The organism is [Mycobacterium] fortunisiensis, from assembly GCF_019050325.1.
GTDB classification, from domain to species: domain Bacteria; phylum Actinomycetota; class Actinomycetes; order Mycobacteriales; family Mycobacteriaceae; genus Mycobacterium; species Mycobacterium fortunisiensis.
The window spans coordinates 56,221-281,546 of sequence record NZ_VOMB01000027.1 but is presented as its reverse complement, the minus strand read 5'-3'; the positions used below and the strand labels follow the sequence as shown (position 1 = coordinate 281,546).

Sequence of the window (225,326 nt, the reverse complement as noted above, 5' to 3'; positions counted from 1 at the left end):
TGGGGCAACGTTTTGCACGCTGCCCCACTTTGTCGTCCGGTGTCAGCGCCCGCTGTGGCGCACTGTGGTGTCGACCTTGGGCACCATCGGCTTGGGGTGGATCTGATCCAGCCAATCCAGGTGGTCCACACCCGAGGACACGGTGACGACGCTGGGCGCGGGGGCCTGCACGGGGCCGGCGGCCTGGGCTGTTCCGGCCAGGCCCAGAACGGCTGCGCTCAGTCCGCTGGCGGCGATGACGGCGAATCCGAACTTCTTCATTTCCTGCCTCCTGTGTTGTCCTATGTCTGTCTGAACCGGCTTGTCAGAGCAACAATTTCCACTGGCAGAAATTGATCGGCGCATGGCAGAAAGAAGTATGGTCCGGCACAATCCAGCGATGCCCGCCACGGTCAACGGTCAGGTTTCGCACTGGTTCGACGAATTGCCGGCCCCTCGGCCGGCCCTGCCGGGGGACCGGGACGCCGACGTGTGCATCGTCGGCGCCGGATACACCGGACTCTGGACCGCCTACTACCTCAAGCAGGCCGACCCGTCGTTGCGGATCACCGTGCTGGAGTCGCGCTTCGCCGGTTTCGGAGCCTCCGGCCGCAACGGCGGCTGGCTGTCCGGCCTGGCCCCCGGCGACCGGCACCGGATGGCGACGCGGCACGGCCGCGACGGGGTGCTGGCCTGGCAACGCGCGCTCAATGCCGCCGTCGACGAGGTGATCGCCGTGGCAGGCCGCGAAGGCATCGACGCCGGCGCCGTCAAGGGCGGCACCCTGGAGATCGCCCGCAATCCCGCTCAGGCGGCCCGGCTCACCGACGCGCTCGCGCAGGAGCGCTCATGGGGCGTCGAGGTCACTGAACTCACGAAAGAGCAAGCCGCCGAGCGGATTCGATTCGACGGGGTCATCGCGGCCTACCACAACCCGCATTGCGCACGGATTCAGCCGGCTCGGCTGGCCCGCGGCCTGGCCGATGCCGTCGAACGCCACGGCGTGACGATTCACGAGGAGACCCCCGTCACCGAGATCGCCGGTGCTGTCTCCTCTTCGCGCGAGCGCTCATCGGCGGCACGTGCCGTCACCGAGCGGGGCACGGTGCGTGCGCCGCTGGTGTTGCGGGCCACCGAGGGCTTTACCCCGGCACTGCCCGGCTTGCGCCGGACCTGGTTACCGATGAACAGCTCGATGATCGCGACTGCGCCGATCTCCGCTCCGCTGTGGGACGAAATCGGTTGGCGGGGTTGTGAAACCGTGGGGGACAGTGCACACGGATTCTTCTATGCGCAGCGCACCACCGACGACCGCATCGCGATCGGCGGACGCAGCGTCCCCTACCGGTACGGGTCACGCACCGACGTCGACGGGCAGGTTCCGACCCGGACCATCCAGCGGCTCACCGACGTACTGCATTCGATCCTGCCGCAGGTGCGCGGCGTGCCGATCGCCCATGGCTGGTGCGGAGTCTTGGCGGTGCCCCGCGACTGGCAGGCCGGTGTGGTTTTGGACCGGGCCAGCGGACTGGGTTGGGCCGGCGGCTACGTCGGCCACGGCGTGACCGCGACGAACCTGGCCGGGCGCACCCTGGCCGATCTGGCATTGGGACGTGACACCGCGATCACCGGGTTGCCGTGGGTCGGGCACCGGACGCGCAACTGGGAACCCGAGCCGCTGCGCTGGCTGGGGGTGCGCAGCCTGTATGCCGCTTACCAGGCCGCTGACCGGCACGAGGCCGGCGGGCGCCGGCGGACCTCGCCGATCGCCCGCCTCGCCGACATCGTCACCGGCAAACCGCACTAGATCCGGACGCGACGACCAGCCCCGGCTCGCCGAGCACTACGAACCACCGACCTGACCGGTGGGTATCACCCTTCGGCCCGCTCCTTCAGGCGCTGCAGGGTCAACCTGATGTGCTCGGCGTTGGCGCTGTCACGGTCGGAGACCCCGGTGGCCAGGCCGGCGACCTTCTTGAACCAGCCCGCGCGCCGGTCCCAGGTGGACTCGGTCACGGTGCAACCACCCTCGGCCGGGACGATGTCGTAGCGCCAGTGCGCGACGGGGAACACCAGGGACTTCACGTCGAAGGCGAACGTCTTGCCGGGCTCGGCGTCGGTGACGGTGCAGACGGTGCTCCAGGTCTTGGAGCCGTTGCGGTTGTGCCCCTTGAAAACTGAACCGGGGGTGGCGGAATTGCCTTTCTGCCACTCCATCGCGTGTGCCTCTTCGGCCAGCGAGGCCAGCGTGGACAGGTCGGTGATCAGCGCATACACCGCCGCCGGGTCGGCAGCGATGGACACGGTGGCTTTCAGGGGAGCAGTCATCGTCCGATCGTATTCGCCGGAAGAACAGCTCGACCAGAGGTGTTGAATGAGCTATGACCGAACGCCCAGTGCTGCAGCCCACCGCCGCACACCCGATCACCGTGACGCCCACCGGCAGCCACGTCACCGTGCGGGTCAATGGCGAGGTGGTGGCCGAAACCGACCGGGCCCTCACGCTGCAGGAGTCGACCTACCCGGCCGTCCAGTACATCCCACGCTCCGACGTCACGGCCGCCCTCACCCGCAGCGACACCACGACCTACTGCCCGTACAAGGGTGAAGCGAACTACTACCACGTCGGCGGGCTCGACGACGCGATCTGGACCTATGAACAGCCCTATCCGGCGGTCGCCGCGATCGCCGGACATCTGGCGTTCTACCCGGACAAGGCCGACATCGTCCTGGCCTAGCCTGGTGCGGTGCCCTCCACCAGCGTCGTGTTCGACGGTCCGGCCAGCCCGGACCTGACGCTGGCCCCGTTCCGGCGCGGCGGCGGCGATCCCTGCCATCGCGTGGCCGTCGACGGGGCGATCTGGCGCACCAGCGTGACCACCGGCGGTCCGGTGACCGCCCGGATCAGTAAATCTGGGCCCCACGTCGTGGACTGCGAGGCGTGGGGTCCCGGCGCTGCGGAGTTCCTCGACGGCTTCGCAGCACTGGTGGGCGCCGAAGACGATTCTTCCGACTTTCACCCCGTGGAACCGACGATTGCCGAGGCCCACCGTCGGGTACCGCACCTGCGCCTCGGCCGCAGCGGCCGGGTGCTGGAGGCGCTCGTGCCGGCAATCCTCGAACAGCGGGTCTCCGGGATGGATGCCTGGCGGGCCTGGCGGCGGTTGGTCACCGCCTATGGCGCCCCGGCGCCCGGACCGGCGCCGGCCGGCCTGCGGGTGGCGCCCACCGCCGAGGCGTGGCGCCGTATCCCGTCGTGGGAATTCCACCGGGCCAACGTGGATCCGGGCCGGGCCCGCACCATCGTCGCGTGTGCACAGCGGGCGGACGCTCTCGAGCGGCTCACCGCAGAACGTGCCGTGACGGGATTGCAGTCGCTGCCCGGCGTCGGCGCGTGGACGGTGGCCGAAACCGTGCAACGTGCCTACGGCGACGCCGACGCCCTCTCGGTGGGGGATTACCACCTGTCCACGGTGGTCGGCCGCAGCCTGCTCGGTCACCCCATCGACGACGACGCCATGCTGGAACTGCTCGAGCCGCTGCGCCCGCACCGCCAGCGCGCAGTGCGGCTGTTGGAAGCCAGTGGGCTGGCGCACAATCCGAGGTTCGGAGCGCGCCAGGCCATCCCGAACCTGCGGGCGCTCTGACCGATGATTGCCCGGCGCGTATGTCGGGTATCCGGGGTGGGACCGAATCCTGAACCCGAAAGGATCCGCAATGACTGCGTTCACCATTCCCGGCCTCACCGACAAGCAGGGCAGCGAGGTGGCCGCGCTGCTGCAGAAGCAGCTCAGCACGTACAACGACCTGCACCTGACCCTCAAACATGTCCACTGGAACGTCGTCGGTCCCAACTTCATCGGCGTGCACGAGATGATCGACCCGCAGGTGGAGCTGGTCCGGGGTTACGCCGACGAAGTCGCCGAACGTATTGCCGCACTGGGTAAATCGCCGAAGGGCACGCCGGGCGCAATTGTCTCCGACCGCTCCTGGGACGACTACTCCGTGGGGCGCGACAACGTGCAGGCCCACCTCGCAGCTCTCGACCTCGTCTACAACGGGGTGATCGAAGACACCCGCAAGGCGATCGACCGCCTGGAGAAACTCGATCTGGTGTCCCAGGACGTCCTCATCGACCACGCCGCCGAACTCGAGAAGTTCCAGTGGTTCGTGCGAGCGCACCTGGAGAGCGCGGGCGGAACGCTGGCCCACGAAGGTGCGCCGACCGAACGGGGCGCGGCCGGCAAGGCCCGCCGCAAGAGCGACTAGTCAGCGGCCGTCGGGCTGGTCCAGGGCGTCGTCACGCACGGGGCGCTCGGCGAGTTCCCCGGCGACACCGAACAGCAACGGGTAGGCCAAGCCCGCGACGGCGGCTCCGACCAGCGGGGCCAACCAGAAGGCCCACAGCTGGGCCGGGGCGCCGTCGCCGTTGAAGAACGCGACCGCCGTGGACCGCGCCGGGTTGACCGACGTATTGGAGATCGGGATCGCGACGAGGTGGATCAGGGTCAGGGTGAGACCGATCGCCAGCCCGGCGAAGCCCTTCGGGGCCCGGTCGTCGGTAGAACCGAGGATCACCAGCAGGAACACCGCGGTGAGGATCACCTCGGCCAGCAGCACCGCGGTCAGCGAATAGCCGCCCGGGGAGTGCTCGCCGAAACCGTTGGCGGCCATGTTGCCGGTGGCGTTCCAGCCTTCTTTGCCCGAGGCGATCACATAGATCACCAGGCCGGCCAGCAGACCGCCGAGCACCTGGGAAATCCAGTAGGGCACAAGGGCAGCCCATTCGACCCGGCGAGCCAGCGCGGCACCCAGTGTGACCGCCGGGTTGAAATGGCCGCCGGAAATGGTGCCGAAGGCGTACACGCCGGTCAACACCGTGAGGCCGAATGCGAGCGCGACCCCGAGAAAGCCGATCCCGACCGAGAACCCGCCGGAGACGAACTTCGCGGCGAACACCGCGCTACCGCAGCCGCCCAGCACCAGCCAGAACGTGCCGATGAACTCGGCTGCCAGGCGATGCGACATTTTTGACGTGGTCATGGCGAACTCCTCCGTAGATGTCGTTCATCGCAGAGGGTGGCACGCCGAGGCCGGTGTGCAGTGGCGGCGATGCCGAATTGATTGCAGAAGGAAATTTACGTTGTGGTCGATCACCGGTAGGCGGTGAGCCGGGCCAGCAGCGCCACCTTGCCGTCATCGCCGACGGCCTGCGCGTCGGCCACGCCGGAACTGCGGCCGGACCGCAGGACGCGGGCTTCGTACCGTGATTGCGTGCCGCCGCGGAACTGTCGCAGGTAGTTGACGCGGATCGAGGCCGTCCGCCACAGTGCCTCCTCAGCGCCGCCGAGGGCCGCCGAACCCACGAGTTCGAGTGCTGCGGCCGAGATCCCGCCGTGGACGATGCCGATGCTGTTGTTGACGACCGGGTCCGCCAGCTGACGCAGCACCACGGTGGCACCGCCGGTCTCGGCGACTGCTACGGACATCCGTTCGCGCAGCGTCGCAGGAGGTGTTCCCGCGGACGTGTCGGTGGGCCATTCGACCAGGTGGCCCGGGGTCTGGATATGGAAGGACCGCACCGTGGCCGTGCCCACCACGGTGTCCCCGTGACCGAGTTCGCACACCGCCAGCGACCCGGTGCCCTTCGGCCCGAACGGCCTGCCGGTGGCCACCACCGGCAGGTCCGGGGTGGCACCGATGAGCGCCATCGCGTCCGGGGTGAGCTCCACCGCCAGCTCGCTGGACACCGTCCATTCGGCCTTGGCGCGGCGGTAGTGATTGACCAGGCCGCCGACGTGATCGATCAGCATGGCCAGCGGCGCGACGGTGGGCAGCCCCGTCAACGGGTTGAGCAATCCGCCCACGGGGATCGAGGCCACGCAGCGATGCGGGCCCTCCTCGAGGGTCTGTACGCCCATCCGGCCCAGCGGTGTGTTCAGCGGATACTGCATAGCGGTCAACAGTTACGCCCATCACTATCGGTACATACCCACAAGGGGTATCTGGCCCGGCATCGGCCGGTCCCGGCGGTGGCCGACGACCCCCCCCGGGCGAAGCGCGGCCACGATGGCTCCGGTGCTGGTTCGCCTCCTTCGAGAACCGTTGGTGGACAGTGGATTATCGTCAGGAACCAGCGCAATCGCCGGTGCGGGTCCGGGCCCTGGAGTGGGGTGTAATGCGGCGGCTGCGCGGAGCGATATTGATGTCAGCAGCGACGTTTACGTCGGCCCCGAGGAGGTCGATTACCCAATTCTAAGAATCTGACTAGGCTTTCAGCAAATTTATATCAACCCTATAACAGCATTGTAACGAGCAGTTATTGGACATTTCAGCAAACATTATGCCCACGTAGGGCGGTAGTGCGACCGGGTGGAGCTCGCCTGGCCTTCCGGTTCGCATGGATGAAACCATAAGGCTTGCAACCGAATTCGGCGAGCGCGCGCGACGCCAGGAGGACGGCCCGGAAGTCGCCGCGCTAATATAGTTAGCCTTGGCTAAGTTGGCATCTGCCAGGGTTCTTGTCTTATCGTTTTCACCACTTATGGCGTGTGGGACATAGCCGTCGTCCAGTGCTGCACGGAGGCCACCCACGCCGAGCCGGCTTCTTCGTAGAAGCGTGTTGAAGGGCAAGGTGGGAATGGCGCCCAGCAAGGTCGGGCTGTACAACCCCGCATACGAGCATGATGCGTGTGGCGTGGCAATGGTGGCAGACATTCATGGTCGCCGCAGCCGAGACATCGTCGACAAGGCCATCACGGCCCTGGTGAACCTGGAGCACCGCGGTGCGCAGGGCGCCGAGCCGAACACCGGCGACGGTGCCGGCATTCTGCTGCAGGTCCCGGACTCCTTCCTGCGTGCGGTCGTCGATTTCGAACTCCCGGAGGCCGGCAGCTATGCCACCGGCATCGCCTTCCTGCCGCAGTCTTCGCGGGACGCGTCCGTCGCCGCCGAAGCCGTGGAGAAGATCGTCGAGGCCGAGGGCCTGCAGGTGCTCGGCTGGCGTGAGGTCCCGACCGACGACTCCTCGCTCGGTGCACTGGCCCGCGACGCCATGCCGACGTTCCGGCAGCTGTTCATCGCCGGGGCCTCGGGTATGGACCTGGAACGCAAGGCGTTCGTGGTGCGCAAACGGGCCGAGCACGAGCTGGGCACCAAGGGCCCGGGCCAGGATGGCCCCGGTCGCGAGACGGTGTATTTCCCAAGCCTTTCCGGTCAGACCTTCGTCTACAAGGGCATGCTGACCACCCCGCAGCTCAAGGCCTTCTACCTCGACCTGCAGGACGACCGGATGGAAAGTGCGCTGGGCATCGTGCACTCCCGGTTCTCCACCAACACATTCCCGTCGTGGCCGCTCGCGCACCCCTTCCGGCGGATCGCCCACAACGGCGAGATCAATACCGTCACCGGTAATGAGAACTGGATGCGCGCCCGTGAGGCGTTGATCCGCACCGACGTGTTCGGTGCGGACGGCATCGACAAGATCGTCCCGGTCTGCACCCCCGGTGCGTCGGACACCGCGCGCTTCGACGAGGTTCTCGAGCTGCTGCACCTCGGCGGCCGCAGCCTGCCGCACGCCGTGCTGATGATGATCCCGGAAGCCTGGGAACGGCACGAGTCCATGGACCCGGCCCGCCGGGCGTTTTACGAGTTCCACGATTCGCTCATGGAGCCGTGGGACGGCCCCGCCTCGGTGTGCTTCACCGACGGCACCGTCATCGGCGCCGTGCTGGACCGCAACGGCCTGCGTCCCTCCCGCATCTGGGTCACCGACGACGGCCTGGTGGTCATGGCCTCGGAGGCCGGCGTGCTGCCGCTCGACCCGTCCACCGTGGTGCAGAAGCTGCGCCTGCAGCCCGGCCGGATGTTCCTCGTGGACACCGCGCAGGGCCGCATCGTCTCCGACGAGGAGATCAAGGCCCAACTGGCCGGCGAGCAGCCCTACCAGGAATGGATCGAGCAGGGCCTGTTCCCGCTCGACGAACTGCCCCCGGGCGACTACGTACGGATGCCGCACCACCGCGTGGTGCTGCGCCAGCAGATCTTCGGCTACACCTACGAGGAACTCAGCCTGCTGGTGGCACCGATGGCGCGGACCGGCGCCGAGGCCCTCGGATCGATGGGCACCGATACCCCCATCGCCGTCCTGTCGGCCCGGCCCCGCATGCTGTTCGACTACTTCCAGCAGCTGTTCGCCCAGGTCACCAACCCGCCGCTGGACGCCATCCGCGAAGAGGTGGTGACCAGCCTGCAGGGCGTCATCGGACCCGAGGGCGACCTGCTCAACCCCGGGCCGGACTCCTGCCGCCAGATCGTGCTGCCGCAGCCCATCCTGCGCAACGCCGACCTGTCCAAGCTGATCTGCGTCGACCCCGATCACGAGGTCCGCGGCCACAAGCACGGCATGCGCGCCGCGGTGATCCGCTGCCTGTATCCGGTCAACCGGGGCGGCCAAGGCCTCAAAGAGGCGCTGGACAACGTGCGCGCCAAGGTCTCGGAGGCGATCCGCGAGGGCGCCCGCATCATCGTGCTGTCCGACCGCGAATCCAACGAGACCATGGCGCCGATCCCGTCGCTGCTGTCCGTGGCGGCCGTGCACCACCACCTGGTCCGCGAGCGCACCCGCACCAAGGTCGGCCTGGTGGTCGAGGCCGGTGACGCCCGCGAGGTGCACCACATGGCCATGCTGTGCGGCTTCGGCGCCGCCGCGATCAACCCGTACATGGCCTTCGAGTCGATCGAGGACATGGTGGACCGGGGTGTGATCTCCGGGATCAACAGTGATCAAGCCAAGGCCAACTACGTCAAGGCCGCGGGCAAGGGTGTGCTGAAGGTGATGTCCAAGATGGGCATCTCGACTTTGGCCTCCTACACCGGTGCGCAGCTGTTCCAGGCCATCGGCATCTCCCAGGAGGTGCTCGACCAGTACTTCACCGGGCTGAGCTGCCCGGTGGGCGGCATCGACCTCGACGACATCGCCGCCGACGTCGCCGCCCGCCACGCGCTGGCCTACCTGGACCGCCCCGACGAGCGCGCCCACCGCGAGCTCGAGGTCGGCGGCGAATACCAGTGGCGCCGCGAGGGCGAGTACCACCTGTTCAACCCGGACACGGTGTTCAAGCTCCAGCATTCGACCCGCACCGGGCAGTACTCGATCTTCAAGGAGTACACCGCGCTGGTCGACGACCAGAGCGAGCGGATGGCCTCCCTGCGCGGCCTGCTGAAGTTCCGCGACGGCATCCGCCAGCCGGTGCCGCTGGACGAGGTGGAGCCCGCGTCCGAGATTGTCAAGCGTTTCTCCACCGGTGCCATGAGCTACGGCTCGATCTCGGCCGAGGCGCACGAGACCCTGGCCATCGCCATGAACCGCCTCGGCGCCCGGTCGAACTCGGGTGAAGGCGGCGAAAGCGTCAACCGGTTCGACCGTGAAGAGAACGGCGACTGGCGCCGCAGCGCCATCAAGCAGGTGGCCTCCGGCCGATTCGGGGTTACCAGCCACTACCTGACCAACTGCTCTGATATTCAGATCAAGATGGCCCAGGGTGCGAAACCCGGTGAGGGTGGCCAGCTTCCGGGGCACAAGGTGTACCCGTGGGTGGCCGAGGTGCGGCACTCGACGCCGGGCGTCGGCCTGATCTCGCCGCCGCCGCACCACGACATCTACTCGATCGAGGATCTGGCGCAGCTGATCCACGACCTGAAGAACGCCAACCCGGGCGCCCGCGTGCACGTGAAGCTGGTGTCCGAGAACGGTGTCGGAACGGTTGCCGCCGGGGTGTCGAAGGCGCACGCCGATGTGGTGCTGATCTCAGGCCACGACGGCGGTACCGGTGCCACCCCGCTGACCTCGATGAAGCACGCCGGTGCGCCGTGGGAGCTGGGCCTGGCCGAGACGCAGCAGACCCTGCTGCTCAACGGCCTGCGGGACCGCATCGTGGTCCAGGTCGACGGCCAGCTCAAGACCGGCCGCGACGTGGTGGTCGCCGCGCTGTTGGGCGCCGAGGAATTCGGCTTCGCCACTGCGCCGCTGGTGGTTTCGGGCTGCATCATGATGCGCGTCTGCCACCTCGACACCTGCCCGGTGGGTGTGGCCACCCAGAACCCGGTGCTGCGGGAGCGGTTCAACGGCAAGCCCGAGTTCGTCGAGAACTTCTTCATGTTCATCGCCGAAGAAGTGCGGGAACTCATGGCGCAGTTGGGCTTCCGCACGATCAACGAGATGGTCGGTCAGGTCGGCGCACTGGACACCACCCAGGCTGCCGAGCACTGGAAGGCCCACAAGCTGGACCTCACGCCGGTGCTCTACGAGCCCGAGTCGGCGTTCATGAACCAGGATCTGTACTGCAGCTCGCGGCAGGACCACGGGCTGGACAAGGCACTGGATCAGCATCTGATCGTGCAAAGCCGCGAGGCGTTGGACGACGCTTCGCCGGTCAGATTCAAAACCAAGATCACCAACGTCAACCGCACGGTGGGCACCATGCTCGGCCACGAGGTCACCAAGGTCTATGGCGGGCAAGGACTTCCGGACGGCACGATCGATATCACGTTCGACGGCTCGGCCGGCAACAGTTTCGGCGCCTTCGTGCCCAAGGGCATCACGCTGCGGGTCTACGGCGATGCCAACGACTATGTCGGCAAGGGTCTGTCGGGCGGTCGGATCGTAGTCCGGCCCGCCGACGAGGCGCCGCAAGGCTTTGTCGCCGAGGACAACATCATCGCGGGCAACGTGGTGCTGTTCGGCGCCACCAGTGGTGAGGCGTTCCTGCGCGGCCAGGTCGGCGAGCGGTTCGCAGTCCGTAACTCCGGCGCCCACGCGGTGGTCGAGGGTGTCGGTGACCACGGCTGCGAGTACATGACCGGTGGCAAGGTCGTCATCCTCGGACCGACCGGCCGCAACTTCGCGGCGGGCATGTCCGGTGGGATGGCCTACGTCTACGACCCCGCCGGTGTGCTCCCGACGAACCTCAACACCGAAATGGTGGAACTCGAAGCGCTGGAGGAATCCGATGCCGAATGGCTCCGCGGCATCCTCGCCGCGCACGTCGATGCGACCGATTCGGCGGTGGGACAACGGGTCCTGTCTGATTGGGATGGCGAGTTGAAGCACTTTGTGAAGGTCATGCCGCGCGACTACAAGCGCGTGCTGGCCGCGATCGCCGAGGCGGAACGAGCCGGCGCAGACGAGAAGGCAGTGGGCGAGGCGATCATGGCGGCGGCAAATGGCTGATCCACGCGGTTTCCTCAAGCACACGTCCCGCGAGCTCCCGTCCCGGCGGCCGGTCCCACTGCGCCTGAAGGACTGGAAAGAGGTCTACGAAGACTTCCCGCACAGCACCCTGCAGGACCAGGCCTCACGCTGCATGGACTGCGGTATCCCGTTCTGCCACAACGGTTGCCCGCTGGGCAATCTCATCCCGGAGTGGAACGACCTGGTCTACAAGGACCGGTGGCGCGACGGGATCGAGCGGCTGCACGCCACCAACAACTTCCCGGAATTCACCGGGCGGCTGTGCCCCGCGCCGTGCGAGGCGTCCTGCGTCCTGGGCATCAACCAGGATCCGGTCACCATCAAGCAGGTCGAGGTCGAGCTCATCGACAACGCCTTCGACCAGGGCTGGGTCGTGCCGAAGATGCCCGATGTGCAGACCGGCAAGAAGGTCGCCATCGTCGGGTCCGGGCCGGCCGGATTGGCTGCCGCCCAACAGCTCACCCGCGCCGGCCACACCGTCACGGTGTTCGAGCGGGCCGATCGCATCGGTGGACTGCTGCGCTACGGCATCCCCGAGTTCAAGATGGAGAAGCGCCACATCGACCGGCGCCTGGAACAGATGGCGGCCGAAGGCACCCAGTTCCGGCCCGGCGTCAACGTCGGCGTCGATATCACCGTCGCGCAGCTGCGGCTGAACTACGACGCCGTGGTGCTGGCCGGCGGTGCCACCGCCTGGCGTGACCTGCCGATCCCGGGCCGCGAGCTCGACGGCATCCACCAGGCGATGGAATTCCTGCCCTGGGCCAACCGGGTTCAGCTCGGCGACGATGTCCTCGGCCCCGATGGCGAACCGCCGATCACCGCGAAGGGCAAGCACGTCATCATCATCGGTGGCGGCGACACCGGCGCGGACTGCCTGGGCACCTCGCACCGGCAGGGCGCGGCCAGCATCCACCAGTTCGAGATCATGCCGCGTCCGCCTGAGACCCGCGCAGACTCGACACCGTGGCCGACCTACCCCCTGATGTTCCGGGTGTCCTCGGCCCACGAAGAGGGCGGCGAGCGCGTGTTCTCGGTCAACACCGAGGAATTCACCGGCGAGAACGGTCATGTCACCGCCCTGCGGGCGCACGAGGTGAAGATGAACGCCGGCAAGTTCGAGAAGGTGGAAGGCACCGACTTCGAACTCAAGGCCGACCTGGTGCTGCTGGCGATGGGCTTTGTCGGTCCCGAGAAGGAAGGTCTGCTGAGCAATCTCGGTGTGGAGCTGACCGATCGTGGGAACGTCGCGCGCGACGACAACTTCCAGACTTCGGTGCCCGGCGTGTTCGTGGCCGGCGACATGGGCCGAGGCCAGTCGCTGATCGTCTGGGCCATCTCCGAAGGCCGGGCCGCCGCCGCCGGTGTGGACCGCTACCTAATGGGCAAGACCGCACTGCCGGCGGTGATCAAGCCGACCGCCGCGCCGCAGCGCTGATCAGACGGTGGGGACCGCTGGCGACGTGAAATGAGGTTGGATCTCATCGGTTCGTGGGGAGACCGCCTGGAGTCTCTGCAGGAGTCGGCCGAACGCATGCAGCGCTCGTGGCAGATGTTTCCTCAGGAGCCGGGCGTATACACGCCGTGGTCGTTGCAGCTGTACCCCGCAGGGGTGCTGCAGCTGCACCCAGTGCCCGCCAATGACCTCGGTGCGATCGTCGATGCGGTCAGGCTGGTAACCGAACGGATCAACGAGGGTCCTCGGACTGCGCCCGGGCAGTACCTGGAGTTCGCGCGGGAGCGGCTGGATTCGCCCGTCGTTGAGGCAGGGGGCCGGCTCTTCTCGTACAACGTGCGATGCGGATTCGAGGGCCCGCGTGCGCCCCGCAACCATTTGCTCTTTCAGCTCGACTCGGCTGTAAAGAGTCCCTCCGACGAGTACCCGGTGCTGCGCGGCTATCTCACTGCACTGGTGCGAGCGTGGGAGCCGGACCACATCTCGGTCTCCGCACTCGGATTTCTCAAAGCACAAAAGCACAAGACTCCGCAGGTACGAGTCGGTTGGATGACGTACATCCGTGACGACGTCCCGTTGGATATGTCCGCCGTGCCGGAGGACGTGCACATTGAGGTGGCTGACGGTGGTCGGTACCTGACGCTGTCGGGGACGCCGGAAGAGCCGTCCCTCGATCAGGCGTTGGCGATCCGTCGCGCGCTTGGTTATCCGGCACAACTCTGGTGGGTCAATGAGGCTGCGACGACGCGTCGTCTCGGGGACAGTGTTGATCGCTGTCCTGGCGGTGCTCGTCCACAACCACCTGGTGCCGTTCCAGACTGAGTTCTATGGGCTGACCGGCAACAATTTTGACTTGGACACGTATCGCGCCGCCGTGCACGGTTCCTGGGACGGCAGGAGCCTGTACCAGGAACCGGCGCTGCGCGGGGCCTGGTTCGTCTATCCGCCGTTCGCGACCCTCATCCTCGCGCCGTTCGCCTGGCTCGGATTCGACGTCGCGAAGTTTGCGCTGCTGGCCCTGTCGATCTGTCTTCTGGCATGCATCGCCTGGCGCATCCTGCGGTTGGCCGGTGTCCGTGCGGACCTACGTCTCGGCGTGATGAGCGCTGCGCTCGCGGTGATCGTCGTCGACGTCGAACCGGTGCAGGCCACGTTGTGGTGGGGCCAGATCAATGTCCTGCTCATGGCAATGGTGATGCTCGACCTGTTGCGACCCACCCCGGCCCGCGGTCGGGGAATCGCGCTGGGCCTGGCCGCCGGCATCAAGCTCACCCCGCTGGTGTTCCTGCCCTACCTGCTGGTGACCCGGCAGTGGCGGGCCTCGGCCACTGCCGCAATCACTTTCGTCGTCACTGTCGCGTGCACCTGGCCGTTGCTGCCGCGAGACAGCGCCTGGTTCTGGAGCCACCTCGGCGACACCACCCACATCAGCCGCCTCGATCATCTGGCGAACCAGTCGATCAACGGGTTTCTGGCCCGGTACTTCGCGCCGGACCCGCGGCCGGAGTGGCTGTGGATTGTGTTGAGCCTGCTGGCCGTCGCCGCCGGTCTTGCCCTTGCCACGTGGGCGCATCGACGCGGGGAACGCGCGCTGGCCGTGGTGCTGGTGGGCCTGACGGGTTGCGCGGCATCGCCGTTCAGTTGGGCGGCGCACTGGGTCTGGTTCGCGCCGGCGATCTTCTGGCTCGTCGCGAAAGCGGTGACGACACCAGATGGATGGGCCCGAGGCTGGGCTTATCGGGCCGCCGGCCTGCTCGCGTTGACCTTCATATGGACGCTCCACCGGCCCGGCCGTGAACACACCACGATGTACTTCACCGGGATGTACTGGAACTTCCTGGATCTGCGGCGGTCCTGGCTCGGACAATTCGCGAGCGGCTGGTATCCGCTGGTGTTCCTGTGTTTCGCGATCGGCGCGGCGGGCTGGTTGCGGCTGAGCACGATGCCCGGGCGCGGCCGGACAGACGATATCTCGATGTCGACCGACGACATCGAGGACTATCCGCCGGAGTTTCTCGACGAGGAGTTGGCCCGCGCCTAGCGAGCCGGTGCACTCCCAACGAGGCGAAACTTTGAGAAAACTTCTTAATTAGCTTTTGTGTCTTGCATCACAGGCAGTAAACCCGCTGGTTGACGCAAAAAAGTGATCTGTATCTCGAATAGCGCGACAAAGTCGCCACATAAGCAACTCTTGTCACACAAGAAACATCCGATCTTTGATCGGCGTGGCGGGGTGTAGTTTGCCGGAAGTTGGGTATCTAATGACGTGGTGAGAGGGCTGCGGTAACGTAGAGCTACGGATACAGCTACCAGGACGTCGCAGGAGTGATCACCGTGTACATCAATCCGATCAGTCGGTCGCGGATGGGTCGAATTGCCTGGTCTTTGTTCCGTCATCCCATGAAGAGCCGAGAGTTCCCGGCAAAGCACGAACGCCTGGTCACAGCAGACGAGTTACTCCGTTTCGGCGTCTGACAGGTAGCTCTCTCGGCACACAACGCCCTCGAACCAGCGCCCTGGCGCCGATCCGAGGGCGTAGCTGTATTCCGCGCCGAGCCGGACGTGCGCCGACAGCGTGATCTCCTTGGGATCCCGGCCGATATCGGCGCAATGCGCGGCCAGCACGTCACGCTTGCGGGCGAACTCCTCGGGCGGACCGCCGACGAAATTCCAGTGATCGGCGTACTTCGCGGTGATCCGCAAGGTGCGCTTCTCGCCGCTGCCGCCGATACAGAACGGGGGATGCGGCTGCTGCGGCCCCTTCGGTTCGTTGCGGGCATCCTTGAGTTGGTAGAACTTGCCGTCGAACGTCGTCGACTCCTGACTCAGCAGGCCCTTGAGAATCTCGCAGGCCTCCTCGAACCGGTCGAAGCGCTCCTTGACCGAGCCGAGTTCGATGCCATACGCGCCCGATTCCTCTTCGTTCCAGCCGGCGCCGATACCCAATTCCAGGCGGCCGTTGGAAATGATGTCCAGCGCCGAGGCCATGTTCGCCAGCACCGCGGGGTGCCGGTAGTGGATACCGGTGACGAGCACGCCGACCCGTAGCCGCTCGGTGGCCTGGGCCAGGGCGGTCAGCGTCGTCCAGCCCTCCAGACACGGGCCGGTCGGATCGGAGAAGATCGGATAGAAGTGATCGAACGTCCAGCCGGATTCGAAGGTGTCGATCTGGTCGGCCGCTTTCCAAATGGCAAGCATGTCGGCCCAAGTCGTGTTCTGCGGTGATGTTTTGAAGGCGAAGCGCACGCCATCACAAACTAGTCGCCGCGCCGGATTCATTCCCGGCAAATTCGGACGTCGTGATCGGTAGTGTCGGGCACATGAGCGAGTACGCAGTCACCGATCCGGCGACCGGCGACGTGGTCGCCACATATCCGACGTCCACCGACGCCGAGATCCAGGCGGCGATCGAGGCCGCCGCCAAAACCGGCCGCACCTGGTCGCGCACCTCCACCGTGGCCGAGCGGGCAGCCCTGATCGGCAATGTTGCCGCCCAGCACGAGCAACGCCGTGAACAACTGGCCGACGTCATCGTCCGGGAGATGGGCAAGCCGCGCGAAGAGGCGCTCGGCGAGGTCGACTTCAGCGCCGCCATCTACCAGTACTACGCCGACAACGCCGAGAGGTTCCTCGCCGACGAACCGATCACGCTGCTCGAAGGCGAGGGCAGCGCAGTGATCAGGCGCGGGCCCATCGGCGTCCTCCTGGGCATCATGCCCTGGAACTATCCGTACTACCAGGTGGCCCGGTTCGCCGGCCCAAACCTGGTCGTGGGCAACACAATTCTGCTCAAACACGCACCGCAGTGCCCCGAGTCCGCCGAGCTGCTGCAGCTGATGTTCCTGGAGGCCGGATTCCCGCAGGGCGCCTATATCGACATCCGCGCCACCAACGACCAAGTTGCCGACATCATCGCCGACCCGCGACTCGCGGCGGTCTCGCTGACCGGCTCCGAACGGGCCGGCGCGGCAGTGGCCGAGATCGCCGGGCGCAACCTCAAGAAATGCGTCCTCGAACTCGGCGGCTCCGATCCGTTCATCGTGCTCTCCAGTGACGATCTCGATCAGACCGTCCAGGCAGCCGTCGATGCCCGGATGGAGAACACCGGTCAGGCCTGTAACGCCGCCAAGCGCTTCATCGTCACCGAGAACATCTACGACGATTTTTTGACCAAATTCACCGAGAAACTGCTCGCCGCGGGCGACGGCATCTCGCCGTTGTCCTCGGCATTGGCCGCCGACCGGCTCGAGCGGCAAGTCGCCACCGCCGTTGAGCAGGGGGCGACGCTGACCTCGGCGGGTGAGCGCCGCGGTGCCTATTTCCCGCCGGGGGTGCTCACCGGGGTGACCGAGGACAACGACGTCTACCGCCAGGAATTGTTCGGCCCGGTGGCTATCGTCTACAAGGCCGGCTCCGAAGACGAGGCCGTCGCCATCGCCAACGACACCCCGTTCGGTCTGGGCTCGTTCGTGTTCACCACCGACGCCGAACAGGCCAAGCGGGTGGCCGACAAGATCGATGCCGGAATGGTTTTCGTCAACGTCGTCGGCGCCGACGGTGCGGAACTGCCGTTCGGCGGGGTGAAACGGTCCGGGTTCGGCCGCGAACTCGGCCGGTACGGCATCGAGGAGTTCGTGAACAAGAAGCTCATCCGCATCGGCGGGTGATCCGTGCACACTGGAGAGATGAGCGGCGTCCTGTACTTCGATGGCAACTGCGGCATGTGCACCCGCAGTGTCGACGCGCTGGTGCGCCGGCAGCGGACCGGCGAGCTGCAGATCGCCCCGTTTCAACGGCCCGGCACGGCCGAGCGACTCGGCGTGACTGCTGAACAACTCGCCGAAGCGGCCTGGTGGGCAGACTCCTCGGGAGAGGTGTACCGCGGTGCCGAAGCGATCAACGCCGCGCTGGCCGCTGGGATGGGTAGCCGGATTCCCTTGGCGGTGTACCGAATTCCCGGTATCCGTCAGTTGCAGGATGCGACCTACCGCTGGGTCGCCGGCCATCGGTACCGATTTCCGGGAACCACACCGCACTGCGCGGTGCGGCCCGCAGACTGCTGAGCCGTGCCATGGATCCGGTGACCGCCCTGCGCCAGATCGCCTACTACAAGGACCGCGCACGAGAAGACCCGCGCCGGGTGATGGCCTACCGTCATGCCGCCGACATCGTCGAAGGGCTCAGCGAGCAGCAGCGGGAGCGTCTTGGTGCGACCGACAGCTGGCAGTCGTTGCCGGGTATCGGACCGAAGACCGCCAAGGTGATCGCGCAGGCCTGGGCCGGTCGGGAGCCCGATTCGCTCGTCGAATTGCGGCAAACGGCAACCGATCTCGGTGGCGGAGAGATTCGTACCGCGCTGCGCGGTGACCTCCATGTGCACTCCAACTGGTCGGACGGCTCGGCCCCGATCGAGGAGATGATGCGCGCAGCCAGGGATCTGGGACACGAGTACTGCGCCCTGACCGACCATTCACCCCGGCTCAAGATCGCCAACGGACTGTCGCCCGAGCGGCTGCACGAGCAGCTCGACGTCATCGAAGCGATCCGCGAGACCGTGGCCCCACTGCGGATCCTCACCGGCATCGAGGTCGACATCCTCGAAGACGGCTCCCTGGATCAGGAACCCGAACTGCTGGAACGGCTCGACGTCGTGGTGGCCAGCGTGCACTCCAAGCTCGCCATGGACGCCCCGGCCATGACCCGACGCATGGTCAAGGCCGTCGAGAACCCGCACACCGACGTGCTCGGGCACTGCACGGGACGCCTGGTCACCGGTGGCCGTGGCCGGCGAGCCGAGTCCACATTCGACGCCGAGAAGGTCTTCACCGCCTGCCGGGACCACGGCACCGCCGTCGAGATCAACTCCCGGCCCGAGCGACGGGACCCACCGACCCGGCTGCTGCACCTGGCGATGGAGATCGGCTGCCTGTTCAGCATCGACACCGACGCGCACGCGCCCGGCCAACTGGATTTCCTCGGCTACGGCGCCCAGCGGGCGCTGGACGCCGATCTGCCGATTGATCGAATCGTCAACACCTGGACGGCCGAACAACTGCTGGAGTGGACCTCACGCGGCTGAGTTGAACGGATTGTGTTCGGCGATCAGCTTTTCCATCCGCGCCTCGTCGAGCCGAACCCGCACCGTGGTGGCCTCCTGCTGGTCACGGATCACTTTGGCCAGGGTGAACGAGCTGGTGACCAGGAACAGCACGGTCATCGCCAGAAAGAGCCGCTGCCACATGTCGAGAGGCAGGAACAAGACCCCGCCGAGCAGACCCAGAAAGCTCACCCCGAAGGCGATCCCGGCCTGCAGGAAGAAGGCGGCAGTGACTTTGGACGTGTCGTTGAATGCGCTCATGACCGAAAGCCTGTCCCAGTTCACGATCCGGCGGATGCGTGAGACTACTCAGATTAGACTCGCCCGATGCACGTGGAGCTCGGCATCGACACCGTCATCACCCTGCTGGCCGCCGGCCTGATCTTCCTGTTGGCGCTGGTGCTCGGGGTGTGGAAGTACCGGCAGATGGCGGTCAGCGAGAACCACCTGGCCCATCCCTACGTCGATATCGCCCACCGGGCGGCGTTGCTCTACTCCTTCGCCACACTGCTGGTCGCGGTGTTCGTCGAACTCAGCGCCTGGCCCACGTGGGTGAACCTCACGGCGGCGATGGTGCTGGTGTTCTTCTTCGTCATCGCCATCGCGGCCTACATCGAGCACGGGGCCAAACGGGACACCACCAACCAGTTCGAGCATCCGACCGGCGCCCTGCATGCCGGGATGGTCGCGTTGATCGTCGGCGAGATCGGCGGATTCGTCGTACTGCTGGCTGGATTCGTTGCCGCACAATTCCTTTGACAGGCGTCGTCAATACGGAAGCATCGGCACTTCCAGTCCGGGATCGCGGCCGACGAGCACGCCCCGGGTCAACATCGCATTGCCGAACCGCTGCCGCACCTCGTCGATCGCACCATCGATCGCCACCGGATCAGGCTGGGTCTCGAACGGCAACTCCAACTGCTGACTGCCCTGGTGGTCGATGTTCGACACCGCGAACCCGATCAGCGTCAGCCCCCGCTCGGCGATCAACGGGGCCGCCGTGGTCACCAGGGCGCGGGCCGCGGCCAGGATCGCGTCCGTCGACGCGGTGGCCCGGGGCAGCGTGTGAGAGCGCGTCGCCCGGCCGAAATCGTGGAAACGCAACCGCAATACGACGGTGCGCCCGGTGCGTCCGGCGGCCCGCATGCGGCGGGTGATGCGGTCGACGAGATTGACCACCACAGCATCCACCTCCGCGGCCGACATGGTGGTGCCGCGCCGTCCCAGGGCGCGTTGAGCGCCGACCGAACTGCGCCGCACCCCCGTCGTCACCCGGCGACGATCGATGTTGCGCGACAACGCATACAGCTGCCGCGCCATCGCGCCACCGACCATCGTGCCCAGCGCCGACTCGGACAACTCGGCCACATCGGCCACGGTCTCCACACCGTGCGCGTGCAGCTTCTCAGCCGTCTTGGCGCCCACACCCCACAACCTGCGCACCGGCAGCGGATGCAGAAACGCCAGCTCGCGATCGGGCGGTACCAGCAGCAGACCGTCCGGTTTGGCCACCTGACTGGCCACCTTGGCCAGGAACTTCGTCCGCGCGATGCCCACGGTGATGGGCAGCCCCACCTGCTCGCTGACCTGCTCGCGCAGCCGCCGGGCAATCTCCACCGGGGTGCCCGACACCCGGCCCAACCCGGACACGTCGAGAAACGCCTCGTCCACCGACAACGGTTCCACCACCGGCGTGGTGTCGTGAAAAACCTCGAACACGTGGTGGCTGGCTTCTGAATAGGCCGCCATCCGCGGCGGCACCACCAACGCCTGCGGGCACAGCACGCGGGCCTGGCCCCCGCTCATCGCGGTACGTACCCCGAACGCCTTGGCCTCGTAACTGGCCGCCAGCACCACGCCACCGCCGACGATCACCGGACGCCCGCGCAGCGCCGGATCGTCACGCTGCTCGACTGAGGCGTAGAACGAGTCGAGATCAGCGTGCAGGATCGCCGCGTGTGCGTGGGACACGAACATATGTTCGCATAGGCGACGGACGAGTTATCGGGAGTCGCCGTAGATGCTGGTCAGCCAGATGTGGGTGAGGGTGTCGACCACCTTGCCGGACTCGACCGCCGGCGGTTCGGCGGCGAGGGCGGCCATCATCGTCCGCTCGTTCATCAGGTTGAGCGAGGTCGCCAGATCCATGGCGGGGATGGTGTCCGGGGCGGCGCCGCGCTGACGCTCGGCGGTGATCAACGCGGCGGTCAGGGCGATCCATTTCTGCATCAACCCCGACCAGAAGGCGCGGAACTCCGGACTGCTGTTCAGCGCCTCGGTGCCCGCGCGCGCAGTCGCCGGATGCTCGCCGAACGAACTGAAAAAGATCTCGATGCCACGGCGGATCGCGCGTCGCGGATCGGTGGGCATGCTGTCCATCGCCCGGTCGAAACCGGTGTCGGCCCGCTTGATCAGTGGATCGATGAGCGAGAGCAGCACCGCTTCCTTGGATGGGAAGTAGAAGTAGAAGGTCGGCCGCGAGATTCCGGCGCCTTTGGCCAGGTCATCGACCGAAATATCGGCGAACTTCTTGGTCTCCAGCAGCTGCCTGGCGGTAGCGAGGATGGCGGCCTCACGATCGTCGCCCGAGGGGCGGGCGGCGCGGCGACCGCGCGGGGCGCGGGCCGTGCTGGAGGTGGTCACGACCTCAACCCTAACACCGTGTCGAGTTTCTCAACACACCGTTGACCGACTCAACACTGTGTTGATACCGTCGGTCCCATGACCGAACATTTCGATGTGGTGATCGTCGGCGCCGGCATCTCCGGCATCAGCACGGCCTGGCATCTGCAGGACCGCTGCCCGACGAAGAGTTACGTGATCCTGGAGCGCCGGGAGAACATCGGCGGTACCTGGGACCTGTTCAAGTACCCCGGCATCCGCTCGGACTCCGACATGTTCACCCTCGGCTTCCGGTTCAAGCCGTGGGAGTCCGCCAAGTCCATCGCCGACGGACAGTCGATCTGGAACTACATCAACGAGGCCGCTGACGAGAACGGCATCACCAATCACATCCGTACCGGCCACCGCGTGCTGTCGGTGGACTGGTCCGACGCCGACAACCGCTGGACCGTCAACGTCGAACACGACGGCGAAACCAAGCAGTTCACCGCGTCGTTCCTGTCGGTGTGCAGCGGCTACTACAACTACGACGAGGGCTACTCGCCGGAATTCCCGGGCGCGGCAGACTTCAAGGGGCAGATCATCCACCCGCAGCACTGGCCCGAGGACCTGGACTACGCCGGCAAGAAGATCGTCGTCATCGGGTCGGGCGCCACCGCGGTGACGCTGATCCCGTCGCTGGTGAACGAAGGCGCCGGCCACGTGACCATGCTGCAGCGCTCACCCACCTACATCGGGGCGCTGCCCCTGGAGGATCCGGTGGCGCTGCGGACCAACAAGTACCTGCCGAAGCACCTGGCACACTTCGTCAACCGGTGGAAGCAGATCGGCTACAGCACCGGGCAATACCAGGTCGCACGGAAGTTCCCGGCGGTGTTCAAGAAGGCGCTGCGGCAGATGGCCACCCGCCGGCTGCCCGAAGGCTTCGACTACGACAAGCACTTCAGCCCGCGTTACAACCCGTGGGACGAGCGAGTCTGCCTGGCGCCCAACGGTGATCTGTTCAAGGCCATCCGTTCGGGCAAGGCCGACGTCGTCACCGACACCATCGAGACCTTCACCGAAACCGGCATCAAGCTGACCTCGGGTGAGGAGTTGCAGGCCGACATCATCGTCACCGCAACGGGTCTGAACATGCAGCTGTTCGGCGGTGCCACCGCCAACCGCAACGGCGAGCCGATCGACCTGACCAAGTGCATGACCTACAAGGGCCTGATGCTCTCGGGCGTGCCGAACATGGCGATCACCTTCGGCTACACCAACGCGTCGTGGACGCTCAAGGCCGATCTGGTCTCCGAGTTCATCTGCCGCCTACTGAATTTCATGGACGCCAACGGCTTCGACCGCGTCGAGGCGCAGCACCCCGGCGATGCTGTCGACGAGCTGCCGTTCATGGACTTCACCCCCGGCTACTTCCGCCGCGCCATGGACAGCCTGCCCAAGTCGGGTTCGGAAGCACCGTGGAAGCTCAAGCAAAACTACTTCTTCGACATGCGCACCATCCGCTACGGCAAGGTCGACGAAGAGTCCCTGATGTTCACCAAACACCGCGCCGCTGTGACGGTGTAGTTTCCCCGCCCAACAGACGCAGAACTGCCCCTTTTCCCGCGAAAAGGGGCAGTTCCATGTCTGCTCGCGCTATGGGGTGACCACCACGATGCCGTCCTCGTCGGCGTAGGCGATCTCACCCGGGATGAACGTCACCCCACCGAAGCTGACCTCCACATCCCGCTCGCCCTCGCCGGTCTTGGTGCCCTTGCGCGGGTTGGTACCCAGGGCCTTGATTCCGACGTCGATGGTGCGCAGCGCGGCCGCGTCCCGCACCGCGCCGTGCACGATCACCCCGGACCAACCGTTGTCGGCAGCCAGCCCGGCGATGATGTCGCCCACCAGCGCCGTGTGCAGCGACCCGTCGCCGTCGACCACCAGCACCCCGCCATTACCCGGCGTGGACAGGATCGACTTGAGCAGCGCATTGTCCTGGAAGCAGCGGACCGTGGTGATCGGCCCGGCGAACATGGCCTTGCCGCCGTAGTTCTGTAGCTGCAGATCGCAGCTACGGACGTCGGGATAGATCTCGTCGACCAGATCAGCAGTGGCGCGCGGTTCGATACTCATCCAGCGATTATCGCAGCCGTCACCCGGCGGCGCTGGTCACGATGATGTCGTGCACGAACTGCGCCAGCCCTGGCTCGGCATCGTCGTAGTACAGGGCGAACCGCTCGTCCTCCACGTAGATGTTGGCCAAGCTGACGTGCATGTCGTCACTGCAGTCGTAGAACCGGGAAATGTTGGCCCGATGCCGGGCGGCCAGCGCATTGGCCTGCGCTGACCCTGGCCGAACCCCAGCCCGCTTGCCTTCGGCCAGGGCATCGAGCAGCGCGTCGTTCTCGGCTTTGAACTCGATCCAGTCCTGTTTGGTCATCTGCGCGGTGCGCTGCTGCGACTGCTTCCACTCCTCGGTGCCGGCCCAGCGGGACTCGACCTCCTCGGCATGCTCATCGAAAACTGCGCTGCCGAAGATCTCCACCTGCTCCTCGGCGGACAACTGAACTCCGCTGTTGTGGGCGCTCATCAATTCCTCCACTGCCTTGATGGTCTGCTGTAGCTGCTGTGCCTGCTCGCACAGCAGGTTGTGTTGGCGTCTCAGGTGGGCAAGCACATCGGCATCGGCGTCATCGAGGAGAGCGCGGATTTCGCCGAGGCGCAGCCCCACTGACCGGTACACCAGCACCAGGTGCAGCCGCTCGATGTCGACGTCGTTGTAGCCGCGGTAGCCTGCCGCTGTACGCACGCTGGGCATCACCAGACCGATGTGGTCGTAATGGTGCAGGGTTCGCACCGAGACACCTGTCAGTGCGGCGACCGCACCGACGGATCTCGCCGGGGAATTCGCGTGCATGAGGCCATCATTGACCCTGACGTCGCGTCAGGGTCAAGGCCGGGATCAGTCCTCCGAGGACCGCCGCCGGCTCAGCAACACCAGAAGCAGGGCGAGGACACCGACCGCGGCCGCAGCCACGAAGGGCACCCGGGACCCACTGTCGTCCAGCGGCGTCGGCGCCGGACCGGCCACCGGGTTGGTGGCCGAGGTCACCGTCGACTTGGCCTGAGCCGCAGCCTCCTTGGCCGCCGTCGCGACATCGGGCACCGGGGTGATAGGAGCCGGGGCCGGCTCGGCCGGAGGCTGGGCGACCGGCGGGGCAGGCTGGGCCTTTTTCGCTGGAGCCTTTTTCGCCGGGGCCTTCTTGGCGGCCTTGGCCGGTGCCTTCTTCGCCGCTGCCTTTTTCGCGGGGGCCTTCTTGGCCGCTGCCTTCTTGGCCGGCGGAGGACCGGGCTTGGGGGCCGGGGCAGCAGGCGGAGCGGGATCCGCACCGGCCGCTGACGCCTCGGGCTTGGCCGACTCGGCTGCGGGCTCAGGCTTCTCGGCGGGTTGATCCTGCTGCTCTGCCATCAGGCTGCTCCTTTGCAGTGCGGTGTTCCGCGTCAGCGCGGTCGGTGGGGGCCGGCAGTAAACCCATCATGCCAGCCCTCAGTGCCGGCGCCGGATCGCCCACCACGATCCCCCGCCCAGGAGCAGGGCAGCGACCAGCACGAACGGCCACACCGCGACGCCGTCGTCGGGTTGCGCGGGCGACGACGCGGCCGGGCCCGGGGTGCCCGTACCGGCGATGGTGAGCTCAAACGACCACGACCCGGACACCACGTGGCCGTCGGCCGAGGTCACCCGGTAGTTCACCGTGTAGGTACCGGCCGGCCCGAGCGGGCGGACAGCCACGCTGAGCACCGCACCGGAGACCTGCGGATCACCTTCGGACCACAGGTTGTTGTCCGGCCCGACGACCGTCATGGCGGCGAACGCCGGCTGTAGGGCCTCGTTGAAGGTGGCGCTCACCCGCTGCGGGGCGGTGCTCAGGGCCGAATTTTCGGCCGGATCGGTCGCGATCCGCACGGCGTGCGCCGAGGCCGCAGGCGCCGCGAGCAACGCCGAAGCCACCAGAAGCAGCCCGGTGAGGGCAACGGTCACGGCCCGGGTCACGGTCGGCGCCGGTTGGCCAGCGCCGCCACCACCGCAGCGGCCGCGACGATCAACGCCCCACCGGCGAGCCACCTGGCCGAGTTGTCGACGGTGCCGGCCGACGGAGCCACGGCAGGCGCGGCGGGCACTTCCGTGCCGTGCTCGGTGTGCCCGGGTTCGGGCGCCGTACCGGTCAGCGCCAGTTCCGGTGCGGGATGCTCGGGCTCAGAACCATCGGGTTCGGCGGGCTGATCCCAGCGGACCACAGTGCCGTCGGAATAGGTCTGGATGGCCGGGAAGCGCACCGTCGCGGCGTCCGGGAGCTTGACCGACACCCGGAACAGTGCGAACTGTTCGGGCGAGATCCCGACCCCGGGTGAGGCTGTCCATGTCACCGAGCGAACGGTGCCCGCCGCGACGTCGCGGTCGAGCTTCGCGGTCCAGCCCGGCATCACCTCGGTGCGGGCCGAAGCCACGTTGGGCAGGTTGACCGTCAATTGTGTTGTCAGCGCGCCGGTGTCGGATTCGCCGGGGACCCGGAAGGTCAGCACCGAGGTGGTGCCCGGCGCCGGATTATCGGCTTCGACATGGACATGGGCGGCGGCCGGAGCGGCACAGAACAACGCGGTGACCGCCATTGCGGCGGCGGTCGGCACGACACGGCCTCGCATCGCTCAGACCAGCCCCAGCCGCGCCATCAGGTCGGCGTCGATGCCGTCGAGCTGGGCGGCGATCGCCGCGTGCGCGCCACGCCGGCGGGCGGTCGGCATGTTTTCGGCGGCCGTGACCGCGGCCGCCAGATCGGTCAACCGATCGCCGATCGCGGCGACGAACTGCTTGGTCTCGGCGTCCTTGGAGTTCTTGTCGGCCAGCTGCCGCAGCGTCTGCTCGGCCCCGGAAATCCGTGCGGACAGCTCGGCGCCGTGGCCGGAGAACTGACCGAGCTGAGCCAGCGGCACGCCGAGCCGATCGGCACGACGTTCGTCCAACGCCCCGCGGGCGGCCGTCGCGGCCCGGTAGATCAACGGCACGAGGACCGGCGCCAGCAAACGTGTAACGGTCAGTACTCGACGGATCCGGGCCGGGGAGAGCAGCCGTCCCTCCCGGACAGCCTTCAGCTCGGTCTCGGCGACCTTGAGTGCCGTACGGTCGGCGTCTCGCTGTGCCCTGACCTGAGCTTTGAGGGCCCGCTGCGCGGCTTTTTGATCGGACTTGATCCGCCGCGACTCGTTCTTTGCGGTGAGCTTGGCTTCGAGCTTCGCCTTGGCCTTGATGGCGCGGGCTTCGGCGCGCCGGGTTGCGCGGCTTTTTCGTCGCGTGAACAGGCCCATTCCGGTTGCCTCCCGGTCAATTCGTCGTGTGTTCGTGGTCACCGCAGAACTGCTGCAGACCCACAGTATCGTCCGCTCGATTTGCTCCGCTGCGGCTCCCCGCGATCGGTGCCGGCAATCATCTCGGCTAGCAAATTTCAACTGAGTGTTTGTGCAAGAATCGAATTCGTCAACGAAGCCATTGGGCGGTGCGCGGAAGGATGGTGACAACGTGCGTTCGCGGTTGCGCGTCGCCGCCTCAACCGGTGTGGTGCTCTCGGGCCTGATCATCGCCGGTGCCGGCGGAGCGTTGGCGTTTGCCGAGCCCGATCAGGGTCGGGTCGCCACTGGTGACCGCCCCGGCGAGGGCGGATCCGGCCGGGGCGATCACGGCCCGTCGGGCCCGCACTGGTCACACCGGCACACCGACAAGCCCACCAAGCCCACCGGTCGGCCGACCAGGACCCGTGTCCCGGAGAGCCCGACGGGCACTCCGCAGCCCTCCGGTACGGCGACTGCGACCGCCACGGTCGAGCCGACCAGGACCACCGAGCCGACCAGGACCACCGAGCCGACCAAAACCACCGAGCCCACCAAAACCACCGAGCCCACCAAAACCACCGAGCCCACCAAGACCACCGAGCCCACCAACACCACCGAGCCGACCAAGACCACCGAGCCGCCGGCGACGACCGAGCCCCCACCGGCGGCACCGCTGTTCGGTGACGCCGCGGGCCCGGGCGCCGCGGGCGGGGGAGGCGGCGGTGGCGGTATCCCGGCGATGCTGAACGCGCCGCGAGTGCCGGACATGCGGTTGGCGGCGCAGGGGCAGTCACCGGAGGCAGCGGCGACACCACCGGCAGATCTGGCGGACGCACTCGGGGCGGCGCCTATCGGTGCGTCGGCAGCGACGCCGCTGGCCGTACCCATCGTGCCGCCGCTGGGGGCGCCCGACGGCCACGGACCGAATTTCGGTCCGCGACTGGGCCCCGAGGTCCAGCCCAGCACCAAATCGCAGGTGCAGTTCGGCCCCCCGATGGCCACGGGGCTCGACCTGGCGGCTCCGCCGGTCTCGTTCCGGTTGGGCTATACGGATTACCTGCGTACCGCCAGCACGAAGCAGATCGCGGCGATGGCGCTGCCCGGGGTCACCGGCATGATGGCCCTCACCGCTCTGGGCGGGCTCGTGGGTTACCGACAGGCCAAGGCGGGACGTACCGTCCCAATCGACGCAAGTCGGTTCATGCGTTAGCGGCTTCGTTGCGACAATCCAGGTAAGTGCAGTCGTCCAGGGCTAGGTGAAAGGAGTGGAGAGGGGACCATGTCTGCCAGTCGAAGCGTGACGCGTGCGGTCAACGAAGTTCTCGACCTCGCTCCTCGGCGGGGGGAAGTCACGTTGACCCGCCTCGTCGAAGCGGTGAGCCGGGATCGGGGAAGGCCGATCGAGCTGACCATGGCCGAACTTCCGCCCGGAGTCTGTGGCCAGTGGCGTCAATACGCCGACCATGACGTCTTCCTCATCCAGCAGGGGCTGCCGGCGTGGGACCGGACGTTGGCGCACGAACTCGGTCATCTCGTGCTGGGACATGAGGGCATCTCGATCGTCGACGCGGCCGCCGCATCGGCAGAGGTGGCCACCGACGATCTGATCAGCTACATGCTCAATCAACGGACGGGCTGCATGGGGCCCAACGGTGAGGACATCGAGCAGGAGGCCGAGGATTTCGCCGCCCTGCTGCTGTACCGCCTCGGCCGCCTACCGTCCGATCGATCCTCGATCGTCCAGGTCCGCCTCGGAGAGGCATTTGGTTGATCGTCTGGGTGATTGCCGGCCTGCTCGGCATGGCCACCGGTCTGCGCATCGGCTGGGCGCTGGTCAACAAACAATCCCTGGTGAGCTCCGCGATGATCCTGTCGTTGGGCAGCCTCGGTGTGGTGGCCGCGCTGAACTGGCAGCCGTTGGCACTGCTGCTCGACACGGTGCTGCACTGGCCCAACATTGCGGTCGGACTGAGCCAGGTTGCGCTGATCGGCTGTGCGGCAGGCAGTTGCGTCATGATCACCACCGCGGCCTCAGACCACTCGGCGACGATCACCTGGCGCATCGCGCTGATCCAGTACGGGATCGCCGGTGTCGTGGCCGTGGTGAGCCTGGTGATCTTCTTCCGGGCCGGCAGACAACCGGAGATGTCACCCGCCGAGTACCTCGAGCGTGACCTCGATGCCAACGGCACCTCGTGGTTGCTGCCACTGCTCTACGTGTTTCTGGCGCTGACGCTGGTCGCGTGGGCCGGCCTGCGTAACTCGAACCGCAGCCGACGAGGGCGCGCGCTGTTTCTCTTCACCGTCGGCATGGTGCTGATCGTCGGTGTGAGCGGCTACTTTCTGCTCAAGGCCGCCGGGCAGGCCCAGCCCGTGGGCGTCGGCGCCGCGGCGACGATGCTCGGCTGCGCGATGGTCATCGTCGCGGCGGGGTCGCTGCTACCGAGTGTCGAAGACTGGTTCGGCGCACAGAAAGAACTCCGGACCATCAAACCGCTTCTGGGGGAACTGGCCCGGCGCCAGCCCGACGTGGGTATCGGCGTGCGTCCCCGGGGGCCGCTGGTTTTCCGGGTGGCAGAACGGATGTCGCTGATCTCGGATGCGCTGTACTTGGAGGCGACTGCGGCCGACGCGCGTCGGCACGAGAGCGCCGGGTCCCGCGAATCAAGTGGCACAACACATTCCGATACCGAGCGGCCGCACGTCGGGCCCGAGGCGCAGGCCCGCGCGGTTGCGCAGTGGATCGACGACACCCGAGAAGGCGACGACGGTTCGGCGTTCCCGGGATTGGCATGGCTGAGCCAGCCCGAAACCTATTCGGACCGGGAATGGATCCTCGCGATCGCCGAGCAGTATCGGGATTTGGGCCCGACGGTTCAGCCGTCGAGATTTTCCCGGCGGCGCAGCTCGTCGACCTTCTGAACCAGGTCCTGCTGAGCCTCGGTGGACAGGCCGACGGTACGGGCGGCGATCCGGCGCACCCCTTCGTCACGCATGCTGGCCAGCCAGGTCAGTTCCTTGTCGAGCTTTTCGTAGTACTCGTCGTCGGTGAAGTAAGCCGGCTTGATCCGGAAGAAGTTGGCAAGTGCGGCCATGGTTGCCGCCGACGGGTTGGTCCGGTTGCCCGAACGAAGCTGCGACAGGTACGGAGCCGACATGGTGACACCCTCGGATTTGAGTGCGGCGATCACCTCGGCAGACGTGTGGGGTCCGCGCCCAGGCGGATAAACCGTGTCGAACAGGCGGTTCAGGCGGGCGGCGAACGTCTTGCTCATCGATTTGACCTCCACATGCATCAAGAGCGGTACGAATAGGCGGCGTATTTGCTGACTATGGTAGCGAGTGTTGTGACGACAACCAAGTGCAAACCGCATAAAAGTTAAACGGGCTTTGCGTTTTGGCGGCCCCTGCGGGGCATACCGGGGTCTTCGCCGCAGGGGTGCGGTCCGATTGCGGCGTCGGACAATGCAAAAGGTGACGGTTGCGTTGTATTGGGCGCGATGAGCTGCGCTCACGGGTGCGGGCGATCGTGATCGGCTTCTCGCCCGGCAACCGGCGCATCGCTGTGACTAGCGGAAACGGATATTTGCTAGGGCGCGGACCGGGTGTCGAGTCGGATTCTGTGCGGCGCCGTTGTCGGACGACGTGGAACACGTTACAGGTTGGCCGTAGGAATGCGCGTGAGTCCCCTCATGCGCGGTAGCCAGACCAAGCGTGGATCGATTCGACAGCCGATTCCAGCCGAGATTGCCGACGAGATAGGGCCGCAGGTTTACCCGGCGGCCCGGGACTGCCCCTGCTGTGAATGTCTGCACGGCCACGGTTGCGGTGGGCGGCCACGGCTATCTGGCGGCCACACTGCGACGACAACATCAGCGACATGCCATTGCGTCCGATGGCATCGGCTGTGGACATGGCGACCTTTCGGCACATCGCCGGTACGTGCCGCTCACGCGGCGGACTCACATGTGGTCGAAGGCCTCGCCCGCCACAGTGCATCCGTCGGCGGGCTGAACGCGCGTGCCGATGCGCCGGGTAGAGCTACCCTTCTTCGCTGATTTAGTGGACCCTAGCCCTTGTTCGGCGAACTCGCCAGGGTTACTACCGATTTTCGGTAGCCAGATTCTCCAGTTCGGAGAAGGTGTGCCGGTGATGGCACATTCAGGCCGCCAACAGCATCGCCAGGATCGCGGTGTCGGGGTGGCTGATCGGGTCCACCCCGACTCGGCTGACCATCGACGTCACGGTGCCGTCCGGTTCCGCTTCCACCCAGGCCGCGCGGTGTTCCAGGCCGAGGTGTGGAAGCCCGGGCAACAGTACGCAACCCGAGGCGGCACCGCTGCACTCCGGCAGGGACGGCGTGGTTTCCGAGGGCGGATGCAACATCAACAGGGCCGGCGGTTGGTGCTCGGCGAAATGCCCCGGCGGGACCGCGGATTCGCCGACCACGGGCCCCTCGGCGATCACCAGGCCGACGGTCCCCGGCTGTGGCTCATCCGGCAACTCTTCGCGGACACCGAAAATCGTTGTGGTGGAGAGCAGTCCGGGCAACGATGCGACCCGGACCGTGACCATCAGAAGCTGTGCCCATTCCTTGGTGGAGTCGGGCCATCGGCCCAAGACCACGAACCCTTTGAGCGCACCGCCGGAATGAAAGGGGGCGATCTCTATCGCCCGGCCGGACCCCGTCGCATCCATATCGCCTCCGGGACATCGGTTTTGGACCGTCAACGTCGGTTGACGCTCCGACACGTCTGTGGGTCGATCAGATCAGAATGCGGCAGCGGCGGGCTCCGTGCAAGGCGACACGGAAGCTGCGCCGATAACGAATCGGGCCCGGAAACGAGGGCGGGGCGTCACGCTGTGCGCGCGACGCCCCTTGATGAGCGATCAGGAACCGATCCAGCCCTCGAATCCGAGCGGGATCGAACTAGCCGAAGATCAGGCCGTTGGTTTTGGAGGTGGCCGCCGCGTACCGGTTCTGCACGTCCTCCCAGTTGACGACGTTCCAGAAGGCCTTGACGTAGTCGGCCTTGACGTTCTTGTACTGCAGGTAGAACGCGTGCTCCCACATGTCGACCTGCAGCAGCGGGATGATGCCCAGCGGCACGTTGGCCTGCTGGTCGTACAGCTGGAACGTCAGCAGCCGGTCACCGAGGCTGTCGTAACCCAGCACGGCCCAGCCCGAGCCCTGCAGCCCGTTGGCCGCGGCGGTGAACTGCGCCTGGAACTTGTCGAACGAACCGAACTGGTCGTCGATTGCCGAGGCGAGGTCGCCGGTGGGCTTGTCGCCCCCGTTGGGGGACAGGTTCTTCCACCAGATCGAGTGGTTCACGTGGCCGCCGAGGTGGAAGGCCAGGTTCTTCTCGTTGAGGAAGATGGCCGCGTGGTCGCCATTGGCCCGCGCTTCGTCGAGCTTGGCCACCGCGTCGTTGACGCCCTTGACGTACGCGGCGTGGTGCTTGCTGTGGTGGAGCTCGTTGATCTGTCCGGAGATGTGTGGTTCCAGCGCTCCGTAGTCGTAATCCAGGTCCGGCAGGGTGTATTCAGCCACGAGATTCCTTCCTCATTATCGATCGATGGAGCCCAACGCCCGACACGATCGTCAAGTTCGATCCTCGAGTTCGACACTCAAGATCATCGTCAACATTGCTCCATCCCAAGGCGCACCGCAAGGACGCGCGTGCCGTCCACACGTATACCCGATCCCTCGGCGGTCAGAACAAGACGATCACGGCAAGGACGCCGAGCAGCAGCAGCGCGATCACAGTGGCCCGAACGAAGGCCATCAACTGGTTACGGGTGTGCAGATACCCCGACGAGTGCCATTCGGGTTGGGGTAATGCGGATCCCGACCCCATCGGATGCGACGCCATCAGACACTCCTGACCTGCACGATCAATGTTTGCCCTCCAGTGAGTTCTGTCACAACAGCTGGTGTGACGCCGATCATAGACCCTGTAGATGGTCAGGTGAAAATCGGCCTCCGCGCCCACCGGTGAGACGCCCCGTCCGTTTGGAATCACCCTGATCGGCAATCCCCGGATCCACGCCGAGCGGCCGGGTTTAGCCGGGTGCTTAATTTCGCTCAGCGCAGTGGATGGTTGTTGATCGCTGCCGTGCACACCCCAGGGTTATCCACAGTGACGGACAGCGACTGCACAGCTATCCGCACATCGCGGACTTTTCCCCAGGTGCCCGGCTGTGGATGAACCTGTGGAAACTGTGGATAGCCGCCTGTTGCTGACCCGGGCACCCGGCCGCGCCGCCGCGTCGGGGCCGGGTGCGCCGGACGTGGTGGCCGTGCGAGCATTGACGACATGGACGATGTGGAAGTCGGGCAGGCAGACATCGCTGTGGTACCCGCCGAGTTCGACGGGCCCGTCGTGCTGCTCGACGTCCGCGAGGACGACGAATGGCAACGAGGTCACGTCGCCGGCGCACAGCACATTCCGATGGGCGACGTACCGGCCCGGATCGCCGAGATCGACCCCGATGCCGAGCTGTACGTCATCTGCCATGCGGGCGGACGCTCCCTGCGGGTGGCGAACTACCTGGCCCGCAACGGCTACACCCCGATCAATGTCGAGGGCGGCATGCTGGCCTGGGCCGGAGCCGGCCGTGCAGTGGTCACCGACTCCGGCCAGCCCGGCACCGTCTGACCGCGGCCACCCGTCGGGAGATCATGGCTAGGCTGGTCAGATGATCCAGGTGTGTTCGCAGTGCGGGACGCGCTGGAACGTGCGTGACCGGCAGCGGTCGTGGTGCCCCCGGTGCGGCGGCTCGCTGCTGGCGCCATCGGCGCCGCACTCGCAGTGGGGGCCGGCCCGGCCGTCGCCGTCTTCACCGGCGCAGCCGTCCGCACCCGCATCACGTACGACGCCGCAACTGGCCCCGGGCTACCGCTGGATCGCGGTGCGCCCCGGCCCACCGCCGCAACAGCGGCGCCGGCGCGGTCCGCTCGGGCCGACCCCGCGTTACCGCGTCATCCCCAGTTGGGGGCTGCACCAGCAATTCGAGCCGTCCGAGCCGGCAGCGGACGCCGCCGGTGCTCCATCCGGTGTCAGCGCGGTCCGCACCATGCTGGTCGTGGCCATGGTGGCGCTCGGGGTGGCGGCCTTCGCGCACGTGATCCGGTATGTGCTGCTGCTGATCAATCGCGGCATGCTGTTGCCGCCCCTGGTCGCGATCGCCGGGGTGATACTCGGACTGCTGGCCAGCCTGCTGGCGATCGTCGCCGTGGTGTTCACAGTGGTGGTGCTGGTCAACTGGCTGATCGCACGCCGGTCTGCCGGCTACGCCCGGCACGGCGAGGTGGACCCGCGCAGCAGCACCACCCTGTGGCTGGGTTGCTTGGTGCCTGGCGTGAACCTGGTGATGGCGCCGGTTTTCGTCTGGGAACTGGCCGCCCTCGAAGGCCGGCTGTCATTCCTGCGGCGCCCGATCGTGGTGTGGTGGATCGTCTGGGTGCTCAGCGGCGTGGTGGCGACCTGGTCGATGGCGACCACCGTCTACGCGACCTTCTTCAACCCGCTGCCACAGAACATCGCCGACAACACCGTGACCACGATCGTCGGCTACCTGCTGGCCCTGTGCGCGTTCCTGCTGGCCGCCAAGGTGTTCGCTGGTTTCGAAGGCAGCGCCACGACGGCCGTGCAGAGCGTCCACCGCTGGGTGGTCGTGGAGGAGCCCGAGGTGACCGCGACGTCGCAGAATGGTGAGGATTCGCCCGAATCCGCCGTTGCGGTTGAGACCGAAGGGCAGAACCCGGCAGCATAGCCGTATGGACACGGGTGACGGCGGAGCCGATGGGAAGGCGACACCGGAGCCTGGACATCCGTTCGTGGTCGCCCACCGCGGAGCCTCGGCCGACCGCCCCGAGCACACCCTTGCCGCCTACGACCTGGCCCTGCGCGAAGGTGCCGACGGGGTGGAATGCGATGTGCGGCTGACCCGCGACGGCCATCTGGTGTGTGTGCACGATCGCCGAGTGGATCGCACGTCGACCGGCACGGGTCTGGTCAGCGAGATGACGCTGGCCGAGTTACGCGAGTTGGACTACGGCTCGTGGCACGCCGGCGGGCACACCGCCGACACCGGGCTGCTGACCCTCGACGACCTCGTCGCACTGGTGCTGGACTGGAACCGACCGGTCAAGCTGTTCATCGAGACCAAACACCCGGTGCGCTACGGCGCGCTGGTGGAGAACAAGGTGCTGGCCCTGTTGCACCGGTACGGGATCGCTGCGCCGGCCTCGGCCGACCTGTCCCGCGCGGTCGTGATGTCCTTCTCGGCGGCAGCGGTGTGGCGGATCCGCCGGGCCGCCCCGATGCTGCCGACCGTGTTGCTCGGCGAGACCTCCCGGTACCTCGGTGGCAGCGCGGCCACCACGGTCGGGGCGACTGCTGTCGGGCCGTCCATCACCACCCTGCGCGAACACCCCGAGCTGGTCGACCGGGCCGCTGCCCAGGGGCGGGCGCTGTACTGCTGGACCGTCGACCATTACGAGGACGTCCAGTTCTGCCGCGATATCGGAGTGGGCTGGGTGGCCACGAACCATCCCGGCCGCACCAAGAGCTGGCTGCAGAACGGCCTGACCGGCGCCGGCCGGGACTGACGGTGCGCGGACCGAGAGTCTGCGGACTGCGGGCTAGAGGGCGCCGCCGGCGGCCTTCGGCGCCGCCGGGTCCACACCCGCCGCGCCGGACAGCTCCCGCGCGACGAAGTCCTCGATGTGGAACAGGTTGGCCCCGGCGCGGTCGGCGATACGCACCAGCGTCGCCATCGACGAGACCTCTTCGATCTGCTCCTTGAGGAACCACTGCATGAACTGCTCGCCGAGGTAATCACCCTCTTCGCGGGCCACACTGGCCAACCGGCTGATCTGCTCGGTGACGGTGCGCTCCTGGCTGAGCGCCAGTGCCAGCGCCTCGCGCGGCGTCTCGAAGCGGTTGCACACCGGATCCACACCGGGAATCTCGGCATCGATGTCGCGATCGAGGAGGTACTGAACCAGCATCATGGCGTGATTGCGCTCCTCGACCGCCTGCGCATAGAAGTGCTTGGCGAGCTGGGGCAAGTCGGCACCATCGAAATAAACAGCAATTGCAATGTATTGCTGAGATGCGGTGAACTCGCTGCGAATCTGGTCGGAGATAAGCGCGTGAAATTTCGTGTCGAGTTCACTGGTCGTGGTCATGATCCCGAGAATATAGCAGGTCACACCGCATTGTCATCGAAGGTGAACCTTAATGAGGTCAGCTTTACCTTAGTGGTGTGTCGTGCATTACGTTTTCTATTCAGAATTTGCTGACAATTGATTTAGCTTTGCCTACGCTCAAGCTGGCGGCGTTTCGATGACGTCGGTGGGGACTGCTGCGTCCTCGGCCAGCGCGGTGAACAAGCGTTCGGCGGCGTCGCTGTCCCACACCACCACGGCACCTGCGTCGCTGCCGGTGAACTCACCGATCGGCACCGTGGTGGTGATCAGGTCGTCGCCGTGCATGGCCCAGGCCAATCGGCCCAGATCCCAGACATGCGCATCCTGGTCGACGGCGACCGCACCGGTGGCCGCCCGGGCCATCGGCTGCCAGCGCAACGGGTTGGCCAGCACCTCGGGGCTGGTGGCCCGATGCAGCAGTGCCGACATGAACTCCCGCTGATGGATCATCCGGTCCAGGTCGGCGCGCGGGGTGGCGCGGGTGCGCACATAACCGAGCGCGCTGCGGCCGTCGAGTTCCTGGCATCCGGCCGGCAGGTCGATGCCGGCCAGCGGATCGCTGATCGGCTCGGCCGGGCACATCTGGACCCCACCCACGGCGTCGACCAGTGCGGCGAAGCCGTCGAAGCCGATCTCGGCGTAGTGATCGAGACGCAGGCCGGTCGCCTGCTCGACGGTCTGTGCCAGCAGCGGCGCCCCGCCCAGTGAGAACGCGGCATTCACCTTGTCCTCGCCGTAGCCGGGAATCGGTAGGTAGGAATCCCGGGGAATCGACACCATGGTGGGCGGGGTGCCCGAGCCGATCCCCGGGATGTGCACCAACAGGATGGTGTCGGTGCGACCGTTGCCGATGTCGCCGCCGGTGGCCAGGTCGGCCTGCTGTTCGGGGCTGAGGTGCTGGCGACTGTCCGAGCCGACAAGGAGCCAGGTGGTGCCGTGGGCCGCGGCGGGACGTTCGGGGTAGTCGGCCAGCGCGGGGATGCGTTGCAGCGAGGAATCGATCCACGCGCCGCCGCCGATGACGGCCAGGACGCCGATCATGAGCACCGCCAGCAGCAGCCGGCCCCAGGGGCGACGCCGCCGCGGCTTGCGTACCGGGTTGGGCGCCGGGGGGCGAGCGGCGGCCGGGGGAGCGGGCCGCCTGGGTGGCTGTGGTGGGTGCGGTGGCCTGGGTGGCTGTGGTGGCCGCGGTGGCTGTTGCCGGGGTGGCGGTGGTGGCGGTGGTGTCGGTGGATTGGGCGGCCAGGCCGGACGGTAGTTGGGGTCGCGCCGGATCACCTGGGACGGCTCGGGGCCGCGGCGGGGCGGTCCCGGACGCCGCGAGCGCGGGTCGGGGTGTCCGCGCGATGCGGTGAAGTCGTCCACAGCAGAAATGTACGTGCTGACGGCTTCATCGCAGCCAGTTGAGCTGATCGGCGAGCAGCGCGTAGCCGACGAACGCCACTGCGTCGATCAGGCCGTGCGCGATGATCAGGGGCCACAGGCGTCCGGTGCGCTGCCACGCGTAGCCGAACACCAGTCCCATCACGACATTGCCCAGCCCCGCGCTGTAGCCCTGATACAGGTGATAGGCGCCGCGCAGCAGGCTGGAGATGATCAGGGCCCGCCCGGGGCTGACGTCGAGCTGACGTAGCCGGGTGAGCAGGAACCCCACCACGATGATCTCTTCGGCCCAGCCGTTGGCGAACGCCACGCCGAGCAGCACCGGTATGCGCCACCAGGTGTCGTACAGTTCGGCGGGTTCCACGTCGGCGCTCAGCCCGAGCACCCGGGCCAGCAGGTAGAAGCCCAGGCCGGGAATGCCGATCAGCAGTGCCAAGCCGAGCCCGCCCAGTCCGTCGGCGCGCCACTGCGGGCGGGACAGGCCAATCGCGGCCGGGCCGAATCCGCTGCGCCACAACAGATACAGGGCCAGGGCGCCCCAGGCCAGAAGTTGCACGATGCCGGCCAGGTGCAGGCCGAGGTCGATCAGGTCAAACGGGGAGCGCTTCGGGTTGAGTGCGACGGTCTGGCCGGACAGGCCGAGCAGCACCGCCTCGATCAGGCGCAGGCCCGCGGTGTACGCGCTGAGCCCGAAGGTGACCGCCAGGACGACGGCGATCTCGATCTTGAGTGTGCGGCGCGGCGGATCGAGGTGCGCGTGGGGCTCGGACACCGAAGTCAGGTTAGCGGTGCGACGGCGCCGCGGCCGCTGTCACCCCATGCGCCGAAACCGCATTCCAGCAGGTTCTCACTCGCACTTTCCCTGCTGGAATGCCATTTCGGCGGAGGGAGTGATCGGCGGGTGTGCGGGTCAGATCTGCCGCGCGCGTAGGCCGTTGAGGAACGGGCAGCCCATGAGTACCCGGATGGCCTGGTTCAGTCCGGTGACGTCATCGACCGGTTTGGGGAACGGCAGCCGCACGTCGTGGTCACCGTTTTCGTTCTCGACGCGCAGTTGCACGCCGTAGCGGTCCAGGCCCAGCGGGCGCACCCGCCCTTGGCGCAGGGTGATGGGCAGCCGGGTGGCCAGGCGTTCCACCACGTCGCGGTGGGACGACTCCAGGTGCTGCAGCCAGCCGGATTCCATGGCGCAGAACGGATCGGGCCGGGCCTGCAGCAGAATCCCGAGGGCCACCGACTCGGCGCCGGTGGAATCGGCCACCACCACCGATTCGATCTCCAGGCGCATCAGGGTGTAGTTGTCCTCGTCGTGCTCGGAGTTCGGCTGGGGCTTGGAATTCACCTGCAGCAGAGCCGGATTCGGGTGCTCGGTGGCGACCAGATCGAGCAGTGCGGCCACCTCCGCGGACGGTACGTGCTGCAGACGCCCGCGGATCCAGACCAGCGAACGCACCGGCTCACGCAGCGGCAGCGGGGCGTAATCGGTCATCTCCAGCACGGCCTGCACGCCGGCTGAACCGGCGGCCAGTGTCATGCCGGCCAGCGGGCCGTTCTCGGGGACGGTGATCGCGAACGAGCCGTCGTCGAGCAGGTGGTGAACGGGCGAAGCGACCGGTTCGATGCCTTCGACAGCGATCATGGCGCCTCCGCCGCGTGCGCACGCGCTGCGGATCCGCTCAGCTGTGGTCGGTGTCGCTATCGCCATCTCGCCGCCTTCAAAACTAGGTGATACTGAGGTGAGGTAAGCCTAACTTAACTGGGTGGTGCGACGCGGGCAAGGCTTTCGGGGAAACTTCGCCCGGGGCCGCGACGCCGAACCGATAGTGTTGACACGTGCCGCGCATCGCCTACCTCGGGCCCGAGGGGACTTTCACCGAAGTGGCATTACTGCAGATGGTGGCCCACGGGTTGGTGCCCGGCCTGTCCTCGGCCGACGACCGCGCGCCCGGCTTCACCCCGGTCCTGGCCGACAGCACTCCCGGTTCCCTCGACGCCGTGCGCGATGGCCGAGCCGATTACGCCTGTGTGCCGATCGAGAACTCGATCGAAGGGTCGATACTGCCCACCCTGGACGGTCTGGCAGTGGGGAAACCACTGCAGATCTACGCCGAACTGACCCTCGACGTGGCGTTCACCATCGTGACCAGACCCGGCCACCACGGCCCGGTTCAGACGGTGGCGTCCTTCCCCGTCGCCACCGCACAGGTCCGCCACTGGCTGGCCGCCCACCTGCCCGACGCCGCCGTCGTGCCGGCCACCTCCAACGCCGCGGCCGCCCACGAGGTCGCCGAGGGCCGCGCCGATGCCGGGGTGAGCACACGGCTGGCCGCCGAGCGTTGCGGCCTGGACATCCTGGCCGCCGACGTGGTGGACGAGGCCAACGCCCGCACCCGCTTCGTCCTCGTCGGTCCGCCCGGCGCACCGCCGGCGGCCACCGGAGCCGACCGCACGTCGGTGGTGCTGCGCCTGCACAACACCCCCGGTGCGCTCGTCACGGCGATGACCGAGTTCGCGATCCGCGACATCGATCTGACCCGTATCGAATCCAGGCCCACCCGCACCGAACTCGGTACCTACATGTTCTTCCTGGACTGCGTGGGCCACATCGACGACGATTCGGTCGCCGAGGCACTCAAAGCGCTCTACCGACGTTGTACCGATGTGCGATATCTGGGTTCCTGGCCGACCGGAACGAGCGCGGGCGCATCCCCGCCGCGTTTGGACGAGGCCGCGCAGTGGTTGGCCGGTTTGCGTGCCGGAGACGACGGCTCATGAGCGGACGGTTGATTCTCGTCCGGCACGGGCAGTCGCACGGCAACGTCGCCCGACGGCTCGACACCGTGCCGCCCGGTGCCGAGCTGACCGACCTCGGCCACGAGCAGGCCCGACGGTTCGCCGGCTCGCTCGGACAGCGCCCGTCGATCCTGGCCCACTCGGTGGCCCGCCGAGCCGCCCAGACCGCCACCGGCATCGGCATGGAAACCGGTCTCGCCCCCTTCGAATTCGAAGGCGTGCACGAGGTTCAGGTCGGCGAGTTGGAAGACCGCAGCGACGACGCGGCCGTCGCCGAGTTCAACCGCATCTACCAACGCTGGCACGAGGGTGAACTCGACGTGCCGATGCCCGGCGGCGAGAGCGCCGAGGCGGTGCTGGCCCGCTACGTGCCGGTGCTCACCGAACTTCGGCTGCGCTACCTCGACGACCACGATTTCAACAGCGACATCGTGCTGGTCAGCCACGGCGCGGCCATCCGGTTGGTGGCCGCCGTGCTGGCCGGCGTGGACGGCAGCTTCGCCCTCGACCACCATCTGGGCAACACCGAATCGGTGGTGCTCGCACCGATCACCGAGGGGCGGTGGAGTTGCGTGCAATGGGCGACGCTGACCCCGCCGTTCTACCCGGAGCCCGAGGCGACGCCGGTGGCCGACGCAGTGACCTCCGAGACCGACCCGATGGGTTAGCCGTAGCGCCGGACCTCGAGCGCGACGTCACGTCCGCAGGGACAGCCCACCGACTCGCAGTCGAGGCTGAAGGTATGCGCAACTTCGGTGGTGGTGCAGCCGTCGTCAGTGCATTCCGTGCGGTACCGGACGTGGTGAATCAGGGTGCCGTGGCAATGCTCCAGCCCGGCTGCGCACTCCCGGCACTGGATCGTCATAGTCCCGTTGATAGCACTGCCGGCCGACAATCTGCGGTTGCCGCGCCCGGCCTGCTAACCCCACCCCAATTCGTGGAGCCGCTCGTCATCGATCCCGAAATGATGCGCAATCTCATGGATCACCGTGATCGCCACCTCGTCGACCACACCGGCCTCGCTGTCGCAGAAGTCCAGCAGCGCACCGCGGTAGATCGTGATGGTGTCCGGTAGCGAACCGGCATACCAGGAGTCACGCTCGGTCAGCGCCACGCCCCGGTACAGGCCGAGGATCTCGGGCTCGTCGGGATCGCGGTCTTCCACCAGGATCACCACGTTGTCGATCGCGGCGGCCAGCTGCGGCGGGATCAGATCGAGCGCGTCGGACACCAGCTCGTCGAATCGCTGCGAGCTCATCCGCACCGGCACGGCTCAGGGTCCCGGCGGCGCGGGGACCGGCTCACCCGGCGGCGGGCCGGCGGGCGGTGCCGCATCTCCCTCAGGGGCGGGCGCGGGAGCCTCCGGTGCCGGCGGCGCCGGGTTGTCACCGGCCTGCTCCGGTGCCGGGGCGGCCGTGGCGGCCTGCTGCTGTTGCTGCTGCGGGACGTGCTGGCTCTGGGTCTGCTGGCTGCTCGACGACGAGCCCGACGACCCGGATGAGCCCGACGAACTCGAACCGGAGGACCCGGATGAGCCCGACGACCCCGAGCCAGAGGAGCCCGACGAACCGGACCCCGACGAACCGGAGGACCCGGACGAGCCCGGCGACCCCGACGACGAGCTGTCGTCGACATCCGGCATCGGGATCGGGTCCATGTTGAGCCGCTCCTCCGGGATGTCCGGCGGTGCGACCGGGGGCTGTCCGTTGATCAGGAGCTCGCCCTTGGCGCTGTTGACCAGGGTGGACCAGCCGCCGTTGCCCAGGGTGGCGCCGATGCTGCACGACACCTGGCGACTGCCGGCCGACCAGCTGGGCAGTGAGATCGTGCTGTAGCTCAGCGCCAGGGTGGTGGTGCGCAACTGCACCGGCGCCAGATAGTCATCGGTCTGTGCGGTGCAGGCATCCTTGATGAAGCTGTCCTGATCGGCTTCGGGTGGCAGCCCGCCGGGGAACTTCTCGGCGAGGTTGACCGCACCGGTCACCTCCATGGCGTGCGGCGCGGCACAATCCACCGGGACGTCGGTGGGCTGATTGGTGGCCGGGTCGATACCCAGGCAGGTACCGGCGGCCCAGACCTTCGACTGGTCGATGTCGGCCACCCGGCCGGCGGCCTCCAATTGGCTGTCGCCGGGGCCGAGCAGCTGCAGGCCGCACAGCATCCGCCGCTCACCGGACTGCTTCCAGGCCTTCTCCCCGGACCACAGCAGACCGATGGTGAACTTGCCGTTGGGGTCATAGCGCGGCCCCAGGTAGTTGCGCACCGACGGGGTGCACTGCTCCTGGCTGATCTGCTTGATCCGGTCCACCGTCGGGGGCGGCGCCCCGGGGCCGTATTCGCTGCCCGGGAACGTGCGCATGTCCACTGCCTTGGCCACCTCGAAGCGGTGGTTGTCCTTGCAGTCCACGATGTGTGCCGCGTCCGGGTTGCGGCCGGGCCAGTTCAGGCAGTCGCCGCCCTTGACGTGATTGAAGGTGTCGTTGCCGCGCGGGCCCAGTGCGATTGCACCCGGTACGGAGCTGGCCCCCTCGCTGCGGGGCAGCGCCGTGATCAGGCCGGCGATCAGCAGCGCGCCCAGCGCGGTGAGCAGCAGCGCCCGCCGCGTCGACGCGGCGGCCAGGCTCTGCCACCACCGTTCCGGCGCGGGTTGCTCGTCGACCGGTTGGGTGAGCAGTTCCGGGGGCTCGTCGCTGTGCTCGGGTGCTTCCAACATCGCCCTCCATTGTGACAGGCGTGTCAGCCGCTGTGACAAGTGATGCGGTTGTAATGTTGCGTGGTTCTACTCGATGACGAACGCTGTCGCGGTGACGGTCACCTCATCCGACGACCTCAGATGTACGTCGCCGCATTCCGAAAAGTAGGGTTGCGCCGTGATCGACCTCAAGTTGCTGCGGGAGAATCCCGACCTCGTCCGCGCGTCGCAACGGGCTCGCGGGGAGGACCCGGGGCGCGTCGACGCGCTGCTGGAGTCCGACACGGCGCGCCGCACCGCGATCTCGGCAGCCGACAATCTGCGCGCCGAGCAGAAGGCCGCGAGCAAGCTCGTCGGCAAGGCGACACCCGAGGAACGCCCGGCCCTGCTGCAGCGGGCCAAGGACCTGGCCGAGCAGGTCAAAGCGGCCGAGGCCGCCCAGACCGAAGCCGAGAGCGCCTTCACCGCCGCGCACATGGCGATCGGCAACGTGATCATCGAAGGAGTTCCGGCCGGCGGCGAGGACGATTTCGTGGTCCTCGAAACGGTCGGTGAGCCCCGGGCCATCGACAACCCGAAAGACCACCTGGAGCTGGGCGAGGCGCTCGGGCTGATCGACATGGAACGCGGCGCCAAGGTGTCGGGTTCGCGGTTCTACTTCCTGACCGGCGCCGGTGCGCTGCTGCAACTGGGTCTGCTGCAGCTGGCCACCCAGGTGGCCGTGGAGAACGGCTTCACGCTGATGATCCCGCCGGTGCTGGTGCGCCCGGACGTCATGGCGGGCACCGGATTTCTCGGTGCACACGCCGACGAGATCTATCACCTTGAGGCTGACGACATGTACCTGGTCGGCACCTCGGAGGTGCCGCTGGCCGGCTATCACGCCAACGAGATCCTGGATCTGTCCGGCGGGCCGCGCCGGTACGCCGGGTGGTCGTCGTGTTTCCGGCGCGAGGCCGGCAGCTACGGCAAGGACACTCGCGGCATCATCCGGGTGCACCAGTTCGACAAGGTAGAGGGATTCGTCTACTGCAAGCCCGAGGATGCCGAGGCCGAGCACCAGAAGCTGCTGGGCTGGCAGCGCCAGATGCTGGCGGCCATCGACGTGCCCTACCGGGTGATCGATGTCGCCGCAGGCGATCTGGGCTCCTCGGCGGCGCGCAAGTACGACTGCGAGGCGTGGGTACCCACCCAGCAGACCTACCGGGAGCTGACCTCCACCTCGAACTGCACGACGTTCCAGGCTCGGCGGTTGTCCACCCGCTACCGGGACGAGAACGGAAAGCCGCAGATCGCGGCTACGCTCAACGGCACGTTGGCCACCACCCGCTGGTTGGTGGCGATCCTGGAAAACCATCAGCAGCCCGACGGTAGTGTGCGCGTACCGGACGCGCTGGTTCCCTTCGTCAGAACGGAAGTGCTTGAGCCATGATCGATATCGACCTTGAAGAAGTGCGTAACTGGTTCGGCTTCGGGGTGGCGGGGAACTTCGCGGGGCATCTCGAACAAGCCGGTGAGGCAGGGGATTTCGTCAAGGTGGTGACCGAAGGGTATGCGCCCAAGGGCATCTTCCCGTGGTATGCGCCCGGGCGGGACGATTTTCTCGGCGAGTTCCCGCTCTCCAGCGATGCGATCCTGCTGCCTGAGCCCGGTGAGGTGGACGGGCCGCTGAACCTGCAGATCGAGCCCGAGGTGGGGGTGGCCTGCCGGGTGGTGTGGAACGGCGACACCGTGGCGCGGCTGGAACCGTTCGCGCTGGGGGCCTTCAACGACTGCTCGATCCGCAGGCCGGGTGCGCCCAAGATCAGCTACAAGAAGAACTGGGGACCGGCCTCCAAAGGTGTTGCGCCGCAGTTCTTCGAGATCAGTGATCTGACGCCGGACGGTCCGACGGCCGATATGCGGCTGGTCTGCTATCTGCGCGAGGACGGTGGTCAGCAGCATGCCTACGGCGTCGACTCGCCGCTGGTCGGCTACTCCTATTACGGCGAGGTGCTGCTCGACTGGATCGTCGAACGGCTGGCCAACCAGAAGGGTTCGGCGGACACTCCGCTGGAGGACGTCGGCGCCCTGATGGTGGCCAGCGGGCACCCCGAGCACGTGTTGATCGGGATCGGTGCCACCCGCTACACCCCGCTGGGTGAATCCACCTATCTCAAGCCCGGCGACGAGGCCATCGTGCGGGTGTACGACAGCGCTTCGAGTGCGGCTTCGGAACTGCGGCAGGTGGTTTCGGCCCGCTGAGGACGGGGCGAACTAGCGTCCGAGCAGCTCGTCCAACCGGGCGACGAACTCGTCTGGCCGTACCGGGGTGAACGCCGGCTTGGGGTAGGTGCCGCGCACATCGAGGGTGATCAACGTTGACCGCAGCGGCCGGTGCACGTCCAGTGGCAGCCAGCGGCGCAGATCGCTGCTGCCCCACAGCCGGAAGCGCTGGGTAAAGAGCCCCAGCGGCGTGGCCCGGTAGCCCTTGATGTCGCGCAGCGGTATCACTTTCGAGGTTCCCGACGGGAAGTGGTAGCGGCGCAATGTGATCGCCTCGCGATCCAGCTGGATCAAGCCGTCGTCGTAGTACTGCCGCGGTGCGGTGGTCATGCCCGTGCGCACCGCAACTCGTGCCCCTTGGTGGTCAGGCACTTACCGTTCTCGAGGTTCCACTGCCAGCCGTGCAGATTGCAGGTGAGGGTATTACCTTCCACCACACCGAATTTCGAAAGGTCGGCCTTCAGATGCGGGCACCGGCGCTGGATCTCCCAGCCGTCCAGGGTGATCGAAGAGGAATCGTCGTGGGCTTCGGCGAACCAGCCGTCGGCGTAGGCGATGCGCTCATCGGTCAGGCATTTGAAGAACGTGTACAGGTACTCGTTGTAGCCGCCCACCCGCCACGCTTTGAACCGGGTGGACAGGAAGATGGTGTTGACCCAGTCCGGCTCGTTGTCGCGCAGCACGGTGCGCACCAACTCGGGACCGATGGCGAACCCGTAGCGGAACTTCTCGTCCGGGATCGGTTCGCGCACCAGGCGTTTCGGGAAGTCCAGCACCACGGTCTCGCTGTGCCCGGCGCCGGACAACCGTAGCTGTACCGGGTAACCGATGCCGTCGCAGATCTGATCGGTCTGCGCCATGATCGGCTCGAACAGGGCGCGCAGCGCAGGCAGCAGGGGTTCGCCGGCCGCCGGGGCCCAGGACGCTTTCTCCGCGGCCAGCACCGGGGCCATCCGCCGGGCGTAGTCCTCGATGTAGGCGGCCTTGCCGGTGGTGAAGATCGTTTCCGGATCCTCGACCGGGTGGGTCAGCGAATTGAGCTGTGAACCGGTGAAATCCGCGGTGCTGCCCGGGATCATCAGCAATCCGCCGTCGTGGCCGTGGCGGCGCATCTGATCCAGGAACACCACCTGGTCGGGGAAGATGTTCGCCGGGTCGCCGTGGTCGTCGTTGAGGTCGCGCAGCTCGGTATCCAGGAAGCACGGCGGCCCAGCCGAGGGGATCACCCACGTCGCCCCGACCTGCGCGATGTACTGCCGGCACCGATCCATCTGACGCTGGCGCTTCTGGATACCGAAGGCCTCCTTGGCCCGGGCCGGCATGTCGTAGACCATCGGGTACCAGATCGCCCCGGAGTACTGCAGCATGTGCACGTCGATCTGGCCGAAGTCGGCATGCAGCATGTCCAGGTCGACAGGCCGCGCGTCGTTCATATTGAAAACGGTGGTCTCACCGTCGTCGACCACCAGCCCCGAATCGCCGATCGGACCGTCGGCCGGGGCGCGCAAGGCGATGATCATCACATCGAGGTCCCCCTTGGGACCGCTGACGGTGTGCTTCACCGAATCGGTGGTCTCGAAGAACCGGTGGAATCCCAGCGCGGCCAGCTCGCGCTGCAGGTCGGGCACCGGGAAGTCGGGCAGCAACACCACGGCGTCCTTGTTGACGTGGCGGCGCAGGTTCTCCGGGTCGAAGTGGTCGGAGTGCAGGTGCGAGACGTAGAGGTAGTCGACGTTGCCGAGGGCGTCCCAATCCAACGTGCTGTTGTCCGGGAACGGGAACCACGAGGCGAAATAGGCGGGGTTGACCCAGGGATCGCACAGAATGCTGCCAGCCTTGGTCTCGATCAGGAAGCCGGCATGCCCGACGCTGGTGACCTGCACAAACAGCCTTTCGATGGAGTACTTCGATGCTCGCCCAGCCTAGCCCGAGTTGGGTGACGGGCCGCTACGGGCTGGGATTAGGCTGGCTACGTGGAACCGGTGTACGGGACAGTCATACAACTCGCTCGGCTGGCCTGGCGGCTGCAGGGGCTGAAGTTCACCGTGACCGGGGTGGAAAACCTCCCGGTCACCGGCGGTGCGGTGGTGGCCATCAACCACACCAGCTACTTCGACTTCACGTTCGCCGGGCTGCCCGCCTACCTGCAGAAGCGGGGCCGCAAGGTGCGGTTCATGGCAAAGCGGGAAGTCTTCGACAACAAGATCAGCGGACCGATCATGCGCAGCCTGCGCCACATCGAGGTGGATCGGGACAGCGGGGCGGCCTCGTTCGAGGCGGCGGTCGACTATCTCAAGGCGGGTGAGCTGGTCGGGGTGTACCCGGAGGCGACGATCAGTCGCAGCTTCGAGATCAAGGGCTTCAAGTCCGGCGCCGCCCGGATGGCGATCGAGGCCGGAGTGCCGATCGTGCCGCACATCGTCTGGGGTGCGCAGCGGATCTGGACCAAGGGCTACCCGAAGAAGCTTTACCGGCCCAAGGTGCCGATCTCGATCGCGGTGGGTGAGCCGATCCAGCCGACGCTGCCGGCAACCGAACTCACCGCGCTCCTGCACTCGCGGATGCAGCATCTGCTCACGCAGGTCCAGGACGCGTACGGGCCGTATCCGCCCGGCGAATACTGGGTGCCCCATCGGCTGGGTGGCTCGGCGCCGACGCTTGCCGAGGCCAACCGGATGGACGCCGAGGAGGCTGCCGCGAAGGCGGCCAGGCGGCCCGAGAGCGATCAAGCCGGACCCACCGGACCTTCCGAGCCCACCGGGTCCCCGGGGTAAGCGGCGTATGGAACCGGTTTTCCGAAGTTTGGAGGTTGCCGCCAGGCTCGCGGTCCGGGCCACCGGGACTCGAATCACGTTCCGCGGCTTGGACAATCTTCCCGCCGACGGTGGTGCGGTGGTGGCCATCAACCACACCGGCTATGTCGATTTTCTGCCGGCCGGGTTGGCCGCCACCGAGCGTGGCCGACGCATGCGGTTCATGATCAAGGCCGAGATGCAGCAGGTGAAGGTGGTCAACTACCTGATCAAACACACCGGCACCATCCCGGTGGACCGGCGTGCGGGCGCGGGCGCCTACGCCGCTGCGGTCGAGGCGCTGCGCGAGGGCGAGTTGGTCGGCGTGTACCCGGAGGCGACGATCAGTCGCAGCTTCGAGCTCAAGGACTTCAAGACGGGCGCGGCGCGCATGGCGCTGGACGCCGACGTGCCGATCGTGCCCCTGATCGTGTGGGGTGCGCACCGGATCTGGACCAAGGACCATCCGAAGAATTTGGGGCACAATAAGTTTCCGGTCACCGTCGCGGCGGGCCGGCCGATCGCCCCGGTCGCGCCGTCCTCGGCGCTCGATCAGCAGTTGCGGACCGAGATGAGCACACTGCTGGACCGGGTGCAGCGCGAGTACCCGGCCCCGCCGGGGCAGTACTGGATGCCGCACCGACTGGGTGGCACCGCGCCGACGCCGGCTGAGGCCAAGCGGCTCGATGAGGCGGAGTTGGCCGAGCGCGCGCGTAAGCGCGCCGAGCGTGAAGCGACGGGAAACAATCGATGAGCGACGAACGACCGCCGGTGCTGATCGCCACCGACGTGGATGGAACGCTGCTCGACGAGGACGAGAAGGTCTCGCCGCGCACCCGCGCGGCGGTACAGGCTGCCGTGGCGGCCGGTGCCACGTTCGTGCTGGCCACCGGGCGGCCACCGCGGTGGGTCGAACCGGTGGTGGAGGGGCTGGGGCTGGCGCCGATGGCGGTGTGCGCCAACGGTGCGGTGATCTACGACCCGGCCACCGATCGCATCGTGTCGGCCCGCACGCTCTCGGTCGAGATGCTCGGTGAGCTCGCCGAGATCGTCGCGCGGGTGATCCCCGGCGCCGGGCTGGCGGTGGAACGGGTCGGCGCGTCCGCGCACGATGCGGCCACCCCGCAGTTCGTCAGCTCGCCGGGCTATGAGCACGCCTGGCTGAACCCGGACAACACCGAGGTGTCGGTCGCGGACCTGCTCAGCGCCCCGGCGGTCAAGCTGCTGATCCGCAAGGCCGGTGCGCGCAGCGCCGACATGGCCGCCGAGCTGATCAAACATGTTGCATTGCAGGGTGATATCACCTATTCGACCAACAACGGCCTGATCGAGGTGGTGCCGCCGGGGGTCAGCAAGGCCACCGGCGTCGACGAGCTGGCCGCACCGCTCGGCCTCACCGCCGCCGATATCGTGACGTTCGGGGACATGCCGAACGACATACCGATGCTGAGCTGGGCCGGTCGGGGCGTGGCGATGGGCAATGCCCACCCCGAGGCCGTGGCCGCGGCCGACGAGATCACCCACACCAACGCCGAGGACGGCGTGGCCCGGGTGCTGGAACGCTGGTGGTCCTGACCGGGCCGGGTGCGCTCAGGTGATCGGGGTGAAGCGCTCCAGCTGAACCGGTTGTTCATCGGATGAGGGTGGGGGCAGTTTTACCGGCACGCCGTCGACAACGCGTGTGACGGTGCCGTTTTCGCGGTCGAAGTTCAGCGTGCCGTGCTGGAAGTTCTGCACCACCCACTGGGGCTCGGGAATCTCTGCGCTGGTGGGCAGGCCCAGCACGCCGCGCTCGAAGCCCAGGGTTCCCCACGCTTCGTAGATCGCGCCGGTCACCGGTTGGGCGCCGCTCTCGGCCGACCAGTACACCGCGCCGCGCTCGAACCGCGCGTAGCGGGAGCCGCCTTTGCCCGGGGTTTCCGGTGAGGTCGGGTTGCCCAGCAGGCCGGTGGCCCCGCCCAGGCCCTGCCAGCGGTTGTAGATGGCGCCGCCGCGCATCTGGTCGGCCAGGTCCTCGGGTCCCGGCGGGCGGTTGAACCGGGCGGCGATGTCGCGGATCCGGTCCATCAGGGCGTAGGCCGCATTGCCGGGGCAGTCGGTGATGCCGACGTCGCGGTGGGTGAAGATCGTCGGCAGGGTCGGGGTGGCCCCGCGGGGGAAGTGGGTGAACGATCCGCCTGCGGACGTCAGCGCCACGGTGCCGTGCGGGTCGATGTGGTCGAGGCCCAGCCGCCAGCCCAGCAGTCGTCCGGTGTTGCGCAGTTGGATCGGGGTGGGTGGTACCACGTCGAAATCGCCCAACATCGCCACGCCCCAGGTGTCGATGTTGAAGCCGCCGGTGTGCGAGCCCTCCACCGGTTTGTCCATCCCGCCGGCGCGGCCTTCGAAGACCTGGCCGTACTTGTCGACCATGGCGTTGTAGGCGATGTCGCACCAGCCGAGCTCACGGGTGTGGTACTCGTAGATCGACCGGATGATGCCTGCGGAATCCTCGGGCGCGTAGTCGTTGCTGCCGGCCGTGTGATGGACGATCCCGGCTCGGATGCCCCTGTCGTACACGGTGTTTCCGCATCGCATGGATTCGTCGGCGCCCCACTGTGCGCGGCTGATGATGGTCGGCGGTTGGCCGGGCGCGGTGACCGCGGCCGGCAGTGGTCCGACGTCGACGGGGGATTGCGGCGGGCTGATCAGCACCGCGGTGATGTTCTGACCGATGGGTGCCTCGACGTTGGCGGGCACGTAGCCGAGCGGGGGTTTGGGCTTGGCGGGGTCGGGCTTGGCGGTCTTCGCAGTCTTGCCCGGAGGGGCGGGGGCCTGCGGGGCGCGGGTGACGGCGATCTGCACGGTGGTGGTGCGGCCGACGAAGACCGGTTCGGTGCCGCGCGGGCCGGGGGTGTCGGCCCCGACGCCGTCGAGGTTCTCGGCGGCGTACCACGGTCCCCAGCTGCCGTCGTCCTGGCGGGCGCGTACCCGGGCGGAGGTGCCGCGCAGATCGGCGGAGGTCAGCGCAACCATCGAGAACGGGGTGTCCTGGTGGACCTCGCGGATGCTTTCGCCGGTGGTGAGGTTGTCCAGGGGTTGCTGGGTGAGTTGCGGCGCTGAAGCGGACGGGCCGTGTTGTTCGTCGGAGCCGGATTCTGAGATCGCCCAGGGCACGATGACCACCGTCGCCGCGAGCGCGGTGAACAGAAGCGATGGAGCGGTACGGCGGGACTGCACGGACTGATGTTACGTATGGGTCTGATGTTACGGATGATTCGACACGGCCCTCCGCGCCGGTTTTCCGCACAACGGCACCGCAGAGCCCGATGGCTTCTGCGGTGCCGTTCTTGTAACCGGGTCTGTACTTACGGGGCGGGCGGTGCGGGAGCGGGCACCGGTGCGGGTGCCGGCGGCTTCATCGCCTGCGTGATCGCCGGCATCACCATCCCCTTGAGCAGGTCGATGGCCTGGCCGGCGCCCAGCTGGTTGGCGGCGCTGGACAGATCGCCGAACAGCCCGCCGCCGCCGCTGGTGGCCGGCATCGCCGACAGCGACGGATCGGCGCCCAGTAGCGGATAGGTGCCTGCGCTGGGATCCATTCCGATCGGTGCCGAGATCGGCACCTCACCCGGAGCGGGCAGGCCACCGGACAGCGCTGGGTCGAGACCCACCGGCGAGGTGGTCAGGCCGGTGCTGTCCAGCCCCGCGGGGGAGGTGGTCAGTCCACCCGTCGCCGGTGGAGTGAGTGCCGGGTTGGTCAGCGATCCCGGGGTCGGCGGGGTGAGTGCGGGGTTGCTGAGCCCCGGATCGGTGAGCGACCCGGTGGCTCCCGGCAGCGCGCCTTCCGGCGCGGCGGTCAGGCCGTTGGGGCTGGTCAGCGCGGCGTCGGGGGAGGTGAGCCCCGGCGACGTGAGACCGGGCGAGGTCAGACCGGGTGAGGTCAGACCGGGTGAGGTCAGATCCGGTGAGGTGAGGCCTGGCGACGTGAGGCCCGGTGAGGTGAGGCCAGGTGACGTGAGGCCCGGTGAGGTGAGCCCCGGCGAAGTCAGGGTGGGTGACCCCAGCGTCGGCGTCGGGCTCGAGCCGGTCAGCAGGCCGGTCGGCATCGGCGGCAGGTTGATGCCGAACTGGGACAGGCCCTGCGAGAGAGCGGACATCAGCTCACCCGGCAGGTCGGTGACCAGTGCGGCCTGGGTGAACTCGCGCTCCTGGGGAGCGGGGGAAAGTTGCGACATGGCGACCAGGGCCACTGGACTTGCGACTGCCACTGCGGCGACTGCGCTCATGGCTGTCGAGAGCTTGCGTCGACGGCGGTTCGGCACGGAAGTCTCCTCAATATGTTTACTGCACAGGAACTGCATTTTGGATTGCGGGTAGTGCTCTCCACTTGCTCCGTCGGTGATCCGGACCGGTGGTCTGAAGCCCATGAGTACCAACGAGATCGATGGTACGGCTGTGACTAGTGGGTCTAGAGTGACGATATTGAATCGTGAGCGAATTGCGACCTGGGCCCTTTGTCGAATTCGGGGCACGGCGGCGCGGTCGGATACCCTGGCTGCCGATGACGTCCTTATCTCCCCGGGTCGCTACAGAGCAGTCCAGCGGCCATTTCGACTTGATTGTCGTCGGCTCCGGATTTTTCGGTCTGACGATCGCCGAACGCGTCGCGACGCAACTGGACAAACGTGTCCTTGTCATCGAGCGCCGCTCACACATCGGCGGCAACGCCTACTCCGAGGCTGAACCGCAGACCGGTATCGAGGTGCACAAGTACGGTGCCCACCTGTTCCACACCTCTAACCGGCGGGTGTGGGACTACGTGCGGCAGTTCACCGACTTCACCGGCTACCAGCACCGGGTCTTCGCGATGCACAACGGCCAGGCCTATCAGTTCCCGATGGGGCTGGGCCTGGTCTCGCAGTTCTTCGGCCGCTACTTCACCCCTGACGAGGCCCGGGCCCTGATCAAGGAACAGGCTTCAGAGATTGCCGGGCACGAGGCGGCCAACTTCGAAGAGAAGGCGATCTCACTGATCGGCCGGCCACTGTACGAGGCGTTCATGAAGCACTACACCGCCAAACAGTGGCAGACGGATCCGAAAGAGCTGCCCGCGGCCAACATCACCCGACTGCCGGTGCGCTACACCTTCGACAACCGCTACTTCAACGACACGTACGAGGGCCTGCCGGTCGACGGGTACACCGCCTGGCTGGAGAACATGGCCGCCGACGATCGCATCGAGGTCCGGTTGGACACCGACTGGTTCGACGTCCGGGACGAGCTCAGGGCGCAGTCCCCCGATGCCCCGGTGGTCTACACCGGGCCGCTGGACCGCTACTTCGACTATTCCGAGGGTCGGTTGGGCTGGCGCACACTGGATTTCGATCTGGAAGTGCTCGATACCGGTGACTTTCAGGGCACCCCGGTGATGAACTACAACGACGCCGACGTGGACTACACCCGGATCCACGAGTTCCGGCATTTCCACCCCGAGCGGGACTACCCGGCCGACAAGACGGTGATCATGCGGGAGTTCTCCCGGTTCGCCGGTGACGACGACGAGCCGTACTACCCGATCAACACCGAATCCGACCGCGCCCTGCTGGCCACCTACCGGGCCCGCGCCAAGGCCGAAACCGCCTCGGCGAAGGTACTTTTCGGGGGCCGGCTGGGCACCTACCAGTACCTGGACATGCACATGGCGATCGCCAGTGCGCTGAACATGTACGACAACACCCTGGCACCGCACCTGACTGACGGTGCGCCGCTGGTCACCGAACCCGAGAACGAAAGCAGCAAAGCATGAGTGACATCCCATCCGGCGCGCTCGACGCCGGTGAATCGCGGGCCGTCAGTCTGCTGGCCCGCGTCATCCTGCCGCGACCGGGCGAGCCGCTGGACGTCCGTAAGCTCTATCTCGTCGAAGACCCGACCAACGCCCGCCGGGCCCATGCGCCGACCCGCACCACGCTGGAGATCGGCACCGAATCGGGAATCTCCTTCGCCACGTACTTCAACGCCTTCCCGGCCAGTTACTGGCGGCGCTGGTCGACGCTGAAGTCAGTGGTGCTGCGCGTCGAACTGACCGGCACCGCCCGCGTCGACGTGTACCGCTCCAAGGCCACCGGCGCCCGGATCACCGTCGGTGGCGCGCCGGTGTCCAGCGGTGACTCCGCCGAACCGGCGAGCGTCGAATTCGAGATCGACCTGGCCCCCTTCGAAGACGGCGGCTGGATCTGGTTCGACATCACCAGCGACACCGCGGTGCGGGTGCACAGCGCCGGCTGGTACGCCCCGACGCCCGCCCCGGGCCGGGCCAACATCGCCGTCGGCATCCCGACCTTCAACCGGCCGGCGGACTGCGTCAACGCGCTGGCCGCGCTGACCTCGGATCCGTTGGTGGACGAGGTGATCAGCGCGGTCATCGTGTCCGACCAGGGCACCAGCAAGGCCAAGGACCATCCCGGTTTCGAGGCGGCCGCGGCCAGTCTGGGCTCGCGCCTGTCCATTCACAACCAGCCCAACCTCGGTGGGTCCGGCGGCTACAGCCGCGTGATGTACGAGGCGCTGAAGAACACCGACTGTGAGCAGATCCTGTTCATGGACGACGATATCCGCATCGAACCCGATTCGATCCTGCGGGCCCTGGCCATGAACCGGTTCGCCAAGGAGCCGATGCTGGTGGGCGGGCAGATGCTCAACCTGCAGGAGCCGTCGCACCTGCACATCATGGGCGAGATGGTGGACCGGTCGAACTTCATGTGGTCGGCCGCGCCCAATGCCGAATACGACCACGACTTCTCCAAGCATGCGCTCGACGACACCGAGTCCGACCGCAGCAAGCTGCTGCACCGCCGCATCGACGTCGACTTCAACGGCTGGTGGATGTGCATGATCCCGCGCCAGGTGGCCGAGGAGCTCGGGCAACCGCTGCCGCTGTTCATCAAGTGGGACGACGTGGAGTACGGGCTGCGCGCTGCCGAACACGGCTACCGCACGGTCACCCTGCCGGGTGCGGCGATCTGGCACATGGCCTGGAGTGACAAGGACGACGCGATCGACTGGCAGGCCTACTTCCACCTGCGCAACCGGTTGGTGATCTCCGCGATCCACTGGGACGGCGACGTCCGCGGGCTGCTTGCCAGCCACCTCAAGGCCACGTTGAAACACCTTCTGTGCCTTGAGTATTCGACGGTCGCCATCCAGAATCGGGCCATGGAGGACTTCCTGGCCGGACCGGAGCACATCTTCTCGATCCTCGAGTCGGCGCTGCCCGACATCCGCGCGATGCGCCAGCAGTTCCCCGACGCCGTGGTGCTGCCCGGCGCCACCGCGCTGCCGCCTGCCTCGGACCTCAAGCGCAGGAAGATCGGGGTCCCGGTGTCCAAGCCGGCGATCATCCTGAACCTCGCCCGCGGTGCCGTGCACCAACTGCGCCGGCACGATCCCGAAACCCATGTCCGGCCCCAGATCAATGTGGCCACCCAGGACGCCCGCTGGTTCTCGCTGTGCCGGGTCGACGGGGTCACCGTCACCACCGCCGACGGCCGCGGTGTGGTGTTCCGGCAGCGCGACCGGGCCAAGATGTTCGCACTGCTGCGCGCCTCGCTGCGCCAGCAGTTGCGTGTGGTCCGTCAGTTCGACCGGATGCGCAAGGTCTATCGTGAGGCGCTGCCGGTGCTGACCAGCACCCAGAAGTGGGAGACGGTGTTGCTGACCGAGTCGGCGGAGAACAACTGAGATGACCGATGCCCCGCGCGGCGAAGACGCCGTGTTGGTTGCCGTGCAGTCTGCCCTGGCCACCCGGCCCGGGGTACTGGCCGGTGCGCGTGCGCTGTCGCACTTCGGCGAACACAGTCTGGGGTGGCTCGCGGTGGGGGCCGCAGGTGCGCTGGCCCAGCCGGCCAAGCGCCGGTCGTGGATCGCGGTGGGCGTCGGCGCCTTTGCCGCCCACGCGGCCGCCGTACTGATCAAGCGGGTGGTGCGCCGTGAGCGCCCGCACCACCCGGACATCGCCGTGAACGTCGGCACGCCGAGCCGGCTGAGTTTCCCGTCGGCGCATGCCACCTCGACCGCCGCGGCCGCGGTACTGCTGGCCCGCACCACCGGCCTGCCGCTGCGGTCGGTGCTCGTGGTGCCGATGGCACTGTCGCGTCTGGTGCTGGGCGTGCACTATCCCACCGACGTGCTCACCGGCGTGGCCGTCGGGACGCTGGTGGGTTCTGTCGTCGGAAAAACTGCCGGTGTCGGGCCGAAGGAGACGGTGGCCAATGAGTGAGGAAGCGCAGCCGGAGGCCGGCCCGCCGAAAAATCTGGCCGTCGGCCTGGTCAAGGCGGTCCGTCCGCGCCAGTGGATCAAGAACCTGCTGGTGCTGGCGGCTCCGCTGGCCGCTGTCGGCAGCGGCATCGAGTACGACATCGGGGACCTCGCCTTCAAGGTGTCGATCGCGTTCGTGGCCTTCTGCCTGGCCGCGTCATCGATCTACCTGATCAACGACGCCCGCGATGTCGAGGCCGACCGGGCGCACCCGACGAAACGGTTCCGGCCCATCGCCGCGGGCGTGGTGCCTGAGTCGTTGGCTTACGTGTTGGCCATCGTGCTCGGGTTGGCCTCGCTGGGAATCTCGTGGCTGCTCACCCCGAACCTGGCTTTCGTGATGGCCGTCTACATCGCCATCCAATTGGCGTACTGCTTCGGTCTCAAACACCAGGCGGTGCTCGACATCTGCATCGTGTCCTCAGGGTTCCTGATCCGCGCGATCGCCGGTGGTGTGGCCGCCGATATCCCACTGTCCCAATGGTTCCTGCTGGTGATGGCGTTCGGCTCGCTGTTCATGGCGGCCGGAAAGCGGTTCGCCGAGCTGCAATTGGCCGAGCGCACCGGAGCCAAGATCCGCAAGTCGCTGGAGAGCTACACCAGCAGCTATCTGCGTTTCGTGTGGACGCTGTCGGCCACCGCGATGGTGCTCTGCTACGGCCTGTGGGCGTTCGACCGGGACCGTGCCAACGACATGATGGGGCTGAATGCCCAGGATGCCTCGTGGTACGCCGTCACGATGATTCCGTTCACCATCGCCATCCTCCGCTACGCGGTGGACATCGACGGTGGCATTGCCGGTGAGCCCGAGGAGATCGCGCTGAAAGACCGCGTGCTGCAGATCCTGTTCCTGGCGTGGATCGGAACCATCGGTGCGGCCATCTACTTCAGCTGACGGGTTGACGTTGCGCCGTCTGGCCGGTGGCGTCAGCGATCGGTTGGCGCGCTGGCCGGTCTTTCCGTATCACGCCTCGGTGCGGATCAGCCTGTGGTTGAGCGTGATTCTGGTGGCCGGGCTGTTCGGCTGGGGCGCCTGGCAGCGTCGCTGGATCGCCGACGACGGCTTGATCGTGCTGCGGACGGTGCGAAACCTGTTGGCCGGCAACGGTCCTGTCTTCAACGCGGGTGAGCGGGTGGAGGCCAACACCTCCACCGTGTGGACCTATCTGGTGACGTTGGGTGCCTGGCTCGGCGGCCCGGTCCGGATGGAGTACGTGGCCCTGGCGCTCGCGCTGACGCTCAGCGTGCTCGGCGTCGTCCTGATGATGCTCGGCACCGGGCGGCTCTACGCCCCGAGCCTGCAGGGACGCAGAGCGCTGCTGTTGCCCGCCGGCGCCCTGGTCTACATCGCCGTGCCGCCGGCCCGTGACTTCGCCACCTCGGGACTCGAAAACGGTTTGGTGCTGGGCTATCTGGGCCTGCTGTGGTGGATGATGGTGTGCTGGTCGCAGGCGCTGCGGGCGGCGCCGGCAGCCGCGCGGCGCGGGGTTCCCGCTGCGCCGAACCCGGTGTCCAGCAAGTACTTCGAGGGCGCACTGGCCACGGTGGCCGGGCTGAGCGTGCTGGTCCGCCCCGAGTTGGCGCTGATCGGCGGCGGTGCCCTGATCATGATGCTGATTGCGGCGCGGGGGTGGCGGCGGCGTGTGTTGATCGTGGTCGCCGGTGGTCTGCTCCCGGTCGCCTACCAGATCTTCCGGATGGGGTACTACGGGCTGATCGTCCCCGGCACCGCGGTGGCCAAGGACGCCTCGGGATCCAAGTGGTCGCAGGGCTTCACCTATCTGAGCAATTTCAACCAGCCCTACCTGCTGTGGGTGCCGGTGATGCTGCTCGCGGCGCTCGGCGCGGTCCTGCTGATCACCAGAACCCGGCCGTGGTGGGTGCGCCATCAGGTGCCGCGCGGCTACGGCTGGTTGGCCCGCACTGTGCAAAGTCCGGCTGCAGTCGTGCTTTTCATGCTCCTCAGTGGCTTGCTGCAGGGCATCTACTGGGTGCGCCAGGGCGGTGACTTCATGCACGGCCGGGTGCTGCTGACCCCGATGTTCTGCCTGCTGACCCCGGTCGCGGTGATCCCGGTGGTGCTGCCGGACGGCACGAAGTTCACCCGGGAGACGGGCTACCTGCTGGCCGCGGCCACCAGCGTGCTGTGGGCCGCGGTGATGGGTTGGTCGATCTGGGCCGCCAACTCGGAAGGTCTGGGTGCCGACGGCACCCGCGTCACCTACACCGGCATCGTCGACGAGCGCCGGTTCTACTCGCAGGCCACCGGCCATGCCCACCCCCTGACCGCCGCGGACTATCTGGACTATCCGCGCATGCGCGCGGTGCTCACCGCGATCAACAACACCCCCGACGGCGCGCTGCTGTTGCCGTCGGGCAATTACGACCAGTGGGACGTCGTCCCCGCCTATCCGCCGCCCCCGGATCTCACCCCGGCCCAGCGCCGCGCGCTGCAGACCCCGCACACCGTGTTCTTCACCAACATGGGGATGCTGGGCATGAACGTCGGACTCGACGTGCGGGTGATCGACCAGATCGGCCTGACCAATCCGCTGGCCACACATACCCAGCGGCTCACCGACGGGCGCATCGGCCACGACAAGAACCTGTTCCCGGATTGGGCGGTGGCCGAGGGGCCGTTCCTCAAGACCAAGGAGTGGATCCCGCGCTATCTGGACGAGGAATGGGTCAAGCAGGCCCAGGCCGCGCTGGAGTGCCCGGCGACCGAGGCCATGCTGAACTCGGTGCGCGGCGAGATGAGCCCGCGCCGGTTCCTGTCCAACCTGATGCACTCCTATGAGTTCACCAAGTACCGGATCGACCGGGTGCCGCTGTATGAACTGAAGCGCTGTGGCCTGCCGGTTCCTGAGCCTGAGCACCCGCCGTACACCGGGATGCCGGCCACCGGACCCTGACGGTTGTGCCGGCCGCCGGCCGTGGATTTTGTGTATTTGGTAACGCCCGGTGCGCCCGCACCGATACACAGACGAGCCTGTGCACAGATCTTGAACGGACGGTCGAGAAAACCGATGCTGACCCCTGACAGGGAGCTCTTCCGCACCTGGGAGTTCCCGCCACATCCGGCTGCCGGCAAATCCGGCTTGTCGTCGGTGATCAAGAGCGGCAAGGGCTTTCAGGGTGCCCGCAGTAGCGCGGGCGCCGGTGCGGACAGCGTGCGTTCCGCACCGGCGGGCAACCGCGCCCGGCGGTATCACAGGGCGCAGCTGACGGCCCTGAAACCAGACCTGGACGCCACCGTCAACGGTGCGGCGGCGGCCGGGGGCGACAACTGCTGCAGAGAAGCATCGCGCGTTCGTGTGGTTCACTACATGGGCACGTGAGCCGCTTACGTCGGTGTGTATCGATGTGCGGAATACGAAGATGAGATTCAGATAGGGAGCGGTATGAAGTTCGTTGGGAAGATGCGCGGCGCAGCGGCAGGTCTGTCGCGCCGGCTGACGGTTGCGGCCGCTGCTGCGGCCGTGCTGCCTGGCCTGGTGGGCGTCGTGGGCGGCTCGGCGACCGCTGGAGCCTGGTCTCGCCCCGGCCTGCCGGTGGAGTACCTGGACGTTCCGTCCGCAGCGATGGGACGCGACATCCGGGTGGAATTCCAGAGCGGCGGAGCGGGTGCCCCCGCGCTGTACATGCTCGACGGTATGCGCGCCCGTGAGGACAACAGCGGGTGGGACATCGAGCTGCCGACGTTCGAGTGGTTCCTGAACTCGGGTATCTCGGTCGTGATGCCCGTCGGCGGTCAGTCCAGCTTCTACACCGACTGGTACAAGCCGGCCTGTGGCAGCAAGGACGGTGGCTGCAAGACCTACAAGTGGGAGACCTTCCTGACGCAGGAGCTGCCCTCCTGGCTGGCGGCCAACCGCGACGTGAAGCCGACCGGCAGCGCCGTCGTCGGTCTGTCGATGGCCGGTTCGTCGGCACTGATCCTGGCCATGAACCACCCGGACCAGTTCATCTACGCGTCCTCGCTGTCGGGCACGTTGAACCCGTCCGAAGGCTGGTGGCCGATGCTGATCGGCATCTCGATGGGTGACGCCGGTGGCTACAAGGCCGACGACATGTGGGGCAAGACCGAGGATCCGAACAGCGCCTGGAAGGCCAACGATCCGACCGTGAACGTCGCCAAGATCGCCGCCAACGGCACCCGTCTGTGGGTGTACTGCGGTAACGGCAAGCCGGGTGAACTGGGCGGCGCCGACCTGCCCGCGAAGTTCCTCGAGGGCTTCGTGTGCCGCACCAACTCGACCTTCCAGGAGAAGTACATCGCGGCCGGTGGCAAGAATGCGGTGTTCAACTTCCCGCAGAGCGGTACGCACAACTGGGCGTACTGGGGCCAGCAGGTTCAGGCCATGAAACCTGATCTGCAGCGGGTTCTGGGCGCCACCCCGACCGCCTGAGCGGGCCGGGCGTAGCGACGCTGAGCAAGACACGGACGACGGCGGCGATCCTCACGGGATCGCCGCCGTCGGCCGTTTTGCGGGCGGGCGCGGGGAACACATTCGCGGCCCGGCTGTGAGGTCGATGTGATTCACTACAACGCGGGTTGCGTGTGCGGGGACACACATCTGTGGGGCACATGGTTACGGACTGCAGGCAGCAGGAGAGGGTGACGATGAGGCGTGCGTTGAATCTGATGCGGGCGATGCTGCTGGCCTTGCTGGCACCGGTCCTCGGTGCCGGCATGTGGACGGTGTCGGCGGTTTCGGCCGCCCCGGCCCGGGCCGAGGGTGTCGAGTACCTGATGGTCCCTTCGGCGGCGATGGGCCGCGACATCCCGGTGGCCTTCCAGGGTGGCGGTCCGCACGCGGTGTTCCTGCTCGACGCGTTCAACGCGGCCCCGGATGTCAGCAACTGGGTCAACGCCGGCCATGCGATGTCGACACTGGCCGGCCGCGGTATCTCGGTGGCCGCACCGGCCGGTGGGGCCTGGAGCCTGTACACCAACTGGGAGCAGGACGGCAGCAAGCAGTGGGAGACCTTCTTGTCCGCCGAGCTGCCGGACTGGCTGGCCGCCAACAAGGGCCTGGCCCCCGGCGGGCACGGGATCGTCGGTGCGTCACAGGGCGGCACCGCGGCGCTGACGCTGGCGGCGTTCCACCCCGACCGGTTCCATTTCGCCGGTTCGCTCTCGGGATTCCTGACGCCGTCGGCCACCACGATGAACGGTGCGATCACCGCCGGCCTGGCGAAGTTCGGCGGGGTGGACAGCTATGGCATGTGGGGAGCCCCACAGTTGGGCCGGTGGAAGTGGCACGACCCCGACGTGCACGTGCAGCTGCTGGCCGATGCCAACACCCGGCTGTGGGTCTACAGCCCGGGGACGCTGACGTGTAGCGATCCGCCCGCGATGATCGGCGTGTGCGATCAGGCGCAGGGCAGTAACCGGTCCTTCTACCAGCACTACCGGTCCGTCGGCGGCAGCAACGGCCACTTCGATCTGCCTGCCTCAGGTCAGCACGATTGGGGTAGCTGGGCTCCGCAGTTGGCTCAGATGTCGGGCGAACTGGTCGCCACCATCAAGTAGGCAGCGGGTCGGACACTGCTGATCTACTCTGCCGGAGCACCTTTCACCAGCCGGTACGGTGGAGGCGTGCAGCACTCGGTACGGTCGGCGGCCCTGGTGGCAGCGGTATCCGCTGCCTCGTTGCTGACGGCGTGCGATGCGGGCGGCGACATCATGGCGCCGCTGGCACTGCCCGGCTCGCAGATCAACCGTGCGCAACCGCAGGCGGTGTCGGCACAGCAGGGCAGCACCGGCGCCCTGGCCATCACCGCCCAGCAGCACACCTACCTCGACGAGCTCAGGGCGGTCGGGATCACCCCGTCCAGTGAGCTGCTGGCACTGTCGATCGGGTCGTATGTGTGCCAGGCCCACGCCGCCCGGCAGGACGACCAGGCGGTACGGGATCTGGTGCTGCCGCTGGTGCGCAGCGACGTGGCCGATGCCCATTCCGGTGCGGATCTGCCGACACCCGCCGAGATCGATGCCGCCGCCACCGACTACATCCGCATCGCCACCGAACACCTCTGCTAGCGCAGATCGTCAGCCTTCACGCGAGGAGCCCGAGTAACCCATGGCAAAAAACGCCGGCCGCAGGAAGCGTCACCGCATTCTGGCCCTGATCGCCGCTGCGGCGATGGCCCTCGTGGTGGTGCTTGTGGTGGCGATCGTGGTGATCATCGTGCGTCGGCCCGACACCCCGTCGGCCCCGCCGTCGGCGGAACCGCCGGCCGGTGTGCCGGGCCCCTCGACGCCGCGGAAGCCGCGCCCGGAGTTCCAGTCCGCGGACTGCCCCGACGTGATGATGGTCTCGATTCCGGGTACCTGGGAGTCATCGCCGCAGGACGACCCGTTCAACCCCACCCAGTTCCCGCTGTCGCTGATGACCAACATCAGCCGGCCGATGGGAGAGCAGTTCGGCAAGGACCGCCTCGAGGTCTACACCGTGCCCTACACCGCGCAGTTCCATAACCCGTTCTCCGCCGACGGTCAGATGTCCTACAACGACAGCCGTTCCGAGGGCACCCGCACCGCGGTCAAGGCGATGACGGAGATGAATGACCGGTGCCCGCTGACCAGCTATGTGATCGCCGGGTTCTCGCAGGGCGCGGTGATCGCCGGCGATCTGGCCAGTGACATCGGTAACGGCCGGGGCCCGGTGGACGAGGACCTGGTGCTGGGTGTGACGTTGATCGCCGACGGGCGACGCGAAATCGGTGTGGGGCAGGACATCGGCCCGAACCCGCCGGGTCAGGGAGCCGAGATCACTTTGCACGAACTGCCGGTGCTCTCCGAGATGGGGCTGACCATGACGGGGCCGCGCAAAGGCGGGTTCGGTGCGCTCGACGGCCGCACCAATCAGATCTGCGGCAAGGGTGACCTGATCTGTTCGGCTCCGGAGGAGGCGTTCTCGATCTTCAACCTGCCCAAGACCCTGGAGACGCTGACCGGCAGCGCGGCCGGGCCCGTGCACGCGCTGTACAACACCCCGCAGTTCTGGGTGGAGAACGGGATGACCGCGACGCAATGGACTCTGGCCTGGGCCAAGGACCTGGTGGAGAACGCGCCGCATCCCAAGCACGGATGACCTGAACGTATCCGGAACCCGGCTGCGCGCGCCGGATTTGGTCGGGACCGTCACGGTCCCTTAACATTAAGAGAAAAATAAGAGCTTCGCGCGTGCGTAGCGGGTTGGATAGTGCAGACGGCTGATCTGTGGGTATGGACCAGCGGGCCCGGTACGATCGTCCGGGTTTGGGTACGTACGGCCACCGAGTGGCTACGAGGCACCGCCTGTGACGTGCGACAACGCGACGAGTACGGCTCTGACAGGAGAGTTTTAAATGCCGTTCATCAATCCGTTCATCAAGGACGGTCAGATCAAGTTCCCTGACGGCGCCAGCATCGTCGAGCACGTCGAGCGTTGGGCCAGAGTTCGGGGTGACAAGCTGGCATACCGCTTCCTGGACTTCTCCACCGAACGCGACGGTGTGGCCCGCGACCTGACCTGGTCCCAGTTCAGTGCCCGCAACAAGGCGGTCGCTGCCCGGCTTCAGCAGGTCACCCAGGAAGGTGACCGTGTCGCCATCCTCTGCCCGCAGAACCTCGACTACCTCGTCGCCTTCTTCGGCACGCTCTACGCGGGTCGTATCGCGGTGCCGCTGTTCGACCCGTCCGAGCCCGGGCACGTCGGCCGCCTGCACGCGGTGCTGGACAACTGCCATCCGTCGGCGGTGCTGACCACCACTGACGCCGCCGAAGGCGTCCGTAAGTTCTTCCGCAGCCGTCCGGCCAACCAGCGTCCCCGCGTCATCGCGGTGGATGCGGTGCCCGACGACGTGGCCGCCACCTGGGCGCATCCGGAAGGCCCTGACGAGACCACCATCGCGTACCTGCAGTACACCTCGGGCTCGACCCGGATTCCGACCGGTGTGCAGATCACCCACCTGAACATGGCCACCAACATCGTGCAGATCGTCGAGGCGCTCGAAGGCGAGGAGGGCGACCGCGGTCTGTCCTGGCTGCCGTTCTTCCACGACATGGGTCTGGTCACCGCACTGCTGGCGCCGATGATCGGCCACTACTTCACCTTCATGACCCCGGCCGCGTTCGTGCGCCGGCCGGAGCGCTGGATCCGCGAACTGGCCCGCAAGGAAGGCGACACCGGCGGCACCATCTCGGTGGCCCCCAATTTCGCGTTCGACCACGCCGCCGCCCGCGGGGTGCCCAAGGATGGCGCGCCGCTCGACCTGTCCAACGTCAAAGCCGTGCTCAATGGCAGCGAGCCGATCTCAGCGGCCACCGTGCGCCGGTTCAACGAGGCATTCAACCCGTTCGGCTTTCCGCCCAAGGCGATCAAGCCGTCCTACGGCCTGGCCGAGGCCACGTTGATGGTGTCGACCACGCCGGCCGCCGAAGAGCCCAAGATCATCTACGTCGACCGCGATGAGCTGAACACCGGACGGATCGTCGAGGTGGACGGTGACTCGCCCAAGGCGGTCGCCCAGGCCTCGGCGGGCAAGGTCGGCGTCTCGGAGTGGGCCGTCATCGTCGACGCCGAGAGTGCGACCGAGCTGCCCGACGGCCAGGTCGGCGAGATCTGGATGAGCGGCCAGAACATGGGCACCGGTTATTGGGGCAAGCCCGAGGAGTCCGTCGCGACTTTCCAGAACGTCCTCAAGTCACGCACCAGCCCGTCACACGCCGAAGGCGCCGACGACGACGCCACCTGGGTGCGTACCGGCGACTACGGCGCCTTCTACGACGGCGACCTCTACATCACCGGCCGCGTCAAGGACCTGGTGATCATCGACGGCCGCAACCACTACCCGCAGGACCTGGAGTACTCGGCGCAGGAAGCCAGCAAGGCCTTGCGCACCGGTTACGTCGCGGCCTTCTCGGTGCCGGCCAACCAGCTGCCCGACGAGGTTTTCGAGAACGCCCACGCCGGCCTGCACCGCGATGATGACGACAGCTCCGAGCAGCTGGTCATCGTCGCGGAACGCGCACCCGGCTCCCACAAGCTCGAAGTTGGCCCGATCACGGACGATATCCGGGCCGCGATCGCGGTACGGCACGGCGTGACCGTGCGCGACGTGCTGCTGACTGCAGCCGGCGCGATCCCGCGTACCTCCAGCGGCAAGATCGGCCGCCGGGCCTGCCGCTCGGCGTATCTGGACGGGACGCTGCGGGCGGGGAAGATCCCCAACGCTTTCCCCGACGAGACCGACTGAGCTGAGCTGACCCACACCGCCGACTGCCGGCCGGTTGAGACAAAGGTGACCTGAATATGGATGAAACACAAAGCAATTCGAATCTTCCAGACGGCACCGAGCCCGCCGCGGCACCGGCGTCGCGACCGGATCTGACCGTTGCGGAGATGCGCGAGTGGCTGCGCAAGGCCGTGGCCAACGCCACGGGACAGTCGGCCGACGCGATCGACGAGACCACCCCGTTGATCGAACTGGGCCTGTCCTCGCGCGACGCGGTGGCGATGGCCAGCGACATCGAGGACCTCACCGGTGTCACGCTGACCGCCACGGTGCTGTTCCGTCACCCGACCATCGAGTCGCTGGCCACCGTGATCATCGAGGGTGAGCCCGAGCCGGAGAACACCGACGACGAGGATTGGTCGCGGGATGTGGCGGAGGAAGACAGCTACAACATCGCCATTGTCGGCGTCGCGACCCGTTTCCCGGGTGACCTGAACACACCCGAGGAGATGTGGGAGGCGCTGCTGGCCGGGAAGGACTGCATCACCGATCTGCCCGAGGGCCGGTGGGAGGAGTTCCTCGACGAGCCGCGGATCGCCGAGCGGGTGGCCAAGGCCCGCACTCGCGGCGGCTACCTGTCCGACATCAAGGGTTTCGACTCCGAGTTCTTCGCGCTGTCGAAGATGGAAGCCGACAACATCGACCCGCAGCAGCGGATGGCGCTGGAGCTGACCTGGGAGGCCCTGGAGCACGCCCGCATCCCGGCGTCGAGCTTGCGTGGCGCCAGTGTCGGTGTGTACGTGGGTAATTCGACCAACGATTACAGCTTCATGGCGATGAGCGACCCGTCGGTTGCGCACCCCTACGCCATTACCGGAACCGCGAGCTCGATCATCGCCAACCGGGTGTCGTACTTCTACGACTTCCGCGGCCCCTCGGTGGCGGTGGACACCGCGTGCTCCAGCTCGCTGGTGGCCGCTCACCAGGGTGTGCAGGCACTGCGCTCGGGTGAGGCTGACGTGGCGATCGTCGGCGGCGTCAACGCACTGATCACCCCGCTGGTGACGGTCGGTTTCGACGAGGTCGGCGGCGTGCTGGCCCCGGACGGCCGGATCAAGTCCTTCTCGTCGGACGCCGACGGCTACGCCCGCTCCGAGGGCGCCGGGATGCTGGTGCTCAAGCGGGTCTCCGACGCCCGCCGCGACGGCGACCAGATCCTGGCCGTCATCGCCGGCAGCGCGGTCAACCACGACGGCCGGTCCAACGGCCTGCTCGCCCCCAACCCCGATGCGCAGGAAGCGGTGCTGCGCAAGGCTTACAAGGACGCCGGGATCAATCCGCGGACCGTCGACTACGTCGAGGCGCACGGCACCGGCACCATCCTGGGTGACCCGATCGAGGCCGATGCGCTGGGCCGGGTAATCGGCCGTGGCCGCGACGCGGACAAGCCGGCCCTGCTGGGTGCCGTGAAATCCAATCTGGGACACCTGGAATCGGCGGCCGGTGCGGCCAGCCTGGCCAAGATGACGCTGGCGCTGGCCAACGACAAGCTGCCGCCGTCGATCAACTACGCCGGCCCGAACCCGTACATCGACTTCGACAAGGAACACCTCAAGGTCAACGACACGGTGTCGGAATGGCCGCGTTACAGCGGCCACGCTGTCGCCGGTGTGTCCGGATTCGGCTTCGGCGGCGCCAACGCGCACCTGGTGCTGCGTGAGGTGCTGCCGTCGGATCTCGTCGAGCCACAGCCGGAACCCGAAGCGGTCGAGGAGAAGCCGGCTGACGACGCCAACGCGGTGTACGTCGGCGGTGTGCGGATGGACGAATACGGCGAGTTCATTCACGACGAGGACGAGTCTGATTCTGGGGCGGGTGAGTACCCGGCGTACGACGAGGCCAACCATGAGCTGCCCGGCCTGACCGATGAGGCCAAGCGCCTGATCGAGGCGGCCCGCGAGGAACTGGCGGCCGCTGAAGCCGCCGAACCGACCAAGAAGATTGTCCCGCTTGCCATCTCGGCGTTCCTGACGTCGCGTAAGAAAGCCGCGGCGGCCGAGCTGGCGGACTGGATCGACAGCGAAGAGGGCCGGGCGTCCTCGCTCGAATCGATCGGACGCTCGCTGTCACGTCGCAACCACGGGCGCTCCCGCGCCGTCGTGCTGGCTCATGACCACGACGAGGCGATCAAGGGCCTGCGGGCCATCGCCGAGGGCAAACAGCATCCGAGTGTGATCACCGCCGACGGCCCGGTGACCAACGGTCCGGTGTGGGTGCTCGCCGGTTTCGGTGCGCAGCACCGCAAGATGGGCAAGAGCCTGTATCTGCGCGAGCCGGTGTTCGCCGAGTGGATCGACAAGGTCGACGCCCACATCCAGGACGAGCGCGGCTACTCGATCGTCGAGCTGATCCTCGACGATTCGATCGACTACACCAACGAGACCTGCGAATACCCCATCGAAGTGGTCCAGACGGTGATCTTCGCCATCCAAATCGCCCTCGGTGAGCTGCTCAAGCACCACGGTGCGAAACCTGGTGCGGTAGTGGGTCAATCGCTCGGCGAAGCGGCCGCCGCCTACTTCTCCGGAGGCCTGAGCCTGGCCGATGCCACCCGCACCATCTGCTCGCGTGCCCACCTGATGGGTGAGGGCGAGGCGATGCTGTTCGGCGAGTACATCCGGCTGATGGCGCTGGTCGAGTACTCGGCTGACGAGATCAAGACCGTGTTCGCCGACTACCCGGGCCTCGAGGTGTGCGTCTATGCCGCCCCGACCCAGACCGTCATCGGCGGCCCGCCCGAGCAGATCGACGCGATCATCGCCCGGGCCGAAGCCGAGGGCAAGTTCGCCCGCAAGCTCCAGACCAAGGGCGCCAGCCACACCCAGCAGATGGACCCGCTGCTCGGCGAATTGTCCGCCGAGATCCAGGGGATCGAACCGCATCCGCTGGCCACCGGCTACTTCTCGACGGTGCACGAGGGCAAGTTCATCCGGGCCGGGGCCGAGCCGATCCACGATGTGGAGTATTGGAAGAAGGGACTGCGACACAGCGTCTACTTCACCCACGGCATCCGCAACGCGGTGGACAACGGCCACACCACCTTCCTGGAACTCGCACCGAACCCGGTGGCGCTCATGCAGGTTGGGCTGACGACAGCTTCGGCGGGTCTTCACGATGCGCAGCTGATCGCGACCCTGGCCCGCAAGCAGGACGAGGTCGAGTCCATGGTCACGGCTATGGCGCACCTGTTCGTGCACGGCCACGACCTGGACATCCGGACACTGTTCCCGCGCAAGTCGACCGGCCTGGCCGGCGCGCTGGACTTCGCCAACATCCCGCCGACGAAGTTCAAGCGTAAGCAGCACTGGCTGGATGTGCACTTCACCGGCGACAGCTCGGCGGTGATGCCCGGCAACCATGTCGCCACACCGGACGGCAAACATGTCTGGGAGTTCGTCTCGAAGGGCGCCGCGGATCTGGCTGCCCTGGTGAAAGCCGCTGCCGCGCAGGTGCTTCCGGATGCCAGACTGACCGCGTCCGAGCAGCGCGCGGTGCCGGCCGAGGGATCGCGTCTGGTCACCACGCTGACCCGGCACCCGGGTGGTGCCTCGGTGCAGGTGCATGCCCGGATCGATGAGAGCTTCACCCTGGTCTACGACGCGATCGTGACCCGCGGTGGCGCGGCGACCGCGCTGCCGACCGCGGTGGGCGCCGGTGTTGTGGCAGAGCAGGTGGTGGTCGGCCAGGAACTGGTCGAAGTCGATGCTGAGCCTGATGTCGCCGCCGGGGCGGCTCCGGAGATCCTGACCGACAACCTCACGCAGGGCGCCAACCTCGGTGCCGGCTTTGCCAAGTGGTCGCCGGACTCCGGTGAGACCGTCGCGGACCGGCTCGGCACGATTGTCGGCGGCGCCATGGGCTACGAGCCCGAGGACCTGCCGTGGGAGGTGCCGCTGATCGAGCTGGGCCTGGATTCCCTGATGGCGGTGCGGATCAAGAACCGCGTCGAGTACGACTTCGACCTGCCGCCGATCCAGCTGACCGCGGTGCGCGACGCGAACCTCTACAACGTCGAGGAACTGATCAAGTACGCGATCGAGCATCGCGACGAGGTCGATCAGATCGCTGAATCGCAGAAGGGCAAGTCGGCCGAGGAGATCGCCGCCGAGCAGTCCGAGTTGTTGGGCGGTGCGTCTACGGTCGCCGAGCTGGAGGCGAAGCTGGCGGAGGCGAGCGCAGCGACGGGGGATGACGCGGAGGCGAGCGCAGCGACCGAGGGCCTGGAGATACCGCCGCCACCGACCGAGCCGGGTGGTCCGGCCGTTCCGCCGCCGCCATCGGATCCGTCGGGGCCCAGCAAGGCCACTGCGGCTGCGGCCGCTGCCAAGGTGCTGACCCAGGAGGCGGTCACCGAGGCGCTGGGCGCCGACGTGCCCCCGCGTGACGCCGCGGAGCGGGTCACCTTCGCCACCTGGGCCATCGTCACCGGCAAGTCGCCGGGCGGCATCTTCAACGAGCTGCCCTTCGTCGACGTCGAGACGGCGACCAAGCTGTCCGAGCGGCTCTCCGAGCGCGCCGAGGGCACCGTGACGGTCGATCAGGTCCGTGCGGCCAAGACCATCGAAGAGCTGTCCACGATCGTGCGCGATCAGCTGGAAGAGGGCGTGGTGGACGGATTCGTCCGGACCCTGCGTCCCGCCCCAGAAGGCTCCTCGAAAGTTCCGTTGTTCGTGTTCCATCCGGCCGGCGGATCGACGGTCGTCTACGAGCCGTTGCTGAAGCGGCTGCCGGCCGACACCCCGGTGTACGGCATCGAGCGGGTCGAGGGTTCGATCGAGGAGCGCGCGGCCGAATACGTGCCGAAGCTGCTGGAGATGCACAAGGGCCCGTTTGTTCTGGCCGGCTGGTCGCTGGGCGGGGCGCTGGCCTATGCCTGTGCGATCGGGCTGAAGCGCGCCGGCGCTGACGTCCGTTTTGTCGGGCTGATCGATCTCGCGCTCCCGGGTGAGCCGATCGACCAGAGCAAGGAGGGAATGCGGGCCCGCTGGGATCGCTACGCCCGCTTCGCCGAGCGCACCTTCAACGTCGAGGTACCCGCGATCCCGTACGAGGAGCTGGAGAAGCTCGACGACGAGGGTCAGGTGAAGTTCGTGCTGGACATCGTGGCGCAGAGCGGTGTGCAGATCCCCGGCGGCATCATCGAACATCAGCGCACGTCCTATCTGGACAACCGCGCGCTGGACACCATCGAGATCCAGCCCTACGACGGCCACGTCACCCTGTATCTGGCTGATCGGTACCACGATGACGCGATCGTGTTCGAGCCTGCATATGCCACCCGCAAGCCCGACGGCGGCTGGGGCGAGTACGTCAAGGATCTCGAGGTCGTGCCCATCGGGGGCGAACACATCCAGGCCATCGACGAGCCGTACATTGCCAAGGTCGGTGCTCACATGAGCGAGGCGATCAACCGTGTCGAAGCGGAAAGCGAGAGCAAGTGACGAACAAGACCACCGCTGAACTGCTGGCGGAGCTCCGCGAGAAGCTGGAAGTCGCCGCCGATCCGGGCGACGAGAAGGCCAAGGCCCGCCGGGACAAGAAGGGCATTCCGAGTGCCCGGGCCAGGATTCACGCGCTGCTCGATCCGGGCAGCTTCTTGGAGATCGGTGCGCTCGCGCGTACCCCCGGCGACCCCAACGCCTTCTTCGGCGACGGCGTCGTCACCGGCCACGGCACCATCGACGGTCGACCGGTCGGCGTGTTCAGCCACGATCAGACGGTGTTCCAGGGTTCGGTCGGTGAGATGTTCGGCCGCAAGGTGGCCAAGCTGATGGAGTGGGTGGCCATGGTGGGCTGCCCGATCATCGGGATCAACGACTCCGCGGGTGCCCGCATCCAGGACACCGCCACCTCACTGGCCTGGTATGCCGAACTCGGCCGCCGGCACGAGATGCTGCGTGGTCTGGTCCCGGAGATCTCGCTGATCTTCGGGAAATGCGCCGGCGGCGCGGTCTATTCGCCGATCCAGACCGACCTGCTGGTGGCGGTGCGCGACCAGGGCTACATGTTCATCACCGGCCCGGACGTGATCAAGGACGTCACCGGCGAGGACGTCACCTTCGACGAACTCGGTGGCGCCGACGTTCAGGCCCAGCGCGGCAACATCCACAAGGTGGTCGAGTCGGAGGCCGCGGCGTACCAGTACGTGCGCGACTACCTGAGCTTCCTGCCGTCCAACCACTTCGACGACGCGCCGATCATCAACCCGGGCCTGGAGCCGGAGATCACCCCGCACGATCTGGAACTGGATTCGATCGTGCCGGATGCCGACAACATGGCTTACGACATGCACGAGATCCTGCTGCGGATCTTCGACGACGGCGACGTGTTCGAGATCGCCGATCAGCGTTCTCCCGAGCTGATCACCGCGTTCGCCCGGGTTGACGGTCGCCCGGTGGGCGTGGTCGCCAACCAGCCGATGTTCATGTCGGGCGCCATCGGCAACGAGGCGTCGGACAAGGCGGCCGGCTTCATCCGGTTCTGCGATTCCTACAACCTGCCTTTGGTTTTCGTGGTGGACACCCCGGGCGCCATGCCGGGTGTGGCCGAGGAGACGGGCGGCATCATCAAGCGCGGCGGTCGGTTCTTCAACGCCATCGTCGAGGCGGACGTGCCGAAGGTGACGGTGATCATCCGCAAGGCCTACGGCGGTGGGTACGCGGTGATGGGTTCCAAGCAGCTGACAGCCGACCTGAACTACGCCTGGCCCACCGCGCGGATCGCGGTGATCGGCGCCGAAGGTGCGGCGCAGCTGCTGGTGAAACGGTTCCCGGACCCGACCGCCCCCGAGGTGCAGAAGATCCGCGCGGACTTCATCAAGGGCTACAACGACAACATGGCCACCCCGTGGATCGCGGCCGAACGCGGCTACATCGACGGCGTGATCCAGCCGCACGAGACCCGGCTGCTGCTGCGCAAGTCGCTGAAGCTGTTGCGCGACAAGCAGAACGGGCCCAAGGTCCAGCGCAAGCACGGCCTCCTGCCGCTGTAGCTCCGCCTCGGCACGGCGAGCGTGCGTGTCTGCTGCCCACCACTCCGTGCTGGGGCAGCATTCCACGCACGCTCGTCGCATTTCAGGGTGCGCCGCCTGCCGAACTTTGCGGTGAGCCGAAAGCGCACAGCCTTACTCACAAGCGTGTAATTCGCCGTCATGCCGCCTGAACAGTGGCTTGACCCCGGCTCCGGAAAACAATCCACAAGTTATCCACAGGCCGACGTCGTTGGCTGGGCTGTCCGCTCGCTAGGCTGGAACGCAAAGGGGGCCGCCTCATGAGCACAGCAGTCGTGGTGGGCAGTGGACCGAACGGGCTCGCGGCCGCCATCGTGTTGGCACGCGCGGGGCACGAGGTCACCGTCCTGGAGGCCGCTGACGAGATCGGCGGCGGGGTGCGCTCCGCGACGCTCGACGGGGTCGTGGTCGACCACTGCGCGGCGATCCACCCGATGGCGGTGGGCTCGGCGCTTCTGGCCGGTCTGGACCTGGAACGGCACGGATTACGTTGGCGCTGGCCGGAAATCGACTGTGCTCACCCCCTCGATGACGGCGCGGCCGGGCTGCTGTACCGCAGTGTCGAGCAGACGGCGGCCGGGCTCGGCCCGGACGGCTCGCGTTGGCGGGCTGTGTTCGCCGGTCCCGCAGCCCGTTTCGACTCGCTGGCCGACGACATCATGGGCCCGCTGCTGCAGATTCCCGAACATCCGTTGGCGCTGGCCCGGTTCGGGGCGCCGACCGTACTGCCGGCCGCGGTGCTGGCCAGGTTCTTCCGCACCCGCCAGGCGCGCGCGCTGTTCGGCGGCGTGGCCGCGCACACGTTCCGGCCGCTGCACTACCCGATGACCTCGGCGATCGGACTGGGCATCCTCACGGCCGGTCACCGGCACGGCTGGGCCGTCGCCGAAGGTGGGTCGCAGGCGATCACCGACGCCCTGGCCTCGGCGCTGACCGAGCTCGGCGGCAAGATCCACACCGGTGTCCGGGTCACCATGGCGGCCCAGGTGCCGCCCGCCGACATCACCATGTTCGACCTGGCCCCGACCGCTGTCGCCGGCATCCTCGGGGACCGGCTACCCCGGCGGACGGCACGCGCATATCGTCGCTTCCGTTACGGCCCAGGCGCGTTCAAGGTGGATTTCGCGGTCCGCGGCCCGGTGCCGTGGACGAACCCGGAGGTGGGCCGAGCCGGCACCGTGCATCTGGGCGGGGATTTCGACGAGATCGCGGCCACCGAACGCGAGATCCATGCCGGCCGGATGCCGCGGCGCCCCTTCGTGCTGGTGGGCCAGCAGTACCTGGCCGATCCAACCCGCTCGGCCGGTGAGGTCAATCCGATCTATGCGTACGCCCATGTGCCACATGGGTATACCGGTGACGCCACCGAGGCGATCGTCGCGCAGTTCGAGCGGTTCGCCCCCGGGTTCGCCGATCGGATCGTCGGCACCGCGGTGCGCTCGACCACCGAGCTGTCGGTGTACAACCCGAACTACGTCGGCGGCGATATCTGCACCGGCGCCAAGGACATTCGGCAACTGGCGTTCGGGCCACGGCCCACCTTGGCGCCCTACGACGTCGGGATACCGGGCATGTACATCTGCTCGGCCGCCACGCCGCCGGGACCGGGCGCGCACGGAATGTGTGGTGCCAACGCAGCCAACCGCGCGCTCGCGCGGCTGCGCCACCGCTGAGCGCCGCGCCGCTTTCCACACCAGGGCGGCGATTGTTGGGTCGCCACCGCCCTCAGGTAGAAACCGGCGTCACGCCACTGACGCTCGCGGTGCACAAGGGGGGGCAGGGTGCAAGCGGGGCACAGGGCAAGAGGGGCGCCGGCAAGCTAGGGCTTGATCCGGATCTTGCCCGGCTTGTAGAGCCCGGAGTGCGTTGCCGTCCCGAGTTCGACCTCGGCCGGAACCGCGTCGACGATCGTGTCGAACCTGCGCAGCGAACCCCAGTCACGGCCCCAGTCCTTGTTCAGATAGGTGGCCATCACATGCTGGCGCAGCAGCAGATCGCTGATGCCCAGCAGCCCGCCGTTGATACCGTCCTCCCAGGTGTCGGTGTCCTTCATCTTGGCGTTGTAGTCCGGGGTGATGCGGAACTTCGGCACCTCGGTGACGCCGTTGGCGTGCAGCATCGGCTGCTGGCACGGGAAGGCCATGCCGACCGCCCAGTCCAGCAGCACCGGCTGCTGTGAGCCGACGTATTCCTGCACGGTCTTGACCTCGGGCACCCGTGGCGGGGTGACCGCCACCCAGTCGCCGGGAGACAGCGACAGGTCCTCGGCGATGACCCGGACATACGTTGCGTCTGCCGGGATCTCGCTGCGGTCGAAGCGCAGGTTGCGCCAGGACGGAATCGGCCCCAGGTCGTAGGGCACCACCCGGCCGGCCGGAACCGGGGCGCCGTCGGGCCCGGTCCGTCCGTACTCCAGCTCGACGGTCTGCCCCTCGGTGCGGCCGTTGAAAATGCTGTTGCCGGTGATGGTTCCGGCCGCGGTGACGACCACCAGCGGGTGGGCGTCGTCGAGGGCGGGCAGCTGGTACCAGGCCGAGGCCAGCTTGCTCACCTGCTGCGCCGGGCCCTCGGCAAAGCTGCCGGCCAGCGGGACCCGGTTCGGGTCCAAGCCGTAGGGCAACGGCACCGTCGACCCGTTGATACCCGGATTCTTCAGCTCGACCGCCGCATTCCAGTCGGCATCGATGCCCGGCATCGGCACGGTGATCCGAATCGCTTCGGCGACAATGTGGTTCGGGACCCCGTTGGGGGTGAAACCGGTCGGTGCGGTACCACCCAACGGTCCCAGCGGGCCGTAGTCGCCGGGTACCGGCGAGAGGAAGCCGTCGTTGGTGTCGGGTTCCACCAGCACGTCGTCGGCCAGGCCGCAACCGCCGGCGAACGCCTGAATGTTCGACGAGGCGTTCGAGTAGGTGCCGGCTTGGCGTACCACGCCATAGATCATCGAGCCGACGAACACCACCACCATGAACCCGGCCGCCAGCGGAACCGGCGCCGCGGTCAGTCGGCGGGTCAACCCGCCCTCGGCGGCGGGCCGCAGGTGCAGCCAGTATGCCCACAGTGCGGCAATCACGAACAGCGCGAAGAAGATTGCGCTCACCGTGATCCCACCGATGTTGGGCTTGTCGTTGTTGAACGGCACACCGTAGCTGGACACGTACCACCAGCCGTTGGTACTGGCGAAGCACAGCGCGAGCACGAACAGGACCGCGGCGGTGAACGCCATCCGGTTACGCGCCGAGCGCAGTACCACCGGCGAGGCCAGCACCGTGGCCAAGGCGGCCATCGCGGCACCCACGGCGGCGAAGAGGCCGAAGTGGTGCACCCACTTGGTGGGGGCGAACTGCAGGAAGAAGATCGTGGCGAAGATGATGCCCATCAGCCGCCACGCGGGCCCGCGCGCGACACCGGGAACCCGCTTGCGCCGCAACATGATGAACATCGAGGCGAAGAGCGACAGCGCGGTGATGATGAAACCGAACCGGCGCGACAGCGAGCCGTCGACCGTCGGCAGGATCAGGTAGTAGTAGCGCAGGTTCTCGGTCCACCACTCCTGTGCCGGGCCGATCGCGGTGCGAATCCTGGTGGCCTCCAGCACGGTGGCGAACGTCTGGTCGGCGAACACCACGGTCAGGATCACCGTGCCCGCGGCCAGCAATGGCAGCACCAGCGGCCACACGCCGAGGGTGCGGCCGCGACGCACCAGGATGCGCAGCAATGGACGACCACCGGCCACCAGGGCGGCGACGGCGATCAGGCCGGTCGGCTGGATGCCGAGGGTGAACGCGGCCGAGATGATCGCCAGCGCAGCCGGTGTCAGTCGCCCGGAGATGATGGCCCGTTCGATCAGCACGTAGGTGACCAGGGCGCCGGTGGCGATCTGACCTTCGGGCCGCAGCCCGTTGTTGAACGGCATCCATGCCGCCAGCAGCACCAGGCCGGCGGCCCACAGTGCCGGCCTGGAGGCGATGACCGCGGGCCCGAGGCGCGGCAGCACCTCACGGGACAGCAAGAGCCAGCACACGATTCCGCACAGCAGGTCGGGGAGCCGCATCCAGATGCTCGAATCGCTGACGTGGGTCATCAGGGCGAGCAGGTTGTAGTACCAGCCGAACGGATCCTCGGGGCTGCCGAACCAGCGGAAGTAGTTCGACATGTAGCCGGCGTGGTCGGCCACCCGGGCCATCTGGAGCTGGTAGCCGTCGTCCGAGGAGTTCGCGCCGATGATGTGCCACAGCAGGAACCCGCCGACCACCACCACGTCGACCGCGCTGAAGGTGCGCCAGCGCGACGGGATCAGGTGGTGCATGCGCCGGCCGTCGAGCCGGTCCAGCCGCCACAACGCCAGCACCGCAACCACTGTGGCCGCGATGCCGAGCAGGATCGCCGCCAGTTTGAGCGCGGTCGGTTTGGAGGTGAACCGGGTGTCGATCGTGGCCGACAGGGAAAGTCCTTGCGGGGCAGGACCGGTCAGCTCGGTGAAGACGCCGACGATCTGGGGCCGCAGGTTCGGATCGGCGAACCCGGTGCGTTGCTCCTTGCCGTCCTTGTCGGTCAGCCCGACGAACGTGGCGAAGGTGCCGGCCTCCGAGGAGGTGATCTCGATGCGCTCGCAGGCTGCCGAGGCCGCCTTGGCCCGCGGCACACTGGCGATCACCACGTTGCGGTCGGTGATGTCGACGCGTTCGCTGTTGACGTTGACGAACAACGCGTTCAGCGCGGCCTGCCTGCCCTCCTTGGGGGCGGTGCCCAGCACCATGGCCCCGTCGGCCGGCACGGAACGGATCACCTCACACGGCACCGTCACCGTCATGCTGACCGGCGTCTGGCTGATCAGCGGCGCGGTGACGTTGCTCAACTGCCCCTGTTGGGGCCAGTTCAGCGTCGCGGTGGTCTGCACCACCGGCAGCAGCGGAGTGGCCACCGCGCAGATGAAGCCGATGAGCCCGGCGATCATCGCGACCCAGCGGGTCACCTTCACATTCCTGTCTGCGGTGACGTCGGCGATCATGGCAGGGCCCGGATCGGTCCGGGCCGGCTGAAGCCGAACACGCGCTGGGTGCCCTCATCGACGGTGGCGACGGGCGCCTGGCCCGGCGGAACCACCGGGTCGTATTTCTCGATCGAGCCCCAGTCCCGGTACCAGTCGTCGCGCAGGTACGTCGGGATGGTCGACGTACGCAGGAGCGCCTGGATGAAGAGGAAGGGGCCACCCTTCTGGGCGGACTGCCACATGTTCGACGACACCACCACTTGCTTGACGTTGGGAAGGATTCGGTATTCCGGCAGCTCGGCCACGCCGAGCCGTTCGGAGAAGGGGCGCTGGCAGGGGAAATTCGCGGCGGTCGCGATGTCCATCAGCACCGGGGTCTGCTTGCCGAGGAACTCTTGCGCGGTCTGCAGGGTGGGCACCCGCGGCGGGGTGAAGCCGAACCACTGATCGTCCGACAGGTTGGGGTCGTCGGCGACGATCCGCGCCACGTTGGCCTCCGGCGGTGCCCAGGCGAGCGGGAAACGCAGGTTGCGCCAGGCGTATTGGGCGAACACGTCGATCGGCTGGACGGCGTCCAGCGCCTGGAAGCTGCCGTCGGGGCGGTGCACGCCCCACTGCAGTTTCAGGGACTGGCCGTAGTGGAACTCGTGCTCTTCGTCGTAGTACCAGATGGCGCCGGCGGCGGCGACGGTCACCAGCGGCCGCTCAGGGGTGCGGGGCGGCAGCTGGTACCAGGCCGAGGTGGCCTTGGCGGCCACCGCATTCTCCTTGTAGCTGCCCATCACCGGGGTACGGGCGGGGTCCAGTCCGAACGGCAGGAACACCCGGGACCCGTTGACGCCTTCCGGTCCGTACCCGCCGCCGGTGCCTGCCGCGTAGGCGATGCCGACGTTGGGCTTGTTGGGTGAGCCATCGGAGTTCACCGTGCCCGGGTTGGCCACGACGGGCTTGGGCGGTTCCAGGGTGTCGCTGATGCCGTTGGGTTTGAAGCCGACGGGATCCGCGCCGCCCAGCGGGCCGTACTGGCCGTAGGTCTGACCGGGGACGGGTTGCAGCATGCCGGCGTTGGTGTCGGCCTCGACGAGCACGTCGTCGGCCATGGCGCAGCTGTCCGACGACAGCCCGGAGGTCAGCGCGGACACGTTGGCCTTGGCGGTGGTGTACACGGGATAGCGCTGGACGAAGCCCTTGGCCATCGACCCGACTTCGAGGACCACCATGATGATCGCCACCACCAGCAGCGGGGTGGAGGCCAGGACCCGGTTGCGGCGGGTGTTGGCCACCTCGGTGTGGCCGGCGTAGTCGATGCGGAAGTGCAGCCAACCGGCCAGCACCGCGGTGATGATGGCCAGCACCAGGAACATAGTGGTCACCGGATGCCCGGCGATGACGGGCTGGCGGTCGAACCAGGGCACCCCGTAGTTGCCGACGTAGAACCAGCCGTTGGTGCCGGAGGTGGCCCAGGCCAGCACGAACAGCAGGGCCGTGACGTAGAGGGCGAGGTTGCGTCGGCTGTGCAGGCCCACCAGGGCGAAGGCGAACGCCGTCACGGCGCCGAGCGCGCCGGCCAACCCGGCGAACGCGCCGAACTGCACGGCCCACTTGGTCGGGGTGAAGGTGAGCAGCAGCAGACCCGCCGCGGTGGTGCCCAGCAGCCGCCACACCGGGCCGCGGGCCAGGCCGGGCACCGTGACCTTGCGCAGCAGCACCGCGATCATGCCGAACAGACACACCAGCATGACCAGCACCGCGAACCGGCGGGTCAGCGAACTGTCCACCGAATCCTCGACGGTCAGGAAGTAGTAGCGCAGGAACTCCTGGTACCAGGAGATGGTCGGGCCGACGGTGTATTTGATCCGGGCCGATTCGGCGACGGTGGCCAGGGTCTGGTCACGGAACACCACGACGAACACCAGGGCGGCCGAGCCGGCCAGGGCGGCCAGGGCCGGCAGGGCGATGCGGCGGCTGCGGATGACGCCGACGACGGCGCGGGCTCCGATCAGCAGCGGCGCCAGGGCGATCAGACCCTGCGGGGCCAGCGTCACGCTGAGCGCCGCAACGATGATGGCCAGGCAGGTCGGCCACAGCCGGCGGGTGGCGATCGTGTTTTCGGTGAGCGCCCACACCGCGAGCACGCCGAACGCGATCAGTGGTTCGGGACGCAGGCCGTTGTTGAACGGCAGCCAGGCGGCCAGGAACACCGCGCCGGCGGTCCACATGGTGACGCGGTTGAGGGCGACGTGCCGGCCCAGCCGCGGCAGCACCCAGCGGCTCAGCAGCAGCCAGGTGCCGATGGCGGCCAAGGTGGCCGGCACCCGCATCCACACACTGGCCGTGCTGATCGCGGCGAACTGCGCGAGCACCGATTGGTACCAGTCGAACGGGGCCTCGCCGGCGCCGAAGTAGCGGAAGTAGTTGGCGGTGTAGCCGGCGTCGGCCGAGACCCGTGCGATGGTCAGGTTGTACCCGTCGTCCGACGAGATGGCGCCGATCATGTGCCACACCAGCAGGCCGCCGATGACGCCGATGTCGGCGATCCAGGTGGCCACCGGGACCTTCACGAACCGGCGCCAGGCGCCGCGAACGCGGTGCCCCCCGAGGCGGTCCAGCACGGCCATGGCCAAGATCGAGGCCACGACGCACACCACGCCGAGCGCCATCACCAGCAGCTTGAGCGGGGTGGGGGAGGTGATGAACCGGGTGTCGACGTCGACGCGGGCGGACAACCCCGGCTGCGGTGCCATCTTCAGGTCGGTGAACAGGCCGGCGACCTGGGGCTTCTTTTCCACGGCCCCGGTGCCGGTGGCACCCGGGATGCCGACGAAGTCGGCGCCCACACCGCCGACGTTGGCCCACAGGTGCAGCGCACTGCAGTCGCCCGCGGCGATCGCTGCCCGGGGAGCGACGGCGGCCACCGAGTCGCGGAACGCCACCACCACGGTCTCGGGGTTGGCCCGCACGAACAGTCCGTTGCGGCTGGCGTCGATGCCGGCCGCGGGGATGGTCGAGAACACCAGCCCACCCTGGGCGGGCAGCGTCGCGATCGCTGCGCACGGGATGGACACGTCGAGGCTCTGCGGGGCGCCCGAGACCAGGGGGGCGGTCACCGCGGTGACGTTCCCCTGGGCGTCGGTGGCCTGGGGCCACAGGATCGTCGCCGTGGTCTGTTTGACGGGCAGCAGCGGCACCAGGGCGCACAGCACCACACCCGCGATGCCTGCGATGACGGCGATCAGGCGTGCGATGCCCACAACACGGTCGGTTGGCTCATCGGAAGGCACGAGGCTCGATGTTATGCGACCCGGATGTGAGCGCCGGTTCCAACCGCCGAGTGGCCACTCATGTCACCGGGATTGTGGCGGCAACGTGACATGACCGGCCACTCGCGCGTGACGGTCCTAACTGTGCCGCAGTGGCGCCGGGCTCCACAGTCCGCTGCGGATCGCGGTGCCCAGGTCCAGTCGGGCCGCTTCGGCGTTCGGGTACCACGGCGTGAGCCGCTGCAGCGAGCCCCAGTCCCGGAACCAGTCGTCACGCAGGTAGGTGGGCACGCTCGACGGCCGCAGCAGCAGCTCGGAGATGCCCAGCGGGCCCCCGCCGAGGTAGTCCATCACCGGCGAGTTGGCCTCGGCGCCGAAGCGGTCCGGCAGGATCCGCCACTTGGGTACCTCGGTGACGCCGTACTGGTGGGCGAACGGCCGCTGGCAGGGGAACGCCAGGCCCACCAGCCAGTCGAGCAGCACCGGGTCGGATGAGCCGACCACTTCCTGCAGCGTCCGCAGCTCGGGGATGCGCGGCGGGGTCACGGCGATCCAGTGCTGGGGCGCCAGGTCGTCGTCGGAGGCCACCAACCGGATCTGGGTGGCCTCGCGCGGGATGGCCGCCAGCGGTGCCCGCAGGTTGCGCCAGGCCGGGGCGGCGCCGACGTCGGCGAATCCGACACCGCCGCCCGGCTTGTTCTCGGCGGCCTGCGCATCGGTGGCCCACTGCACCACGACCTCACCCGGATCGAAGCGGCCGGCGGCCGAGACCACGAGCAGCGGACCGGCCTTGTCGCGGTCGGGCAGTCGGTACCAGGCCGAGCGCATGATCGCGGGCTGCTGGGTGCCGGCCCGCCAGCTGCCGAGCACCGGGGTGGTGGCCGGATCGAGTCCGTAGGGCAGCCGGGCCCGGGAGCCGTTGACCCCGGCGGCCGCGGTGGTGCCACCCTCGGTGCCCACCTCGCTGCCGGTCACGGTGCCCGAATCGGTGTCGGCGAAGTTGCCGGCGCCGGGCTGTTCCATCACCGGGTCGGCCGAGACGTCCGACGGAATGCCGTTGGGGCCGAACCCTTGTGCGGTGACGGCGCCGAGCGCCTGGCCGGCCGGTTCGCTGATCGGGGCCAGCATGCCGGCGTTCGCGTTCTCCTCGACCATCACGTCGCTGGCCAGCCCGCAGGATTTGCCGGTGACCGCCTCCAGGTTCGACCGCCCGACCGACCAGGCCGGGTACTGGTCGATCATCGCCAGGGTCAGGGAGACCACCTCGAACATCACCAGCACCCATGCGGCGATGGCCAGCGGTGATTGCACGATCCGCTGCCAGCGGCGCTGTGGCCCGTCCGGGGACTGGTCGCGGCCGCTGAAGTGGAACCACGCCGCCAGCAGCAAGGCCAGTATCGACAGGCCGAGCAGGATGGTGGTGAACCCGAAGTGCCACTCGGGGAACGAGTTCGACCACGGTACGCCGAAGTTGGAGACGTACCACCAGCCGTTGACCGTGGCGAAGGACAGTGCCACCACGAACAGCACGAGGGCGGCGAACATCGACCGGTTGCGGCGGGACTTCATGGCCGCGGCGGTGACCGCGACGGCGGCCAGGGCGCCGAGGGAGCCGGCCAGCCCGGCGAACACACCGAAGTGGTGGGTCCACTTGGTGGGGGTGAACATCATGGCCAAAAACGAGATGATCGTGATGCCGATGATTCGTCGGCTCGGTCCGGCCGCGGTGCCCGGAATGCGTCCCTTGCGCAGCGTCATCGCCACCGACACCGCCAGCGCCACCAGCAGGGTGAGTACCGCGAACCGCCGCGCCACCGAACCGTCCGGGCTCGAGGTGAACAACCGTGAGTAGCGGATGTGCTCGTCGAACCAGGCCAGGCTGGGGCCGACGGTGGACTTGAACGTGCTGGCCTGGATCTCGCCGGCCAGGGTCTGATCGCGGAAGATCAGGATGATCGTCACGGTGCAGGCGGCCAGGATGGGGGCGATCAGGGCCAGATGCCCGAACCGTGAAGTATGCCGGGCCACAATGGTTTTCAGCGGGCCGACGGCGACCAGCAGGGCGCCGACGGCGGCGATGCCGGTCGGCCCGGAGAACAGTGTCAGCGCGCCGATGATGATGGCGATGGCCACCGGCAACATGCGGTTGGTGGCGACGCCGCGCTCCACCGAACACCAGGTCAGCAGGATGCCGACGGCGATGATCGGCTCGGGACGCAGACCGTTGTTCAGCGGCAGCCAGAACGCCAGGAACATGCCCGCCGCGGTCCAGGCCGCGGCCCGTGAGGTCTTGACCGCCCGTCCGAGCCGGGGCAGCACTTCGCGGCTGATCACCCACCAGCAGGCCAGCGCCATCAGCAGGGTGGGCAGCCGCATCCAGACGCTGTTGGTGGAGACGTGCGCCCACAGCGCCAGCAGGTCGTAATACCAGCCGAACGGCGCCTCCGGGGTGCCGAACCAGCGGTAGTAGTTGGCCATGTACCCGGCGTGCTCGGAGACCCGGGCCATGGTCAGGATGTAGCCGTCGTCCGAGGTGTTGGCTCCGACGAAGTGCCACCACACCAGGACTGCGGTGACCAGCCCGTCCAGCGGGGTCATCGACCACCAGCGCGGTGGCAGGAAGCGGCGGTGCCGGACGCCGTCGGCGGTGTCGAGGCGATGCAGGGCCCCCAGCGCGATGACGGTCATCGCCACCCCGATGACCATCGCCAGCAGTTTGAGCAGTGTCGGGGCACTGCTGTAGCGCGAGTCGATGGTGGCCGAGAAGGTCAGCCCCTCGGGGGCGGGCCCGGACAGATCGGTGAAGACGCCGACGATCTGCGGGCGGAAGTCGTAGCCGCCGCGTTCGCCGCGCAGCGGGGCGTCGGGGTCGTCGGTGTCGCCGGTGGCGGCCTGGGTGAGGCCGACGAACTCGCCGGTCACCTTGTCGGCCCGCGCGGTGAAGGTCAGGTACTGGCAGGCCGGGCTGAGCACGGCCGCCAGCGGGGCGCTGACCACCGGGGTGTTGCGCACGATGACCAGCAGGTCGTTGTTGACCCGTTCGATCAGCAGCCCACGGTCCACGGCCTTGGGTGCCTGCTTGGGCACTGTGGACAACAGCACGGTGCGGGCGCGGTTGTCGGGCCCGGCCAGTCCGGCGGCGGCCTGGCACGGCACCGTGATGGACAGGTCGGTGGCGACGTAACCGATCAGGGGCGCGTTGACGCTCTGCCAGGTGCCGTTCTGGGGCCAGTTCAGTTCGGCGGTGGTCTGCTTGACCGGTAGCAGCGGTGTTGCCACAGCCATCAGCACGCCGAGCAAACCGGCGACGATCGCGATGAACCGCGCGGTCCGGTGATTGCTGCGCGTGGTGCCCTGCGGTTCCGTCACGGGCTCTGATGCTATCGGCGTGTCTGTATCGGAGTTAGTGGCCATCCGGAGTGGGCTTTCTGATCGCCAGGACGAACGGACCGATGTCGGTCACCTCGAAACGTGGATCGTCGAACAGTGCCGCGTCGAGCGCCACGTGGTAGCGGCGCACGTTGGGCTGGTTGGGATAGACGTCGGAGGCCAGGCGCAGTGTGTAGGTGTCGTTCGCGCCGTGTCTCATCAAGAACACCGTCGGCGCCTTCCACGGCATCTCGTCGAGGGCCGTTACGAACTGGTCGGCCTCGGTGAGTGTGGCCCAGCCTTCGATGGCCTTGGCGCGTTTGTCGAACTCGGCCAGCGGGTTGGCGTAGTGCGAGGTCAAGCCCTGGAACCCGTAGTAGGGGTAGTAGGACAGGAAGCTGTAGTCGGCGGTCAGCACCACGGTTTGGTTGCGCGGCACGCCGGTGACCTCGGCGATCTTGGTGTCGATCTCGCGGTAGTAGCGCTCGGCCCCGGGGGCCCGGCGGTCGGCGCGCACCCCGGTGCCGTCGGTGTCGGTGTAGGCCACGTTGATGTCGGGGCGCAGCACGTCGGGGATGTCCTGGCTGAACGTGACGGCGCCGATGGCGCCGACGGCGGTGGCCGCGGCGACGACTCGGCGCGCGGTCTCCGGTTGACGGCGCCGCGCGATCGCCTGCGTCGCCTCGATGAACCCGAATGCGCCCGCGGTGGTGAGCAGCACGGTGAGTGTCGGCTGCAGGCGGAACGACAGCAGGGTGGTGCCGGCCAGGGTGGTCAGCATCGACAGCAGCGACCAGGCGTAGACGGCGAGCACCGCGATGGCCAGCGCGCCCGCGCGCGTCGAAGAGCGGGCGCGGACCACCAGCCACAGCGTGCCGAGCATGCACAGGGCCCCGAGCAGGGTGAAGCTCAACATCGGGAAGGTCAGCTGGGCGCCGGCGTCGGGCAGGTAGTGCTGGGCGGTGCCCTTCTCGGCGGGTTGCCCGCGCAGCGCGGCCAGCAGGTAGGGGCCCCAGGTGATCAGGGCGATCAGCCCGGAGATCACCGCGATGACGGCCAGCCGCAGCAGCGGGTCGATCCGGCGGCGGGCGACGGCGAGTACCGCTGCCATCAGCGCCAGCGTGAATGCGCAGTAGGCCAGCAGCAGGGTGTAGAACAGGGCGGCGAAGCCGAGGAAGATCCCGACGCCGATGACGGCGGCCCACCCTCCGTTTCTGCTCTTGCCCCGAAGACCCGACCAGGCCAGCACGAACACCGGTGGCAGCAGCACGGTGATGATGGCCGCATACGGCTCGGTGGAGGCGTAGGCCAGCATGGCCGCGGTACTGGCGGTGGTGACGATCAGGGCGTATTCGAACCGAATCATGGCTGCCCACAACACAAATGCCAGGGCAACCGCGATGGTGATCGAGACGATGGACCACGGCTTGAACATCTCCCAGGCCGGGGTGCCGGTGGCCGCGGCGATGCGCCCGCCCATCCAGAACCAGCCGGCCGGATAGAACGGCGGCAGCCCGAAGTAGGTCATGTCGTGCAGGCCGGGCGTATCGGCCAGCCGGGTCAGGTATTCGGTGCGGAACTGCTGGTCGACCGACACCCCGAACAGGTACAGCTTGGTGGCGCCCAGCGGCATCGCCAGGGTGACCACCGCGAACGCCGACAGGAAGATCAGACCGGCCAACCGGGCCAGGGTGCGCCGGCCCCGGCGCCAGATCAGGCCGGCGGCGAAGATTCCGGCCAGCGCGCCCACCTGACCCACCGTGGTGAGCGCGTGCAGCTGATTGGAGGTGTTGTATGCCGGCCACTCCACCTGAGCGATCGCTGCGATCGACACCCCGGCCACGGCCGAGGCGAGCAGCACCGCGATCACCATGTGGCCGGCCACCCTGGCCGGTGTGCCCTGCATCAGATGGGAAGCTTGCGGAAGATGGACCGCGGGATGTGCCGCAACACCATCATCACGTAGCGGAACGCGCCCGGCGCCCACACCAGCTCCTTGCCCTTGGCCGACGCGGTGACCGCGAGTTCGGCGACGTATTCCTTGTCGACGGTCAGCGGCGCTTCCTTGACGTGTGCGCTCATCCTGGTGCGCACCTGCCCGGGGCGGATCACCAGCACCTTCACGCCGTATTCGCGCAGCGCTTCGCCGAGGCCGAGGTAGAAGCCGTCGAGGCCGGCCTTGGTGGAGCCGTAGACGAAGTTGGACCGGCGGACCCGCTCACCGGCGGCCGAGCTCATCGCGATGATCTGGCCGTAGCCCTGGGCCCGCATCTTCTCGCCGAGCAGCACACCCACCGAAACTGCTGCGGTGTAATTGATCTCTGCGATCTGCACGGCCTTGCGCTGGTTCTGCCACAGCTCTTCGGCGTCGCCCAGCAGGCCGAACGCCACGATCGCGACGTCGATGTCTGCGGAGGCGAATGCCTTGTCGATCACGTCGGGGTGGCTGCCGGTGTCCACCGCGTCGAAGTCGATGACCTCCACCGCGCTGGCCCCGGCATCGCGCAGCTGGGTCACCGCGTCGTCGCGGCCCGGATCGCCGGGCAGGGCGGCCAGCACGATGCGCGCCGATGCGTTGCGCAGATAGCGCTCGCAGATCGCCAGTCCGATTTCCGACGTTCCGCCGAGCAGCAGAATCGTCTGGGGATTACCTACCGCGTCGAACACCATCTAGCGCAGCTCCAAGCCTCGGGGACATCGTGACGAGGGTACCGTGCGGGCTCCCGCTCGACGCCGAACGCCCAGGCCGGCCACCGGGCCGACCTGGGCGTCCAGGTGCATTACCTCAGGCGGTCAGATCGAACCGGTCGGCGTTCATCACCTTGGTCCACGCCGCGACGAAGTCCTTGACGAACTTCTCCTTGGAATCGTCCTCGGCGTAGAACTCGGTCAGCGCCCGTAGCTGCGAGTTCGAGCCGAACAGCAGATCGACCCGGCTGGCGGTGTACTTCGGTTCACCGCTGTTGAGATCCTTGCCGACGTAGGTGCCGTCGTCGGCCGACGAAGGCTCCCACTTGATGCCCATGTCGGTGAGGTTGACGAAGAAGTCGTTCGTCAGCTGCCCCGGCCGCTCGGTGAGGACCCCGAGCTTGGTGCCGCCATAGTTGGCCTCCACCGCCCGCAGCCCTCCGATCAGCACCGTCATCTCCGGCGCCGACAGTCCGAGCTGGTTGGCCCGGTCGATGAGTTGGTACTCGGTCGGCACCTCCAGGCCCTTGCCGGCATAGTTGCGGAAACCGTCGGCCTTGAGTTCCAGCCAGGCGAACGATTCGACATCGGTCTGGTCCTGGGTGGTGTCACCGCGGCCCGAGGCGAACGGCACCTCGATGTCGTGGCCGGCGGCCTTGGCCGCCTTCTCGACACCGACGTTGCCGGCCAGCACCACCAGGTCGGCGAAGGACACCTGCACGCCCGCGCTCGACTGGATCTCCTCGAGTGTGCGGATCACCTGGGCCAGCTCGTCGGGTTCGTTGGATTCCCAGCCCAGCTGCGGCTGCAGCCGGATCCGGCCGCCGTTGGCGCCGCCGCGCATGTCACTGGCCCGGAACGACGACGCTGCCTTCCACGCGGTCGAAACCAGTTGCGGCACCGTCAGGTCCGAGGCGGCGATGGCGGCCTTGAGGGTCGCCACGTCGGCATCGGACAGCGTCTTCCCAGCCGGGACGACGTCCTGCCAGAGCCAGGTCTCCTTGGGCGCCAGGGGCCCGAGGTAGCGGGTGACCGGACCGAGGTCGCGGTGCAGCAGCTTGAACCAGGCCTTGGCGTACTCCTCGCGGAGTTCCTCGGGGTGATCCAGCCAGCGCCGGGTGATCTCGCCGTAGATCGGGTCGAACCGCATCGACAGGTCGGTGGTCAGCATCGACGGGTGGGTCCGGCCCTTGAGGTCCGCGGTCGGCACCGAGTTGGCCCAGCCGTTGTCCTTGGGACGCCACTGGTTGGCGCCCGCGGGGCTCTTGAACAGCTCCCACTCGTTGCTGTAGAGGATCTCCAGGAAGCTGTTGTCCCACTTGGTCGGAGTGTGGGTCCAGGTCACCTCGAGACCGCTGGCCACCTTGTCGTTGGGGTTGCCGGTCTCGTTGGGGTTACGCCAGCCCAGACCCATGTTCTCCAGCGGGGCGGCCTCCGGCTCGGGTCCCAGGATCTCGGCATCGCCGTTGCCGTGGGTCTTGCCGAAGGTGTGTCCACCGCAGATCAGCGCGGCGGTCTCGACGTCGTTCATGGCCATCCGGCCGAAGGTCTCCCGGATGTCGATGGCCGCGGCCAGCGGATCCGGATTACCTTCGGGGCCTTCGGGGTTGACGTAGATCAGCCCCATGGTCGACGCGGCCAGCGGGTTCTCCAGCCGGCGCCGGTCACCGTCGGAGCCGGCGTAGCGTTCCCGGGTGCCCAGCCACTCGGCCTCGGCGCCCCAGTAGATGTCCTCTTCGGGCTCCCAGTAGTCCGGCCGGCCGAACGCGAAACCAGCTGACTTGAAGCCCATGTGCTCCTGCGCCCGGTTGCCGGCGTAGACGATCAGGTCGGACCAGGACAGCTTCTTGCCGTACTTCTTCTTGATCGGCCACAGCAACCGGCGGGCGTTGTCCAGCCCGACGTTGTCGGGCCAGCTGTTGGTCGGGGCGAAGCGCTGCTGGCCCCGACCGCCGCCACCACGGCCGTCCTGCACGCGGTAGGTGCCGGCGGCGTGCCACGACATGCGGACGAACAGCGGACCGTAATGGCCGAAGTCGGCCGGCCACCAGTCCTGTGCTGTGGTCATCAGCTCGTCGAAATCGCGTTGCAGCTCATCGAAGTCGATGGTCTGCACGGCTTCGCGATAGTCGAAGTCCGGGTCGTTGGGGTCGATGATGTCGGGGTTCTTCTGCAGGATCTTGAGGTTGACCGCGTCGGGCCACCAGTCGCGGTTGCTGCCACCTTCGACGGGCCGCCTGATCATCATCGGGCAACCGCTCTCGGCGGGTTCGGTCTGTGCTTCGCCGATCGGAGGGTGGGTTTCGGCTTCGGCCATGATAAATCCTTTCCGGGGCTGACGGGTTAAGGGTTATCTGCTTGTAGCAGTGGAACATTCGGGGCATATGCCCCAGTAGATGACCTCGGCTTCATCAATCTCGAAGCCGTGGTCTGCTGACGCGGCCAGGCACGGGGCAGACCCGACCGCGCAGTCCACATCGGCGATCGCGCCACACCTTCGGCACACGACGTGGTGGTGGTTGTCGCCCACGCGCGATTCGTACCGGGCGACCGAGCCCGACGGTTGGATGCGCCGCACCAGCTGGGCTGCGGTCAGTGCATGCAACGAGTCGTACACGGCCTGGTGTGACACCTCGGGCAGTTCCTCGCGTACCGCACGGATGATCGTGTCGGTATCGGCGTGCGGATGTGCGTGGACCGCGTTCAGTACCGCCACCCGGGGGCGGGTGACTCGCATGTCGGCCCTTCGCAGCATCTGCTGGAAGTCCGTGGTTGTCGCCACGAGACCGAGTCTCGCCCCTTTTCTGGAATTAGTCAAGAAAAAGTTTTGGGGGCGAAACCCGTTTGGTTTCAGGGGCTTTTCGCGGGCATACGCCCTGTTCGGCGGCTAGACGAGCGCCAGTCGGCGGGCCATGTCCGAGATGAACACGCCGTCCGGGTCGACCTTGCGGCGTACTGCGATCCACTCGTCGATCCGCGGATACATGGCGTGGAAGGTCTCGGCGGTGGTGCGGGAGTCCTTCGCGGTGTAGAGCCTGCCACCGAATTCCAACACACGATGGTCGAGTTGGGTGAGGAATTCGCTGAGTCCGGCCTTGATCGGGAAGTCGACGCAGATGTTCCAGCCGGCGATGGGGTAGCTCAGCGGGGCCTGGTTGCCGGGGCCGAACAGCTTGAACACGTTGAGGAACGACACGTGACCACTGGCCTGGATGGCGCGGATGATGTACCGGAACTCGTCGAGGGCTTCGGTGGGCACGACGATCTGATACTGGGTGAAACCCATCGTTCCGTACGCGCGGTTCCACTCGCCGACCATGTCGAGCGGGTGATAGAACTGCGTCAGGTTCTGCACCTTGTCGCGGTACGTCTTGCCCATCCGGTACCACAGTGCGGTCATCGGCCCGAAGGTCAGCCGATTGGCCAGACCGTTGGGGAAGATGTCGGGTGCCGTGAAGTACTGCGGCGCATCGAATTTCAGCGGATTCTTCTGCAGCTTGGGCGGCAATTGATCCAGCTTGGCCAGGGATCCGCGCGAGATCACGGCGCGTCCGAGCTTCGGTGGGCCACTCATTGCGTCGAACCAGGCGCTGGAGTAGGTGTAGTTGGCTTCACTGCCGTCGCTGTGGAAGGCGATGGTCTCGTCGCCCGTCTCGGTCACGTCGCCGTCGGCGATGAAGTACGCGGTCTCGGTGGGCGTCATGGCGATCGTGGCGCGCAGGATGATGCCGGTCAGGCCGTTGCCTCCGACGGTGGCCCAGAAGATGTCGGAGTTCTCGCCGTCGGGGGTCAGGTGCAGCACCTCGCCGCGCGCGGTCAGCAGATCCATCGACCGCACGTGATTGCCGAAGCTGCCGGCGCTGTGGTGGTTCTTGCCGTGAATGTCGCTGGCAATCGCTCCGCCGACGGTGACCTGCCGGGTACCGGGCAGCACGGGCACCCACAGGCCCTTGGGCAGGGCCGTGCGCAGCAGGTAGTCGAGGTCCACTCCGGCGTCGACGTCGGCCAGGTGGGTGTCGGCATCCATGGAGTGGATGACGTTGAGCTTGGTCATGTCGATGACGAGCCCGCCGCCGTTCTGGGCGTTGTCGCCGTAGGAGCGGCCCAGACCACGGGCGATCACGCCCCGGCCCTTCTGTTCGGCAGCCCGCGTGACGGCCTTGACGATCAACTCGGGATCGCTGGTAGAGAGCACCTGTGCCACGGTCGGTGCGGTCCGGCCCCAGCCTGTCAGGCGCTTGGGAGTGGTCGGCAGTTCGGTAGTCGACATCGTCAGAGAGGGTACCGCGCGCCCCGACGCGATCCTCGCTGTTGCGGTCGCGATTGGCCCACGATTCACAGCAACTACCCAGTTATGATGGGTGAAACGGGAGGTCAGGGGGCCCGGTTTGCAGCTCAGCGATATCGACTCATGGAACGTGGGGGCGTTGCAGTCCATCGCGTTCGAGTTGCGCGATGAGCTGACCACGATCGAGGGGGTCGCGACCGACCTGGAGCTGATCTCGCGCCTGCCGGGTTGCGTCGTTCGGCCGATCTGACAGACCTGCGGGACAAACTGCGTAACGCGGCCGATGTGTACGAACGTCAGGACCACGAAGCCGGTGGTGCGCTGGATAGTTCGGTGGGCGGGGTCGACTGAACCCCGAGAGTGACGCATAGGTCGTTGGCGCGCCCGCAGCACGACCTCTGCGTCACGTTCGCGCAGTTGCCGGCCGGGCGCTCAGTGCAGTTTGAAGATCACCGCGCGCTGCACGATGAAGTTGATCACCGTCGCGGTGCCCTGGGCGATGACGAAGGCCACCGGCACCGCCCACGACTGGTAATCGGCCAGGTGCAGCACGAGGTGGTTCAACCCCACCTGGACGGCGAAGGTGACCAGATAGAGCGCCCACACTGCGATGAACCGGGCCGTGCTCGGCGGGGCCTGGAAGGTCCAGCGCCGGTTGATGAGGTAGGCGGTGGTGGTTCCGGCGATGAAGCCGATCGTCTTGGCGACGTCGACCTGTAGTCCGAAGGCTTTGTAGAGCAGCACGTAGAGGCCGAAGTCGACGACTGCGGACAACCCTCCGGTCACGACGAACCGGAAAGCCTGGGTTTTGAGGTCGAGGGTCGGCGACATTACGGGCTCAGCCACCCAGGCAGCTTAGCGAGGGCATACCGTTCACTCGTGCTGCAGCTGGTCCTCAACTATCTCGGTATCGCGATGTTCGCGTCGTCGGGGGCGATGGTTGCGATCCGCAAGGGTTTCGACCTGTTCGGGATCGCGGCACTCGGGATATTGACCGGGGTGGGCGGCGGGGTGGTTCGTGACGTCTTTCTGGGGATCCATCCACCGACGTCGATTCAGCATTGGCCGAACATCACCGTGGCGGTGGTGGCGACGGCCGTGGCTACGTTGGCGGCACGGCACGTCATCCGGTTCAACCGCATCGTGCTGACGTTGGACGCGGTCGGCATGGGTTTCTTCGCCACCTCCGGCGCCGCGATCGCCGCCGATCGCGGCGCCAGTTGGTTTGCGGCGGTTCTGGTCGGCCTCACCACGGCGATCGGCGGCGGCATCATCCGCGACGTGCTGGTCCGGGAGATTCCGTTGCTGATGCGGCCGGACGATCTGTACGCGGTGCCGGCGTTGATCGGTGCGACGACGTATGCCGTCATCGACTATTTCGGGCCGCAGTGGGTGGGCCTGACGGTGGGCACCGTACTGGCCACGGTGCTGCGCCTGGCCGGCCTGGTGTTCGGGTGGCGGCTGCCCACCGGGCCGCAGGACCTGATCGTCGGCGATCCCTAGGGCGGCGGTCAACGCAGCGTGGCCGCCAGCACCCGGCGCAGTGCCTCGACGGCGGGGGCGAAGGCGTGCTCGGGCGGGGCCCCGAATCCGACGAGCACGCCGTCGGGGTCGGGTGTGTTCGGGCCGGCCAGGGGGTGGCGCATGATCGACAGCCCGTTCAGCGCGATCCCGGCGTCGCCGGCCCGGCGCAGCACCTCGGGTTCGGCGCCGTCGGGCAGGGTCAGCAGCATGTTCACCCCGGCCGCCAATCCGCCGATACCGATGTCGTGGTCGAATCCGGCCAGCGCGGTGACCAGGGCGTCCCGTCGGCGCCGGTAGCGGTTGCGCATCCGCCGGACGTGCCGGTCGTATCCGCCGCTGTGGATGAAGTCGGCCAGGGTCAGCGCGGTGAGGGCGTCGACGTGGTACTGCGCCCCGCCGGCCGCTGCCAGGACCGGGTCGATCAGGGCGTCGGGCAACACCATCCAGCCCACGCGCATCACCTGGGCCAGGCTCTTGCTGGCCGAGCCGAGGTAGACGACCCGTTCGGGGTCGAGTGCCTGGACGGCGCCGACCGGTTGGCGGTCGTAGCGGAACTCGCCGTCGTAGTCGTCGTCCACCACGTATCCGCCGGTGCGTTGGGCCCAGTCGATGACGGCGGCGCGCCGGCTCGGGTGCAGCGCCATTCCGAACGGGCTCTGATGCGCCGGGGTGAGCAGTACCGCCGGGGTGTCGAGCCGGTCCAGCTCACCGACCACGGCGCCGTGGTCGTCGAGGCTGATCGGCGTGGTCGGCACGCCGAGCGCGGCCAGTGCGTCGCGGAAGATGAACAGCCCGTGGGCTTCCACCGCGATGGGCCGCTGGGTGCCCAGCACTCGTCCCAGCAGATCGACGCCGTCGCGCACGCCTGCGCACACCACGATCGACTCCGGGGTGGTGCGGACGCCGCGGACCCGGCCCAGATACTCACTGAGGGCTTCCCGCAGCGGCAGCGGTCCGCGGGGGTCGCCCATCCGCAGCGCGGAGACCGGTGCGTCGGCGATGGCCCGGCGGGCCGACGTCAACCAGGCCGAGCGTGGAAACTCCGACACATCGGGGGAGCCGGGCATCAGGTTGTGTCTCGGCGCCGCGGTAACCCGGCGTGGGCGTGGTGCCGGTCGCGGGGCGGTGGTCCGCGCGACCCAGGTGCCCGCGCCCTGCCGCGACGCCAGCCAGCCCTCGGCGGCCAGTTCCGCATAGGCCTCGGCGACGGTGTTGCGGGCCAGGCCGAGGTCCGTGGCCAGGATGCGCGACGGCGGCAACCGCATATCGGTGCCCAGCTTGCCGCTGCGGATACCGTCGCGAAGTGCGGTGGACAGTTGTTCCCGGGCGGTGCGGCTGCCGGGTTCGATGCGGGCGCGTAGGTCGAGATGAAGGTCCCGGTCGGCCGAATTGGCCCATGAAGTCACGCCTAGATTGAACCATCTGGGCGGTATTTTCCTGTCTAGCGTTATGGGCATGACGCAGACACTCGAATCCGCGAAGACCGCCGACCGCCTCAAGATCTACAAAGCCTCGCCCGGGCTGTACGACGCGATGATGACGCTGTCGAACACCGCCGCCCGGGACCTCGAGCCGAGGATCGGCGAGCTGATCAAGATCCGTGCCTCGCAGTTGAACCGCTGCGCCTTCTGCCTCGACATGCACACCCATGACGCCCGCCAGAACGGGGAATCCGAGCAGCGGCTGTCCCTCATCGCGGCGTGGGAGGAAGCCGGCGACCTGTTCACCGAGCAGGAACAGGCGGCGCTGGCGCTGACGGAGGCCATCACCGATCTGAGCCACGGACCGGTCTCCGACGCGGTGTACGCCCGTGCGGCCGCGGCGTTCACCGAACGCGAGCTGGGTCAGGTGATCTCGATGGCCGTGACGATCAATGCCTGGAACCGGATCAATGCGGTGGTGAAGACGGCGCCGCCGCAGCGTTGACCACTCGTGGGTGCGTTCACAGCCGTTTGTCGTGTGATATCAGTCACAATTTGGAATATCCAGGGTGTGGCGGCGAATTGGTCTTCCGCGCTGCAGTTAACCCAGGAATCGACTGTGGCGTAATCGGACGTTAACACAGCAAGCGCAAACCCCGGGGCGGCAGGCCTTCTGGAAGGCGTCGACATCGACCGGGTGGGCAACGTTTCCGCTCATCGTGATTGTTCGATCAGGCTGCGGTGAGGGCGGAAAAATGCCTGCTCCGACGCTGCCGTCGGGTCGCGGTTCGGCTGCCGCGACCCGACGGGGCGCGAGACCGTTCCGGGGTGTTCACAGGTGGCTTCCAGGGAGCATGTGACGCACGTCAAGTGCTTTCTAGCAAACTTTTTGCGGCGAGTTGCCGCGCATATGACTGAAACGAGTACCCGTTGCCGCCCCGGTGACGCCCGGTTACGTTTTCTCCTGCCAATCATGAGCAAGGCGTGAGAACCGGGTGTGACGTCCCTTGAGAGGGCGGCGGGCCGTGGAGGGATCCCTAGGGCGGTGCTGGTTGGTGAAGAACGACATCGGATCACCGACATAGCTAGGGAGAACATGAAGGCATTCAGTCGCGCGCTGGTCGCGATGGTGACCGCGCTGGCCGGGATCTTTGCGGCCGTCTTTGTCGGCACGGCCACGTCTCATGCGGGTCTGGACAATGAGCTGAGCCTGGTTGACGGTCAGGATCGGACGCTGACCGTGCAGCAGTGGGACACCTTCCTCAATGGGGTGTTCCCGTTGGACCGCAACCGGCTCACGCGTGAGTGGTTTCATTCGGGCCGGGCCAAGTATCACGTCGAGGGGCCGGGTGCCGAGGATTTCGAGGGCACCTTGGAGTTGGGGTATCAGATCGGTTTCCCCTGGTCGCTGGGTGTGGGCATCAACTTCTCCTACACGACGCCCAACATCTTGATCGACGATGGTGACATCACCGGTCCGCCCTTCGGCCTGGAATCCGTCATCACGCCGAACCTGTTCCCGGGTGTGTCGATCAGTGCGGACCTGGGTAACGGCCCGGGTATCCAGGAAGTCGCGACCTTCTCGGTGGACGTGGCGGGCCCGGCCGGTGGGGTGGCGGTGTCCAACGCGCACGGCACGGTGACCGGTGCGGCCGGTGGGGTGCTGTTGCGTCCGTTCGCCCGGCTGATCGCCTCCACCGGTGACAGCGTCACCACCTACGGCGAGCCCTGGAACATGAACTAGGCATATGAACTAGGAACATGAACGTCCAGTCCATGAACTGACGTCGTGATCTTTTCGGTCGGCGCGTCCTGCTCTTCACCGAGCATGGGCGCGCCGACTGCTATTTCTGCAGGATCGCTGCGGTTAATGTGGCCCCATGACGCCGCAGAGCTCGATTTCGGTGCTCGGTGAGGACGAGTGTTGGCAATTGTTGTCCAGCGTGGCGCTGGGCCGCCTGGTCGCGACGATGGGCACCAGGCTGGAGATCTTCCCCGTCAACTTCATCGTGCAGCATCGCAGCGTGTTGTTCCGGACGGCCGAGGGCACGAAGTTGGTCAGCTCTCTGTTCAACGATCGGGTGCTGTTCGAGGCCGATGATCACAATGTTGTTGACGGGTGGAGCGTGATCGTACGCGGCGAACCGCACCTCTTGGAATCGCCGGCTGAGATCGCCGAGGCTGAAAGCGGCCATCTGCTGTCGTGGATCCCCACCGTCAAACGCCGCTACGTGCGCATCGCACCGAAGGAGATTTCCGGCCGCCGCTTTGTGTTCGGCTCGGCACCGGACGACGTCTGACGCATCGAGTCGCCTGACACCGGACGAGCCGAGGGAGATCTCGATCCTGATCTCCGCCGGCCCGGTCCGTCCGTGGTCAGTCGTCGGACTTGTGCTGCCTTGCCGCCTTGCCGTTGTCGGGTCCGGCCTGCTTGGTCGACTTGGAATTCCGCGTGAGCTTCTTGCCGAAGTCGGAGACGGGGCGTTGAGCGCGGTCGCGCTTGAGCTGACTCAGCGGCCCCGTCCGGAGCTTCGGTTTGGTGACCTTCTCGTTCTTCACCTCGACCGCACCCGCTGATGGGTGGTCATCGGATTCCTCACTGGCGGTGAGGGATTTCTCGGTGTCGGTGTCGGTGTCCGGGGCCGTCTCGGCGATCTTTTCGGTGCCGGTCGTGATGCTTGCCGAAATCTGTTGCTTTGCTTCCGGTTTCAGCGCGGCTCTGGACTCCGGTGCCGACGCGGCTTCCGGTGCGGTTTCCGGTGCGGCCGGTGGGTCGATGGTCGGCAGGGTCAGCTTTGTGAGCGGGTTACCCGTGCCATCCCACCCGACGGCCTTCGCGATCATCTGCGACAGGTTGATCAGGGCGCCCACCGGGCCGATCGCATGTCCCGGAATGTCGGTTGGAGTGCCGAAGAGGTCGAGGCCGAGGCCGACGGAGTTGAAGATCGACCCGCCGATGCCGGTGGGTTGAGATTCCGCGTCGTTCGGGTCGCCGCCGGTCGCGCCGGGGGTGAGCAGACCGCCGAACTCCAGGCTGAGCGAGGTGAGGCTGAAGAGACCCTCCGCCGGCAGGCTGTCTGAGATCAGGGCCGCCAGTGGGTCGAGGTTCAGCGTGGCGCCGTTCAAGAATCCGTCGGCGACGTTGGCCGGCGTCGCGAGCAGTGCCTGTAACGCCTCCTCGAAATCTGCTGCGCCCGTGACGGCTTGCACACTGCTGACCAGTGCGATGAGAGGGCTGACGACCGGTCCGGCCAAGCCGATGAGTACTCCGCTGGCCGGCGACGAGATGAAGCGGACGACCTCGGTGATGAGCGTGACGGTGCCCTCGTCGAGATCTGGCGCGAGAGCCGGTAGGACCAGCGGAATGAGTGTCGCCAACGCCGCGTGGAAGCCGTCGTTGCTCTCCAGCAGCATTGCCTGGACTTCGTCGGCGGGGAGATCGGCGGGTATCCCGAGGAACGTGGCCGCCTGGAACGCCTTATCCAGGTTGTCGCCGATGCCGGAAAGCACGTCTCCGATGCTGCCCGGGTCGTTGAGCAACCGATCCAGGTTGGCGACTTGGTTGACGATGACCTGCTGCAGTATCGGGGCGGGCGCCTCGAAGTAGGCGTCGGCGAGGCCGGTGAGATTCGTCGAGGTGTTGTTGAAAAGGTCCACCCACGGGCTGAGGGGGTTGACGGCGGCGGAGAGATCGACTGCAGCACTGGAGACTTGCGTGACGGTTGGCGGTGGTGCCACCGGGGTGACGGCGATGACGCCGGCCCCGACCAACGCGATCCCGGCGGTCGCGTACGGACGAAGTCTCATTTCCATGACGGTCTCCTTACGGTCGGGTTAATTACTCACGAACCGGACCGTAGCTGAGAAAAACCTGAAAAAAACATGAACAGGAAATCTTCCCCAAGGCAAATTTGACTAGGGAAACAGTTTCTTTGCGGGCGGGCGATCAGACCCAGTAGGGCACGCGCGCGCGATACTGCCGCATGGCGATCGCCGCCAGCCCCCAGCCGATCACCGTGAGCGCCAGCACCACCAGCCAGTGCCGCAGTTCCTGATCGGCGCCCAGCAGTGGGGCCCGCACGATGTCCAGATAGTGCAGCAGCGGGTTGATCTCGACGATCTTGGCCCACGATCCGGCGCCCTGCTGCTGCAGCGTCGACTCGTTCCAGATGATCGGCGTCATGAAGAACAGCAGCTGCACTATGGAGGCCAGCAGCGGACCGATGTCGCGGTACCGGGTCGCCAGGATGCCGAAACAGATTGACACCCATACACAATTCAGCACGATCAAGCCCAATGCCGGGAGGACGGCCAGGTCGGTCCACTTCCACGGTTTCGGATAGATGATCGCGATGACCACGAAGATCACGATGTTGTGGCCGAACAGGATCAACTGCCGCCACACCAGCCGGTAGACGTGTACCGACAGCGGCGTCGGAAGTTGTTTGATCAGACCTTCATTGGCGATGAAGACGTCGGCGCCCTCGAGGATCGAGGCGTTGATCAGGTTCCAGATGATGAGGCCGAGCGTGACGTAGGGCAGGTGTTCCTCGAGCGGAAGCTTGAACAGCTTCGAGTACAGCAGGCCCATCGCCACCGCGGTGGTGCCGGTGGCGATGGTGATCCAGAACGGACCGAGCACGCTGCGCCGGTAGCGCTGCTTGATGTCCTGCCAGCCCAGGTGGAGCCACAGTTCGCGCTTGCCGAAGCCCTCGGCGAGATCGCGCACCGCCCGGGTCATGGTCCTGGAGTCGGATGCCGCATCGGTGAACGTCATCTGCTGCTCCTTCGGAACTCTTCGCGTCTACCCAGTCGCCGCAAGCGAATCCACTCGCGCAAGCCCGCGGGGTCGCGGCGGGACACCAGAAAGTACCAGCCGAACCGCAACCACTCCTGTGGCAGCAGCTTGCGCAAACCCGGCTGCGACAGCAGGTAGCCACGGTTGCGATAGGTGAAGAAACGCTTCGTCTCGTCATCGGGATACTGCGTGTGCATCCGGCCGCCGAGGATCGGTTTGAACTCGTCGGTGCCACACGGGTGCAGATAGCTTGCGGTCAAACAGGTTCCGAAGGGCAGGCCGGAACGGACCAGCCGGCGGTGCAACTCGACCTCATCGCCGCGGACGAACAGCCGCAGGTCCGGAACGCCGACGGCCTCCACCGTCTCGGCCCGGAACAGGGCGCCGTTGAACAGCGACGCGATGCCGGGCAGCAGATCACCGGAAACAGCTGAGCCCTCGGTGCGTAGCTCGCTGACCAGCCGCCGCCACACCAGCCCGCGACGCAGGGGGAACGCCAGGCGCTCCGGATCGTCGAGGTTGCACACCATGGGCGACACCTCGGCCAGGCTGTACTGCTCGGCGCAGGCCAGCAGCGTGGCCAGCACCGTCGAATCGGCCGGGCGGCCGTCGTCGTCGGCCAGCCAGATCCAGTCGGCACCCAGCGCCAGCGCATGCAACACCCCGAGCGCGAAACCGCCTGCGCCGCCGAGGTTTCGGCGAGATCCGAGATACGTTGCCGGTACCGGCTGGCTCAGGACCAGCTCGCGTACCTCCTCGTCGTTGTCATTGTCGACGACGATCAGGTGATCGGGCTTGCGGTCCTGGTTGACCACCGCGGCCAGGGATGTGGCCAGCAGTTCGCGGCGGCGATGCGTCACGATCACCGCGACTACCGACTCAGGCGTCACGAGCGGTTTCCTCCAACACCTCACGCACGTGCCGCGCCGCGTCCTCACCCTCGTAGGCCCGCACGACCTCTTCGATCCCGCCCGTCATCTTGATGGTGCCGTGGTCGATCCACATCGCGGTCTTGCACAGCCGGGCCAGGAACTCGTTGGAATGGCTTGCGAACACCAGGATTCCGGACCGCTCCACCAGGCTCTGCAGCCGGGACTGGGCCTTCTTCAGGAATTCGGCGTCCACCGCGCCGATACCTTCGTCGAGCAGCAGGATCTCCGGGTCGATGCTGGTGACCACTCCCATCGCCAGGCGTACCCGCATACCGGTGGAATACGTGCGCAGCGGCATCGACAGGTACTCGCCGAGCTCGGTGAACTCGGCGATCTCGTCGACCTTGGCCAGCATCTGCTTGCGGGTCTGTCCGAGGAACAGGCCGCGGATGATGATGTTCTCGAACCCCGATATCTCCGGGTCCATCCCGACGCCCAGATCGAACACCGGGGCCACCCGGCCGCTGACCGTGGCCGAGCCGCGGGTGGGCTCGTAGATCCCCGAAAGCAGGCGCAGCAGTGTGGATTTGCCGGCGCCGTTGTGGCCGACCAGTCCGACCCGGTCGCCCATCTTCAGTGACATCGTGATGTCGCGGAGCGCTTCGATGACGACGACGTTGGACTCGTTTCGCCCGATGGCACCACCGGCCTTGCCCAGGAATGCCTTCTTCAACGAACGCGTCTTGGCGTCGAAGATCGGGAACTCCACCCACGCGTCACGCGTGCAGATGTACGGATCGCTCAAGAGTTGACCTACAGGTACTGGCCGGTGCCGGGGTGCGACGGGCCGCCGCGCGGACCACCTGGACCCTGCAGCCCGGGTGGAAGGGCGCCCTGGCGCATCTGCTCGAGCTGCGCGCGGGCAGCCATCTGCTGGGCGAACAGCGCGGTCTGGATGCCGTGGAACAGCCCTTCCAGCCAGCCGACCAGCTGAGCCTGGGCGACCCGCAACTCGGCATCCGAGGGCACCGCATCGTCGCTGAACGGCAGCGCCAACCGCTCCAGCTCCTCGCGCAGCTCGGGGGCCAGGCCGTCTTCGAGCTCGCGGACCGAGGTCTTGTGGATGTCGCGCAGCCGGTTGCGGCTGGCGTCGTCGAGCGGCGCCGCCTTCACCTCTTCCAGCAGCTGCTTGATCATCGTGCCGATGCGCATGACCTTGGCCGGTTGCTCGACGAGGTCGGTCAGCGACTTGTCGTCGGCGTCGGCATCGGTGTCACCCGCGGTGCTGGCCAGGATCTCGATGTTGTCGTCGTCAGGGTTGATGGTCATGACCTTCCCTTGGCTCTTCCGTGTCGCGTCAGTTCGTCGTCTTGGTCGCCGCATGTTCTCCGCGCCAGCGGTAGATGCGGTTCTCACCGTTGTCGTAGATCTTCTCCCACGACCGTGAGCTGTCTAGCGACACTAGTCCGTCGGGCATGACGAACCCTCGGACCACCGGTGTACTGGTGAGCACGTAGCGGATGCCGAGCGCTTCGACCGCCTCGGCAACCCTCGGATCGGTGTCGGCATCGTCTGCGTATGCCCAGAAAATGAACCGGTGATACCCGGGGCCCTGCTGCACCGGGTAGTCGTAGTGGGTCCATAGCGGGTGCAGTCCGGCGATGGCGTACATCCAGGCGGTGCCGTCGGTGTTGGCGTCGCCGATCAGGGTGGTGCGCGCGTCGGGCAGCTCGGCCAGGTGGGCAAACGCCTCCAGGTCCTTGCCGTCGATCATCACCGAGTCGTACTTCTCGCCGAACAGGAACTTGTGTCGCGGCAGGTAGTGCCAGGCCAGGCCGACGGTGGTGACCACCAGGACCACGGCGGCGCCGGCGCGGATCCACGCCGGGCGGGCGCCGGCCCGCCGCAGCAGGATGGCGCCGGCGAGAACCAGGGCACACAGCCCGATCGCGGCCATCGGTGCGTACAGCATCGTGACCACCGCCGACAGCCGGCGTGGGTCGCTGTAGAACAGGTCGCTGAACGTTCCGGTGAGCGCGCCGACCGGTCCGCCGAACGAGGCGCCGGAGTGCACGATCGACACGATCAGCAGCAGCCACACCGCCGGCAGCCACCAGGCCCGTTTGATCAGCAGGATCACCCCGCCGATGGCGGCCAGAGCGATCAGCGCGTACTGGATCGGGAAATCGTTGAGATGGCGGGTGTGCTGGACGACCGCGATGAACAGCGAGCGCTTACGGCCGAGGTGATTGGCGAAGGCGTGCCCGGCGATGATGTCGGCCTGGTCGGCCACGCTGAGGAACTGCGGAAGCATGATCAGCAGCGCGGGTATCGCCACGGCGGCCAGGGCCAGGAAGTCGGGCAGCCGCCCGCGTACCGGGCGCCACAGGCACTCCAGCAGCCACCATGCCGCCACCAGCAGCACGGTGATGATGCCGCCGGTGATGTGCACCGAGAAGACGCCGACGGTGGCCAGTACCGCCAACCCGATGCGGTCTCGGTGCGCCGGGGTCGAGACGATCAGCGCGAAGGCCGGGACGGCGAGCCCGTAGGCCACCAGGTTGGGCATCGCGGCCACATCGAACTCGACGTAGGGCACCGCAGTGAACGACGCCGACAGGGCGCCGGCGGTGGCCGAGACGGTGGCGGCGCGCAGCTCGCTGGTGTGCGGGCGAACGATCTTCCACGTCAGGACAGCGGCGCTGACCGGGAACAGCCACACCGCCGCGGCCACCGAACTCACGGTGTAGGCGGTGGTCGCGGCGGCGCCGGTGAGCTGGCAGTAGACGGCGGCCAGGGCGTGGAACGCCGACGGGTAATACAGCGCCTCCTGGGTTTCCACGTTGCGCAGCTCGCCCATGTGCGTGGGGGAGGCCTGGCCGGTGTCGAGGATGAACCGGATGGTGTTGGCATGCCACACCGAGTCCCAGTTGCTGGGGATGGACTGCCAGTGCACCAGCCCGGCCAGTGCGGCGGCGGCGATCAGTGCGGCGCCCAGCAGCACTCCGCCGGCCACGATCGCGGCCGCGCGCGCAACCATGCCCGATGCCTCGGCGTCGCGGTCACGGAAGTGCTCCAACACCTTCCGCAACGCCGCGGCGACCGCGCTCACCACGGCCACAGCAAACAGTGCGGTCCACGCATTCCAGGGTGCGCCGAGGGCTCCGAGCGGGACGATCGTCAGCGCGACGGTGCCGTAGGTCAAGGCTGGACCCACTGCGACAGCGGTCGGCAACGTCAGCCCGCCGGCTCTGGCTATCAGCGCCCCGGGGATCACCAGCAACAACAGTGCGATTAGCACTCCGAACCCGAAGCCCACTGGACTAGTATGGCTGCCCAGGGTGACCCGGTCCGAGCAGGTCTCGCCAAGCGCAAACGCGCGATCGGGCGCTCACCAAATCGTGTCGGTTTGTGATATCTGCGGACGCTCTAAGGTGGCTGGCATGGCATACGACGTCGCCCGGGTGCGTGGCTTGCATCCCTCGTTGGGCGATGGGTGGGTTCACTTCGATGCCCAGAACGGCATGTTGGTGCCCGATTCCGTCGCGACGACGGTTTCCACCGCCTTCCGCGGGTCGATGCCCACGGCTGTGGGCCCGCATCCATCGGCCCGCCGCAGCGCGGCGGTGCTCACCGCTGCCCGTCAAGCGGTCGCAGATCTGGTCAACGCCGACCCGCGGGGTGTGGTGCTGGGGCCGGACCGGGCCCAGCTGCTGACCTCGCTGGCCGAGGCGTCCTCGTCCCGTGTGGGGCTGGGCTACGAGGTGGTGGTCACCCGCCTGGACGACGAGGCCAACATCGCGCCGTGGTTGCGCGCGGCGAATCGCTATGGCGCCAAGGTGAAGTGGGCCGAGGTCGACATCGAGAACGGTGAGCTGCCGTCCTGGCAGTGGGAAGGGCTGATCGACAAGCCGACGCGCCTGGTGGCGATCGCTTCGGCGTCGTCGACCCTGGGAACCGTGACCGATCTGGGTGAGGTGACCAAGCTGACGCATGAGGTCGGCGGCATGGTCGTCGTCGATCACTCCGCCGCGGCCCCGTACCGGCTCATCGACATCAACGAGATCGAGGCCGACGTCGTGGCGCTCAACGCCGTGCCGTGGGGCGGGCCGCCGATCGGGGCCCTGGTGTTCCGCGATCCGTCGGTGATCGACTCGCTCAGTTCGGTGTCGTTGAACCCCCAGGCGACCGGTCCCGAACGCCTCGAAGTGGGCCTGCAGCAGTACGGCCTGCTCGGTGGTGTGGTGGCCAGCATCGAGTACCTGTCGAATCTCGACGAGTCGGCCACCGGTACGCGGCGCGAGCGGCTCGCGGTGTCGATGAAATCGGCCGGCGCATACCTGGACCGGCTGTTCGAGTACCTGGTTGCCTCGCTGCGCTCGTTGCCGTTGGTGATGGTGATCGGTAGGCCCGAGACGCGGATCCCGGTGCTCAGCTTCGCGGTGCGGGACGTCCCGGCCGAGCGGGTGGTGCAGCGGTTGGCTGACAACGGCATCCTGGCGATCTCGAATGCCAGTTCCCGGGTGCTCGACGTGATCGGGGTGAACGACATCGGCGGCGCGGTCACGGTCGGGTTGTCGCACTATTCGACGGGCGCCGAGGTCGATCAGCTGGTGCGGGCGCTGGCCTCGCTGGGCTGAGCCCGCCGCAGCCCTACTGGGGAACCGTCAGCACGATCTTTCCGGCCACCTCACCCGAGGCCAGCAGTTCGTGGGCGCGCTGGGCCTCTTGGATGGGCAGTTCGGCGCCGATGATCGGACGTACCCGTCCGTCGGCGATCATGGGCCAGACGTTGTCGCGGACGGCACGCACGATCTCGCCCTTGCCGCCCGGTCCGTCCACCGGGCGGGGGCGCAGTGACGTGGCGATCACGCCGGCGCGCTTGCCGAGCAGCGTGGCGATGTTCAGTTCGGCTTTGATGCCGCCCTGCATGCCGATGATCACCAATCGTCCGCCGATGGCCAGCGCGTCGACATTGCGGTCCAGGTAGGCGGCGCCCATGATGTCGAGAATCACGTCGGCTCCGGCGCCGTCGCTCTCGGCGCGAATCCGTTCGACGAAGTCCTCGTCGCGGTAGTTGATGGTGATGTCGGCGCCGAGTTCGCGGCACAGCGCGAGCTTCTCCGCTGATCCGGCGGTCACCGCGACCCGGGCGCCGAGCGCGTGGGTCACCTGGATGGCGTGGGTGCCGATGCCGCTGGCGCCGCCGTGCAACAACACCAGCCGGCCGGCCGTCAGACCGGCGGTCATGACGAGGTTGGACCACACCGTGGCGGCCACCTCGGGAAGTCCGGCAGCGTCGCGCAGAGCAACGCCATCAGGCAATGGCAGCACCTGAGCGGCGGGTACCGCGACGTATTCGGCGTACCCGCCGCCGGCGAGCAATGCACACACCGGTTGCCCAACTGACCAGTCGGTAACATCCGCGCCGACCGCTGCGACGGTGCCCGAAACCTCCAATCCGATCACCTCGCTGGCCCCTGGCGGGGGCGGATACTTGCCCGCCGCCTGGAGCAAGTCCGCGCGATTGACGCCCGCGGCATGCACCCGGATCAAAATCTCATTGTTTGCTGCGCTGATGTCAGCGACGTTTTCCCAGGTCAGACGGCCGTCGGCGGAGGCCACAATTGCATGCATTTGTTCAACGCTACAAGCCTGCTATTTTTCGCGCGCAGCAATACTGACGTCCCTTACGATTGCGGCCATGGCGGGGATGATTGCGGGGCGCACGGCGGGTGACATGCCGGGCCTGGACATCGCCGAGCAGAGGTCATGGCAGAACTACCTCGACTCGGCATTGCGAATGTATGCGACCTTGAACCGGTCGCTGGTGGATGCGCATCATCTGACGCTCAACGATGTGCGCCTGCTCGACATATTGGACAAGTCGCCGACGGGTTCGGCGCGCATGGGTGACTTGGCCGAACGGCTGATGTCCCTGCCGAGTCGGGTGACCCGGCAGATCCGGCGGTTGGAGGTACAGAACCTGGTGACCAGGGGTGCGAGCCCCGACGATGGTCGCGGGGTGGTCGCCACCATCACCGAGGACGGCCGGCGGGCCGTGCGTGAGGCGATGGTGACGTATGGGCAGGGGGTGCGCTCGCACTTCCTGGGCCGGCTCTCACGTCCGCAGATCGCGGCGATGGGCGAGAACTGCCGCCGGATCAGCGTGGCGCTGAAGAATGGATCGCCGCCCGCTCACATCGGTCGGGTGTGAAACCCGTACTCTTGTCGGCGGTGGCGTGGCAGAGCGGCCTAATGCACTCGCCTTGAAAGCGAGAGGCGGTTAAACCCGCCCGGGGGTTCAAATCCCTCCGCCACCGCCATAACCTGCGGATACGTCGTTCACCGAGCCCTGTGCCCGGAGTGGCGGACTCCGAAGGTGACACGACATGACACATGGGTCCGCGTATCGGTCCCGCTGAGCTGTCGGCGTGTCGTTCGTCGCGGCTGGTCTCACCGAATTTCTGAGGTGAGGTGTACGCATGAAGGTTCCCAGCTACGTCACGATCCGCGACTTCGAGTCCGGCCGACGGTACGAGGTCCGGCTGGAGGTGACCGGCGAGGACGGGGTGCGCCGCCAACGCCGTCGCCGGTTCCGCACGCTGAAAGAGGCGATCGACGCGCACGCCACCGTCACGGCGGAGCGCGCGGCAGGAACGTTCACCGCGCCCTCTGAGCTGACGGTGAAGGTCGCGTGCGAGCAGTGGCTGGGCGGCAAGCGCATCAAGCCGACAACCCACGCCGCGTACTCCGCCGCGCTCGCTCCGGTCATCGAGCGCTACGGCGACCGCCCGGTGCAGAAGATCGGCAAGGCCGACGTCGAGAAGCTGGTCGTCGAGCTGCGTGACGGCACCGGTCCACGCGGCGTGTGGGCGCGCAGTTCCATCAACCCCATGCTCGCGAGATGGCGGTCGGTGTGGAAGGACCTTGTGGCTCAAGGCATCCTGCCGCGCAACGTGATCGACTTGGTGGAGCCGCTGAGACGGCCGTCCGGCGCACCGGACCTCAAGCTCGACGACGCGCTGTCCGAGGCCGAGGTGGCGCAGCTCGTCGATGCTCACGCGGTGTCCGCCCCCGCGGCCGACGCGGACTGGAGGACGGTGCGCGACACCGAGCACGCGCGCCTTCGCGAACTCTTCGTGCATCTCGCGTTGCTCGGTCTACGGCGCGGTGAACTGGCTGGGCTGCGGTGGAGCTCGATCGACCTCGACGCCGAGACGCCGACGCTCGCGGTGCGCGCCACGAGAGTCTCCACGGCGCAGGGCGTGATCGAGCAGGACGATGCCAAGACGTTAAGCAGCGCAAGGGAACTCGACCTTCCGCCGTACCTGCTGCCGATCCTTCGCAGAGTCCGGCGGGAGCAGCGGGAGATGCGCCTCGCGGTCGGCGACATGTGGGAGGGACCGGCGGACGGCTACGTGATCGCGCACCCGTTCGGTCGGCCCGTCAGCCCGCGCGCGTTGAACGCCTGGTGGAACCGCTCGCTCAAGTTCGCTGGTGTCGCGCACCGTCGGCTCCACGCATCCAGGCACACGGCGGCGACGCTCCTGCACCTGCGCGGCGCACCCACGGCGACGATCGCGGCATGGCTCGGTCACGCAGACGGTGTGCTGGCGATGCGCACGTACGCACACACCAGTCGTGAGTCGTTGGCCTCGGCGGCGAAGCTGCTGTCGCCCAAGGCGATGGATCGCGCCACACCCGATGCAGCTCAAGAGGATTCGACATCCTCGACGGCATGAGCAGCTACTCCAACGTGGCCGACACCGAGTTCTTCCTCGCTGGACGTGACGCCGCCCGATACATGCGCGACGAAGGCGTGGCGGTCACCGCGGCCAACGCCGAGACGTGGTGCCCGCGCGGACTTCACGCGGCCGACGAAGCAGCGTGGCTCCGTGGTTGGCGATCGGTGCTGGCATGAGTACCGACTTCTTCACCGCCGGGTACCTCGCCGCGGGCGACCGTGCCACCGACGACCTGATCGGCCGCACCGATGACCCCGCCGAGGAGTCCGGGCGGTGGTGTCCGCCGCACCTGCACGGCCCCGACGCGGATGAGTGGCGGAGCGGGTTCGAGTCGTGGTGGGAGCCGCGGTGAGGTGACCGTGCCGGGACATGAAGCAGCCCCGCAACTTCTCGCGGGTGGCCCGGTTCGCCGCGACGCGGTCCCACTCGGCCTGGGGGAACGGGTTCGTCGGAGCCGGCGTGTCGACGACGGGAGTTGAATTCTGCGAAACCTGTGCGACCATGGGGTCGTACCTACTTCCGTTGTGAGCGGGGTGGCATTGAAAGTCCGGGTGTGTCCAGCACCCGGCTTTCGCCGTTTCTGGGGATGTTCGGGTCAGGTGGTGACGAGGGTGCCCACGGACACCGGGGCGGGCGCGTACCGACGTACCTCGGCGGAGACCTCCATGACCACGTCCGGCCACATCACCTCCAGCAGCGACATGACCGTCAGCGCGGCCGACACGTCTTCCCCGCAGCGGTAGCGGGCGCAGTTGACGAGTGCTGCCGAAACCTTCTCGTAGTCCAGGCCTTTCAGCTCCGCGGTCGTGCGCTCGCCGGCCAGGTTCACCACCGCGTACAGCTCGTCGCGGGTGAGGCCGAGCGGCGCCAGCACCTTCAGCGCCGCGCGCTGCCGGGCGCTCACCAGGTCCTCCGGGGTGCCGTTGCTGGTGGCGCCCTGCAACTGCTGCGTGGATTCGGCGCTCACCCGCATCGCGGTCGCGCCGACGGCGTCGCCCTTCTCCTCCCACTCGTCCGCGAACACGCGGCACTCCGCGGCGCAGTCGGTGAGCGGGGTGCTCATGTTGACGGTGGTGTCGTCCATGCGTTGTGCTCCTTCGTGTTTCGGTCCGGTCAGGCGAGGTGGATCGTCGCCGCCACCTGGTTGACGACCTCTTGGGACAGGATCCCCGCGGTGACCATCCGGCCCGAGGTGTCGGTCAGGTGGTCGAAGTACAGCTCGATGCCGTCCGTGGGGTCCTGCGCCTTGACGAACGCCGTGAACGCCTCCTGCTGCTTCTCGTCGGGGTCGTGGCCGATCAACTCGGCGCGGGCCATCGCGATCGCGGCCCGGCGGCAGACCGCGTTGCGGGCGTCGCGCCACCGCTCCTCGTCGATGCGAGCGGACAGGCGGGCGGCGTGCTGCTGCTCGGCGGGCAGCTTCATCAGCCCCTCCAGGTAGGACTCGGGGTGGTCCTCGGCCAGGACGTAGATGTCAGTCAGGGCCTCGATCGCCCGGTAGCTCGCGTCGGCGTCGAGCCAGGTGGGTTCGGTGCGCATGTCGTTGTGCTCCTTGAGATTTCGGATCAGGCGCCGACGAGGGTGCTGTCGAGGTACTCGTCCAGCCACCGGCGCCGCACGCGGTACTCGCCCTTCAGTCGCACCGCGCGCAGCCGATGGTCGCGGATCATGCGCCGCACCGTCTCGGTGCACAGGTCCAGTTCCTCGGCGATCGCGTCGGTGCGTAGGAACTCGTCGGGGTTGGGCTCGAAGACGGGGTTCGCGGGGACGGTCACGGTGTTCTCCTGTTCGCTCATGTAGTGCGGTATCTCCAGCTGTAGCACGGATTCTGGCAAAGTCCAGCCAGCCGACACCCCTGACCCACCCCATGCCAGTACTCGAAACTGGTTGCCGCGCAGCGAGATAACGCGACAGTTCTCCAAATTAGAGACAGACTCGCCCCGGACACGACTGTGCCACCGCCCGGATCGGGCAGGGGCACAGGTTGATTCAGCAGTCGGTCACCGCTGTGGCACCCTCGCCATCACCTCGGCGGCCTCCCGGTACAGCTTCGCGCGGTCAGTCTCACCGCGCTCCTCCCAGTACCTCGCCAGGTTCTCGTAGTTGGCGGACGACACGGAGCCCAACTCCGGTTGCCGATTCCGCTCCCGCCCGCACTCCGCGATCACGTCCGGCCACATCGCGGCCAGCACCCAGAGCACACGCCGGGACCGCGCGGGTGCGTACGGTTCGCCGCGGTCCCGCCACACCTCGTCGCAGGTGTCGCTCAGGACCTCACCGATCACCTCGCCGCCGTACGTGTCCACATCCGGGTTCCATCCCGACCGCATCGCCAGCATCACGTCATGCAGCTGGTCGGTGTCGGCTCCCAGGCGGCGGGCCACCCGGATCGCGGCGCGGGTACGGGCTTCTCGCATCTCGGTCTCGTCCATGCCCGCACCTGTACCCCCGCCGCGCCCGATCCGACGGCCGGGGCGCGTGAGATCAGCAGGGGCTCAAGGGGACCGGCGCCGGTACTCCGTCGGCGTCGTCCCGAACCAGCGTCTGCAGGCGCGGGTGAACACGCTGTGCTCGGCGTAGCCCAGCTGGCGCGACACCTGCGACACGGGCAAGTCGGTGCCGGTGAGCAGCCGGTGGGCCAGCTCGCGACGGGTCACGTCGACCAGTGCCGGGAAGGTGGTTCCCTCCGATACGAGGCGCCGCTGCAACGTCTTCGGGTGGATGCCGAACTGGCGGGCGACGAGCGCGGCGGACAGTTCCCCGGTGGGCAGCAGCTGGCGCACGACGCTGCGCACGGTGTCGGCGATATCCGATGTGCGCTGGCCGTGGGCCTCGGACAGGTAGGTCAGGGCGAGTCGGTGCGCGAGCGGATCGTGGTTGAGCGGTCGCTCCAAGTCCTCGGCGCGCAGGGTGAACCCTGCGACCGGCTCGTTGAAGTACGGCGTGCACCCGAAGTAGCTGCGGTACTCGGAGTCGGTGTCCAACGGCGGGTGCGGCAGGTGCACGACCACCGGACGGTAGGCGGTGCCCAGGAACAGGCGCAGTACCTGCAGGGTCAGACCGAGCGCCAGTTCGAGGGCCTGGGCCTGCGGAGGCGGCGGGCGCAGCAGGAAGCCGTACTCGAACCGCCGCAGCGCCGGATCGGCGTGGTCGGTGATACGCGCGGTGATCCCGGGGCTGTGGGAGTCCATGTAGGTGACCAGGACGTCGAGCGCCACGGCGACGGTGGCGGCGGTGCGGGCGGCCACCGCGACGGGGCCGAGGATGTCGATGCTCTGCTGCCGGCCGAGCTGTCGCCCGAAGTCCGGCACGTCCAGCGTCGTGGCTGCGGCCTCGACCGCGGTGATGGCGCTGCGTAGCGGGATGAACCGGTCGTCGTCACCTGCGTCTGCCGGATCGATGCCGGCCAGCGTCAGCAGTGCGTCCGGATCCCCTCCGTGGGCGGTGACGAGTGGCGCGAACCCGGTGAGTGACGACCCGCGGACCAGCTGCATGTCCAGCATCATCAAGAAGCTGTCCAGCAGAGTCAAGACGAACAGGTGCCAGATGGTGCAGAGTGGTTGCCCGGTCGGGGGACCACGACTTGTTGTGACCGGCCGATGGTGGCTGGGTCGCGGCGACGATCAACCACAGGAGACTCGTGAAGAAGCGCACCACCACACTGCTGGCGGCCGCGGCGTTGGTCGCCGCCCCGCTGGGCCTCGCACCGGTCATCACAGCGCCCACCGCGTCGGCCGACATCTGCGCCGGAGTGCATGGCCGCTTCGTCGGCGTCAGCGGCTGCGGTGCCCCCATCGCCCGCGGCGTCGAAGCGGGAGCAGCGATCGCGGCAGCCGACCACCCCTACGTCTGGGGCGAAGTCCCCTGCTACACCGTCGAAGGGGTGCCGTACTACACCCCGCCGGGACAGCCCTGCTGACGACCAGTGCGACGCGCAGACGGGTTGCGCACCGGTGAACCGAGATTTCGCACTGCGGCTGCGTGCGGCGATGACAACGACATGGAGGGTATGGAGTGAAGTTCTTGACGTGGGGCTTCGTGGTGGCGCTGATGGCCGCCACGGCGGGCTGCGGCGGCAAAACCGAAGGGCCGGAGAGTAATTCGGCGCCGACCCCGCAGCAGGTGCGTGAGATCGCCAAGGAGGCCTACACCTACGGCTACCCGATGGTGGACAACTACCGCATTCAGTACGCCTATTTCGCCGACAAGGCGAATCCGCAGTACAAGGGGCCGTGGAACCAGGCGCACAGCATCGCCCGGGTCTATACCCCCGCCGACACCACCATCCAGACGCCCAACTCCGACACTCCCTACACGATGCTGGGGGCGGATCTGCGGGCCGAACCACTGGTGCTGACGGTGCCGAAGATCGAAGAGAACCGCTATTTCTCGCTGCAGTTCGTCGACGGCTACACATACAACTTCGCCTACGTGGGCAGCCGCGCCACCGGCAACGGCGGCGGCAAGTACCTGCTGGCGGGGCCGAACTGGAACGGTGAGAAGCCCGAGGGTGTCAACGAAGTCATCCGGTCGGACACCGACTTCGCGCTGGTCATCTACCGCACCCAGCTGTTCGACCCCGCCGACATCGACAAGGTGAAGAAGATCCAGGACGGCTACACCGTCGAGCCGCTCTCGGCGTTCGAGCACAAGCCCGCCGCCACGGCCCCGGCGGTCGACTTCTACCCGCCGTTGTCGCCGGCGGATCAGAAGACCTCACCGGACTTCTTCAAGGTGCTCAACTTCGTATTGAAGTACGCGCCGGTGCTGCCCGACGAGAGGCAGTTGCGCGAGAAGTTCGCGACCATCGGCATCGGACCCGACGGCGACTTCAACCCGGCCACCATGAGCCCGGAGACCCTGCAGGCGGTCAAGGACGGGATGGCCGATGCGTGGGCCGAGCTGACCGCGTTCCAGAAGGGCAAGCTCGACACCGGTGCGGTGACCTCGGCTGATCTGTTCGGCACCCGCCAGGACATGAAGAACAACTACCTGTACCGCATGGCCGGTGCGGTCCTGGGCATTTACGGCAACACCGCAGCCGAGGCGATCTACCCGGTGATCGCCACCGACTCCACCGGTGCGCCGCTGACCGGAGCGGGCGGCAACCGCTACACCGTGCGGTTCGCTCCCGGACAGCTGCCGCCGGTCAACTCGTTCTGGTCGATGACCATGTACAAGATGCCGCAGAGCCTGCTGGTGGAGAATCCGATCAACCGGTACCTGATCAACTCACCGATGGAGCCCGGCCTGGTCCGCGACCCGGATGGCGGCATCACCATCGCGGTGCAGAACGAGTCTCCCGGCGCGGGCAAGGAAGCCAACTGGCTGCCTGCACCCGACGGTCCGTTCTCCATCATCCTGCGGCTGTACTGGCCCAAGGAGGAGGCGCTCAACGGTACCTGGAAGGCACCGCAGGCTGTGAAGGGCTGATCGTCGGCGTCGCGTAATCCCAACTGCTGCAGGGGCGGTCACCGATCGGGTGGCCGCCCCTGTTCAGTCCTCCGGCGGGGTCGCGCCCTCCGCCGCGTCGACGCCCAGCAGCACCACGGTGTTCCCGATCGGGTCGCTGACCCACCAGCCCTTGCCGTCCCGCGTCTTCTCCGGGAGCGCATACGCCCTGTCCATCAGCCGCTGCACCGCTGCGTCAGCGTCCCCACGCCACTCCAGCCTCGTGCCGGTGTGCGGCCGCTTCGTCGCCGGGTACAGCTCGACCACGAGACCCGTCTCGGCGACGGTCACGGCGTAGTGCTCCGGCCCCAAACCGTGCTGCTCGCGCACCGGCGCCGCGTCGAGCAGGGCACCGTAGAAGCGGGCAGCGAGTTCCAAACTCGGCTCCGGGACGTAGATCACCAACAGGGACAGTCTCATGGCTCCGGCTCCTCCCACGCCGGGCCGGGTTCCAGCGGACCGATCGCCTCGTAGTCGCCGGCCTCGATCGACCCGCTGAGGCCGGCGTAATACGCGCCGTCGCGTACCGGTTCCTCCGGTGTCGGTTCCTCCCAGGGCACGTCGGACTTGCCGTCCCAGCCGCGCGGGCGCAGGAACACGGTCGCGTCCGTCCCGTTGACATCGACCGCCGAGGTGCCGTCGTGCGCCACCTCGTAGCCCAGCGCCCGCAACCGATCCGCGGCGGCGGGGTCGCACACCACGGTCAAGTCGACGGCCGTGATCGCCTCCACCACGCGCGCCGTGCTCACCGTGACGGTCGGGCCGGCGACCGGAGTCACCCGCCACCGGCCGTCGCCCAGGTTCTCGACGGGGGTGTTGAAGATGGCGGACCAGAAGGCCGCGGTGCTGGCGCCGTCGTTGGAGACGAGGCGGATCTCGGTGATCACGCTTCCTCCTCCCGCGCCGCCGCGGTGAGTCCGCCGATCTGTACCCGCGCCCCGTCCCGTTCCGGCGTAACCACCATGCCCGCCGCGGAGAGCCGCTCCACCGTGGCCGTCAGGTCCGGCACCCGGAGTTCGATCAGCGCCGGGACCGCGGGTTCGCCGGGCGCGACTTCGATCACCGTGGTGCCGACGTTCACGAGGTGCGCCGTCACTTGGGTGCCGTCCAGTCGGGTGATGCGCATGGTGACTGGCTCGGTGTCGGTGATCGCGGCCAGGGCGGCGACGGTGTCTTCGACCTGATCGGGCTCGGTGAACAGCAGGACTCGGGAGACGGCGGTCATGCGGCGTCCGTCTCCGCGACGATCATCACCAGGTGCCGGCCACCGGGCGCGGGCACCTCGGAGTTCGCGGCGGTGATCACGACTGGAGCGTCGAACAGGCAGCTGAGGAACTCGGCCGTCGTGGCGATGTCGGCGGTGCTGGCACGGATGACGGGGCGGGTGTCGGCGGCGTTGCTCATGGGCGGATCGTGCCACGGCCGGGTGACATCCGGAACTCCGAAAGCTACAGCAGCTCAAGGCTTCTCACAGTTGCATGTTCGGCGAACCGCTGCGCCGCTGGTCCCGAGGGTGTTGCCGGGTTCGATGCACATGCAACGGATCCTGCATCGGAGAAATCGTTGGCGGGGTGTCGGTGGCGGCGTCCACACTGGCCCCATGCCGATCGAACCGCTGCCCGACTCCGTCCGTGACCGCCTCGCTCAGTTCCTCCGCGAGTGGGCCGCTCGGGTCCGCGGCGGCGGCTGGGACGACTACGAGAACGTCTTGTCCGCGGGCGAGGTCGCCGGTGTCCGTGCCGTGCTGAACGAACCCGGCGCCGTCGACGCCGCGGTTGAGCAGTGGGCGGCGACGCTGTGGGGGTTGGCGGGGGCGGAAGCTGACGCCGCGGCCGGCTACCCGCGCACCCGTTGGTGGCTGTCCGCGGTGATGCCGCACGACACCGCGCCGATCGACCTGACGCCTCCCACCGGCTGGCCGCCGATCGACCCGGGCGACGGCTGGGCCGGGATCCTCACCGATCTCCAGCACGACCTCGCAGAGATCGACCCGGGACTCGTTGTGCGGCAGGTGAAGCAGAAGTTCGGCACGCTCGAAGTGTGGGCGGAAGCGAGTGACCCCGCACTGGCCGACGCCGTGCACGAACGGATCACCGCGGCGCAGGAACTGTCGGCCCGCACCTGCGAACGGTGCGGCCAGTCGGGGCGTGTGCGACAGAAGCCATCCGGGTGGTACCAGGCACTCTGCGACGAACACGCAGCGGAAGCGGCGACCGAGACTGAGGAGGAGGAGCTTTGACCGAGGAGAACCCGCATATCGTCGAGGCGGAGCTGCGGCACGTCTGCGAGGTGTGCGGCCGGGACGAGATCCTCACGCCCGCAGAGGCGTACTCGGCAGGGTGGGACTACCCGCCGAAGATGGGAGCGTTCGGCATCATCAGCCCACGCACCTGCCCCACGTGCCCGATGTCCGGCACTGCGTGGGCGGCCCTCGAGTTGGACGGCTACACCGAGGACATGCTGAGCGACGCGCAGCGCGAAGTCGTGGCGCGGATCCTGGCCGAGCCGGCCTCGATCATGGTGGAGCAGCCGTGAACTCCATCCCCTGGACCGTCACCGCGGTGGAGCCCCGCGGCGGCACCGTGGTGCGGCTGACGTTCGCGGACGACACCGTGGCCGACTTCGACCTCGCGTACTTGCTGAACCGACCCGACACCGTCTTCGCCGCGTTCACCGCCGACATGATCCCCGCCGCGCAGCTGGTCGACGGGACCGTGGCTTGGGAGACCCCTTCCGGGACAGTGGACCTCGCCGCGGATGCCTTGTACGACCACACCCGCGGCGTCTGCCCTGGCGGCACCTGCGAGGGCTGGGAGCCGAGCATGACCCGACTGGTGCACGAGTAATCAGTCCGCCGACGCCTCGGCGATGAACCGCTCGATCTCGGTTGCCGCGACGAACGCGCGCGAACCGATCCGCACCCGCGCGATTCGCCCCTGACGAAGTAGCCGGTCCAGCGTGGCCTTGGACACCCGCAGCTGCTGCCGGGCCTCCGTCAAGGTGAGCAGCAGCGGCCCCTCGGCCTGGTCCGGTGCGGGAGACGGCTTCGGCGGTGCCGCGGCGGCCATCTCGGCCAGCACCTGTTCGCGGATCGCTGCGATCAGCGCGGACACCGCGGCGGCGACGGGATCAGGTGATGTCATACCCCGAAATCCTAAGACCGGCAACGGAGTTCACCGTTCCGGGTAAGGGTGCACGAGCATCTGTCGGCGGCAACCGAGACGGCATCACGGCGGTGCGCGACCGAGACGAACAAGGGGCGGCCACCGCGAAGGTGACCGCCCCGTTCCGTTCCTGCTCCGCGGCTACGCGGCCTCGCTGATGATCCGGTCCACCTCCGCGGCGGGGATCAGACGCCGGCGCCCGAGACGGACGGACCGCAGCTCCCCGGAGCGCAGCTGCGAGTAGATCAGCGACCGGCTCACCTTCAAGCGGTCTGCCGCCTCGTCGACGGTCAGCACTGTCGGCGGCGCCGGAGCGGGTGCGGGTTCGGACTGCGTCGCGGCCAGCACGGCGGCGATCGTGGCGGCCAGCGCGGCCGGGTCGGTGGTGCTCATGCTCCACATCCGATCACGGGTTTCCGGATCCGACGACTGATCTGTGCGACACGCCGACGCACCCCGGAGCGCACCGGAACACAGCCGCGCCGGAACGCGCGCCTGGAGGACGTGACATGACACAGAGGTGACACATGACGCGGAATCGAGCGCATCCATCCGTGCCCGAATCGGCTGGTCACAGAACCTCGACGGACCCCGCATCCGACCGAACACACAGGTGCCGCTAGCTTGAAAGCGAGAGGCGGTTAAACCCGCCCGGGGGTTCAAATCCCTCCGCCACCGCTCTGCTGCCAGAGTCGACGCTTGGACCGCGGGCGCGCCTTCAACCCGGCGTACCTCGCACTGCTCGGCCTGCGCCGGTGTGAACTCTCCGGCCTCCGGTGGTCGGCGGGCGACTTCGACGCCGAGACGGCCTCGACCCTGATTGCCCGCAGCATGGTGATGGATCTGGACCAGGTGTTCAGCTTTTGAACACCGGGCAGCGTCGGGCCAGGTGTTCACCCTTTGAACACCCCGCAGCTGGGCTCGGCCCAGGGTTTCCGTGGTGCCGCCAGGGCTGGAGCAAGAGCTGTTCTGGGCTGATGACATTGGGAGCGGCTGCGGACCGATACGTGGACCGACGACGTGATCGAACACACGCCTTCTGATCGTGGCATTTATGTTACGGTTTCTGTGTTCGTGGACCGCACAGCTGATACAGAGAGAGGGGAAGCCATGAACGAAGCATTCAACACGCTGCTCGAAGTCGAGGCCCGTGACCCCGAGTTCGCTCGTGCGTATGCCGCGGAGACCGCGCGAATCGAGGCGATCGACTCCATCATCAACGCGCTCGACGAAGCGCGAAGCACTGAGAACTTGAGCAAGGCGGCGCTGGCCAGGGCGATCGGCTCCAACGACAGCACTGTACGACGCCTGTTGTCGTCGGAGTCGGTGAACCCGACGCTCAGTACCATCGCGGAGGTCGCCGCGGCGCTGGGCCTGAAGGTCACGCTCACCCCTATGTCGGAGGATGAGCGCACCCGCATCACCGAGCCCATGCGGGCCTGCGCCTAGTTTGCGCTTATCGCTGCGCTGATGTCCTCAGGGGTGGCGAGTGACCGCGGGTTGCGCTTGCGGTACTCGTTGCCCAGGTCGCGAACCTCGGCGTAGCGGGAAGCCGGCAGGGTGGTCTGGTAGCGCTTCGCGGCCCCATGGATGACCACAAGCAGTGGCACTGTCTTCCCCTCGGCGGTGTAGTCGAGGACGCAGAACAGCCGGTAGTGCCACTTCCCATTCGGGGTGCCGGAGGTAACACGGGCCTCGAAGTAGCCGGTCATGTCGCCGTGCATCGCTTCCCACTGCCCCCCGCCGGCGAACCGCTTCGGCGGGGACTTGGCCACTGCGGCGAGGGTCGCGAGTAACCGGGCCCGGACGTTGACCGGGAACGTGAGTAGTGCGTCCAGGCCGGGAGCGGTCTGTGCCTCGTCGTCGTCGCGGTGCCGCTTGAAGAACTCCACCTCATGCGGAGTGTCGGACGGCAGGGGTTCTACCCGCGACAGCTTGCGACTCACGTTCTCATCTCATCACGGCGGTGTCAGATACCGGTTCGGACGACGGGATCGCGTCGGCTGGCACGCGAGGCCGCAGCGCGTCACGAGACCCGTTGCCGGACAGTTGACGGACCAGTGAGTCGGCCCGCCCCGTACCTGCCTCTCGCGTTCACGATCGATCCGTAGGACACGCTAAGACGACGCTCGGCATCACGCACAGCGACACCTCACAACGCCAGATCGAACGACTGCCGACGCATCGAACGAGGAAACACTGCAACTCCCCGAATCAGTGATTTTGCGTTGACCGTTCGAATCTGCCTCCGATCGGCAACCCAAGCGTGGCAAACCATGGAATCTGCACCAAAATGCAGCGGGGATTTTCGTCCAAGGTTAACCTACGGTCCCGTAACCTACGGTAGCGTAGGTTGTGGTCGAACGTGATGGGAGGACCCCGGAATGGACATCCAAGCCGAACTGCTCCACGAGCTGGAACCGGTTGTCGCGCAGAACCTCGATCGGCATCTGTCGATGGCGCGGGAGTGGTTCCCGCATGACTACGTTCCGTGGAGCCGGGGGCGTGATTACGCCTTCCTGGGCGGCGAGGACTGGCAGCCCGAGGATTCGCCGTTGGACCCGGTCGCCAAGGTGGCCCTGACCGTCAACCTGCTGACCGAGGACAACCTGCCGTCCTATCACCGGGAGATCGCGACGCGGTTCTCCCGCGACGGCGCCTGGGGTACCTGGGTCGGGCAGTGGACCGCCGAAGAGGGCCGCCACAGCATCGCGCTGCGCGATTATCTGGTGGTCACCCGTGGGGTGGATCCTGTTGTGCTGGAACGCCTTCGGATGGAGCACACAGTCGCCGGGTACGACTCGGGGGACAAGACGCCGCTGGCGGCGCTGGCCTACGTGTCGTTCCAGGAGCTGGCCACCCGGGTCTCACACCGCAACACCGGCCGGGCCTCGGGGTGTCCGGTGGCCGATCAGCTACTGGCCCGGATCGCGGCCGACGAGAACCTGCACATGGTGTTCTATCGCAATCTGATGGCCGCAGCGCTGGACATCGCACCCGATGCCGCGATGATGGCCATCCGTGATGAGGTGGTGAACTTCGCCATGCCCGGCCAGGGAATGACCGACTTCGCCAAGAACGCGATCACCATCGCCAAGGCCGGCATCTACGACCTGCGGGTACACCACGACGACGTGGTGCAGCCGGTCCTGCGGTTCTGGCGGGTCTTCGACCGGACTGATTTCGGGCCCGCCGGGGAGAAGGCTCGTGAGGAGCTCGCCGGGTTCCTCGAGCTGGTCGATGAGCGTGCCCGGTTCTACGAGCAGAAGCGCGAGCGCGTCGGGGCGGCTTCGTAACGCCACGTCGCTGCGACGTGGCGCAGATCACACAGCTCGGACGATTCACATCGGTCTGATCTCGGGTATCGAGGAAAGGTCGGTGCGGTAGGTCGCAGGGTCGTAACGAGTGTGGGTGGGTCGAAAATGAACCGGATTGGTCGTTGGTTGGGCGCAGTGGCATCGGCAGTGTTCGTGGCGGGCGGGTGTATCGCCGCAGCCGGTCAGGCTTCGGCGGATCCCTGTGCGGATGTGCAGGTGGTGTTCGCGCGGGGCACGTTCGAACCGCCGGGCGTGGGCGGTACCGGCCAGGCCTTCATCGATGCGTTGCGAGCCCGGACCGATGGCAAGTCTGTCGACGTCTACGGCGTGAATTACCCTGCGTCGCTTGACTTCGCGACCGCCGCCGACGGTGTGGCCGACGCGAGCAACAAGGTCCGGGCCACGGCCGCGGCCTGCCCGGACACCGACATCGTGCTGGGTGGCTTCTCGCAGGGTGCCGCGGTGGCCGCCTACATCACCGAGGACGAGGTGCCGCAGGGCTTCGCGTTGCCGCCGAGCATCACCGGCCCGCTTCCGGCAGAGGTGGCCGACCATGTGGCCGCGGTGGCGCTGTTCGGTAAGCCCTCGAGTGGCTTCCTGCAGATGATCTACACCGGTGCACCGCCCATCACGGTCGGATCCCGGTACGCCGGCAAGACGGATGACCTGTGCATCACGGAGGATCCGGTGTGTTCGCCGACCGGCAGCGACAACAATGCGCACAACTTGTACGTCGCCAACGGACTGACCGAGCAGGCCGCCGACTACGTGGCCGCGCGGCTGGATGGTCAGCAGCCGGACCAGAGTGTGGCTCAGACCGCCGGACAGTAGGAATCGGTCCGAGGCGCACACGCTATTGTTCGGTCACGTTGCCTTGGATAGGGGAGAGTCTGTGACGGAACAAGAGCCGCAATTGACGGTCGGCCAGAAGGCCAAGCTGTATCTGCAGGCCGCGGGTGCATTCGCGCGTAATCCGAAGGCTCTGGTGGCTCTTGTGAAGTACAAGCTCGCCGAGCGGAAGTCGGCCAAAGAAGCCGGCTGATCACACCTCGGGCAGTTGCCGCGCGATCTCACCGAGCTTCTCCACGCCACGTGCGATCTGGGATTCGGTGAGGTTGGCGTAGCCCAGGATCAGCCCGGGCGGCGCGGTATCGGGGTCGGCGTAGCACGGCGCCAATGGTTCGAGCCGGATCCGCCGGGCGGTGGCGCGGCGGATCAGCTCGTCGACCGGGAAACCGGCCGGGAACCGCACCGTGAGGTGCACCCCGGCTGCCGCGCCGAGAACTTCGGCCAGGGGCAGATGCCGTGACAGCGCGTCCAGCAGCGCGCGGCGCCGCGCCGGGTAGCGACGACGCATCTGGCGGAGGTGACGGTCGTAGCCGCCGGAGGTCAGAAACTGGCTGAACGCGATCTGGTCCATCACCGAACTACCGGTGTCGGCAAGGCCTTTCGCGATGCGGACCGGTTCGATCAGGTGATCGGGCACCACCATCCAGCCGATCCGCAGGCCGGGCGCCAAAGTTTTGCTGGTCGACCCGACGTAGACCACCTGGTCGGGTGCGACGCCTTGCAGCGCGCCGACCGGCGAACGGTCGTAGCGGTATTCGGCGTCGTAGTCGTCTTCGATGATCAGCCGTCCGGGTTGTTGCGCCCAGTGCAGGAGCGCGGTGCGCCGCGCCGGCGAGAGCACCACGCCGGTCGGTGACTGGTGGGCCGGGGTGGTCAGTATCGTGGTGGCGCCACTGGCTTCGAGTGCGGCGACGTCGATGCCGTCGCCGTCAACAGGGATGGGTGACGGCTCGATTCCGTTGTGTCGCAAAACCATTCGATGCGGCCAGAATCCGGGATCTTCCGTCGCCACGGAGTTGTCCAGGCATCGGGCCAGCAGGGCGATGGCCTGGGTGGCGCCGGAGCACAAGACGATGCGGCGCGGGTCGGCGACCACGCCGCGGGTGCGCCGCAGATAGTCGGCCACCGCGGTGCGGGTGGCCGCCAATCCGTGCGGCGCCACGTAGCCGAACGTGCTGGATTCGGTCTCGGCCAGGCCCTGCCGCATCGCCCGCAGCCAGGCCTGTCGCGGGAAGCTGGCGAGATCCGGTGAGCCCGGGGCGAAATCGATGTCAAAGCGGGCGCGGGTGGCATCTGTGCCGGCACGGCTCGGGGTGACGGGTGCGACGGCGGCGACGTGGGTGCCGCCGCCCTGGCGGGTGTGCAGGAATCCCTCGGCGGTGAGCTGACCGTAGGCCTCCACCACCAGCCGGCGCGACACCCCGAGGTCGGCGGCGAGCACCCGGGTGGCCGGCATGCGGGTGGCCGGGGCCAGGCGGCCGGAGCGGATCGCCTCGCGCAGGCCGTCGGCGAGTTGGCGGTGCAGGGGTTGGCTGCCACCACGGTCCAGTTCGACCAGCAGCTCCGGCCCCGAATTGGTACCCGAAGTTGCCATGAAATTGGAGCCTACTCGGAGACCATCGGCGGTCTACCGTGAAAGCCATGGCGACGACGGCCAAGACATCGGCCACGACGGCGGCCACGCAGACCCGCTCGCGGTATCCCGGCGTGGTTCTTGCGGTGTTCGGCGTCTACTCGGTGGCGTTGGGGCTGTTCATGCTGCTGGCGCCGGGTCCGTTCTACGACACGATCGGCGCGTTCGGCACCCGCAACGACCACTACATCTTCGACAACGCCTCCTTCGAGTTGCCGCTCGGACTGATGATGCTGGCTGCGTTTCAGTGGCCGAGTTGGCGAGTGCCGACCCTGGCGTTCGCCACCGCACACTGGGCGCTGCATTCGTTGAGCCATCTGATCGACACCGACCACGCCGCGGGCAACTGGGTCGGCTGGCTGGAGGCCGGCGGCCTGGTATTGACCACGGTGTTGCTGGCAATTGCGTTGCGTACCAGCATTTCCGATGACAAGACAGGAGAACCGTAGATGCGTGTCCTGGTGGCGGGGGCAACCAGTGTTCCGGGAATTCCGTTGCTGCGTGAGCTCAATGCGCGCGGCCACGAGGTGATCGGGGTGACCCGCTCGTCGAGCAAGACGCCCCAGATCTCGGCGGCGGGCGGCAAGCCCGTGGTGGCCGACGTCCTCGATGCCGGTCAGATCGACGCGGTGGTGGCCGAATTCGCCCCGGAGACCGTGGTGAGCCTGCTGACCACGCTGCCCAAACTGGGCCCCAAGCGGATGAAGGATTTCGAGCCGGCCAAAGAGCTGTGGAGCCGGGGTGCCGGCAATCTGGTGGCCGCCGCGCAACGGGCCGGGGTTCGTCGCGTCGTCGCCGAATCGGTGATCTTCGCCTACGGGTACGGACCCACCGGACCGGAGTTGATCGACGAGACCGACCCGTACCCCGGACCGCCGCCACGCGGCGGCGAACAGATGCTGGCGGCGTTGCGAGGGATGGAACGTGACGTGCTGACGTCCGGGGAGCGCAGCGGCACCGAGGGAATCGTGTTGCGTTACGGCGCTTTCTACGGCCCCGGCGTCACCCACGACGACCTGTTCCGGCGGCTGGCGAAATGGTGGGCGCTGCCGGCGATGACCGGCCCCGGGATCGTGTCCTGGGTGCACATCGACGACGTCGCCCGGGCTACCGCCGATGCGCTCGACAAGGGCCGCGGCGGCCAGATCTACAACATCGTCGACGACCGCCCGCAGTCGTTCGGTGACTACGTCCGGGAGCTGAACCGCACGCTGCATCGGCCGCCGCCGCTGCCGATCTCGCATCGACTGGTCGGACTGGTGGCCCCGTACCCGGCCACCGCATTCGGCACGGCTTGGCTGCCGCTGTCGAACGCGAAGGCCAAAGCCGAACTCGGCTGGACGCCTATTCCCCGGTGAACTGCGGCGGGCGCTTCTGGAACATCGCAGTGACCGCCTCGGCCAGATCCTTGGACGGCAGGAACGCCGAGTTCCACGCCGCCACATAACGCAGGCTCTCGGCCACCCTGGCCGTGCGCTGCTGGTCGAGTACATCCTTCACCCCGGCCACGGTCAGCGGCGGGTTGGCGGCGATCTCAGTGGCCGTGGCGTGTGCGGCGGCCAAGGAGGCGTCGGCGTCGTCGTAGACGTCGTTGACCAGACCGATGCGCGCGGCATGCGCTGCGTCCACGTCCTTACCCGTCAGCACCAGCTCACGCAGATGCCCGTCGGACAGGATCAGCGGCAGCCGGGCCAGGCTGCCCACGTCGGCGACGATGGCCAGCTTGGTCTCGCGCACCGAGAATTTCGCGTCGGCGCTGGCGTAGCGGATATCCACCGCGCTGACCAGATCCACCCCGCCGCCGATGCACCAGCCGTGGATCGAGGCGATGGTCGGGGTACGGCAGTCGGCGACGGCGGTGATGGCGCCCTGCATCTTCTGCAGCCGCTTGTGGAACCCGGCGCGGTCGGCCGCACCGGCATCCAGACCGGGCATCGCTGCGCCCATGGCCGGCAGGTCCAAACCGTAGCTGAAGTTCTTGCCGGAGCCGGTCAGCACGATCGCGCGCACGTCGGGGTCGTCGTCGAGAGTGCCGAACACGTCGGGCATCTCGGCCCAGAACGCCGGGCCCATCGCGTTGCCCTTGCCGGGACCCAGCAGCGTCACCCGGGCAACGTGGTCGGAGATTTCGACGGAGGCGGATTCGTAGGTGTCAGCCATCGGGTCTCTCCTAGACGCGTTGGAGGTAGAAGTACAGGTAGCGGCCGTCAACCACCGCGCCCTTGCCGTTCATGATGCCGACGACGGTGTGGTCGTCGACCACCTTGAAGTGGTCGTGCACCGGCGCGCCGTCGTAGACCATCGTCGCGGTCACCTCGCCGCGGAACTCCTCCAGCCACAGGCTGGCCTCGCCCTTCATCGCCTCGGTGTTGGAGAACTTGTTGCCCTCGGCGTCCAGGCAGACCAGTGGCTTGGCGTCGGCGGCCGAGTGGAACGTCTTGCCGAACCAGTTGAGCCGCTTCATGAAGCCGTTGGCCTTGTGCCCGGTCTGGAATTCGCCGCCCTTCCACTCACCGAGCATGAAGTCGATGCTGGCGGGCCGCAGCAGCGCCCAGAACGCGTCGAGTTCGGTGTCGGGGATCTGGCCGTCGCGGCTCACGAACCCGTCGAACGTACCGCGCGCATCGCTCACTTGGTTTCTCCTGTCCGAGTCCCGGCGTCACCCGCGATCCAGCTCTGGGCGAACTCCAGAAAGGCGTCGTTCTCGTGCGGGGCACCGATGGTGACCCGCACGCCGTCCTCACCGTACGGGCGCACGATGATGCGGCTGTCAGCGGCCCCGGCCACGAAGTCGAGGGTGCGTTCGGCGAGCGGCAGCCAGACGAAGTTCGCCTGCGAGGGCGGCAGCTCGTAGCCGGCCGCGCGCAGGGCGGCGCTGACCCGGCTGCGTTCGGCGACGACGGCGTCGGTGCGGGCCAACAACTCGTCGGCGGCCTCCAGGCTGGCGATGGCCGCGGCCTGGGACACGCTCGTCGCGCTGAACGGCACGTAGACCTTGCCGAGCGCGGTGACGATCTCGGGATCGGCGACGGCATAACCGACGCGCAGGCCGGCCAGCCCGTAGGCCTTCGAGAAGGTCCGCAGAACAACCACATTGGGGTGGGCGCGGACCAGCTCGAGGCTGTCGGGCAGCAGCCCGTCGCGGATGTACTCCACGTAGGCCTCGTCGAGCACGATCAGGATGTCGTCGGGGACGGCGGCCACGAACCGGGCCAGGGCCTCGGGGTCCACCACGGTGGACGTCGGGTTGTTCGGGTTGCAGACGAAGATCAGCCGGGTGCGGTCGGTGACCGCCGCGAGCATGGCGTCGAGATCGTGAGTCTGCTCACGCAGCGGGACCGGTACGCCCGTCGCCCCGGCGGTACGGATCTGCAGCGGATAGATCTCGAAACTGCGCCATCCGTACACGACTTCGTCGCCGACGCTGGATGTGATTTGTATCAACTGCTGGCACAGGCTGACCGAACCGCAGCCCACAGCGATCTGCTCGGGCGCGACGTCGACGTGCTTGGCCAGGTGTTCGCGCAGGTCACGGTAGCCGTTGTCGGGGTAGCGGTTGATGTTCTCGGTGGCCTGCAGGATGGCTTCCCGCACGCTCGGAAGGGGCGGAAACACGGTTTCATTGCTGGCGATCTTGATTGCGCCCGGAACTGTTTTGCCTGGTGCGTATGCCGGAAGGTCGGCCATTTCGGGACGCAAACGGATACTCACTTGGCCAGCATAGGGGAGGCTGTGTACTGTGTGCCCTCGGCGGTTTCGGGCAACAGGACGGAGTCCGGTACCCTCACAGAAGTTCAAAGGAGGCGTGCCAGAGCGGCCGAATGGGACTCACTGCTAATGAGTTGTCCCCCTTACCGGGGACCGGAGGTTCAAATCCTCTCGCCTCCGCCACGGTTGACTTGTCAACCGCACAACTGAATAGCGCAAGGCGCCCGTAGCTCAACGGATAGAGCATCTGACTACGGATCAGAAGGTTAGGGGTTCGAATCCCTTCGGGCGCACTCAAAGAAATCGAGGCGTGGTCTGCGGACCACGCCTCGATTTTTGTCTCTTGCTTTCATCGAGATCGACACCTGGGCTGTGATTCCCGCGGAACAACCACCCTGGCGTCGATTTCGGCGATCTCCGCCGGGCAGTCGGCAGCCAGGCCGGCCCGCTTACTCCGACCCGACGGCAGTCGCGATGTCGACGGCCATCTCCCGCAGCACGTCGTCGGTGACGAATTGCCGGGCGGTCTGGCGATTGAGCCGCAGCACGGAGACCAGGAGTTCGACGTGGCCGGCGACCTGGACCCGGGCCAGCTCCGGTGGCAGGTGCAGGCCGTGCAGGTCGGCCAGGAATCCACGCAGCACGGTGACCCGGTCGTTCATCCACGGTGACCGGCCGGTCACCAGGGTGGCCGAGGTCTTCAGCTGGCCGGCATAGCGACGGCGCCGGGGTCGTTCGAAGACGCCGTGGTGGGCTTGCCGCGGCCGATCGGCGGGACGGGTCCGGGCCCGGATACGGCCGTCACCCTGCGGTGTACCGCATCCGGTGAATGCCGCCGTGCGCATGACCCTGGCGGTCGCCATGGCGTGTCTGTGTCCCATTGATTCCCGTACCTGCCGACAAATGCTGTTTGCCAGTTAACTTTACGGGACGGTCTCAGCTCCAGCTCAGGTTCGGGCCGAGGCTCAGGTCCACAGCACCGCGATGGCGGCGGCGAGCAGGGGCAGCACGCCGGCCGCGACGAACAGCGGCAGCACGGGTTGACCGGTACGGCGTTGCCGTGCCCGGCCGATGCCCAGAACGGCGCCGAGCACGACGAGGATGACGAGCTTGGTGACGAGCTTCGGGTAGTTCAACTCGATGCCGGCCGGCCACGGCGCGGCCAGGGCCACGCCGGTCAGTAGCGACAGCGTGATGCCGTAGTCCATCACCCGGGTGATCTCGAAGCGGCGGGCCACGGCCTCGGCCACCCAGGCGCCGACCATCACCGCGAACCCGATCAGGTGGAGATAAACAACTACGTTGCGTAGTAGGTCCATGGGCGGAGTGTAAGCCCTGAGTGTGAGTCGGCGCGTGCCATTCCAGCTAGGGGTGGAACGTCACGCGCCGACACTGGCCACCCTAGCCCTCACGCAGGCTCGGCTTCCAGGTTTCCCGCACCCTGGTCACGTAGGCTGGCCGGGATGCGGCTGCTGCTGATCGCCGATACTCACGTGCCCATGCGCGCCAAGGATCTGCCGGCTCAGGTGTGGGACGAGGTGGACCGGGCCGATGTGGTGGTTCACGCCGGCGACTGGGTCGAGCCCGCCCTGCTCGACACCCTGGGTGCACGTGCGTCGCGCCTGATCGGCTGTTGGGGCAACAACGACGGGGCGGAGCTACGCCGACGGCTGCCGGAGCGGGCCGACGTGACACTGGACGGTCTGCGTTTCACGGTGGTCCACGAGACCGGCGCGGCCACGGGCCGTGAGGCGCGCGTGGCCAGGGACTACCCGGCAACCGACGTGCTGGTGTTCGGGCACAGTCACATCCCGTGGGACACCACTGCGAAAACCGGTCTGCGCCTGCTCAATCCGGGGTCGCCGACCGACCGCCGCCGGCAGCCGTACTGCACGTATATGACCGCGCGTATCTCTGCGGGCGTGTTGGCCGATGTCCGCCTGCACACGGTCCGGCGAGATGAACAACGCGCCACGTATCTAGATAAGAAGTGAAGATTTAGTACTTGTATTGACAAGTTGCGCCACCGCCGCCCACAGTGGGCGCATGAAACCCAGCTATGACGTGGTGGTGGTCGGCGCCGGCATCGTCGGCCTGGCGCACGCCTACCACGCGCATCGACGCGGGTTGCGGGTCGCCGTCGTCGACCACGCAGGCGGGGTCGTCGGGGCTTCGGTGCAGAACTTCGGTCATGTCTGCCTCACCGCGCAATCCGGGATTGCCGGGGACTATGCGCGGCGCGGCCGTCAGCACTGGCTGGACCTCTCACGCAGCGCGGGGTTCTGGTCGGCGCAGGCAGGCACGTTCTGTGTCGCGCGTCATGACGACGAACTGGCCGTGATGCGCGAATTCGCTGCCGTCCGCGGACCTGCCGAGGTGGAGTTGCTGAGCCGCGAGCAGGTCCTGGATCGGGTTCCGGTGGCGGCCGATCGGGTGACCGGCGGCATGTACCTGCCGAACGACCTGCAGGTCGATCCGCGCACCGCGGCTCCCGCCATTGCGCGCTGGCTGGCCACCGAGGGCGTCGACTTCCATTGGCGCACCGCGGCTTCCGGATTCGAGCCCGGCGTGGTGCACACCTCACGCGGTGCGGTGCGGGCCACGGCGACCTTCGTCACCGTCAACTACGACATCGACCGGCTCTTCCCGGCGTTGGCCGAGCGCGACGGCCTGCTGCGGTGTCGGCTGCACATGCTGCGGGCCCGGCTGCCCCTGCCTGCGGCACTGCCCGCACCGCTGTTCACCGGATGGTCGCTGGTGCGCTACTCGGGTTTCGCGGATCTGCCCACCACCTCCGCCGTCGCCGAGCGGTTGCGCGCCGAGTACCCCGACCACGTCGACATCGGCCTGCACCAGATGTACACCCCGCAGCCCGACGGCTCGCTGCTGATCGGTGACACCCACTACCACGACGTGTCCGCACCACCGTTTCAATCCGAAGAGGGATTCGAGGTGCTCCTCGACGAGACCCGAAAACTGTTCGGGATCAACGATATCCAGGTGTCCGAACGCTGGCAGGGGGTCTACTGCTCGGCTCCCGGTCAGGAATTCCTGATCGAGCAGCCCATCGAGGGCACCCACGTCGTCACCGTCACCACCGGTATCGGCATGACCACCGGCCTGGGCCTGGCCCTCGACAGCGTCGAGAACGCCCTGGGACCACTCGTCGCACAAGCCTGAACCACCCGAACGAAAGGGATGACTCCATGAGCGCCACGACAACCGAACCGATCACGCTCGTCGTGTTCGACATGGCCGGAACCACCGTGCAGGACAGCGGTCTGGTGCAGCAGTCGTTCTTGGCCGCCGACCGACACGCGGGCCTGTCGAAGACGGACGCTGATCGGGAGGAGATGCTGCGCTACGTCGACGACACCATGGGGCAGTCCAAGATCACCGTCTTCCGGCATCTGGCCCGCGGCGACGAGGGGAAGGCGCAGGCTGCCAACCAGGAATTCGAACGCTGCTATGCCCGCCTGGTGGCCGAGGGGAACTGCAGTCCCGTGCCCGGCGCCGAAGAGGTCATCGCCACGCTGCGGGCTGATGGCATCAAGACCGCGCTGACCACCGGGTTCGCCAAGGAAACGCAGACGGCGATCATCGAGGCGCTGGGCTGGCAGCACCTGGCCGACGCGGTGCTGTGCCCCACGGCGGGGGTGCGCGGGCGGCCGTACCCCGACATGGCGCTGACGGCACTGATGCAGACCGAAACCGATTCGGTGCGTTCGATGGTCGTGCTGGGCGACTCCGCCTCCGATGTCGTCAGTGGCCTGCGCGCGGGTGCCCGGGCCTCGGTCGGCGTGCTGACCGGGGCGCACGACCGGGCCCAACTGTCCGAAGCGGGTGCCACGCACATCCTCGACAGCGTGGCCGACCTTCCAACCCTGCTGGCCGAGCTGCAGTAGGCCGGGCCGCCACGGCTAGGGGTCGGGAAAACTGGTGCGGGCGTTGACGATACTGAACGTCACCAGGTCGGGCCGGTACCGGTCATCGGCGCATTCGAACACCACCCCGTTCTGATCCCGTGAGACGCGACGCTCACGCAACAGCGGACTGCCCGGCGCGATACCGAGATTCGCAGCGTCGTCGGCCCCGGCCGCCACCGCGTCGAGCACGTGCTCCATGGAATCGAAGTGCACGCCGCGACCGGCCAGGTACGCGGTCATCGAACCGGAATCGGTGTCGAACTCGAACAGCAGCGAGCCGACGGAGTCGATGAAGGTGCTGCGCTCCACCATGGCCGGCTCACCGTCGAGCAGCCGCACGCGCAGCACCTCGACCACGAAGTCCTCTGCCGTCAATCCCAGTGCCTCGGCCGCGGCCCCGGACGCCCGGCGGCGGGCCACTTCCAGAGTGCGGTTGCCGGCGGTGCGCCCGGCACGTTCGGCCCACTCGGTGAACGGGGTGAACGTATCCAGCCGCTGGGTGGCCTCGTGGCTGCGCACCACCGCGGGCTTGCCGCGCGAAACCCGGATCAGGCCCTCGTTCTTCAGCGTGGCCAGGGCCTGGCGCACCGGGCCGCGGGACACGTCGAACTCCGCGCACAACGCACTTTCGGTGGGCAGCGCCTGGCCGACGGCGTAGTCACGGCGCCTGATGCGCGCACGCAGTTCGGCCGCGACGTGTTCGTGGCGCGAACGGGGCCCGGCCATCGGCCTCACCTTCGTGGAAAGTTGTCATGACACGTTTGCCAACCTGGCCAGGTTACCGCCTCGGGCTCAGGGCAGGCCGCCATCGACGCGCAGGATCGAGCCGGTGGTGAAGCTGGACGCGTCCGACATCAGAAACAGTGCGGCGCCGACGATCTCGGGCGGATTGCCGGCCCGTTGCAGGGCCAGGTGGCCGAACGGGTCACCGGCCATGTCCCAGGCCTTGCTGACGTCGGTGAGAAAAGGTCCGGCCATCAGGGTGTTGACCCGCACGGTCGGGCCGAAGGCCTTGGCCAGCCCCTCGGTCATGGCGTTGAGGCCGGCCTTGGCCGCGGCGTAGGGCAGCATGTACTGATCGGGCCGCAGCGAGCCGGACGAGCTGACGTTGATGATCGCGCCGCCGCCGTCGGCCACCATGCGCTCACCGAGCAGGGCCGAAAGCCGAAACGGCCCTTTGAGATTCAGGTTGAACACGGCGTCGAAGAGTTTCTCGGTGACCGAGCCCAGCGATTCGTACAGTGGTGACATGCCGGCGTTGTTCACCAGCACGTCGACCTTGCCGAACCGCGCGTACACCGCGTCCACCAGGCCGTCGAGCTCATCCCACCGGCCCACGTGCACCGCATACGGCAGCGCGGCGCGACCGGTGGCCGCGGTGATCGCCTCGGCGGTGGCCACACACGAGTCCAGGTTGCGGCTGGCGATCACCACATCGGCCCCGCACCGCGCCGCCCCCATCGCGATCTCGGCGCCCAGCCCGCGGCTACCCCCGGTGACCAGCACCACCCGATCGGTCAGGTCGAACAACTCGTCGGCGTATCCCATGTACTGGACCCTCTCCGGTGATCAGGTACTGCGGCCCTATGGTGGCACGGTGCAACTGCTTCTGGTCCGACATGCTTTACCGCTGCGCAGCGAGCCGGGTCAAGGGTCCGACCCCGACCTGTCCGAGGCGGGCGTCGCGCAGGCGCAGCGGCTGCCGGCCGCGCTGTCCCGGTTTCCGGTCACCCGGCTGGTCAGCAGCCCGCAACGACGCGCCGTACAGACGGCGGGGCCGCTGTCGGAATCGCTCGGGCTGTCGGTCGAGGTCGACGAGCGGCTCGCCGAGTACGACCGCGACATGTCGCACTATGTGCCGATCGAGGACATCGCCAAGGAGAACCCCGAGGAGCTGGCCCGCCTCGCCGGCGGGCATCTGCCCAGCAGCGTGGACGAGGACGCGTTCCTGGCCAGGATCGCCGCCGCGGTCGAGGACCTGGTGGCCGCGGGCGACCATGACGAGACCGTCGCGGTGTTCAGCCACGGCGGGGTGATCAACGTGCTGCTGCACCAGATCCTGCAGACCCAGCGGCTGCTGTCGTTCCACGTGGACTACGCCTCGGTCACCCGGGTGCTGTCGTCACGGTCGGGCAGGCTGGCGGTGGCGTCGGTCAACAGCACCGAGCACGTGTGGGACCTGCTGCCGCGAAACGTCCGGTGGTAGGCCTGGTAAACAATGACCGTGACCAATCTGGAAGGGCTCGACCTCGTCGCCCTGGACCGGCATCTGCATTCCGAGGGCATCGCCCGCAGTGGTGAGCTCCGCGCCGAACTGATCGCCGGTGGCCGTTCCAACCTCACCTTCCTGGTGTTCGACGACGCATCCAAATGGGTGCTGCGGCGTCCGCCGCTGCATGGGCTGACGCCGTCGGCGCACGACATGGCTCGGGAGTACAAGGTGGTCGCGGCACTGGCCGACACCCCGGTCCCGGTGGCCCGCGCGGTGACGATGCGCAACGACGATTCGGTGCTGGGCGCCCCGTTCCAGATGGTCGAGCACGTCGAGGGCCGGGTGGTGCGCACCGCCGCAGAGCTCGAAGCACTCGGTGACCGACAGGTGATCGACGGTTGCGTCGACGCCCTGATCCAGGCGCTGGCCGATCTGCATGCCGTCGACCCGGCCGCGGTCGGCCTCGGTGACTTCGGCAAACCCGACGGTTACCTGGAACGGCAGGTCCGGCGCTGGGGTTCGCAGTGGGAGCATGTCCGGCTGCCCGACGACGCCCGCGACGACGATGTCCGCCGCTTGCATCAGGCGCTGGCCGAGGCGGTGCCGCCGCAGAGCGGAACGTCGATCGTGCACGGCGACTACCGCATCGACAACACGATCCTCGACGCCGCGGATGCCACGGTGGTCCGCGCGGTGCTGGACTGGGAGATGTCCACGCTCGGTGACCCGCTGTCGGACGCGGCCCTGATGTGCGTCTACCGCGATCCGATGTTCGGCTACGTGCATTCCGACGCGGCGTGGACCTCGGAGCTGCTGCCCACGGCCGACGAGCTGGCCAACCGCTATGCGAAGGTGTCCGGCCGCGAGTTGGCGCACTGGGAGTTCTACATGGCGCTGGCCAACTTCAAACTGGCCATCATCGCCGCCGGAATCGACTATCGCAGGCGCGAGGGAGCCGACGGTCCCGAACAGGTCGGCGAGGCGGTGGCCCCGCTGATCGCCGCGGGTCTGCGCGCCCTGGGCTGACGCTCAGCCGTGCTGGGCGGCCTTGAAGTTCTTCTTGGCCGCGCGGCGCAACTGGAAGATCCGGGCCGATCCGGCGGCGACGGTCAACAGGCCGCCGGCCACCGCGGCGCCCAGGATCGCCACGCCCGTCGGCAGTGACCAGTGCCAGCCCAGGAACGTCATCGGCACCGGTTCGGTGTTCTGCGCGATGAAGATCAGCAGCACGATCAGCACCAGGAAACCCAGGATCAGTGCTGACCACAGCGCACCGGCGCGGGTGAGTTTGGGCTCGCTGGCCTTGCCCGTCTTGGCGGGTGACTTGCCGGGCTCGGGCGGCTTGCCCGGGTCGGGCAACGGCCCGGCCGGGGGTGGAGCCGGTGTGGCCGCGGTGGGCTCAGGCAAATCGGGCGATGCAGGCGGATCGCTGGTCATGCTGCCATCTTCGCGCGCCGCGGCGCCAAAGCAAACCACCCTGAGCTAAAGCGCGGCGGCATGTCGGGTGCGGCACTAGGGTCTCAGGCAGGCTGAACACGCCGAAAGGACGTGCGAATGCGGTTGCGACGACCCGCGCGGACACTCCAGGCCGTACCGGTGCTGCTGGTGTCGCTACTGGTTCTGGTTTCTGGGTGCGGCAGTTCCAATCCGCTCGGCGGCGGCGAGATTTCCGGCGACCTCAAGACGATCACCGTCGGATCCGCCGACTTCCCGGAGTCCAAAATCATCGCCGAGATCTACGCGCAGGCACTGGAGGCCAATGACTTTCAGGTCAAAAGACAGTTCGGGATCGGCAGCCGGGAGACGTATGTGCCTGCCGTGCAGGACCACTCGATCGACCTGATCCCCGAATACACCGGAAATCTGTTGCAGTACTTCGATGCGGACGCTACTGCCACCACCTCGGACGAGGTGCTGATCGCCCTGTTCAAGGCGCTGCCGGGTGACTTGTCGATCCTGTCCCCATCGCTGGCCGAGGACAAGGACACCCTGGCCGTCACCGCCGAAACCGCGCAGCGCTGGAACCTGACGACCATCGCTGATCTGGCCGCGCATTCGGCTGAGGTGAAAGTCGGTGCGCCATCGGAGTTTCAGACTCGGCAGACGGGTCTTGTCGGGCTGAAGTCCCGGTACGGCCTGGACATCGCGCCGGCCAACTTTGTGGCGATCAGCGACGGTGGCGGTCCGGCCACCGTGTCGGCACTGACCAGCGGAGCCGTCACCGCCGCGAACATCTTCAGCACTTCGCCGGCCATCGGGCAGCACCACCTGGTGGCTCTGGAAGACCCTGAGAACGCCTTCCTGGCGGCCAACGTCGTTCCGCTGGTGGCATCCCAGAAGATGTCCGCCGAACTCAAGACGGTGCTCGATGCGGTGTCGGCCGCCCTCACCACCGCAGACCTGATCGCACTCAACACCGCGGTGGAGGGCAACGCCGGCGTCGATCCGGACGAGGCGGCCGAAAAGTGGGTCGCCGACCATGGTTTCGACAAGCCCGTGCAGAAATGATGGCGCAGCCGTGATCACATTCGAGAACGTCACCAAGCAGTATCCGGACGGCACCGTTGCCGTGGACAACCTCAACCTCGACGTGCCGGCCGGCACGCTGACGGTGTTCGTCGGCCCGTCGGGCTGCGGCAAGACCACCTCGATGCGGATGGTCAACCGGATGATCGATCCGACGTCGGGCACCGTGACCGTCGACGGCGAGGACGTCAGCACCGTCGACCCGGTCAAGCTGCGCCTCGGCATCGGGTACGTCATCCAGAGCGCCGGGCTGATGCCGCACCTGCGGGTGGTGGACAACGTCGCGACGGTGCCGGTGCTGCGCGGTGAATCCCGGCGCAGCGCCCGCAAGGCGGCGATCGGGGTGATGGAACGGGTGGGGCTGGACCCGAAGCTGGCCGACCGTTACCCGGCGCAGCTGTCGGGCGGGCAGCAGCAGCGCGTCGGGGTGGCCCGGGCGTTGGCAGCCGACCCGCCGATCCTGCTGATGGACGAGCCGTTCAGCGCGGTCGACCCGGTGGTCCGCGAGGAACTTCAGGCCGAGATCCTGCGACTGCAAAGCGAATTGCGCAAGACCATCGTGTTCGTCACCCATGATGTCGACGAGGCGGTCAAGCTCGCCGACCTGGTCGCGGTGTTCGGCCGTGGGGGAGTGCTGCAGCAGTACGACCAGCCGGCCCGGCTGTTGTCCAATCCGGCCAACGACCTGGTGGCCGGCATCGTCGGGGCCGACCGCGGCTACCGGGGGTTGCAGTTCTTCCACGCGACCGGGCTGGGCCTGCACGAGCTCCGCCACGTCGCCGAGACCGAACTCGACGCGTTGCAGCTGGGTTCCGGGGACTGGGTGTTGATCACCACCCCCGAAGGCGCCCCGTACGGCTGGGTCAACGCCGAGGGCGTCGAGGTGCATCGGTCAGGAAAGACGTTGTACGACAGTACGATTGCCGGTGGTTCGTTGTTCCGCCCGGATGGCACGCTGCGGCAGGCGCTGGACGCGGCGCTGTCCTCACCGTCGGGGCTGGGCGTTGCGGTCGATGATGCCGGCCGGGTCATCGGCGGGGTGCGGGCCGAAGATGTGTTGGCCGCCCTGGAAACCCAGCGGCACATTCCCGCGCTGGGACGCTGATGCGGTATCTGCTGAACCACCTCGACGACCTCTGGGTGCTGACGGTCGTGCACCTGCGGTTGTCGTTGGTGCCGATCGTGTTGGGGTTGCTCATCGCGGTGCCGCTGGGTGCCGCGGTGCAGCGCACCACCGCACTGCGGCGGCTGACCACGCTCACCGCGAGCATCATCTTCACCATCCCGTCGCTGGCACTGTTCGTGGTGTTGCCGCTGATCATCCCGACCCGCATCTTGGACGAGGCCAATGTCATTGTGGCGCTGACGCTCTACACCGCGGCACTGTTGGTGCGGGCGGTGCCCGAAGCGCTCGATGCGGTGCCCGAACCTGTGCGTGACGCCGCGACGGCGATCGGTTACCGGCCGCTGGTGCGGATGCTCAAGGTGGAACTCCCGCTGGCCATCCCGGTGCTGGTGGCCGGGCTACGGGTGGTGGCGGTCACCAACATCTCGATGGTGTCGGTGGGTTCGGTGATCGGCATCGGCGGCTTGGGCACCTGGTTCACCGAGGGCTACCAGGCCAACAAGAGCGATCAGATCATCGCCGGGATCATCGCGATCTTCGTGCTGGCGATCATCATCGACACCGTGATCATGACGGTGGGCCGGGCCATCACGCCGTGGACGCGCAAGGCACCGGCATGAACTTCCTGAGCCAAGCCCTGGAGTTCATCCTCACCGCCGCCAACTGGGCCGGGCCCGCCGGTCTGGGCGCCCGCATCGGCGAACACCTGCTGTACACCGTGGTCGCGGTGCTGGTGTCGGCGCTGATCGCGATCCCGGTAGGCCTGCTCATCGGACATACCGGGCGCGGCACCTTCCTCGTCGTCACCGGGGTCAACGCCTTGCGGGCCCTGCCCACGCTGGGGGTGTTGCTGCTCGGGGTGCTGCTGTGGGGTCTGGGGTTGGTGCCGCCGACGGTGGCGCTGATGCTGCTGGGTATCCCGCCGCTGCTGGCCGGCACCTACGCCGGCATCGCCAACGTGGATCCGGCCGTGGTGGATGCCGCGCGGTCGATGGGCATGACCGAGCGGCAGGTGCTGCTGGGGGTGGAGGTGCCCAATGCGCTGCCGTTGATCCTGGGTGGGCTGCGCACTGCGACGCTGCAGATCGTGGCGACCGCGACGGTCGCCGCCTACGCCAGCCTGGGTGGGTTGGGCCGCTATCTGATCGACGGGATCAAGGTCCGCCAGTTCCACATCGCGCTCGTGGGTGCGCTCATGGTGACGGCGCTGGCACTGCTTCTGGATGCCGCGCTGGCGTTCGCGGTCTGGCTCTCCGTGCCCGGTAGTGGCCGGTTGGGGCGTTCGCGTCGGGTGCCGCAGCCGTTGCTCGGTGATGAAGTGGCACTCGGGTCGCGGTCGGTGACGGGCGGCGGCGGGAGTTCCGGACTCGGCTACGAACGGCGGGCGTCGTCGCATACGGTAGACGGGTGAGTGACCAGAAGGACCGTGCCTGGCCGGCGGTGTTGACGTGGCGGGCACACGACGAACCCCGGATGGAATCGGTGCGGGTTCAATTGTCGGGCAAGCGGATCAAGGCCTACGGCCGGATCGTGGCCGGTGCCACTGCTTCCCACCCGGCGTTCTCGGCGTCCTACGACTTGGTCACCGACGAGACCGGGGCCACCAAGCGGTTGTCGCTGTCGGTCACCCTGGCCGAGCGGGACCGCCAGCTCTCCATCGCGCGCGACGAGGAGAACATGTGGCTCGTGCAGGACCACACCCAGACCACGCGTTCGGACTTCGGCGGTGCGCTCGATGTCGACGCGCTGTTCAGCCCGCTGTTCAACGCGTTGCCGATCCGGCGGATCGGGCTGCACGAGCGGGCCGAGACGGTCACCGTGCCGGTGGTCTATGTGCGGTTACCGGACTTCTCGGTGGACGCCGCCAACATCGGCTACAGCAGCGTGGGGGTGGCGGCCGGGACGCTGAAGCTGCGGTCGCCGATCGCCGACACCACCATCACGGTGGACTCTGACGGCTTCGTCCTTGATTACCCAGGACTGGCTGAGCGGATCTGATCACTCCGCCGGCGCGGCCGGCCGCGGCCAACTCGGCTCGCCAGTTGCCGTCGCCCACCACCGTGGTGATGATCTCGGGGCGGCTGAAGCTGTCGTAACGCATCCGTGCGGCGTGGCCGGTCTCCACCAGATCGGCCACTGATCCGGTCGCGGCGAGGGTGTCCCTGGCCCGGGTCAGCCGGTCGATGGCCTGCTCGAGCGTGGGCAGCAACTGGTCGGCATTGGCCTCACACATGGCCCGCACCAGGTCGGGTGCGGTGGCGGCCACCCGGGTGCCGTCCCGGAATGAACCGGCGGCCAGCGCGAAGGCCAGCGGCACCTCACCGGCGATCACGGCGAGGGTTTCGGCGAACAGGTGCGGCAGGTGGGAGATGGTGGCCGCGGCCGCGTCGTGCTCGTCGGAGCGGGCTGGGACGACGACGGCGTGACAGTCCAGCGCCAACTGGGCGACCAGGGTCCAGACCCGGGCGTCGACGTGGTCGTCCACGCTGACCACCCACGGCGCTCCGGTGAACAGCTCCGCATAGCCGGCCGACCAGCCCGAATGCGCCGTGCCGGCCATCGGGTGGCCGCCGACGAAGTTCGGCAACAGGCCGACCTCGCGCACTTCGTCGAGAACCGCGCCCTTGACGCTGGTGACGTCGGTCAGCGGGCAGGCGGGCGCGGCGTCACGGATGTGCTCGAGCAGGTGGCGCAGGGCCGGCACCGGCACCGCGAGCACGATCAGCGCGTCCCGCTCGGCCGCCCGGCGCAACGCCTCGTCGAGATTCTCGGTGGCGTCGAAACCGTCGACCTTCGCCGCGGCGACCGCTTCCACCGACCGGTTGTAGCCGAAGACCTCACGGCCGGCGGCTGCCGCGGCACGCATCAGCGAACCGCCGATCAGGCCCAGGCCGAGTACGCACACCGGTGTCGTCGTCACGCTTCAAGACTGGCATATCGGCGGCACCGGGTCAGCGGGTGATCCCTGGTCAAAATCGCTGGTCGGCGACTACCGTAGGCGGGCATGGGAGCACAACGTGCGCCGGCAGACCTTCCCGATGGCTTCGGGGTGGCCGTTGTCCGGGAGGACGGCAAGTGGCGGTGTGCGCCCATGCGCTCTTCGTCGTTGAAGAGTCTGACCGCGGCCGAGACGGAGCTTCGTGAGCTGCGCAGCGCCGGGGCGGTGTTCGGGCTGCTCGATGTGGACGACGAGTTTTTCGTGATCGTGCGGCCGGCACCTGCGGGTACCCGGTTGCTGCTGTCGGATGCCACGGCGGCACTGGATTACGACATCGCCGCCGAGGCGCTGGAGAACCTGGACGCCGATCTGGAGGAAGAGGACCTCGAGGACGCCGATCCGTTCGAAGAGGGCGACCTCGCGGTGCTGTCGGACATCGGGCTGCATGAGGACGTGCTGGGCGTGATCCTGTCGGAGACCGACCTGTACGCCGACGAGCAGATCGGCCGGATCGCCCGCGAGATGGGCTTCGCCGACGAGTTGTCGGTGGTGCTCGACCGGCTCGGTCGGTGAGATCTTCCGACGAAACCCTGATCCGTGCGGCGCTTGCGGCTGCCCGGACGGCCGGCCCGCGCGACGTGCCGATCGGTGCGGTGGTGTTCGCCGCCGACGGCACCGAGCTGGCCCGGGCGGCCAATGTCCGGGAGGCCACCGGGGATCCGGCCGGGCACGCCGAGATCGTGGCGATGCGTGAGGCCGCGCGGGTACTCGGCGACGGCTGGCGGCTGGAAGGTGCGACGCTGGCGGTGACCGTGGAGCCGTGCACGATGTGTGCCGGCGCACTGGTGCTGGCCCGGGTGGCCCGGGTGGTGTTCGGGGCGTGGGAGCCCAAGACCGGGGCGGTCGGCTCGCTGTGGGATGTGGTGCGGGATCGCCGGCTCAACCACCGTCCCGAGGTGGTCGGTGGGGTGCTGGCCGATGAGTGTGCGGCCCTGCTGGAGGAGTTCTTCGCGGCGCAGCGTTGATGGCCCTGCCGAGTGTGAACAAGATTGCGACTTCTCGGCTGATTTTGCGCATCAAGTTCACACTCGGGAGATCTGCGGAGCCGATTATGGCTCTCGGCGCTCGCCCGGTAAGCTGCCACACGGTGGCGTGTCCGAGCGGCCTAAGGAGCACGCCTCGAAAGCGTGTGACGGGTAACCCCCGTCCGAGGGTTCAAATCCCTCCGCCACCGCCATAAAATCCCGCACCTGTTATCGCAGGTAGCGGGATTTTTTTGCGATCAGGGGGCCAGCACAGGTTGCTTCCCCGCGCACTGTGACGAGCGTGCAGCCTTTTGGTCTGTCACGCGAAGAACCGCCATGAAAGCCTGCACGTTCGTCACAGCGTGTCCAACCGGGTGGCGGTGACGGTCCCGCTGTCGCTGTCCGATCCGACGTCGCGCGGACAGTGGGCGGCCTGTTCAGCGAAACTGGTGAAAGCCGTTGACCATCCCAGGCTTTCGATCCATTGCCGGGCGTCGTCGCCGAGTCCGCGGTCGACATTGGACATGTTCCGATACAGGTCCGCGGCGCCGTCGACGGTGTGCAAGGTGGTGCTGAAGCTCCGGCTGCCCATGACCGGGAATCCGTATCGACTGCCGGGCGCGGACAGTCGTGTGATCGCTTCGAACCCGGCGCGCGCCGACGCCGTCGGCAGGGTCATCAGGGCGTGGTCGACCCAATGGGTGGGGGTGGCGGGGTCAAACCCGTTGGCCAGCAGTCCTTCGGACCAATCATCAGTGCCCAGGTCGGCCGCGACGACGTGGCGCTCGCACGTCTCGACGGCATCGCGCAGCAGCGGTTCCTTGAAGGCGAAGAGTGCCGGCAGATCGATCTCGAACAAGCGGACCGGCGCGGGCCAGGTCAGCCGGAAGGCGTGGGTGTCCAGGCCGGCGCCGAGCAACACGATCTGTGGGCGTCCGGACGACGCCGCTTCGAGGAGGCCATCGTCGACGAGGCGGACGCCCACGGTGCGGGTCTCGTACATCACGTCGGCCAACCGCAACACGGTGTTCCAGGTTTCGGCCGCGTTCTCGGGTGCGGACGGGTCGAGATACGCCCGCTGGACTGCCGCGACGAACCGTTCGGCGTACGGATCCGCGTAGAGCCGGTCGTCACGTCGGTTTTCCCGGGCCCGGATGACCGCGACGCCGACGGCGGTCAGCGGTGGTCCGGCCAGGGTGGTGGGCAGCTGCGATCCGGTCATGTGTCCCCTCCAAGTCGCGGCAATCATTACTTGACGGCAGGTAAGTAATGAATGTGGCCACGCTAAGCTCATCCCTTGCCGGGCGTCAAGTAATGGAAGGGGTATCGATGGCAGGCCGACGGACCGATACCCGCGACAAGATCCGTGCCGTGGCGCTGGAACTATTCTCCGCTCACGGCTACGACCACACCTCGATTCGGCAGATCGCCGAGAGCCTCGGGATCACGAAAGCGGCTGTCTACTATCACTTCCCGGCCAAGGAAGACATCGTGGTCAGTCTTGCCGATGATCTCCGCAACGGCGTCGACGAGATCCTGCGGTGGGCCGCTGATCAACCTGCGGGCAGGGAAACCGGACTCGAGGTCTTGCGCCGCTACGGCACCGTGCTGCACGGCACGGGCCGGGCGATGACACGGTTCATGCACGAGAACTATGCCGCGTTCAACCGGCTCGGGGTGGGAGCTGACCTGCGCTACCAGTTCCGCACCGTGGCCGACGCCATGACTGCACCCGATCACGATCCCGTCGCCGTGTATCACGCTCGGCAGGCGCTACTGACCATTTCGTGGAGCGTGGCCATGATGGGCGACTTGCCGCTCACCGACGAACAGTGCAACGACACCGCCATCGCGATCGCGTCCGACATCTACCGGCGCAGCCTCTAGATTCGCGTCCAGGGCGCGAACGCGTTGCGCTGCCCGCGCAGCACCGGCCCGAGCTCGGGGTAGTGCCGCAGCAGCACCGAGACCATGTCGTTGCGGTCGATCCACTCCATGCCTTCGGGGGTGTAGACGCGTGGGGTGAAGTCGACGGTGTAGAACCGGTCGCTCTTGAGCCGACGGGTCGCCATCAACACGAAGATGCGGAATGCGGTGTCGCTGAACCCGAATCCGGCCGGCAGTTGCTCACCGAACATCCCCACCATGGTGTCCACCTTGTCGATGTCACCGCCGTAGATCTCGGCCATCACCGCGGCGGTCTCGTGGTCGCCGCCGCTGATCTGCTCGAAACTCGTCACCGGATCCAGCCGCAGCGCGCGGCGGAACTCGTTGTAGCGGGGCACTCCTCGTTCCCGGGAGCGCAGGATGTCGGTCGCGATCAGGTCGAGCGCGTGCTCGTCGGTGCGGACGAAGTTCCGCATGAACTTGGGACTGTTGTGCAGCGTGACCGCGCCCGGATGGGCGACGCCCAGGGAGTACAGGCATTCGGCCACGCCCATGCTCTTGAGCACCCCGCGGGAGTTCGCGCCTCCGTGGATATCGCCGAAGGTCAGCTTCCGTGGGTCGGAATCGGCACTGAGACCGAGGAATTCGTAGTCATCGGGTACCAGCGGGTGCATCCGGTACACGGTGACGAAGTCCTCGGTGATCGAGTACGGCGCGGTGTGGTGGTCGGTGGTCGACCCCGGGATGCCGCTGAGTACGTCGCTGGAGCCCAGCCGGCCGAAGAGCGCTTTGACCCGCTCGCCGGCCAGGCCGAACCAGTTGGCCCGCATGGCGATCTGCAGGGTGGGGTGGCCGAGGATTGCCGGGGTCCACTCGATGGTGTGGATCTTGGCGATCAGGGCGGCGTTGATCAGTCTCGCCTTGTTGAACAGCTGCTCATCGGACCACTGCGGGTATGCGGCCTTGAGTCGGTCGCAGATCGCGTTGTGCTCACGCATGAAGATCGTGCCCATCAACTCCATGCCCAGCCACCAGCCGTCTGCGCCGCCGGACGCCCCGATCAAGGCTGGGTCGATGTCGATGAACCCGTCGGCGTCGATGCGCACCCGGCCGTCGTGGTGGCTGCGGATGGCGTCCTGGAATTCCCTTGTGCTGCCGTAGATCTGGGAGGCGTCCCACCAGTGGGTCTCGGTGTTGACAAAGGTGGATCCGCCGGGGCGCCCGGAGGGGTCGGCGGCGGTGGCCGGCACGTTGATCGTGGGGTCGGGCCAATCGTCGCCCGGCGGGCGGGGAATCTCGAGCATCCGGTTGACGTCGGAGCCGTGGCTGAACCAGTCCCGGGTCTCGAACTGCAGCCAGGCCGCGGCCAGCACGTTGAGCGTGGTGGCCGGCCGGAACTCGCGGCGCTGCAGCAGTTTGGTGCTGATCAGCCGGGGGTTGGGATCCATCAGCTGCGGCACCTTCTCGGCTCGACCCCGCTCGAGCGGCACGTTGCGGCCAAAACGTGTGTTGGCCATCCCCATCGACGATTGTGACAGGTCGTTGTAGGAGCCGTCGGCCGTGCGGACCGCCAGATACTCGGTCGGCGGCAACTCCGGTGCCTGCGGTGGGTGACCCTGGTAGGTGTCGTAGAGGTTGTGCTCGCGCAGCGCGTCACGAATTCCGACCAGCACCGAGATTCCGAGGAACGGCGGCAGCCGGTCCCATCCGACGCGGCGGTCGATCAGCTCAGCGCTCTTGAGGAACAGCTTGTTGAGCAGCGTCGGCATGGCGAGCTCCCTTCCAGGCGATGATGGCGAGTGCGGTGTTGATGGCCGAGATGACGATGGTCGTCACGCCGTGGCGCCGGGCCAGGTCACCGCGGACGGTGATGACGGCAGCCGACACCGTGTCGGTGGCGTGAATCAGGACGCCCAGCTGCTCGGCCCGGCGCAGTGCCGCGCCGCGCAGAACCAGCAGGTCCAGCCCGATGAGCACGGTGCGGATGCCGAACATCCGGAAGGGGTAGCTGCCCGAGCGGTCCGAGGCGGTGTCCACACCCAGCCGCGTCAGCAGTCTTTCGGGGGCCACGAGCGCGGTCGCGCCATTGACGATCCGGAGCACCGCGAGGGCGGTGCGGGCCGCTGTCGGGCTCAGCATGTGTCCATCGTGAGCGCCTACCGAACCCGACGCACGAGTAGTCGGCTACTTGTTTTGGCTTGTCTTCGCCGGGAGCGGTCACAACAGCGTTGAATGGGGTCGTGGAGCTGATGTCGCCGACCGATTCGATGTTTCTGATCGCCGAGACGCGGGAGCACCCGTTCCACGTCGGCGGCCTCGCGCTCTATGAGCCTCCGGCTGGTGCGGATCGCGACTTCGTGCGGGAGTTGCACGAGGAGATGGTGGCCCAGACCGAGTTCGAGCCGGTGTTCCGCAAGCATCCGGCGACCATCCTGGGCGGTATCGCGAACGTCGGCTGGACCTACGACAACGACGTCGACCTCGACTACCACCTGCGCCGCTCGGGCCTGCCGTCACCGGGCCGGGTCCGCGATCTGCTCGAGCTGACCTCACGCCTGCACGGCGGCTTGCTCGACCGGCACCGCCCGCTGTGGGAGGCCCACCTCATCGAGGGGCTGGCCGACGGCCGGTTCGCGGTGTACACCAAGATGCACCATTCGCTGATCGACGGGGTCTCGGCGCTCAAGCTGTTGATGCGCACGCTGTCGGAGGATCCGGATGACACCGAGGTGCGGGTGCCCTGGGCGGTGCCGCGCCGGAAGCGGCCGCACCAGAGCGCGTCGCTGCTACGGACGGTCACCGACACGGTCGGGTCGGTCGCGGGGCTGGCGCCGTCGACGCTGCGGCTGGCTCGTTCGGCGTTGCTGGAGCAACAGCTCACGTTGCCGTTCGCGGCGCCCAAGACGATGTTCAACGTCAACATCGGTGGTGCCCGTCGCGTCGCGGCGCAGTCCTGGCCGCTGGAGCGGTTCAAGCGGATCTCGCAGGCCACCGGGTCCACGGTCAACGATGTGGTGCTTGCGGTCTGTTCCGGTGCGTTGCGTGCCTACCTGCTGGAGCAGGACGCGCTGCCGGACCAGCCGCTGATCGCGATGGTGCCGGTGAGTCTGCGCGCCGAGCACGAGGCCGACGCCGGAGGCAATATGACCGGCTCGGTGCTGTGCAATCTGGGTACCGATCTGGACGACCCGGCGGACCGGTTGGCTGTCATCGGCGAGTCGATGCGCGGCAACAAGAAGGTGTTCTCCGAACTGCCGCGGGTTCAGGCGCTGGCGCTGTCGGCGTTGATGATCGCCCCGCTCGGCCTGGCTGCGGTGCCCGGCTTCGTCAACGCCACCTCGCCGCCGTTCAACCTGGTCATCTCCAATGTGCCCGGCCCGCGAAATCCGTTGTACTGGAAGGGTGCCCGGCTGGACGGCAACTATCCGCTGTCGATCGCGCTGGACGGGCAGGCGATGAACATCACCTTGGTCAGCAACGCCGGCAACCTCGATTTCGGGCTGGTCGGCTGCCGGCGCAGTGTGCCGCATCTGCAGCGCATGCTCAGCCATCTGGAGGACTCCCTCAAGGCGCTGGAGGTCGCCTCCGGGGCCTGACCCCAACGGCATTGTTCAGCCGGCCGACCGCAGGAAATCTCCAGAGATCTTCACCGCGGGTGTCGACGAATCGCCGCCCACCACCAGCGTGGCGAAGGCGATGTCGCCGGCGATACCGGCGAACCAGCCGTGGGCAGTGGCGTCAGAAAGGGGCCCGCCGCCGAATTCCGCCGTCCCCGTCTTGCCGCCGAGATCCGGGATGTCGCTCAATTGGCTTGCGGTGCCTTCGGTCACGGTCTTACGCATCATGTCCCGCAGCGCCGCGGTGACGGCGGCAGGCAGCTGCTCCGACGGGGTGTCCGCGGTGACCTTGTCACCGTCGACCAGGTTGGGCAGGATGGTCGAGCCGTGTGCCAGGCTGGCCTCGGCAACCGCGAGCCCGAACGGGCTGACCGTCACGGTGCCCTGGCCGATCCCGTTCTCCACCCGCTGGGCGGCGTTGTCGGCGTTGGGCACCCGGCCGGTCACCGTGGTGAGCCCGGGAATGGTGAAGTCCACGCCGATACCGAACGCCCGGGCGGTCGTGGTCAGTCCATCGGCAGGCAACTTTTCCGACAGTGCCGCCATGCTGGTGTTGCAGGAATGGGAGAACGCCGATGTCAACGGCACTGTCCCCAGGTCGAAGTCGTCGTCGTTGGGAATGGTGCGGTTCTCGATGGTCAACTGGCCCGGGCAGGCCACCGGGGTATCCGGGGTCACCAGGTTGGCTTCGAGCGCGGCCGCGGTGGTGATGGTCTTGAACGTCGAGCCCGGCGGGTACAGCCCCGAGAAGGCAATGGCGCCTTGGGGATCCGCGGCAGGGTTCTGGGCCGCGGCCAGGATGCCGCCCGTCTTACCGGAGATCGCCACCACCACGGCGGGCCGGGTCTCCTGGGCCACGGCCTGTTGGGCGAGCAGTTGCAGACGCAGGTCCAAGGTGGTGCGCATCGGATCGGTCGGTGCGGGCGGTTGCGCGGCCAGCCGCTGCGCGGGTGCGCCGTCCTCGTCGACCAGATAGACCGACCAGCCGGCAGCCTTGGTGATCCGGTCGTGCCACAACTGCGCCAGCCCGTCGATGGCCGGCGAGGACAGTTGGCGGTCGGTGGTCAGCAGCTCACCCTGCTCGGCGACGGTGACGCCCGGGACCTGACTCAGTTGGTCGCGCACCGAGGCGAGGTCGTCTTCGCGCAGCTTCATCACGGTCACCCGGTCATCGGTGTTCGACGTGAACTGTGCGTTGATGGAATCCGGCGTGGTGGTGGGGTCGAAGGGGGCCAGTAGTGCGGCGAGCGGGGCGGCGGAATCCAGGTGCGCGCGCTCCAAGGAGATCACCCCGACGGTCTGCCACGTCATCAACGGCTGACCGGTCCGGTCCAGCACCGGGGTCTGCAGGTCGCTGTCGGTGCTGTATTGAAACCTCAAGCCGTCCTGCAAGTCTCGGTGCAGCAGCGTCGGTGCCCAGGAGATGCGCCAGTCGTCACCGGTCTTGGTGGCGGTGCCGGTGGCGTCATAACTGAAGTCCCGGCCCTCACCCCACGACCACTGATAGTCCAGGGTCGCGCCGGACTCGTTACCGTCTTGCGGTTCGGCGCTCACCTTCACCGCAGCGGCGTCGCCCATACCGTCGAACATCGACGTGATTGCCGTCTCGGCTGCCGCGGGGTCGCTGGTCTCCGCCGCGGCGGCATGCGCGTCTTTGCGTTGCAGGGCATCGGCAAACGCGGCGAAACGATCGGCCGGGTCGGGCGAGGACGAACATGCCACGAGCGGGAGGAACAGGCACAGCAGCAGGAACCAGGCGCGCTGTTGAGTCATGTTCCCAGCATGACATCAGCAGCTATGCGGCCTTGTCTGTGTCCGATTCGGTCTTGGGCTTGGTTTCGTGCCTCGGCTTGGACTTCGGCTTGGGCTTGAACGTGTTCTTGACTTTCTTCGCCAGGTCCGGCACAGCGTTACGCATGTTGTCGCGCCGCTGCGCGGGGGTGCGCTTGGCAGGCTTCTGCGGGACCTTGGCCTCGTCCTTCTTCGCCGTGATGCGTTGGGTGGGTCCCGACGTCGTCGAAGGCGTTGCAGTAGAGGGCAGTCCGTTCTTGACGTTGTCCGCGCCCTGCTGGAAGGCATCGGGCAGCTGTTTGATGGTTTCGGCGATCCGCTCGGGCGGGGTGGTCAACCTGAAGCGGGTCGGCGTGGCGGGATCGGAGTAGTCGCGGTCGGTGTAGCCCATGTCGACGCCGAGCTTGAGCGTCGGCTCGATCGCGCCGAGCAGCGGTTCGGTGATCGCCGTGATGTTCAGCGCGGCCGAGACGTCGCGGATGGGCTGCAGCAGCGGCAGGTGTTCGGTCCTGACCAGGATGTAGGTGTCCTGACCGCCTCCCGGCTTGTCGACCGGCGTCACGATGATCGCGTCGGGGTCATTGAGGTCGGCGGCATCCGGCGTCGGGTCACCGTGCAGGTAGATCAACCCGGCCAGGGCATTCGCCAGCGACAGCGGGTTGGCGTAGGCCGGGAAATCGCCGACCGGGTCGTATTCGATGGTGATGAACGTTTGGTCGTACGGCGACGTTTCTGCCGCCCCGGTGCTGGTGAATCCGGGCAGGCGCAGGTCCGGGAACCGTGCGTAGATACCGCCGTTGGGCACCGTCGGCGCGGCGATGAACACGAAACTGATGTTCTTGCCGGGCGGCGGGCTGCCCTGGGCATCGAGTTCGCGCTTGTACTTCTCGGCGACGATGGAACCTTCGGAGTACCCGACGATGACGATGTCCCCGGACGTTTCGCCTACTTTTTGGCGCAGTACGGGCAGGCCGTCTTCCACGCTCGGGTCGATGGGCAGCGAGGCCGAATACGGCACGGGTATGAAGTGGTCAGGAGCGACAAAGCCACTGCCAGACGGCATGTAGTCGCCACCGAACTTTTGGTTGACCCGGGTGCTGTCCGGGTTGCGCCAGCCGCCGACACCGATTGCGGTGACGGCAGCGGTGGCGTCGGCGACCTGTCCGAAGGTGAGGACCGCCGTCATACCGGCGGTGGCGCCGGCCACCGCGACAGCGGATGAACGTGCGTGCTTCCGGTGTCTGGCCACGGTGTGCACCTCCGGTCGTCTGATTCACAACGACTGAGTACAGAGCGTGGGCCCGGATCAGTCCGGGCCCACACTATGCCAGATGTTTGCTAGTTGTTAGGTGTTTGGTTAAGGGCAGGCGACTTCGAGCTCGAATGGCTTGGTCACCGGGTTCATCCCGTCTACGCCGGTGGCGTTGCCTTTGATCGTGTATTTGTTGCCGTCTTTGGTGACCTCTGCGCTGCCACCGGGCACCCCCGGGGTGTATCCGAGGCTGACGCCGTCGATGTTGCCCAGGGCCAGGGCGGTCACCGTCGGTTGGTCGCCTTCGCTGAGGGTGGCGCTGACCCCGCTCATGCCCTGGCCGACGTTCACGCTGACATTGCCCGCGACGGTCGCGCACACGACCGAGCCTTCCAGTTGGTGTTCTTTGCCGTCGATGGTGACTCTGGCGGTGCCTGAGCCGGTTGTCGCCGTGGTGTCGCCGGCTTCGACCGAGGTGGTCGGCTCCGCCGATGCGGTGGCCGTCGTCTCGTCGGAGGTGTCTTTGTTGTCGCTCGACGAACAGCCGGACAGGCCGGCGATGACGATCGCGGCGCCGCCGACGGCGACCAGGAACTCACGCTTCACCACTGCTCTCCTCACGGTTGTGCAGTCCGTCGCAAGTGGCGGACTGTCAGGCAGAAGTATTCGGGTTCATGCAGGTCGTGGGCGTGGATTTGGGTGAATTGTCTGTGGCGGCGACGCGGCGCTCGTAAGTTCAGCGCCATGCAGACGCTGCGCACGGCGGACGAGCGATTCCGTGGCCTTCCTGAATTCCCTTACTCACCAGAGTATTCCGAGGTCGACGACAGCGACGGTGGCCGATTGCGGATGGCCTGGGTGCAGGACGGACCTCCGGATGCCGATCCGGTCCTGTTGTTGCATGGGGAACCATCGGGTGATCGGCGATGCCGGTCATTTTCTGCAGGAGGATGCCGGCGAGGAACTCGCCGAGGTGATCGTCGAGTTCCTGGCCGGCCGTCGGTCTAGGGGCAGGTGACGGCGATGTCGAAGGGCATGTCCACCGGCGTGCCCGGTTGGGCGGGGTCGATGCCCATGCCGTTACCGGTGATGGTGTAGCCCTTCCCGTCACGGGCGGCGACCACCGGAGCACCGGACAGGCCGGCCAGCCACGTCAGCGAGGCGCCCTCGGCATTCACGTCGCCGATGTTCACCGACTGCACCACCGGGGCCGCGCCGTCGGTCAACACCACCGAGGTGGACAGCGTGCCCTCGATGCCGATCGTGGTCAGCCCGTCCTTGGTCTCGCAGTTGACGCTGGTGACCGGACCGGCGTCGTTGGATCCGAAGGTCACTCGGCCCTGGTCGGAGTTCCCCGAGGAATCCGACTCCGACGAGGAGCATCCGGCGAGTGCGGCCAGAAACACTGTGCATCCGGCGGCGATGACGATGGGGCGGCGCATGACCAAGTTCACGTCCGCAGTATGGTCGCGCGCGCCCCCGTGACGGAAATCGGACCGGCATCCGGTTGAATACCCTCTGTGGACCAGCCGTATTTCACCGTGGAGGCCGAGTTGCCCGGCCGGCTGGGCCGGGTCGGCACCATCCACACCCCGCACGGCGATATCCAGACCCCGGCGTTCATCGCCGTCGGTACGGCGGCCACCGTGAAATCGGTCCTTCCGGAGACCATGAAACAGCTTGGTGCCCAGGCGATTCTGGCCAATGCCTATCACCTCTATCTGCAGCCGGGGCCGGACATCGTGGCCGAGGCCGGTGGGCTCGGGGCCTTCATGAATTGGCCCGGTCCGACTTTCACCGACAGCGGCGGCTTCCAGGTGATGTCGTTGGGGGTCGGATTCAAGAAGGTGCTGGCGATGGACACCGAGCGGTTGCAGACCGACGACATCATCGCCAAGGGCAAGGAGCGGCTGGCCGTCGTCGACGACGACGGCGTCACGTTCCGCTCGCATCTGGACGGTTCGAAGCACCGGTTCACCCCGGAGATCTCGATCGGGATCCAGAACAAGCTCGGCGCCGATATCATCTTCGCTTTCGACGAGCTCACCACGCTCGTCAACACCCGTGCCTACCAGGAACGTTCGGTGCAGCGCACTCACGAGTGGGCGGTGCGCTGCGTCGCCGAGCACCACCGGCTGCAGGCGCTGGCCCCGGAGCGGCCGCGGCAGGCGTTGTTCGGGGTGGTGCAGGGAGCCCAATACGAGGACCTGCGCCGGCAGGCGGCTCGCGGGCTGGCCCGGATCGGTGAGCAGGCCGGGCCTGCCGAGGGGCTGAGCTTCGACGGCTACGGCATCGGCGGCGCGCTGGAGAAACAGAACCTGGCCACAATCGTCGGCTGGGTCAGCAGTGAGCTGCCTGCCGACAAGCCCCGGCACCTACTGGGCATCAGCGAACCCGACGACCTGTTCGACGCGGTGGCCGCCGGGGCCGACACCTTTGACTGTGTGTCGCCGTCACGGGTGGCCCGCAATGCCGCGGTGTACACCGCGACCGGGCGGTTCAACATCACCGGGGCCCGGTACAAGCGCGACTTCACCCCGATCGACCCCGAATGTGATTGCTACACCTGTGCCAACTACTCGCGCGCCTATATCCGGCACCTGTTCAAGGCCAAGGAGATGTTGTCGGCGACGCTGTGCACGATCCATAACGAGCGGTTCGTGATCCGGCTGGTCGATCAGATCCGGGCCTCGATCATGGCCGGTGAGTTCGACGAGCTGCGGGCTGAGGTGCTGGGGCGCTACTACGGGGTGCGTATCTCCGGCGAGCAGACGTAAAACCGGCCAATTCGGCCGGGAAAACTGCAGTTTTGTGTCTGCTCACAGAGGTTCATAACTTACGACTTGTAAGTTAGTCTCATCGCATGAGCGACGACACGCGGCGGTTCGTGGTGATCGGCGGCGGGCTGGCCGGATTGGCCGCCGCGGTATGGCTGAGCGAGGCGGGCAAGAATGTCACCTTGCTGGAGCGGCGCGGCCAACTCGGCGGCCGCACGCATGCGATGCGCGCGGACCTGGTCGACGACATTCCCGACAATGGCCAGCACGTCATCGCCAGCGGTTACCAGCACCTGTACCGATACCTCACCAGTGTGGGTACCCGCGAGCACATCGCATTCCCGAAGTCCTCGACCTTGCGCTGGCCGGACGGCCGCCAGGTCACCATGTCGACCACCGGTCCCGACGCCATCCGCACGCTCTTCGGCGTACACCCGGACGCGAATTGGGTCGACCGGCTGCGCGCGGCCCGGGCCACCGTGCTGCTGGGCTGGCAGGCGCTGCGCCCACCGGCCGACCTGGCGGACTTGAGCACCGAGCAGTGGTTCGAGCGGGTCGGAATGCCCGCGAAGGCGCGAGAAGCGTTGTGGGACTGGCTTGCTCTCGGGATCGCCGCGGAGCCGGTGGCCAAGGAGTCGGCGAAGGTGTTCGCCAACGTGATGGCCACCGGCATCCGGCTCGGCATCAAGCACCGCACCCCGGTCACCATCGGCTATCCGACCGTCGACCTCGACACCCTGTACGTCAACGGCGCGATGAAGGTATTCGAGGAGCGTGGCGTCGACGTCCGCTACCGGGCAGTCGCCCGTCGCATCGCCATCGAGGGCGGAGCGGTCACCGGCGTACTCCTGGCCGACGGAACCGAGGTCCCCGCCGATGCCGTGGTCTGCGCGGTGCCCAACTCGAACATCGCCGGACTCCTCGACGATCTGCCCGAGCACCCGGAAATCTATGCCGCCGCAGATAAATTGGGCTACACACCGATCGTGAGCACCAATCTGTACCTCGACCGGCCGCTGGGCACCGAGTCGGCATTCGAAGGGCTCATCGGCGGCACCGCGGTGATCGACGAGGTGTTCGACCGGCAGATCATGCACGGACGCAGCACCGACCGGGGCTGGCTATACTGCCTGACCACCAGTGGCGCCTACGAGCAGATCCACAAGAGCAACGACGAGATCGTCGCCGAGCAGATGGCGTTGCTGCGCCGTTACTACCCGGCGGCGAGGGACGCGAAAGTCGTTCAGGCGCAGGTGGTCAAGATGCCGAAAGCCACCTTCTCGCAGGTGGTGGGCACGGATGCGCTGCGCCCGCCGCAACGCACCTCGGTGCCCACGCTGGTGCTGGCCGGGGACTGGACCGCCACCGACTGGTCGGCCACCATGGAAAGTGCGGTGCAGAGCGCCGCCGTCGCCGTGGACCTGTTGTTGGGCCCGAAATGACGAAGCGACGCATGTCAGGCGCCGAGCGGCGGGATCAGCTGCTCGACGTGGCGCGCGATATCGTCGCCGCCGACGGGTACGTCGCGTTGACCATCGAGCGGGTGGCAGCCCAGTCCAACGTCACCAGAACCGTGGTGTACCAACAGTTCACCGATCTGGGCGGGCTCACCACGGCGCTGCTCGACCGTGAGTCGGCCATCGCCTTCGCGGGGATGGGCAGTGTGGCCGAGCTGGCCGATGTCGACCAGATGGGCCGTGGCATCCTGGCGTATCTGCATGCCGCTCCGGTGAGTTGGCGCATCATCCTGCAGCCACCGGAAGGGGCGCCCTCGCAGGTCCGCGACCGTATCGCACTGGGGCGCGGCTACGCCCGGAGGGTTGCGGGCCGGCATCTTTCCGCCGACCCCGACGGCCCGACTGTTCGGATGCTGCTGGCCGCCATCGAGGAACTGGCCCGGCTGCATCTGGAAGACCCCGGTGCCCATCCCGACGAGGAGGTGCTCACCCACCTGCGCTCGCTCGTCGGCTGGGCCACCACCTTCACCCGCGAGCAGACGTAAAACTGCCCATTTCGGCCGGGAAAACTGCAGTTTTGTGTCTGCTCGGCAAAGGAAGGCGGCAAAGGAAGTCAGAGCGGGTTGAGGATCCGCTGCAGGAACTGACGGGTGCGCTCTTCCTTCGGATCGCCGATCACCGCGGCCGGCGGGCCCTGCTCCAGGATCACCCCGCGATCGGTGAACAGCACCTGATCGGAAACCTGGCGGGCGAACTGGATTTCGTGCGTGACGATCACCAGGGTCCAGCCTTCGACGGCCAGATCCCGGATCACGGCGAGCACTTCGCCGACCAGTTCCGGGTCCAGCGCTGAGGTCGGCTCGTCGAACAACACCACCTTCGGGCGCAGCGCCAGGGCCCGCGCGATGCCCACCCGCTGCTGTTGGCCGCCCGACAGTTGATACGGGTATTTGTCCCGCTGGTCGGCCAGGCCCACCTGGCGCAGCAGCTCGCCTGCCTCGGCCAGCACCTTCTCGCGGGGACGTTTCTGCACCACCAGCGGACCTTCGGTGACGTTCTGCAGCACTGTTCTATGCGGAAACAGGTTGTGGGACTGGAACACAAAGCCACTCTGCGCGCGGTACCGGCGCAGCTGATCCTTGGCTACCGGCCGGGCGAAGTCCAGTTCGACGTCGCCGACCCGGATCACTCCGGCGTCGGGGACGTCGAGGGCGTTGAGCGCACGCAACAGCGTCGTCTTGCCGGATCCCGACGGGCCGATGACGGTGGTCGCGGTGCCCCGCGGCACGGTGAACGAGATGCCCTTGAGCACCTGGTGGTCGCCGAAGGCCTTGTGCACGTCGGTGGCGACGATCCGGTTGTCGGTCGAGTCGGTCATCGCGCAATGTGCCTTTCCAATCGGCGTTCCACCCGGCTCTGACCGAACGAGAGCACCAGGCAGATCACCCAGTAATAGATCGCGGCCGTGCCGTACAGGGCGAAGAACTCGAACGTTGGCGCCGCGATGATCTGGGCTTGGCGCAACAGCTCGGTGACCAGAATCGTCGACGCCAGGGAGGTGTCTTTGACCAGTGAGATCAAAGTGTTCGACAACGGCGGGACCGCCACCCGGGCGGCCTGGGGCAGGACGATCCGTCGCAGGGTTCCGGTGTAGTTCAGCCCGATGGTCTCGGCGGCTTCCCACTGCCCCTTCGGGATACTCTGGATCGCCGAGCGGATGACCTCGGCCGCATAGCCGCCGACGTTGAGGCTGAACGCGATCACCGCGGCCGGGAACGGGTCGATCTTCACCCCGAACTCGGGCAGGGCGAAGAACACGATGAACAACTGCACCAGCAGCGGGGTACCGCGGATGATCGAGATGTACAACCGGGCGAGGCTGCTCACCACCCGGTGCGTCGACAGCCGGGCCAGCGCCACTGCCAGGGCGATCACCAGGCCGATGAGGAAGCTGATGACGGTAAGCGGGATCGTCATGGTGACCGCGGCTTTGAGCAGGGGCCCCAAGCTGTCGGCGACCAGTTGCCAGGTCGACCGTGGCTGGGTGCCGGCAGGCTCGGCCGCCCCGGAGGCGTCGGCCTTGAGGTAGCGCTGCGAGATGGCGGTCAACGTGCCGTCGGCGCGCAATTCGTCGAGGGCCCGGTTGAGATCGGGTAGCAGCCCGCTGTCCTTGCGGGCCGCGAAGCCCTGTTCGCTCTTCTCTCCGACCTTTCCGGCGATCTTGACCGACTTGTCGCCGGTTTCGGCCAGATAGGCGTACACCGCGATGCTGTCGTTGACGACGACGTCGACGCGGCCCTGGTTGAGCAGCTTGATGGCCTGGGTGAAGCCCTCCACGGCCTCGACCCGGGCCCCGGCCGCCAGCGCGATCTCTGACCAGTTACTGGTGGCGTTCTCCGCGGCGACCTTGCCTTTGAGATCGGCCAGTGAGCTGATCGAATCGTCGTCGGCGCGAGTGACGATCACCCCTTCGCCGACCGAATAAGGCTCGGACAGATCGTATTTCGTCTTGCGCTCGTCGGTGATGGTCACCTCGTTGGCGACCACGTCGAACCGCTTGGCTTCCAGGGCGGCAAAGATCGAGTCCCACGGTGTCTCGACGAATTCCACCCGGACGCCGAGTTTGTCGGCGACGGCGCGGGCCACGTCGACGTCGTAGCCGCTGAGTTGTCCGGTGGCGGCGTCGTGATAGCTGAACGGCGCGTACACCCCCTCCGTGCCCACCCGCAGCACACCGGCCTGCAGGGGCCCGGCGTCGTCGCTCTGCGAACCACACGCGGCCAGCAGGGTTGCGACGATCAGCAGGAGCCCCAGCAGCGGGATTCGTCGGGAGCGCACGGCCGGACGCTAACAGGGGCGCGCGCGGTTCTGCAGGGTTCTGCTCAGCCCACCTGATATATCCAGGGGCGCCGCGGCAGGGCGGCCGGATCGAATCGGGCCAGCATGCCGTCGAGGTCGGACGCGGGCCACCCCAGTGACGCACTGATCTGGGTCAGTGCCCGTTCGACACCGATCTCGGCCAGGGTGACCGCGCCGTCCCGCTTGGCCAGCCGGGCCCCGTCTTCGTTGAGTACCAGCGGCACGTGCGCGTAGGTCGGCTCCGAATAGTCCAGCAACCGGGCCAGATAGGCCTGACGCGGCGAGGAGCTCAGCAGGTCGTCACCACGGACCACCTGGTCGACGCCGGCGGTGGCATCGTCGACCACCACGGCCAGGTTGTAGGCCGGCACGCCGTCACCGCGGCGCACCACGAAGTCGTCGATGATCCCGGTGTAGCTGCCGTGCAGCAGATCGGTGACAGTGCCGACGAAGGTGTCGGTGCGCAACCGCAGCGCCGGTGGCCGCCCGGTCTCGGCGCGGCGCTGCTCACGTTCGGTTGTGGTGAGGTCGCGGCAGGTACCCGGGTAAGCGCCTTCGGGAGCGTGGGGAGCCCGTGGCGCCTGGGCGATATCTCTTCGGCTGCAATAGCATTCGTATAGCAGCCCGGCATCGCGCAGCTGCTCGACAACGGCGTCGTAGCGCGCGGTGTGCCCGGTCTGCCATTCGACCGGTTCATCCCAGGTCAGTCCGATCGCCGCCAGGTCATCGACCTGGCGCCGGCCGATTTCGGGGAAGGTTCGGTCGTCGAGGTCCTCGATCCGCAGCAGGAACCGCCGCCCGGTGGACCGGGCGAACAACCAGGCCAGCACCGCGGTGCGGAGGTTGCCGATGTGCAGGTCGGCCGACGGGCTCGGCGCGAACCGCCCGGCGGGGTGCAGGCTCACGCCCGCAATCTATCGATCGCGACACTCAGTCGCGGTCCCAGGGCGCCGACTCGCCCATCTTCTCGTAGTACTTCGCCAGGTGGCTCTTCACCCGGTCGATGTCGTCTTCGGGCAGGTCGACGCCGCCGCGGGCACCGTCCATGATGCCGCCGGCGGCCATCACCCCGCGGGGTACGGCTTCCAGCTTGCCGCCGATCACGTCGGCGATCAGCAGCTTGTAGCCGGTGAAGTTGTCCTTGTGCTTCTTGTCGTACCAGACGTGGGCGTCGCGGTACTTCTGGTTGGGTTCGTCCTGCGCATCGGCCCACTTGCGGACTCGTTTCTCGGCCGCGTCGCCGTCCCATTCGCGATCTCGGTCAGCCAGTGGCAGGTCCTGAAATGCGGTTACAGACATGTAGTCGGCGTGCCCGGTCCGGACCGACGCCAAACGCGGATAGCGTGCATGTGGTGATACATCGACATGTGCACGGCGGCACGATCCAGGTCGATGAGAGTGACGGACTGATACGTGCCCGCGGTGTTCCCTATGGCCGTGCCAAGCGGTTTGAGATCGCCGAACCGGTGGGCCTGTGGCCCGGCGTGCGGGACGCGACGCAACCCGGTGCCGCCTGTCCACAGCGGCCGTCGCGGCTGAGTTTCGTCACCGGTCCGATCCTCGACGGTCTCGCGACGAGCGAGGACTGCCTGTTGGTGACCGTGACGGCCCCGGTCAACGCCCACAAACTTCCGGTGATGGTGTGGTTTCACGGCGGTGCCTATGTGTCGGGGAGTGGGGAATCGCCGAAGTACGACGCCGGACTGCTGGCCCGCGAGGGCGATGTCGTAGTGGTGAACGTCAGCTATCGGCTGGGGATCTTCGGCTTCCTGACCCCGGTCGGTGAGGAGAACCTCGGCCTGCGCGATCAACTGCTGGCGCTGAACTGGGTTTCGGACAACATCGCCGCCTTCGGCGGGGACCCCGACAACGTCACCGCGTTCGGGCAGTCCGCCGGCGCGGATTCGGTGCTGAAGCTGATGTTGTGCGACGCGTCGGCGGGGCTGTTTCACCGGGCGATTCTGCAGAGCGGCCCGCTGGAGTTGAACGACGGGCGCGACCGGCTGGCCGACGCCATGCGCCGCGCCATGGATGCGGCGTTGGCCGGGGTGCCGCCGGCCGAGGCGACGATCACCCAGCTGCTGCACGCCGAAGCCGCCGCGATCCAGGCCGCCCAGGGTTTCGGCCTGCTCGGTGCGCTGGCTTTCGCCCCGATCCTGGGCCGGGCGCCGTTGCCGCCGGAGGAGGCGGTGCTGGACCGGATCGCCCAGGCCGCCAAGAACATCGAGCTGCTCATCGGCTACACCAAAGACGACGGTGCACCGTTTGTGGCGATGGACCGACGTGTCACTGCGCTGGGCCGGGTACCGGCGCTGGGCCGGCTGGTGACCAAGGCCGGGACCCCGGCGCTGACCAGGAAGGCCTTCGGTGGGCCCGCGGAACGGCTGGCCCAGGCTTGGCGCGACAACGGCGGCCAGGTGGGCGAATACCGGATCGACTGGGCGCCGCAGGGCGCGCCGCTGGGTGCCACCCACTGCATCGAGTTGCCGCTGCTGTTCGGTTCACCGCAGATCTGGTCCGACGCACCGATGCTCGGGCCGCAGCACACGATCGATGACCACCTGGCACGTGAATTACGCACCCGCTGGACACAATTCGCCCACCATGGCACGGCGTCTCTGCCGGAGCCGAAGCTGCGGTTCGGTTGAATCAGTAGTCGGCCGGATCGGGGCGCACGATGCTGCGCGGCGTCAGGCCCAGGTTCCGCACATGCTGTGCGATGGCGGAAAGGCTCGTCACCCACACGTCGTCGAAGCCACGCACGTAGCCGATCAGCTCGTCGAGCGCCTTGGCCCGTGACGGTCGTCCGGAGATGAAGGGGTGGTTCGTCAGCACCCAGCAGGCCCCGGCCTCGCGAAGCGCGTCGAACTCCAAACGCCACACCTCGGTTGCCTTCAGCGGGCTCTCGATCACCCCGGTGTCGTAGAGGCCGGGCACGAAGCAGTACTGCTGGATGTCGTCGAGTCCCCAACCGATCGGTATCTCCACCAGTGGTCCACCGCCCTCCACCGCCAGCTCGTAGGGGTGGTCGGTGTCCATCAGACTGCTGTCGTACAGAAAACCCCTGTCCCGCAGCAGCTTCGGCGAGTGCCAGTTGAGCTCCCACATCGGGGCGCGGTATCCGACCGGGCGCACGCCGGTGATCTGCTCCAGGGCGTCCGAGGCCCGGTCGAGGATCGCGGCTTCCTCGGCCTGGCCAAGGCCGCCCAGCGGCTCGTGCAGATAGCCGTGGTGGGCGATTTCGTGGCCGGCGTCGACGATGGCCCGCGCCACGTCCGGGTAGCGAAAGGCGGTATAGCCGGGCACGAAGAACGTCGAGCTGATGTTGTGCCGGGCAAGGGTTTTCAGCAGACGCGGCATGGCGGTCAGCGGCCCGTAGGCCTGGTGGCTGACCGCCGACATCCGGTCGGCGTGCGCGGGTGAGAGCCCCAGCATCGCGGCTTCGGCGTCCACGTCGAAGGTGAACGAGGCCGCACACCGGGCACCGTCGGGCCACGTCACGGGCACCGCTGGGGTGGTCATGGGCGGCACCCTACCGAACCTGCCGGACCCCGACCGCCTTGGTAAGGTTTCGGCAAAAATCGGACGTGGCGGTGTGATGGCGATGATGGGCGCAGACCCACCCCTGCGTGGCCGTGCCAGCGAATGTGCGACGCTACGACACCTGGTTTCAGGTGTCGGTTCGCACGGCAGCGCGGTGCTGGTGATGCGGGGCGAGGCAGGCGTCGGGAAGACGGCGTTGCTCGAGTATGTCGTCGCACAGGCGTCCGGGTTCCGGGTGGCACAGGTGGCCGGGGTCGAGTCCGACATGGAACTGGCCTTCGCCGGATTGCATCATCTGTGCGCACCGCTGCTGGAGCATCTCGACAAACTTCCCGAGCCGCAGTATGACGCGCTCTCGGTGGCCTTCGGTCGTGGTGCCGGACCGGTGCCCGATCGTTTTCTGGTCGGTCTGGCCGTGCTGAGCCTGCTGGCCGCCGCCGCTGATGACAAGCCGCTGCTGTGTGTGATCGACGACGCGCAGTGGCTCGACCAGGTTTCGGTGCAGACCCTGGGTTTCGTCGCGCGGCGGTTGCTGGCGGAGCCGGTTGTGCTGGTGTTCGCGGTCCGTGACGGTCATGACGGCCTGGCCGGGGTGCTGCCCGGCCTGCCCGAGCTGCGGGTCGAGGGCTTGTCGGACGGCGATGCCAGGGAGTTGCTGGAATCGGTGATGGTGGGCGGGATCGACGCACGGGTCCGCGACCGCATCGTCGCCGAGACCCGCGGCAACCCGCTGGCGCTGCTCGAGGTGCCGCGCAACGTCCCGGCGGCCGAGCTGTCCGGGGGTTTTTGGCTCGGTTCGGGACTGTCGCCGGGGCAGGTGCAGGAGGGGTTCGTCCGCCGGATCCAGACGCTGCCGGAAGACACCCGGAAACTGGTGCTGCTCGCCGCGGCCGATCCGCTCGGCGACCCGACGCTGTTCGCCCGCGCCGCAGGGCATCTCGGGGTCGGAATGCAGGCGCTGGTACCGGCCGAGGCCGCCGGCGTGATCGAGTTCGGGTCCCGGATGCGCTTTTACCACCCGCTGGTTCGGTCGGCGGCCTACCGGGCGGCCGACGCTGCCGACCGCCGAGACGTGCACCGCGCCTTGGCGGTTGCCATCGACCCCGAAATCGACCCCGACCGCCGGGCCTGGCACGCCGCCAACGCCGCGACAGGTCCTGACGACGCGGTGGCCGCCGAACTGGAAGCGTCGTCGTGGCGGGCCCAGAGCCGAGGCGGGATCGCCGCCGCGGCCACCTTTCTCGAGCGGGCCGCGATCCTGTCCGCCGATCCGGGTCTGCGCGCCGCGCGGGCGATCGCGGCCGCGGCCGCCAAACGTGCGGCGGCCGCGCCCGAGGCCGCCTACGAACTGCTGTCCCTGGCCGAGCTGAACTCGTTGACTGCGCTGCAGCAGGCGCAGGTGGGACGACTGCGTGCGCAGATGGAGTTCACCCACAGCCGGGGCGGCCTGCCCGGGGCGCCGCCGGTCCGCCACGCCGCGGCGCTGCTGATCGCCGCCGCCGGGCGCCTGGAGACCCTCGACGACGAACTGGCCCGGGAGACCTACATCGAGGCGTTGGCCGCCGCAATGTACGCCTCGCGCAGCCAACCGGAGGCGTTGGTGATCGCGGCGGAGGCGGCACGTGCGGCGGTTGCCGGGATCGCCGAGCCCACGCGGCCCATCGACGTTCTGCTCATCGGTATGGCGACGTTGGTCACCGAAGGACTGTCCGCCGCGGTCGATCACCTGCGTGCCGCCCTGCAGCTGTGGGCCGAGCACGCTCGCAGTCACGACGGTAGGGCGCTGACCTGGTTGGCACTGGCGTTCCCGATCATGCATGAATCGGTGGCCGGCGAGATGTGGGATTTCGAGTTGAACGATCAGCTGGCCACCGACATGATCGGCTACGCGCGGGCCACCGGAGCGTTGGCGATCCTGCCGTCGGCCATCACCTACAAGGCCGGTGTGCATGTGCTGGAAGGTGAATTCGTCACGGCAGCAAGACTTCTGGAAGAGGCCGACACGATCTCGACGGCCATCGGCCACCATCCGATGAAGTACCACAAGGTGGAACTGGCGGCCTGGCGCGGAGATCTCGCCGAGGCCGGTGACCTCATCGAGGCGGGGATGGCCGAGGGCACCGCCAAGGGTGAGGGGCGGCTGCTGGGGATAAGCGGGTATGCCGCCGCAGTGCTCTACAACGGCCTGAGCCGCTACGACGAGGCACTGGCCGCGGCCCGAAAGGCCTGCGAATACCACGATCTGGGGTTCTACGGTTGGACCCTGCTCGAGTTGGCCGAAGCGGCGGTGCGGGTCGGTGAGCGGGAGGTCGCCGAGGACGCGGTGCGCCGGCTGGAGACGGGGGCGGGTGCCAGCGGAACCGATTGGGGCCTGGGTGTCTTCGCCGCTGCGCGGGCGCTGCTCGCCGACGACAACGATGCCGACGCGCTGTTCGAGGAGTCGATCGAGCGGCTGGGCCGCAGCCGGGCGCGGGTGCAACTGGCACGGACCCACCTGCGCTACGGGGAGTGGCTGCGTCGGCGGAAACAGCGGACCAACGCGCGGGAGCACCTCAACGTCGCCTACGACATGTTCACCACGATGGGCGCACAGGCGTTCGCCGAGCGGGCCCGTCGCGAGCTGACCGCCACCGGAGAGAAGGTGCGCAAACAGCCTTTGGTCTCGGGTGACGAGCTGACCGCGCAGGAGGCACAGATCGCCGGCTTGGCCCGCGATGGGTTGACCAATCAGGAGATCGGCGCACAGTTGTTCATCAGCACCCATACCGTCGAATGGCATCTGCGCAAGGTGTTCGTCAAGCTGGGCGTGCGGTCCCGCCGGCAGCTGCGCACTGTGTCGTGGACCAGCTGAACCACGGGTTTTCAAGGGTCCCAGGTCTGACCGGATAAGTCAGGCTGGTTGACATGGCGACAATCCTGTTGCAGACCACGATCACCGAGAACCCCGATGACTGGGATATCAGGCGGTTCTCGCTGCTGGCCGGTGAGCTGCGTGCCGACGGGCACGATGTGCTGGCCCGCAACCGGGTCGATCACGGTGTGCAGGATCCGGTGCTCAGCCACCTCGACGAGCTGGGGTTCGATCAGCTGTGGTTGATGGCGGTCGATGTCGGCAACGGTCTGACGCCCGGGGAGTGCGCGGCGATCGGCCGGTTCCGCGGGCTCGGCGGCGGGGTGCTCACCGCGCGTGACCACCGGGATCTGGGTGGCTGTCTGCGCGGGCTGGGCTCATTGGGACAGCTCAACGAGTTCGTTGACGCCAACATCCACTCGGGCGCCAACGGCGACTACCAGCCGGTGCTGGCTGTGGAGCCGGTGCACCAGTTGCTGCGTACCGCCCGGACTGCCAGCGGCCGCATCGAGTGGTTTCCGGCCCACCCCCACGAAGGACTCGTGTCGGCTGCTGCCGTCCCATCCGCGACGGTGGTGGCCCGGGGGCGTAGCACCGGGACGGGCCGGACGTTCGATCTTGCCGTTGCACTCGACGGTGAGCAGACGGCGGAGGGCAGGCCGATGGGCCGGGCCGTGGCGGAGTCGTCGTTCCACCACTTCGCCGATTACAACTGGGATCTCGGTTGTGGCGCACCGTCGTTCGTCACCGATCGGCCCGGCTGGCAGATCAGGGCCGACCCGTCGCGCCTGGGGGTGTTCAAGGACTACGTGCGCAACCTGGCCACCTGGCTGCAGCCGCCGGATCACCACTAGTCGCGAATCAGCCCCGGGACGATGTCGTCGAGCCGGAAGGTGACCGGCTGCTCGAGCTGGGCATAGGTGCACGACTGCGGGTCCCGGTCGGGCCGCCAGCGGTTGAACTGGGCGGTATGCCGGAAGCGACGGCCCTCCATGTGGTCGTAGCGGACCTCGACGACGCGTTCGGGCCGGAGCGGCACGAAGGACAGGTCCTTGCCGGCGTTCCAGCGTGACCCGCCGCCGTACCGACGCGCGAGTTGCGGATCGGCGGCCACCTGGGCGGCCCAGTTCCACGGGTGGTGCTCGAAACTGGTTACCAGGGGCTGTAATTCGGTGAACAGGGCTCGGCGCCGTGCCATCGGGAAGGCGCCGATGACGCCGACGGAGGCCAGCTCACCGTCGTCGGTGTAGAGCCCGAGTAGCAGCGAGCCGATCGCGTCGGGTCCGGACTTGTGCAGCCGATAGCCGGCGACCACGCAATCGGCGGTCCGCTGGTGCTTGATCTTCACCATCACCCGTTTGTCGGGCTGATAGGCGAGGGTGAGCGGTTTGGCGATCAACCCGTCGAGCCCGGCTCCCTCGAATTCGTCGAACCAGCGCCGTGCCGTGGGCAGATCGGTGGTCGCCGGGGTGACGTGGAATGACGGGCCCGAGCCCAGCGCGTCGACGAGAGTGGCGCGCCGTTCACTGAACGGCCGGTCCATCAGGTTCTCGTCGCCCAACGCCAGCAGGTCGAATGCGATGAAGGCCGCCGGCGTCTGTTCGGCCAGCATGCGCACCCGCGACGCGGCCGGGTGCAATCGCAGTTGCAGCGCCTCGAAATCCAGACCGTCCTCGGCCGCGATGACGATTTCGCCGTCGACGACACACCGTGGCGGCAGTTCCGCCGTGGCCGCCTCGACGAGTTCGGGGAAATATCGCGTCATCGGCCGCTCGTTGCGGCTGCCCAACTCGACGTCGTCGCCGTCGCGAAAACAGATGGTACGAAAGCCGTCCCACTTGGGTTCGTAGGACGCGCCCGATGGAATCACCGTCGCCGGCTTGGCCAGCATCGGTGCGACGGGCGGCATCACGGGCAGGCGCATGGGTCCATTGTGGCTTTCGGCGATGACCTTCGGCGATGACATTGCCTTGGTTCACGGGTCTACGTGAGTATGGAACTCGTGGACTTGCCAGTGCAGCCGCCGATCGAACCGATGCTCGCCAAGGCGCAGGTGAAGGTGCCGGACGAGGCCGGGGTGTGGTCCTACGAACCCAAGTGGGACGGCTTCCGGGCGCTGGTGTTCCGTGACGGTGACGAGGTGGTGCTGCAGTCGCGCAACGGCAAGGAGCTGGGGCGCTACTTCCCGGAACTGCTCGATGCGCTGCGCGACGAGCTCGTCGGGCGCTGCGTGCTGGACGGCGAAGTGGTGGTGCCACGCGAGATCGACAACCGAGTACGGCTGGACTGGGAGTCGCTGTCCCAGCGCATCCATCCCGCCGAGTCGCGCATCACCATGCTCGCCGGGCAGACCCCGGCGCATTTCATCGGGTTCGACGCGCTGGCCATCGGGGACCGGTCACTGCTGGCCGCGCCGTTCCGGGATCGTCGTGAAGCGCTCGTCGACGCCGTCGGAGACAAGCTTCTGCGCACGCGAGGAGCAAATCAGGTGTGGTGCCACGTCACCCGCACCACCACCGATCCCGAACTCGGGGCCGAGTGGTTGCAGACCTTCGAAGGGGCCGGGCTCGACGGCGTCATCGCCAAGCGCCTCGACGGCCCGTATCTGCCCGGTAAGCGGGAGATGGTCAAGGTCAAGCACCACCGTGACGCTGACTGTGTGGCCATGGGCTACCGCATCCACAAGAGCGGGGAGGGCGTCGGGTCGATCCTGCTCGGGCTGTACCGCTCCGACGGTGAGCTGCAAATGGTCGGTGGTGCAGCCTCGTTCAGCGTCAAGGACCGGCTCAAGCTGCTGGCCGACCTGGAGCCGCTGCGCGAGGGCGACGAAGTGCGCGACGGTGATCCCAGCCGGTGGAACTCGGCTGCCGACAAGCGCTGGATTCCGGTCCGGCCGGAACGGGTATGTGAGGTGGCGTATGACCAGATGGAAGGTAACACCGAGTACGGCCGGCGCTTCCGGCACGCGGTGAAGTTTCTGCGGTGGCGCCCCGACCGCGAGCCGTCCAGCTGTACGTTCGCTCAGCTCGACGTGCCGTTGAACTACGACCTGAACGACGTGCTGGCGAAGGAAGGCTGAAATGGCTGAAAAGGCTGGCGGGGCAACCGAACTCGACGTCGACGGAATCAAGGTCCGGTTCACCAACCCGAACAAGGTGTATTACCCCAAGCTGGGCCGCAACGGCACCAAGGGCAAGCTGATGGAGTACTACCTCAGTGTCGCCGAGAAAATGGTGACGCTGCTGCGGGACCGGCCCACGCATCTGCAGCGATTTCCCGACGGTATCGAGGGCGAGGAGATCTACCAGAAACGGGTGCCGCAGAAGCATCCCGACTATTTGGAGACCTGTACGGTGACGTTCCCGTCGGGCCGCACCGCCGATGCGCTGAAGGTCACCCATCCGGCGGCGATCGCCTGGGCTGCCCAGATGGGCACGATCACGTTGCACCCGTGGCAGGTTCGCTGCCCGGACACCGAGCACCCCGACGAGTTGCGCATCGACCTGGACCCGCAGCCCGGCACCGGATTCGCCGAAGCCCGCAGTATTGCCTGCGATGTGCTCAAGCCCCTGCTCGACGAGCTGGGCCTGGTCGGCTATCCGAAAACCTCCGGCGGCCGAGGTGTGCACGTGTTCCTGCCGATCTTGACCGATTGGGATTTCATCGAGGTCAGGCGCGCCGGCATCGCGCTGGCCCGGGAGGTCGAACGTCGGGCACCCGATGCGGTGACCACGTCGTGGTGGAAAGAAGAGCGGGGGCAGCGGTTGTTCATCGACTACAACCAGAACGCCCGTGACCGCACGTTCGCCTCGGCCTACTCGGCCCGCAAGACCCCGATCGCCACGGTGTCCACGCCGCTGTCCTGGGCTGAGCTGAGCGATGCCGACCCGGATGACTACACGATCGCCACGGTGCCGGATTTCCTTGCCGGGCGCGATGATCCGTGGGCCGGCATCGACGACGAAAACCAGTCGCTGCAGCCGCTGCTGGATCTGGTGGCCGCCGACGAGGAACGCGGCCTCGGGGATCTGCCCTATCCGCCGAGCTACCCCAAGATGCCAGGCGAGCCGCCGCGGGTGCAGCCCAGCAAGAAGGTCGCCGAACACTGGGACGAGCAGGGCAACCGTCGGTGACGCGGCGAGCTCAGCCGCCGAGCATGAGGTCCAGAAATCTCTCGTAGCGGTCGGCCGCGGTGAGCGCTTCGGCCGAGTCCATGAGGTGCAGCACCCCGATGCCCGTGGCGAAGGTGGCCTGGCCGCGCAGATCCGCCTCCTCGGGGCTGAACCCGTAATCCAGATAGGCCTTCGTGACCGCGACCAGGACGCGGTGATCGGCCGCGCGCACATTGGCCGCCGCGACATCGTCGGACCGGGCCCACTCCCGCATCGCCCGTTCCAGCGTCCAGTGCCGCGGACTCATCAGCTCTTTCATCATTCCTGACAGGCGTTCCCGCGGCGGCAGATCCTCGAGCTCGGCCAGTGAGCGGCGGTCCTGCTCCAGGAATTCGTTCCACGACGCCACCAGGGCGGCCCGGTAGCCCTTCATGTCGGTGAAGTGCCAGTAGAAGCTGCCCCGGGTGGCGCCGATCTGTTCGCAGAGCCGCTCGATCTTGAGCGCCCGCATCCCGTCGGAGGCCAGCAGGGCGTACCCGGCCCGCACCCAGTCGTCGGCGGTCAAGCTGCCGGGCGTGCCCTTGCGTTCGCCTGCCATCCGAACAGCGTAAGGCGCTCCTGCCTCAGCCCGCGGCCGGCTGGTGCATCCCCAACGGCACGGCGGCCAGCAGCGTCACCGGTACGGCGTCCCCGCTGGGGACCGGGTAGCGGCGTTGCTCGCCGGGGCGGGCCCCGACGATCGCCTCACCCAACGGGGAGTTCACCGAATACACCTCCAGGTCGCCGTATTCGGCGCCGCGGACGCCGAGCAGAAACGTCTCCTCCTCACCGGTCAGGTCGTAGCGCACGGTCAAGACCATGCCCGGCTCGGCCACGCCGTCGTCGGGCGGATCCTCGCCGACGACAGCGTTGAGCAGCTGATCGTGGATCTGCTGGATCCGGGCTTGCCGGGCTCGCTGGACGGCCACCTGGTTCTCGTCGGAGTCGGAGGCGGCCTCCGTCGCGATCAGCTCGCGCAGCATCGAGAGCTCGGTCTGCAGTCGGTCATAGGCCGACGGGGATAACCAAATACGTTGGCTGGCAGTCATTTCAGTGTCCTTCCGATGATGCGGAGTTGACGTCAGGGGCGGGCGGGTGCGCCGCCCCTGACGTCGTGTGCGCCCGTGACGGGCAACGTGGTGAATCCTCAGCGCAGAGGGTCGAAATCACGCAGGGCGTCGGGTTGCTTTCCGGTGGTGATGTATTCGGTCAGCAGTCGTCCGGTGACCGGGCCGTGGGCCAGTCCCCACATCCCGTGGCCGCCTGCGACGTAAATGCCTTGTGCGACTTCACCGATGAGTGGGCGTCCATCGGGGGTGACCGGACGTGGACCCACCCACGGATCGCTGCGGGCGGCCCAGCCCACACCGTCGAGCAGCGGGGTGGCCGAGGCGACGATGGCTTCGATGCGCGCCGGTTGCAGCGGGGCGTCGGGGGAGCGGAACTCCATGGTGCCGGCCACCCGCAGCCCGCCCCGATACGGGGTGCAGGCCACTCGTGCCTCGGGCAGGTAGATCGGCCCGAGGACGGGGCGATCGACCGGCACCGTGAACGAGTAGCCGCGGCCGGCCCGCACCGGGGTGCGCACCCACGGCCCGGCCAGCTTCGACAGCCACGCCCCGGTGGCGATCACCGCTGCCTCGGCGCTCAGTGACCGGTCCGGCAGCTGCACGCTGATCCCGTCGCGGCCCGGCTGCACACCGGTCACCTCCCCGATGACGAGTTCTGCGCCGCGGTCGACGACGGCGTTGGCCAGCGCGTGCACGAATCGGCCGGGATCGACGAAACGTTGGCCTTCGATGCTGAGGCCGGTGGTGATGGCCGCCGACGCCAGGGGGACCTGCTCGCGCAGCGTCGCCCCGGTCAGTTCGGTGACGGCCACGTGCTGTCCCAGCGCGGCCATCCGGTGCAGTTCGGTTCTCAGGTGTTCAGCCTGGCGGGGGGTTTCGAACAGCGCGGTGATCGGCCCGTCAGTGGTCGGTACCGCGACCCCGTTGGCGGTCAGTACGTCGTAGGCCTCGAGGCACTCGTCGTTGAACGTCAGGTTGGCGGTCGCGGCTCTGGTCCACGACGACAGCCGGCAGTTCATCGCAAAGCGGGCCAGAAACGACCACAGTCCCGGGTCGGCGGTGGGCGGAATGTGCAGTGGGGCCGAGCGGCTGACCATCGACCGCAGGCCGTAGCGCAGGACCGCCGGATCGTTCAGCGGAATGGTCAGCGTCGGCGAAACCCAGCCGGCGTTGCCCCATGAGGCCCCGGCCGCCGGCCCGGACCGGTCCACCACGGTGACCGTGACCCCGCGGTCCTGCAGAAACCATGCGGTGGACAGGCCGACGATGCCGGCGCCCACGACGACCACCGAGCGTGGTCCGCCGTCGATGCGTTCGACACCCTTCATGTGTCCATGGTGAGTGTGATGTGTTGCACGGCGTTTGCATCCCACCGACAATCCCGCGGCGTGTGATTGTCGGATTACGACAGTTCTTCGGTGGCGGCCAGCTCGATCATCATCGCCAGCCGCTTGCGCGGATCGTCCAGGTTGAGCTGGGTCAGCTCGCTCATCTTGCGCAACCGGTACCGCACGGTGTTCTCGTGCACGCCCAGGGCCCGGCCGGCCCCGGCCCGGTCCCCTTGGGCTTCCAGCCAGGCGCGCAACGTGGCCGCGTATTGGGTGCCGTGTACCTGGTCGTGGGCGCGCAGCTCGGCGACCGGTCCGCGTTGCGGGGCGCGTCCAGAGCGGGCGGCGATCCGCAGCCGCTGCAGCAGGATGTCGTCCCAGACCTCGTCGTAGACCGGCGCCGGGCCGGCCCGGCGCACCTCGTGCAGGGCCAGGCATTCGTCGGCCTCGCTGCGGGCCAGCGCCAGTTCGGCGGCGGTGGCCGGGCTGCTGATCCCGGCCAGCACACCGACCGGCTCCGGCAGCGCTGCGCGCAGACCCGTCACCCACGCGCTTGCCGCCTCGGCCTCGGCGCCGGGCAGCACGGTGTAGACGGTGTTGCCGACGAGCGCGCTGCGCCCGGGACGCGACCAGCCGAAGCCGGCGGTGGCCCGCTCGAACGCCAACAGCAGCGCGGCGTGCCGCTCGTCGGCGGTGTGCGCCCGCAGCGCGATCACCCGCAGCGGCGTCTGCGGCAGCGCGAGCCGGCTGGCCACGCTGGTGGCGTCGGCGGCGCCCTCGAGCAGCCGGATCACCAACTCCGATTCGACCTGGCGTTCCAGATCGGCACTCGCGCGGGACCGCAGCAGATGCAGGCTGACCATGCGGGCGCCGTCGGCGAGGGCGGCCCGGCGCGCGTCGGGCAGGGGCTCGGCGCACGTCACCCAGATGGAGCCGAGCAGTTCGCGACCGGCCCGGGCGGCCACCACCATCCGACCGGTCAGGCCGTGCTCAGCGTCGCCCTCGACGTAGATCGGTTCATCGGATTCGGCGAGGTGGCGGAACACCCCGCGGGCCTCGAACAGCGTCCGCAGCCGACGCGGGGCGCGGCGACTCAGAATTGTCTCGGCGCGGGCCGGGTCGGCGTGCTGCTGCAGCCGCGAGTACGCCAGCACCGCACTGCGCCGGTCTTCGATGGTGACCGCCGCCCCGACCGCGTCGGCGAGGCTGTCGGCCAGGGCGAACAAGTCGGTGGGGCCGCGCCCGGATTCGGTCTCCCGGCCCTCCAGCACCACTCCGTAGACGACGGCCGCCAGCTCGCTCCAGGACACCTCGGGGTCGACCGTCATCACCGCGATGCCGTCGTCGGCAATCGGGCCGTCCTCGGCTGTGTTCTCGGAACTGGGACCGCGGACCAGCACCACCACGGCGCGGGCCGCCCGCGCCCACCGCACCGCCTCGACGATCGAGGTGGCGCCCACCGCCAGCAGGACATCGCCGATGACCGGATCGGGTTCGTGCATCACCACGCTGCGCAGCTCGGTCGAGCGGGGTGGCGGGCCGGCTCCACGCGCCGCGGCGCGCAGCCGCACCCCGTAGCCGCCCAGAACGTTGATCAGCCGGTCCAGCGTGACCACGGATTACGGTCCAGCAGCCAGGGTGGCCTTGCCGGTGTGCTGTTGACCGATCTGGTCCAGCCAGGTCAGGGCGATGACGTCGCCGGGATAGTGCCGATCCAGCACCAGGGTCAGGGTGCGCGCCGAGTCCAGCGGTGTCCCGTCGATCGAGGTGAGCACATCGCCCGGGATCAGCCCCGCCGTCTCGGCCGGACCGCCGGGGATGACGTCTTGGACGATGACGCCGCCGTTCTGCCGCTGGGCGGTACGCACCCCGACCCCGAGCAGGGTCGGCGGTCCGATGTGTACCGAATCCGACGGGGTGCGCGCGCGGATCTGCCCGGCAACGCCCAGCGCCTCGTTGATCGGGATCGCGAAGCCCTTGCCTCCGGGGCCCATCCGGAAGTTCACCGACGCCGCGGTGGTCATGCCGACCACCTGTCCGGCCTCGTTGACCACCGGCCCACCCGAATCCCCGGCGCGTACCGGCGCGGCGAACTCGAACAGCCCGTCGATCTGATCGCTGCTGCCGGTCAGCTCGTCCTCGGCGTTGACGGTCTGGTCGAATGCGCTGACGGTGCCCACCTCGCGGGTCAGCGGTGCACCGGTGCCCATCGCATTGCCGAGGGCGACGACGGGCGCGCCGGGAGCCAGCGCAGCCGAATCGCCGAACGGCGCAGGTGCCAGGCCGGCCGCACCCTGCAGTTGCAGCACCGCGATGTCATGTTGCCGGTCATACCCGACCAGCTCGGCCGGGTAGCTCTGCCGGCCGACCGTCACGTTGATCGTGTTGGCGCCCTGGACCACGTGATAGTTGGTCAGCACCTCGCCGTTCGGGGACAGCACGATCCCGGTGCCGATGCCGTACGCCTGCTGGTAGTCGACGATGGTGTCGATCCGGGCCACCGACGGCTCGACCCGGGACGCCGCCGATTGCGGGTCACCGGGGGCGGCGCCGGCGGGGGTCAGTGGTGCGACGACGAGTGCCACGGTGCTCAGCGCAGCCACCACGATCGTCTTGAACGACGTTGAGCTCAGTTTGCTCATGTACCCATCTTGGCTGGACGAACGTCCGATGTCGACGCGGTGGGTGCCGGTCAGTCCTCGGTGGCGACTTCGCCGCGCTTGCGCCAGCCCCGCCGTTTGGCGCCGCTCTTGCTCGACGGCCGCTTGTTTCCGAGTGACTTGCCGGCCGATTCGGCCGGTTCGGAGGCTTCCTCCGCCGCGGTTTCTTCGGCGTCGGCTTCGGCGTCGGCGTCAGTGTCGTCAGCCGCGGTGTCATCGGCGTCGTCAGCCTCGGCTTCAGTGTCGTCAGCCTCAGCTTCTTCGGCCGCTTCGCTGTCTTCGGCCGCTTCAGCCTCGGCTTCTTCGGCCGCTTCGCTGTCTGCGGCCGCTTCAGCCTCGGCTTCTTCGGCTTCTTCGCTCTCTTCGCCAGCGGCCTTCTTGCGTCCACGCCGGGTGGACTTCTCGCGGGTCTTGACCGGTTTCGGCGGCGGGGGCGGCAGCTCGGCGACAAAGGCCAGGTAGAAGCCGAAGATGCCGAGCAGCGCGATCGCGGCGGCGGCCCCGTAGATCCCGAACAGCCACGGCCCGAAGCTGTCCAGCGACATCCAGATCTCGGCGATCGCGGTGCCGACGATCAGCACGGCCGCCAGTACGTGCAGCGAGATCGAGGCGGTCCGCAACCGCAGCGCCAACTGCGGGGTGGCCAGCTCAGGTCGCTTTGTCCGCAGCAGTGTGAACACCACCGGCAGCGCCGCCAGACCGATCAGCACACCGGTGACGATGCGCAGGATCAGGCCCAGGGTCGGTGAGGTCTGGCCCATCAGCTCGTACCAGCGGGGCAGAACGAAGAAGAAGTAGAGGCCGGCGGCCACGATCGATAACGATGCGTGCAAGATCACCGCGACGGTGCGGCCCATACTCCTCCTCGGGGACTTAATTGGGCCGGGGTGCGAGCCGCTGATCTCCAGGTGATTCAGCAGGTCGCACCCCGGACCCGAGCGCGGAGGATAGGGGATTTGAACCCCTGAGGGCTGTTAACCCAACCCGCGTTCCAGGCGAGCGCCATAGGCCACTAGGCGAATCCTCCGTCGGCAATCCTAACCGACGCCCGAACCGCTCCCGTAAACGCCGGGGACAGGCGGGGGTATTACACTCGCTGTGGACCCCGCGCGGCGTCCATCCTGTGAACTCCCCCAGGGCCGGAAGGCAGCAAGGGTCAACGGGCTCTGGCGGGTGCGCGGGGTCCCCTTACGTTCACCTTCTGTGAAAGGCGCGCGGTGTCGTTCCAGTCCCTCGGCCGCGACGAGCTGATCGCGCAGCACGAACTCCAACAGCGCAACTATGCCGAGTTGCAGGCCAAAGAGCTGAGCCTCGACCTCACCCGGGGTAAGCCCGCTCCTGAGCAGTTGGATCTGTCCAATGCGCTGCTGAGCCTGCCGGGTGAGAACTTCCGCGATCGCGACGGCACCGACACCCGCAACTACGGTGGCCTGCACGGCCTGCCCGAACTGCGCGAGATCTTCGGTGAGCTGCTCGGCATCCCGGTGCAGAATCTGATCGCCGGCAACAACGCGAGCCTGGAGATGATGCACGACGTCATCGTGTTCTCGCTGCTGCACGGCGGGGTGGACTCGGTGCGGCCTTGGATGGCGGAAGCCGCAAGATCCGGAATCAAATTCCTGTGTCCCGCACCCGGATACGACCGGCACTTCGCGATCACCGAGTCGTTCGGCATCGAGATGATCCCGGTCCCGATGCGTGAGGACGGACCGGACGTCGACCTGATCGAGGAGTTGGTCGCGGCCGATCCGGCGATCAAGGGCATGTGGTGTGTTCCGGTGTACGGCAACCCCACCGGGGTCACCTATTCCTGGGAAAATGTTCGGCGGCTCGTTCAAATGCGCACGGCGGCAAATGATTTCCGTTTGATGTGGGACAACGCCTACGCGGTGCACACCCTGACGGACGAGTTCACCCGCCAGGTCGACGTGCTGGGGCTGGCCGAGGCGGCCGGCAATCCGAACCGGCCGCTGGTGTTCGCCTCCACCTCGAAGATCACCTTCGCCGGGGCCGGGGTGAGCTTCCTGGGCGGATCACTGGGCAACATCGCCTGGTACCTGCAGCACGCGGGCAAGAAGTCGATCGGCCCGGACAAGGTCAACCAGTTGCGTCACGCCCGGTTCTTCGGCGACGCCGACGGCGTGCGGCTGCAGATGCAGCGCCACCGGCAGCTGATCGCCCCCAAGTTCGCGCTCGTCGCCGAGATCCTCGAAGAGCGGCTGGGCGAGTCGAAGATCGCGTCGTGGACCGATCCCAAGGGTGGCTACTTCGTCAGCCTCGACGTGTGGCCGGGCACCGCCAAGCGCACCGTGGCACTGGCCAAGGACGCCGGGATCGCGGTGACCGAGGCGGGTTCGGCGTTTCCGTACCGCAAGGATCCCGAGGACAAGAACATCCGCATCGCCCCGACGTTCCCGTCGCTGTCCGACGTGCGTGCGGCGATCGACGGTGTCGCCACCTGTGCGCTGCTGGCGGCCACTGAGCAGCTTTTGCGTTGACTTTGAGCTGACGCTGCATTTGTGCGGGTAGCAGTGTGCGTGGTTTCAAAGTCAACGGGCACCGGCGCCGCGTCAGATGCAGTCGGTAGCCTTCTTCCGTGGCTCTCTACCGCAAATACCGGCCGGCAAGCTTCGCGGAAGTCGTTGGCCAGGAACATGTCACCGAGCCGCTATCTACTGCGCTGACCGCAGGCCGGATCAACCACGCCTATCTGTTCTCCGGACCGCGCGGCTGCGGTAAGACATCCTCGGCGCGCATCCTGGCCCGTTCGCTCAACTGTGAGCAGGGGCCCACGCCCACGCCGTGCGGGGTGTGCGATTCGTGCGTGGCGCTGGCGCCCAACGGCCCGGGCAACGTCGACGTCGTCGAGCTCGACGCGGCCAGCCACGGCGGTGTGGACGACACCCGTGAGCTGCGCGACCGCGCCTTCTACGCTCCCGCTCAATCGCGGTACCGCATCTTCATCGTCGACGAAGCCCACATGGTCACCACGGCCGGTTTCAACGCGCTGCTCAAGATCGTCGAGGAGCCGCCCGAGCATCTGATCTTCGTCTTTGCCACCACCGAACCGGAGAAGGTGCTGCCGACGATCCGGTCGCGCACCCACCACTACCCGTTCCGGCTGTTGGCCCCGCGCACCATGCGCCCGCTGCTGGAGCGCATCTGCGGCGAAGAGCACGTGACCGTCGACGACGCGGTGTACCCGCTGGTCATCCGCGCCGGCGGTGGCTCACCCCGCGACACGCTCTCGGTGCTCGACCAGCTGCTGGCCGGCTCCGAACAGGTCGAGAGCGGCAACCACATCACCTATCAGCGGGCGCTGGCGCTGCTCGGTGCGACCGATATGGCGCTCATCGACGACGCGGTCGAGGCGCTGGCCGCTGCCGATGCGGCGGCGCTGTTCGGCGCCGTGGAGGCGGTGATCGACGCCGGTCACGATCCGCGCCGGTTCGCCACCGATCTGCTGGAACGCTTCCGCGACCTGATCGTGCTGCAGGCGGTGCCCGACGCGGTCACCCGCGGTGTGGTCGACGCCCCGGCCGACGTGCTGGAGCGGATGCGCGAGCAGGCCGCCCGGGTGGGTGCGGCGACGCTGGCCCGGTATGCCGAGGTGGTGCACGCCGGCCTCGGTGAGATGCGCGGTGCCACCGCGCCGCGGCTACTGCTGGAGGTGGTGTGCGCGCGGCTGCTGCTGCCCTCGGCGCACGACACCGAATCGGCGCTGCTGCAGCGCATCGAACGCATCGAGACCCGGCTGGACATGTCGATTCCGGCCGGGGAGGCGTCGGCCTCGGCGGCGGCCCGGCCCGTCGCCGAACCGGCCAAGACGTTCGTGCGGCGCAGCCAAGCTGCACCAGCCCCCGCGCCCACCGTGGAGCCGGCATCATCACCCGAACCCGCGCCGGCTCCTGAACCGGAAGCCGCACCACCGTCACCTGCGCCCGCTGCCGAGCCGGAGCCTGCAGCCGAACCGGTGTCCGCCCCGCCGCCGCCACCCGCTCCTGAGCCTGAGCCTGAGCCACCACTGCCGCCAGAGCCGGACTTCGAGCCCGAGCCTGCTCCGGCGCCCGAACCCGAGCCGGTGTCGGCGGCGGCGTCGGCTGCCCCCGGCGGCGAGCCCAATGCCGCGGCCGTGCGCTCGATGTGGTCGACGGTTCGGGAGAAGGTGCGTGAGCGCAGCCGCACCACCGAGGTGATGCTCTCGGGTGCCATCGTGCGGGCTGTTGAGGACAAAACCCTGGTGTTGTCCCATGATTCGCCGCCTCTGGCGAAACGGCTCACCGAATCGCGCAACGCCGACGTGATCCGGGACGCGTTGAAGGACGCGCTCGGGGTGGACTGGCAGATCCGCTGTGAGGTCGGCACCGCCGAGGCGGCTCCGCCACCGCCGCCGAAGGCCGCCAAGCCGCCGCCACGGGTCCCCACGCGACCCGGCCGCAACATTCCCGAACCCGAGCCAGAGCCCGAACCGCCTTCCCCCGAAGAGGAGGAGGCGGAGATGCTCGCCGAGGCTTCGCAGGGGGAGGCTGGGCCCAGGCGCGACCCTGAAGAGGTCGCCCTGGAACTACTCCAGAACGAGTTGGGCGCGCGAAAGATCGACAGCTAGCGTCGGCAGGCCCGGTTCACGGCGTCCACCACGGGCGCAGTGGCAGCCCGCCGTCCTTGCTCTGCTCGTCGAGCTTGACGGCCAGAACCTGGTGCAGCTGAACCACATTCGTCTCGAAGCCGAGCCGGGATCCGGCCATGTAGAGGCCCCAGACCTTCGCGGTGGGCAATCCGACCTCGGCGACGGCCTCGTCCCAGTGCTCGACCAGATTGGCGCACCAGTCGCGCAACGTCATCGCGTAGTGGTTGCGCAGATTCTCCTCGTGTATCACCTCGAGGCCGGTGTCCTGCACCTCGGCGATGATCCGCCCGGAACCGGTGAGCTCCCCGTCGGGGAACACATAGCGGTCGATGAAGCCTCCGGCGGCCGCGCCGGACCTGTTGTCGTGGCGGGTGATGCAGTGGTTGAGCAGCAGTGCGCCGTCACGCATCTTTGACTTGAGGAAGCCGAAGTAGGACGGATAGTTGTGTACGCCGATGTGCTCGGTCAGGCCGATCGAGGACACCGCGTCGAAGCCTGTCTCGGTGATGTCGCGGTAGTCGCCGTGGCGCACCTCGGCGAGGTTTTCGAGCCCCTCATCGGCGATCGCCTGCTGAGCCCAGCGGGCCTGCTCCCGCGACAGCGTCACGCCGAGCGCCTTGACCCCGTGCCGCGCCGCATGACGCACCATGCCGCCCCAGCCGCAGCCGACGTCGAGCAGCCGGTCACCGGGCTGCAGTCGCAGCTTCTCGAACACCAATCGATATTTGTTGTCCTGCGCGGTTTCCAGGTCGGCATCCAGATCGGGATAGCACGCGCAGGTGTAGGTCATCGACGGCCCGAGCACCCATTCGTAGAACGTGTTCGACACGTCGTAGTGATGATGGATCGCCTCGGCGTCACGGGTCTTGCTGTGCCGCAACCCTTCCACCATGCGCCGCCAGCGCGGCAACGCCTCCTGGGGCGGCGGTGCGATGGGCTTGAAGTGTTCGATTCCGATGGAGCGCACGATGTTGGCCAGCATGCGCGCCGGCGGGCGTTTGAAGGCCATCCGCTCGGCCAGTGCGCACAGCAGCGGATACGGATCTCCGGGATGCACCCCGTACGGCTCCAGGTCACCCGATACATAGGCGCGGGCCAGGCCGAGATCGCCCGGGGCAGTCGCCAGATACGTGGTGCCCCGTGGGGTTTTGAGATCCAAGCCGAGGGTGGCGTCGGCGGGGCCGGCGCTGCTGCCGTCATAGGCCGTGAACTTCAGGGGTAACTGACCCGCCGCGAAGATCTCCAGGATCTCGGCCAGGCTCAGCCTGCCCTCGGTGGTATGCGTCGAGTGTTCTTTGAAGGTGGTCATCGCTGTTCTCCGTTCATCGGCGCAAGACGGCTTTCGAATACAGGTCAAACAGGCGTGAATCGGGGTCGTAGGATTTCTTGACGGTCTTGTAGGCCTCTCCGCCATAGAGTTCGTCGAATTCCTCACGGCCATAGTAGGAGTCCGAATACAGCGACTTGTGTCCGTCGAGCCCGCTGACCTTGGCCTCGATCAGCTTGTTCGTGTGGCCCTCGGCGGGGCCGACCGGTACCGAGGACCAGAAGCCGACATTGACATAGGTGTGGTGGGGCTGGATCGGGTAGAGCGGCCAGCCGGAATCATCACGTAACCGTAAGGGGCACAACCAGATCGGCTCGATCGGGATGTTGGCCAAAAACCACGACAGGAAGCTCTCGCAGTTCTCGATGGGCACCTCGACGTCCTGCACCACCCGTTCCCTGGGCGGGCGGCCGTGCCGCTTCTCGGTCCGGTCGGCGATATTGAACCGCTGGTCGTAGCCGACAAGTTTCCAGTAGAAGCTGCTGCGACGCAGACGTCGTGGCCAGAACCGCCGAATCGTCGGGTTCTGCGCGCCGAATGCCCGTGAGCACCAGAACCAATCGGTGTCCCAGCGCCACAGATAATCGTGAATCGTCAGCCGGTCGTGCCGTTCGCCGTGCGGGTGCTGGATCGATCGGTAGTAGATGTCCTGGCCGGTGTAGTCACTGACCGGCCCGGGCGTCGCCGTCTTGAATCCGACGCACAGGTAGCTCTCCTCGGCGCTGAACACCACGCCGTCGAGGTAATCGACCGGCTCGCCGTCGAGCCCACCGGTCTCGATGATGCGATCCATCGTCGAGACGAGCCCAGCCAATGTGTGGAACCGTAGGTGGCGCAACGCGACAAACGGCGCGACGGGCTCCAGCTCGATTCGCAACCGGGTCGAATAGCCCAGCGTGCCATAAGAATTGGGGAAGGCATGGAAAAGGTCTGAGCACACCTCCGGGCTTGCGGTGACGATCTCGCCTGTGCCCGTGAGGATGTCCATCTCCAGTACCGATTCATGCGGCAGCCCGTTGCGGAACGACGTCGACTCGATACCCAGCCCGGTGACCGCGCCACCGAGGGTGATCGTCTTCAGCTGCGGCACCACCAGCGGGGCCAGGCCGTGCGGCAACGTCGCGGCGACCAGATCCTGGTAGGTGCACATCCCTGCCACGTCGGCGGTGCGGGCGTCGGCGTCGACGGCGATCACATTGGTCAGCCCCGAGACGTCCAGACCCTTGGTATCGCTGCGATCCCGCGCGCGAAACAGGTTCGAGGTGGGCTTGGCAAGCCGCACCGTCGAATTGGGCGGGATGGCGCGGTAACTGTCCAGGAGCCGTTGCACACCGGCAGCATGGACAGCTTGTGCGTCAGTCGTCACAACAGACACACATATACGCTAGTCGGAGGTTGCGCCCGATGCGACCGCAGACACGAGTTGAAGGAGTTTCAGTCATGGGACAGGTCAGCGCGGTCAGCACGGTTCTGATCAATGCCGAGCCCGCGGCCGTGTTCGCCGCGATCGCGGACTACCAGACTGTGCGTCCGAAGATCCTTTCGTCGCACTACCGCGACTATCAGGTGCTCGAAGGCGGCCAGGGCGCCGGCACCGTGGCGGCCTGGAAGCTGCAGGCCACCGAGTCGCGGGTACGTGACGTCAAGGCCTCGGTCGACGTGGCCGGCCACACGGTGATCGAGAAGGACGCCAACTCGTCGCTGGTGACCAACTGGACCGTCGCCCCGGCGGGCGCCGGATCCTCGGTCAACCTCAAGACCACCTGGACGGGGGCCGGCGGCATCAAGGGCTTCTTCGAGAAGACGTTCGCGCCGTTGGGCCTGCGCAAGATCCAGGACGAGGTGCTGGCCAACCTCAAGAAGGAGGTGGAGGGCGCGTAGCGCCCGACCATCTGGCGCAGCGGCCTAGCGCTGCTGCCCGCCGGCCTGGCTGCCCAGGTAGGCCGCGATACCCCGGACGATGGCCTCGGCGTACTTCTGCCGACCGTCCGGGGTCTTCATCAGACCGGAATCGACCGGGTTCTTCATGTTGCCGCACTCGACCAGGATCGACGGGTATTGCGCCAGGTTGAGCCCGGCGATATCGGACCGGGCATCCAAGCCCTCCGACCCGATGTAGGTGGCCGGCGGGATTCCCGACGCGGACAGTTGGTCACGCATGGCCCGGGCGAACTGCACCGACGGACCGGCCTGTGCATCGTTCAGCGGCGGCGACGAGTACAGCACGTGAAAACCACGGCCGTTCGCCGGGCCACCGTCGGCGTGGATGGACACGATCGCGTTGGGACGCAGCGCGTTGGCCATCGAGGCACGTTCGTCGACGCAGGGCCCCAACGCGTTGTCGTTGCCGCGCGACATCGCGGTACGAACGCCCATCTGGGTCAGTATCGCGCGGACCCGCAGGGTGGTGTCCCAGGTGAAGGTGTGCTCAGGGAAGCCGTCCGCGGTGGAGGTCCCGCTTTCCTGGCAGTTCTTGGTGCCGCCGCGGCCGGTGGGCACCTGCCTGCTGATCGAGGCGTCGTTGGCACCGTTGTGGCCGGGGTCGAGGAACACGATCTTGCCGGCAAGGTTGCTGGGGGCGGCGCTGGCATGAGGAGCGGTGACGACTGCCGAAGCCGTGGCAGCGACAAGAACGCAGGTGACCGCACTACTGGCTTTGGCGGCGCCGACACGCACGCAGGCTGGGACTCGCACGGGCGTCACGCTAGCCCGCAGGCCGACTAGGCTGAAAGACCAAATCGCCGCTCACCGGCGAGAGAAACCAAGTCGAGACCGAGACGCAACCAACACGACAGAGGGGACCAGTCATGCAACCCGGAGGCACGCCCGATATGTCGGCCTTGCTGGCGCAGGCACAGCAGGTACAGCAGCAGCTCATGGAGGCGCAGGAAGCGCTGGCCAACGCCGAGGTACACGGCCAGGCCGGCGGCGGGCTGGTGCAGGTCACGGTCAAGGGCAGCGGTGAAGTGGTCGCGGTGGCCATCGACCCCAAGGTGATCGATCCGTCCGATCCCGAGACCCTGCAGGACCTCATCGTCGGCGCCCTCGCCGATGCCTCCAACCAGGTGACCGCGCTGGCGCAGAGCCGGCTGGGCCCGGTGGCCGGTGGTCTGGGCGGGTTCGGACTCCCGGGGCTGTGAGTGTTTGAAGGCCCGGTCCAGGATCTGATCGACGAGCTCGGCAAGCTGCCCGGGATCGGGCCCAAGAGCGCGCAGCGGATCGCATTTCACCTGCTGAGCGTCGAACCGCCGGATATCGATCGGCTGACCGCGGTGCTGGGCCGCATCCGCGACGGCGTCACCTTCTGTGCGGTGTGCGGCAACGTTTCCGATGAGGAACGCTGCCGAATCTGTAAGGACCCCCGCCGCGACGCCTCGCTGGTGTGCGTGGTCGAGGAACCCAAGGACGTGCAGGCCGTCGAGCGCACCCGCGAGTTCCGCGGCCGCTACCACGTGCTGGGCGGGGCGCTGGATCCGTTGTCCGGTGTCGGGCCCGATCAGCTGCGGATCCGTGAGCTGCTCAATCGGATCGGTGAACGCGTCGACGGCGTCGACGTGGCCGAGGTGATCATCGCCACCGACCCGAACACCGAGGGCGAAGCGACGGCCACCTATCTGGTGCGCATGCTGCGCGACATCCCAGGGTTGACCGTCACCCGCATCGCCTCGGGCCTGCCGATGGGTGGGGACCTCGAGTTCGCCGACGAGCTGACGCTGGGCCGCGCGTTGGCGGGCCGCCGCGCCATGGCTTGATTCTTCTGGCGTCTTCCGCCCCCATTTTCCGCCGAAACGGCATTCCAGCAGGGCCTTACTCGCACTTCTCCTGCCGGAATGCCGTTTCGGCAGGGATGTCGGAGGGGCGGGCCAGGATCTGCCCATGGGGGAGATACTCATCGGCACCGAGGCCATTGCCGCCGGCGTGGTCACCAGGCATGAGCTGCAACGTTGGTACCGCCCGGTGTTCCGCAACGTGCATGCTCCGAAGGGCCAGACGCTGCGCCTGTACGACCGGACTTACGCGGCGTGGCTGTGGACCCATCGGGAGGGCGTGGTGACCGGGTTGGCCGCCTCCGCGCTGCACGGCGCGGAGTGGGTCGACGACGATATCGCCATCGAGCTCATCTGGGACTACATCCGTACGCCGCCCGGCATCACGGTGCGTCACGAACGCCTGGCCGATGATGAGATCACCTGTGTTGCAGGCATACCGGTGACGACACCGGCGCGCACGGCGTTCGACCTCGGTCGTTTTCTGCCACGCAGACAGGCGCTCGGGCGCCTGGATGCTCTGATGCACGCCTGCCCGTTTGTCACCGACGATGTCCTCATGCTCGCCGAGCGATACCGGGGTGCCCGCGGCGTGGCCATGCTCAAGGACGTGCTGCCGCTGGTCGACGGAGGCGCTGCATCTCTGCCCGAAAGTCGGTTGCGGCTGACGTACATCGACGCCGGCCTGCCGCGGCCGACGACGCAGATCCCGATCCTCGACGAGTGGGGCCGGGTGCTACGCACCGTCGACATGGGGTGGGAGGAGTTTCAGGTGGCTTCGGAGTATGACGGTGGACAGCACCAAACCGACCGCGCCCAGTACGTCAAGGATTTGCGGGTGTTACCCAAGCTGGCCCAACTCGGCTGGGATGTCATGCGGGTGATCAAGGAGGACCGGGAGCATGACGTCATCGAGCGTGCCTGCCGTGCATTGCGGGCCCGCGGTTGGGACGGCCGGCTCTGCCCACCGCCCCGCACCGCGGGCCGTCGCACCCCACCCGCCGAAACGGCATTCCGGCAGCGAAAGTCCGCGTAGAAGCCTGCTGGAATGCTATTTCGGCGAAAGCCGATACGGTCGACGCATGGCCGACCTACTGCAGATGGCGCCGTCGCTGTATCGCCTGCGGATTCCTGGCGACCAGGCGCACCTGCTCAACTGCTATCTGGGGGTCGAGCCCGACGGCGTGACGTTGATCGACACCGGCTGGCCGGACAGCGCGGGATTGGTCGCCGAGGCGTTGGCGGCGCTGGGACGACGACGGTTACATGTGCGACGCATCGTGCTCACCCACTTCCACGAAGACCACAGCGGTGCGGCGGCCGAAATTGCGGCCTGGTCGGACGTGGAGGTGATCGCCGGGTCGGCCGATGTGCCGTACGTGCGCGGCGACGAACCGGGCCCGCTGCCGGCGTTGACCGATGCCGAACGCAGACTGCGCCCCGATTTCGATGCGTCGCCGCATGGCCCGGCCTGCCGAGTCGACCGGGTGGTGTCCGACGGCGATGTCATCGACTTCGCCGGTGGTGCACGGGTGATCGACGTTCCCGGCCACACCCCGGGCAGTATCGCGCTGCATCTCCCGGCCGTCGACACGGTGCTCACCGGTGACGTGGTGGCCGAGTTCGACCGGCAGGTGATCTTCGGTGTCTTCAACACCGATCGTGACCAGCTGGCCGGGTCCGTACGCCGGCTGGCCGAAACAGGTGCGCAGCGTGCTGGGTTCGGCCATGGCGAGCCGATCCTCACCGACGCGGCGGCTCGGATCGCCGCGGCCGTCGACGCTTTCGCCTAGCCCCACCCATCCGCTCCCAGCGCCCCGCGCCGAAACCGCATTCCAGCAGGAAAAGTGCGAGTAGCGGCCTGCTGGAATGCGGTTTCGGCGGAAAATCTAGACCCGCCGCGGGGCGGCCAGTCGCTCGCGGCGCAGCAGCTCGACCTCGGGCAGTTGCAGCGGCGGCAGGTCACCCACCACCTGAGACAACAGATGGTCGGCGAGCTCGGGATTGCGGGCCAGACAGGGGCCGTGCAGGTAGGTGGCCACCACGCTGCCCTGTACCGCGCCGTCGAACCCATCGCCCAAGCGGTTGCCCGCGCCCTTGGTGACCGCCGCCAACGGGCGGGCCGAAGGGCCCAGAACCGTTCCGCCCCGGTGATTCTCGAAGCCGGTCAGCGGTTCGGTGAGCCCGTCCAGCAGCGGCTTCGACGCGACTTCGCCGATCGTGCGTTCCGCTTGCGGAGAAGTGGTGACATCGAGCAGCCCGACGCCCTCCACCCGCTCACCGGCCGAGGTTTCGTACCAGTGGCCGAGCACCTGGATGGCCGCGCAGATCGCCAGTACCGGCGCACCTCGCGAAACCGCCTGCTGCAGACCGGGATAGCGGAGAAGGTGTTTGGTGGCCAACCGTTGCGCGTAGTCCTCGGCGCCGCCGAGAGTGTAGAGGTCCAGCGACTCGGGCACCGGATCGGCCAGCGTGATCTCGACGATTTCGGCGTCGATACCGCGCAACCGTAGCCGTTGCCGCAACACCACCGCGTTGCCGCTGTCGCCATAGGTGCCCATCACGTCGGGCAGTACGAGCCCGATCTGCACCGGGGCCTTGTTGCTCCTCGTGCGCGCGCCACTCATGAGATCCGCCGATTCAGTTGCAGGAACGCGGTGTAGTTGGCGATCACCTCGACGTGACCGGGTGGGCAGGAGTCGATTGCGGCGACGGTGTCGTGCACGAGTGAGTGCTCGACGCCGGCGTACCCGAGCCGCACCGCCAGATCGGTTCCGCGCTCCCCGGCGGCCACCACCTGAGTATCGTCGAAGTGCTCGAAGCGCACGTCCCACAGCCAGGACAGGTCCTCACCGTCGGGCACCTGCCCGTTGACCGCGATGACCACCCCGGCGCCGTGCTTGTCCACCATCGACAGCGCCTCCTGCCAGCCGGCGGGGTTCTTGGCCAACAGGATTCGCGCGGTGTGTGATCCGATCTGCACGGTGCGGTAGCGGCCGGCGACCTCGTCAACCGTCGACACCGCCGCGACCGCGGCAGCCGGGTCTGCGCCCAGCGCCACGGCGGCCGCGACGGCCTGGGTGGCGTTGCCGCGGTTGACCGCACCCGGCAGGGCCAGCGTCATCGGCAACGACAGGCCGTCGGGACCGTAGATGTGGGTGTCGTCGAACCACCACTGCGGCGACGGACGCTTGAAATCGGTTCCGGTGGAATGCCAATCCCGCCCGTCGCGCACGATGATCTCGCCGGAGCGCGGGCAGCTCACCGAGTCTCCCGACCAGCTGCCGCCGGCGGCCACCCACACGACGTTCGGGCTGTCGTAGGCGGCTGACGTCATCAGCACGTCGTCGCAGTTGGCCACGATCACCGCGTGGGGGTGCCGGGCCAGCCCGCCGCGCAGGGTGCGTTCGATGTGGTTGATCTCACCGACCCGGTCCAGCTGATCGCGGGACAGGTTCAGCAGCACGATCACCGACGGGTTCACCGCGTCCGACACGTGCGGGACGTGCATCTCGTCGACCTCGAGCGCCGCCAACGCGGCGTCACGGGCCGCGGCCAGCGCCGCCACCAGTCCGGCGTCCATGTTGGCGCCCTCGGAGTTGCTGGCCACCGGGCCCAGTGTCGCCAGCGCGGCCGCGGTCATCCGGGTGGTGGTCGATTTGCCGTTGGTTCCGGTCACGACGACGCTGCGGCGGCCCTGGCCCAGTTGACGCAAGATCGAGCGGTCCAGCGTCATCGCCACCAGGCCGCCGATCATCGCGCCCGCGCCGCGGCCGGTGACCCGCGACGCCCAGCGTGCGGTGGCCCCGGCAGCCAGTGCGGCACGCCCTCGGATGGTCAGCATTCCGGCGATTTTATGTGCACGACACGCAGCGACGCCGACCGACTCTGTCGGGGCCACGTGCCATCCTGGCGAATATGAGCAGCGCGTGGGGCAGGCCGGCAGATGAGCCGGGAGCGGGCTGGGCCGTCGTCGATGTGGAGACCACCGGCTTCCGGCCCGGCCAGGCCCGCATCGTCAGCGTCGCTGCGCTGGCAGTCGGGGATGACGGCAATGTCGAGCACAGCGTTGCCTCGCTGCTGAACCCGGGCGTCGACCCTGGCCCCACCCACGTCCATGGCCTGACCGCCGAGATGCTGGAAGGTCAGCCGACCTTCGGCGACATCGTCGGCGAGCTCAGCGACATCCTGCGGGGCCGCACGTTGGTGGCGCACAACGCGGGTTTCGACTACAGCTTCTTGGCCGCCGAAGCCGAGTTGGTCGATGCCGAGCTACCGATCGACAGCGTCATGTGCACGGTCGAGTTGGCCCGCCGGTTGGCGCTGGGCACCGAGAACCTGCGCCTGGAGACGCTGGCGGGGCATTGGGGCGTGAGCCAGATGCGGCCGCACGACGCGCTGGATGACGCGTTGGTGCTGGCGCAGATCCTCAAACCGACGCTGGCCCGGGCGCGTGATCGCAAGGTATGGCTGCCGCTGCGGGAGGTGAGTCGGCGGCGTTGGCCCAACGGCCACGTCACGCATGAGGAGCTACGGCCGTTGAAGGTGTTGGCCTCGCGGTTGCCGTGCGAGTACGTCAACCCCGGCGTGTTCGTGCCGGGACGCCCGCTGGTGCAGGGGATGCGGGTGGCGTTGTCGGCCGAGGTGGTGCGTACGCATGAGGAGCTCATCGAGCGGATCCTGCATGCCGGGCTCGCCTACACCGACCTGGTCGACCAGCAGACCTCACTGGTGCTCTGCAACGAGCCCGAGCCTGATCAGGGCAAGGGCTACCAGGCGGTCGAGCTGGGGGTGCCGCTGCTCGATGACGAGACCTTCATGGGTTTGCTCACCCACGTCATCGGTGGCGCCGACATCGAGGAGTTCTGCGACACCCCCGCCGAAAGCGATCAGTACACGCTGTTCTGATTCGCGGACTCGCCGCGGTCTCTAGCTGAGGGCCTTCGCCTTCAACCCGTCGAACTCGGCCTGAGTGATGGTGCCGGCGTCCAGCAATGCCTTGGCGTCGGCGATCTCCTGAGCCGGGGACCGGCCGGCCGCCTCGCGGATGTAGGCGTCGGTCTCCTTCTTCGCGTCCAGTGCGGCTGCCTGCGCGCGCTCGGCCATGCCTTTGCCGCGCGCGACGAGGTACACCAAGGCGGTCAGCCACGGGAACACGATCAGGAAGATCACCCACACGGCTTTGACCCAGCCGGACGTCTTGTGGTCACGCCAGAACAGGTCGGTGAGGATCTGGAACAGGACCAGCAGGTAGGCGATCCAGGCGAAGATGATCAGGAAATGCCACAGGAAATCCCAGGTTGAACCCCAGTCCATACACCGCTCCTCAGCCGTAGGCAGGCGCAAGCATTTGCGCCACCGTCAGCTAACCACGCGCGGCGCGGTTGACGGCAGATACGACCGCTCGAAGTGATGCAGTTGTGATCGACGTGGCGATGCCGACACCCCAGACCGTCGTGCCGCCGATCTCGGCTTCGACGTAGGCCGCGGCCTGGGCTTCCTCCCCGGAGGACATGGCGTGCTCGGAGTAGTCCAGCACGTTGATGTCGTAGCCGATCGCGCCGAGGGCGTCGACGAACGCTGCCAACGGGCCGTTGCCGGCGCCGACGATCTCGCGTTCGATGCCGTCGATCTTCACGATCGCGGTGATGGTGTCGGTGCCGCCGTCCACCTCGGAGGCGACGACCTTCTGGCGGATCCGCTCCAGTGGGGTGATCGGGGCCAGGTACTCCTCGGAGAACGCGTCCCAGATCGCCTTGGGCGACACCTCGCCGCCTTCGCCGTCGGTGATCGCCTGGATCGACTGGCTGAACTCGATCTGCAGCCGCCGCGGCAGCACCAGGCCGTGGTCGGCCTTCATGATGTAGGCCACGCCGCCCTTGCCGGACTGAGAGTTCACCCGGATGACGGCTTCGTAGGTGCGGCCGACGTCCTTGGGGTCGATCGGCAGATACGGCACCTGCCACAGGATGTCGTCCATGTCCTTGTCGGCGGCGTCGGCGTCGAACTTCATCTGGTCCAGGCCCTTGTTGATGGCGTCCTGGTGGCTGCCCGAGAACGCGGTGTAGACCAGGTCACCGCCGTAGGGGTGCCGTTCGTGTACTGGCAGCTGGTTGCAGTATTCGACGGTGCGACGGATCTCGTCGATGTTGGAGAAGTCGATCTGCGGGTCGACCCCGCGGCTGAACATGTTCAGCCCCAACGTCACCAGACACACGTTGCCGGTGCGCTCACCGTTGCCGAACAGGCAGCCCTCGATCCGGTCGGCGCCGGCCTGGTAGCCCAATTCGGCTGCGGCAACGCCGGTTCCGCGATCGTTGTGCGGGTGCAGACTCAGAATGATCGAGTCGCGCGGGGACAGGTGCCGGCTCATCCACTCGATCGAGTCGGCGTAGACATTGGGGGTTGCCATCTCGACGGTGGCCGGCAGGTTGACGATCAGCGGCCACTCGGGCGTCGGCTTGATGACGTCGGCGACGGCGTTGCACACGTCGACGGCGTACTCCAACTCGGTACCGGTGTAGGACTCAGGGGAGTACTCGAAACGCCACCGGGTCTCGGGGTGCTTCTTGGCTTCCTCGACGCACATCTGCGCGCCGTCGGTGGCGATCTTCTTGACGGCCTCGCGGTCGGCGCGGAACACCACGCGGCGCTGCAGGATTGACGTCGAGTTGTAGAAGTGCACGATCACCTGCGGTGCACCCGCGCACGCCTCGAAGGTGCGCTCGATCAACTCGGGCCGGCACTGCGTCAGCACCTGGATGGTCACGTCGGCCGGGATCGCGCCGTCGGTGATGATCTCGCGGACGAAGTCGTAGTCCGTCTGGCTGGCCGAGGGGAAGCCGACCTCGATCTCCTTGTAGCCCATTCGGACCAGCAGGTCGAACATGCGACGCTTGCGCGCCGGGCTCATCGGATCGATCAGGGCCTGGTTGCCGTCACGCAGATCCACCGCGCACCACAGCGGCGCGGTGTCGATCACCTTGTCCGGCCAGGTGCGGTCGAACGGAATCCCTGCTGTGCCGAATGCCGGGCTCCCGCCCGGGACCTCGTCGGCGAAGCTGCGGTAGCGACTGACCGGCATGGCGGAACCGCGCTGGGTGTTCCAAACGGGTTGGCCGGGGTTGGCCGGGCCGGACGGGGTGGTGATGGTGCGGGCGGACGTGTAGGCGTCTGGGCTGGTCATGATGGCTTGCTCCGGGAGTTGATTGGGGGACTCGACCGGCGCATCGCAAAAACCCGCGACGGGAAGCCGGTCTGGTCAGACCCCGTCGCGGCGTCCGAGAAGGAGCACCCGCTGCACGCGGTCAACTGTACTCCGCGCCATTCCCAGGCCAAAATGCCGCGTCAGCGCGCACCGCCGGAGCGGCCGTTGCCGAACTTGACCTTGGGTGTGGCGCTGCCGGTGCTGTGCCGCGACCCGCTCGTCGTGCTGGTACTCGTGTTTGTGCTCGTGGCGGCGGAGCCCTTGCGCGTCACCGAGGATCCCGACCGCGATGTTGCTGAACCGGTGTCGTTGTCGTCGTCTCGACGCGCGGTCCTGTCCTGCGTGGTGGTGGCGGTTTCAGTCGGCGCCGAGGTCGATGCGGCGGCGCGGTCGACCGCGCGGACAGCGACGCTCGGCGGTCGCGGCGCGACAAGCGGCGGCAGGTTCACCGGAGCCACACCGGTGGCGTAGGCCTGCGCCCAGCCCAGCACGTTGGCGGCGTAGGCCATCGAGTGGTTGTAGCGCAGCACCGCGGCGGTCAGCTGCGACTGGTCGCGCAGCTGCGTACCGTCGCTGCAGAGATAGCGGGCCGCGGCCAGTGTGGCATCGAAGAGGTTGTGCGGATCGGCCTGACCGTCGCCGTCGCCGTCGGCGCCGTGCAGCAGCCACGTGCTCGGCAGGAACTGCATGGGCCCCAGCGCGCGGGCATAGGCCGTGCGGCCGCCAAAGCTGCCGGCGACGATGATCTCGTTGCCCGGCAGTGAGCCGTCGAGGGCCGGGCCGAAGATGGGACGGACCGGGTCACCGCGTTCGTCGGCGGCGCCGCCGAACGCGTGCGTGGACTCGACGTAGCCGATCCCGGCGAGCAGGTTCCAGCTAACACCGCAATCGGGTTGGCTCTGCGCCATCACGGCGTCCGCGTTCCGGTAGGCCGCCAGTGCGATCGCGGGGATGTGCACGGCGCCTGGTGACCGAACCTCCGGGGGTGGTGGTGGGCCCGTCGTAGCCGTAGCCGCAGTAGCGGGACGCGCCGACGGCGCCGCCGCCCAGGGCTCGCCGACGAGGTCGGGCAACGGCGCGACCGCGGCCACCGTCCGTATCCGGGTCTCGTGGGCCAGGCCGACCAGGCTGGGTGCGACGGCAACCGCGCTGGTCAACGCCATCCGAACGATCACGGCGAGACAGGTGGAAGCGTCGCGGACCGCTCGACGGGCACGGTGACGCATAGCGAAACATTGACATCCGCGTCGATGCTTGCCAACCCCCGACACACCTCTGGCATTCGCCGCACGGCCTCTCGCAGCCTTCGTGGGGACGCTGATTTGGTGTCTGTACGGCCCCGAAATGCGCTTTATGCTGCTCGGCGAGCTAGGAGGTTCAGGGTCCATATGGGGAATTCGGTCGAGGTTGTCACCTCGGAATTGTTGGTGGCGTCGGACCGGCTGCGCAGTGCCGGGCAGCGACTGCAGGACGGATTGTCGGCAGTGGACCTGGAGACCAGCAACCTGCTGGGTTCGGGTTGGAAGGGCGAGGCGGCCACGGCGTTCGGCTCCGCGTGGGACCAGTGGCACAAAGGCGCGGGCCAGGTGGTCCGCAGTTTGCAGGCGATGTCGGATCTGCTGTCGGTGGCCGGCAAGGAATACGCCAAGACCGACGAGCAGGCCGGCGGCGCACTGGACTCGACGATGCAGACGACGGGCGGCGGCGGCGGTAGCGCGAGTGGTGGTGGTAGCTCCAGCGGTGGTGGTGCGGCCGCACCGAGCGCTTCCGGTGGGTCCTCGGGCACTGCTGGCCAGGCCGGCGCTGCGGGTGGCTCGACGGCGCCGCAGCAGAGCCTGTCCGACCAGATGAACCTCGGGCAAGTGATGCAACCGCTGTCGCAACTGGGGCAGATACCGGCCCAGATGGCGGGCGGCCTGGCCCAGGCCGCGCAGGTGGCCTCCGGCGTGGTTCAGCAGGCCGTTCAGGCCGGCAGCGAACTGGCGCAGCAAGGTGATGCCCCGACGGAAGCCGAAGACGCCGAAGACGCCGACGCCGGCGTCGAAGACACTGGCGCGCCGGAAGGCGCTGAAGGCGGGGACGGGGCGACCGCGCCGGTTCAGCCGCGCACCGAGGGGCCGGCTGCAGCCGGACCACAGGCCTCCCCGGGTAGGAGTTTGTGATGTTGATTGTGGACTTCCCGCAATTGCAGGGCGCGATAGACCACATGGCCCAGTTTGGCCGTGATGTCACCGAGACGCTGGAGGAGATCGACCAGGCCATGACGGCGCTTCGGGCGAACTGGGAGGGTTCGGGCTCGGATGCCCAGGCACAGTCTCAGCAGCAGTGGGAGGACGGCGCCGAACAGATGAAGCAGTCCTTGGCCACCATGCAGAAGATCGCCGAGATGGCGCACAAGAACTACACGGACGCCGTCGACAAGAACGGCCAGATGTGGGGTGCGTGAACACGGCGGTGGCGCTGATCGGCGGGCGGAGCCGGTGTGCGGATTGAGGTAGAGCCACAGGCGCTCATCGGTGGCGGCAAGCAGATGGGGTCGCTGGGCTCGCAGTTGGGCATGCTGTCGGATGCGCTGGGACAGACGTTGGGCAGCGGGATCGCGTCGGGCTACGACGCGGCGGGGTTGAACTTCGGCCTGAAGTACGGCAGGCAGGGTGACGAGTTCGCCAAGGCACTGGCTGACGCCGCGAACGCGTTCAAATCGGTCGGATATGCGCTGGAGGCAACGGGTTACAACTACCAGAATGCCGACGCGTCATCGACGATCGGTGGCTCGGGGCCGACCGGGGGCCTGAGCGGCGAGCCGAGCAAGACGAACCCGGGTGACGCGCCGACGGGACCCTCAGGGCCACCGGTCACCCCACCGACGAAGTGGCATCTCATCCAGCCCTTCCTGACCATGATCCCCGGTCTCGGCATCGCAATGGCCTGGCCGACCGGTAACTCCGGCATGATGAATGTGACTGCGGCGCAGTGGAGCAACATCGGCCGGGGCCTGTCGGTGTTCGAGTCGGCGCTGGGCCCGGTGAAGTCTGCCGTTGCCGCACAGTCGATTCCAGAGGGCGGGCAGATCACCAAGGCGCTCGACGACCTCGGCACGGCCGTCGCGGGTCTTGCGACCGCGGCATCGGACGTGGCCACATCGATCAGCGAGTTCGCCACCGGTGTGCAGGAGACCCAGGACTCCATCCGCAGCCTGCTCGACCGGATCTCGCTGGACGGACTATGGGACACCGTGACCGGCTTCCTTTCCGGGGACGGCGACAAGATCCTGCGCGAGGTCGCCGAAGATGTCGGCAATGTGCTGGAGAACTTCCAGAACCAGATCAAGGGCGTCGTCGGCCTGCTCGACGAGCTGACCATCGCGCTCGGTGATCTCGCCACCAAGTTCCAGAACTGGATCCGGCCGGTCCTGGTCGGGGTGTTCGGCGAAACGCACGGCAACTTGCTGGCCGACGCGGTCACGCTGTACACCGACATACAGGTGGGGGTGGCCACCGGCCTGATCGGCACGGTGTCCGGGCTGGTGGCGCTGGCTGACGTCGACACCTGGAAAGGTATGGGCGAGTTGGCGTTGTCGGTCGTCCAAGACCCGTCGACACTCGACGATGTATTGCTCAACATGGGCAAGGATTTCGTGGCCTGGGACAAGTGGTCCGGGGATCACCCCGGCCGTGCGGCCGGCGAGGCTGCCTTCAACATCGGGTCGCTGTTCGTTCCCGGTGGGGCCCTGTCGAAGTCGGGATCGGTGGCCAAGGGCCTGGCCGCCACGCGCAACCTGCTCAAGGGCGGCAGCCACGGTTCGCATGGCGGGCTGCCTGAGGTGAACGGCGCGAATACGCCGAATCTTCCCGGTACGCATGACGTTCCGAACGTTCCAGATGTTCCGAACGTTCCGGAGCTTTCGCCGTCGCCGGGGATCCCGGAGTCGGTGCTGACTCCCAACGGGTCTGGTGGACCGTCGACGCCCGGCAACGCCGGTGATGCGCCGGTGCATCCGCAGAGCTCCCAACCCAACGGGGCGTCGGGCCCGAGTGGTCAAGGCGCGCCTGTCGGTACACCGTCCGGTGGGGGCGATGGGGCATCGGGTTCACCGACCAACGGCTCGGGGCCTGTTCCGACGGGTGGCTCGCCGAGTGGTGGCGGTGGTGACGGGCCGGCGTCGAATGGTCAAGGAACGAGCCTGTCAGGCAGCTCGCCGGGGACCAGCGCGTCCGCCGACTCTCCGAACTCGAGTGGACCGAGCCAGTCGCCGTCGGCTTCGGAGTCAAGTTCCCCTGGTGGTGGCGCGTCGACTGCGTCTGCTGGTCTGTCAAACATTGATGGTTCCTCAGGGCCCAGCGATAGCTCTAGCCGTTCGTCTGAAATGGTTGAGACACAGACGAGTTCAGATCTGGATGACTCAAGGCGAGACCAACCTAGCGGAAGCGACGATCATTCGCATCACGCTAATGGCAGCGACGCCGGCGGCCCGGCCATCAACAGTGACAACAAGCCGGAGACTGCGCCCGATAGCGACCCTCCTGGGAATCTTGATGACCAGCATTCTTCTGAGTCGAATACGTCAGATCGACACCATGGGGGAAGCGGCGACGGTGCACGGCAAGATCCTGTGCAGTCAGCCGAACAAAGTGGAGATGGCTGGCACCGCATCGACGATAAACCGGACAATCCTAATTACGGGCAACCGCTAGACGACCACTGGAAATCGGGCCATTATCCGACTCCTTCTGAATCGAATCAATCGACATTTGATCTGATCGAGCATCATGGCGAGCCGTATGGCCATGATGCCGATGGAAATCCTCTCACTCAGGCTGAATATGACGCGAGATACAATTTAGTCGGTCCAGAAGGGCAGAACTGGGAGAACTACCCACCTAATGATGGTGCAGTACCTGGCAGTCGCGTGTTGTACGACTCGGGTGATGCTTTTCTGCGGGACTACGGGGGACACCTCGACCGAATCGGTAACGACGACGGTAGTTATCTCGGTGTGATGCCAGATGGGGTTCCACCCTCTTTTGAATCCCGTGGATTGCCCATATCCTCTCTAAACCAGCCTTATAGTCGTTTTGTTTTAACTGAACTTCCGGAAAACTGGTCGATCGAAGTTTCTCAAATTGCGCCAGCTTTTGGACGTGATGGCGGCGCATTGCAGGTGTTGGTATACAACGATGAGGGGAAAAAGATGTCAGTCAAGGACATGATTAGAGACGGAGTGCTGGAATGACCTCGCCCCACATCTCCGGACAATTAATTGAGTGGGCTCGGCGAGCCGGGTACGAACTTACCCCGGAGGATCATTCTGGGGCGGCGCTATTCTGGTCGTGCCCGGGTGGGGAAATCCGTTACTATATCCGTTTGGACGCGGGTGGTGTCTTGTTGACAAAGGCAGAGCGTGCGGCAGAAGAGCAGTTTGAATTGTGGGGCGCATCTATCGATGTAATCGAGCGACATCTTTTCGGAGTTTTCGGGTGGGATATCCGGTCAATCAATCGACTTCCGCGTATCAAAACCTCTAGGAAAATCGAGGAAATTGCGGACGGGTATCGCATAACTGACGTGAACGCCGAAGGGTACCGCCGGTTATTGGATCAGCATGGATCAGCGGTCGCGACCGCCCGCGGGAAGCTGAGCGGCGTTTCCGTCCTCGTCGAGTTGTCGCATCTAATCACAGTGCCGATAGAAAAGATCAGAAGTTCTTATGAACATCCTGATGGCCGTCCGTTATTTCGTGTCTGAACGACCCGAGTTCGGGTGAGTCCTGGCTGTAAACTGCTCGTCGGGCTTGACTACCCCTAGAGCGCGGTGGCGCGCGCAAGGATCGGATCCGAAAGTCATTCTCGCGCAACCAGATCCAGAGTCTTTTCCGGGGCGATTCTCAATAACGATTATCGGTGAATCCGCAGAGCGGTGCTGGATGGGTAGTAGCGACGCTATAGCTTTTTCGCACGCAATCGTTGTTTACGAGGTACTCGACAAGCTGGTGCGCGAAGGCCCCCCCTGCGGCGGGCTTTCAAGCAGCCACCTTCGGCGGGTCGTGCCGGAAGGTCTGGTTGTGAACTGGGTGAAGCAAGGAAATCCGGATGGATGAGGTTCCTGTGGCCGGTGCGCAAGCCGAGTACCGGGGATCGCGATACCGCATATTGTTCGGGAACTCCGAATGGTTCGCTTTACGTGTCGATGACGATGTGGTGATACCAGACGCCTTTGCTCGTGGTGAGCGAAAGCTAGCCCCGACAGGCACCGAGCAGTGGGCGAAGGTGCCGGTTTCAGTTGTCGATGGTGTCATTGATGTGCGCGTTAAAGGCACAGTTCGGGGACAGACTGTCTCCTTGCAGCGTCAACTGCCAGACGGGCGTGTACGAGTGTGGTTTGTCGGGTCTCCGGCTGCGGCCGAGGAACTCGGCTTGGAAGGTGACCAGTACATGGGATGGACTGGCAACTTCGAACCCGGCGAGTTCAGCGACATCCAGGTCGAGGAGACGCAGCGACCGGCTACGTTCGGCTGATGGGCAATGTGCCGGTGTCGGGCCCTTACGCGGAGTATTGCGGCAGTCGCTTTCTCATTCTGTCCAGTGGTGATGGTTGGGTCGCGCTGAGGGCGGACTCGGAGGCTGAGGTCCCGAACGCATTCGAACGCGGTGAATCATGTCCGGGGACGTTGTATGCCGCGCCGTGGGCGAAGGTTCCGACCGCGGCTCTCGATGAGATCGTCGATGTAGACGTCACGGGATCCCTGGCTGGCCACCGGGTGTCACTGCGGAATCTGTTGTCAGACGGCAGGATTCGAGTGTGGTTCATCGGGGATCCCGCTGTCGCCGAAGACATCGGATTGAAGGGCGACCGGCACGATGGCTGGACCGGCAGCTTCGATCCCGAAGACTTCAGCGATATCCAAATAGTGGAGACGCGCCGTGTCTGACGCGAAACGTCAACGCAACGTCGCCGGCGTGCCCCACTGGCCACTGAACGCGATCTGCTCCAGCGGCAAACGCTCGCGCGGCCGGCTGTCGCGTTCGACGATGGCGTCGTCGGCGAGGGAGTAGTCACCCAGCGAGCCCACCGCCACAACGGCCAGCGGCCGGACCCCGTCCGGGATACCGAACGCCCCCCGGGCGCCGTCGACATCGAAGCCGGCCATCGGATGGGCGATCAATCCCCGCGACACCGCTTCCACGGTCAGTTGCGCGATCGCGGCACCCGCGTCGACCGCCGAATACACGGCCGTCTTCTCGTCTTCGCCCTGGTCCGCGCACACCAGGATCAGCGCCGAGGCCGCATGCGCGTAACTGTTGCCACGCTTGAGCAGGCCGGTCAGTGTGGTGAATGTCTCGTCCGGTGCGGTTTTTCCTCCTGGCGTGCGGGAACGTCGTCCCACCACAAATCGCACCGGCTGCCGGTGGCCCCAACTGGCGGCCCACCGCGCGGCCTCCACCAACGCGGTGAGTTGCTCGCCGCTGACCACGGCAGATGCATCGAAGGCACGGGGGCTCCAGCGGGCCGCGAGATCGGGGTGAATCGGCACGCTGGTAGCAGCCGAGCGGGCATCGGGCACGTCAGTCAAGCTACCGGCGGGGAAAACCGTGTGCGTGTCTCCCTTATCCTGGGTGGGCAATCAGACCGGCTTGAACACAGCAGTGAAGGGTTAGACAGTGGCGCTCGTCGTACAGAAGTACGGCGGATCCTCGGTATCGGATGCCGATCGGATCCGTCGCGTGGCCGAGCGGATCGTGGAGACGAAGAAGGCAGGCCATGACGTGGTCGTCGTCGTTTCTGCGATGGGCGATACCACCGACGACCTGCTCGACCTGGCCCGCCAGGTGTCCCCGGCACCTCCCGCGCGTGAGATGGACATGCTGCTCACCGCCGGTGAGCGCATCTCCAACGCGCTGGTCGCCATGGCCATCGAGTCGCTCGGTGCCCAGGCCCGCTCGTTCACCGGCTCGCAGGCCGGCATCGTCACCACCGGCACCCACGGCAACGCCAAGATCATTGACGTCACCCCCGGCCGCCTGCGCGATGCGCTGGACGAGGGCGTCATCGTGCTGGTCGCTGGGTTCCAGGGCGTCAGCCAGGACAGCAAGGATGTCACCACCATGGGCCGCGGCGGCTCGGACACCACCGCCGTCGCGCTCGCCGCGGCGCTCAAGGCCGACGTCTGCGAGATCTACACCGATGTCGACGGCATCTTCACCGCCGACCCGCGCATCGTCCCGAATGCGCGCCATCTCGACAAGGTCTCCTTCGAGGAGATGCTCGAGATGGCCGCGTGCGGCGCCAAGGTGCTCATGCTGCGCTGCGTCGAGTACGCCCGCCGGTACAACGTGCCGATCCACGTCCGCTCGTCGTATTCGGACAAGACCGGCACCATCGTCAAAGGATCGATCGAGGACATCCCCATGGAAGACGCCCTGCTGACCGGAGTAGCCCACGACCGCGGGGAGGCCAAGGTCACCGTCGTCGGTCTGCCCGACGTCCCCGGATATGCCGCCAAGGTGTTCCGCGCGGTCGCCGAGGCCGACGTGAACATCGACATGGTGCTGCAGAACATTTCCAAGGTCGAGGATGGCAAGACCGACATCACCTTCACCTGCCCGATGGACAACGGCCCGACGGCCGTGGAGAAGTTGAGTGGGCTGAAGGACGAGATCGGGTTCAGCCAGGTGCTCTACGACGACCACATCGGCAAGGTGTCGCTGGTCGGAGCCGGTATGCGCAGCCATCCGGGCGTCACGGCCAAGTTCTGCGAGGCGCTGGCCGAGGCGGGGGTGAACATCGATCTGATCTCCACCTCCGAGATCCGGATCTCGGTACTCGTCAAGGACACCGAGCTGGACACCGCGGTGGCCGTGCTGCACGAGGCTTTCGACCTGGGCGGCGACGACGAAGCTGTGGTCTACGGCGGGACGGGGCGCTGACATGGTTTCGATCGGCGTTATCGGTGCGACCGGGCAGGTCGGCCAGGTCATGCGCACCCTGCTGGAAGAGCGTGACTTCCCGGCCAGCAGCGTGCGGTTCTTCGCCTCGGCCCGCTCCGAGGGCAAGAAGCTGACCTTCCGTGGCCAGGAGATCGAGGTAGAGAACAGCGAGACGGCAGACCCGTCCGGGCTCGACATCGCCCTGTTCTCCGCCGGTGCGACGATGTCGCGCGTGCAGGCCCCGCGGTTCGCGGCGGCCGGCGCCGTCGTCGTCGACAACTCGTCGGCCTGGCGCAAGGACCCTGAGGTCCCGCTCGTGGTCAGCGAGGTGAACTTCGAGCGCGACGGCCGTGTGCGACCCAAGGGCATCATCGCCAACCCGAACTGCACCACCATGGCCGCCATGCCGGTGCTCAAGCCGTTGCATGAAGAAGCCGGTCTGACCAGGCTGGTCGTGTCGAGCTACCAGGCAGTGTCGGGCAGTGGCCTGGCCGGTGTCGAGGAACTGGCCTCGCAGACCCGCGCGGTGATCGACGGCGCCGAGAAGCTGGTGCACGACGGTTCGGCGGTGGATTACCCCGTACCCGTGAAATACGTTGCGCCCATTGCCTTCAACGTGATCCCGCTGGCCGGGGCACTCGTTGATGACGGCTCGGGTGAGACCGACGAGGACCAGAAGCTGCGCAACGAGAGCCGCAAGATCCTGGGTATCCCGGACCTGTTGGTCAGTGGCACCTGCGTGCGGGTTCCGGTCTTCACCGGGCATTCGCTGTCGATCAATGCGGAGTTCGCCCAACCGCTCTCGGTTTCGCGGGCCCAAGAATTGCTGGCGGAAGCGCCCGGCGTGAAGTTGGTCGACGTGCCGACGCCGCTGGCCGCCGCCGGTGTCGACGAGTCGCTGGTGGGCCGGATCCGCCAGGACCCGGGTGCGCCCGAGGGGCGGGGCCTCGCCCTGTTCGTGTCCGGTGACAACCTGCGAAAAGGTGCCGCGCTGAACACGATTCAAATCGCCGAACTCCTGGCCGCCGAGCTCTAACTCCGCACCCCCTTGCGTCGAAACCGCATTCCAGCAGGCGTTCTCTCGATCTTTTTCTGCTGGAATGCCATTTCGGCGGTGGCGGTACCGGCGAGCGCCAACCCGGGTTTCGGTGTCCCCGTGCCGCCTGCACTGGCTCCCGGGCAGGTGCTGCGTGTCGGGCCCAGCGCCGGAACCGGCACGCCCACCCGGGATTACGGCATCGGTGCCACCGATTTGTGTGAGTTCATGGAGTTCCCCAGCCGGGTGCTGCAGGTGTGCGGCGACAGTTTCGCCGGGCAGGCCGTGGGTTTCGGTGGCTGGCATTCCCCGGTGGCCCTGCATGTCGACGCTGATTCGATCGACGCTCCGGACGGAGTGCGGTACCGGGGTGTCAGCGGTGTGGACCAGCCGTTGCTGGCCGACCCCGCGCCGGCCGGTGCCTCCCAATTGCCGGCCGGGGTGATCTCCATCAACCGGGAGAACTACCTGATGGTGACCACCACCCGGGATCTGATTCCGCAGACTTCTCGGCTGGTGAAAGCCGATGCAGCCCGGTCGAATTGGCCGACGGTGCCCGGGTCGGTGCGCGAGGCGAAGTACCAAGCCGGTGCCCAGTCACAGATCAGCGGTTACTACGACCCCGTTCCGGCGCCGGATTCGCCGAGCGGGTGGGTGTACATCCTGGCCAACAACTTCGACCGCAGCAGCCCGCCCTTCCTGTACCGGGCCAGTCCACGGACGTTCACCGACCGGGCGAGCTGGCAGGGCTGGTCGGCCACCGCAGGCTGGGGCAAGCCGCCGACTCCGCTGTTCGCCGACCGGGTGGGGGAGATGAGCATCCGGCAGATCGACGGCAAGCCGGTGCTGTCCTACTTCAACGCCACCAACGGAAACATGGAGATGCGGGTGGCCTACGACCCCACCGGCCTGGGCGCCGCGCCGGTGACCACGGTGGTGTTCGCCAGCGCCTGGCCCGACCCGGTGGACGCGCTGCCGCCGCCGGAGATCAACCAACTGGCCCAGCCCTATGGCGGCTACATCTCACCCGGATCCACCTTGGATCGGGTGCGGGTGTTCATCAGCCAGTGGAACACCATGGCCCGCGGCGGCACCCCGTATCGGGTGATCCAATACGCGGTGAACCCGTTCAAGCCATGGGAGTAGGTGGGCGTGGCCCACGCCTACGCTTCGCGCCGCTTTCCACCGCAGGGCTGTGGTCGGCGTGGGCGAGCAGCCTCTGGGTAGAAACCGGCGAAGCGGCACGGCGCGGATTCAGCCCGCATGCGGCCTTTCATAGCCGATTCATAGTCAATTCTTGATCAGCACCTCGGCAGTGCTTGCATGCTCGTAAGCATGACTGAAACACCTCCCGATCCCGCCACCGAACCGGTGGCCGCCACCGAACCGGTGGTCGCGACGCCGGCGCCCGTGGCAGCCCAGCCCGTCGAGAAGAAGCCCAGCCGGTTGATTCAGACGCTTGCCTGGGTGGGTATCACCGCCGGCATCGTCTTCATCGTCGCCGTGGTCTTCAGCATCGGGTTCTGCATCGGCTCCCATTCCGGCGGCCATCACCACCACGGCAAACACGACCGGGGCGGCATGATGATGCACCACCGCGGCGGCCCGCCGATGGGCCCGGGACCTGGCATGATGCCGCACTGGGGTCCGGGTGGGCCAGGTGCGTTCGGCCCCGGCGGACCTGGCTGGGGACCCGGCGGACCCGGTGAGCCGGCCGGCCCCGGTGGACCGGGCAGCGCACCGGAACGTCCTGAGACGCCGGCAACACCGGCACCGCCTGCGCGACCATAATCACACCCCGGCTCTTTTGGATTGACTCCAAAGAGCGCGCATACTGGAGGCGTGACCACGGTGCATGATTCCGACCCCAAGGCCCTGTTGCGGGCCGCTGGGTTGCGTGTCACTGCGCCGCGGGTCGCGGTTCTCAAGGCACTCGCCGAGCATCCACATGCGACTGCAGACGATGTGGCCGGCTTGGCTCGCGAAACCCTTGGTTCGGTGTCCACCCAGGCGGTGTACGACGTGCTGCGTGCCTGCGTAAACGCCGGGCTGGTCCGTCGTATCGAACCGGCCGGCTCCTCGGCGCGGTACGAGACCCGCGCCGGCGACAACCACCATCACCTGGTCTGCCGGGTGTGCGGCGTGGTCGCCGACGTCGACTGCGCAGTCGGGGACACACCCTGCCTGGAGCCCTCTGACCTGGCCGGTTTCGCGGTCGACGAGGCCGAGGTGGTGTTCTGGGGCATCTGCGCGGATTGCCAGCAGGCACCGAAATCCACAGAAACCGCGTAGCCACACAAACCACTCTGCAGCCCTGGACGTCCCGGCCACTTCCCCTTGGTGGCCGGGACGCCTGCCTTTCCGTCAACCCTTTTCCGCCAACCACTACCCGCGGTGCGGCCGATCGTGAGATTCTCGCTAACCATGAAACGGGGTCGGCTGCTGATTGCCGCACTGCTTGCGGTGCCGGCGCTGGCGGCCGGCTGCAGTGCTGCTGAGCCCGAGCGCGGAGCGGCCATGATGTTCGCGGTCGGGGATTGCGTGAACGTCCCGGCCACCACACCGACCACCCCGGCGGCGGCCCGGGCCGAAAAGGTCTCCTGCAGCGTCGATCCGAGTTACACCGTCGGGGCCGTCGCCGATGGCACCGGGGCGTGCCCCAGCGCCGAGTACCAGCATCTTCCCGCCGATCTCGCCGACCCGTCGACGTCGCGACTGTGCCTGGTCCCCAACCTGGTCGCCAATCACTGCTACGAACTCGGGATGCCCGCCGGCATGGTGGAGCGGGCCGATTGCGCCGATCGCCGCGGCCCCGGCGTGCTGGTCCAGGTGACCCGACGTCTGGACATCCGGGACGGATCGGCGTGTCCGGCCGAAAGTGGGCACTACGCCTGGCCGTATCCCTCGCCGGCCCGGACCTATTGCGCGCGCACGGTGTACTGAATGGCATGATCGGGGCCATGCGTGCCCTGACTGTCGGTTTCGGGCTGGCCGGTCTCGCACTGGCTTTGGCGGCACCTGCGGGTGCGCGTCCCTCGGATCCTGGTGTCGTGTCCTACGCCGTGATGCCCAAAGGTTCGGTGGGCAACATCATCGGCGCGCCGATGACGTGGGAGTCCCAGTTCACCGAGCCCTTCCAGGGTTTTGGCGTGGACAATCCGGCGTGCAACAACTGGGCCGACATCGGCCTGCCCGAGGTGTTCAACGACCCCGACCTGGCGTCGTTCAACGGAGCCACCACCCAGACTGCGGCGAATGACCAGACGCATTTCGTGAAGCAGGCGATCGGGGTGTTCGCCACGCCTGAAGCCGCTGACCGGGCGTTTCACCGGGTGGTGGACCGCACCAGAGGCTGTTCGGGCCAGACCACCGCGATGCACCTGGACAACTTCGTCACGCAGGTGTGGACGTTCACCGGTGGAGCCGCGAGCGACGTCGACGCCGATTGGGTGAAGCAGGAAGCCGGCACCGACCGTCGCTGTTTCAACACCACGCGCAAACGGGAAAACGTGGTGCTGCAGGCCAAGGTGTGCCAGTCCGGCAATGCGGGTCCGGCGGTCAATGTACTGGCCGGCGCGATGCAGAACACGCTGGGCCAATAAGAACATGTCGGTCCGATCTGGATGATGGAACACAACCGAGCCGTTTGATACCGGTGAGGACCGGGAGGGGTGGTGCCATGGCCGTACCCATCAGGGCTGATTCCGCTCGCGTTCCTCCTGTCGACTTCACCAGCGCTGAGCAGGCCGCGGCGTTCATCGGTGCCCGCTGCCTGCAGGACGGGCCGGTCGGGCAGGTGGGTCTGGAGATCGAGGCGCATTGTTTCGACCTCGCCGATCCGCTGCGTCGCCCGGGCTGGGATGAGCTGTCGCACGCCATCGCCGCGGTGCCCGCCCTGCCCGGCGACAGCCGGATCACCGTCGAACCCGGGGGTGCCGTCGAGCTGTCCGGCCCGCCGGCCGACGGTCCCGGTGCCGCGATTGCCGCACTGCTCGCCGATCGGGCCGTGCTGCGCGCGGAGTTCGAACGCCGCGGCCTGGGCCTGGTGTTGCTGGGAGCCGATCCGGTCCGGCCCACGCAGCGGGTCAACCCTGGGCCGCGTTATCGCGCCATGGAGCAGTTCTTCGCGGCCAGCGGGTCGGCCGAGGCGGGGGCGGCGATGATGACGTCGACCGCGTCGGTACAGGTCAACCTCGATGCCGGCCCGGCCGACGGCTGGGCGCAGCGGGTGCGGCTGGCACATGCCCTGGGCCCCACGATGATTGCCATGACGGCGAACTCGCCGTTGTTGGACGGGCAGTTCACCGGCTGGAAGTCCTCACGGCAGCGGGTCTGGGGGCAGTTGGATTCCGCGCGCTGCGGGCCGGTGCTCGGCGCCGACGGTGACGATCCGGCCGACGACTGGGCGCGGTACGCGCTGCGGGCCCCCGTGATGCTCGTCAACACGGCCGAGGAACCCGGCGCCGTGCCCGTGGTCAATTGGGTGCCGTTCGCCGACTGGGCCGACGGACGCGCGGTCCTCGGGGGCCGCCGCCCCACCGAAGCCGACCTCGAATACCACCTGACCACATTGTTCCCGCCAGTGCGGCCGCGGCGCTGGCTGGAGATCCGCTACCTCGACAGCGTCCCGGACGCGTTGTGGCCCGCGGTGGTGTTCACGCTCACCACGCTGCTCGACGATCCGGACGCCGCCGCGATCGCCGCCGAGGCGACAGCTCCGGTGGCTGCCGCCTGGGATCGGGCGGCCCGTGTCGGTCTCGCTGACCGTCGGCTGCAGGAATCGGCGCTCGCCTGCGTGACGGCGGCGGCCGAGCGGGCACCGGCCGGGCTCGTGGAATCGATGGGGCTGCTGACGCGTTCGGTTGAGCAAGGACGCTGCCCGGCCGACGATTTCGCCGATCAGGTGGTGGACCGCGGAATCGCTTCGGCGATGCGCCAATTGGTGAAAGGCGAGCTTTGACCTCTCGCGAGACGCTGGCACAGCAGCTCAGCCGGGCGCGGGACCGTACGTTGCGCCTGGTCGACTTCGACGATGCCGAATTGCACCGCCAATACAGCCCGTTGATGAGCCCGCTGGTCTGGGATCTGGCCCACATCGGCCAACAGGAGGAGCTGTGGCTGTTGCGCGGTGGCGACCCGGATCGCCCGGGCCTGCTGGCTCCGGATGTCGACCGGCTCTACGACGCTTTCGTGCACACCCGCGCCAGCCGTGTCGGCCTTCCGCTGCTGCCGCCCACCGATGCCCGCAGCTACTGCGAGACGGTGCGGTCGCGTGCACTGGACGCCCTGGACTCTCTCGGTCCCGATGACGCCGGGTTCACCTTCGGCCTGGTAATCAGCCACGAGAATCAGCACGACGAGACCATGCTGCAAGCGCTGAACCTGCGCACCGGGCCGCCGTTGCTCGATGCGGGCAGCGCGCTGCCCGCGGGCCGATCCGGGCTGGCCGGCACGTCGGTGCTGATTCCGGGTGGGCCGTTCGTCCTCGGGGTCGACGAGCTCACCGAACCGCACTCGCTGGACAACGAGCGGCCCGCGCACATCGTGGACATCCCGGCGTTCCGGATCGGCCGGGTGCCGGTCACCAATGCCGAGTGGCGCGAATTCGTCGACGACGGCGGCTACCACCAGTCCCGTTGGTGGTCCGCGCGCGGCTGGGCACACCGGCAGGAGGCCGACCTGACTGCACCTCAGTTCTGGGGGCCGGACGGCACCCGCACGAGGTTCGGCCACGTCGAGACCATCCCGCCCGACGAGCCGGTCCAGCACGTCACGTTCTTCGAAGCCGAGGCCTACGCCGCCTGGGCCGGGGCCCGGCTACCCACCGAGATCGAATGGGAGAAGGCCTGCGCCTGGGATCCGGTGGCCGGTACCCGCCGCAGATTCCCTTGGGGCGCTTCGGAGCCCACCGCTGCGCTGGCCAACCTGGGCGGTGACGCGCGTCGGCCCGCGCCGGTGGGGGCCTACCCGGCCGGGGAGTCGGCCTACGGTGTCGAGCAGATGCTGGGTGACGTGTGGGAGTGGACCACCTCCGGCCTGCAGCCATGGCCAGGTTTCACCCCGATGGTGTACGACCGCTACACCGAACCTTTCTTCGACGGTGATTACCGGGTGCTGCGCGGCGGCTCCTGGGCGGTGTCGGCCGACATCCTGCGGCCCAGCTTCCGCAACTGGGACCACCCGGTCCGGCGGCAGATCTTTTCCGGTCTCCGCTTGGCCTGGGACTGCGGCGATGCGCCGATTGCGCGAAGCGGGATCAACTGATGTGCCGGCACCTGGGTTGGCTCGGCGCCCCGCGTTCGGTGGCGACGCTGGTGCTCGATCCGCCGCAGGGCCTACTGGTGCAGTCCTATGCGCCGCGGCGGCAGAAGCACGGTTTGATGAACGCCGATGGTTGGGGTGCAGGGTTTTTCGACGGAGCCGTACCTCGGCGCTGGCGTAGTGACAAGCCGTTGTGGGGCGACGCGTCGTTCGCGTCAATCGCCCCGGCGTTGCGTAGTGGGTGCGTGGTGGCGGCGGTGCGGTCGGCCACCATCGGCATGCCGCTCGAACCGTCGGCCTCGGCCCCCTTCACCGACGGGGACTGGCTGCTGTCGCACAACGGGATCGTCGACCGTGCCGTGCTGCCGCTGACCGGGGCCGCCGAGTCCGTCGTGGACAGCGCCGTGTTGGCCGCTCTGATCTTCGACCGAGGTCTGGACGCGTTGGGCGCCACCGTCGCCGAAGTGGGTGCGCTGGATCCGAATGCCCGGCTGAACATTTTGGCCGCCAACGGCTCTCGTATGCTGGCCACCACATGGGGGGACACCTTGTCGATGCTGCAACTGCCGGACGGCGTCGTGCTCGCCAGTGAACCCTACGACGACAACCCCGGCTGGTACGACATCCCGGACCGGCATCTGGTTCACGTGGCTGACTCGCGTGTCGAGCTCACACCTCTGAAAGGTTCGGTATGACGCTGACCCTGTCCAATTACCTGGCTGCGGATTCGGCGGCCACCGCGCTGCGTCGCGATGTACGCGAAGGGCTGACGCATTCGCCGAAGATGCTTCCGCCCAAGTGGTTCTACGATTCGGTGGGCAGTGATCTGTTCGACCAGATCACCCGGCTGCCCGAGTACTATCCCACCCGCACCGAGGCGCAGATCCTGGCCGACCGTTCCCCGGAGATCGTCGCCGCCGCCGGGGCGGACACGCTGGTCGAGTTGGGCAGCGGTACCTCGGAGAAGACCCGGATGCTGCTCGACGCCATGAGTGACAGCGGGCAGTTGCGTCGCTTCATCCCGTTCGACGTCGACGCGGGTGTGCTGCGCGCGGCGGGCGAAGCGATCGGCCGCGAGTATCCGGGCATCGAAATCGACGCGGTGTGTGGGGATTTCGAGGAACACCTCGGCAAGATTCCGGCGCTGGGACGGCGGTTGGTGGCCTTCCTCGGATCGACGATCGGCAATCTGACGCCTGGTCCGCGCGCAGATTTCCTGGCCGCCTTGGCGGACACCCTACAACCCGGTGATGCGTTGCTGTTGGGCACCGACCTGGTCAAAGACACCGACCGGCTGGTTCGCGCCTATGACGACAGCGCCGGCGTCACCGCGGCGTTTAACCGCAACGTGCTCTCGGTGGTGAATCGCGAACTTGACGCGGATTTCGACCTCGACGCCTTCGCGCACGTCGCCAGGTGGAATGGCGACGAGGAACGTATCGAGATGTGGCTGCGTGCGGTCAAGGCACAGCAGGTGCGGGTGGCGGCCCTCGATCTCGACGTCGAGTTCGGCGCCGGTGAGGAGATGCTGACCGAGGTTTCCTGCAAGTTCCGGTCCGACGGGGTCGCCGAGGAATTAGCGAGAGCCGGTTTGCGCCAGACGCATTGGTGGACCGATGAAGCCGGCGACTTCGGGTTGTCGCTGGCGGTGAAATGAGTCTCGCGCAGCAGTGGGCCGAGGCCCGTCCCAAGGTGGCCGGGTTGCATCTCGACAGCGGTGCCTGCTCGCGGCAGAGCCTCGCGGTGATCGATGCCGTGACGGCCCACGCCCGTCACGAGGCTGAGGTGGGCGGTTATGTGGCGGCCGAGGCGGCAGCTCCGGTGTTGGAGGCCGGCCGGGTCGCAATCGCCGCGCTGACCGGCCTGCGGACTTCTGACGTCGTGTACACCACGGGATCCAACGATTCTTTGGACCTGCTGCTGGGCAGTTGGGCCGGGGAGCGCACCCTGGCCTGCCTGCCCGGTGAGTTCGGACCGAACCTGGCGATCATGGCCGCCAACGGTTTTGCGGTGCGCGCGTTGCCGGTCGACGGGAATGGTCGCGTCGTCGTCGACGATGCCGCCGCGCAGCTGTGCGCCGATCCGCCGGCGCTGGTGCACTTCACGGCGTTGGCGAGTCACCGGGGGATCGCCCAGCCGCTGGCGGCAATGGTGGCCGTGTGCCGGGCTGCCGGGGTTCCGATTGTGGTCGACGCCGCGCAGGCGTTCGGACACTTGGACTGTGCCGTCGGCGCCGACGCGATCTACTCGTCGTCACGAAAATGGCTGGCCGGGCCCCGTGGTGTGGGGTTCCTGGCAGTTCGACCTGAACTGCTCGCGCAGCTCCAGCGGCGCGTCCCGCCGGCGGACTGGAATGTGCCGATGACTGTGCTGCAGAGTTTCGAGAACGGCGAACACAATGCCGCGACGCGCCTTGGGTATTCGGTGGCGATCGGTGAACACCTCGCCGCCGGGCCGGAACTGATCCGCGCGCGGCTCGCTGAACTGGGGCGGACGGCGCGGCAGGTGCTGGCCGAGGTGCCCGGTTGGCGGGTGGTGGAACCTGTGGATGAGCCCACCGCGATCACAACGCTGGAACCCACCGATGGCGCAGATCCGGCGGAGGTGCGAGCCTGGCTGATCGCCGAGCGTGGAATCGTCACCACCGCATGTGAATTGGCGCGGGCACCGTTCGAGATGACCAAGCCGGTGTTGCGGATTTCCCCGCATGTCGACACCACGGCCGAGGATTTGGAGCAGTTCGTCGAAGTTTGGCAGGCCGCACCTTAGCTTGGGCCAGCCTGGATGGTGGCGTGACCGCTGCTGATTGCTGTACTGGCGGACATACTGCCGGTGCGATAATGCTGCAAGGTGACAGCCATCTAGCGAGGGGGGCGTGTGAGTGCGCTTGACGCGTTCCTGTCGACATGGTCGCAGGCCCGCATGACGTTTGGTCAAGGCGTACCGGACGACGGCTCAGGGTATGACGGCAGCGAGCGGCTATTGCAGTTGCGGTCCAATATTGAATCTGCAGCACCTGATCACCGCTGGCAAGGCACTGCCTCAGATGCATATGCGAGCGCAAACAAGGAGCACGCTGAGGTTTATGGAAAACTTGCTGACTTGGATAAGCGGTTGGCTGCGGAGGTGAAGAATGCGGCTGATGTGGTGACCGTTGGCCGGAAAAACCTCGATGAGGTCCGCAGTTGGGTTGTCAGCATGGCGTCTACGGTACCGAATAATCAAGTTGGACGATTGATGATGCTATCGGTCGCCAATAAGGGTATCGGTCAGATTGACCAGATCATCAGGAACTCAACGGGTGAAATGGCTGCAATAGGTGAGCGCGTTGTGGCCGTAACCGGCGAGTATGACTCTATTACTGGGAACATGAAGTTCGGCCCGGGTAGCGATTCGAAACGGAACAATGTGCAGGCTGCGAACTTCAAGCAGCATCCTGCGGATGAAGACGACATGAAGAAGCCCAGCGACGAGGAACCGGGCAAGAAATCGAGTAAGGGTAAATCTTTCGGCAAGGGCAGCGACACGCATATTCAGACTCATGGCGAGACTGAAGAGCAGTGGGGACATCCGACAGACACTCACGAGATTTGGCCGAACAACCCCGGAAAAACCGGCACTTTTGATGGCGACCATGGTAAATGGGAATGGCACGGGCCAGGTATGCAGGGGGAGGCTTATGGCAGTCAGCATTCTGATGGCGTCAAAGGCAAAGCTGATGCGGGTGCGTGGGGGCTGAAGGGGGAGGGGAGCTGGTCTCGAGAAATTTTTGGAAATCCGTTCGAGATTACAGGCCATGGTGGCGTCGGTGTACACGGTAATGCTGACGGCGTACTCACAGATCATGGAGTTTCGCTCGGCGCAGATGGATTTGCCGGCGGCGAGCTCGGCGTAGGGGCTAAGTACGATGCAGGGCCAGTTGACGTGAGTTTGGATGGTACTGCGCAGCTCGGTATAGGTGCGGATGCTCACCTCGATGCGGGAATGGAGGGTGGGAAATTTGTTCTTGGAGGAACATTTGGCTTCGCTTTCGGGCCGGGAGCGAAAGTTTCCCCACATATTGCTATTGACCCTGACTTGGTAACCGGTGGTGTGAAAAGTGCTACCGACTGGTTAGACGGTTTGTTTGATTGATCCTCTACCGGCAAAATTTGAACGGTAAGATGCCGCCATTATCAATGGAGACGATTTTGAGTCAACAGATGCTCGGGTGATCCGATGACGCGCGAATTGCCATTCTCGATTACTTTCGAGCTTCCTCACGGGTGGGAGCTTGTATCTCCGGAGTCCTGCGATCAACCTGACGCTGCCTATGTAGCTGTGCGCATGGCGAATGCCTCTGACGCGGTCGCTACGAATATAGTCATCAGTGGATTCGGTCAACTCGAAAGAACAGTTGATGTTGAGGCCATGGCGATAGAATATATCGAAAAACTGAGGTCCCTCCATTCGGTCGAGGTTATGAATCATCACGTGATGACTGATGGCCCCGCGCAGGAAGTCGGTCAGGTGTTGCGAATCGGGTATTTGCTGGACGGTTTGCCGACGCGTCTGAACCAGATACAGATCATCAGCGCGTATCCCGGCCTCGGCAATAAGAATTCAGTGGCGGTCATTCAATTATTGATGACTTGTCCAACTGAATTGTTTGATCAGGCTAAACATGAATTTCGACAATTTGTGGGTACGATCGGACCGTCACGGTAGATCGTACATCGATATAGAAAAGGGGCTGCTTTGTTGCCTTCAGCGCGTATATTGCCATTGCTCGTGCCGGGGTTGATGGTATTTCTGGGTGCTTGCCATGTTTCGATCGGCACCGATGCAAAGTCGTCAGATTTGTCGACCTCGCCTGCGACTGAGGAAGTGCAGGCCGCTGTCCCTAAAGGCGACTTAGAGCAGATCACTGCGCAGCAAATTCGCGAACAATCCGGCGGCGGTCCTATCGTAATTAAATGTCCTGGTGATCTTCCCATAAAATTGGGTGCAAATCAACGGTGCGTTCTCTCGCAAGATGGTAATCGTTTCTTTGTTACCATCACAATTACCAAAGCTGGTTCGCCAAATGATGCAGTGTGGGACTGGGAAGTTGGCGAGCAGATCTCTGGCCGCGGAGTTGGCGGATAAGCGGCGGTCAATGGTCTAGTTTTGAATTCCTGCGATCCAGAGGAATAGCCGTATGATGCCGTATCCGGCAAAAAATATTGGCGTGACAAGGATAAAAGCCGCAGTGAGTTGAAGGATTAGTGGTTGGCGTTCTTTTAAACCTTGCTGGCGCGCCACTAGGCGAATCAGGTCTCGGCCTTCTCGGGAATTGAACCGATAATCCACTACGGGCTGGACACGGCCGTGATCCGAAATCGCCCAGATTTTCTGCCGAGAGAAGGAAAAGATCCGGCCGCCCTGAACCTCCATTGTCGCGCCAAAGCCTGGGACGCCGCCTCGCCATGCGACGTTGATCTGTCGATCGGTGATCGTGAACGAGGACTTCCGTTCGGTCACGCGCCAACGGAAGCTTTTGCGTAGGCCAGCGCGGTTGTAGAGATCCCACCACTGAGCGTTGACAATATCCAGTTGTACGTCGAAGCCCTTCTGGGTCGTGACTACGCAATACGGTGTTCCTTGCGTGGCTGCGGCGACAGCGTCTCTGAAAGCAGACATATGGGTCGATACCTTACTTCTTGCATGCAGGCGGTGATAGCTCGCCGACGATGGCATTGTGCAATGAACCACCCCTGCCGGAGGCTTCGTTCGGTTGACAAGGCCTGTCGTCGTACACCCATCGCCGGGGCTGGACCAGCGCTGTAATTGCAACCGCAGTCCACCCTGAAATTCTTCAAAGGCGACGAGCCGAGCAAGAGTCCATTCTGCGCCTGGATCAACGATCCATTCGAACCGGAGGAATTACCTCCCGACTGGGAACCACCTCGACCGCTTCCACCGGACCCGGAGGACCCGCCGTTCTGACGCGGCGGGTTACGTCAGCCTGCCTTGTGCGCGCTCAGCAAGAACGCCGGCATCTTGATGCGGCCCTTGTCATCCTGAGCGTGCGGCGGTAGCTCGAACGGAACATCCGCGGGCACCGGGACAGGATTGGAGTGAATGAATGCCGGCCGGATCTCGTCGATCTCCCAGTACTTCGACACCGCCGCCCGCAACTCGTCTTCGTCCACCTCGTTGGGCTTGGTGTCAATCTCGGCCGGGAATGCTCCCTTGGCGAACACGAGCACGTAGTAGTGCGCACCCGGCGCCGAGGCCCGGTGGATGGATTGCAGGTAGCCGTCACGCCCCTCGACGGGCAGCGAGTGGAACAGTGTCGAATCCACCACGGTGTTGAACCGACCGTCGTAACCGGTGAACGAGGTGATGTCGGCCTGGGCGAAGCTGGCCGTGGACAAACCACGCACCTGCGCGGCGTTGTTGGCCGCGGCGATGGCCGTCGGGCTCAGGTCCAACCCGACAACGGTGTACCCGTCGGCGGCCAAGGACAGTGACAACTCCGCATGGCCGCAGCCGGCATCGAGCACGTCGCTGCGGAACTTCCCGGCCTGGTGCAGCGCGGCGAGCTCAGGCTGGGGCTCACCGATGTTCCACGGTGGCGGACCCTCGAACCCGGCTTCCCCCTTGTATGCGCCGTCCCAGTCCAAGACCTGTTCAGAAGACATGACTCCAACGTACGCGTCTCAATCCCAGGTATGGACCGGCTCATTGCTGTGCATCAGCTGGACGTAGCGCCGCAGCATCTCGGCCAGGGCCGCCGGCCTGCTCTGCCCTTGTGATTGCAGGGCTTGCACCGTCGTCACCTGCCACGTCGCCCCGGTCCGGCCGGTCTTTGCCCGACCTTCGATGACCCCTAGGTAGCGGTCGCACACCTCGGCGGCCACGCCCCAGCTACGCAGCCCGTCGTGCGCCATCGGCAGCAGCTGGCGCAGCACCAGTTCGTCGGGTGTCACCTCGCCCAGCCCGGGCCAATACAGCCGCGCGTCCATGCCGTGCTGGGCGCCTTCGGTGAAGTTGTGGTGGGCGGCGGCGAAGCTCATCTTGGTCCACAGCGGCCGGTCCTCCTCGGACAGTGTGCGCAGCAGGCCGTAATAGAACGCTGCGTTGGCCATCATGTCCAGCACGGTCGGGCCGGCCGGCAGCACCCGGTTCTCCACCCGCAAGTGCGGGCGCCCGTTGACCACGTCGTACACCGGGCGATTCCAGCGGTAGATGGTGCCGTTGTGCAGTCTCAGCTCGGCCAGCTGCGGTGCCCGGCCGGCCGCGAGCTCGGCCACCGGATCCTCGTCGGACACCTCGGGCAGCAGCGACGGGAAGTAGCGCACGTTCTCTTCGAACAGGTCGAAGATCGAAGTGATCCACCGCTCGCCGAACCACACCCGCGGCCGCACCCCCTGCGCCTTGAGCTCCTCGGGGCGAGTGTCGGTGGCCTGGGTGAACAGCTCGATGCGCGTCTCGGCCCACAACTGATGGCCGAAGAAGTACGGGGAGTTGGCCCCAACGGCGAGCTGTGGGCCGGCCAGCACCTGGGCGGCGTTCCAATTCCGGGCGAAGTCGGCGGGGGACACCTGCAGATGCAACTGCATGCTGGTGCACGCCGACTCCGGCGCGATCGACGCCGACTGCAGGCTCAGCCGTTCCGGCCCGGAGATGTCGATCGGCATGTCCTCGCCGCGGGCGGTGAAGATCGAGTCGTTGAGCGCCTGATAGCGGGTCGACTCGCTCATCCAGCCGTCCGACAGGTGCTCGGGCATCAGGGTCGGCAGGATGCCCACCATCACGATGTGCGCGCCGTCTTCACTGGCCTTCAACTCGGCGGCGTTGAGACTGCGCCGCACCTCGTTCTCGAGCTCCAGCGGTTCCCGCCCGGGCAACGGACGTGGGGGAACGTTGAATTCGATGTTGTAGGCACCCAATTCGGTTTGATAGGCGGGATCGGCGATCGCCGCCAGCACCTCCGAGTTCGACATCGCCGGCTGGTAGTCGTCGTCGACGAGGTTGCACTCGATCTCCATGCCGGTGAGCGGACGCTCGAATTCGAAACTCGACTGGCCGAGCATGGTTTCGAACACGTCCAGGCACAGCTGGACCTTGCGCCGGTACTCCTGCCGGTGCGCGCGGCCGAACTCGGTGTTCTTGACCTCTTCGCCCACACCGCGATGCAACAACGCGAAAGGCCCGACGCGCAGCAGAATGGCCAAATGAGCTCAGCGGCGGAGGAGGACGACCAGGGCGGGCTCGAACAGGTCTCACACGCCGACCGCGTCGCGTCGCTCACCGGGGTGCGCGCAGTGGCGGCGCTGACTGTGATGGGCACCCACGCCGCCTACGGCACCGGCCTGTTGTCGCAGGGCTACCTGGGTCTGATGAGTGCGCGCCTTGAGGTCGGGGTGGCGATCTTCTTCGTGCTCTCCGGGCTGCTGCTGTTCCGTCCGTGGGTGCAGGCCGCCGCGGCCGGGGCGGAGGCGCCCAGTACCCGACGCTACGCGCGTAATCGGTTCCGCCGCATCATGCCCGCCTATGTGTTCACCGTCCTGGTGGTCTACGGCATCTACGAAATCCGGCCGGTGCAACCGAATCCCGGGCACACCTGGACCGGCCTGCTGCGCAACCTCACCCTGACCCAGATCTACAGCGACAACTACTTTGCCGCTTACCTGCATCAGGGCCTGAGCCAGATGTGGAGTCTGGCGGTCGAGGTCGCGTTCTACGCGGTGCTGCCGCTGCTGGCCTACCTGTTGCTGGTGGCGTTGTGCCGCAGACGGTTTCGTCCGGTCGTGCTGCTGGCCGGCCTGGCGGTGCTGGCCGCGGTCAGCCCGCTGTGGCTTGTGTTACTGCACAACAATTGGTTACCGGTGGGCGGTGGCACCTGGCTGCCGCATTATCTGGTCTGGTTCGTCGGCGGCATGGTGCTGGCGGTGCTGGGCACCATGGGGGTGCGCTGTTATGCGCTGGCGACGTTGCCGTTGGCGTTGGCCTGCTATCTGGTGGTGTCCACCCCGATCGCCGGCGTCACCACGGCCGTGTCCCTGGGCCTGACCGAGGACGTGGCCAAAACCATGTTCTATGCGCTCATCGCCACGCTGGTGGTGGCGCCGTTGGCGCTGAGCGGCGGCGGGCTCTATGCGCGGGTGATGGGCAGCCGGCCCATGGTGTGGCTGGGGGAGATCTCCTATGAGATCTTCCTGCTGCATGTGGTCGCCATGGATCTGGTGCTGGAATTCGTTTTGGGGTGGAACGTCTATACCGGTTCGGCCACAGTGCTTTTCGCGGTCACACTGGCGGCGACCATTCCGTTCGCGTGGCTGCTGCACCGGCTCACCCGGCCGCGCGGGCGATGACGACCTGCGGCGTCATCAGCCCGCCGCGCAGTTCGACCTCGATCGACGGGTCGGCGTGCCGGGCCAGACGCCGCAGGGCTGACGGGCTGTAGCTGCGCAGCGAGCTGATGATGCCGTCGTGCACGAATGGCACCACCGGCGCGAACGGCAGCATCGTGGCGAGCCGCACCAGGTGCAACGGGGCCGGTGGCCGCGGCAGGTCGATGATGAGCAACTGATCGGCGACCCGCGTGCCCTCGGCGAACACCCGAGACGCCGCCGCGGGCCGCAGGTGATGGAAAGACAGCGCGAAGATGGCCAGGTCAAAGCTCTTGTCGGGGGCGTCGATGGCGGTGGCGTCCATCTCGCGCACCACGGCCCGCGGATGGCTGCCCAGCTCGCCGGCCGCGATGTTGGCCACCGAGACCGGATTGATGTCGGTGACGGTCAGCTGCGCGGTCGGGTGATTCTCCAGCAGCTTGCGCGACACCTGGCCGTGGCCGGCGCCCAGCTCGAGGATTTTCGGATCGGGCACCCCGGCGATCAGGTCGAGCGCGGTGGCCGCGAACTTGTCGTGGTTGCCGAAGAACTCCCCGGTCCACTCCAGCGCGCGGATCACGCTGCGCTTCACGCCGTCGTCGACGTCATCGCGGTCCAGGTACTCGGGGCGATCGGTCTCCAGCAACCGGTCGAGGCATGACGCGTCCGGCCCGCCACGGGGCATGCGATCGATATCGGTTGAGTCAGCGGCCATGTAAGCCATGATGTACCAGTGGCCGACTTCGTAGCTGCAATCGATCAGGGCACCACCAGCACCCGATGCATGATCTTCGATCACGACGGCGCCGAGGTGGGCCGTCACCAGCTCGAACATGAGCAGATCATGCACAGGGCCGGGTGGGTGGAACACAATCCGGTCGAGATCTGGGAGCGGACCGCCTCGGTGATCATGACCGCGCTGAACAAGACGAATCTGTCGGCCGGCGACCTGGCGGCGCTCGGTATCACCAACCAGCGCGAGACCACCCTGGTGTGGAACCGGCACACCGGCCGCCCGTACCACAACGCGATCGTCTGGCAGGACACCCGCACCGATCGGATCGCCGCCGCGTTGGACCGCGACGGGCGCGGCGACGTGATCCGGCGCAAGGCCGGCTTGCCGCCGGCGACGTACTTCTCGGCCGGCAAGATCCAGTGGATCCTGGAGAACGTCGACGGGGTCCGGCGCGACGCCGAGAACGGTGACGCGATCTTCGGCACCGCCGACGCCTGGGTGACGTGGAACCTCACCGGTGGGTACCGCGGCGGCAGCCATGTCACCGACGTCACCAACGCCAGCCGCACCATGCTGATGAACCTGGAGACCCTGGACTGGGACGACGAGTTGTTGTCCTTCTTCTCGATTCCCCGGCAGATGCTGCCCGAGATCAAGCCGTCGTCGTATCCGGAGTCCTTCGGGATCACCCGCGACGACGGTCCACTGGCCGGGCAGGTTCCGGTCACCGGGGTGCTGGGCGATCAGCAGGCCGCGATGGTGGGCCAGGTGTGCCTGGCCGCCGGCGAAGCCAAGAACACCTATGGCACAGGGAATTTCCTGCTGCTCAACACCGGGGAGAAGATCGTCCGTTCCGACAACGGTCTGCTCACCACGGTGTGCTATCAATTCGGCGACGCGAAACCCGTTTACGCGCTGGAGGGTTCGATCGCGGTGACCGGATCGGCCGTGCAGTGGCTGCGCGACCAACTGGGCATCATCAGTGGAGCGTCCCAGAGTGAGGCGCTGGCCCGGCAGGTGACCGACAACGGCGGGGTGTACTTCGTGCCGGCGTTCTCCGGCTTGTTCGCCCCGTATTGGCGTTCGGACGCCCGCGGCGCGATCGTCGGGCTGTCCCGCTACAACACCAACGCGCATCTGGCCCGCGCCACGCTGGAGGCGATCTGTTACCAGAGCCGCGACGTGGTCGACGCGATGGAAGCCGATTCCGGTGTGCACCTTGAGGTTCTCAAGGTCGACGGCGGGATCACCGCCAACTCGCTGTGCATGCAGATCCAGGCCGATGTGCTCGGGGTCGATGTGATCAAACCCGTGGTCGCCGAGACCACCGCGCTGGGCGCGGCGTACGCGGCCGGCCTGGCGGTCGGCTTCTGGGAGAACGCCGAGGATCTACGGGCCAACTGGCAGGAGGGTCAACGCTGGAGCCCGCAGTGGGACGACGAGGCCCGCCGGACGGGTTACGCCGGCTGGCGCAAAGCCGTTGACCGCACGTTGGATTGGGTCGAGGTCTAGCTGGTCAGGTCGATCTGGCACCGGGTCAGGATCGAGTTGAACTCGTCGTAGTACTGCGCACCCAGAACGGCGTGCTTGGCCTTGTCATGGTTGCGTGCGGCGTCGGTGATCTGCTCGGCCAGCTCGCCGAGCCGCTTCGCGTGCGGGGCGACGTCGCCGGCGGTCACCTGGTCGGCGGCTTCGCGAATCAGCTTGGACCAGTTCTCGTAGTCGGCCGTCGTCGGTCCCTGATTGGCTTGGAAGGCGGGCATGATCGCGCCGGAGCTGGCGCGGGTGTACTGCACCAGGAGATCGGCCTGCCGGCAGCCCTTGTCCTTGACGTAGATCAGCGACACCGCCCCGACGATCACCAACACCGCGCACATCGCGGAGGCGGTGGCGATCGCCACGATCCGGGGTTCGGCGTCGGGAACCCGCCGCCGCCACATCACGTGGCCGAGGATGACGGCGGCCACTGCGAGCGCGGTCATGAGCGCGGCTTCGATCGGCTTGCCGACGCCGGAGGCCGAGCCGACCGCGCCCATGGTCGCGGCCGCGGCCAGGAGCACCAGCAGCCACTGCCAGAAGCCACGTCGACGCTCATAGGCATCGGCGTCACGGAACTGAAGCCCGATGACGGCGCCGGCGGCGGTCAGGACGGCGACCAGCGCCGGGACGATGACGGTGACGAGACTGTCCACGTGGGGCAGCCTACGGGGCGGCCCGAGCCGGGCGTTCATTACCGCCTCGGCCAGTGGCCAGGCGTCGGGTTGCCCGGCGGATGGGCTTCGAGGAGCTCTATGTGGCGGATTACGGTCACCATTGAGCCGTAACCCGCCACCTAGAGTCTGGCTAAGCAACGTGAGTAGTGTTGCGCCCCTCGTCCTACTCCTCGCCGAGGATCTGGTAGATCTCGCGGCGGGCGTTGTTGACGATGTCGAGGATGCGCTCTTGCTGGTCCTCGTTGGCGGTGAAGCTCGACTGCCCGACGGCGGCCATCAGCTGACCGAGGGCGCCGCGAAGGTTCTCGTGGCCGGGAGTCTCGTCTTCTTGGTCGGCGACGAACTGCTCCCACGGTGGGGTCTCGATGCCGGCCGCGGCCTGCCGGCCATCGGTGGTCAGCTCGAAAGTCTTCTTGTTGCCGTCGGTTTCGGCCGGCGCGATCAAGCCCTCGTCGACCAGCAGTTGCAGCGTCGGATACACCGAACCCGGGCTGGGCTTCCACAGGTTGTTGCTGCGGGTGGCGATTTCCTGGGTCATTTCGTAACCGTGCATGGGCCGTTCGGCCAGCAGCGTGAGGATGGCCGCGCGGACATCACCGCGTCGTCCGCGTCGTCCGCCGTGCCCGCGACGTCCGCCGCGGCCACCGGGTCCGAAGCCGAAACCGCCGCGCGGATCGAACCCGAAGCCGGGGCCGGGGCCAAAGCCGGGGCCACCGAAGCCCGGGCCGAAACCGGGGCCGAAGCCAGGACCACCGGCCTGCGCGCGCAGCTGGTCGCGCATTTCCCGACGGGCGGTGCGGGCGTTGCGGAACATGATGCGGGCCTCTTCGCGGCCGACGGGAACGAAGCCGAAACCGCCGGTGGGAGGGTTGAATGGGTTGTTCATGGGATGAGTCCTTCGTTGTCGTTGAGAAGCACCACACGGCGCTTCCGATAGGTCAACGATATATCGCAATCTATCGCGATGCAACGTCCCTGGCCCATTTTGCTTGCATGGCGTTGATCCGCAGGCCGAACTCCAGGGCGGCGTGGGCGTAGAAGTCCTCGTCGGAATCGCTCCAGTGGATGGACGCCTCGAGCTCCTTGAGCCTTGCCACCTCGGCCTCGGCATGGTCGGCGAGCGCGTTGAGGTGCTCGCGTGCCTGGTCGCGGGGGATTTCGCTGAGCAGGAACACCCGCAGCAGCTCGGCGCTGCGTTCGGGTGGATCGTCGGCCGGGTCGGCGATCCAGCGGGCCAGCTCGGCGCGGCCGTCGGGGGTGGCGCGGTATTCCTTGCGCCCGCGCGCACCCACCGCCGACACCTCGATCAACCCGGCGGCGGCCAGCTTGTTGAGCTCGCCGTAGAGCTGGCTCTGGGTGGCCGGCCAGACATTGGCCATGGATTTCTCGAAGCGCTTGAGCAGGTCGTATCCGCTACCCGGATGTTGTGCCAGCAGGCCCAGTGCGGCCATTCGCAGACTCATGGTGGCAGTTTAGCCTCCACTCTTGACATGTCAGTTATGGAATGTCAGCGTGTTCGGTATGACTTCCGCCCTGCCGATCGGTGAAACCGACTTCTTCCGTCGCGGTAACTATGCGCCCGTCGCCGACGAGCTCACCGAATACGACCTGCCCGTCACCGGCGCGATCCCTGCCGAACTCGACGGCTGGTACCTGCGCAACGGGCCCAACCCGCGCCAGGCCACCGCCCACTGGTTCACCGGCGACGGCATGATCCACGGCGTGCGCATCGAAGACGGTGCGGCCAAGTGGTACCGCAACCGCTGGGTGCGCACCGACAGCTTCATCGAGGACTTCCCGCTCTACAACGCCGACGGCAGCCGCAACCTGCGTGCGGCCGTCGCCAACACGCACGTCGTCAACCACGCGGGCAAGACCCTGGCGCTGGTGGAATCCTCACTGCCGTACCAGATCACCGACGATCTGGAAACCGTGGGCGCCTACGACTTCGGCGGCAAGCTCGTCGACTCGATGACCGCACATCCCAAGATCTGCCCGACCAGCGGTGAGCTCCACTTCTTCGGCTACGGCAGCATCGTCGAGCCCTACGTCACCTATCACCGCGCCGACGCGGCCGGCGAGCTGGTGCTCAACCGGCCGGTGGATGTCAAGGCGCACACCATGATGCATGACTTCGCGATGACCGCCGACCACGTGATCTTTATGGACCTGCCGGTGGTGTTCGATCTCGACGTGGCGATCCGCGGCGAGGGGGACATGCCGTACCGCTGGAGCGATGACTACGGCGCCCGGTTCGGCGTGCTGCGCCGCGACGATCCCGACGCGCCGATCCGCTGGTTCGACATCGACCCGTGCTACGTGTTCCACGTGGCCAACGCGCACGACGACGGCAATTCGATTGTGCTGCAGGCAGTGCGCTATCCGGAGCTGTGGCGCACCGACGGCGGGTTCGACGTCGACGGAGTGCTGTGGGAATGGCGCATCGACCTGGCCGCCAGCACTGTCGCCGAACGTCAGCTCGACGATGCCGGGGTGGAGTTCCCCCGCATCGACGATCGGCTGGCCGGTCTGCCCGCCCGGTACGCGGTGTCCGTCGCGGGCAACGCCTGGATCCGCTACGACCTGGCCACCGGCGTCGGCGTCCGGCACGACCTGGGGACCGGCGGGCCTGGGGAAGCGGTGTTCGTCCCCGGCGCGGGCCCGGCCGACGAGAGCAATGGCTGGTACCTGGGCTACGTCTACAACCCCGAGCGCGACGGCAGCGATCTGGTGATCCTCGATGCCGCGGACTTCGGTGGGAAGCCCGTCGCGAAGATCGCACTGCCGCAACGCGTGCCGTACGGGTTCCACGGGAACTGGATCAGGGCGTGAGCGGCACCTAGGTCATCGTGACGTTGGAGATCAACAGCACCGGCCAGCACACGATGGAGCCGAGGAACGAGACCACCTTGTCGGTGTTGTTGTGGATGCCCTCCAGATGTGCGGTGTGGGTGAGCGTCCACCCGACACCGACCAGGAAGTAGGGAATCCCGATCAGGATCAGCAGCCCGAGAAGCTCGGAGAGCTTCATCTCGTGTTCCAGGATTTTGCCGATCATCAGTGTCCGTTCAGGGTGTCGACGAGCATCGGGATGGCCCAGACGCCCCACGCGATCAGCGCCACGCCCGCACATATCAAGGACAGGAAAGAGATCCAGGCCAGGGTGCGGCGGGCCGGCCCGCCGTTGAGCCCCAGCAGCAGCTTCACGTACTCCATGCCGACGTCGATGAGACGGACCAAAACCATCATCGCGGGTGTCCTCCTAGGTCATCGTGACGTCGGCGAAGGTCAGCACGGGCCAGCACACGATCGATCCGAGGAAGGAGATCATCTGGTCCCAGAAGCTGTCTATCCCGGACAGGTGGGAAGTGTGGGTCAGTGTCCACACCACCCCGATGATCCCGTACGGAATCCCGATGAGGATCAACATCCCGATGTATTCGGAGACCTTCATCTTGTGATCGAGGGTGCGGCCGATCGTTCTCAACATGTCGAATATCCTTCTCAGATAAGGGCTTTGTTCTCGCGCAGCCGTAGCCGGAAGTCGCGCATGATGAGATAGAACGCCGCGAACCGCAGCGGCCGCGGCAGGAACCGGTTGACGAAGCCGACGAACAGGAACAGGTTGTCGAACCGCCGCTGATCCTTGGCGCGCCAACGCAATTGGAGCTGATCGCGGAACAGCGGCGGCAGGAAGCCGATCGTGAGAAACCGCAACAGCCCTCGCAACGGCAGCCCGAGCGTCGGCGTGATCATCTTCAGGTCCACCAGGTCGTTGATGAACTGCCGGGTGGCGTCGTCGGAGGTCACCCGCTCACACGCGACGTTCCAGTAGTGGTCGAACTCCTTGCGCGAGGACGGCCACATGTCGGCGGTCACCTGCAAGGTGGTGCCCAGGGTGCTGGCGCTCTGGTAGAACTGCTCGGCCTGCTCCTCGTTCATCCGGCCGTGCAGCAGCTGGTGGGTGTCCTCGAACCCGATGTACAGGCAGGCGGCCACCCACAGCTGAAGCTCTGGGTTGAAGGCGTTGTACTTCACCGGCGAGGTCGCGGTGCTGCGCACCATCCGGTGCGCGGAGTCGATGGCCTTGCGGTAGGCGATGCGTTCGGCATCGGTTCCCAGGATCGCCACCGCAAGGTACTGCTCGGTGGTGCGCAGCCGTTTCCACGGGTGCTTCATCAGCGCGCCCGACTCGACCTTGGACTCCATGACGCCGTAGGCCACTTCCGGCCAGCCCAGTTGCATCGCGACATTGGCCGCCGACCCGGCCGCGGCCCAGCCGTCGAAGGCGTCCTGGATCTGGGTGCGATCACACCGCGCGGAGTCCTCCCGCGCGGGCGTGTTGATCGGGATACGGGTCTGCGCGGTGGTCAGCGTCGGGGTGGTGTGCTGCCAATCCGGCAGATACTGCTGGGCCCGACGACCCGCCCGCTCCTGGTCGATCACCTCGGTCATCCCGCCACCCCTCATTTGTGGAAACGTATGTATCCAGATTTCGAGGGAATCATAACTCGCGTCGGTCGTCAGCGGAATGCCGCGGCCACGATTGCCGCGGCCGCCAGCACCAGCGTCGCCGCGATGATCGCGGTGGGCGCGATGCCGGAGTCGAACGCCACCCGGGCCGAGTCGAGCAGCTGCGTCGCGGTGCGGACCGGCAGATCGGCCGCCACCGAGACGGCGCCGCCGATGCTCTCACCGGCATCGCCGGCCTGGGTGGCGCTCAGGCCGGCCGGCAACTCGATGTTGCGGCGGTAGAACGCGGTGAAGATGGTACCCAGCGTCGCGGTGCCCACGACTGCGCCCAACTCGTACGCTGTCTCCGAAACAGCGGATGCCGCACCGGCTTTGGCCGCCGGAACCGAGGCGACGATGGTGTCGTTGGACACCGTCTGCGAGATACCGACACCGAGCTCGAGCACGACGAACGACACGATCACCGCCACCACCGTCAGGTCGTGACGGAACAGCAGGATCAGCACGAACCCGGCCGCGACCAGGACCAGGCCGACGATCATCAGGGTCTGTGGCGCAAAGCGTTTCGCGGCCGCCACCACGGCGATCCCGGCGACCATCGACACCACCGCGCCCGGCAGTGTCACCAGGCCGGCGGCCAGCGGTGACAGGCCCAGTACCAGCTGCAGGTGCTGGGAGATGAAGAAGATGAACCCGATCAGGCCGACGATCGACAGGAAGTTCGCCAGGATCGACGAGCTGAACGGGCCGTAGGAAAACAGCCCGATATCCAGCATCGGGTTGGCGCTGCGCTTCTGCCGGCGCACGAACAGCGCCGCCGAGGCTATCCCGGCGAGGAAGCCCGCCGCGACCAGAACCGACAACCCGTCGTGGGCGGCGGTCTTGACGGCCCAGACGAACGGCAGCATCGCGGTGAACGACAGCGTCACGCTGATCAGGTCCAGCGGACCCGGATTGGGATCCCGGGATTCCGGCACCAGCCGGGGCCCGAGGATCAACAGCGGCAACAGGATCGGAACCGCGACGAGGAACACTGCACCCCAATGGAAATGCTCCAGCAGCGCGCCGCCGACGATCGGGCCCAAAGTCGAGCCCGCCGTGAAACACGCGGCCCAGATCGCGATCGCGAGCCGCCGCGCTGACGCGTCGGTGAAGATGTTGCGGATCAACGACAGCGTCGATGGCATCAGCATGGCGCCGAACACCCCGAGCACCGCGCGCGCCAGCACCAGGTACTGCGCGCTGGGGGCGAAGGCGGCGGCCACCGAGACCACCGCGAAACCGGTGGCGCCGATCAGCAGTAGCTGGCGTCGGCCGATCCGGTCGCCGAGCCCGCCCATGGCGACGAGCAGCGCGGCCAGCACCAGGGAGTAGACGTCGACGATCCACAGCTGGGTGGACGCCGAGGGCCGGAAATCCTCGGCGATCGCCGGCAGCGCGAACGCCAGCACGGTGTTGTCGATGGCGATCAGCAGCACCGGCAGCGCCAGCACTGCCAGCGCCGCCCACGCGCGTTTGGGGGTCTGCGTTACCGACGGGCTGCCGTCGAGGCAGGTGGACATGGGGGGGAGCTCCAAGGGAAACAGATTGAAAAAGTTCAGCCGCGCGGCACTTGGATGGTGCCCGCGGTCAGGCTGGTCATGATGGCGTCGACGATCTGGTGACGGGGCGTGCCGTCCTGCTTGGCGGCCTCATAGCCGGCGTCGAGCAGGGCCCAGAACACGCGGCGGGCCCAGCCCGGCGGGTAGGGCGGATATTCGGGCCGGTCCACCGAGGCGCGGTTGAGGACTTCGACGATGGCCTCGTCGCCGGTGTCGAGGTGGGCGGCCAACTCGCGATCGGCCAGGATCGTCGGCTCGCTGTACACGAACAGCACGATGGGGCCCAGGTCGAGTTGGCTTTCCACCACCCGGCGCAGCGCGGCCTCGGCCGGGCCGTGGGTGGGGTCGGCGCGGTCGATCGCGGCGTTGCTCAGTTCGTGGACGTGCATTGCCAGCGCCCGCAGCAAGTCGGAGCGCTCCGGGTAGTAGCGGTGCACGGTGCTGCGGCCGACGTCGGCGGCGGCCGCGATATCGCCGAGTGCGGCGGACGGATTGTCGGCGAGCACGGTCATCGCGGCATCGAGGATCGCCTTGCGGGTGCGCTCACGCGGTCCGCTGTGCGTCGCTGCCGAACTTGTCATGCATCAAAATGTAGCACAACCCGACCGAAATGAGACATCGATGTCTCATTTCTTCCGGTCCAGTTCTCTGCCGGACGGTCGTTGACGGTGTGCGAACGCGACCCGCAGGTAGAAAACGACGCCGCGGGGCCGGGGGTCAGTTCGGGTAGGGCGCCGGGTACGGCCCCGGGGCGTGCGGCATCAACCGGGCCAGCGCCCGCCGATGCCGCTCGGCGAGCACCGCCGCCAGCACGTATTCCACCGGCGCCCCCGGCGGCGGTGGGGGAGAGATACGTGCGGCCACCTCACCGAAGATTCGCTGCCCCATCTCGTAGCGGATCGCCGGATCGAGTTGCGCCGCGCGGGACAGGAACTGCCGGGCCAACTCGGCCTGCTCGGGACCAAGGCCGGACAGCTGCAGCGAGGCAGCCCACCACGCCAGGCCCGGTGGCATCACCGGCGGCGGGTTCAGCTTGGGCCCTCGCTCGCTGATCACCACGGTGCCGGCGAAGATGTCGCCGAGCCGTTTGCCCCTGGCCGACAACAGGCTGCAGATCACCGCGGGCCCCCCGGTGAGCATCCAGATTTCGATGAACCCGGCCAATCCACGAAACAGGGCCTGGCGGAACCGTTCCGGCCCACCGTCGTCGGCCACCACCCGCAGACCGAGCGCCATCTTCCCCAGCGAACGGCCCCGCGTCGCGGTCTCCATCACCACCGGATAGCCCACCAGCGTCAGCACGGTGAAGATGATCAGGATCGCCGCCGAGAGCGCATCGTCGAGCTGGCTCAGGGTGAGCGACCACAACACCAGACCGGTGACATACCCGATGAGGATCACCGCGATGTCGATCAGGGCGGCCAGCGTCCGCACCGGCAACTGGGCGATCGCCACGTCGAGGACGACGGCGTCCCCGGTCACCACCGGCGCGGGCACAGAAGCCATACCGAGACACGCTACCGACTACGCTTTGCCGGGTGGATGTCGATGCGTTCGTCGTGGCCCATCGCCCCACCTGGGACCGGTTGGAGCAGTTGGTCAGACGACGACGGCACCTCACCGGCGCCGAGGCCGACGAACTGGTGGACCTCTACCAGCGGGTGTCGACACACCTGTCGATGGTGCGCTCCGCCTCGCAGGATTCGGTGCTCGTCGGGCGACTGTCGGGACTGGTGGCGCGGGCACGGGCCGCGGTGACCGGTGCGCATGCCCCGCTGTGGCGGGAGTTCGTCCGGTTCTGGACCGTGTCCTTTCCGGTGGTGGCCTACCGATCCTGGCGTTGGTGGCTGGGATCGGCGGTGGCCTTCTTCATCGTCGCCGTGGCCATGGCACTGTGGATTTCGGGCAATCCCGACGTGCACGCGGCCATCGGAACCCCCAGCGAGATCGACGAATTGGTCAACCACGACTTCGAGTCCTACTACAGCGAACACCCGGCCGGCTCGTTTGCCCTGCAGGTCTGGATCAACAACTCCTGGGTGGCCGCCCAATGCATCGGCTTTGCGATCCTGCTCGGGCTGCCCATCCCGTACGTGCTGTTTCAGAACGCGGCCAACCTCGGGGTGAACGCCGGCCTGATGTTCAGCGCGGGCAAGGGCGACCTCTTTCTCGGCCTGATCATCCCGCACGGCCTGCTGGAACTGACCGCGGTATTTCTGGCTGCCGCGGTGGGGATGCGGTTGGGCTGGACGGTGATCGCCCCCGGCAACCGGCCCCGTGCCCAGGTGCTGGCCGAACAGGGCCGGGCCGTGGTGGCGGCGGCGATCGGGCTGGCCGTCGTGCTGCTGGTGTCGGGTCTGGTCGAAGCGCTGGTGACGCCGTCACCCCTGCCCACCTGGCTGCGCATCGCCATCGGCGTCGCCGCCGAAGCGGCCTTCCTGGGCTACGTCATCCACTTCGGCCGCAAAGCCGTGCGGGCGGGCGAGAGCGGCGACCTCGAGGACGCCCCAGATTTGGTGCCCACTGGTTAGAGCTTGCCGGCGGCCTTCATCGCCAGGTAGTGGTCGGCCAGCGCCGGGGCCAGATCCTGCGGCAGCGCGTCGACCACATCGACACCGTGACCACGCAAGCGCGATGCGATGGCCCGCCGGTCGTTGCGGGCCCGCTCGGCCGCGGCCGCGTCGTACACCTGCGCGGCATCGGCCCGGCCGGCCGCCAACTGATCCACCCGCGGATCGGCCACCGCCGCCAGCAGCACCTGATGCCGGGCCGACAACAGCGGCAGCACCGTCATCAACCCCTCATCCAGCGCCGAGGCATTCAGATCGGTCAGCAGCACCACCAGGGCGCGGCCCCGCACCCGCCGCGAGATCGCCGAAACCATCGCGGTGGCATCGGATTCCACCAGCGCCGGCTGTAACGGTGCCATCGCGGCGACCAGCGCGGCCAACAGTTCGGTGCGCGAGGCGCCCCAAACCCCCGCCCGGGTGAGCCGGTCGATCGCCAGAAAGTCGACGTGATCGCCGGCGCGGGCGGCCAGCGCCGCCAGCAGCAGCGCGGCATCCATCGACCAGTCCAGCCGCGGCCAGCCGCCCGGATCCCGCGCCGTCGGATCCACCCCGACCCGGCCGGCCGAGGTGCGCCCGGTGTCCAGCACGATCACCACCCGCCGGTCGCGCTCCGGACGCCAGGTCCGCACC

229 protein-coding genes, 5 tRNA genes, 1 other RNA gene and 1 pseudogene (1 of these 236 running past the window's edge) are annotated in these 225,326 nt (G+C 67.2%); 124 read left to right on the top strand and 112 right to left on the bottom strand.

What is annotated here, in order from left to right:
- Positions 1-42: 42 nt before the first annotated feature.
- Positions 43-261, bottom strand: a complete 219-nt coding sequence (locus FR943_RS25640) for a hypothetical protein (protein ID WP_217161131.1) — start codon at positions 259-261, stop codon at positions 43-45.
- Positions 262-379: 118 nt separating this feature from the next.
- On the opposite strand from FR943_RS25640, the gene FR943_RS25635 reads away from it, so the two are divergent.
- A complete protein-coding gene (locus tag FR943_RS25635) occupies positions 380-1,786 on the top strand; it encodes an NAD(P)/FAD-dependent oxidoreductase (protein WP_217161130.1) in 1,407 nt (468 codons plus the stop codon).
- A gap of 65 nt (positions 1,787-1,851) precedes the next feature.
- Here the strand turns inward: FR943_RS25635 and FR943_RS25630 are convergent, their stop codons facing one another.
- Positions 1,852-2,307 (bottom strand): SRPBCC family protein, encoded by a 456-nt coding sequence (locus FR943_RS25630; RefSeq protein WP_217161129.1) that lies wholly within the window; start codon positions 2,305-2,307, stop codon positions 1,852-1,854.
- A 53-nt stretch (positions 2,308-2,360) separates the two neighbouring features.
- Here FR943_RS25630 and FR943_RS25625 point away from each other — a divergent pair, with 53 nt between their 5' ends.
- The 3 genes from FR943_RS25625 to FR943_RS25615 all read left to right on the top strand — a co-directional run bounded on the left by FR943_RS25625 (position 2,361) and on the right by FR943_RS25615 (position 4,248).
- Positions 2,361-2,717, top strand: coding sequence for a DUF427 domain-containing protein (locus FR943_RS25625; protein WP_217161128.1), 357 nt, complete (start codon positions 2,361-2,363; stop codon positions 2,715-2,717).
- Positions 2,718-2,726: 9 nt separating this feature from the next.
- Positions 2,727-3,626, top strand: a complete 900-nt coding sequence (locus FR943_RS25620; RefSeq protein WP_217161127.1) for a DNA-3-methyladenine glycosylase family protein — start codon at positions 2,727-2,729, stop codon at positions 3,624-3,626.
- A gap of 70 nt (positions 3,627-3,696) precedes the next feature.
- Positions 3,697-4,248: a Dps family protein gene (locus FR943_RS25615; RefSeq protein WP_217161126.1), complete on the top strand. Its 552-nt coding sequence runs from the start codon at positions 3,697-3,699 to the stop codon at positions 4,246-4,248.
- Here FR943_RS25615 and aqpZ read toward each other — a convergent pair whose 3' ends face one another.
- Both aqpZ and FR943_RS25605 read right to left on the bottom strand, forming a co-directional pair.
- Positions 4,249-5,022 (bottom strand): aquaporin Z, encoded by a 774-nt coding sequence (gene aqpZ / locus FR943_RS25610; protein WP_217161125.1) that lies wholly within the window; start codon positions 5,020-5,022, stop codon positions 4,249-4,251.
- Positions 5,023-5,132: 110 nt separating this feature from the next.
- On the bottom strand, positions 5,133-5,933 hold the full coding sequence (locus tag FR943_RS25605) for a PaaI family thioesterase (protein WP_217161124.1): 801 nt from the start codon (positions 5,931-5,933) through the stop codon (positions 5,133-5,135).
- 686 nt (positions 5,934-6,619) lie between these two features.
- Between FR943_RS25605 and gltB the strand changes: the two genes are divergently transcribed.
- The 4 genes from gltB to FR943_RS25585 are packed head-to-tail and all read left to right on the top strand — an operon-like array spanning position 6,620 to position 14,727.
- A complete protein-coding gene (gene gltB / locus FR943_RS25600) occupies positions 6,620-11,209 on the top strand; it encodes a glutamate synthase large subunit (RefSeq protein WP_217161123.1) in 4,590 nt (1,529 codons plus the stop codon).
- Positions 11,202-12,668, top strand: a complete 1,467-nt coding sequence (locus tag FR943_RS25595; RefSeq protein ID WP_217161122.1) for a glutamate synthase subunit beta — start codon at positions 11,202-11,204, stop codon at positions 12,666-12,668. Before gltB ends, FR943_RS25595 begins: the two co-directional genes overlap by 8 nt.
- A 36-nt stretch (positions 12,669-12,704) precedes the next feature.
- Positions 12,705-13,508 carry an immunity 52 family protein gene (locus FR943_RS25590; protein WP_217161121.1) on the top strand — a complete coding sequence of 268 codons (804 nt, stop codon included), beginning with the start codon at positions 12,705-12,707 and terminating at the stop codon, positions 13,506-13,508.
- Complete coding sequence (locus FR943_RS25585; RefSeq protein ID WP_217161120.1) at positions 13,417-14,727, top strand: glycosyltransferase 87 family protein; 1,311 nt, start codon at positions 13,417-13,419, stop codon at positions 14,725-14,727. Before FR943_RS25590 ends, FR943_RS25585 begins: the two co-directional genes overlap by 92 nt.
- Before the next feature lie 413 nt (positions 14,728-15,140).
- Here the strand turns inward: FR943_RS25585 and FR943_RS25580 are convergent, their stop codons facing one another.
- Positions 15,141-15,932 (bottom strand): LLM class F420-dependent oxidoreductase, encoded by a 792-nt coding sequence (locus tag FR943_RS25580; protein ID WP_372448245.1) that lies wholly within the window; start codon positions 15,930-15,932, stop codon positions 15,141-15,143.
- A 74-nt stretch (positions 15,933-16,006) separates the two neighbouring features.
- Here FR943_RS25580 and FR943_RS25575 point away from each other — a divergent pair, with 74 nt between their 5' ends.
- The 3 genes from FR943_RS25575 to FR943_RS25565 are packed head-to-tail and all read left to right on the top strand — an operon-like array spanning position 16,007 to position 18,765.
- Entirely contained in the window at positions 16,007-17,353 is a 1,347-nt protein-coding gene (locus FR943_RS25575) for an NAD-dependent succinate-semialdehyde dehydrogenase (RefSeq protein ID WP_217161119.1), read from the top strand.
- Between the two features lie 18 nt (positions 17,354-17,371).
- Entirely contained in the window at positions 17,372-17,749 is a 378-nt protein-coding gene (locus tag FR943_RS25570; protein ID WP_217161118.1) for a thiol-disulfide oxidoreductase DCC family protein, read from the top strand.
- An 8-nt stretch (positions 17,750-17,757) separates the two neighbouring features.
- Complete coding sequence (locus FR943_RS25565; RefSeq protein WP_217161117.1) at positions 17,758-18,765, top strand: PHP domain-containing protein; 1,008 nt, start codon at positions 17,758-17,760, stop codon at positions 18,763-18,765.
- Here the strand turns inward: FR943_RS25565 and FR943_RS25560 are convergent.
- Positions 18,754-19,044 (bottom strand): YiaA/YiaB family inner membrane protein, encoded by a 291-nt coding sequence (locus FR943_RS25560; protein WP_217161116.1) that lies wholly within the window; start codon positions 19,042-19,044, stop codon positions 18,754-18,756. The two genes, FR943_RS25565 and FR943_RS25560, sit on opposite strands and share 12 nt — an antisense overlap.
- A gap of 66 nt (positions 19,045-19,110) precedes the next feature.
- Here FR943_RS25560 and FR943_RS25555 point away from each other — a divergent pair, with 66 nt between their 5' ends.
- A complete protein-coding gene (locus FR943_RS25555; protein WP_217161115.1) occupies positions 19,111-19,542 on the top strand; it encodes a hypothetical protein in 432 nt (143 codons plus the stop codon).
- Between the two features lie 9 nt (positions 19,543-19,551).
- Here the strand turns inward: FR943_RS25555 and dinB are convergent, their stop codons facing one another.
- Both dinB and FR943_RS25545 read right to left on the bottom strand, forming a co-directional pair.
- On the bottom strand, positions 19,552-20,760 hold the full coding sequence (dinB, locus tag FR943_RS25550; protein ID WP_217161114.1) for a DNA polymerase IV: 1,209 nt from the start codon (positions 20,758-20,760) through the stop codon (positions 19,552-19,554).
- 24 nt (positions 20,761-20,784) lie between these two features.
- The gene (locus tag FR943_RS25545; RefSeq protein WP_217161113.1) at positions 20,785-21,426 is read right to left on the bottom strand and encodes a TetR/AcrR family transcriptional regulator; all 642 of its coding nucleotides are present in this window, start codon (positions 21,424-21,426) and stop codon (positions 20,785-20,787) included.
- Positions 21,427-21,504: 78 nt separating this feature from the next.
- Here FR943_RS25545 and FR943_RS25540 point away from each other — a divergent pair, with 78 nt between their 5' ends.
- The gene (locus tag FR943_RS25540; RefSeq protein ID WP_217161112.1) at positions 21,505-22,974 is read left to right on the top strand and encodes a flavin-containing monooxygenase; all 1,470 of its coding nucleotides are present in this window, start codon (positions 21,505-21,507) and stop codon (positions 22,972-22,974) included.
- A 69-nt stretch (positions 22,975-23,043) separates the two neighbouring features.
- Here FR943_RS25540 and rraA read toward each other — a convergent pair whose 3' ends face one another.
- From rraA to FR943_RS25510, 6 genes are all read right to left on the bottom strand, one after another.
- Positions 23,044-23,523 carry a ribonuclease E activity regulator RraA gene (gene rraA, locus FR943_RS25535; protein ID WP_217161111.1) on the bottom strand — a complete coding sequence of 160 codons (480 nt, stop codon included), beginning with the start codon at positions 23,521-23,523 and terminating at the stop codon, positions 23,044-23,046.
- Positions 23,524-23,542: 19 nt separating this feature from the next.
- The gene (locus FR943_RS25530) at positions 23,543-24,307 is read right to left on the bottom strand and encodes a MerR family transcriptional regulator (RefSeq protein WP_217161110.1); all 765 of its coding nucleotides are present in this window, start codon (positions 24,305-24,307) and stop codon (positions 23,543-23,545) included.
- A 45-nt stretch (positions 24,308-24,352) separates the two neighbouring features.
- Entirely contained in the window at positions 24,353-24,859 is a 507-nt protein-coding gene (locus FR943_RS25525) for a hypothetical protein (RefSeq protein WP_217161109.1), read from the bottom strand.
- Positions 24,860-24,937: 78 nt separating this feature from the next.
- On the bottom strand, positions 24,938-25,432 hold the full coding sequence (locus FR943_RS25520) for a copper resistance CopC family protein (RefSeq protein ID WP_308170653.1): 495 nt from the start codon (positions 25,430-25,432) through the stop codon (positions 24,938-24,940).
- Between the two features lie 8 nt (positions 25,433-25,440).
- The gene (locus FR943_RS25515) at positions 25,441-26,094 is read right to left on the bottom strand and encodes a YcnI family protein (protein WP_217161107.1); all 654 of its coding nucleotides are present in this window, start codon (positions 26,092-26,094) and stop codon (positions 25,441-25,443) included.
- Positions 26,095-26,097: 3 nt separating this feature from the next.
- Positions 26,098-26,754, bottom strand: coding sequence for a DUF6474 family protein (locus FR943_RS25510; protein ID WP_217161106.1), 657 nt, complete (start codon positions 26,752-26,754; stop codon positions 26,098-26,100).
- A 211-nt stretch (positions 26,755-26,965) separates the two neighbouring features.
- On the opposite strand from FR943_RS25510, the gene FR943_RS26575 reads away from it, so the two are divergent.
- The 3 genes from FR943_RS26575 to FR943_RS25495 all read left to right on the top strand — a co-directional run bounded on the left by FR943_RS26575 (position 26,966) and on the right by FR943_RS25495 (position 29,697).
- Complete coding sequence (locus FR943_RS26575; RefSeq protein ID WP_246585255.1) at positions 26,966-27,985, top strand: hypothetical protein; 1,020 nt, start codon at positions 26,966-26,968, stop codon at positions 27,983-27,985.
- 69 nt (positions 27,986-28,054) lie between these two features.
- Positions 28,055-28,546 carry an ImmA/IrrE family metallo-endopeptidase gene (locus FR943_RS25500; RefSeq protein WP_217161105.1) on the top strand — a complete coding sequence of 164 codons (492 nt, stop codon included), beginning with the start codon at positions 28,055-28,057 and terminating at the stop codon, positions 28,544-28,546.
- A complete protein-coding gene (locus tag FR943_RS25495; RefSeq protein WP_217161104.1) occupies positions 28,543-29,697 on the top strand; it encodes a hypothetical protein in 1,155 nt (384 codons plus the stop codon). Before FR943_RS25500 ends, FR943_RS25495 begins: the two co-directional genes overlap by 4 nt.
- Here FR943_RS25495 and FR943_RS25490 read toward each other — a convergent pair.
- From FR943_RS25490 to FR943_RS25475, 4 genes are all read right to left on the bottom strand, one after another.
- Positions 29,652-30,050, bottom strand: a complete 399-nt coding sequence (locus tag FR943_RS25490) for a transcriptional regulator (RefSeq protein ID WP_217161103.1) — start codon at positions 30,048-30,050, stop codon at positions 29,652-29,654. The genes FR943_RS25495 and FR943_RS25490 overlap by 46 nt on opposite strands.
- Before the next feature lie 886 nt (positions 30,051-30,936).
- On the bottom strand, positions 30,937-31,473 hold the full coding sequence (locus FR943_RS25485) for a peptidase (protein ID WP_217161102.1): 537 nt from the start codon (positions 31,471-31,473) through the stop codon (positions 30,937-30,939).
- A 232-nt stretch (positions 31,474-31,705) separates the two neighbouring features.
- Positions 31,706-32,329, bottom strand: coding sequence for a superoxide dismutase (locus tag FR943_RS25480; protein ID WP_039326290.1), 624 nt, complete (start codon positions 32,327-32,329; stop codon positions 31,706-31,708).
- Positions 32,330-32,492: 163 nt separating this feature from the next.
- Positions 32,493-32,651: a hypothetical protein gene (locus FR943_RS25475; RefSeq protein WP_217161101.1), complete on the bottom strand. Its 159-nt coding sequence runs from the start codon at positions 32,649-32,651 to the stop codon at positions 32,493-32,495.
- 444 nt (positions 32,652-33,095) lie between these two features.
- On the opposite strand from FR943_RS25475, the gene FR943_RS25470 reads away from it, so the two are divergent.
- Genes FR943_RS25470 through FR943_RS25460 form a run of 3 tightly spaced genes read left to right on the top strand, consistent with a single transcriptional unit; the run spans position 33,096 to position 35,392 of the window.
- Complete coding sequence (locus FR943_RS25470) at positions 33,096-33,437, top strand: rhodanese-like domain-containing protein (RefSeq protein WP_217161100.1); 342 nt, start codon at positions 33,096-33,098, stop codon at positions 33,435-33,437.
- A gap of 40 nt (positions 33,438-33,477) precedes the next feature.
- Positions 33,478-34,554 (top strand): DUF4328 domain-containing protein, encoded by a 1,077-nt coding sequence (locus FR943_RS25465; protein ID WP_217161099.1) that lies wholly within the window; start codon positions 33,478-33,480, stop codon positions 34,552-34,554.
- 4 nt (positions 34,555-34,558) lie between these two features.
- Complete coding sequence (locus tag FR943_RS25460; RefSeq protein ID WP_217161098.1) at positions 34,559-35,392, top strand: glycerophosphodiester phosphodiesterase; 834 nt, start codon at positions 34,559-34,561, stop codon at positions 35,390-35,392.
- A 33-nt stretch (positions 35,393-35,425) separates the two neighbouring features.
- Here the strand turns inward: FR943_RS25460 and FR943_RS25455 are convergent, their stop codons facing one another.
- From FR943_RS25455 to FR943_RS25440, 4 genes are all read right to left on the bottom strand, one after another.
- Complete coding sequence (locus tag FR943_RS25455) at positions 35,426-35,974, bottom strand: ferritin (RefSeq protein ID WP_217161097.1); 549 nt, start codon at positions 35,972-35,974, stop codon at positions 35,426-35,428.
- Between the two features lie 138 nt (positions 35,975-36,112).
- Positions 36,113-37,270: an LCP family protein gene (locus FR943_RS25450; RefSeq protein ID WP_443732539.1), complete on the bottom strand. Its 1,158-nt coding sequence runs from the start codon at positions 37,268-37,270 to the stop codon at positions 36,113-36,115.
- Positions 37,271-37,385: 115 nt separating this feature from the next.
- Positions 37,386-38,159 (bottom strand): CPBP family intramembrane glutamic endopeptidase, encoded by a 774-nt coding sequence (locus tag FR943_RS25445; protein ID WP_218046219.1) that lies wholly within the window; start codon positions 38,157-38,159, stop codon positions 37,386-37,388.
- A 129-nt stretch (positions 38,160-38,288) separates the two neighbouring features.
- On the bottom strand, positions 38,289-39,083 hold the full coding sequence (locus tag FR943_RS25440) for a DUF2470 domain-containing protein (RefSeq protein ID WP_217161094.1): 795 nt from the start codon (positions 39,081-39,083) through the stop codon (positions 38,289-38,291).
- 128 nt (positions 39,084-39,211) lie between these two features.
- Between FR943_RS25440 and pheA the strand changes: the two genes are divergently transcribed.
- Positions 39,212-40,153, top strand: coding sequence for a prephenate dehydratase (gene pheA, locus FR943_RS25435; protein WP_217161093.1), 942 nt, complete (start codon positions 39,212-39,214; stop codon positions 40,151-40,153).
- The gene (locus tag FR943_RS25430) at positions 40,150-40,839 is read left to right on the top strand and encodes a histidine phosphatase family protein (RefSeq protein ID WP_217161092.1); all 690 of its coding nucleotides are present in this window, start codon (positions 40,150-40,152) and stop codon (positions 40,837-40,839) included. Before pheA ends, FR943_RS25430 begins: the two co-directional genes overlap by 4 nt.
- On the opposite strand, the gene FR943_RS25425 is transcribed toward FR943_RS25430, so the two are convergent.
- From FR943_RS25425 to FR943_RS25415, 3 genes are read right to left on the bottom strand one after another with little or no spacing between them, the layout of a single operon-like run.
- The gene (locus FR943_RS25425) at positions 40,836-41,036 is read right to left on the bottom strand and encodes a hypothetical protein (RefSeq protein WP_217161091.1); all 201 of its coding nucleotides are present in this window, start codon (positions 41,034-41,036) and stop codon (positions 40,836-40,838) included. The two genes, FR943_RS25430 and FR943_RS25425, sit on opposite strands and share 4 nt — an antisense overlap.
- 54 nt (positions 41,037-41,090) lie before the next feature.
- Positions 41,091-41,441 carry a metallopeptidase family protein gene (locus tag FR943_RS25420; protein ID WP_217161090.1) on the bottom strand — a complete coding sequence of 117 codons (351 nt, stop codon included), beginning with the start codon at positions 41,439-41,441 and terminating at the stop codon, positions 41,091-41,093.
- 3 nt (positions 41,442-41,444) lie between these two features.
- Positions 41,445-42,884: a septum formation family protein gene (locus FR943_RS25415; RefSeq protein ID WP_217161089.1), complete on the bottom strand. Its 1,440-nt coding sequence runs from the start codon at positions 42,882-42,884 to the stop codon at positions 41,445-41,447.
- Positions 42,885-43,041: 157 nt separating this feature from the next.
- Here FR943_RS25415 and serS point away from each other — a divergent pair, with 157 nt between their 5' ends.
- Complete coding sequence (serS, locus tag FR943_RS25410; RefSeq protein WP_217161088.1) at positions 43,042-44,295, top strand: serine--tRNA ligase; 1,254 nt, start codon at positions 43,042-43,044, stop codon at positions 44,293-44,295.
- Entirely contained in the window at positions 44,292-45,107 is an 816-nt protein-coding gene (locus tag FR943_RS25405; protein ID WP_217161087.1) for a DUF5718 family protein, read from the top strand. Before serS ends, FR943_RS25405 begins: the two co-directional genes overlap by 4 nt.
- Positions 45,108-45,119: 12 nt before the next feature.
- Here FR943_RS25405 and FR943_RS25400 read toward each other — a convergent pair whose 3' ends face one another.
- The gene (locus FR943_RS25400; RefSeq protein ID WP_217161086.1) at positions 45,120-45,458 is read right to left on the bottom strand and encodes a hypothetical protein; all 339 of its coding nucleotides are present in this window, start codon (positions 45,456-45,458) and stop codon (positions 45,120-45,122) included.
- Positions 45,455-47,011: a Rieske 2Fe-2S domain-containing protein gene (locus tag FR943_RS25395; protein ID WP_217161085.1), complete on the bottom strand. Its 1,557-nt coding sequence runs from the start codon at positions 47,009-47,011 to the stop codon at positions 45,455-45,457. Before FR943_RS25395 ends, FR943_RS25400 begins: the two co-directional genes overlap by 4 nt.
- A 90-nt stretch (positions 47,012-47,101) precedes the next feature.
- Here FR943_RS25395 and FR943_RS25390 point away from each other — a divergent pair, with 90 nt between their 5' ends.
- Genes FR943_RS25390 through FR943_RS25380 form a run of 3 tightly spaced genes read left to right on the top strand, consistent with a single transcriptional unit; the run spans position 47,102 to position 49,495 of the window.
- Positions 47,102-47,902, top strand: coding sequence for a lysophospholipid acyltransferase family protein (locus FR943_RS25390; RefSeq protein WP_217161084.1), 801 nt, complete (start codon positions 47,102-47,104; stop codon positions 47,900-47,902).
- A 7-nt stretch (positions 47,903-47,909) separates the two neighbouring features.
- Positions 47,910-48,674 carry a lysophospholipid acyltransferase family protein gene (locus FR943_RS25385; protein ID WP_217161083.1) on the top strand — a complete coding sequence of 255 codons (765 nt, stop codon included), beginning with the start codon at positions 47,910-47,912 and terminating at the stop codon, positions 48,672-48,674.
- A complete protein-coding gene (locus tag FR943_RS25380; RefSeq protein ID WP_217161082.1) occupies positions 48,671-49,495 on the top strand; it encodes an HAD family hydrolase in 825 nt (274 codons plus the stop codon). The genes FR943_RS25385 and FR943_RS25380 overlap by 4 nt, the downstream gene beginning before the upstream one ends.
- Positions 49,496-49,510: 15 nt before the next feature.
- Here the strand turns inward: FR943_RS25380 and FR943_RS25375 are convergent, their stop codons facing one another.
- Complete coding sequence (locus FR943_RS25375) at positions 49,511-51,139, bottom strand: N-acetylmuramoyl-L-alanine amidase (protein WP_217161081.1); 1,629 nt, start codon at positions 51,137-51,139, stop codon at positions 49,511-49,513.
- A gap of 128 nt (positions 51,140-51,267) precedes the next feature.
- Entirely contained in the window at positions 51,268-52,224 is a 957-nt protein-coding gene (locus FR943_RS25370; protein ID WP_217161080.1) for a hypothetical protein, read from the bottom strand.
- A gap of 239 nt (positions 52,225-52,463) precedes the next feature.
- On the opposite strand from FR943_RS25370, the gene glf reads away from it, so the two are divergent.
- The 14 genes from glf to FR943_RS25300 all read left to right on the top strand — a co-directional run bounded on the left by glf (position 52,464) and on the right by FR943_RS25300 (position 74,189).
- Positions 52,464-53,708 (top strand): UDP-galactopyranose mutase, encoded by a 1,245-nt coding sequence (gene glf, locus FR943_RS25365; protein ID WP_217161079.1) that lies wholly within the window; start codon positions 52,464-52,466, stop codon positions 53,706-53,708.
- Positions 53,705-55,642 (top strand): glycosyltransferase, encoded by a 1,938-nt coding sequence (locus tag FR943_RS25360; protein ID WP_217161078.1) that lies wholly within the window; start codon positions 53,705-53,707, stop codon positions 55,640-55,642. Before glf ends, FR943_RS25360 begins: the two co-directional genes overlap by 4 nt.
- Position 55,643: 1 nt before the next feature.
- Positions 55,644-56,180, top strand: a complete 537-nt coding sequence (locus FR943_RS25355) for a phosphatase PAP2 family protein (RefSeq protein WP_217161077.1) — start codon at positions 55,644-55,646, stop codon at positions 56,178-56,180.
- A complete protein-coding gene (locus tag FR943_RS25350; RefSeq protein WP_217161076.1) occupies positions 56,173-57,114 on the top strand; it encodes a decaprenyl-phosphate phosphoribosyltransferase in 942 nt (313 codons plus the stop codon). The genes FR943_RS25355 and FR943_RS25350 overlap by 8 nt, the downstream gene beginning before the upstream one ends.
- Entirely contained in the window at positions 57,092-59,134 is a 2,043-nt protein-coding gene (aftB, locus tag FR943_RS25345) for a terminal beta-(1->2)-arabinofuranosyltransferase (RefSeq protein WP_372448244.1), read from the top strand. Before FR943_RS25350 ends, aftB begins: the two co-directional genes overlap by 23 nt.
- Positions 59,135-59,248: 114 nt before the next feature.
- Positions 59,249-59,560 carry a hypothetical protein gene (locus FR943_RS25340; RefSeq protein WP_217161075.1) on the top strand — a complete coding sequence of 104 codons (312 nt, stop codon included), beginning with the start codon at positions 59,249-59,251 and terminating at the stop codon, positions 59,558-59,560.
- A gap of 63 nt (positions 59,561-59,623) precedes the next feature.
- A complete protein-coding gene (locus FR943_RS25335; protein WP_217161074.1) occupies positions 59,624-60,631 on the top strand; it encodes an esterase family protein in 1,008 nt (335 codons plus the stop codon).
- 215 nt (positions 60,632-60,846) lie between these two features.
- Positions 60,847-61,758, top strand: coding sequence for an alpha/beta hydrolase-fold protein (locus FR943_RS25330; protein WP_217161073.1), 912 nt, complete (start codon positions 60,847-60,849; stop codon positions 61,756-61,758).
- 66 nt (positions 61,759-61,824) lie between these two features.
- Positions 61,825-62,268: a DUF732 domain-containing protein gene (locus tag FR943_RS25325; protein ID WP_217161072.1), complete on the top strand. Its 444-nt coding sequence runs from the start codon at positions 61,825-61,827 to the stop codon at positions 62,266-62,268.
- Between the two features lie 40 nt (positions 62,269-62,308).
- A complete protein-coding gene (culp6, locus tag FR943_RS25320) occupies positions 62,309-63,322 on the top strand; it encodes a carboxylesterase Culp6 (protein WP_217161071.1) in 1,014 nt (337 codons plus the stop codon).
- 256 nt (positions 63,323-63,578) lie between these two features.
- A complete protein-coding gene (gene fadD32 / locus FR943_RS25315) occupies positions 63,579-65,468 on the top strand; it encodes a long-chain-fatty-acid--AMP ligase FadD32 (RefSeq protein WP_217161070.1) in 1,890 nt (629 codons plus the stop codon).
- Between the two features lie 56 nt (positions 65,469-65,524).
- Positions 65,525-70,948 carry a polyketide synthase Pks13 gene (gene pks13, locus FR943_RS25310; protein WP_217161069.1) on the top strand — a complete coding sequence of 1,808 codons (5,424 nt, stop codon included), beginning with the start codon at positions 65,525-65,527 and terminating at the stop codon, positions 70,946-70,948.
- Positions 70,945-72,498: an acyl-CoA carboxylase subunit beta gene (locus FR943_RS25305; RefSeq protein WP_217161068.1), complete on the top strand. Its 1,554-nt coding sequence runs from the start codon at positions 70,945-70,947 to the stop codon at positions 72,496-72,498. Before pks13 ends, FR943_RS25305 begins: the two co-directional genes overlap by 4 nt.
- A 278-nt stretch (positions 72,499-72,776) precedes the next feature.
- The gene (locus tag FR943_RS25300) at positions 72,777-74,189 is read left to right on the top strand and encodes a phytoene desaturase family protein (RefSeq protein WP_217161067.1); all 1,413 of its coding nucleotides are present in this window, start codon (positions 72,777-72,779) and stop codon (positions 74,187-74,189) included.
- Positions 74,190-74,335: 146 nt separating this feature from the next.
- Here FR943_RS25300 and FR943_RS25295 read toward each other — a convergent pair whose 3' ends face one another.
- From FR943_RS25295 to dprE1, 8 genes are all read right to left on the bottom strand, one after another.
- The gene (locus tag FR943_RS25295; RefSeq protein ID WP_217161066.1) at positions 74,336-77,527 is read right to left on the bottom strand and encodes an arabinosyltransferase domain-containing protein; all 3,192 of its coding nucleotides are present in this window, start codon (positions 77,525-77,527) and stop codon (positions 74,336-74,338) included.
- Positions 77,524-80,790: an arabinosyltransferase domain-containing protein gene (locus tag FR943_RS25290; RefSeq protein ID WP_372448243.1), complete on the bottom strand. Its 3,267-nt coding sequence runs from the start codon at positions 80,788-80,790 to the stop codon at positions 77,524-77,526. Before FR943_RS25290 ends, FR943_RS25295 begins: the two co-directional genes overlap by 4 nt.
- Before the next feature lie 117 nt (positions 80,791-80,907).
- Positions 80,908-84,183 (bottom strand): arabinosyltransferase domain-containing protein, encoded by a 3,276-nt coding sequence (locus FR943_RS25285; protein ID WP_218046171.1) that lies wholly within the window; start codon positions 84,181-84,183, stop codon positions 80,908-80,910.
- Positions 84,173-86,044 carry a galactan 5-O-arabinofuranosyltransferase gene (locus tag FR943_RS25280; protein WP_217161063.1) on the bottom strand — a complete coding sequence of 624 codons (1,872 nt, stop codon included), beginning with the start codon at positions 86,042-86,044 and terminating at the stop codon, positions 84,173-84,175. The genes FR943_RS25285 and FR943_RS25280 overlap by 11 nt, the downstream gene beginning before the upstream one ends.
- Entirely contained in the window at positions 86,044-86,808 is a 765-nt protein-coding gene (gene dprE2 / locus FR943_RS25275; protein ID WP_217161062.1) for a decaprenylphospho-beta-D-erythro-pentofuranosid-2-ulose 2-reductase, read from the bottom strand. The genes FR943_RS25280 and dprE2 overlap by 1 nt, the downstream gene beginning before the upstream one ends.
- Positions 86,809-86,923: 115 nt before the next feature.
- A complete protein-coding gene (katG, locus tag FR943_RS25270) occupies positions 86,924-89,143 on the bottom strand; it encodes a catalase/peroxidase HPI (protein WP_217161061.1) in 2,220 nt (739 codons plus the stop codon).
- A gap of 33 nt (positions 89,144-89,176) precedes the next feature.
- Positions 89,177-89,581 (bottom strand): Fur family transcriptional regulator, encoded by a 405-nt coding sequence (locus tag FR943_RS25265; protein WP_218046209.1) that lies wholly within the window; start codon positions 89,579-89,581, stop codon positions 89,177-89,179.
- Between the two features lie 132 nt (positions 89,582-89,713).
- Positions 89,714-91,096, bottom strand: coding sequence for a decaprenylphosphoryl-beta-D-ribose oxidase (gene dprE1, locus FR943_RS25260; protein ID WP_217161059.1), 1,383 nt, complete (start codon positions 91,094-91,096; stop codon positions 89,714-89,716).
- A gap of 118 nt (positions 91,097-91,214) precedes the next feature.
- Here dprE1 and FR943_RS25255 point away from each other — a divergent pair, with 118 nt between their 5' ends.
- Positions 91,215-91,364, top strand: a complete 150-nt coding sequence (locus FR943_RS25255; RefSeq protein ID WP_217161058.1) for a hypothetical protein — start codon at positions 91,215-91,217, stop codon at positions 91,362-91,364.
- Positions 91,343-91,465 (top strand): type VII secretion target, encoded by a 123-nt coding sequence (locus FR943_RS26905; protein ID WP_372448241.1) that lies wholly within the window; start codon positions 91,343-91,345, stop codon positions 91,463-91,465. Before FR943_RS25255 ends, FR943_RS26905 begins: the two co-directional genes overlap by 22 nt.
- A gap of 81 nt (positions 91,466-91,546) precedes the next feature.
- Here FR943_RS26905 and FR943_RS25245 read toward each other — a convergent pair whose 3' ends face one another.
- Entirely contained in the window at positions 91,547-91,945 is a 399-nt protein-coding gene (locus tag FR943_RS25245; RefSeq protein WP_217161222.1) for a GtrA family protein, read from the bottom strand.
- A 48-nt stretch (positions 91,946-91,993) separates the two neighbouring features.
- Here FR943_RS25245 and FR943_RS25240 point away from each other — a divergent pair, with 48 nt between their 5' ends.
- Positions 91,994-92,617, top strand: coding sequence for a trimeric intracellular cation channel family protein (locus tag FR943_RS25240; RefSeq protein WP_217161056.1), 624 nt, complete (start codon positions 91,994-91,996; stop codon positions 92,615-92,617).
- Positions 92,618-92,625: 8 nt separating this feature from the next.
- Here FR943_RS25240 and pdxR (FR943_RS25235) read toward each other — a convergent pair whose 3' ends face one another.
- Positions 92,626-94,044 (bottom strand): MocR-like pyridoxine biosynthesis transcription factor PdxR, encoded by a 1,419-nt coding sequence (pdxR, locus tag FR943_RS25235; protein ID WP_217161054.1) that lies wholly within the window; start codon positions 94,042-94,044, stop codon positions 92,626-92,628.
- A 49-nt stretch (positions 94,045-94,093) separates the two neighbouring features.
- Here pdxR (FR943_RS25235) and FR943_RS25230 point away from each other — a divergent pair, with 49 nt between their 5' ends.
- The 3 genes from FR943_RS25230 to FR943_RS25220 all read left to right on the top strand — a co-directional run bounded on the left by FR943_RS25230 (position 94,094) and on the right by FR943_RS25220 (position 96,359).
- Positions 94,094-94,564 (top strand): carboxymuconolactone decarboxylase family protein, encoded by a 471-nt coding sequence (locus tag FR943_RS25230; RefSeq protein WP_217161052.1) that lies wholly within the window; start codon positions 94,094-94,096, stop codon positions 94,562-94,564.
- Between the two features lie 591 nt (positions 94,565-95,155).
- On the top strand, positions 95,156-95,803 hold the full coding sequence (gene mspA / locus FR943_RS25225; RefSeq protein WP_217161050.1) for a porin MspA: 648 nt from the start codon (positions 95,156-95,158) through the stop codon (positions 95,801-95,803).
- Positions 95,804-95,939: 136 nt separating this feature from the next.
- Positions 95,940-96,359, top strand: a complete 420-nt coding sequence (locus FR943_RS25220; RefSeq protein WP_217161048.1) for a pyridoxamine 5'-phosphate oxidase family protein — start codon at positions 95,940-95,942, stop codon at positions 96,357-96,359.
- Between the two features lie 76 nt (positions 96,360-96,435).
- Here the strand turns inward: FR943_RS25220 and gjpA are convergent, their stop codons facing one another.
- The 6 genes from gjpA to FR943_RS25190 all read right to left on the bottom strand — a co-directional run bounded on the left by gjpA (position 96,436) and on the right by FR943_RS25190 (position 103,048).
- On the bottom strand, positions 96,436-97,872 hold the full coding sequence (gene gjpA, locus FR943_RS25215) for an outer membrane porin GjpA (protein WP_217161046.1): 1,437 nt from the start codon (positions 97,870-97,872) through the stop codon (positions 96,436-96,438).
- 133 nt (positions 97,873-98,005) lie between these two features.
- Positions 98,006-98,836, bottom strand: a complete 831-nt coding sequence (wzm, locus tag FR943_RS25210; RefSeq protein WP_217161044.1) for a galactan export ABC transporter permease subunit Wzm/RfbD — start codon at positions 98,834-98,836, stop codon at positions 98,006-98,008.
- A complete protein-coding gene (gene glfT1 / locus FR943_RS25205; RefSeq protein WP_217161042.1) occupies positions 98,833-99,747 on the bottom strand; it encodes a galactofuranosyltransferase GlfT1 in 915 nt (304 codons plus the stop codon). Before glfT1 ends, wzm begins: the two co-directional genes overlap by 4 nt.
- Complete coding sequence (gene wzt, locus FR943_RS25200; RefSeq protein ID WP_217161041.1) at positions 99,737-100,534, bottom strand: galactan export ABC transporter ATP-binding subunit Wzt/RfbE; 798 nt, start codon at positions 100,532-100,534, stop codon at positions 99,737-99,739. The genes glfT1 and wzt overlap by 11 nt, the downstream gene beginning before the upstream one ends.
- A gap of 8 nt (positions 100,535-100,542) precedes the next feature.
- On the bottom strand, positions 100,543-101,058 hold the full coding sequence (locus FR943_RS25195; protein ID WP_217161039.1) for a bacterial proteasome activator family protein: 516 nt from the start codon (positions 101,056-101,058) through the stop codon (positions 100,543-100,545).
- 28 nt (positions 101,059-101,086) lie between these two features.
- Entirely contained in the window at positions 101,087-103,048 is a 1,962-nt protein-coding gene (locus FR943_RS25190; protein ID WP_217161037.1) for a DUF6541 family protein, read from the bottom strand.
- A gap of 124 nt (positions 103,049-103,172) precedes the next feature.
- Between FR943_RS25190 and FR943_RS25185 the strand changes: the two genes are divergently transcribed.
- Positions 103,173-104,369, top strand: coding sequence for a cysteine desulfurase-like protein (locus tag FR943_RS25185; RefSeq protein ID WP_217161035.1), 1,197 nt, complete (start codon positions 103,173-103,175; stop codon positions 104,367-104,369).
- 13 nt (positions 104,370-104,382) lie between these two features.
- On the opposite strand, the gene FR943_RS25180 is transcribed toward FR943_RS25185, so the two are convergent.
- Positions 104,383-105,366, bottom strand: coding sequence for an NAD(P)H-quinone oxidoreductase (locus tag FR943_RS25180; RefSeq protein ID WP_217161033.1), 984 nt, complete (start codon positions 105,364-105,366; stop codon positions 104,383-104,385).
- A gap of 67 nt (positions 105,367-105,433) precedes the next feature.
- Between FR943_RS25180 and FR943_RS25175 the strand changes: the two genes are divergently transcribed.
- The 5 genes from FR943_RS25175 to FR943_RS25155 all read left to right on the top strand — a co-directional run bounded on the left by FR943_RS25175 (position 105,434) and on the right by FR943_RS25155 (position 107,829).
- A complete protein-coding gene (locus FR943_RS25175; protein ID WP_217161031.1) occupies positions 105,434-105,946 on the top strand; it encodes a MarR family winged helix-turn-helix transcriptional regulator in 513 nt (170 codons plus the stop codon).
- Positions 105,947-105,965: 19 nt separating this feature from the next.
- A tRNA-Ser gene (locus FR943_RS25170) sits at positions 105,966-106,055 on the top strand.
- Positions 106,056-106,214: 159 nt separating this feature from the next.
- Positions 106,215-107,474, top strand: coding sequence for a tyrosine-type recombinase/integrase (locus FR943_RS25165; RefSeq protein WP_217161029.1), 1,260 nt, complete (start codon positions 106,215-106,217; stop codon positions 107,472-107,474).
- Positions 107,471-107,653, top strand: a complete 183-nt coding sequence (locus tag FR943_RS25160) for a hypothetical protein (protein WP_217161027.1) — start codon at positions 107,471-107,473, stop codon at positions 107,651-107,653. The genes FR943_RS25165 and FR943_RS25160 overlap by 4 nt, the downstream gene beginning before the upstream one ends.
- Positions 107,650-107,829: a hypothetical protein gene (locus tag FR943_RS25155; protein WP_217161025.1), complete on the top strand. Its 180-nt coding sequence runs from the start codon at positions 107,650-107,652 to the stop codon at positions 107,827-107,829. Before FR943_RS25160 ends, FR943_RS25155 begins: the two co-directional genes overlap by 4 nt.
- A gap of 243 nt (positions 107,830-108,072) precedes the next feature.
- On the opposite strand, the gene FR943_RS25150 is transcribed toward FR943_RS25155, so the two are convergent.
- The 5 genes from FR943_RS25150 to FR943_RS25130 all read right to left on the bottom strand — a co-directional run bounded on the left by FR943_RS25150 (position 108,073) and on the right by FR943_RS25130 (position 111,007).
- Positions 108,073-108,561: a hypothetical protein gene (locus tag FR943_RS25150; RefSeq protein ID WP_217161023.1), complete on the bottom strand. Its 489-nt coding sequence runs from the start codon at positions 108,559-108,561 to the stop codon at positions 108,073-108,075.
- A 29-nt stretch (positions 108,562-108,590) separates the two neighbouring features.
- The gene (locus tag FR943_RS25145; RefSeq protein WP_217161020.1) at positions 108,591-109,016 is read right to left on the bottom strand and encodes a hypothetical protein; all 426 of its coding nucleotides are present in this window, start codon (positions 109,014-109,016) and stop codon (positions 108,591-108,593) included.
- Positions 109,017-109,042: 26 nt separating this feature from the next.
- The gene (locus tag FR943_RS26710) at positions 109,043-109,252 is read right to left on the bottom strand and encodes a helix-turn-helix domain-containing protein (RefSeq protein WP_217161018.1); all 210 of its coding nucleotides are present in this window, start codon (positions 109,250-109,252) and stop codon (positions 109,043-109,045) included.
- 225 nt (positions 109,253-109,477) lie between these two features.
- Entirely contained in the window at positions 109,478-109,909 is a 432-nt protein-coding gene (locus FR943_RS25135) for a hypothetical protein (RefSeq protein WP_217161017.1), read from the bottom strand.
- A 63-nt stretch (positions 109,910-109,972) separates the two neighbouring features.
- A complete protein-coding gene (locus tag FR943_RS25130) occupies positions 109,973-111,007 on the bottom strand; it encodes an AraC family transcriptional regulator (protein WP_246585254.1) in 1,035 nt (344 codons plus the stop codon).
- A 110-nt stretch (positions 111,008-111,117) separates the two neighbouring features.
- Here FR943_RS25130 and FR943_RS25125 point away from each other — a divergent pair, with 110 nt between their 5' ends.
- Both FR943_RS25125 and FR943_RS25120 read left to right on the top strand, forming a co-directional pair.
- Complete coding sequence (locus FR943_RS25125) at positions 111,118-111,396, top strand: hypothetical protein (protein WP_217161016.1); 279 nt, start codon at positions 111,118-111,120, stop codon at positions 111,394-111,396.
- Positions 111,397-111,527: 131 nt separating this feature from the next.
- Entirely contained in the window at positions 111,528-112,910 is a 1,383-nt protein-coding gene (locus FR943_RS25120) for a DUF1254 domain-containing protein (RefSeq protein ID WP_217161220.1), read from the top strand.
- Positions 112,911-112,973: 63 nt separating this feature from the next.
- Here the strand turns inward: FR943_RS25120 and FR943_RS25115 are convergent, their stop codons facing one another.
- Genes FR943_RS25115 through FR943_RS25100 form a run of 4 tightly spaced genes read right to left on the bottom strand, consistent with a single transcriptional unit; the run spans position 112,974 to position 114,332 of the window.
- A complete protein-coding gene (locus FR943_RS25115; RefSeq protein WP_217161015.1) occupies positions 112,974-113,348 on the bottom strand; it encodes a VOC family protein in 375 nt (124 codons plus the stop codon).
- Positions 113,345-113,815 carry a hypothetical protein gene (locus FR943_RS25110; RefSeq protein ID WP_217161014.1) on the bottom strand — a complete coding sequence of 157 codons (471 nt, stop codon included), beginning with the start codon at positions 113,813-113,815 and terminating at the stop codon, positions 113,345-113,347. The genes FR943_RS25115 and FR943_RS25110 overlap by 4 nt, the downstream gene beginning before the upstream one ends.
- On the bottom strand, positions 113,812-114,153 hold the full coding sequence (locus tag FR943_RS25105) for a hypothetical protein (protein ID WP_217161013.1): 342 nt from the start codon (positions 114,151-114,153) through the stop codon (positions 113,812-113,814). The genes FR943_RS25110 and FR943_RS25105 overlap by 4 nt, the downstream gene beginning before the upstream one ends.
- Positions 114,150-114,332, bottom strand: coding sequence for a hypothetical protein (locus tag FR943_RS25100; protein ID WP_217161011.1), 183 nt, complete (start codon positions 114,330-114,332; stop codon positions 114,150-114,152). Before FR943_RS25100 ends, FR943_RS25105 begins: the two co-directional genes overlap by 4 nt.
- Positions 114,333-114,528: 196 nt before the next feature.
- Between FR943_RS25100 and FR943_RS25095 the strand changes: the two genes are divergently transcribed.
- From FR943_RS25095 to FR943_RS25085, 3 genes are read left to right on the top strand one after another with little or no spacing between them, the layout of a single operon-like run.
- A complete protein-coding gene (locus FR943_RS25095) occupies positions 114,529-115,167 on the top strand; it encodes a hypothetical protein (RefSeq protein ID WP_217161010.1) in 639 nt (212 codons plus the stop codon).
- The gene (locus FR943_RS25090; RefSeq protein WP_218046169.1) at positions 115,164-115,463 is read left to right on the top strand and encodes a hypothetical protein; all 300 of its coding nucleotides are present in this window, start codon (positions 115,164-115,166) and stop codon (positions 115,461-115,463) included. Before FR943_RS25095 ends, FR943_RS25090 begins: the two co-directional genes overlap by 4 nt.
- Entirely contained in the window at positions 115,460-115,774 is a 315-nt protein-coding gene (locus FR943_RS25085; protein ID WP_217161009.1) for a DUF2442 domain-containing protein, read from the top strand. The genes FR943_RS25090 and FR943_RS25085 overlap by 4 nt, the downstream gene beginning before the upstream one ends.
- On the opposite strand, the gene FR943_RS25080 is transcribed toward FR943_RS25085, so the two are convergent.
- Positions 115,775-116,071 carry a helix-turn-helix domain-containing protein gene (locus FR943_RS25080; RefSeq protein WP_217161008.1) on the bottom strand — a complete coding sequence of 99 codons (297 nt, stop codon included), beginning with the start codon at positions 116,069-116,071 and terminating at the stop codon, positions 115,775-115,777.
- A gap of 162 nt (positions 116,072-116,233) precedes the next feature.
- Entirely contained in the window at positions 116,234-116,485 is a 252-nt protein-coding gene (locus FR943_RS25075; RefSeq protein WP_217161007.1) for an excisionase family DNA-binding protein, read from the bottom strand.
- Between the two features lie 306 nt (positions 116,486-116,791).
- Here FR943_RS25075 and FR943_RS25070 point away from each other — a divergent pair, with 306 nt between their 5' ends.
- Positions 116,792-116,959 carry a site-specific integrase gene (locus FR943_RS25070; protein ID WP_217161006.1) on the top strand — a complete coding sequence of 56 codons (168 nt, stop codon included), beginning with the start codon at positions 116,792-116,794 and terminating at the stop codon, positions 116,957-116,959.
- Between the two features lie 243 nt (positions 116,960-117,202).
- A complete protein-coding gene (locus FR943_RS25065; protein WP_217161004.1) occupies positions 117,203-117,541 on the top strand; it encodes a helix-turn-helix domain-containing protein in 339 nt (112 codons plus the stop codon).
- Here FR943_RS25065 and FR943_RS25060 read toward each other — a convergent pair.
- Positions 117,538-118,038 carry a hypothetical protein gene (locus FR943_RS25060; RefSeq protein WP_308170652.1) on the bottom strand — a complete coding sequence of 167 codons (501 nt, stop codon included), beginning with the start codon at positions 118,036-118,038 and terminating at the stop codon, positions 117,538-117,540. The two genes, FR943_RS25065 and FR943_RS25060, sit on opposite strands and share 4 nt — an antisense overlap.
- A 438-nt stretch (positions 118,039-118,476) precedes the next feature.
- On the opposite strand from FR943_RS25060, the gene FR943_RS25055 reads away from it, so the two are divergent.
- The 3 genes from FR943_RS25055 to FR943_RS25045 all read left to right on the top strand — a co-directional run bounded on the left by FR943_RS25055 (position 118,477) and on the right by FR943_RS25045 (position 120,451).
- Complete coding sequence (locus tag FR943_RS25055) at positions 118,477-119,388, top strand: acyl-ACP desaturase (protein WP_217161002.1); 912 nt, start codon at positions 118,477-118,479, stop codon at positions 119,386-119,388.
- Between the two features lie 126 nt (positions 119,389-119,514).
- Complete coding sequence (locus tag FR943_RS25050; protein ID WP_217161001.1) at positions 119,515-120,240, top strand: cutinase family protein; 726 nt, start codon at positions 119,515-119,517, stop codon at positions 120,238-120,240.
- Between the two features lie 61 nt (positions 120,241-120,301).
- Entirely contained in the window at positions 120,302-120,451 is a 150-nt protein-coding gene (locus FR943_RS25045) for a hypothetical protein (protein ID WP_217161000.1), read from the top strand.
- On the opposite strand, the gene pdxR (FR943_RS25040) is transcribed toward FR943_RS25045, so the two are convergent.
- A complete protein-coding gene (gene pdxR, locus FR943_RS25040; protein ID WP_217160999.1) occupies positions 120,452-121,852 on the bottom strand; it encodes a MocR-like pyridoxine biosynthesis transcription factor PdxR in 1,401 nt (466 codons plus the stop codon).
- A 47-nt stretch (positions 121,853-121,899) separates the two neighbouring features.
- Here pdxR (FR943_RS25040) and FR943_RS25035 point away from each other — a divergent pair, with 47 nt between their 5' ends.
- Both FR943_RS25035 and FR943_RS25030 read left to right on the top strand, forming a co-directional pair.
- Positions 121,900-122,340 carry a hypothetical protein gene (locus tag FR943_RS25035; RefSeq protein ID WP_217160997.1) on the top strand — a complete coding sequence of 147 codons (441 nt, stop codon included), beginning with the start codon at positions 121,900-121,902 and terminating at the stop codon, positions 122,338-122,340.
- Positions 122,341-123,249, top strand: coding sequence for an NAD-dependent epimerase/dehydratase family protein (locus FR943_RS25030; RefSeq protein WP_217160995.1), 909 nt, complete (start codon positions 122,341-122,343; stop codon positions 123,247-123,249).
- Here the strand turns inward: FR943_RS25030 and FR943_RS25025 are convergent.
- The 3 genes from FR943_RS25025 to hisC are packed head-to-tail and all read right to left on the bottom strand — an operon-like array spanning position 123,236 to position 125,602.
- On the bottom strand, positions 123,236-124,051 hold the full coding sequence (locus FR943_RS25025) for a crotonase/enoyl-CoA hydratase family protein (RefSeq protein WP_217160993.1): 816 nt from the start codon (positions 124,049-124,051) through the stop codon (positions 123,236-123,238). The genes FR943_RS25030 and FR943_RS25025 overlap by 14 nt on opposite strands.
- Positions 124,052-124,061: 10 nt before the next feature.
- Positions 124,062-124,523 carry a DUF4334 domain-containing protein gene (locus tag FR943_RS25020; RefSeq protein ID WP_217160992.1) on the bottom strand — a complete coding sequence of 154 codons (462 nt, stop codon included), beginning with the start codon at positions 124,521-124,523 and terminating at the stop codon, positions 124,062-124,064.
- A complete protein-coding gene (gene hisC / locus FR943_RS25015; RefSeq protein ID WP_217160991.1) occupies positions 124,520-125,602 on the bottom strand; it encodes a histidinol-phosphate transaminase in 1,083 nt (360 codons plus the stop codon). Before hisC ends, FR943_RS25020 begins: the two co-directional genes overlap by 4 nt.
- Before the next feature lie 88 nt (positions 125,603-125,690).
- On the opposite strand from hisC, the gene FR943_RS25010 reads away from it, so the two are divergent.
- Both FR943_RS25010 and FR943_RS25005 read left to right on the top strand, forming a co-directional pair.
- Positions 125,691-125,782, top strand: a tRNA-Ser gene (locus tag FR943_RS25010).
- A 37-nt stretch (positions 125,783-125,819) separates the two neighbouring features.
- Positions 125,820-125,892, top strand: a tRNA-Arg gene (locus tag FR943_RS25005).
- A 156-nt stretch (positions 125,893-126,048) separates the two neighbouring features.
- On the opposite strand, the gene FR943_RS25000 is transcribed toward FR943_RS25005, so the two are convergent.
- Both FR943_RS25000 and FR943_RS24995 read right to left on the bottom strand, forming a co-directional pair.
- Positions 126,049-126,462 (bottom strand): hypothetical protein, encoded by a 414-nt coding sequence (locus FR943_RS25000; protein WP_246585253.1) that lies wholly within the window; start codon positions 126,460-126,462, stop codon positions 126,049-126,051.
- Positions 126,463-126,564: 102 nt separating this feature from the next.
- Positions 126,565-126,918 (bottom strand): Fe-S protein, encoded by a 354-nt coding sequence (locus FR943_RS24995; RefSeq protein WP_217160989.1) that lies wholly within the window; start codon positions 126,916-126,918, stop codon positions 126,565-126,567.
- Between the two features lie 144 nt (positions 126,919-127,062).
- Here FR943_RS24995 and FR943_RS24990 point away from each other — a divergent pair, with 144 nt between their 5' ends.
- Genes FR943_RS24990 through FR943_RS24980 form a run of 3 tightly spaced genes read left to right on the top strand, consistent with a single transcriptional unit; the run spans position 127,063 to position 129,504 of the window.
- Entirely contained in the window at positions 127,063-127,593 is a 531-nt protein-coding gene (locus FR943_RS24990) for a metallophosphoesterase family protein (protein ID WP_217160988.1), read from the top strand.
- A 52-nt stretch (positions 127,594-127,645) separates the two neighbouring features.
- Entirely contained in the window at positions 127,646-128,779 is a 1,134-nt protein-coding gene (locus tag FR943_RS24985) for a TIGR03364 family FAD-dependent oxidoreductase (protein ID WP_217160987.1), read from the top strand.
- A gap of 26 nt (positions 128,780-128,805) precedes the next feature.
- Positions 128,806-129,504 (top strand): phosphonatase-like hydrolase, encoded by a 699-nt coding sequence (locus tag FR943_RS24980; protein ID WP_217160986.1) that lies wholly within the window; start codon positions 128,806-128,808, stop codon positions 129,502-129,504.
- Between the two features lie 15 nt (positions 129,505-129,519).
- On the opposite strand, the gene FR943_RS24975 is transcribed toward FR943_RS24980, so the two are convergent.
- The gene (locus FR943_RS24975) at positions 129,520-130,251 is read right to left on the bottom strand and encodes a GntR family transcriptional regulator (protein WP_217160985.1); all 732 of its coding nucleotides are present in this window, start codon (positions 130,249-130,251) and stop codon (positions 129,520-129,522) included.
- Between the two features lie 66 nt (positions 130,252-130,317).
- Complete coding sequence (locus tag FR943_RS24970) at positions 130,318-131,073, bottom strand: SDR family NAD(P)-dependent oxidoreductase (RefSeq protein ID WP_217160984.1); 756 nt, start codon at positions 131,071-131,073, stop codon at positions 130,318-130,320.
- A 49-nt stretch (positions 131,074-131,122) separates the two neighbouring features.
- Here FR943_RS24970 and FR943_RS24965 point away from each other — a divergent pair, with 49 nt between their 5' ends.
- Complete coding sequence (locus tag FR943_RS24965; RefSeq protein WP_217160982.1) at positions 131,123-131,731, top strand: histidine phosphatase family protein; 609 nt, start codon at positions 131,123-131,125, stop codon at positions 131,729-131,731.
- Between the two features lie 12 nt (positions 131,732-131,743).
- Positions 131,744-132,763 carry a phosphotransferase family protein gene (locus FR943_RS24960; protein ID WP_217160981.1) on the top strand — a complete coding sequence of 340 codons (1,020 nt, stop codon included), beginning with the start codon at positions 131,744-131,746 and terminating at the stop codon, positions 132,761-132,763.
- A 3-nt stretch (positions 132,764-132,766) separates the two neighbouring features.
- Here the strand turns inward: FR943_RS24960 and FR943_RS24955 are convergent, their stop codons facing one another.
- Positions 132,767-133,174 carry a LapA family protein gene (locus tag FR943_RS24955; RefSeq protein ID WP_217160978.1) on the bottom strand — a complete coding sequence of 136 codons (408 nt, stop codon included), beginning with the start codon at positions 133,172-133,174 and terminating at the stop codon, positions 132,767-132,769.
- A gap of 117 nt (positions 133,175-133,291) precedes the next feature.
- Here FR943_RS24955 and FR943_RS24950 point away from each other — a divergent pair, with 117 nt between their 5' ends.
- From FR943_RS24950 to FR943_RS24930, 5 genes are read left to right on the top strand one after another with little or no spacing between them, the layout of a single operon-like run.
- Positions 133,292-134,245, top strand: coding sequence for an ABC transporter substrate-binding protein (locus FR943_RS24950; protein WP_217160977.1), 954 nt, complete (start codon positions 133,292-133,294; stop codon positions 134,243-134,245).
- A gap of 10 nt (positions 134,246-134,255) precedes the next feature.
- On the top strand, positions 134,256-135,368 hold the full coding sequence (locus tag FR943_RS24945; protein WP_217160976.1) for an ABC transporter ATP-binding protein: 1,113 nt from the start codon (positions 134,256-134,258) through the stop codon (positions 135,366-135,368).
- Positions 135,368-136,009, top strand: a complete 642-nt coding sequence (locus FR943_RS24940) for an ABC transporter permease (protein ID WP_217160974.1) — start codon at positions 135,368-135,370, stop codon at positions 136,007-136,009. Before FR943_RS24945 ends, FR943_RS24940 begins: the two co-directional genes overlap by 1 nt.
- Positions 136,006-136,800, top strand: a complete 795-nt coding sequence (locus FR943_RS24935) for an ABC transporter permease (RefSeq protein WP_217161217.1) — start codon at positions 136,006-136,008, stop codon at positions 136,798-136,800. Before FR943_RS24940 ends, FR943_RS24935 begins: the two co-directional genes overlap by 4 nt.
- Positions 136,797-137,387: a putative glycolipid-binding domain-containing protein gene (locus tag FR943_RS24930; RefSeq protein WP_217160973.1), complete on the top strand. Its 591-nt coding sequence runs from the start codon at positions 136,797-136,799 to the stop codon at positions 137,385-137,387. Before FR943_RS24935 ends, FR943_RS24930 begins: the two co-directional genes overlap by 4 nt.
- On the opposite strand, the gene FR943_RS24925 is transcribed toward FR943_RS24930, so the two are convergent.
- Positions 137,329-138,294, bottom strand: coding sequence for a prephenate dehydrogenase (locus tag FR943_RS24925; RefSeq protein ID WP_217161216.1), 966 nt, complete (start codon positions 138,292-138,294; stop codon positions 137,329-137,331). The two genes, FR943_RS24930 and FR943_RS24925, sit on opposite strands and share 59 nt — an antisense overlap.
- Before the next feature lie 99 nt (positions 138,295-138,393).
- On the opposite strand from FR943_RS24925, the gene FR943_RS24920 reads away from it, so the two are divergent.
- From FR943_RS24920 to FR943_RS24910, 3 genes are all read left to right on the top strand, one after another.
- Positions 138,394-138,900, top strand: coding sequence for a tRNA adenosine deaminase-associated protein (locus FR943_RS24920; RefSeq protein WP_217160971.1), 507 nt, complete (start codon positions 138,394-138,396; stop codon positions 138,898-138,900).
- Entirely contained in the window at positions 138,897-139,352 is a 456-nt protein-coding gene (locus tag FR943_RS24915; protein ID WP_217160969.1) for a nucleoside deaminase, read from the top strand. Before FR943_RS24920 ends, FR943_RS24915 begins: the two co-directional genes overlap by 4 nt.
- A 121-nt stretch (positions 139,353-139,473) precedes the next feature.
- A tRNA-Ser gene (locus FR943_RS24910) sits at positions 139,474-139,564 on the top strand.
- Positions 139,565-139,707: 143 nt separating this feature from the next.
- On the opposite strand, the gene FR943_RS24905 is transcribed toward FR943_RS24910, so the two are convergent.
- Positions 139,708-140,574: an SAM-dependent methyltransferase gene (locus FR943_RS24905; protein ID WP_217160967.1), complete on the bottom strand. Its 867-nt coding sequence runs from the start codon at positions 140,572-140,574 to the stop codon at positions 139,708-139,710.
- A gap of 107 nt (positions 140,575-140,681) precedes the next feature.
- Between FR943_RS24905 and FR943_RS24900 the strand changes: the two genes are divergently transcribed.
- On the top strand, positions 140,682-141,239 hold the full coding sequence (locus tag FR943_RS24900; protein ID WP_217160966.1) for a TetR/AcrR family transcriptional regulator: 558 nt from the start codon (positions 140,682-140,684) through the stop codon (positions 141,237-141,239).
- Here the strand turns inward: FR943_RS24900 and FR943_RS24895 are convergent.
- A complete protein-coding gene (locus FR943_RS24895; protein WP_217160965.1) occupies positions 141,236-143,008 on the bottom strand; it encodes a peroxidase family protein in 1,773 nt (590 codons plus the stop codon). The two genes, FR943_RS24900 and FR943_RS24895, sit on opposite strands and share 4 nt — an antisense overlap.
- Positions 142,968-143,378, bottom strand: a complete 411-nt coding sequence (locus tag FR943_RS24890) for a hypothetical protein (RefSeq protein WP_217160964.1) — start codon at positions 143,376-143,378, stop codon at positions 142,968-142,970. Before FR943_RS24890 ends, FR943_RS24895 begins: the two co-directional genes overlap by 41 nt.
- 101 nt (positions 143,379-143,479) lie before the next feature.
- On the opposite strand from FR943_RS24890, the gene FR943_RS24885 reads away from it, so the two are divergent.
- Positions 143,480-144,835: a WS/DGAT/MGAT family O-acyltransferase gene (locus FR943_RS24885; protein WP_217160963.1), complete on the top strand. Its 1,356-nt coding sequence runs from the start codon at positions 143,480-143,482 to the stop codon at positions 144,833-144,835.
- A gap of 15 nt (positions 144,836-144,850) precedes the next feature.
- Here FR943_RS24885 and FR943_RS24880 read toward each other — a convergent pair whose 3' ends face one another.
- From FR943_RS24880 to FR943_RS24870, 3 genes are all read right to left on the bottom strand, one after another.
- Positions 144,851-146,629, bottom strand: coding sequence for a penicillin-binding transpeptidase domain-containing protein (locus FR943_RS24880; protein ID WP_217160962.1), 1,779 nt, complete (start codon positions 146,627-146,629; stop codon positions 144,851-144,853).
- A 22-nt stretch (positions 146,630-146,651) separates the two neighbouring features.
- Positions 146,652-147,896 (bottom strand): PE-PPE domain-containing protein, encoded by a 1,245-nt coding sequence (locus tag FR943_RS24875; protein ID WP_308170651.1) that lies wholly within the window; start codon positions 147,894-147,896, stop codon positions 146,652-146,654.
- A 108-nt stretch (positions 147,897-148,004) separates the two neighbouring features.
- On the bottom strand, positions 148,005-148,505 hold the full coding sequence (locus FR943_RS24870; protein ID WP_217160961.1) for a lipoprotein LpqH: 501 nt from the start codon (positions 148,503-148,505) through the stop codon (positions 148,005-148,007).
- Positions 148,506-148,643: 138 nt separating this feature from the next.
- Between FR943_RS24870 and FR943_RS26565 the strand changes: the two are divergent.
- Positions 148,644-148,814, top strand: a pseudogene (locus FR943_RS26565) (haloalkane dehalogenase); the annotation flags it as partial.
- An 89-nt stretch (positions 148,815-148,903) separates the two neighbouring features.
- On the opposite strand, the gene FR943_RS24865 reads toward FR943_RS26565, so the two are convergent.
- Positions 148,904-149,353, bottom strand: coding sequence for a lipoprotein LpqH (locus tag FR943_RS24865; RefSeq protein WP_217160960.1), 450 nt, complete (start codon positions 149,351-149,353; stop codon positions 148,904-148,906).
- A gap of 66 nt (positions 149,354-149,419) precedes the next feature.
- Between FR943_RS24865 and tgt the strand changes: the two genes are divergently transcribed.
- The 3 genes from tgt (at position 149,420) to FR943_RS24850 (ending at position 152,678) form a co-directional block, all read left to right on the top strand.
- Positions 149,420-150,676: a tRNA guanosine(34) transglycosylase Tgt gene (tgt, locus tag FR943_RS24860; protein ID WP_217160957.1), complete on the top strand. Its 1,257-nt coding sequence runs from the start codon at positions 149,420-149,422 to the stop codon at positions 150,674-150,676.
- Between the two features lie 86 nt (positions 150,677-150,762).
- Positions 150,763-152,118 carry a hydroxysqualene dehydroxylase HpnE gene (gene hpnE / locus FR943_RS24855; RefSeq protein ID WP_217160955.1) on the top strand — a complete coding sequence of 452 codons (1,356 nt, stop codon included), beginning with the start codon at positions 150,763-150,765 and terminating at the stop codon, positions 152,116-152,118.
- 11 nt (positions 152,119-152,129) lie between these two features.
- Entirely contained in the window at positions 152,130-152,678 is a 549-nt protein-coding gene (locus FR943_RS24850) for a TetR/AcrR family transcriptional regulator (RefSeq protein WP_372448237.1), read from the top strand.
- Between the two features lie 68 nt (positions 152,679-152,746).
- Here FR943_RS24850 and FR943_RS24845 read toward each other — a convergent pair whose 3' ends face one another.
- Genes FR943_RS24845 through FR943_RS24830 form a run of 4 tightly spaced genes read right to left on the bottom strand, consistent with a single transcriptional unit; the run spans position 152,747 to position 156,291 of the window.
- Positions 152,747-153,511 carry an amino acid ABC transporter ATP-binding protein gene (locus FR943_RS24845; protein WP_217160951.1) on the bottom strand — a complete coding sequence of 255 codons (765 nt, stop codon included), beginning with the start codon at positions 153,509-153,511 and terminating at the stop codon, positions 152,747-152,749.
- Positions 153,508-154,971 (bottom strand): ABC transporter permease subunit, encoded by a 1,464-nt coding sequence (locus tag FR943_RS24840; RefSeq protein WP_217160949.1) that lies wholly within the window; start codon positions 154,969-154,971, stop codon positions 153,508-153,510. The genes FR943_RS24845 and FR943_RS24840 overlap by 4 nt, the downstream gene beginning before the upstream one ends.
- 44 nt (positions 154,972-155,015) lie before the next feature.
- Positions 155,016-155,897, bottom strand: a complete 882-nt coding sequence (gene gluQRS / locus FR943_RS24835; RefSeq protein ID WP_217160947.1) for a tRNA glutamyl-Q(34) synthetase GluQRS — start codon at positions 155,895-155,897, stop codon at positions 155,016-155,018.
- A gap of 25 nt (positions 155,898-155,922) precedes the next feature.
- Complete coding sequence (locus FR943_RS24830; protein WP_217160945.1) at positions 155,923-156,291, bottom strand: hypothetical protein; 369 nt, start codon at positions 156,289-156,291, stop codon at positions 155,923-155,925.
- A gap of 53 nt (positions 156,292-156,344) precedes the next feature.
- Here FR943_RS24830 and FR943_RS24825 point away from each other — a divergent pair, with 53 nt between their 5' ends.
- On the top strand, positions 156,345-157,640 hold the full coding sequence (locus tag FR943_RS24825; protein ID WP_217160944.1) for a carboxylesterase family protein: 1,296 nt from the start codon (positions 156,345-156,347) through the stop codon (positions 157,638-157,640).
- Between the two features lies 1 nt (position 157,641).
- Here the strand turns inward: FR943_RS24825 and FR943_RS24820 are convergent, their stop codons facing one another.
- Positions 157,642-158,514 (bottom strand): polysaccharide deacetylase family protein, encoded by an 873-nt coding sequence (locus FR943_RS24820; RefSeq protein ID WP_217160941.1) that lies wholly within the window; start codon positions 158,512-158,514, stop codon positions 157,642-157,644.
- Between the two features lie 76 nt (positions 158,515-158,590).
- On the opposite strand from FR943_RS24820, the gene FR943_RS24815 reads away from it, so the two are divergent.
- Positions 158,591-161,386, top strand: a complete 2,796-nt coding sequence (locus FR943_RS24815; protein ID WP_217161214.1) for a helix-turn-helix transcriptional regulator — start codon at positions 158,591-158,593, stop codon at positions 161,384-161,386.
- A 53-nt stretch (positions 161,387-161,439) separates the two neighbouring features.
- The gene (locus tag FR943_RS24810) at positions 161,440-162,240 is read left to right on the top strand and encodes a hypothetical protein (protein WP_217160940.1); all 801 of its coding nucleotides are present in this window, start codon (positions 161,440-161,442) and stop codon (positions 162,238-162,240) included.
- On the opposite strand, the gene FR943_RS24805 is transcribed toward FR943_RS24810, so the two are convergent.
- Positions 162,237-163,310: an ATP-dependent DNA ligase gene (locus FR943_RS24805; RefSeq protein ID WP_217160939.1), complete on the bottom strand. Its 1,074-nt coding sequence runs from the start codon at positions 163,308-163,310 to the stop codon at positions 162,237-162,239. The genes FR943_RS24810 and FR943_RS24805 overlap by 4 nt on opposite strands.
- Positions 163,311-163,379: 69 nt before the next feature.
- Here FR943_RS24805 and FR943_RS24800 point away from each other — a divergent pair, with 69 nt between their 5' ends.
- Positions 163,380-164,465: an ATP-dependent DNA ligase gene (locus FR943_RS24800; protein WP_217160938.1), complete on the top strand. Its 1,086-nt coding sequence runs from the start codon at positions 163,380-163,382 to the stop codon at positions 164,463-164,465.
- Between the two features lies 1 nt (position 164,466).
- Positions 164,467-165,519: a non-homologous end-joining DNA ligase gene (gene ligD / locus FR943_RS24795; protein ID WP_217160937.1), complete on the top strand. Its 1,053-nt coding sequence runs from the start codon at positions 164,467-164,469 to the stop codon at positions 165,517-165,519.
- A gap of 10 nt (positions 165,520-165,529) precedes the next feature.
- On the opposite strand, the gene FR943_RS24790 is transcribed toward ligD, so the two are convergent.
- The 7 genes from FR943_RS24790 to FR943_RS24760 form a co-directional block, all read right to left on the bottom strand.
- Positions 165,530-166,096, bottom strand: a complete 567-nt coding sequence (locus tag FR943_RS24790; RefSeq protein ID WP_217160935.1) for a TetR/AcrR family transcriptional regulator — start codon at positions 166,094-166,096, stop codon at positions 165,530-165,532.
- A gap of 25 nt (positions 166,097-166,121) precedes the next feature.
- On the bottom strand, positions 166,122-166,586 hold the full coding sequence (locus FR943_RS24785; RefSeq protein WP_217160934.1) for a GreA/GreB family elongation factor: 465 nt from the start codon (positions 166,584-166,586) through the stop codon (positions 166,122-166,124).
- A 98-nt stretch (positions 166,587-166,684) separates the two neighbouring features.
- Positions 166,685-167,935, bottom strand: a complete 1,251-nt coding sequence (locus FR943_RS24780; protein WP_217160932.1) for an NAD(P)/FAD-dependent oxidoreductase — start codon at positions 167,933-167,935, stop codon at positions 166,685-166,687.
- Positions 167,936-168,009: 74 nt separating this feature from the next.
- Complete coding sequence (locus FR943_RS24775; RefSeq protein ID WP_217160931.1) at positions 168,010-169,551, bottom strand: PucR family transcriptional regulator; 1,542 nt, start codon at positions 169,549-169,551, stop codon at positions 168,010-168,012.
- A gap of 3 nt (positions 169,552-169,554) precedes the next feature.
- Complete coding sequence (locus FR943_RS24770; RefSeq protein WP_217160930.1) at positions 169,555-170,577, bottom strand: S1C family serine protease; 1,023 nt, start codon at positions 170,575-170,577, stop codon at positions 169,555-169,557.
- A gap of 50 nt (positions 170,578-170,627) precedes the next feature.
- Positions 170,628-171,452 carry a lipid uptake coordinator LucA gene (gene lucA / locus FR943_RS24765; protein ID WP_217160929.1) on the bottom strand — a complete coding sequence of 275 codons (825 nt, stop codon included), beginning with the start codon at positions 171,450-171,452 and terminating at the stop codon, positions 170,628-170,630.
- Positions 171,453-171,536: 84 nt separating this feature from the next.
- Positions 171,537-171,622 (bottom strand) — tRNA-Ser (locus tag FR943_RS24760).
- Positions 171,623-171,692: 70 nt separating this feature from the next.
- Between FR943_RS24760 and ffs the strand changes: the two genes are divergently transcribed.
- From ffs to FR943_RS24745, 3 genes are all read left to right on the top strand, one after another.
- Positions 171,693-171,787, top strand: an RNA gene (gene ffs / locus FR943_RS24755) — signal recognition particle sRNA small type.
- A 25-nt stretch (positions 171,788-171,812) separates the two neighbouring features.
- Positions 171,813-173,093, top strand: a complete 1,281-nt coding sequence (locus tag FR943_RS24750) for an aspartate aminotransferase type Ic (RefSeq protein ID WP_217160928.1) — start codon at positions 171,813-171,815, stop codon at positions 173,091-173,093.
- 98 nt (positions 173,094-173,191) lie between these two features.
- Complete coding sequence (locus FR943_RS24745) at positions 173,192-175,201, top strand: DNA polymerase III subunits gamma/tau (RefSeq protein WP_217160927.1); 2,010 nt, start codon at positions 173,192-173,194, stop codon at positions 175,199-175,201.
- 16 nt (positions 175,202-175,217) lie between these two features.
- Here the strand turns inward: FR943_RS24745 and FR943_RS24740 are convergent, their stop codons facing one another.
- Positions 175,218-176,531 carry a class I SAM-dependent methyltransferase gene (locus FR943_RS24740; RefSeq protein WP_217160926.1) on the bottom strand — a complete coding sequence of 438 codons (1,314 nt, stop codon included), beginning with the start codon at positions 176,529-176,531 and terminating at the stop codon, positions 175,218-175,220.
- Positions 176,532-176,544: 13 nt separating this feature from the next.
- Complete coding sequence (locus FR943_RS24735; RefSeq protein ID WP_217160925.1) at positions 176,545-177,924, bottom strand: FAD-binding oxidoreductase; 1,380 nt, start codon at positions 177,922-177,924, stop codon at positions 176,545-176,547.
- 65 nt (positions 177,925-177,989) lie between these two features.
- Between FR943_RS24735 and FR943_RS24730 the strand changes: the two genes are divergently transcribed.
- Positions 177,990-178,430, top strand: coding sequence for an SRPBCC family protein (locus tag FR943_RS24730; protein WP_217160924.1), 441 nt, complete (start codon positions 177,990-177,992; stop codon positions 178,428-178,430).
- 24 nt (positions 178,431-178,454) lie between these two features.
- On the opposite strand, the gene FR943_RS24725 is transcribed toward FR943_RS24730, so the two are convergent.
- Complete coding sequence (locus tag FR943_RS24725; protein WP_217160922.1) at positions 178,455-179,252, bottom strand: Rv3717 family N-acetylmuramoyl-L-alanine amidase; 798 nt, start codon at positions 179,250-179,252, stop codon at positions 178,455-178,457.
- A 104-nt stretch (positions 179,253-179,356) separates the two neighbouring features.
- Here FR943_RS24725 and FR943_RS24720 point away from each other — a divergent pair, with 104 nt between their 5' ends.
- The 4 genes from FR943_RS24720 to FR943_RS24705 all read left to right on the top strand — a co-directional run bounded on the left by FR943_RS24720 (position 179,357) and on the right by FR943_RS24705 (position 182,109).
- Positions 179,357-179,689, top strand: coding sequence for a YbaB/EbfC family nucleoid-associated protein (locus FR943_RS24720; RefSeq protein WP_217160921.1), 333 nt, complete (start codon positions 179,357-179,359; stop codon positions 179,687-179,689).
- A complete protein-coding gene (gene recR / locus FR943_RS24715) occupies positions 179,690-180,301 on the top strand; it encodes a recombination mediator RecR (protein WP_003883644.1) in 612 nt (203 codons plus the stop codon).
- A gap of 124 nt (positions 180,302-180,425) precedes the next feature.
- Positions 180,426-181,352, top strand: a complete 927-nt coding sequence (locus tag FR943_RS24710; protein ID WP_217160920.1) for a type IV toxin-antitoxin system AbiEi family antitoxin — start codon at positions 180,426-180,428, stop codon at positions 181,350-181,352.
- Between the two features lie 46 nt (positions 181,353-181,398).
- Positions 181,399-182,109 carry an MBL fold metallo-hydrolase gene (locus FR943_RS24705; RefSeq protein ID WP_217160918.1) on the top strand — a complete coding sequence of 237 codons (711 nt, stop codon included), beginning with the start codon at positions 181,399-181,401 and terminating at the stop codon, positions 182,107-182,109.
- Between the two features lie 96 nt (positions 182,110-182,205).
- On the opposite strand, the gene FR943_RS24700 is transcribed toward FR943_RS24705, so the two are convergent.
- Positions 182,206-182,943, bottom strand: coding sequence for a type 1 glutamine amidotransferase (locus FR943_RS24700; protein ID WP_217160917.1), 738 nt, complete (start codon positions 182,941-182,943; stop codon positions 182,206-182,208).
- Positions 182,940-184,160 (bottom strand): Mur ligase family protein, encoded by a 1,221-nt coding sequence (locus FR943_RS24695; protein WP_217160914.1) that lies wholly within the window; start codon positions 184,158-184,160, stop codon positions 182,940-182,942. The genes FR943_RS24700 and FR943_RS24695 overlap by 4 nt, the downstream gene beginning before the upstream one ends.
- A gap of 74 nt (positions 184,161-184,234) precedes the next feature.
- On the opposite strand from FR943_RS24695, the gene FR943_RS24690 reads away from it, so the two are divergent.
- Positions 184,235-185,224, top strand: a complete 990-nt coding sequence (locus FR943_RS24690; protein WP_217160912.1) for a DEDDh family exonuclease — start codon at positions 184,235-184,237, stop codon at positions 185,222-185,224.
- Between the two features lie 21 nt (positions 185,225-185,245).
- Here the strand turns inward: FR943_RS24690 and FR943_RS24685 are convergent, their stop codons facing one another.
- The 3 genes from FR943_RS24685 to FR943_RS24675 form a co-directional block, all read right to left on the bottom strand.
- Complete coding sequence (locus FR943_RS24685) at positions 185,246-185,632, bottom strand: SHOCT domain-containing protein (protein WP_217160911.1); 387 nt, start codon at positions 185,630-185,632, stop codon at positions 185,246-185,248.
- Positions 185,633-185,681: 49 nt separating this feature from the next.
- Positions 185,682-187,502 (bottom strand): 2-isopropylmalate synthase, encoded by a 1,821-nt coding sequence (gene leuA, locus FR943_RS24680; RefSeq protein WP_217160909.1) that lies wholly within the window; start codon positions 187,500-187,502, stop codon positions 185,682-185,684.
- Between the two features lie 161 nt (positions 187,503-187,663).
- Positions 187,664-188,686, bottom strand: a complete 1,023-nt coding sequence (locus tag FR943_RS24675; RefSeq protein WP_217160907.1) for a lytic transglycosylase domain-containing protein — start codon at positions 188,684-188,686, stop codon at positions 187,664-187,666.
- Positions 188,687-188,911: 225 nt separating this feature from the next.
- Here FR943_RS24675 and FR943_RS24670 point away from each other — a divergent pair, with 225 nt between their 5' ends.
- From FR943_RS24670 to FR943_RS24645, 6 genes are all read left to right on the top strand, one after another.
- The gene (locus FR943_RS24670) at positions 188,912-189,685 is read left to right on the top strand and encodes a WXG100 family type VII secretion target (protein ID WP_217160905.1); all 774 of its coding nucleotides are present in this window, start codon (positions 188,912-188,914) and stop codon (positions 189,683-189,685) included.
- Positions 189,685-189,969, top strand: a complete 285-nt coding sequence (locus tag FR943_RS24665; protein ID WP_217160904.1) for a WXG100 family type VII secretion target — start codon at positions 189,685-189,687, stop codon at positions 189,967-189,969. Before FR943_RS24670 ends, FR943_RS24665 begins: the two co-directional genes overlap by 1 nt.
- 36 nt (positions 189,970-190,005) lie before the next feature.
- Entirely contained in the window at positions 190,006-192,756 is a 2,751-nt protein-coding gene (locus tag FR943_RS26800) for a glycohydrolase toxin TNT-related protein (RefSeq protein ID WP_217160903.1), read from the top strand.
- Positions 192,753-193,268, top strand: a complete 516-nt coding sequence (locus FR943_RS24655) for an Imm61 family immunity protein (RefSeq protein ID WP_217160901.1) — start codon at positions 192,753-192,755, stop codon at positions 193,266-193,268. The genes FR943_RS26800 and FR943_RS24655 overlap by 4 nt, the downstream gene beginning before the upstream one ends.
- Positions 193,269-193,612: 344 nt before the next feature.
- Complete coding sequence (locus tag FR943_RS24650; protein ID WP_217160899.1) at positions 193,613-194,038, top strand: hypothetical protein; 426 nt, start codon at positions 193,613-193,615, stop codon at positions 194,036-194,038.
- Positions 194,038-194,451: a hypothetical protein gene (locus FR943_RS24645; protein WP_217160897.1), complete on the top strand. Its 414-nt coding sequence runs from the start codon at positions 194,038-194,040 to the stop codon at positions 194,449-194,451. The genes FR943_RS24650 and FR943_RS24645 overlap by 1 nt, the downstream gene beginning before the upstream one ends.
- Before the next feature lie 9 nt (positions 194,452-194,460).
- On the opposite strand, the gene FR943_RS24640 is transcribed toward FR943_RS24645, so the two are convergent.
- Positions 194,461-195,093: a nitroreductase family protein gene (locus FR943_RS24640; protein WP_217160895.1), complete on the bottom strand. Its 633-nt coding sequence runs from the start codon at positions 195,091-195,093 to the stop codon at positions 194,461-194,463.
- An 88-nt stretch (positions 195,094-195,181) separates the two neighbouring features.
- On the opposite strand from FR943_RS24640, the gene FR943_RS24635 reads away from it, so the two are divergent.
- The 15 genes from FR943_RS24635 to FR943_RS24565 all read left to right on the top strand — a co-directional run bounded on the left by FR943_RS24635 (position 195,182) and on the right by FR943_RS24565 (position 208,871).
- A complete protein-coding gene (locus FR943_RS24635; RefSeq protein ID WP_217160893.1) occupies positions 195,182-196,447 on the top strand; it encodes an aspartate kinase in 1,266 nt (421 codons plus the stop codon).
- A gap of 1 nt (position 196,448) precedes the next feature.
- Positions 196,449-197,483 (top strand): aspartate-semialdehyde dehydrogenase, encoded by a 1,035-nt coding sequence (locus FR943_RS24630; protein ID WP_217160891.1) that lies wholly within the window; start codon positions 196,449-196,451, stop codon positions 197,481-197,483.
- Between the two features lie 69 nt (positions 197,484-197,552).
- Entirely contained in the window at positions 197,553-198,629 is a 1,077-nt protein-coding gene (locus FR943_RS24625) for a DUF4185 domain-containing protein (protein ID WP_372448247.1), read from the top strand.
- 189 nt (positions 198,630-198,818) lie between these two features.
- Positions 198,819-199,274, top strand: a complete 456-nt coding sequence (locus FR943_RS24620; RefSeq protein WP_217160888.1) for a hypothetical protein — start codon at positions 198,819-198,821, stop codon at positions 199,272-199,274.
- A gap of 51 nt (positions 199,275-199,325) precedes the next feature.
- Positions 199,326-199,775: a Fur family transcriptional regulator gene (locus tag FR943_RS24615; RefSeq protein ID WP_217160886.1), complete on the top strand. Its 450-nt coding sequence runs from the start codon at positions 199,326-199,328 to the stop codon at positions 199,773-199,775.
- A 132-nt stretch (positions 199,776-199,907) separates the two neighbouring features.
- Positions 199,908-200,426, top strand: a complete 519-nt coding sequence (locus FR943_RS24610) for a hypothetical protein (protein WP_217160885.1) — start codon at positions 199,908-199,910, stop codon at positions 200,424-200,426.
- 17 nt (positions 200,427-200,443) lie between these two features.
- Positions 200,444-201,085 carry a sensor domain-containing protein gene (locus tag FR943_RS24605; RefSeq protein ID WP_217160884.1) on the top strand — a complete coding sequence of 214 codons (642 nt, stop codon included), beginning with the start codon at positions 200,444-200,446 and terminating at the stop codon, positions 201,083-201,085.
- A gap of 77 nt (positions 201,086-201,162) precedes the next feature.
- Entirely contained in the window at positions 201,163-202,443 is a 1,281-nt protein-coding gene (egtA, locus tag FR943_RS24600) for an ergothioneine biosynthesis glutamate--cysteine ligase EgtA (RefSeq protein ID WP_217160882.1), read from the top strand.
- On the top strand, positions 202,440-203,747 hold the full coding sequence (gene egtB, locus FR943_RS24595) for an ergothioneine biosynthesis protein EgtB (RefSeq protein ID WP_217160881.1): 1,308 nt from the start codon (positions 202,440-202,442) through the stop codon (positions 203,745-203,747). Before egtA ends, egtB begins: the two co-directional genes overlap by 4 nt.
- On the top strand, positions 203,747-204,439 hold the full coding sequence (gene egtC / locus FR943_RS24590) for an ergothioneine biosynthesis protein EgtC (protein ID WP_217160880.1): 693 nt from the start codon (positions 203,747-203,749) through the stop codon (positions 204,437-204,439). The genes egtB and egtC overlap by 1 nt, the downstream gene beginning before the upstream one ends.
- Positions 204,436-205,401: an L-histidine N(alpha)-methyltransferase gene (gene egtD, locus FR943_RS24585; RefSeq protein ID WP_217160879.1), complete on the top strand. Its 966-nt coding sequence runs from the start codon at positions 204,436-204,438 to the stop codon at positions 205,399-205,401. The genes egtC and egtD overlap by 4 nt, the downstream gene beginning before the upstream one ends.
- Entirely contained in the window at positions 205,398-206,513 is a 1,116-nt protein-coding gene (gene egtE / locus FR943_RS24580; protein ID WP_217160878.1) for an ergothioneine biosynthesis PLP-dependent enzyme EgtE, read from the top strand. Before egtD ends, egtE begins: the two co-directional genes overlap by 4 nt.
- Before the next feature lie 108 nt (positions 206,514-206,621).
- Complete coding sequence (locus FR943_RS24575) at positions 206,622-207,878, top strand: EspA/EspE family type VII secretion system effector (protein WP_217160877.1); 1,257 nt, start codon at positions 206,622-206,624, stop codon at positions 207,876-207,878.
- An 84-nt stretch (positions 207,879-207,962) separates the two neighbouring features.
- Positions 207,963-208,451, top strand: a complete 489-nt coding sequence (locus FR943_RS24570) for a hypothetical protein (RefSeq protein ID WP_217160876.1) — start codon at positions 207,963-207,965, stop codon at positions 208,449-208,451.
- Positions 208,452-208,514: 63 nt separating this feature from the next.
- On the top strand, positions 208,515-208,871 hold the full coding sequence (locus FR943_RS24565) for a DUF4333 domain-containing protein (RefSeq protein ID WP_217160875.1): 357 nt from the start codon (positions 208,515-208,517) through the stop codon (positions 208,869-208,871).
- A 15-nt stretch (positions 208,872-208,886) separates the two neighbouring features.
- Here FR943_RS24565 and FR943_RS24560 read toward each other — a convergent pair whose 3' ends face one another.
- The 3 genes from FR943_RS24560 to FR943_RS24550 all read right to left on the bottom strand — a co-directional run bounded on the left by FR943_RS24560 (position 208,887) and on the right by FR943_RS24550 (position 211,897).
- Positions 208,887-209,405 carry a hypothetical protein gene (locus tag FR943_RS24560; RefSeq protein WP_217160874.1) on the bottom strand — a complete coding sequence of 173 codons (519 nt, stop codon included), beginning with the start codon at positions 209,403-209,405 and terminating at the stop codon, positions 208,887-208,889.
- 320 nt (positions 209,406-209,725) lie between these two features.
- Positions 209,726-210,409 (bottom strand): class I SAM-dependent methyltransferase, encoded by a 684-nt coding sequence (locus tag FR943_RS24555; protein ID WP_217160873.1) that lies wholly within the window; start codon positions 210,407-210,409, stop codon positions 209,726-209,728.
- An 18-nt stretch (positions 210,410-210,427) separates the two neighbouring features.
- Positions 210,428-211,897, bottom strand: a complete 1,470-nt coding sequence (locus FR943_RS24550; RefSeq protein ID WP_217161213.1) for a glutamate-cysteine ligase family protein — start codon at positions 211,895-211,897, stop codon at positions 210,428-210,430.
- Between the two features lie 48 nt (positions 211,898-211,945).
- Between FR943_RS24550 and FR943_RS24545 the strand changes: the two genes are divergently transcribed.
- Entirely contained in the window at positions 211,946-213,085 is a 1,140-nt protein-coding gene (locus FR943_RS24545; protein WP_217160872.1) for an acyltransferase family protein, read from the top strand.
- Here the strand turns inward: FR943_RS24545 and FR943_RS24540 are convergent.
- Entirely contained in the window at positions 213,063-213,827 is a 765-nt protein-coding gene (locus FR943_RS24540; protein ID WP_217160871.1) for a class I SAM-dependent methyltransferase, read from the bottom strand. The genes FR943_RS24545 and FR943_RS24540 overlap by 23 nt on opposite strands.
- Before the next feature lie 9 nt (positions 213,828-213,836).
- On the opposite strand from FR943_RS24540, the gene glpK reads away from it, so the two are divergent.
- Positions 213,837-215,351 (top strand): glycerol kinase GlpK, encoded by a 1,515-nt coding sequence (gene glpK, locus FR943_RS24535; protein WP_217160870.1) that lies wholly within the window; start codon positions 213,837-213,839, stop codon positions 215,349-215,351.
- Here glpK and FR943_RS24530 read toward each other — a convergent pair.
- The 3 genes from FR943_RS24530 to FR943_RS24520 all read right to left on the bottom strand — a co-directional run bounded on the left by FR943_RS24530 (position 215,348) and on the right by FR943_RS24520 (position 217,515).
- Positions 215,348-216,031, bottom strand: coding sequence for a hypothetical protein (locus tag FR943_RS24530; RefSeq protein ID WP_217160869.1), 684 nt, complete (start codon positions 216,029-216,031; stop codon positions 215,348-215,350). The two genes, glpK and FR943_RS24530, sit on opposite strands and share 4 nt — an antisense overlap.
- Before the next feature lie 184 nt (positions 216,032-216,215).
- Positions 216,216-216,938 carry a PadR family transcriptional regulator gene (locus FR943_RS24525; RefSeq protein ID WP_217160868.1) on the bottom strand — a complete coding sequence of 241 codons (723 nt, stop codon included), beginning with the start codon at positions 216,936-216,938 and terminating at the stop codon, positions 216,216-216,218.
- Positions 216,939-217,008: 70 nt separating this feature from the next.
- A complete protein-coding gene (locus FR943_RS24520) occupies positions 217,009-217,515 on the bottom strand; it encodes a PadR family transcriptional regulator (RefSeq protein WP_217160867.1) in 507 nt (168 codons plus the stop codon).
- 58 nt (positions 217,516-217,573) lie between these two features.
- On the opposite strand from FR943_RS24520, the gene FR943_RS24515 reads away from it, so the two are divergent.
- The gene (locus tag FR943_RS24515; protein ID WP_217160866.1) at positions 217,574-218,884 is read left to right on the top strand and encodes a carotenoid oxygenase family protein; all 1,311 of its coding nucleotides are present in this window, start codon (positions 217,574-217,576) and stop codon (positions 218,882-218,884) included.
- Between the two features lie 7 nt (positions 218,885-218,891).
- Here the strand turns inward: FR943_RS24515 and FR943_RS24510 are convergent, their stop codons facing one another.
- The 7 genes from FR943_RS24510 to FR943_RS24480 all read right to left on the bottom strand — a co-directional run bounded on the left by FR943_RS24510 (position 218,892) and on the right by FR943_RS24480 (position 223,632).
- Positions 218,892-219,110, bottom strand: a complete 219-nt coding sequence (locus FR943_RS24510; RefSeq protein WP_217160865.1) for a hypothetical protein — start codon at positions 219,108-219,110, stop codon at positions 218,892-218,894.
- Positions 219,110-219,301: a hypothetical protein gene (locus FR943_RS24505; RefSeq protein WP_076197153.1), complete on the bottom strand. Its 192-nt coding sequence runs from the start codon at positions 219,299-219,301 to the stop codon at positions 219,110-219,112. The genes FR943_RS24510 and FR943_RS24505 overlap by 1 nt, the downstream gene beginning before the upstream one ends.
- Before the next feature lie 13 nt (positions 219,302-219,314).
- The gene (locus FR943_RS24500; RefSeq protein ID WP_217160864.1) at positions 219,315-219,542 is read right to left on the bottom strand and encodes a hypothetical protein; all 228 of its coding nucleotides are present in this window, start codon (positions 219,540-219,542) and stop codon (positions 219,315-219,317) included.
- 14 nt (positions 219,543-219,556) lie between these two features.
- The gene (locus FR943_RS24495; protein ID WP_217160863.1) at positions 219,557-220,507 is read right to left on the bottom strand and encodes an oxygenase MpaB family protein; all 951 of its coding nucleotides are present in this window, start codon (positions 220,505-220,507) and stop codon (positions 219,557-219,559) included.
- 68 nt (positions 220,508-220,575) lie between these two features.
- Positions 220,576-222,087 (bottom strand): efflux MFS transporter LfrA, encoded by a 1,512-nt coding sequence (lfrA, locus tag FR943_RS24490; RefSeq protein WP_217161212.1) that lies wholly within the window; start codon positions 222,085-222,087, stop codon positions 220,576-220,578.
- Positions 222,088-222,122: 35 nt separating this feature from the next.
- Complete coding sequence (locus FR943_RS24485) at positions 222,123-222,707, bottom strand: TetR/AcrR family transcriptional regulator (RefSeq protein WP_217160862.1); 585 nt, start codon at positions 222,705-222,707, stop codon at positions 222,123-222,125.
- 136 nt (positions 222,708-222,843) lie between these two features.
- Positions 222,844-223,632 (bottom strand): RDD family protein, encoded by a 789-nt coding sequence (locus FR943_RS24480; protein WP_217160861.1) that lies wholly within the window; start codon positions 223,630-223,632, stop codon positions 222,844-222,846.
- A 32-nt stretch (positions 223,633-223,664) separates the two neighbouring features.
- Between FR943_RS24480 and FR943_RS24475 the strand changes: the two genes are divergently transcribed.
- The gene (locus FR943_RS24475) at positions 223,665-224,657 is read left to right on the top strand and encodes a stage II sporulation protein M (RefSeq protein WP_217160860.1); all 993 of its coding nucleotides are present in this window, start codon (positions 223,665-223,667) and stop codon (positions 224,655-224,657) included.
- Here FR943_RS24475 and FR943_RS24470 read toward each other — a convergent pair.
- Positions 224,654-225,326: the 3' portion of a DUF58 domain-containing protein gene (locus FR943_RS24470; RefSeq protein ID WP_217160859.1), read on the bottom strand. Its footprint extends 650 nt past the window's final position; 673 of the gene's 1,323 nt are visible here — the last part of the coding sequence; its start codon lies beyond the right edge, outside the window; its stop codon occupies positions 224,654-224,656. The two genes, FR943_RS24475 and FR943_RS24470, sit on opposite strands and share 4 nt — an antisense overlap.

Coding starts and splice junctions, on each gene's coding strand:
- FR943_RS25640 (WP_217161131.1), bottom strand. CDS start 261: ATGAAGAAGTTCGGATTCGCCGTCATCGCCGCCAGCGGACTGAGCGCA.
- FR943_RS25635 (WP_217161130.1), top strand. CDS start 380: ATGCCCGCCACGGTCAACGGTCAGGTTTCGCACTGGTTCGACGAATTG.
- FR943_RS25630 (WP_217161129.1), bottom strand. CDS start 2,307: ATGACTGCTCCCCTGAAAGCCACCGTGTCCATCGCTGCCGACCCGGCG.
- FR943_RS25625 (WP_217161128.1), top strand. CDS start 2,361: ATGACCGAACGCCCAGTGCTGCAGCCCACCGCCGCACACCCGATCACC.
- FR943_RS25615 (WP_217161126.1), top strand. CDS start 3,697: ATGACTGCGTTCACCATTCCCGGCCTCACCGACAAGCAGGGCAGCGAG.
- aqpZ (WP_217161125.1), bottom strand. CDS start 5,022: ATGACCACGTCAAAAATGTCGCATCGCCTGGCAGCCGAGTTCATCGGC.
- FR943_RS25605 (WP_217161124.1), bottom strand. CDS start 5,933: ATGCAGTATCCGCTGAACACACCGCTGGGCCGGATGGGCGTACAGACC.
- gltB (WP_217161123.1), top strand. CDS start 6,620: ATGGCGCCCAGCAAGGTCGGGCTGTACAACCCCGCATACGAGCATGAT.
- FR943_RS25595 (WP_217161122.1), top strand. CDS start 11,202: ATGGCTGATCCACGCGGTTTCCTCAAGCACACGTCCCGCGAGCTCCCG.
- FR943_RS25585 (WP_217161120.1), top strand. CDS start 13,417: ATGAGGCTGCGACGACGCGTCGTCTCGGGGACAGTGTTGATCGCTGTC.
- FR943_RS25575 (WP_217161119.1), top strand. CDS start 16,007: ATGAGCGAGTACGCAGTCACCGATCCGGCGACCGGCGACGTGGTCGCC.
- FR943_RS25570 (WP_217161118.1), top strand. CDS start 17,372: ATGAGCGGCGTCCTGTACTTCGATGGCAACTGCGGCATGTGCACCCGC.
- FR943_RS25565 (WP_217161117.1), top strand. CDS start 17,758: ATGGATCCGGTGACCGCCCTGCGCCAGATCGCCTACTACAAGGACCGC.
- FR943_RS25560 (WP_217161116.1), bottom strand. CDS start 19,044: ATGAGCGCATTCAACGACACGTCCAAAGTCACTGCCGCCTTCTTCCTG.
- FR943_RS25555 (WP_217161115.1), top strand. CDS start 19,111: ATGCACGTGGAGCTCGGCATCGACACCGTCATCACCCTGCTGGCCGCC.
- dinB (WP_217161114.1), bottom strand. CDS start 20,760: ATGTTCGTGTCCCACGCACACGCGGCGATCCTGCACGCTGATCTCGAC.
- FR943_RS25540 (WP_217161112.1), top strand. CDS start 21,505: ATGACCGAACATTTCGATGTGGTGATCGTCGGCGCCGGCATCTCCGGC.
- rraA (WP_217161111.1), bottom strand. CDS start 23,523: ATGAGTATCGAACCGCGCGCCACTGCTGATCTGGTCGACGAGATCTAT.
- FR943_RS25530 (WP_217161110.1), bottom strand. CDS start 24,307: ATGCACGCGAATTCCCCGGCGAGATCCGTCGGTGCGGTCGCCGCACTG.
- FR943_RS25525 (WP_217161109.1), bottom strand. CDS start 24,859: ATGGCAGAGCAGCAGGATCAACCCGCCGAGAAGCCTGAGCCCGCAGCC.
- FR943_RS25515 (WP_217161107.1), bottom strand. CDS start 26,094: ATGCGAGGCCGTGTCGTGCCGACCGCCGCCGCAATGGCGGTCACCGCG.
- FR943_RS25510 (WP_217161106.1), bottom strand. CDS start 26,754: ATGGGCCTGTTCACGCGACGAAAAAGCCGCGCAACCCGGCGCGCCGAA.
- FR943_RS25500 (WP_217161105.1), top strand. CDS start 28,055: ATGTCTGCCAGTCGAAGCGTGACGCGTGCGGTCAACGAAGTTCTCGAC.
- FR943_RS25490 (WP_217161103.1), bottom strand. CDS start 30,050: ATGAGCAAGACGTTCGCCGCCCGCCTGAACCGCCTGTTCGACACGGTT.
- FR943_RS25485 (WP_217161102.1), bottom strand. CDS start 31,473: ATGGATGCGACGGGGTCCGGCCGGGCGATAGAGATCGCCCCCTTTCAT.
- FR943_RS25475 (WP_217161101.1), bottom strand. CDS start 32,651: ATGGCGTCGCATCCGATGGGGTCGGGATCCGCATTACCCCAACCCGAA.
- FR943_RS25470 (WP_217161100.1), top strand. CDS start 33,096: ATGGACGATGTGGAAGTCGGGCAGGCAGACATCGCTGTGGTACCCGCC.
- FR943_RS25465 (WP_217161099.1), top strand. CDS start 33,478: ATGATCCAGGTGTGTTCGCAGTGCGGGACGCGCTGGAACGTGCGTGAC.
- FR943_RS25460 (WP_217161098.1), top strand. CDS start 34,559: ATGGACACGGGTGACGGCGGAGCCGATGGGAAGGCGACACCGGAGCCT.
- FR943_RS25455 (WP_217161097.1), bottom strand. CDS start 35,974: ATGACCACGACCAGTGAACTCGACACGAAATTTCACGCGCTTATCTCC.
- FR943_RS25440 (WP_217161094.1), bottom strand. CDS start 39,083: ATGGCGATAGCGACACCGACCACAGCTGAGCGGATCCGCAGCGCGTGC.
- FR943_RS25430 (WP_217161092.1), top strand. CDS start 40,150: ATGAGCGGACGGTTGATTCTCGTCCGGCACGGGCAGTCGCACGGCAAC.
- FR943_RS25425 (WP_217161091.1), bottom strand. CDS start 41,036: ATGACGATCCAGTGCCGGGAGTGCGCAGCCGGGCTGGAGCATTGCCAC.
- FR943_RS25415 (WP_217161089.1), bottom strand. CDS start 42,884: ATGTTGGAAGCACCCGAGCACAGCGACGAGCCCCCGGAACTGCTCACC.
- FR943_RS25405 (WP_217161087.1), top strand. CDS start 44,292: ATGATCGATATCGACCTTGAAGAAGTGCGTAACTGGTTCGGCTTCGGG.
- FR943_RS25400 (WP_217161086.1), bottom strand. CDS start 45,458: ATGACCACCGCACCGCGGCAGTACTACGACGACGGCTTGATCCAGCTG.
- FR943_RS25385 (WP_217161083.1), top strand. CDS start 47,910: ATGGAACCGGTTTTCCGAAGTTTGGAGGTTGCCGCCAGGCTCGCGGTC.
- FR943_RS25380 (WP_217161082.1), top strand. CDS start 48,671: ATGAGCGACGAACGACCGCCGGTGCTGATCGCCACCGACGTGGATGGA.
- glf (WP_217161079.1), top strand. CDS start 52,464: ATGACGTCCTTATCTCCCCGGGTCGCTACAGAGCAGTCCAGCGGCCAT.
- FR943_RS25360 (WP_217161078.1), top strand. CDS start 53,705: ATGAGTGACATCCCATCCGGCGCGCTCGACGCCGGTGAATCGCGGGCC.
- FR943_RS25355 (WP_217161077.1), top strand. CDS start 55,644: ATGACCGATGCCCCGCGCGGCGAAGACGCCGTGTTGGTTGCCGTGCAG.
- FR943_RS25350 (WP_217161076.1), top strand. CDS start 56,173: ATGAGTGAGGAAGCGCAGCCGGAGGCCGGCCCGCCGAAAAATCTGGCC.
- FR943_RS25340 (WP_217161075.1), top strand. CDS start 59,249: ATGCTGACCCCTGACAGGGAGCTCTTCCGCACCTGGGAGTTCCCGCCA.
- FR943_RS25335 (WP_217161074.1), top strand. CDS start 59,624: ATGAAGTTCGTTGGGAAGATGCGCGGCGCAGCGGCAGGTCTGTCGCGC.
- FR943_RS25330 (WP_217161073.1), top strand. CDS start 60,847: ATGAGGCGTGCGTTGAATCTGATGCGGGCGATGCTGCTGGCCTTGCTG.
- culp6 (WP_217161071.1), top strand. CDS start 62,309: ATGGCAAAAAACGCCGGCCGCAGGAAGCGTCACCGCATTCTGGCCCTG.
- fadD32 (WP_217161070.1), top strand. CDS start 63,579: ATGCCGTTCATCAATCCGTTCATCAAGGACGGTCAGATCAAGTTCCCT.
- pks13 (WP_217161069.1), top strand. CDS start 65,525: ATGGATGAAACACAAAGCAATTCGAATCTTCCAGACGGCACCGAGCCC.
- FR943_RS25300 (WP_217161067.1), top strand. CDS start 72,777: ATGAGCACAGCAGTCGTGGTGGGCAGTGGACCGAACGGGCTCGCGGCC.
- FR943_RS25295 (WP_217161066.1), bottom strand. CDS start 77,527: ATGATCGCCGACGTCACCGCAGACAGGAATGTGAAGGTGACCCGCTGG.
- FR943_RS25285 (WP_218046171.1), bottom strand. CDS start 84,183: ATGGCCACTAACTCCGATACAGACACGCCGATAGCATCAGAGCCCGTG.
- FR943_RS25280 (WP_217161063.1), bottom strand. CDS start 86,044: ATGCAGGGCACACCGGCCAGGGTGGCCGGCCACATGGTGATCGCGGTG.
- dprE2 (WP_217161062.1), bottom strand. CDS start 86,808: ATGGTGTTCGACGCGGTAGGTAATCCCCAGACGATTCTGCTGCTCGGC.
- katG (WP_217161061.1), bottom strand. CDS start 89,143: ATGGCCGAAGCCGAAACCCACCCTCCGATCGGCGAAGCACAGACCGAA.
- FR943_RS25265 (WP_218046209.1), bottom strand. CDS start 89,581: ATGCTGCGAAGGGCCGACATGCGAGTCACCCGCCCCCGGGTGGCGGTA.
- dprE1 (WP_217161059.1), bottom strand. CDS start 91,096: ATGTCGACTACCGAACTGCCGACCACTCCCAAGCGCCTGACAGGCTGG.
- FR943_RS25245 (WP_217161222.1), bottom strand. CDS start 91,945: ATGTCGCCGACCCTCGACCTCAAAACCCAGGCTTTCCGGTTCGTCGTG.
- FR943_RS25230 (WP_217161052.1), top strand. CDS start 94,094: ATGACGCAGACACTCGAATCCGCGAAGACCGCCGACCGCCTCAAGATC.
- mspA (WP_217161050.1), top strand. CDS start 95,156: ATGAAGGCATTCAGTCGCGCGCTGGTCGCGATGGTGACCGCGCTGGCC.
- FR943_RS25220 (WP_217161048.1), top strand. CDS start 95,940: ATGACGCCGCAGAGCTCGATTTCGGTGCTCGGTGAGGACGAGTGTTGG.
- gjpA (WP_217161046.1), bottom strand. CDS start 97,872: ATGGAAATGAGACTTCGTCCGTACGCGACCGCCGGGATCGCGTTGGTC.
- wzm (WP_217161044.1), bottom strand. CDS start 98,836: ATGACGTTCACCGATGCGGCATCCGACTCCAGGACCATGACCCGGGCG.
- FR943_RS25195 (WP_217161039.1), bottom strand. CDS start 101,058: ATGACCATCAACCCTGACGACGACAACATCGAGATCCTGGCCAGCACC.
- FR943_RS25185 (WP_217161035.1), top strand. CDS start 103,173: ATGGCATACGACGTCGCCCGGGTGCGTGGCTTGCATCCCTCGTTGGGC.
- FR943_RS25180 (WP_217161033.1), bottom strand. CDS start 105,366: ATGCATGCAATTGTGGCCTCCGCCGACGGCCGTCTGACCTGGGAAAAC.
- FR943_RS25175 (WP_217161031.1), top strand. CDS start 105,434: ATGGCGGGGATGATTGCGGGGCGCACGGCGGGTGACATGCCGGGCCTG.
- FR943_RS25165 (WP_217161029.1), top strand. CDS start 106,215: ATGAAGGTTCCCAGCTACGTCACGATCCGCGACTTCGAGTCCGGCCGA.
- FR943_RS25160 (WP_217161027.1), top strand. CDS start 107,471: ATGAGCAGCTACTCCAACGTGGCCGACACCGAGTTCTTCCTCGCTGGA.
- FR943_RS25155 (WP_217161025.1), top strand. CDS start 107,650: ATGAGTACCGACTTCTTCACCGCCGGGTACCTCGCCGCGGGCGACCGT.
- FR943_RS25150 (WP_217161023.1), bottom strand. CDS start 108,561: ATGGACGACACCACCGTCAACATGAGCACCCCGCTCACCGACTGCGCC.
- FR943_RS25145 (WP_217161020.1), bottom strand. CDS start 109,016: ATGCGCACCGAACCCACCTGGCTCGACGCCGACGCGAGCTACCGGGCG.
- FR943_RS25135 (WP_217161017.1), bottom strand. CDS start 109,909: ATGGACGAGACCGAGATGCGAGAAGCCCGTACCCGCGCCGCGATCCGG.
- FR943_RS25120 (WP_217161220.1), top strand. CDS start 111,528: ATGGCCGCCACGGCGGGCTGCGGCGGCAAAACCGAAGGGCCGGAGAGT.
- FR943_RS25115 (WP_217161015.1), bottom strand. CDS start 113,348: ATGAGACTGTCCCTGTTGGTGATCTACGTCCCGGAGCCGAGTTTGGAA.
- FR943_RS25105 (WP_217161013.1), bottom strand. CDS start 114,153: ATGACCGCCGTCTCCCGAGTCCTGCTGTTCACCGAGCCCGATCAGGTC.
- FR943_RS25100 (WP_217161011.1), bottom strand. CDS start 114,332: ATGAGCAACGCCGCCGACACCCGCCCCGTCATCCGTGCCAGCACCGCC.
- FR943_RS25095 (WP_217161010.1), top strand. CDS start 114,529: ATGCCGATCGAACCGCTGCCCGACTCCGTCCGTGACCGCCTCGCTCAG.
- FR943_RS25080 (WP_217161008.1), bottom strand. CDS start 116,071: ATGACATCACCTGATCCCGTCGCCGCCGCGGTGTCCGCGCTGATCGCA.
- FR943_RS25075 (WP_217161007.1), bottom strand. CDS start 116,485: ATGAGCACCACCGACCCGGCCGCGCTGGCCGCCACGATCGCCGCCGTG.
- FR943_RS25065 (WP_217161004.1), top strand. CDS start 117,203: ATGAACGAAGCATTCAACACGCTGCTCGAAGTCGAGGCCCGTGACCCC.
- FR943_RS25055 (WP_217161002.1), top strand. CDS start 118,477: ATGGACATCCAAGCCGAACTGCTCCACGAGCTGGAACCGGTTGTCGCG.
- FR943_RS25050 (WP_217161001.1), top strand. CDS start 119,515: ATGAACCGGATTGGTCGTTGGTTGGGCGCAGTGGCATCGGCAGTGTTC.
- pdxR (WP_217160999.1), bottom strand. CDS start 121,852: ATGGCAACTTCGGGTACCAATTCGGGGCCGGAGCTGCTGGTCGAACTG.
- FR943_RS25035 (WP_217160997.1), top strand. CDS start 121,900: ATGGCGACGACGGCCAAGACATCGGCCACGACGGCGGCCACGCAGACC.
- FR943_RS25030 (WP_217160995.1), top strand. CDS start 122,341: ATGCGTGTCCTGGTGGCGGGGGCAACCAGTGTTCCGGGAATTCCGTTG.
- FR943_RS25025 (WP_217160993.1), bottom strand. CDS start 124,051: ATGGCTGACACCTACGAATCCGCCTCCGTCGAAATCTCCGACCACGTT.
- FR943_RS25000 (WP_246585253.1), bottom strand. CDS start 126,462: ATGGCGACCGCCAGGGTCATGCGCACGGCGGCATTCACCGGATGCGGT.
- FR943_RS24995 (WP_217160989.1), bottom strand. CDS start 126,918: ATGGACCTACTACGCAACGTAGTTGTTTATCTCCACCTGATCGGGTTC.
- FR943_RS24990 (WP_217160988.1), top strand. CDS start 127,063: ATGCGGCTGCTGCTGATCGCCGATACTCACGTGCCCATGCGCGCCAAG.
- FR943_RS24985 (WP_217160987.1), top strand. CDS start 127,646: ATGAAACCCAGCTATGACGTGGTGGTGGTCGGCGCCGGCATCGTCGGC.
- FR943_RS24980 (WP_217160986.1), top strand. CDS start 128,806: ATGAGCGCCACGACAACCGAACCGATCACGCTCGTCGTGTTCGACATG.
- FR943_RS24975 (WP_217160985.1), bottom strand. CDS start 130,251: ATGGCCGGGCCCCGTTCGCGCCACGAACACGTCGCGGCCGAACTGCGT.
- FR943_RS24970 (WP_217160984.1), bottom strand. CDS start 131,073: ATGGGATACGCCGACGAGTTGTTCGACCTGACCGATCGGGTGGTGCTG.
- FR943_RS24960 (WP_217160981.1), top strand. CDS start 131,744: ATGACCGTGACCAATCTGGAAGGGCTCGACCTCGTCGCCCTGGACCGG.
- FR943_RS24955 (WP_217160978.1), bottom strand. CDS start 133,174: ATGACCAGCGATCCGCCTGCATCGCCCGATTTGCCTGAGCCCACCGCG.
- FR943_RS24950 (WP_217160977.1), top strand. CDS start 133,292: ATGCGGTTGCGACGACCCGCGCGGACACTCCAGGCCGTACCGGTGCTG.
- FR943_RS24940 (WP_217160974.1), top strand. CDS start 135,368: ATGCGGTATCTGCTGAACCACCTCGACGACCTCTGGGTGCTGACGGTC.
- FR943_RS24935 (WP_217161217.1), top strand. CDS start 136,006: ATGAACTTCCTGAGCCAAGCCCTGGAGTTCATCCTCACCGCCGCCAAC.
- FR943_RS24920 (WP_217160971.1), top strand. CDS start 138,394: ATGGGAGCACAACGTGCGCCGGCAGACCTTCCCGATGGCTTCGGGGTG.
- FR943_RS24905 (WP_217160967.1), bottom strand. CDS start 140,574: ATGACCGGATCGCAGCTGCCCACCACCCTGGCCGGACCACCGCTGACC.
- FR943_RS24900 (WP_217160966.1), top strand. CDS start 140,682: ATGGCAGGCCGACGGACCGATACCCGCGACAAGATCCGTGCCGTGGCG.
- FR943_RS24895 (WP_217160965.1), bottom strand. CDS start 143,008: ATGCCGACGCTGCTCAACAAGCTGTTCCTCAAGAGCGCTGAGCTGATC.
- FR943_RS24890 (WP_217160964.1), bottom strand. CDS start 143,378: ATGCTGAGCCCGACAGCGGCCCGCACCGCCCTCGCGGTGCTCCGGATC.
- FR943_RS24880 (WP_217160962.1), bottom strand. CDS start 146,629: ATGACTCAACAGCGCGCCTGGTTCCTGCTGCTGTGCCTGTTCCTCCCG.
- hpnE (WP_217160955.1), top strand. CDS start 150,763: ATGAGCGACGACACGCGGCGGTTCGTGGTGATCGGCGGCGGGCTGGCC.
- FR943_RS24850 (WP_372448237.1), top strand. CDS start 152,130: ATGTCAGGCGCCGAGCGGCGGGATCAGCTGCTCGACGTGGCGCGCGAT.
- FR943_RS24845 (WP_217160951.1), bottom strand. CDS start 153,511: ATGACCGACTCGACCGACAACCGGATCGTCGCCACCGACGTGCACAAG.
- FR943_RS24830 (WP_217160945.1), bottom strand. CDS start 156,291: ATGTCTGTAACCGCATTTCAGGACCTGCCACTGGCTGACCGAGATCGC.
- FR943_RS24820 (WP_217160941.1), bottom strand. CDS start 158,514: ATGACCACCCCAGCGGTGCCCGTGACGTGGCCCGACGGTGCCCGGTGT.
- FR943_RS24815 (WP_217161214.1), top strand. CDS start 158,591: ATGGCGATGATGGGCGCAGACCCACCCCTGCGTGGCCGTGCCAGCGAA.
- FR943_RS24810 (WP_217160940.1), top strand. CDS start 161,440: ATGGCGACAATCCTGTTGCAGACCACGATCACCGAGAACCCCGATGAC.
- FR943_RS24805 (WP_217160939.1), bottom strand. CDS start 163,310: ATGCGCCTGCCCGTGATGCCGCCCGTCGCACCGATGCTGGCCAAGCCG.
- FR943_RS24800 (WP_217160938.1), top strand. CDS start 163,380: ATGGAACTCGTGGACTTGCCAGTGCAGCCGCCGATCGAACCGATGCTC.
- ligD (WP_217160937.1), top strand. CDS start 164,467: ATGGCTGAAAAGGCTGGCGGGGCAACCGAACTCGACGTCGACGGAATC.
- FR943_RS24790 (WP_217160935.1), bottom strand. CDS start 166,096: ATGGCAGGCGAACGCAAGGGCACGCCCGGCAGCTTGACCGCCGACGAC.
- FR943_RS24785 (WP_217160934.1), bottom strand. CDS start 166,586: ATGACTGCCAGCCAACGTATTTGGTTATCCCCGTCGGCCTATGACCGA.
- FR943_RS24780 (WP_217160932.1), bottom strand. CDS start 167,935: ATGAAGGGTGTCGAACGCATCGACGGCGGACCACGCTCGGTGGTCGTC.
- FR943_RS24770 (WP_217160930.1), bottom strand. CDS start 170,577: ATGAGCAAACTGAGCTCAACGTCGTTCAAGACGATCGTGGTGGCTGCG.
- lucA (WP_217160929.1), bottom strand. CDS start 171,452: ATGGGCCGCACCGTCGCGGTGATCTTGCACGCATCGTTATCGATCGTG.
- FR943_RS24740 (WP_217160926.1), bottom strand. CDS start 176,531: ATGACCACCTTCAAAGAACACTCGACGCATACCACCGAGGGCAGGCTG.
- FR943_RS24730 (WP_217160924.1), top strand. CDS start 177,990: ATGGGACAGGTCAGCGCGGTCAGCACGGTTCTGATCAATGCCGAGCCC.
- FR943_RS24720 (WP_217160921.1), top strand. CDS start 179,357: ATGCAACCCGGAGGCACGCCCGATATGTCGGCCTTGCTGGCGCAGGCA.
- FR943_RS24710 (WP_217160920.1), top strand. CDS start 180,426: ATGGGGGAGATACTCATCGGCACCGAGGCCATTGCCGCCGGCGTGGTC.
- FR943_RS24705 (WP_217160918.1), top strand. CDS start 181,399: ATGGCCGACCTACTGCAGATGGCGCCGTCGCTGTATCGCCTGCGGATT.
- FR943_RS24700 (WP_217160917.1), bottom strand. CDS start 182,943: ATGAGTGGCGCGCGCACGAGGAGCAACAAGGCCCCGGTGCAGATCGGG.
- FR943_RS24695 (WP_217160914.1), bottom strand. CDS start 184,160: ATGCTGACCATCCGAGGGCGTGCCGCACTGGCTGCCGGGGCCACCGCA.
- FR943_RS24690 (WP_217160912.1), top strand. CDS start 184,235: ATGAGCAGCGCGTGGGGCAGGCCGGCAGATGAGCCGGGAGCGGGCTGG.
- FR943_RS24685 (WP_217160911.1), bottom strand. CDS start 185,632: ATGGACTGGGGTTCAACCTGGGATTTCCTGTGGCATTTCCTGATCATC.
- leuA (WP_217160909.1), bottom strand. CDS start 187,502: ATGACCAGCCCAGACGCCTACACGTCCGCCCGCACCATCACCACCCCG.
- FR943_RS24675 (WP_217160907.1), bottom strand. CDS start 188,686: ATGGCGTTGACCAGCGCGGTTGCCGTCGCACCCAGCCTGGTCGGCCTG.
- FR943_RS24670 (WP_217160905.1), top strand. CDS start 188,912: ATGGGGAATTCGGTCGAGGTTGTCACCTCGGAATTGTTGGTGGCGTCG.
- FR943_RS24665 (WP_217160904.1), top strand. CDS start 189,685: ATGTTGATTGTGGACTTCCCGCAATTGCAGGGCGCGATAGACCACATG.
- FR943_RS24655 (WP_217160901.1), top strand. CDS start 192,753: ATGACCTCGCCCCACATCTCCGGACAATTAATTGAGTGGGCTCGGCGA.
- FR943_RS24650 (WP_217160899.1), top strand. CDS start 193,613: ATGGATGAGGTTCCTGTGGCCGGTGCGCAAGCCGAGTACCGGGGATCG.
- FR943_RS24645 (WP_217160897.1), top strand. CDS start 194,038: ATGGGCAATGTGCCGGTGTCGGGCCCTTACGCGGAGTATTGCGGCAGT.
- FR943_RS24630 (WP_217160891.1), top strand. CDS start 196,449: ATGGTTTCGATCGGCGTTATCGGTGCGACCGGGCAGGTCGGCCAGGTC.
- FR943_RS24620 (WP_217160888.1), top strand. CDS start 198,819: ATGACTGAAACACCTCCCGATCCCGCCACCGAACCGGTGGCCGCCACC.
- FR943_RS24610 (WP_217160885.1), top strand. CDS start 199,908: ATGAAACGGGGTCGGCTGCTGATTGCCGCACTGCTTGCGGTGCCGGCG.
- FR943_RS24605 (WP_217160884.1), top strand. CDS start 200,444: ATGCGTGCCCTGACTGTCGGTTTCGGGCTGGCCGGTCTCGCACTGGCT.
- egtA (WP_217160882.1), top strand. CDS start 201,163: ATGGCCGTACCCATCAGGGCTGATTCCGCTCGCGTTCCTCCTGTCGAC.
- egtC (WP_217160880.1), top strand. CDS start 203,747: ATGTGCCGGCACCTGGGTTGGCTCGGCGCCCCGCGTTCGGTGGCGACG.
- egtD (WP_217160879.1), top strand. CDS start 204,436: ATGACGCTGACCCTGTCCAATTACCTGGCTGCGGATTCGGCGGCCACC.
- egtE (WP_217160878.1), top strand. CDS start 205,398: ATGAGTCTCGCGCAGCAGTGGGCCGAGGCCCGTCCCAAGGTGGCCGGG.
- FR943_RS24570 (WP_217160876.1), top strand. CDS start 207,963: ATGACGCGCGAATTGCCATTCTCGATTACTTTCGAGCTTCCTCACGGG.
- FR943_RS24560 (WP_217160874.1), bottom strand. CDS start 209,405: ATGTCTGCTTTCAGAGACGCTGTCGCCGCAGCCACGCAAGGAACACCG.
- FR943_RS24555 (WP_217160873.1), bottom strand. CDS start 210,409: ATGTCTTCTGAACAGGTCTTGGACTGGGACGGCGCATACAAGGGGGAA.
- FR943_RS24545 (WP_217160872.1), top strand. CDS start 211,946: ATGAGCTCAGCGGCGGAGGAGGACGACCAGGGCGGGCTCGAACAGGTC.
- FR943_RS24540 (WP_217160871.1), bottom strand. CDS start 213,827: ATGGCTTACATGGCCGCTGACTCAACCGATATCGATCGCATGCCCCGT.
- FR943_RS24525 (WP_217160868.1), bottom strand. CDS start 216,938: ATGAACAACCCATTCAACCCTCCCACCGGCGGTTTCGGCTTCGTTCCC.
- FR943_RS24520 (WP_217160867.1), bottom strand. CDS start 217,515: ATGAGTCTGCGAATGGCCGCACTGGGCCTGCTGGCACAACATCCGGGT.
- FR943_RS24515 (WP_217160866.1), top strand. CDS start 217,574: ATGACTTCCGCCCTGCCGATCGGTGAAACCGACTTCTTCCGTCGCGGT.
- FR943_RS24510 (WP_217160865.1), bottom strand. CDS start 219,110: ATGATCGGCAAAATCCTGGAACACGAGATGAAGCTCTCCGAGCTTCTC.
- FR943_RS24505 (WP_076197153.1), bottom strand. CDS start 219,301: ATGATGGTTTTGGTCCGTCTCATCGACGTCGGCATGGAGTACGTGAAG.
- FR943_RS24500 (WP_217160864.1), bottom strand. CDS start 219,542: ATGTTGAGAACGATCGGCCGCACCCTCGATCACAAGATGAAGGTCTCC.
- FR943_RS24495 (WP_217160863.1), bottom strand. CDS start 220,507: ATGACCGAGGTGATCGACCAGGAGCGGGCGGGTCGTCGGGCCCAGCAG.
- lfrA (WP_217161212.1), bottom strand. CDS start 222,087: ATGTCCACCTGCCTCGACGGCAGCCCGTCGGTAACGCAGACCCCCAAA.
- FR943_RS24485 (WP_217160862.1), bottom strand. CDS start 222,707: ATGACAAGTTCGGCAGCGACGCACAGCGGACCGCGTGAGCGCACCCGC.
- FR943_RS24480 (WP_217160861.1), bottom strand. CDS start 223,632: ATGGCTTCTGTGCCCGCGCCGGTGGTGACCGGGGACGCCGTCGTCCTC.